Here is a 230,686-nt window from a genome sequence, read left to right as displayed (position 1 = left end):
GTCGTGGACATCGGCAAGGCGAGCGCGAAGATCGAATGACGACGCTCGATCCGCTCGTTTTCCGTGCGGCTCTCCTCCGTGGCCTCGACGCGCGCGGGCGGAGTGACGTCGGCTCGGCCGGTCGGGTCGTCGCACGCGCGTCGGGGGAGCGCCTCTACGCGACGGGAGACGCCGCCGACGCCGTGTTCGTCGTGATCTCCGGAGCGCTCCGTGTGGTCGAGCTCGAGAGACGGGGCGCGGCCGCCCGTGTGTCGGAGCGGGTGGTCCGAGGGTTCGAGGTGACCGGAGAGGAGGCCGTCCTCGGTCCGTCGGCCGTTCGCCACGCCGACGCCTTCGCGGTCGGGGCGAGCGAGATCGCCGAAATCCCCTTCGTGGTCCTCGAGCGGGCCCTCGTCCGGGCGGGCGGCCAGGATCTGCTCGAGAAGACCGTCCGCGCCGCGCGCCGGCGTTTGCTCGAGCGCCGCCTCGAGGCATCGGGCCTCCTCGAGGGGCTCGACGACACATCACGGGGAGAGCTCCTCGACCTCGCCGTCGTTCGCGCCCACGAGCGAGGAGAGATCGTCGCGAGGCCGACCGACCCCGCGACCCGTGCGTGGCTCGTGATCGACGGCCTCGTCGGGATCTCGGACGTCGGCCCCGAGGCCAAGCCGGTGCCGACGGGGTACGTCGGCGCGGGCGACGTCGTGTGCGAGCCCGACCGGGGCGCCCTGGACGTGACGCTCTACGCCGCGGGGCCCTCGACGCTGGCCGTGTTTCCATCGGCTCGTTTCTGCGAGATCGTCGCGCGCGGACGTGGAGATCTCGACGTCCTCCGGCGCGGCCGGCTCCCGCGCCGCGCGCCCACGAAGACGGGCACGACGGCCCACGTGGTCGAGGACCTCTACCGCGTGACCATCGCTCGCTCGCTCCTCGTCATCGACCAAGACGCGTGCGTCCGATGCGGCCACTGTGTGGTTTCGTGTGGGAGCGCACACGACGACGGTGTGCCGAGGCTCACGCGGCGCGGTGACAAGCTGCTCCTGCCGGTGGTTCGAGAGGGGGGAAAGCCCGGGACCGCCAGGGAGGCCGCGAGCCTGCTCCTCCCGAACAGTTGTCAGCACTGCAAAAACCCCGCGTGCCTCCGAGACTGTCCGACGGGGGCCATTCGCCGTGACGGTCGCGGGGAGGTCCGGATCGAGCCTGCGCTGTGCACCGGCTGCGGCAACTGTGTTCGCGCGTGCCCATGGGAGAACGTGAGCCTCGTGCCGAGGAGCCCCGAGAGCAAAGCGGCGACGGGCTTCTCGGAGGTCGCGGTCAAATGCGACCTGTGCGAGGGGACGGGGCATGGGCCGGCGTGTGTGTCGTCGTGCCCCGTCGAGGCCATCGCGCGTGTCGACCCGAGCGATTCCCCGGTCCTCGGCGGCGCGGACGGGAGCTCCATCGTCGCCCCGGAGGGACGTGCCCTCCTTTGGCCATGGGTCGTCCTCGGCGCTGCCGTCGCGGGCGGGTTTCCGTTCACGCGGGTGTCGGCGCCCACGGCCGGGCTCGTCGCGCTCGTGCTCTCGGGAGCGGCGCTCGCGTACGTCGCCAAGAAGCGCGGTCGTCCTTCGGAGCGTACCGGGAGGACACGTCTCCACTACGTGGCCCACGTGGCGATCGGCACGGCTGCTACCTCGGCGACGGTGGGGCACGCCCTCACCGCATCGAGCTCCACGACCGGTCGTCTCGCGTTCCTAGCCCTCATCGCCGTGTCCGTCCTCGGGGGGCTCTCGACGATCGCGTACGCCGTGCTTCCCCCGATGCTCGCGCGCGTCGAACGTGACGGGGCGCTCCCCGAAGATCTCCCTCGGCGCCGCGTCGAGAACGAGCGGATGCTCTTCCAAACGCTCAGCGGGCGAAGCGATGTGGTAAAGAAGATTTACGAAATCCTTCTGCGCCCGTACATAGGGCTGCGCCTCGGGGGCCTAGCGCTCCTCGTGTCCGGGCGGTCCCTGTCCGCCGAGAAGCGGCGCCTCCGCTCCGAAGCCGACGCCATGCTCGAGGGGCGAGGCTCCGGAAAGCTCGCGGGGCTCGACACGCTGATCGACCTCGCCGTCGAAGGGAGGGCGCTCTCTGCACGGGGGCTCGGTGGCGCGTGGGTTCGTGGTCTCCCGGTCGCCCATTCTGTCGTCGTGGCCGCGTTCGTCGTGGCCCTCGGGGCGCACCTGCTCGCCGTACGTTGGGGGGGGCCGTGAGAGGCACGAGCGACGAGCGTCGTCCGCGGGCCATCGCGATGGTCGCGTTCGCCGCGGCCTTGGGCACCGCGGTTGGGCTCGGCATCCAAAGCCGCGCCGGCACGCTCGAAGCCGCGCGCCCTCTCGCGCCCCCTCATGTGGCGGCGAAGGTCTCTTGTGCGTCGTGTCACGTCGCCGGCGCGGGGGAGCTTCGTACGGTGACGTGCGCGCCGTGCCACGTGAGGGAGCTCCACACGTCGACCCGCGCGGGTCACGTGAGGCTCGGCACCGACGCGCGGCTCTCGTGCGCGTCGTGCCACCCCGCCCACACGGGATTCCAAGGAATCGCGTTCCGAGAAGCGGGCGCGCGCCGCTTCGGCCCCGCCGCGGCGAAAGAGCTTCACCTCGACGGTCCTGGGCCCGAAGGACAGGCCGTGCCGATCGTGGCCGTCGCCGCATGTACGCCGTGTCACGTCCCGAGTGACCCTCGTGATCCGTTCGCCCGGTGCCTCCCGCCGCCCGACGCTCGTGGTCCGAGCTGGGCGACCACGCCGGTCGTGTGCCTCGACGAGCACACCCACGCCGGCAACGAGCCTCGCCCCGCCCGTGGCGTATGCGGAGCCCAGCACGGCACGAAGCACCTCGCGGCGCAGGAGCTCGCCGTCGGCCTCGCGCGGTCGTCGCCCTGGCAATCGGGGCCATCCGAGCGCGGGGTTCCTTGGCTCCCTTTGGGGACGGCCGCGCTCTTCGCTCTCGTCACCGCGGCGCTCGTGCTTCCCGAGCGTCACGGCCAGAAAAAGCCGCACCGCAGCTCCCGTTGCCGGCGAAGAAACGAAAGCTCCCCACGATCGACGCGAGCCGCTGCCTCGGCTGTCACGCCTGCGTCGAGGCGTGTCCGTTCGACGTGCTCGCGGTCGAGAGCTACGTCGCCAAGGTGGTGCGACCCGAGGAGTGCTGCGGTGTGGTCCTGTGCGCACAAGTGTGCCCGAACGGGTCCCTCACGATCCGTGACGAAGGGGAGGTGGTCACGCGCGTGCCGCTCACGGAGCACCTCGAGAGCGAGCGTGTCCCTGGGGTATTCGTCGCCGGTGACGTGACGGGAATGCCGCTCATCAAGAACGCCATCGCCCAAGGGGATCGTGTCGCGCGGCGCATCGCCGAGACCCTGCCGCGTGGCAGCGCTCCCGCGGGCGCGCTCGACGTCGTGATCGTCGGGGCAGGTCCGGCGGGCCTCGCTTCGGCCCTGCGCCTCGGGGGAGAGGGGCGATCGTGCGTGGTGCTCGAGCAGGGCGCGCTCGCGTCGAGCATCCTGAGCTTCCCGCGCGGGAAGATCGTGCACGATCCGCCGCTGTCGCTGCCCGTCGAGGGGGACCTCTGGCTCGAAGAGACGACCAAGGAGGCGCTCGTCGCGCAGTGGCAGCGCATCGTTCGTCAGCGGCGCATCGACGTCCGCGAGGGCTCTCGGGTGACCGGCGTGGTCGCCGAGGAAGGCGTGTTTCGGGTCGCCTTCGTCACCGGCGACCGGGAGGAGACTCTCGTCGCGCGGCGCGTGATCGTGGCGACGGGGCGGCGGGGTAGCCCGAAGGCCCTCGACGTCCCGATCGCGCCCGAAGCCGAGGGGCGCGTTCACTACGCGCTCGTCGACGCTGCCGCGTTCGCTCGAAAGCGCGTCGTCGTGGTAGGCCTCGGCGACTCCGCCATGGAGGCGGCTCTCGCGATCGCGAAGCAGCCCGGGGCGCGGGTGACCGTGGTCGCTCGGGCCGACGGGTTCGTCCGCGGCAAGGCCAAGAACGTGGCCGAGATGGAGCGCGCCATCGCCGAGGGCGCCGTCGTGGTGCGGTTCGGCGCCGAGGTGAACGCCATCGGCGCCCGCCAAGTGAGAGTGGGGCGCCGGGGCGGGGGCGGGCCGGTCGACACCCTTCCGGCCGACGCCGTGGTGGTGCTCGTGGGCGGCCAACCCTCTTGGGATCTCCTCGAAAAGATAGGGATTTGTGCCCCCGAGCAGAAAGTCGCGGGGCCCGAGAACTTTGCCGAGGCCGGAGCGTACGAATCGGCTTCGGAGGCCGGTGGATGAAGGCGACGACCCTCTTCGGTGTTTCTCTCGCGTGTGTGCTTGCCTCGAGCGCGGCGGCGCTCGCCGTGCCGCTCCCCGACAGGGCTCCCGTGACGACCCCGTCCTCCGCGGGCGCGAGCGTCGTCGCCGAGCTCCCCCAGAAGGGCTCGCAGCTGTCCGTCGGGAAGACGTTGCTCCTCGACGCGCGGCTCGGTCACGCGACGCTCGCGCGCTCCGGGAGCGGTGAGACCTACCTCTTCGCCCAGGTCACGGGCTCGGAGTCCGCGCCCGTCGCGGCGGCGCCGAAGGTGAGCCTCGGCATCGTCATCGACCGCTCGGGCTCGATGAAGGGTGCACGCATCGCTCACGCCATGGACGCGGCCTCCGCGGCGGTCGAGCGGATGCGCGACGGGGACACGGTCTCGGTCGTGGCGTTCGACACGGTCTCCGAGGTCGTCGTCCCTCCGCAGGTCGTCTCTGCCGAGTCGCGAGCCCGCATCGTCGCGAAGATTCGCGGCATCCGGCTCGGTGGCGACACGTGCATCTCGTGCGGGCTCGAGTCGGCGATGCACGAGCTCATGGCCGGAGGCCGAACGGAAGGGGGCGTCACGCGCATGCTCCTCCTCTCCGACGGCGCGACGAACTCGGGCATCCGTGACATCCCCGGGCTGCGCTCGCTCGCCGCGCGCATGCGCGATCGGGGGTGCACGATCTCGACCATCGGCGTCGACGTCGACTTCGACGAGAAGGTCATGGCCGCGATCGCCAACGAGGCCGCCGGGCGGCACTACTTCGTGAAAGACTCGAGCACCCTCGCGAGCGTGTTCACCCAAGAGTTCGACTCGCTCGTCGCGTCGGTCGCGAGCGACGGCGAGCTCACGATGACGCTCGCGCCCGGCGTGGAGGTCGAGCAAGTGTTCGACCGCACGTTCCGGAGGGAGGGCGATCGCGTCGTCGTTCCTTTCGGGTCCGTCTCGAAGGGACAACAAAAGACGGTGCTCATGAAGCTTCGTGTGCCCGTCGGTGTCATGGGCGAGCGCCCGGTGGCCGATCTCCGCCTCACGTACCGGGATCTCGTCGAGCGCTCCGATGGGGCGTGCAGCGGGTCCCTCGCCCTCGGTGTGCGCGAGGGCCTGGAGGACGCGCCGCTCGACCCGTTCGTCGCGGCGAGGCTCGAACGAAGCCGCACTGCCGCGACCCTCACCCAGGTGAACCTCCTCGTCGAGCAGGGCAAGATGGCCGAGGCGCAAGCTCGCCTCGCGGGCCGTCGGGCCGAGCTCAAGAAGGCCGAGTCCGTCGCGCTCGCGAACCCGTTCCCCGCGGGCCCCGCCCCTCGGGCGGCCCGAAGCCTCGACCGCGATTTCCAAGAGCAGCTCGGCGCCGTCGCTTCGGCCGAGAGCTTTGGCGGCTCTGGCGCTGGTGTGGGGGGAGGTGGGTTCGCACAGCCCCCGTCCGGTCGCGTCGTGGCTCCTGCTGCCGCCCCACCCGCGCCCGCGTCCCCGGCCACCAAAGGCGCGGTACGGCAGAACCAGCAGGCCGCATCCGATCTCGCCTTCTGACGAGGACCGCGCGCCGATACACGACGCCTGATACGGTCGCCCGGTGACCGATCCCGACGACGCTGCTCGGCCCGAGCCCCTTCGTCTCGAGCGGATGCCCCCCGATCCGCCTCTCGAACGCCCCCCCGCCCGCGGGCGAGCGTGGCCGCCTGCGATCGCCTGGTTCGGCTTCTCGGCGTTCTGGGGCCACATGCGGCACCTCTTGGCGTCGGCCATCGCGACCGACAACGTCGACTCGCGCCAGTGGATGGCGCCGGAGCCTCCCGACGAGCTCCTCGCGCGGGCCGTGAGGCGCCTCCGGGATCGCGGCGCTCGAGAGGCGCCGACGCTCGCCGGGGCGATGGGGGGCACGGTGTGGATCGACTTCGTGTCGGACACCGGGGACGACGTCACCGTGAGCGAGCGTGTGGCGGAGCTCGTCGCGCGGGAGTACGAGGTCGAGGATGGCGGCCGGCGAGAGCGCCTCCCGCGAGGCGACGTGCTCTTCCTCGGGGGGGACCTGGCCTACCCCGTGGCGACCGTGCGCGAGGTGACGCGGCGGCTCGTCGAGCCTTGGAATCGTGTGCTCTCGGCGCTCCCGGAGGAGCCCCAGCGCTTGCTGCTGGCCGTGCCCGGAAACCACGATTGGTACGACGGGCTCGACGGCTTCGCGCGCCTCTGCCAAGCCCCGATGCCCTTCGAGGACACGAGCGAGCTCGATCCGACGCGCCCACGCCCGAACGCGTTCCCGGTGCTCGCGTGGGCCGAGGCCTTCGCCAAGGGAGTGCAGGTCGCGAAGCCCCGCGCGATGGCGCTCTCGGGGTACGTCCCCGTCCAGCGGACGAGCTACTTTCGGCTGCCTCTCGCCCGCGATCTCGAGCTCTTCGGGGTCGACCGGCAGCTGAAGCAGGTCGACGAGCGGCAAAAGGCCTTCTTCGCCCACGGCTCTTCTCCGGGCGAGCGGCGGGCGCGGATGATCGTCGTCCCGGACCCGGCGCGGGCCTTCGGGGACGTGAGCCCGCACGGGGAAAAGACGCTCTCGGCCCTCGGCGTTACTCCGTCCGAAGCGCCTACGTTCGTGCTGGCGGGCGACATCCACCACTACGAGCGCTCGCTCGAGGGAGAGAGCCTCCACGTCGTCGCGGGTGGGGGAGGGGCGTTCCTCCACGGCGCGCGCATCGCGGGGGGGGCCGCGTACGCGATCGTCGCCGAGTTCCCAGGAAAACGTGCGTCGCGAGCGCTCCTCGCGCGCCTCCCCGCGACCCTCGCGCTCGGCGGCTCGGGGTGGCTCGTCCTGATCTTCTTCGCGGTCATGTCGACCCCTCCGCTCCTCGCGTCGGCCTCCGGGGCGTCCGAGCTCGCCTCGGTCCTCGCCTCGGCCGTGGGGCTCGTGTACGCCGTCGCGGCGGGGCTGCTCGTCGGCCTCCGAAAGCACCGCGCGCACAGGGTCGTCCCGTTCTCCGTCGCGACGGGGGCGCTGCTCGCGTTGGTCCCTGTCGGCTTGGGCCGCGCGCTCGCGAGCGTCGTGACGGGTGGGGTGTGGGCCTTGAGTGTGCTCGTCGCGCTCGGCGTCGCGACGGTCGTCTGCGGAGGGCTCTTCGGCGCGTTCCTGGCGCTCCTCGCGGCGATCGGCGTGAACCACGAGCAGCCGTGGGCGGCGCTCGGCGTCCCGGGGTTCAAGTGCTTCGTGCGAATGCGTGTCCGCGAGATCGACGGCGAGCCCACGCGCATCGACGCGTGGGTGATAGGACAGGTCGATCCGGTGCGGCGCTCTCCACCTAGGATCGTGGATCGATTCGCTTTTTCGTCGGACCGCGGGGCGGTGGACTGAGCACGCGTGCAGGGGTAAGGTGAAGCCCATGCGCCTCCGTGGTCGACTCTCCCGCCTCGCGCTCCCCCCGGACGAGGTCGAGGCGCGCCCGCGGTTCGGCGACGCGAGCGATCTCGGCGACGGAGACGATCCGAGGCGCGCGAGCGAGCGCCCCGAGCCCGCGCGGGAAGGGAACGTCCGCGACGTGCTCCCGGAGGAGATCGCCCCGGGAGACAAGCTTCGAGAGCTGCGTGAGCGCATGAACCGCGTGCTCGAGCGGAGCCGAGGAGAGGCTCCACGCCGCGCCCCCGAGGTGGACCTCCCCGAGCTCCCGTTCGTCACCGAAGAGAGCGAGCGAGGTCCTTTGCACGTGCGGGCGCGTCGCCTCTCGGCCGCCCACCGCGTCGGGCACGTGTCGCTCTCTCCGGCGCGTGAGGCCCGCGCGGACGTGCTCGCGCTCCTCGCGCTCGACCCGACGCTCGCCGCGCGAAACCCCGAGCGCGCGCTCTACCTCGACACGGAGACCACGGGCCTCTCGGGCGGCACGGGCACGGTCGCGTTCTTGGTGGGGCTCGCGTACTGGGAGGGCACGTCGGTCGTCACCGAGCAAATCCTCGTGCGCGAGCTCGGCGAGGAGGCCCCCATGCTCGCGCGTGTGGCCGAGCGCCTCGCGGCCGCCGACATGCTCGTCACCTTCAACGGCAAGAGCTTCGACATGCCGCTCCTCCGGACGCGCTTCGTGCTCGCGGGCCTCCCGTTGCCGCCCGAGCCGCCTCACCTCGACCTCGTGCACGTGGCGCGGCGCCTCCACAAGGCCCGCAAGGTCCCCTGCAAGCTCACGAAGCTCGAGGAGCACGTGCTCGGCTTCGTCCGCGAGGACGACGTGCCCTCGGGCGAGGTCGCGGGGCATTACTTGCATTTTCTCCGCACCGGGGACACGCGGGGCCTCGTGGGCGTCGTCGACCACAACGGGTGGGACGTCGAGACCATGGTCGCGCTCGTCGCGCTCTACGGCGAGCCCCTCGAGGACACCAAGCTCTCGGCGAAAGACCTCGTCGGCGTGGCCGATGCGCTCCGCCGGTCCTCGCGCATCGACGAGGCCCTCGGCGTGGTCGACCGGGCGCTCGAGGGGGGAGCAGGACCGGACGGGCTCCGTGCGCGCGCAGGGCTCCACAAGGCCCGGGGAGAGCGTCGCGCCGCGCTCGTCGACTTCGAGGCGCTGGTTTCGCAGGTCGACTGCCCCAAGGCGCGCCTCGAGCTCGCGAAGCTCTACGAGCACCTCGAGAAGGCCCCAAAGAGGGCCCTCGAGGTCCTCGAGCAGGGCACCTCCGAGGCGCCCGAGCTGTCCGCCCGAAGGCGCGCGCGCCTCGAAAAGAAGGCCGAGCGGGCCACCACCCTGGGCGCCTCCCTCGGGGGCGACGGGCCGCTCTTCCGAGGCACGAAGCGCTGAGACCGAACGGGCCCCGAAGGTCCGCGGCGAGCCCTCGGGGGCGCGCCGAAGCGCCGCGAGTGTGGTAAAGCGGGGCCATGTCGGAACCGGCGAACGTGACGTACGAGCCCGCGGTGATCGAGCCGAAGTGGCAGAAATACTGGGAAGAGAACCGCACCTTCGTGGCCACGCGCACGCCTGGTCGACCGAAGGCCTACGTGCTCGACATGTTCCCGTACCCGTCGGGCGCCGGCCTCCACGTGGGCCACCCCGAGGGCTACACCGCGACGGACATCGTCTGCCGCAAGAAGCGTATGCAGGGCGTCGACGTGCTCCACCCGATGGGGTGGGACGCCTTCGGCCTCCCCGCCGAGCAGCACGCCATTCGCACGGGCAAACACCCGCGCGAGACCACGGCGGGCAACATCGGCAAGTTCCGAGGGCAGCTGAAGCGCCTCGGGTTCAGCTACGACTGGGACCGCGAGGTCGACACCACGGACCCGGGCTATGTGCGCTGGACGCAGTGGATCTTCTTGAAACTGTTCGAGAAAGGGCTCGCGTTCCAGCAGTCCGACATGCCCGTCAACTGGTGCCCGCAGCTCGGCACCGTGCTCGCGAACGACGAGATCGTCGACGGCAAGAGCGAGGTCGGCGGGTTTCCGGTCGAGCGCCTCAAGATTCGCCAGTGGTCGCTCCGCATCACCGAGTACGCCGACAAGCTGCTCGCCGGCCTCGACGGGCTCGACTGGCCCGAGACGAAGGTCAAACAGGCGAACTGGATCGGCCGGAGCGAGGGCGCGCTCGTCGACTTCGTCATCGAAGGCAACGAAGCCGCGGTCGTCACGGTCTTCACGACGCGGGTCGATACGCTCCCCGGGGCGACGTACGTCGTGCTCGCGCCCGAGCACGCCCTCGTGCCTGCGATCACGTCTCCCTCCGAGCGCGCGAAGGTCGACGCCTACGTGGCCGAGGCGGCGAAGAAGAGCGACATCGACAGGTCCGACGCCACCCGCGAGAAGACGGGCGTGTTCACCGGGGCGTACGCGAAGAACCCTGTCAACGGCGAGGCCGTGCCCGTGTGGCTCGGCGACTACGTCATCGCCACCTACGGGACGGGGGCCGTGATGGCGGTGCCGGCCCACGACGAGCGCGATCACGCGTTCGCCGTGAAATACGAGCTTCCGATCGTTGCGGTGGTCGACGACGCGGAAGGCACAGCGAAGGACGTCTCGGCCGAGGCCTTCACCGACGACGGCCGTGCGTCTCTCGGGGCCAAAGAGCGCTCGCGGTGCCCGCTCGAAGTGGGGGAGCTCTCGGCCGCGGTGCGCGCTCGGATCACGGCGTGGCTCACGAGCGAAGGTCGGGGCCGCTCCAAGGTCACCTACAAGCTGCGCGACTGGGTCTTCTCGCGCCAGCGTTACTGGGGCGAGCCCATCCCCATCACCTTCCCCGTCGAGTGCGCGGGCGACCCGCGCGAAGAGGGTGCATCCTACACCGTTCGGTACGACCAGCCGATCCCGGTGCCCGTGTCCGAGCTGCCGCTGCTCTTGCCCGACCTCGAGGACTTCAAGCCCGGCCAAGATCCGGCGGGGCCGCTCGCCCGCGCCAAGGAGTGGCGCTTCTTCCAGAAGGATGGCGCGTGGTTCGCCCGTGAGACGAACACGATGCCGCAGTGGGCGGGCTCGTGCTGGTACTACCTGCGCTTCCTCGATCCGAAGAACACGTCCGAGGCGTTCAGCCGCGAGGCGTACGACGCGTGGATGCCGGTCGACCTCTACGTCGGCGGCGCGGAGCACGCGGTCTTGCACCTCCTCTACGCGCGCTTCTGGCACAAGGTGCTCTACGACCTCGGCCTCGTCGCGCACGCCGAGCCCTTCGGGAAGCTCGTCCACCAGGGCCTCATCTTGGGCGAGAACGGCCAGAAGATGAGCAAATCGCTCGGCAACGTGGTGAACCCCGACGACGTCGTGAAGAGCCACGGGGCCGACGCGCTCCGCCTCTACGAGATGTTCATGGGCCCGCTCGAGGCCGTGAAACCCTGGCAAACGAACGGGATCGAGGGTGTCGCGCGGTTCCTCGAGCGTGTGTGGAACGTGGCGACCGGCAAGGTCACCGACGACCCTTCGGCCTACGACGACGAGACGAAGCGCGCCGTGCACAAGTGCGTGAAGAAGGTCGGCGAGGACATCGACGCGCTCCGCTTCAACACGGCCATCAGCGCGATGATGATCCTCGTGAAGCACCTCGGCGCGTTGCCGGCCGTGCCCCGCGAGGCGCTGAAGATGCTCGTGCTCGTGCTCTCGCCGTTCGCGCCGCACATCGGCGAGGAGCTCTGGCAGCGCCTCGGCGGCGCCTCGACGCTCGCGTACGAGCCCTGGCCGGCCTTCGATCCGGCCCTCGTCGTGGACGCCGAGATCGAGATCGGCGTTCAGGTGAACGGTAAAGCGCGTGGCGTCATTCGTATCCCGGCCGAGGCCGACGAGGCGACCGCCAAGGCCGCGGCGCTGGCCGACGAGAAGGTGCGCACCTTCGTGGGCGACAAGCCCATCAAGAAGGTCATCTACGTGAAGGGCCGCATCGTGAACGTCATCGTGTGATGCGCGCGCGGCTCGGAGCCCTCGTCGCGATCGTCGGGATGGCGGCGCTCGCAGGGACCGCGTGCGGGTATCGGCCCCTCGCGGCCCACGACACGACGGCGCGCGGGGGCGAGCCCGCCACGGGGAGGCTCGCCGTGGTGCGTGGTGCGAGCCTCGCCCCGTACCCGGCCGCGGCCGACGCGCTGACCGCGGCCGTGTCCGCGAGGCTCGCCGAGGCGCGTGAGCTCCGCTCGGGCGAGGGGTACCCGCGTGTCGAGATCGAGCTCTTGCGGGTCGACGAGCTCGCCGAAGGCATCGCGGAGGTCGGGGCGTCGCCGCTCGGGCGAGGGGTGCGGATCGTGGTCGTTGGGCGCGCGCGGGTCGTGCGGGCGCCCGGGGAGGAGCCGGCGTTCGACACGGGAGACGTCTCGGCGAACGTCGTCGCGAGCGCGTCGGGGCCCGCGGCGAGCGCGCTGGTCGTCCGTGACGAGGCCGCCGTCGGGGCCGCGAGGGCGCTCGGCCGAAGGCTCGCCGAACGGGTGCTCGGGCTGCCCGCGCCGACCGACGAGGGGCGGGGAAACGACTTCTGACCCGCCGCGCGCGGCCGTTCGCCCCGCACCTTCGACCGCTCCCGCGATCTTGTGCCCCGAGGCCTCGGCGAAGGTCGCACACTTGCGGTGTGAAGATGCGCGAGGTCTCCGTGCTCGTCGCCGTTCGTGCGTCGGCGCTCGCCGCTCTCGTCACGATCGGTGTCTTCGTCGGGGTCCTCGGCGCGAGCGGGGCCGGGCTGCGCACCCACGTGCCGAGCGAGGCTCGTCACACGACGGTGTGCACGTGGGCGTGCCACAACCACGGCTGTTCGCACGGCGCGAGGCTCCCGCCGTGGCTCTCGGGCGATCGCGGGCTCTTCGGCGCCACGATCCGTGGGCTCGCGCGAGCGGGTCACGGGCTCTCCGACGACCCTCGTGTAGGCTACGGCGCCGCGAACCTGCTCCTGCTCGCGTTCGGATGGCCTTCGCTCCTGCTCGGGCTCTTCGGCGTGGCCGCCTGGCAACGGGCGAAGCTCGGGGCGCTGCGAGCGTCGAGGCAGCCATGACGCTCACGGAGCTCGGCACGATGGCCTACGTCGCGTGTGTCGACGTCGAGCTCGCCTTGGGGCGTGCTCTCGGCCTCTCGTACCGTGACATCAACGCGGGCCTCTTCTTCGTGCTCTTCCCGCTCGCGACGCTCGCTCTCGCGGCGACGGTCGTGGGCCAAGGGGCGAGGCTACGAGGGCTGCGTCGTGCGGAGAAAGTGAAACAATAACCGATGGTTACGCGACCTTTGGGGCCTCGACGGGGGTGGGCTTCTTCGGCTTGGCGAGGAAGGCGAGGTAGAGCATCGCGACCGTGACGAGCAGCCACGGCGCGTCGCCGACGACCTCGTAGAGGGTGCCGTCGCTCAAGAAGTGCACGGTGGCCTCGAGGGTCTCGGGCTGGAAGGTCTTCGTGTGGCCGAGCGTGCGCCCCACGGGATCGATGACGGCCGACACGCCGCTGTTCGTCGCGCGGACGAGGTAGCGGTGGTGCTCCACGGCCCGCATCTTGGCGAGCGCGAGGTGCTGCCACGGCTCGAGCGTGTCGCCGAACCAGGCGTCGTTCGTGATGTTCACGAGGAGGTCGGGCTTCGCCTCGTTCACGAGATCGTTCGTGAAACGCGGGAGGATGTCCTCGTAACAGATGAGCGTGCCGAGCTTGTGATCCTTGCCGTCGCGCGTGAAAAGGAGAGGCGAAAACTCCTTTCCTTTCGAGAACCTACCGCTGTTGGGCGACCACTTGTGGAGGATCGGGAGCTCTTCGCCGAAGGGCAGGTACTCGCCGAACGCGAGGAGGTAGTGTTTGTCGTAGCGGGCCGTGACGTCGCCCTTTTGGTTCGACGAGAGGGCGGTGTTGAACCAGCGCTCGCGGTCCGGGTCGACGCGGTAGACGACGGCGCCGAAGATGAGCGGCACGCCGGCCGAGCCCGACACGCGGTCCTTCATGAACGGCCCGTACATCGCCTCGGGCACGGCGAAGGTCACCGACGACTCGCTCCACACGACGAGCTCGGCGCCCTTCTGGCGGAGCTCCTGGGTGAGCCGCTTGTGGCGACGGAGGCCCTCGCCCGGATCCTCGCGCTTCTGCATGAGCCCGAGGTTGCCTTGCACGAGGCCGACCTTGAGCGGCTCGGCGGCCGCGGCCTTCGCGTCGATCTGCGCGATGCGTGCGAGGCCGTACACGAGGGCGAGGGCGAACACGCCGAGCGCCACGCCGGGGATCCTGCGGTCGAGCGTGCGTCGCTCGAGCTTGGCCAAGAGCAGCTCGCCCGCGGCGACGTTGGTGCAGAGGAGCACGACCCCGACGAGGATCGGGCCGGCGAGATCGGCGGTCTGGGCGAGCACCGGCGTGTCGTGCGTGACTCCGGCGAAGTACCAGGTGAAGAGGGCAGGGAAGACGAGCTCGGCCGCGGCGAACGTGCCCAGGAACACGAGCGGACGGAGCGCGCCGGGGTCGCGGCCTTCGACGGCGAAGCGCTGGCGGATGCGCGCGTAGAGGTAGCCGTGCAGCGCCGAACGCCCGCCTTGGAACGTGGCGACGATCAAGACGAAGAACGCGCAAATGGGCGCCGGGAACCCGCTGAAGGTCTTCAGCATGCCCATGAGCCAGTAGAACCCGGTGGCGTTCATGGTGGCCCCTTGGAGGAGGCCGAGCCACGCGGCGCGCTTCGGCGCCTGACCTTCGAGCGCGATGTAGAAAGGCACGAACGCGACGAGCGCGAACGGCCACAGGTCGATGCCCGGGAACGCGAGGAAGTAGAAGAGACCCGAGATGCATGCCCCGAGCGCGGCGAGGCCTGCGGGCAGGGGCCTTAGAGGGCGTTCCGAGGTGGCGGTCATGGGCGGGGCATCCGTGCGCGGTGGAAGGAAAACGTGAGGCCCGGGGCGACGGACCGCGGCCTACTCGGTGCGGACGATCACGTGGAAGCCGAAGGGCGTCTCCACCACGTTCGACACCTCGCCGACCGCGAGGCGGAACGCGGCCTCTTCGAACGCCGGAGCCATTTTTCCGCGGCCGAATTTGCCGAGGGCGCCCCCACGGCCGGCAGCGCCGGGCTCGTCGGAGTATTCGGTCGCGAGGCGCGTGAAGCTCTCGCCACGCCGCGCCCGCGCGAGGACCTTTTGTGCGAGCGCCTCGGCTTGCTCCCGCGTGCGGACGACCGACGCCGGAGCCCGCTCGGCCCCCACGTACTGGACGAGCACGTGGCGCGCGCCGACCTCTTTGGGCGCGACGCCCGAGGGAGAGGGCTTGGGGGCGGGGGGCGCGCTCTCGCCGACCGGTTCGGCCGCGGAGCTCGAGGGAGCCTCGGACGGGACCGCGGCTGCGGAAGACTTGGCCTCGGCCGCCGTGCCTTCGGGGGCCGCCGCGACGACCTGCGCCGTGCCGCAGCCGAGCGCCGCCGCCGCGAGGAGCGACGCGAGCGCGAGCCCGCGGCCCGTCATGGCTTCTTCTTGATCTCGAGGAGCTCGACCTCGAACACGAGCGTGGCGCCCGGGGGGATCACGGGCGGAGCGCCGCGGTCGCCGTAGGCCATCGACGGCGGGATCACGAGCTTTCGTTTTCCGCCGGGCTTCATGCCCTTCACGCCCTCGTCCCAGCCCTTGATGACGTTGCCTTGGCCGAGCTGAAAGTCGAAGGGTTTCCCGTGTTTACGTGAGGCGTCGAACTCTTTCCCGTCCGTGAGGGTGCCCACGTAGTGGACGGAGATGAAGTCCCCGGCCTTGGCCTCGGGGCCTTTGCCGACGGTGAGGTCCTTCTTCTCGAGGGGCTTCTCGGGCTCCTTGGGCTTCTCGGGCTCCTTGGGCTTCTCGGGGTCTTTGGGCTTCTCGCCGTGCGGGTTGTCGCCGTGCGGGTTGTCGCCGTGCGGGTTCGCGGCCGGCTTTTCCGCGCCGCCTGCCGGCTCCTTCGTCACGGTCACGGGCTCCTCGTCTTGGGGGGCCGTGAGCTTGGAGCAACCGATCGAGCCGAGGCCGAGGCCGAGCGCGAGGACCGAGGCAAAAAGGCGGGTTCTTTGGACCATGAGCCCCGGCAACCTACCTTTATCCGCCGCGTTGTAAAGCCCCCGTCGTGTGTCCGGCCCCGTCGGGCGGGTGGCGCCCCGTCGAGTGACAAATCCCATGAAATGAGCGAGCGTACGGCGATTCGGCCCCCCGGACCGAGGCGCGCGCTCGGCCCGCCCTGGTCCCGCGGCTCGTGCCCCGGAGCGCTTTTCCATGGCCCGCGTTCTCCACATCGAAGACGACCCTCGCAATCGCTTGCTCGTCCGGAAGCTGCTCTTGGCCGAGGGGCACGAGGTCGTCGACGCGGCCGACGGCGTCGAGGGGGTCCGGCTCGCGCTCGCCGAGCGCCCCGATCTCGTCCTCGTCGACATCAACCTCCCGGGTCTCGACGGGTACGAGGTCACCCTCCGGTTGCGAACCGAGGCGGCGCTCGCGCGTGTGCCCATCATCGCGATCACGGCCGAGGGCGACCGCGAGACGAGCCTGGCCGTCGGGTGCGACGGTTTTCTCCAGAAGCCGATCGACGCGCGGAAGTTCGCCGCGGAGGTCGGGCGGTACCTGAAGGGGTTTCGGCCGAGCCTCGTCTCGTTCTCGGACGCCACGGGTGAGCGGCTTCGTATGCAGAGCGGGCGCATCGTGGCGCACCTCGAGCAGAAGGTGGCCGAGCTCTCGGCGGCGAACGAGCGGCTTCGGGACATGGACCGGCTGCGCGTCGAGTTCTACCGGAACGTGTCGCACGAGCTCGCGACGCCGCTCACCCCCATCGTCGGCTACCTGCGCATGCTGCTCGACGAAGAGCTCGGCGACGTGAACAAGTCGCAGATGAAAGCGCTCCGCGCCATGGACGACTCGGTGCGCAGGCTCCGTGGCGTGCTCGACAACCTCGTCGACGTCACCGCGCTCGAGACCGGGAAGATGCGCTTTTTCCACCGCGACTACGACTTCGTGGACACGGTGCGCCGCACGCTCGCCCACTTCGCCGACAAGGTCGACGAGAAGAAGCTCACGCTCCTCGAGGAGCTCCCGAAGGGCGGCCTCGAGGGGTACTCGGACTCGGATCGGCTGAGCCGAGCGATCGGGCAAATCGTCGATAACGCAGTGAAATTTGCGCCCGACGGCGGGATCGTCGGGGTCTCGGTGAGCTCGACCCCCGACACGTTCGAGGTCGTGGTGGCCGACACCGGAGAGGGCGTCCCCGAGGACCGCGCCGAGCGTATCTTCGAGCCGTTCTACCAGGTCGACGGCTCGGTCACGCGGGCGTTCGGCGGCGTGGGCGTCGGGCTCGCGATCGCGCGCAAGGTGGCGCGGGGCCTCGGCGGCGACGTGGTGCTCGTCCCGGAGGGCGCCACGATCGAGGGCATGTTCCTCGGTGGCGGCTGCTTTCGGCTCTCCGTGGCGAAGCGCGCGCCGCAGCTCGTGGCCGAGGGCGCATGAGCGCCCGTGTGTACCTCGACTGGAACGCGACGACCCCGCCGAGGCCCGAGGTGATCGTCGCGATGGGCGAGGTCATGCGGACGGCGTGGGCGAACCCCGCGAGCGTTCATGGCGATGGGCGAGCCGCGCGGCGGCACCTCGAGGCGGCACGGAGCGCCGTGGCTTCGCTCTTCGGGTACGACGGGCGCGACGTCGTGCTCACGTCGGGGGGCACCGAGGCGAACAACCTCGCGCTGCGCTCGGCGTTCTCGCGCGGCAAAGGCGGCGTCCTCGTGACGTCGCGCGCCGAGCACCCGTCGATCGTGCGGGTCGCCGAGGCGCTCGCGTCCGAGGGCCTCTGCGACGTCGTGTGGCTCGGCCTCGAGGCCGGAGGGGTGGTGCGGCTCGGGGAGCTCGAACGTGCGCTCGGGGCGGGCAACGTCCGCCTCGTCGCGCTCCAGGCCGTGAACCAGGAGACGGGCGCCCTCCAACCCGTCGCCGAAGCGATCGCGCTCGCGCACCTCGCGGGCGCCAAAGTCCACGTCGACGCCGTGCAGGCCGTAGGGCGCGTGAGCCTCGATTTCGTGTTCGGCGCGGACACGATCGCCATCGCGGCGCACAAGGCGCGGGGCCCGAAGGGGATCGGGGCGCTCGCGACGAAGCCCGGGGTAAAGCTCCACCCGTACGTGTTCGGGGGCTCGCAGGAGCGTGGCCTCCGGCCCGGCACCGTCGATCCCGTGGCGGCTGCGGGGCTCGCCGCGGCGCTCGCCTTCGCTGCCACGGGGCCCTCGCGGTATGCGGCCCTCGCGGCGCTCCGTGACGGCTTCGAGGCGCGCCTCGCCACGTTCGCCGAGAGGCCTCCCGCGCTCTCTCCCCCGGCGCGCGCGCCGCACGTGACGAGCCTTCTTTTCTCGGGGTGGGAGGGGCCGGAGCTCGTCGCCGCGCTCGATCTCGAGGGCGTCTCGGTGTCGAGCGGGAGCGCGTGCAGCGCCGGTACGGCCGAGCCGTCTCCCGTGGTCGCCGCGCTCCTCGGTGCGCGTGCGCGCGAAGCGGTCCGCGTGTCGATGGGCGAGGACACGACCGAGGCCGACGTCGAGCGCGCCCTCCACGCCTTCGAGAAGGTGCTCGAGCGCGGGCCATGACGTGCGGCTCATGTGCCGATACGATTAGAGAATCTGGCGCCGTTTCATGGCGCCTTGCCGTCAGCGTGCGTTCGGATCGAACGGGGCGACCTTCGTGTCGGTCCCCGAGAGCGTGATCGGCAACCAGAACGCCTTGATCTGCGAGAGCGAGCCCTGGCGCTTGTAGCCCGCGAGGCCGAAGAGGACGTTCCAGAAGTACCCGGCCGGGTTTTCGCCGTACGAGAAGAGCGGCGCGAAGTGGAACTGCCAATCGAGGCCGGTCCCGCCTGCGGCGCGCTTCTGGAGGTAGACGGTGTTGCCCGCGACCTGCGTGATCTCTTGGGTCTTCGTGTCGGCGAAGCGCCAGAAGAACGGGAACGCGACGGTGGCGCGGGATTTCGGGCTCGTGAAATCCCACAAGAAGGGGGCGAGCACGGTGTGCGACGAGCTCTCGCTGCGGCCGAGGTAGAGGATCGGGTGGAGGTCGGTCTCCCAGCCCTTGTACCCGCGCGAGACCGTGAGGTTCGGGAAGGCCCAGTACATGCGGGACTCGCCGAAGCGCTCGAACCGCGCGAAGAGCGGCGTCCAGAGCGTCTTCCCTTCGGGGCTCCTGTCGCCGTAGTAGAAGGGAAAGACGCCCGTGGCGTGGAAGTCCGTGTCCTTGTCCTCGTAGCCGTAATAAAGCGGCACGATCGGGCCGGCCGTGGTCAGGCTCGTGCGGCCTGCGCGCGTCGTCGAGTGCACGAAAAACGGCGTGACGGTCGTGTCGACCGTGGGGGTCGTGCGGTGGAGGTACCCGGGGAACGCGAAGAGGTTCTGGGTCGGGGACGTGCCGTAGTGGAAGAACGGAAAGAGCGTCGTGTGCGACTCACGCACCCCGCCCGTCTCCGGCTTTCCACGGATGCTGAAGTAGAACGGGGCGATGTCGAAGACGAAGCGCTTCGGGTCCTCGTGCGTGATGACGGGGCCCGCCACCGTGAAGCTGCTCTCGTCGGCCTCGCGCTCGCGGTGGTAAAACGCGAGGGGCGGAATGAGGGTGTAGGTCTTGCGACCCCCCTCGACGTTCCCGTTGTCGCCCTGGAAGAAGAAGGGCGCCACACCGCGGTCGACGTCGCTCCCGGTGCGATCGCGGAAGTAGGGGCCGATCAGGGTGAACGCGCCGTCCTTTCCCCAGTGCGACGACGTGAGGAGGAGCGGGAAGTGGAAGTAGCCGCCGTCCTTCCGGGCGCCCGTGAAGGCGAGCGGAGCGACCCAGTTGTCGTGCTCGCCGGGCGCCTCGCGGTGGGCGAGCGGCCCGAGCACGAAGGTGCGGGAGTCGTCGTCCCGGACGTGCCACGCGAGCGGAAACACGATGTCGCGGTCGTGACGTGGCGACCTTCGCCGGTAGTAGAGGAGCCCGAAGAGCGACTCGGTGTCGGGGGCCGAGACCTTCGTCGGCGCGTCGGCCGCGGGGGCGCCCCGGGTGTGCTCGAGGTAGAAGGGCGGGAGGAAGCGGAACCGGTAGTCTCCGCGCTCTTCTTCGTAGAGGGGAAAAAAGGAGCGCTTGAGCCTCCCGACGGGGCTCGGCGTCTGGTCGACGTCGTCGGAGCCGATGCGATCTTTGATCTCGTCGGGCACGGCGAGCGGATCGTCCGGCGCCTTCGACTGCGGCTCGGACCGCATGGGGGCCTTGCCGTCGTCGTCGTCCTGGGCGCTCGGATCGCCTTGTCCCGGAGGCGGGGGAGCCGGGCGGCCTCGGCCTCGCGGGGCCTGCGCGAGCGCCGTACCGGGGAGGAGCGCGAGCACGAGCGCGGCGAGGGCCGCCCTCCGGCTCACGACGTCGCCCCCGCGAGCCGCGCGGAGAGGTGGGCGACGAGCGCGCCCCGAGGGACCTTCTCTTGGGTGTGCGCGGCGAGGTCCTTCACCTCGACGACGCCGTCGGCGAGCTCGGACTCGCCGAGCAAGAGGGCGTAGGGCGCGGCGAGGCCGCTCGCGCGGCGGAGCATGGCCTTCAGCGTCGCTCCGCGTGTGTCGACCTCGGTCGCGATGCCGGCGGCGCGGAGCTCGCGCGCGAGCGACAGGGCGGCGGACGTCGTGCCCGTGCCGAGTGGAGCGACGAAGCACGTGACATGAGGCTCGACGGGGGAATCGTCCGTGGCGATGAGCAGGCGCTCGAGCCCGCCGGCGAAGCCGATGGCAGGCACGCTCGGGCCCCCGAGCTCCTCGACCATGCCGTCGTAGCGGCCTCCGCCGATGAGCGTGTCACCCGCGCCGAGCTTCTCTTTTGCGCCTTTGATCTCGAAGAGGGTGCGCGTGTAGTAGTCGAGCCCTCGGACGAGCTTCGGGTCGACCTCGAAGGGGACGTCGAGCGCGGTCAAGTGCTCGAGAAGATTGGAGAAATGGGCCTTGTCAGCGTCGTCGAGCACGTCCTCCAGGCGGGGGGCGCCTTCGAGGGCGGTGTGGTCCTCGGGGGCCTTCGAGTCGAGGATGCGGAGCGGGTTCTTCTCGAGGCGCTTCTGCGACTCTTCGGAGAGCGTCGCCCGCTTCGGGTCGAGGTAGGCCCGGATGGCCTCGGCGTAGGCGACGCGCGTGCCTTTGCCTCCGATCGAGTTGACGAGCACGCGCGGCGAGGTGACCCCGGCTTCGCGCAGGAACGCAGCGAGCTCGGCGATCATCTCCGCGTCGGTCCCCGGGCCGGCGTCTCCGAAGCACTCGGCGCCGTATTGCCAGAACTGGCGGTACCGGCCGGCTTGGGGCCTCTCGGCGCGGAACATGGGGCCGAGGTAGTACCAGCGCGAGACGGGCTCGCGGTTTTGCACCTTGTGCTCGACGTACGCTCGCACGGCGCCTGCGGTGCCCTCGGGGCGGAGGGCGAGCTCGTCGTGGTGGCGAGAGAAGGCGTACATCTCCTTCTCGACCACGTCGGTCACTTCGCCGATCGTGCGCACGAAGAGGCCCTTGTCCTCGACGAAGGGGGTGCGCACCTCGCGGTAGCCGGTGAGGGCCATGGCGCGCCGGAAGAGCGCTTCGAGGCGGTGCCACCGAGCGATCTCGCCCGGGAGCACGTCGTTCATGCCTTTGACGGCGCGGAAGGAAGAAGCCATGGTCGCGAGCGGCCGCGGCCGCGGGCGGACTTTTGCCCGCTCGGCTCTTTGGGGTCAAGCGTTTCGGCCCGCGCCCTGCCGGGGCGACGGCCTTTCCCCCCGCGTGCCTCTCTGCTAAGCCCGAGCGCCGTGAAGAGGGAGCGTCCCGCGGACGCGGGCTCGGGCGCCCCGGCCGGGCCGCGCGAGAGACCGAAGAAGAAGCGCAAGCCGATCCGCGCGTGCGCCCTCGACTTGGGCGGCGTGCGTGTGGGGATAGCCCTCGCCGACGAGCTCGGCATGTATGCCCACCCGCGCGGAGTCATCCTCGCGAAGCCGCGCCCCGAGTTTCTCGCGAGCCTCCGCGCGTTCGTCGAGGACGAAGGGGTCACGCACATCGTGTGTGGGCTCCCGCTCGACATGAAGGGCGGCGAGGGGGACGCCGCCCGCCGGGCGCGCCTCCTCGCGCAGGAGATCGCCGACACGTGCGGGGTCGACGTCGAGCTTTGGGACGAGAGGCTGACCACCGTCGAGGCTCAGCGCGCGCTCGCGGCGAGCGAGGTCTTCGGAAAGAAAGCGAAGGCGCGGATCGACGAGGCCTCGGCCGTGACCATCCTTCAGGCCTGGCTCGACCGCGAGGGAGGGTCATGAGCACGGGAGAGGGGCGCCGAAAGAAGCGACATCGCAGCGGGTCGAAGTCCGCCTCGAGAGCCGAGGGGGGCGTCGGGCGGGCGCTCCGGGTCGTGCTGGTCGTCGTCGGGGCGCTCTTCGCCTTGGCCTCGAGCGGCATTCTGCTCGTGTACCCGTCCGGGAAGGGGCCCGGCGCCGGCAAGGCCGTCGTCGTCGAGGTCACCGCGGGCGAAGGCGCGTGGGCGCTCGCCGACAGGCTCGCGTCCGCGGGCGTCGTCGCGAGCCCGAGGCTCTTCGCCCTCTACGCGACGACCCAAGGCGGCACGAAGGGCATCGCCCTCGGCAAACACCTGCTCACGGACGACGCCGGCCCCGGCGAAATCCTGAGGCGTCTCCAGCGGTTCGGCATGGCCGAGCGCGCCAAGGTGACCTTCCCCGAGGGGTTCACGCGCTTCGACATGGCCCGCCGGCTCGAAGAGAAACACGTGTGCACGCAGGCCGCGTTCCTCGAGGAGACCACCCGCCCGGAGCTCCTCGCCGAGCTCGGGCTCGAGGGCTCGGCCGAGGGGTACCTCTTCCCGGCGACGTACGACTTCGTGGCCGACTCCGACCCGGCCGACATCGTCCGTCGCATGAAGAACGAGATGGACAAGCGCCTCGCGGGGCTCGAGGTGGCGCACGCCGCGTCGCGCGCCCAGCTCGCCGCGCAGCTCGGCTGGACCACGCGGCACTTCGTCACCCTCGCGAGCATGGTCGAGAAGGAGGCCGCGGTCGACGAAGAACGCCCGATCGTGGCGAGCGTGTTCGTGAATCGCCTCCGCGAGCCGTCGTTCAAGCGGAAGGTCCTCCAGTGCGACCCGACGGCCGGGTACGGCTGCCTCGTGATGCGGGCCCAGATCCCGGCGTGCGCGAGCTACGCGGGGAAGATCACCCACGACATCAACTTCGCCCCCGAGAATGTGTACAGTACATACACGCACGAGGGCCTGCCGCCAGGGCCCATCGGGAACCCCGGCGTGAAGAGCCTCGCCGCCGCGTTCCAGCCGGCGAGCACCCGCTACTTCTATTTCGTCGCGCGAGGGGGAGGGCGGCACGCCTTCTCGGAGACGCTCGACGAGCACAACGCCGCCGTGCGCGAGTCCGGCTCGAAGCACTGACGAAGCGCGTGGCGCGGTCAGCGGAGGGGAGCGTCGAGGAGCGATGCCATGCGCGCGTCGTCGAGCGCGAGGCCCTCCTCCTTCGCCGCGAGCATGACGCTCTTCGCCTCGTCCCTGGAGAGGAGCCCGAGCCCGAGGAGGAACGACGCGGCCTCGGCGTACGAGGTGTGGAGCTTCTGGCCCTCCACGCGGGCGGGCGGGACCTCGGCCGTGACCTTGTGCATGAGGATCGCGGCGACGCGCGCCGGGTGGCGGCTCGCGATCGTGCGGTAGACCTCGGGATCGCGTTGGGACGTGTCCCCGAAGAAGACGAACTTTTTGTCTCCCGTGCGCGCGAGCACGGCCTCGATGTCGCGGACCTTCTCGGGCTCGGCCACCCACGGCATGCCCCCGAGGCCCGTCTCGATGGTGCCGGTGGGCACGCCGTGCCGCGTGAAGTAGGCGGGGATCTCGGTCACCCGCTCGGGCTTGCGCGCCGTCACGTAGACGACGTCGTTCGGGGGGTCGCCGCCGAGCGTGTCGAGGAGAGAATAGAGAGTCTTTACGCCAGGATAGGGCGCCTTCGAGAGGTCCGGTTTCGCCTCTGGCGCGACCGTTTTGTCGATGTCGGACACGACGCCGAGCGCCTGCCTGGGCCCACACGCGCGCGCGACCCGCGAGGTTTCTTTCGCGTAGGCCAAGAGCGCCGAGAGCGTCTTCGGACCGACGAGGGGGACGTCGTCGATGGACTTGAGCGTCGCGTAGGGCCGCCCCGCGACCAGGTTCTCGGCGGCGCGGCGGTCGATCTTCGCGGCCTCGTCGAGCTCCTTCACGCTCGCCGTGTTGGCCACGTCGCGCATGCCCTGAGCCTCGCAGCTCGACTCGGCCGGTGCCTTCCACGACGTGGCGTCGTCCTCGCTCGTCGCCTCCTCCGGCGACACGGCTGCGGTGCACGAAAGGAGGGCAGACGTCGCGAGGGTGGCGAGGAAGCCAGGTCGGAGGGGCGCGCGCATGGCCCTTCCTATGCCGTGAAAGCGGGTCACGCGCCACGGGCAACGCGTGCGGGGGACGATCCAGGTAGGCTCGCCGCATGCAAGCTTGGCTCGTCGCCGCTCTCGCGGGCGCGGTTTTTGTAGGTGCACACTACACGCTCTTGCGCGCCGCTTCGGGGAAAATCGGGGATTCGCTCGGGGCGTTCGTGCTCGAGGCCACGGCGGCGCTCGGGATCCTCGTGGCCCACGCGCTCCTGCCGAAGGCCGAGGGCGCGCCCACGACGAAGCCCGGGATCGCCTTCTCGGTCGCGAGCGGGCTCTGCATCTCGGCCGTCAGCATCTTGCTCTTCTACGCGCTCCGGAAGGGCGGCCCGGTCGCCACGACGGGCACGATCGTGCTCGGCGGCGGCGTGACGCTCTCGGCCGCGCTCGCCCCTCTGCTCTTCGGGGAGTCGTTCACGCTTCGGCGCGCGGTGGGCGTCGGCCTCGGCGTGCTCGCGATCGTCGTGCTGTCGTTCGACACGAAGCCCGCCCAGAGCCCCCCGGCCGCGACGAGCGCAGAAGGCGCCCACGGAGGTCCGAAGGGCTGATCCGGAGGTCGTCGCGCGCGACTTCGACGGAGCCGTCGGCGGATGCCCTTGCGTCGCGGGCCGAGCCAAACGAAAGTACGCCCGCCGGCCCCCCGAGGGCCCCCGCCGATGCCCCAAGGAGCGCCGATGAAGCCGTTTGATCCGAAAGCCGAGAAGCTCGCCGTCGACACCATCAAGACGCTCTCCATCGACGGAGTCGAGAAGGCCCAGAGCGGCCACCCCGGGACGCCCATGGGGCTCGCCGACATCACCTTCGAGATCTTCGCGAAGCACCTGCGCCACGACCCCAAGGACCCCACGTGGCTCGGCCGGGACAGGTTCGTGCTCTCGTGCGGGCACGCGTCGATGCTGCTCTACTCGATCCTGCATTTGACCGGGTACGACCTCTCGCTCGACGATCTCAAGGCGTTCCGCCAGTGGGGCTCGAAGACCCCCGGGCACCCCGAGCACATTCACCACACGCCCGGCGTCGAGACCACGACCGGCCCCCTCGGTCAGGGCATCGCGAACGGCGTGGGCTTCGCGCTCGCCAGCAAAATGAAGGCGGCGCGCTTCGGCGAGCCCTTCGCCGCGCAGCGCACCTTCGTGGTCTGCTCGGACGGCGACGTGATGGAGGGCGTTGCGGCCGAGGCGTCGAGCATCGCGGGGCACCTCGGGCTCGACAACCTCGTGCTCGTCTACGACGACAACCGCATCACGATCGAGGGCGACACGAGCCTCGCGTTCACGGAGGACGTGGGCAAGCGCTACGAGTCGTACGGGTTCTTCGTCCAGCACGTCGACGGCCACGATCGCGCCGCCGTGTCGAAGGCCCTCGACGCGGCCAAGGCCGAGAAGGGGCGCCCGTCGTTCATCGTCGCGCGCACCCACATCGCGAACGGCGCGCCGAACGCCCACGACACGTCCGAGGCGCACGGCGCCCCGCTCGGCGCCGAAGAGATCGCCCTCGTGAAGAAGGGGATGGGCTTCGACCCCGACAAGACGTTCTTCGTCCCCGAAGAGGTGTCCGCGCTCTTCCGTGGGCGCCTCGCCGAGCTCGCCGAGGAGCGGGCCGCGTGGGAGAAGACCTACGCCGCGTGGCGCGCCTCGAACCCCGAGAAGGCCGCGGCGCTCGACGCCCTCGAGGCCCGCGCCGTCCCGGCCGACGTGTACGAGAAGCTCCTCGCGGCGCTCCCCACGAAGGACGACGCGACCCGCGGCCTCTCGAACACGATCCAGCAGAAGGTCGCCGAGCTCGTCCCGAGCCTCGTCGGTGGCTCGGCCGATCTCGCCCCGTCGACGAAGACCCTCATCAAGGGCGCGGGCTCGGTCGGGCGCGGCGAGTTCGCGGGCCGGAACCTCCACTTCGGCATTCGAGAGCACGGCATGGGCGGCATCGTGAACGCGATGGCGCTCGCGGGGGGCTTCCTGCCCTACGGTGCAACGTTCCTCGTCTTTAGTGACTATATGCGCGGAAGTATTCGGCTTTCTGCCCTCGGAAAGCTCCAGGTCGTGTGGATTTTCACGCACGACTCGATCTTCCTCGGCGAGGACGGACCGACCCACCAGCCGGTCGAGCACGTGTGGTCTCTCCGCATGATCCCGAACCTCTACGTCGTTCGTCCGGCCGACGCGATGGAGACCGCCGCGGCCTGGGCCCTGGCGCTCGGCCGCAAGGACGCCCCCACCGCGTTCTCGCTCACGCGCCAGAAGGTCCCGACACTGGCGCGTCCGGCGGGCTTCGATCCGAAGACGATCCTCAAGGGCGCCTACGTGCTCGAAGAGGCCGAGGGCGGCGCTCCGGATCTCGTCTTCGTGGCGACGGGCAGCGAGGTCGGGCTCGCGGTCGGCGCGGCCAAAGAGCTCCGCGAGGCCGGCCGAAAGGTGCGCGTCGTGTCGGCGCCGTGCCTCGAGGCCTTCGCCGCCGAGCCCAAGGCCTACCAGGACGCGGTGCTTCCGGCCGGCGTGCCCACCGTCTCGATCGAGGCCGGCCGGGCCGAGCCGTGGAAGGCGATCGTCGGCCGCGACGGGCTCGCGATCGGCATCGAGTCGTACGGCGCGAGCGCGCCCGACAAGGTCCTCGCCGACAAGTTCGGCCTCACCGTGCCGCACGTGGTCGCGAAGGTGAAGACGTACTTGGCCTCGCGCTGAAGGGGCCGAGGGGGCGGTCGCAAGCATCGCCCCCCCGCCTCGCAGCGCCGGATCGCGTCGGCGATTGCACAAGCGCGGGTGTGCCCTTAGGCTCGCGCTCGTGACCACTCAAGTCGTTCCGGGGAAGCTCTTGGCCGTCCGTGACGCGGAGAGCGGGGCCGCCGAGGCCGCCAAGCTCTTCGCGCAGGTGCTCGTGCGCGCGATCGAGGCGCGTGGCTCGGCGTCGATGGCCGTGAGCGGCGGGTCCACGCCGCTCCCGGCGTACCGTGCGCTCGCGGGCTACGAGCTCCCGTGGGACAAGGTGCGGCTCTTCTGGGTCGACGATCGCGCCGTCCCGGCGACGCACGAACGGTCGAACGCGCGCGCCGTCCGCGAGGCCTTCGGTGAGCTCGCTTTTGCAGGGGTTTTTCCGATGGACGGCGGCGCCGCCGATCTCGACGCGGCTGCCAAGGCCTACGCGGAGACGCTCGTCGGGGAGCTCGGGGGCGCGCCCCCGGTGCTCGATCTCGTCGTGCTCGGCGTGGGAGACGACGGCCACACGGCCTCGCTCTTCCCGGGAGATGCGGCGGTCGCCGACACGACGAGCCTCGTGTTGGCCGTGCCGGCGACCGAGACCCGCGAGGCGAGGCTCACCCTCGGGCGCGCGGTGCTGGCCGAAGCGCGGAGCTCGTACGTGCTCGCGTTCGGAAAGAGCAAAAACGGCCCGCTGGAGAAGGCTTGGGCCCTCGGTGGTGACGTGAGCGAGTGCCCGGCGCGGATCACGCGCACGTTCAAGGGCAGCCTCACCTGGCTCGTCGATCGCGCGGCGGGCGGCATCGGCTGACACGGGCGCACGCGCCAACGAGCCCCTTACGAAACGACGCGCGGCCTCCGGCCTAGAGCCGTGGACCGCGCGTCGCCACACCGTGACCGTCGCTGCTCGCGGCGGCCGCTCGCGCTCAGAAGTCGATGAGCACCGCGCCCCACGTGAAGCCGGAGCCGAAGGCGACGGCCGCGCACTTCATGCCGGGTTTGAGCCGGCCGGTCTCGAGGGCCTCGTGCATGAGGGTCGGGATGGTGGCGGCTGTCGTGTTGCCGAACTTCTGGATGTTGTGGATGCACTTCTCGTCGGGGATGCCGAGCGTCTGCTGCACGTACTGGTTGATGCGCAAGTTCGCCTGGTGAAACAGGAAAAAGTCGATATCGGTGCCCGTGATGCCGGCCTCGCTGCAGCACTCCATGAGCCCGCCGATCATGCGCTCGACGGCGTTCTTGAAGACCGTCTTGCCCTCCATCTGCGGCCAGAGCATCACCGGATCGACCTCGCCGTTGCCGCGCTCGTTCACCGGGATGTAGGGGCGCTTGCGGATGTCCCACACCTTCAGGGCGAGCGTGTCGGCGTAGCGACCGTCGGCCCCGAGCTTGAAGTGTCGAATGCCCTTGTCCTCGTCGGTCCCCGAGACCACGACGGCTCCCGCGCCGTCTCCGAAGAGGGAGGTCACGGAGCGGCCGCGGGTCGAGAAGTCGAGCGCTGCGGAGTGCGTCTCCGCGCCGACGACGAGCACGTGCTTGGCCGCGCCGGACCGCACGAGCCCGCTCGCCGTGGCGAGGCCGTAGAGGAAGCCCGAGCACTGGTTGCGGATGTCCATCGCCGGGACGAACTTGGCCTTGGGGCCCTCGCAGTAGCCCATTTTCTGCTGAAAATAGACGCCGGCGCCGGGGAACTGGTGCTCGGGCGACAGCGTCGCGAAGAGGATCATGTCGATGTCCTCCTTCTCGAGCCCGGCGTTCTTGATGGCCATCTGCGCGGCCGGGACGGCGAGATCGGCCGAGCCGACACCCTCTTCGGCGTACCTGCGCTCCTCGATCCCGGTCCGCTGAAGGATCCACTCGTGGGTCGTATCGATCCCGTACTGCGTGCGGAGGTCGTCGTTCGTGACGACGCGGGGCGGGACGTACATTCCGGTGCCGGAGATGAATGCGTTCTTCACGGGCGCTCCTTGGGGTCGGCGCGCGATCGCCGACGTTTCGCACACGAACTATCGCGCGAAACCGGCCACGGAAAGGGGTTTTTTCGACGAACGAGACGCGGGATGGACACGCCACGTGTGGGGAACTTGGCCACCTCGGTTCCTGCGGGAGATGCTCGCGAGGCTCGCCCGAGCGGAGGCCCACGTGCGAATCTGCCCTGAATTTCCCTGCGACAACCCCAAGCTCGCCTGCTCCACCCGAGAGACGCCCGCGTTCGTTTTGCGGCGCGCGGAGGTCGAGCGCGGGCCCGTGGTGGACGAGCGGCCCAGCGGGATCTTCGCGAAGAGCGGCGTCCCGTGCGAGCCCGACGACGTCATCGAGGACGCCCTCCTGCGCGCGCCGGTCATGCCCCTTCCGCCGGAGCACGGGGAGGTGATCGAGCTCTCGGCCGACGGCCTCGCCGAAGATGGCCTCGAGCCGGTGGACGATCCCTTCACCGCCGACCTCCTCCCTGCGATCGCCGACCTCTCGGGGGCGCGCGCCGCCTTCGCCATCGAGCTCTTGGAGGCCGAGATCGTCCCCGAGGACGCCTCGGTCCGCGCGGCGCTGCGCTCGTTCGGGATCGCCGGAGAGGCGGGGCTCACCCCGGCGTTTCGGACGGCGGTCACGGGCTGGCGGGCCGTCTTGCGCGGGGATCTCGACGACGTCTCGGCGTGCGGGGGGCGCATGCTCGACGAGTGGGCAGCCGAGGTGGTGGCCGCGGTCCGGGGCGAGCCCGAGCGGGTCGCCGAGCTCCGGAGGGGGCTCCGGGCGCGTGGCGTGTGTGCCTTCGGGCTCGTTCGGGCCGCCTGACGATTCTCACGCGTTCGGGCGCGAGGCGAGACAGGGCCCTTGAATGCGGTCGGCGCCTTCGGCAGAGTGACGAGGAGAGGGAAGCCCCATGAGCGATGCATCCAACGCGAACAAGGACCGGCGCGTCGAGGAGCGTTTCGCCACGTACGTGGCCGTCGAGATCGAGGGGCAAGGCAAGACGTCGCGCTTCGGCGTGACCCGAGACGCGAGCGGCGGAGGGCTGCTCGTCGCGACCCCGAGCCGTTTCGACGTGGGCACCGAGCTCACGCTGCGGCTCCACGACACGGCCGGGAAAGAGGCGGCCGCCGTGAAGGCGACGGTCGTCCGCGTGGACGAGACCGACGTCCACTCCGACGAGCCTTGGCGCTACCGGCTCGCCGTGAGGTTCGAGGACCCCGAGTCCGCCGCGGTCTTCCTGGCCGAGCGGGTCGGTACGATCCCGCCTCCCGGCGGCTGAAGGTCTACCGCCCGAGGAGCTTCTGGAGGCGAGGGGTGATCTCGGCGACGGCGCCGGGCCCCTTGATCGAGCCGGCCATGCGTCGCTCGGACCCGCGTCCGTCTTTTTCGGGCACGACGAAGAGGGGCACGTACGTGGAGGCGTAGCCCGCCGCGGCGAGGCGAGGGCCGTCGTCGTCCGCGTCGAGCTCGAGGATCGACACGTCCCCGAACGCGCCATCGAGCTCGCCCGCCTCGGCGGCCTTGTGGAAGTACTGGCAGGGCTCGCACCATCGCGCCCCGACGTAGACGAGCGGTGTCCTCCCTTGGGCCTCGGCTGCGCGCGCGTGGGCCGCGACGACGTCGACGAGCTTGCCGGGGCCGGCGCGCGTGAAGGTGAGCTTCTTCGCCGTCGTGGGCTTCGGGCTCGCGGAGGCCGTCTCCCGCGAGGGTTTGTCGTCGACCCGCGAGCACGCGCTCGCGACGAGCCCGAGCGACAAGGCAAAGAGGAGCGTGCGAAACACGGATTCCCTCAACGTTTCGCGGGGTTCCAGCGGCTCGCGACCTCGTCCCACGAGGGCAGCGCGTCGTCCGGGCGGGCCTGGAGCACGCGGACCCGCACGACGACCCTGTCGACCGCCGACGTGTAGCCGTGCTTGCGCCCGCGCGTGAACATCGCGGCCATGCCGGGGAGCGGGAGGGGATACGCGTAGCGCACGAAGTCCTTCTCGCGACGCCTGCCGCCGCCGAGCCGGGAGCCGAGCATGGCGTGATCGGCCTCGGGTTTGCCCGTGGCGCGATCGATGATCTCGAAGCAGATCATCTGCGAGTCGATCCCGTAGATGTGGTGCCGGGTCCACACCTCGATGGCCCGCCAGGTGCGCCGTGGACCCGTGGACGTGTGGTGATCGCGGATGACGTGGAACTCGACCTCGTCGGAGCGGATGCTCTCGGGCGGGATCGACATCGGCGGGATCATCGACGCCGTGGCCGGCTCGTCGGCCGAGGTCGGCTCGTCGTCGAGCTCCTCGCGGGGGATCGGCGGTCGGGACGGGCGACGCTCGGGCACGGCGACGCCGGCCATCTTTTGGGTCTCGGTGAAGCGCTTCTTCTCGGACGCCATCTCGGTCTAGCGACGGTAAACGGAACACACGTTCAAGGCGAGAGGAAGCGTCGCACGGAACGAGAAAACGGGCTCGGAATGGCTCCCGAGCCCGCTCTCGATGGCTTGGCCCGCGAGGGCCGCCGCTTCAGAACTGGTGCGCTTCGGTCGAGTCGTGGAGGGCGAGGGTGGAGGCCTTGCCGCCCGAGATGACCTCGGCCACCTGATCGAAGTACCCGGTCCCCACCTCGCGCTGGTGGCGCGTCGCGGTGTAGCCGTCCTTCTCCGACGCGAACTCACGCTCCTGGAACTCGCTGTAGGCCGCCATGCCGCGGGCCTTGTAGTCCTTCGCGAGCGTGAAGACGCCGTGGTTCAGCGCATGGAAGCCCGCGAGGGTCACGAACTGGAATTTATAGCCCATGGCCCCGAGCTCGATCTGGAACTTCTTGATCGTCGCGTCGTCGAGGTTCTTCTTCCAGTTGAACGACGGCGAGCAGTTGTAGGCGAGGAGCTTGTTCGGGAACTTGGCGCGGATGCCCTCGGCGAACTGCTTGGCCTGCGCGAGGTCGGGCGTGGAGGTCTCGCACCAGACGAGGTCCGCGTAGGGGGCGTAGGCGAGGCCGCGCGCGATGGCGGTCTCGACGCCGCTCTTGATCTTGTAGAAGCCCTCGGCCGTGCGCTCGCCCTTCAGGATGAAGGGGTGATCGCGCTCGTCCACGTCGCTCGTGAGGAGCTTCGCGCTGTCGGCGTCCGTGCGGGCGACGAGGATCGTCGGGACGTCCATCACGTCGGCCGCGAGGCGAGCCGCGGTGAGCGTGCGGATGAACTGGCTCGTCGGGACGAGCACCTTGCCGCCCATGTGGCCGCACTTCTTCTCGCTCGCGAGCTGGTCCTCGAAGTGCACGCCCGCGGCGCCCGCCTCGATCATGCCCTTCATGAGCTCGAACGCGTTGAGCGGGCCGCCGAAGCCGGCCTCGGCGTCCGCCATGATGGGGAGGAACCAGTCGTACTGGCTCTTGCCCTCGGCGTGCTCGATTTGGTCGGCGCGCTGGAGCGCCTGGTTGATGCGCTTGACGACGGCGGGCACGCTGTCGACGGGGTAGAGCGACTGGTCGGGGTACATCTGGCCGGCGGTGTTCGCGTCGGCCGCGACCTGCCAACCCGAGAGGTAGATGGCCTTGAGGCCCGCGCGCACGTGCTGCACGGCCATGTTGCCGGTGAGGGCGCCGAGCGCCGCGACGAAGGGCTCGTCGTGGAGGAGCTGCCAGAGCCGCTTCGCGCCCCGGCTCGCGAGCGTGTACTCGATCTTCACCGAGCCACGGAGCTTCTGAACGTCGGCCTGCGAGTACGGGCGGACGATGCCTTCGAAGCGCTTGGCGAGGGCGTCGTTCTGGGTCGTAGCGGTCATCGGGTCGTCTCCTTCTTGGGTCACGTAACGGTTCGAAATGCTTGATGAATCAGGCGCCCGACGCCACGACGGCGGCGTACGCGGGGACGGTGAGGAACTCTTCGAACGTGGGCTCGGTCGAGAGCTTCTCGAAGAGGGCGCGGGCCTCGGCGAACTTGCCGCTCGTGAAGCGGGCCTCGCCGACCTCGGCGCGGATGCGGGCGAGCTCGTCGTCGAGGATGCTCGCGAGGCGCGCCTTCGTGACGACGCTGCCGTCGTCGAGCTTGGCCTCGTGACGGATCTCTTGCCACACCTGGGCGCGCGAGATCTCGGCGGTCGCGGCGTCTTCCATGAGGTTGTAGAGGGGCACGCAGCCTTGGCCGCCGAGCCAGGCCTCGACGTACTGCACGCCCACGCGCACGTTGTGGCGGAGGCCCTCTTCGGTGCGCGTGCCCTCGGGGATGCCGAGGAGGTCGCGCGCCGTGACGAGCACGTCGTCCCGCGTCTTCGCGAGCTGGTTTTTTTCGGGCATGTGCTCGTCGAACACGGCCATCGCAACCGGCACGAGGGCGGGGTGGGCGACCCAGGTCCCGTCGTGGCCGTTCTTCGCCTCGCGGAGCTTGTCGGCGCGGACCTTGTCGAGCGCCGCTTGGTTCTTCGCCTCGTCGCCCTTGATGGGGATCTGCGCGGCCATGCCGCCCATCGCGTGCACGCCTCTGCGGTGGCACGTCTTGACGAGGAGCTCCGAGTAGGCGCGCAAAAAGCCCTTGTCCATCGTCACTTGGGCGCGATCGGGCAGGAGCGCCGACGGCTCGTGCGCGCGCTTCTTGATGAACGAGAAGATGTAGTCCCAGCGGCCGCAGTTGAGGCCGGCCGAGTGCCGCCGGAGCTCGAAGAGGATCTCGTCCATCTCGAACGCCGCGGGAAGGGTCTCGATGAGGACCGTGGCCTTGATGGTGCCCTCGGGGACGCCGAGCGCCGCCTGGGCGTGCACGAACACGTCGTTCCACACACGCGCCTCGAGGTGGCTCTCGAGCTTGGGCAGGTAGAAATACGGGCCCGTGCCGCGCGCGAGCTGCTCCTTCGCGTTGTGGAAGAAGAAGAGGCCGAAGTCGAAGAGGCTCCCGGGGCACACCTCGCCGTCGACGGTGACGTGCTTCTCGTCGAGGTGGAGCCCGCGTGGGCGCACGAAGAGGACGGCGGTGCGTTCGGCGAGCGTGTACGTCTTGCCCGCGCCCTCGAACGTGATGGTCCTGCGGACCGCGTCGAAGAGGTTCTTTTGACCTTCGATTTGGTTTTCCCACGTGGGGCAGGTCGCGTCCTCGAAGTCGGCCATGAAGACCTTCGCGCCGGAGTTCAGCGCGTTGATCACCATCTTGCGATCGACGGGGCCCGTGATCTCGACGCGGCGGTCGAGGATGTCCGGCGGCGTGGGATCGCACACCCAGTCGCCCTCGCGGACGTGGGTCGTGTCGCGGAGGAAATCGAAGGACTCTCCGGACTCGAGCCGCGCTTTCCGAGCTTTGCGCGCCTCGAGCCGCTCGCGGATGCGAGGCCCGAACTTGCGCGCGAGCTCGGCGACGAACGCGAGCGCCTCGGGAGTGAGCACCGCGGCCGCGGACGGCGTCGCGGGGGCGTTGAGGGCGACACCTGGGGGGAGGGGGAGAGACTCGGGCATGGGGACGTCCTCGTTCGTGGCGTTGACGCGGTCCGACGTGCGACGCCGTTGACAATGCGATTGGTTCTGTCACAAGTCAACAAACGTTGTGACACGGCCTAGAAAGCTAGGTTCATGGTTGTAAAGTGAAGTGTGTCACATTGTAAATGTTGAAAACATTCCAGCATGATCGAGGAATGACATGGCGCGAGTGACGCAGTCGGGCAAAGGGCCGAGCGCGGACGACAAGGCGCGAGCACGCGACGGTGGCCCGAAGCTCGGCGCGAAGGTGCGCGGGCATCGCCGCACGAAGAACCTGAGCCAGGTCGAGCTCGCGGAGCGCCTCGGCATCTCGGCGAGCTACTTGAACCTCATCGAGAACAACCGCAGGCCGCTCCCGGCGCCGCTGCTCATCAAGCTCGCCCAGATCTTCGACCTCGACCTCCACGCGTTCGCGGCCGACGAGGACGCCCGGCTCGTGTCGGACCTGACCGAGGCGTTCGCCGATCCGCTCTTCGAGGACGAGGACCTCACCTCGGTCGACGTGCGCGAGATGGCCACGGCGAGCCCCCAGGCGTCACGTGCGGTGCTCTCCCTCTACAAGGCCTACCAAGCCGCCCGAGAGACCGCCGACAACCTCTCGTCGAAGCTCGCCGGAGGGGAGGACCTCGGCGTGGTCGACAGGTCGCACATCCCCACGGAAGAAGTGTCCGACTTCATTCAGAAAATGTCGAACTTCGTGCCCGAGCTCGAGGCCGGCGCGGAGGCTCTCTGGAGGGAGGCCGAGCTCGGCACCGAGGACCTCTACCAGGGGCTCCTTCGGTACCTCGAGCGCGCCCACGGGGTGACCGTCCAGATCGCGCGTTCGAGCGCGGGGCGCGGGATCCTGCGCAGGTTCGACGCGAGCCGCGGGGAGCTCGTGCTGTCGGAGCTCCTCCCGACGCGGACGCGCACCTTCCAGGTCGCGCACCAAGTGGGCCTCCTCACCCAGCGCGCCGTCATCGACCGGCTCGTGTCCGATGGGCGCCTCACCACACCCGAGAGCCGCGCGCTCGCTCGGGTGTCGCTCGCGAACTACTTCGCAGGCGCCGTGCTGATGCCGTACGACGCGTTCATGTCGGCGTGCCGCGAGGAGCGCTACGACCTCGACGTCATCGGCCGCAGGTTCAAGGTCGGCTTCGAGCAGGTGTGCCACCGGGTGACGACGCTCCGGCGCCCTGGGAACGAGGGTGTCCCGTTCCACATGGTCCGCATCGACGTGGCGGGCAACATCTCGAAGCGGTTCAGCGCCTCGGGCATCCGGTTCGCGCGGTTCTCGGGGGCGTGCCCGCGGTGGAACATCTTCAGCGCGTTCCTCACGCCGGGCATGATCCGCATCCAGATGTCTCGCATGCCCGACGGGGTCGCCTATTTCTGCCTCGCGCGCACCATCCAGAAGGACTCGGGCGGCTACCACGCGCAGAAGCCCGTGCAGGCCATCGGGCTCGGCTGCCAGGCGCAGTACGCGAAGGAGCTCGTCTACTCGGACGGCATCGATCTCTCGAACCCCGACACGTGCATCCCGGTCGGGGTCACGTGCCGCATGTGCGAGCGCACCGACTGCGAGCAGCGGGCGTTCCCGTCGTTGAAGCACCCGCTGACCGTGCTCGAGGACGTGAGGGGCGTCTCGCTCTACGCGCCGGTGTCCGAGGGGCGGCGAGGGTAGCGGGCCCGGCCGCGACGCGCCTCCGGGGGCGCGCTGCGAGAACACGAGTGCGCGAGGTGCGCGTGTCTCCTCACGATTTCGACGACACACGGTTGAACCACGGTTGAACGAAGCGCCCCTTGCCTCTACCGTCGCGGCGTGCCGGACCCTGACGAATCTCTCATCCCGAAATACGAGGCGGAGCTCGCGAGGCTCGTCGCCCTGAAAGGCACGCTCGATCTGGAGGAGCGGCGTTTCCGGTGGCTGCCGGTCGCGGGCCTCGTCCTCGGTGTCGTGGTGGGCGTGGCGACGAAGATCGGGTACGGCGTGCTCACCTTCGCCCTCTCGGTCGTCACCTTCGGGACGGGGATCTACCTCACGCGCGTGCACCACATGGAGCGCGACTTCCACATCGAGCGCGCCCGCAAAGAGCTCGAGCGCCTCAAGGCCCGCGTGAAGGCGCGGAAGGCGGAGGCCGCGAGCCTCCCCGAGGGCGCGGGGGGCGCGGACGGCGCGGAGCAGGCTTCGGACGCGAGCGTGGGCGATTCGGCATCTGGCTGAGAGACGCGGCGCCTCGTACGCGGGCGCTCCCGGAAAACCCGCGTCTCGGTGTGGTTCGAGCTTGCAAGATCCGCCCGGGGATATTGTAGTGGTGGGCGATGGACGAGGTCGTCGCGCGCTCACCCGCGGCTCGGGTAGCCAAGTGGCTCGTGGAGAAAGGCAGGGCGCCCGAGGCGGTCGCTTTGCTCAGCGTGCGCGCGGCCACCGGCAACAACGACAAAGAGAGCCACGAGCTTCTGGCCGAGGCGCTCCGCATCGACCCGGCGTCGCCCCTGGCGAAGCTCGCGTTCGAGCGCATGGAGGGCATCCAAGCCGGTGACCACGAGCCTCTCGAGGCGGCCATCCGGCAGTGGACCCACGAGGAGATCTCGCGCCTCGAGCGAGAGATCGCGAAGCCCGCGTTCCGTCGTGCGCAGGTCGGCTTCAACAACAACGTGAAGTACAAGGGGCTCGTCTTCCACATCCAAACGGAAGACTCGGGTCTCGACAAACCCCACATCATCACTCACCTTTTTGCCGACGGCGGCCGCGTCATCAAGAGCCACAAGCGCTCGTACGCCGCCGAGGTGAGCCGAGACGACGTCGCCGCATACGTGCGCGCCCTCATGAAGGGCCAGCACATGGAGATGGCCATCTTCCTCCGCACGGGCCGCTTCGACCCGGTGATCGAGGGCAAGGCCATCGGCGGCATGGAGCTGCTCGAGCACGAGCCCGAGGTCGAGGTCCAGAAGCTCGCCGCGAAGGACGCGAAGAAGCCCGCGCCCGCGCCTCAGGTCAAGCTCACGGTCACGCAGTCGCCCGCGAGCAAGGCGCCCCCGCTCCCGGCCGAGGTGCGCAAGGCCCCGCCCCAAGCTCCGGCCGCGCCCCCGGTCTCTCAGGCTCCGGCGGCGCCCTCCCAGCGCGCGAAGCCCACGGTCCGACTCCGTGTCCTCCGTGGTCCTCAAGGCCCGATGCTCTACGAGAGCGCCTCGCGCGAGGTCATTCTCGGCCGTGGCGGAGAGGTCCCGCTCCACGGCGACCCGTTCTGCCACCCCCGCGAGGCCATTCTCCGCGTCGACGGTCCCAACGTCTTCTTGAGCGACCTCGAGAGCGGCAACGGCGTGTTTTTGCGCGTGCGTCGGCCGGTCGAGCTCGAGCCCGGCGACCATTTCATGGTGGGCGACCAGGTCCTCACCATCGAGAAGAACCCGAAGCCCGACGACGGCCCGGCCGAGGGGCCGACGTACTTCTACTCTTCGCCGAAGTGGCACTCGTCGTTCCGGATCGTCCAAGTGTTCGAGGGTGGCGGCAAGGGGGCGTGCGTCCTCGCGCGCGGCACCACGATGCAGCTCGGCCGCGAAGTGGGCGACTTCGTCTTCCCCAACGATCCGCTCGTCGGCGAGCACCACTGCCTCGTCGAAGAGCAAGCCGGGGCGATCGTGCTCACGGACCTCGGCTCTCAGACGGGCGTCTTCGTCCGCATCAAGGGCGACGAGCAGGTCGTCCCCGGGGACGAGCTCGTGGTCGGGCGCACGCGCCTCCGCCTCGAAGCCGTCTGAGCGTTCGCCCGAGAGCGCCTCGGCTGGCGCCCTAGAACTGCTTGGAATCGTTCGTGTTTTAGCTCTTCGTGAGGTGCTTCATCACGCGCCGCGTGAGCGACGGGGCGAGCGTCGCGATGCGCGAGAGCACCGAGAGATCGAACGGCATCGGGTAGTGGAGGCGCGAGCCGTTGGCCGCCTCGTAGACACGCGCGGCGACCTCGTCGGCCGTGATGCGCACTCCCAACGTGGCGACGCTCTTCGCGGGGGTCTTCTGCGAGGCGACCATGTCGGTGGCGACGTAGGCGGGCATCACGTCGGTCACTCGAATGCCCTTCGAGGCGAGCTCGAGGTCGAGCGCCTCGGTGAGGGCGCGCACGGCGAACTTCGTGGCCGAGTACACCGCGAGCTCCGGTTGGCCATAGATAGCCGACGCCGAGCTCATGCTCACGATCGTGCCGCGCGCTCTCTCGAGGTAGGGGAGCGCCGCGCGCACGCCGTGGATCACGCCGAGCACGTTGATGTCGAGCTGAGCGCGATCGTCGTCGAGGGACTGATCCTCGAGCCGGCCCATGCGCAAGATGCCCGCGCAGTTGAAGAGCACCGAGAGGCTGCCGCCGAGCGTCGCGTGGGCGTCGAAGTCGCGGAGGGTCGCCTCGTAGGCCGCGAAATCGCGCACGTCGAGGGCGCACGCGAAGTGGTCGGGGCCGAGCTCTCGGCGCACCTCGAGGGCGGCCTCGTGGTCGACGTCGGCGAGGCCACACACGTAGCCTTTCTCCGCGAAGAGGCGGGCCGTCGCCCGGCCGATCCCACGCCCCGCGCCCGTGATGAAAATGCTCGGCTTCGCCATGGCGACGCACGATAGCGAAAACGGGGCGCGCGCGCCTCGGGCGACACACGTGAGGCGACGCGCCCAGGGTCGTGGTAGGACCCGTGTATGGCCGGCCGCTACGGAATGTCGTTCGCGAAAGAGCTCATCGAGCGCGGGGAGTACGAAGAGGCGATCGCCTCGGCGACCCAGGAAATCACCGAGGGGGCGGAGGGGCCCGAGCCGTTCCTCGATCGGGCGACGGCCCACGAGCTCGAGGAGAGCTATTCGGCCGCCGCGCTCGACTTCGAGGAGGCCATCCGGCGAAACCTCGCGCAGAAGGTCCTCGACCCGTTCGTGCTGGACGACGCCTACTTCTCGGCGCTCGTCGCTTGGGCGAACCACGACAGGAGCGAGGCGCCTTCGCTCATGCCCCGGTACCGCGCGACCCTCCCCGAAGGCGCCCACGTGTCCGAGAGCCGCGAGTGGGAGAAGCGCCTTCGTGGCGAGCTCCCGAGCCTGCTCGACAAGACCCGCGGCGTGGCTGGGTAAAGTCAATAAGTTCGAGAACTTGCGGGGACGCGTGAGGCCTCGCCCGAGGCCGCTTCAGGTCGCGACGCGGCGCTCTTTCAGCCACGCGAGGAGCCCGTTCGTCGACGCGTCGTGGGAGGTCACGTTCGCGGCGTCGCGGAGCTCCGGGAGGATGCGGCTCGCGAGCTCCTTGCCGAGCTCGACGCCCCATTGGTCGTAGCTGTTCACGTTCCACAGCACGCCTTGGACGAAGATCTTGTGCTCGTAGAGGGCGATGAGGGCGCCGAGCGTCTTCGGATCGAGGCGCGAGAAGAGGAGGCTGTTCGTAGGGCGATTGCCCGGGAACACCTTGTGGGGCGCGAGGGCGGCGATGGCGTCGTCGGTGAGCCCCTTCTTCGCGAGCTCGGCGCGGACCTCGTCCTCCGTCTTGCCGCGCATGAGGGCCTCGGTCTGGGCGAGGAAGTTCGAGAGCAAGAGATCGTGGTGCTCGCCGAGCGGGTTTTGGCTGAGCGCGGGGACCAGGAAATCGCAGGGGACGAGGCGCGTGCCCTGATGGATGAGCTGGTAGAACGCGTGCTGCCCGTTCGTGCCCGGCTCGCCCCAAATCACGGGCCCCGTGGCGTAGTCCACCTCTTTGCCCTCGCGGTCGATGCGCTTGCCGTTCGACTCCATGTCGCCCTGCTGGAGGTAGGCGGGGAACCTGTGGAGGTACTGGTCGTAGGGGAGCACGGCGTGCGACTCGGCGCCGAAGAAGTTCGTGTACCATACACCCAGTAGCGCCATGAGCACCGGGAGGTTCTTCTCGAGCGGCGCCTCGCGGAAGTGCCGGTCCATCTGGAAGGCGCCCTCGAGCAGCTCCTCGAAGCGGTCCATGCCCACGGTCGCGGCGATCGAGAAGCCGATCGCCGACCAGAGCGAGTAGCGGCCGCCGACCCAGTCCCAGAACTCGAACATGTTCTGCGGGTCGATGCCGAACGCCGCGACCTCGCGCTCGTTGGTCGAGAGGGCGACGAAGTGCTTCGCCACGGCCGCCTCGGAGCCGAGCCGCCCCACGAGCCACTCACGGGCGCTCTTCGCGTTGGCGAGCGTCTCTTGGGTGGTGAAGGTCTTCGACGCGACGACGAAGAGGGTGGTCTCCGGGTCGACCCGACGGAGGGTTTCTGCGAGGTGGGTGCCGTCGACGTTCGAAACGAAGCTCGACGAGATGCCCTGGCGTGCGTACGGGCGGAGCGCCTCGGTGACCATGACGGGGCCGAGATCGGAGCCCCCGATCCCGATGTTGACGAGGCTCGTGAGCTTCTTGCCCGTGTGCCCCGAGAACGCGCCGCTCTCGAGCCGCGCGACGAAATCGCGCATTTTTCGGAGCACCCGGTTCACCTCGGGCATCACGTCCCGTCCGTCGACGAAGATGCTCGCGTTGCCGCGGTTCCGGAGGGCCACGTGGAGGACGGCGCGCCCCTCGGTCACGTTGATCTTTTGACCCGAGAACATCGCGTCGCGCATGCGCTCGACGCCGCCCTCGCGAGCGAGGGCCACGAGGAGCTTCATGGTCTCGCTGGTGACCCGGTTCTTCGAGTAGTCGAGGAAGATGCCCGCGCCGGTCGCGCTCATCTCCGAGAAACGGTCGGGCTCCCGCGCGAAGAGATCGCGCATGACGAGGTCTTTGCCGACGTCGCGGTGGTGGGCGAGGAGGGCCGCGTAGCTCGGGTTCTCGGTGAGTCGGGGCATGGTGCGATGATACGCGATTCGACGGCTCCGTCGCGGTCCGCGACGCGTCGATTCCACGCCGAACGGCGCGCAGGTTTGGTATCGATCGGGCGTGGACGCGGAGCCGCCTGCCATCGTCACGCGCAAGCTCGTGAAGATCTACGACGACACCGTCGCCGTGGCAGGGCTCGATTTGGAGGTGCGACGCGGCGAGTGTTTCGGTCTCTTGGGGCCGAACGGCGCCGGAAAGACCACCACCGTCGAAATCCTCGAGGGCCTCGTCGACGCGAGCGACGGAGAGGTCGAGCTCCTCGGCCGGACGTGGGAGAAGGACGAACGCTGGCTGCGCGAGCGGGTCGGGGTCTCCCTCCAGACGACGCACCTCCAAGACCGCCTCACCGTCCGCGAGACGCTCGATCTCTTCCGCTCCTTTTTCCTCGAGGGGCGCACGGTCGACGAGGCGCTCGCGCTCGTGCGGCTCGAAGAGAAGGCCGACTCACGCTACGCCACCCTCTCTGGAGGGCAAAAACAGCGGGTCGCGGTGGCGTGTGCCCTCGTCGGCTCCCCCGAGATCCTCTTCCTCGACGAGCCCACCACCGGCCTCGATCCCCAGTCGCGCCGTGCCCTGTGGGACGTCGTGCACGCGTTCCGCGCCCAGGGGGGGACCGTCATGCTCACCACCCACTACATGGACGAGGCGGAGAAGCTCTGCGACAGGGTGGCCATCGTCGACCACGGAAAGGTCATCGCGTGCGGCACCCCGCAGGAGCTCATCGCCGGCCTCTCGGCCAGCACCATCGTGACCTTGCGCGCCGGCGAGGCGGGCTTCCCGGAGGCCCTCGACGCCGAGCTCGGAGCGATCGAAGGTGTGGTGCAAGTGCGCAGAGAGGCTCAGGATTTGTCCCTCGCGGTGAGCGAGCTGCACGCCGTCTTGCCGAACGTGCTCGCCCTCCTCGAGGGCCGCGGGATCGCGCTCATGGGGCTCGCGACGCACAAGGCCTCTCTCGAGGACGTGTTCATCGCCCTCACGGGGAGGCAGCTCCGTGAGTGATCTCGAGAGGCGCTGGCGCTCGATCCGGGCGATGGTCGTCGCCCATATGCGTGCATCGTACAGGGAGCCGGGCGGGCTCTTCTGGACGTACGGGTTCCCGATCCTGCTCTCGCTGGTCTTGGGGCTCGCGTTTCGCTCGCGTGCGCCCGAGCCCCCGAAGGTGGCGGTGGTCGAGTCGCCGGCGGCCGTGGCCATCGCCGAGAAGATCGGGCGGCGAGGGGAGGTCGTCGCCCAGGTGGTGCCGCTCGCCGAAGCCGACAAGGCGCTCTTCGTCGGCAAGGTCGACGCCGTCGTCACCCCGCTCGCCGACGGGACGGTGGTCTATCGCTTCGATCCGTCTCGCCCCGAGGCGCGCCTCGGAAAGGCCCTCGCCGACCGCGAGCTCCAAAGCGCGTCGGGCCTCGTGCCGGCCATCGCCTCGCGCGACGAGGTCGCGAGCGAGGTGGGTGCACGTTACATCGACTTCCTGCTCCCCGGGCTCCTCGGCCTCGGGCTCATGTCGACGGGGCTTTGGGGCATCGGGTTCTCCCTCTCGGACATGCGCGCCAAGAAGCTCCTGCGGCGGATCGTGGCGACCCCCATGCGGCGGAGCGATTTCCTCGCGTCGTTCTTGCTCGTCCGTTTGTGTCTGCTCGTGATCGAGCTGCCGCCCTTGCTCATCTTCGCGAAGCTCCTCTTTTCCATCACGGTGCGAGGCTCGGTGGGGGCGTTCGTCGTGGTGGTCGTGCTCGGGGCGATGCTCTTCGCGAGCCTCGGTCTCTTGCTCGCGTCCCGCTCGGACAACCCTCACATCGTGAGCGGGCTCATCAACGTGGTCTCGTTCCCGATGTACCTCGGGTCCGGGGTGTTCTTCTCGGCGGCGCGTTTCCCGGACAAGGTGCAGCCGTTCTTGCGCCTTCTCCCGCTCACGGCCCTCAACGACTCGATCCGCGCGATCATGATCGAGGGGGCGGGTTTCGCGGAGATCGGCTCGCGCCTCGTCGTGCTCGTGGTGTGGACGGTCGTGGTGTTCGCGGGGGCCGTCAAGCTCTTCAAGTTCCGTTGACCCGCGGCGCCGCGAGGCGCCCGGCCTCCAGGGCACGACGGGCGGCGAGAGACCTTCGGGCTAGCCCGAGCGCAGCATCGCGATCAGGGCCACGGCCACGACCGCCACGATGCCCACCACGATCCCGATCGTGAGGCGCTTTTTGCGGCGGGCCGCGTCCGCGAACGGGTTGTGATCGAGCGAGTAGCTCTGCTCGGGCACGAGGATGCGAAGATCTTCGTGCATCGACATGCGGCGACCGGGGAAGTCGGCGGGCGCCACGTTCATGGGCGGAGGCTCGTAGGGCGGGGGAGGCGCCGGCTGAATCACCTCGAACGGCGTCGGCACGTGGGGCCCGAAGCCAGCCTGTGGCGGGCCGAAGCCGAAGCCCGGACCGGCCGGAGGCGCCATCATGGCGGGAGGTGGGGCGCTCCCGAAGGCTCCGCCGTTGGGGTACGTCGGGGGCGTGATCGCGATCGGAGCCGGGCGCCCGGGCATGACGACCTGCGTGGCGTCGTCCTCGACCACCTCGGCGTCGTACACGGGGCCGCGGAGCGACTCGGGCGGGAGCGCGGGGCTGTTCGCCATGACCACGGTCGCGAAACGAGGGTCTTTCTCGACGAACGGGGCGGCGGGAGGTGCCGCGGGGAGCGCGAGGGGGGCCGCGCGCGGAGGGTCGGGGACCTTCGGGGCCGCGGGGACCTGCGGGGGCTCGGGCGCGCGCTCTTCGGCGGCGACGCGGGGCGGGGGCTCGGTGCGCGGCCCCGGGCGCGGGATGCCCGAGGGGCGCGGTGGACCCGGCCGGGGTGGCCCACCAGGACCTACACGGGGAACGGCCTTCGTCGGGGCGACCGCCACGGCTTCGCGTCGCACCTCGGCGAGCGCTTGAACCAGGCTCGGATCGAGCTCGACCTGCGAGACCGTGGGGCCGTCCTCCACGTCCTCGTGGCGCTGCCACTCGGGCAAGGCGGGAGGCTGCCCTGCGCGCTCGGCGGCGCGCCGCTCCGGCCCGGAGGTGGGGGCGCGGGCGGCGACCCTCGGCGCCGAGGGCCCGTTCGCGGCCGACGGGAGCGCCGGCGGCATGGGCGGTGGCCGCGCCGGAGCCTTGGGGGCTTGGGGCGCTCGGGCGCCATCGGGGGCGCTCTCGGTGACGAGGGGAGACGTAGGCCCGGTGCCCGACTCGGGCGCGAGCGGGGGTCTTTGTGGCGCCCTCGGAGGCGCAGGGACGATGGGCGCGTCGTTCGTGAGCACGATGACGTCGTTCTCGGACGTCTCGCTCATCAGATCGGCGAGCGGATCCCTTCGCCCGGCTTGGGGGAACGTGTCGATGAGCTCGCCGCGCGCGGCGCGGAGGGCGGCTCGGAACGCGCGCGCGTCGGGCCACCGGTCGGCCTTCTTGAACTGGAGCGCGCGGTCGACCACCTCGACCACCGCGTCGGGGATTTCGGGGCCCGTCACGGTGCGCAGGCTGGGCGCCTTCGTCTTCGCGGCAGCGACCAACGCCGCCAAAGGATTGGAGATTTTGTGTACCGGCTCGCCCGAGAGGAGCGTGAACAAGAGCGCGCCAAGCGAGAAGATGTCGCTCTGGGCGTCCACGAGATCGCGCTGCCCACGCGCCTGCTCTGGGGCCATGCTCGACGGAGAGCCGACCACCATGCCCGCCGCGGTCATCTCCTGCGGGCTCGACGTCTCCGAGAGGACGCGCGCCGTGCCGAAGTCGTGCACTTTGACGCGGCCCTCTTTGGTGATGAACACCGTCTCGGCCTTGATGTCGCGGTGCACGACGCCCTGATCGTGCGCCGCCGCGATGATGTCGAGCAGCTGATCGGCGAAGGCGCAGGCCATCTCGAGCGGGAGCTTCCCTCCCTTTCTCGCGCGGAGCTCCTCGAGCGTCTCGCCGTCGAAGTGATCCATGACGAGCAGGGCGCAGCCGTCGTCGGTCTCGTCGTCGTCGATGACCTTGACCGTGTCGGGGTGCGGGATCGTGTTCGCGACGTACGCCTCGCGCCGGAACCTCGCTTGGAGGGTCTTGTCGGACGAGAGGTGCGCGTGGAGGATCTTGAGCGCGATCCGCGCGCCATTGCGGTGGAGAGCGGAGTACGTGGCGGACGTGGGCGTCTGGCGAAGCAAGGCTTCGATGCGCCACTTTCCGCAGATGACCGAGCCCGGTTTCCGTGCCGAGCGTCCGAGATGGTCCACTTGTTCGCTTCCGTCCTGCCGAGCCCGAGGCCGCCTCCCGAGGATACAGGCTCCGCGGCGAACCCACGCCGAAAAAAAGACGGCGGCCCGCTTCGTTCGCGGAGCCGCCGTCGACGAGGCCGGGAGAGCCGACGATTCAGTAGTCGACCGCTTGGGCGTCCTCGATCGCGTCGCTCCGCCGAGGACGCTTGTTGATTTGGAGGATTTGCTTGCGCACGCGCACCGCGTCGGGGGTCACCTCGACGAGCTCGTCGGCGTCGATCCACTCCATCGCCGTCTCGATCGTGAGGATCCTCGGCGGGTTGATCGCGACGTTCTCGTCCTTGCCGTGGTTGCGCACGTTGGAGAGCTTCTTCTCCTTGACCGCGTTCACGTCCGTGTCGTTCGCGCGGTTGTGCTCGCCCATGATCATGCCCTCGTAGACCTCGACCCCGGTGCCGAGGAAGAAGGTGCCACGCGGCTGGAGGTGGTGGAGCGCGTAGGGCGTCGTGAACCCCGCGCGATCGCACACGATGGCGCCGGTCTGGCGCTTCGCCATGGGGCCGCCCCAGGTCTCCCACCCGTCGAACACGGTGTTGAGCAGGCCCATGCCGCGCGTCGCCGTGAGGAACTCGCCGCGGAAGCCGATGAGGCCGCGGCTCGGGATGCGGTACTCGAGGCGCGCGCGCCCGTAGCCCGGGTTCGCCATCTTGATCATGCGGCCGCGGCGTGAGCCGAGGCGCTCGGTCACGACCCCGATGAACTGCTCGGGCACGTCGACGACGACGAGCTCGTAAGGCTCTTTCGCCTCGCCGTCGATGACCTGCGTGACGACCTCGGGGTTGCCGAGCTGCATCTCGTAGCCCTCGCGGCGCATCGTCTCGACGAGGATCGCGAGCTGGAGCTCCCCGCGGCCGAGCATGATGAAGGTGTCGGGGGAGTCCGACTCTTCCATGCGGACGGCGAGGTTCCGCTTGGTCTCGCGCTCAAGGCGGTCGCGGAGCTGGCGGCTCGTCAAGTACTTGGAAGCCTTGCACTTTCCGGCGAACGGCGAGGTGTTCACGCCGATGCGCATCTTGATGGTCGGCTGCTCGACGACGATGCGCGGCAGGGCGCGCGACTCGAACCCGGGGCTCGTGTCGACGACGGTGTCACCCACGTCGATCTCCTCGATGCCGGCGATCGCGACGAGCTCGCCCGCCTGAGCCTCTTGGGTGGTCGCGCGCCGGAGGCCCTCGAACGTCGAGAGGACCTTGATGGCGCCCTTGACCACGCGCCCATCCTTGAGGACCGCGACCGGCTGGTTCGCCTTCACGGTCCCGGCGACGATGCGCCCGATGCCGAGGCGCCCGACGTACTCGTCGTGGTCGATGTTGTTGACGAGGATCTGGAGGGGCAGGGTCGCGTCGCCCTCGGGGGGCGGGACGTGCGCCAGGATGGTCTCGAAGAGGGGGCGCAGGTTCGTGGACGGATCGTCGAGCGTGCGCTTCGCGATGCCGAGCTTGCCGATCGCGTAGAGGACCGGAAAATCGACCTGTTTGTCGCTCGCGCCGAGGTCGCAGAAGAGATCGAAGACCTCGTTCAGCACGTCGTCGGGGCGGGCGTCGCCGCGGTCGATTTTGTTGATGACGACGATGATCGGGAACCCGAGCTCGAGCGCCTTCTTGAGGACAAAGCGCGTCTGGGGCAGGGGCCCCTCGGCCGCGTCGACGAGGAGGATGACCGCGTCGGCCATGAGGAGGGTGCGCTCGACCTCACCGCCGAAGTCGGCGTGGCCGGGGGTGTCGACGACGTTGAGCTTGATGGTCTCGCCCTTGTCGTTCGTCCAACGCACGCTCGTGTTCTTCGCGAGGATCGTGATGCCTCGCTCCCGCTCGAGGGCGTTCGAGTCCATCACGCGGTCCACGACGGCTTCGTTCTCGCGGAACGTGCCGGCCTGGCGGAGCATGTGGTCGACGAGCGTGGTCTTGCCATGGTCGACGTGGGCGACGATGGCGACGTTGCGGAGCCTCTCGTTGGCGGGCATAGGTGCTTTCGTTTCGTAGGTGCGGCGCGTCCTTCCGCGTCGCGGCGCGCCCCCATTAGCCTTCGGCGAGTCCACCGGCAAGCGCTCATCCGTCAAAATCCGCGAAAATTGCGCGTGTCACACCGATCCATGACCGAACCGTGTCGAGAGCCTCTCGGCCCGCGGCCCGAGTTTGGTAAGGGTCCCGTCGTGGACAAACGCGCCCTCTACGAGACGTTGAAAGGCATCGTGCGCCGCGACCTCGCCACGGCGGTCGCCGCGGCAAAGGCCACGAAAGAAGGGGCCACGCACGAAGAGAACAAGCCCGAGAACGACAAGGACACCCGAGCCATCGAGGCGTCGTACCTGGCAGGGGCGCAGGGCGAGCGTGTCCGTGAGCTCGAGCAGACCTTGGCCGTGCTCGAGGCGTTGCCGTCCCGTGCGCTCCCGCCTGACGCGCCGGTGGGGGCCGGGGCGGTGGTGCGTCTGTCGACGGGGCGAGACGAGCTCGTGTGCCTCGTGGCGCTCGCGGGCGGCGGCCTCAAGACGACCTTCGAGGGCGCTCCGATCCAGGTCGTGTCGACGAAGTCCCCGCTCGGCTCGGCGCTCGTCGGGGCCCATGTCGACGACGAGGTCGAGGTCGAGCTCGGAAAAACTACACGAACCTACACGGTCCTCTCGATCGAATAACGAGGGGCGTGGGCCCCTCCCCACGGATCGTGTCCGTGCGGACGCGCCGGGGCACGAGGTCGCGCGACGAATTGGCGCTGCGCGTGTGGCACGGGCCTTGGTATGGCAGGCCCACCATGTCCGACTCCGTGTCTCGTGCCCGCCGTCTCCTGCCCGTCGTCGGGCTCGCCGTCCTGGCCTTCGGTGCAAGCTGCTACCAGGGGGCGAAGGCTCCGCAGGTGTCGGCCCAGCGCACGCTCGACCTCGGCAAGGAGGGCGCCGGTACGACGAGCCAGAAGCCGTTCGGCGTCGTGTTCGGGGGCCCGCGCGGGCAGCTCTCCGAGGCGAGCGAGGTCACGGTCGTCTTCAACAGGCCTATGCGTCCGCTCTCCCTCGCCGGGGAAGAGACCACGCCGCCTCTCCGCATCGAGCCCGCGGCGAAGGGCGCGTTCCGCTGGATGGGGACGAGCGCCGTCTCCTTCATCCCCGACCCGGCCCTCCCGAGGGCGACCACGTTCAAGGTGACGGTGCCCGCCGGCACGCGCTCGCTCGACGGGCAGACCATCGAAAAAGACTATGTCTTCGAGCTCTCGACCCCGCGGCCGAAGGTCGTCCGCGTGCACCCGGGCGAGGGCTCGGATCACCTGACGCCTCACACCACGTTCGAGCTGTGGACGAACCAACCCGTCGACGCGAAGGCCGTCGAGGCGGGCGTGAAGCTCCTCGTGCACGACCAGAAGGTGCCTCGCGCCGTGCCCTTCACGGTCTCGTTCCCCAAGGCCGACGTCCCGACGAGGCTCGTCGTCTCGCCTCAGAAGCCGCTTCCGCTCGGCACGAACGTGGAGCTCGTCGTCGAAGGCTTGCGTGGGAAAGAGGGCCCGCTCCCGAGCGAGGGGCGTCACGTGACCTCGATGCGCACGTACGGCCCGCTCGTCGCGAACGAGCTCGGCTGCTCGACCTCGACGCCCAACCGACGGTGCGCGGCGCGTGGTGGCTTCTGGCTCTCCCTCTCGAACCGCGTGACCGAGGCGGAGCTCCGCGCGCACCTCCGGGTGGAGGGTGACGCGAAGCTCGCCTGGCCGAAGCTCGCCGAGGCGGGCTCGCACGCGAACGCCACGAGCCACTTCTCGCTCCCGGTGCGCACGCGCGCGGCGCGCTCGTTCAAGGTCACCCTCACGGCCGGGCTGAAAGACGAGTACGGTCAAGTACTTGCGCGCGATCGGGTGTTCCCCGTCCAGACCGACGACGAGTGGCCGAACGTCGAGGTCGGGGTCGAGGGCTCGGTGTTCGAGGCGCTCCGCCAAGACCCGAAGGGCCACTCGCGCGAGGTCCCGATCGGCGCCACGAACGTCGACGAGTTCGAGGTCGTCACGGCGCCCCTCGGTGACGACGAGGTGGCCCGCATGCTCTCGACCCGCGACACGGGCGAGACGCGGTACACGTTCGTCTCGGGCCTCACCAAGGCGAAGAGCCAGACCGTGAGGCCGCAGGCGGAGAAGAACACCACGGCGACCCAGTGGGTGCCGCTCGCCGACGCGCTCGGGCCGAGGGGCCGCGGCGCGGTCGCCCTCGGGGTTCGTCGCCGCGACGGGCAGCGCAAGAACGTCGACGTGCGCCTCTTGCAGGTCACCGACCTCGCGATCTCCGCGCGTCTCAGCCGGTTCGGGAGCGTCGTGTGGGTGACGAAGCTCTCGGACGGAAAGCCCGTGGGCGGGGCCGAGATCTCGGTGCGTGACAAGACCGGAAAGTCGCAGGCGCTCTGCACGACCGACCCGAGCGGCCTCTGCGCCGTGTCGCGCGACGCGTGGAGCCCGAAGCTCCCCGGCGCCTACGACGGCTCCGACGATGCCACCGGCGAGGTCCTCTTCGCGCGGCAAGGAGGCGACGTGTCGTTCCGCCGTGTCGCCGAGATCGTGAGCCCGTGGAGGCAAGCGCACCCGGTGGACCTGCACGGCGGCCTCGAGCCGTACGGCATGCTCTTCACCGACCGCGGCATCTACAAAACGGGCGAGACCGTCCACGTCAAGGGGCTCTTCCGGGAGCCCCTCCCTCGCGGGACGCAGGTGCCGCGCGGGCGCCCGGTGAGCTTCGCGGCCTACGACCGCGACGGAAACGAGCTCGTGAAGAAGACCGTGAGCCTCGGGCCGTTCGGCGACTTCGCGGTCGACGTGCCCATCCCGGCCGCGGGAAAGCTCGGTCCGGTCGATCTGCGCGCCGACGTCCCCGGTGACGGTGGGGAAGGGCACGTCGCGGCCACGGTCGACGTCGCCGCGTACCGGCCCGCCGAGTTCGCCGCGCACGTCGAGGGGGAGAAGCCGTCGTACGTCCGTGGCGACAAAGCGGCCTTCGTGACCCGCGGCGACTACCTCTTCGGCGCCCCGATGTCGGGCGGGAAGGTGCGCACGAGCGTACGCCATGGTCGCGGATTCTTTGCGATTTCCGGCCTCGAAGGGGTCGAGCTGACCGACGAGGCCTTCCTCTCCTCGCTGCCCGAGTCCGAGCCGCGTGGTGGCGCCCTCGCGAGCACCGAGCTGCCGCTCGACAAGAACGGCCAGGCGCGCACGGAGGTGCCGCTCGTGCTCCCGAAGCAGAGCGGCCCCGAGGTCGTCACGGTCGAGTCCGAGATCGAGGACGTCTCCCGTCAGACGGGCTCGGCGCAGACGAGCGTCATCGTGCACCCCGGTGAGTTCTACGTGGCGAGCGTGCCCCCGAAGGACTTCTTCGTGAAGGCCGGCGCCCCGTACCGCGCCGAGGCGCTCTGCGTCGCCCCCGACGGCGCGCGGCGGGCGGGCGTCTCGGTGAAGCTCGAGGCGATCCGGCGCACCTGGCACACGATCGTCGAAGAGTCGGGCGAGGACGGGCTCCACTACGAGTCGCGCCCGGTCGACAAGGTCGTCTCCACGTGCACGGCGCAGAGCTCCGCCTCCGGGAGCGCAGCGTGTGACCTCGCCATCGCGGAGCCGGGGTACCTCATCGTGCGTGCGACGGCGCAGGACGCCCGCAAGAACCCCCTCGCCTCGAGCGTCGGGTTCTACGCCACGGGCGACGCGACCGACCTCGCTTGGCAGCGCACGGACGCCTCGCTCCTCGAGCTCGTCACGGACAAGAAGTCCTACGAGGTCGGGGACACCGCGAAGATCCTCGTGAAGAACCCGTTCCGCGACGCGGAGGCGCTCGTCACCGTCGAGCGCGCCGGGGTCTACAAACAAGACCGCGTGAAGCTCTCCGGCCCGATGCCCACCCTCGAGGTGAAGGTGGCCGACGACATGCGACCGAACGTGTACGTGACGGTCTCGCTCGTTCGAGGTCGTGTCGGCGCGCCGGCAAAAGGCGAGGGCACCGGGGGTGACGTGGGTGCGCCCGCGTTCGCCGTCGGGACCACGAGCCTCGAGGTGAACCGCGAGTCGCGCCGGCTCAAGATCGACCTCTCGACCAAGAAGAAGTCGTTTTCTCCCGGGGAGGAGGTCGAGGTCGACCTCGCGGTGCGCGACCGATCGGGCAAGGCCGCCCGCGCCGACGTGGCCTTCTACGCCGTCGACGAAGGTGTGCTCATGCTGACGGGCTACAAAACGCCGGATCCCATCCCGACGTTCACGGCGCCGCGCCCGCTCGCCGTCGCGGGTCTCGAGACCCGCGAGGAGCTCGCCAAGGTGCGGAGGTTCGGCCGTGGGCCCGGAGAGGACAAGGGCGACGAGGGGGGCGGCGGTGGCCTCTCTGCCCGACAGGATTTCCGTTCGACCGCCGTGTTCGTGCCGTCGATCGTCACCGACGAGGGGGGCCGCGCGAAGGCCAAATTCAAGCTCCCCGACAGCCTCACGACCTACCGCCTCATGGCCGTCGCCTCGTCCGGGGACGATCGCTTCGGCTTCGCCGAGCAGCAGATCACGACGAGCCGTCCGCTCATGGCGAGGCCCGCCCTGCCGCGGTTCTTCCGGGCCGGTGACAAGACGGAGGCCGGCGTCGTGCTCTCGACGAAGGGCCTCGCCGCCGGCACCTTCGAGGTCTCGATCGACACGACCCTCGTCAAGGTCGAGGGCGAGACCACCAAGACCGTGAGCGTGCCCGCGGGCGGCAGCGTCGAAGCGCGGTTCGTCCTCGCGACGCCCGCGCCCGGTAAGGCGAAGATCGCGTTCCACGCGCGCGGCCTCGGCCAGAAGGACGACGTCGTCGTGGAGCGCGAGATCATGGTGCCCCTCGTCCCGGAGGCGGTCGCGCTCTACGGCGAGACGACGCAGTCGGTCGCCGAGCGCCTCGGGGATCTCGGCTCCGCGCGACCCGATACGGGGGGCCTCGACGTTCGCCTCGCGTCGACCGCGCTCGTCGGTCTCGACAGCGGCGTGGAGGCGCTCCTCAACTACCCGTACGGCTGCACCGAGCAGCTCACGAGCCGCACCATCCCGCTCGTGGCGCTCGTCGACCTGGCCCACGACTACGGCATCGTGCTCCCGCACGAGCCGGGAAAGAAGGCCGACGAGGCCCTCCGAAAGATCCTCGAAAACCAGCGAAATGATGGGGGTTTCGGCTACTGGTCCGACTCGGGTACCTCCGACCCGTGGCTCTCGGCCTATGCGCTCTTCGGCCTTGGCATCGCCAAAGATCGTGGTCGGTTCGTCCCGAAGGACGCGCTCGACCGTGGCGTCCGGTACCTGCGCGCCGAGCTCGCCAAGAAGTCCCCCTCGGCGGTACAGCTCTCGGTCAACACCTTCGTGCTCGACGTGCTCACCGTCCTCGGGAGCCCCGACCCCGGCTACATGGCGCGCGCCTTCGAGCAACGAAAGTCGCTCCCGGTGTTTTCGCGCGCCCTCTTGGCCCACGCCATGGCGAAGACGCAGCCCAAAGAGGCGGCCGAGCTCCTCGTCGATCTCGAGTCGCACCTCAGGGCGACCCCGACGGGCGCGACCGTGGTCGAGAACCTCGGGAGCGAGTACGCGCCCCTCCTCGACTCGGAGGCCCGGACCACGGCGATGGTCCTGCGCGCGCTCGTCGCCGTCTCCCCGCAGCACGCCATGGCGGCGCGGATCGCGAAGGGGCTCCTCTCGAAGCGCGAGCGCGGTGCGTGGCGCTCCACCCAGGAGAACGCCTGGGCGCTGCTCGCCCTCGACGAGTACCGAAAGGCGCAGGAGGCCACCCCGCCGAGCTTCGACGTGGGCGTGTTCGTCGGTGAAAACCAGGTCCTCGACGCGAGCTTCGAGGGGCGGAGCGTCAAGACGAAGAGCGCGAGCTTTGCCATGCCGAAGCTCTTCGAGAGCGGCGCCGCGGGCCAGAACCTGGCGTTCCAGGTGCGTGGGTCGGGCAAGCTCTTCTACGAGGCCCGCCTTCGTTACGCGCGGAAAGAGATGCCGCACGAGGGGCTCGATCGAGGCTTCTTCGTCCGCAAGCTCGTGCGCTCGCTCCGCCCGGAGGCCCTCGCCGACGCGATGCGCGTGCTCCCGTCGACCTCGGCCACTCGGGCGAACGGCGGTGATCTCGTGCTCGTGGATCTCCTGGTCGTCACGCCCGATCCCCGTGAGCACGTCGTCATCGACGACCCGCTCCCCGCGGGGCTCGAGGCCGTGCAAGCGAAGCTCGCCACCACCGCCCACGACCTCGCCGTGACCGAGCCCGGGGCCGACGGAGACGGGGCCGACGAGGAGCGCTCCGACGAGGACGAGGTCGCGAACGGGCGGGGGACGGCGTACGCCCCCTACCACCGCGAGATGCGAGACGACCGCGTGCTCACGTTCGTCGAGCACATGCCCGCGGGCCTCTTCCACTACCGGTACCTCGCGCGCGCCACGTCGTTCGGGACGTTCGTCGTACCCCCGACCCGTGCAGAATGCATGTACGAGCCGGAGACCTTCGGTCGCACGGCGGCCGGCACGTTCGAGGTCGGGGCCAAGTGAGCCCGTCGGCGCGGAGGAGGGTCCTTCGCGCCGTTCTCGGGCGACCGGGGCGGGCGAAGCGAAGCTCACGAGCGACGCGCGTCGTTCGGGTGCTGCTCGCCCTCGTGCTCTTCCCGCTCGTCGTGCTCGTCGAGCGCGCCGCCGGCCTCTCGCTTCCCGAGGGGCTCGGGGGCTCGGGGGCGCACGCGTCCGCTTCGGTGCTCTACGTCGCCCGCGACGGCACCCCGCTCCGCGAGGTGCGTGGCAAGGAGCACGTCCGAGCCTCGTGGGTCCCGTTCGACGACCTCGGGGAGTCGACCCGCGCCGCCATCCTGGCCGCCGAGGACGCCCGCTTCGGGCTGCATCCCGGGATCGACCCGCTCGCCGTCGTCCGGGCCGCAGCGCAGCTCGTGTGGAATCGACGCGTCGTCTCCGGGGGCTCGACCCTCACCATGCAGCTCGCGCGGCTCGTCGCGCCACACCCACGCACGTTCCGGGGGAAGGTCGACGAGGCCGCGCTCGCGCTCCGCATCGAGGCCGCGCTGCCGAAGAGGCGCATTTTCGAGGAGTACGCCAATCGCGCGCCGTTCGGTCCCGACGTTCGCGGGATAGGGGCAGCGAGCCGGGTCTACTTCGACAAGGCTCCGCGCGATCTCTCGGTGGCCGAGGCGGCGACCTTGGCCTCGATCCCTCGTGGCCCCTCGCTCTACACGGTGGGCAAGCGCACCGATCTCGTCCTCCGTCGCCGCGACCGGGTCCTCGGGCGCATGCGCGCGGCCGGCTCGATCTCGGAGGAGGTGTACCGTCGTGCGCTCGCCGAGCCGCTCGCGCCTAGGTTCACGAGGCCCGTCTTCGGAGCGCCCCACCTCGTCGCGGGGCTCGCGAGCGGGGCTCTCGCCGAGCTCGGTGGGGGCGTCGATCTCGGCTCTGCCCGTCGGGTGGTCCTCTCGATCGATCCCGATTTGCAGAGCGAGGTCGAAGCCCAGGTCCGCTCGATCGTCCGGCCTCTCGCTGGGAAACACGTGACGGCCGGGGCGGCGATCGTGCTCGACAACGCCACCGGGCAGGTGCTCGCCTACGTTGGATCTCCGGCGTTCGACGACGCGAAGCACCTCGGCCAGAACGACGGCGTCGTCGCCCTGAGGCAGCCGGGCTCGACCCTGAAGCCGTTCGTCTACGGCCTCGGAATGGAGCGCCTCGGGCTCACGAGCGCGTCCGTCCTGCCGGACGTCGAGCTCTCCGTCGAGCTCCCCTCCGGCGTGTATCGGCCGAAGAACTACGACGAGAGGTTCCATGGCCCCGTCCGGCTGCGCGAGGCGCTCGGGAGCTCCTACAACGTGCCCGCCGTGCACGTTGCGCTCCGCGTCGGCGAAGATGCCCTGCTCGAGCGCCTCCGCGCGCTCGGGATGACGAGCCTCACGCGCGACGCGGCCCACTACGGCCCCGCGCTGGCGCTCGGCGACGGCGAAGTGAGGCTCGTCGACTTAGCGAATGCTTACGCGACGTTGGCACGTGGAGGGGAGAGCCTCCCGGTCCGCGCGGTGCTCCGCATCGAGGCGCGCGAAGGACAGCTCCGCGAGGTCGCCACGCGACCGCGTGACCGCGTCTTCCCGCGCGTCGTCGCCGCGGCGATAGCCGACGTCTTGGCCGACAAGGGCGCGCGCGTCCCGGCCTTCGGAGAGCGGAGCGCGCTCGACCTGCCGTTCCCGGCGGCGGTGAAGACCGGCACGTCGAAGGCGTTCCGAGACAACTACGCCGTCGGCTTCACCGATCGGTTCACGGTCGCCGTGTGGGTAGGCAACTTCGACGGATCTCCGATGCAGGGGGTGAGCGGCGTGACGGGCGCGGCCCCGGTCTTTCAGGCCATCATGCTCGCCGCGATGCGAGGGCACGAGGGAGACAAGCTCACCTCGTCCGAGGCCGACGAGCTTCACGACGTCACCGTGTGCGCGCTCTCCGGCGGTGCACCCCATACCGGGTGCTCCCACACGGTCCGCGAGCGTGTCCCTCGCGAGCGCCAACTACAACCGTGCGCCTTCCACACGACGGTCGAGGTCGACACGCGCAATGGTCTCCTCGCTTCCGCCGAGTGCCCGCGCTCCGTCGTGAGCGAGCGGCACGTCGAGGCGTACCCCCCGGAGCTCGTCGCGTGGGCGAAGGCCGCCATGCGTCCGCTCGAGCCGACCGACGGGTCCCCCTTGTGCGGCGGGAGGTCGGCGAAAAATGCGGCCTACCTCCAGATCATGGCCCCGCGAGACGGCGCACGTTTCGCGCGTGATCCCGATCGCCCTCTGTCGCAGCAGACGGTCCCTGTCCGCGTCGCCGGCACGCTCGGCGCCCCGGTCCGCCTCCGGCTCGACGGAAAGGTCGTGCTCTCGTCGCGGATCGGTGAGCCGCTCTCCTTTGCCCTGAGCCCTGGGGAGCACGTCCTCGTGGCCGAGGGGGCTGGGGACGTACGCAGCGAAGCCGTGCACGTGCGCGTCGACTGACGGCGCGCACGTACGACCTCGCACGACCGTTACAGGCCGAGGCGGGAGCGCGCCTCCGCGTACGCGTCGCTGACCGAGAACGTCATGAGGTCACGCGCCTCGGCGTTGCGAGCCACCCACGCCGGGCGCTCCTCCGCGCCGTGAGGTGCGTGGTCTTCCTTCATCGTCCACGCGATGGCATCCAGCGCGGCCCCGGGATCTCCGACGGCGAGCAGCGCGACGCGGTTCGCCCAGCCCATGATCGCGGAACGTAGCTGAGGACCGGACGTCCCAAGCTGCCCGGCCGCCTCGAGCGCCATGACCCCGAGACCTGCGTCTTCGGCGGGCATCGTGGGGCGGAGGCGCTTCTGCATGTCGCCGAGCAGCCCCTGGGGTACGTTCGCGGGCTTCCAGCTCGGGTTGAAGAGCGAGAGCCACGCCGAGACGAGCGCGTTGACCTCCTCGGACTTGCCGCGCACGAGGGCCGAAGCGCGTACCGAGACGAGCTTGAGAGCGCGAACGATGAGGAACGCGCGGGCCTTGTCGCTCCCCATGCCGAGGAGGCGCTCCCCGAGGACGATCGTGGGAGGTGTGCTCGTCTTCGGCAGCGCCACGGCGCCGACGCGCGGCGAGACGAGCACGAGCAGCCCCGAGAGCCCCATCGCGTTGCCCGCGCCCTTGATGAGCGGCGCCAGCGGCGACGAAGGGTCGAGAGGAATGGCGTCCAAACCTTCGGAATCCATGGGGTTTCCGCGATCTAGGCCGTCGCCCGCGCGGGCGAGGAGACCCCGCAGCGCGGGGCTCAGCACCTCGGGCGCGAGCAGATCGTCGAGCTCCGCGCTGGCCGCCGCGAGCTCGGCGCCACGAAGGTCGGAGGGTTGGTCGGAGATGGCCGCGAGCGTCGCGGACACGACGCGTGCCGCGTCGGCCTTGCCACGCAGCTCGTACGCGGTCGCGAGGGTCTCGAAGAGGGACGTGACGAAGCGTCCACCCGCGAACGCTCGCCGTGCGTCGCTCGCCGCGCGATCGAGCAGCACGTGCATCGCGGGCTGCTGGTTATGCCGCGCGAAGAACTCGGCGAGCGCGCGGAGGGCCACGACCGACAAGGGAAATTCCTTTCGGGCGGCCTCGAGCGTCTGCTCGGCCTTTCGTGGATCCCGGCCCGTCGTCTCGTGGATTTGAGACAGCTCGACGAGGCGTGCCAGCCGGTCTTCGGGCGTCTTGGCGAGGCCGACGACCTGCTGCTTGACCTCGACCGCGCGGGGGACGTCGTTGCGCCGACGGTAGACGGCCACGAGCTTCTCGAGCGTGGCGACGTCGTCGGGCGCGTGTTTGAGCACCTCTTGGAGCGCGACCTCCGCCCGGCCGAGGTTCCCGAGAGGCCCCGCGTAGAGGGTCGCCAGCGCGTCGAAGACACGCACCGACTCGGCCGACGAGAGCGCGAGTCGCGAGAGGGCCACGTAGGCGCTCTCGGCTTCTTCGTGCGCGCCCTCTTTCACGTAGATGTCGGCGACGGTGAAGAGCGCCTCGCGGTGGTCCGGGCGCACGTCGAGCGCCGCCTTGAGGACCTCGCGCGCCCGTGCGACGTCGCCCATTTCGGCGAGGGCCCTCCCGAGCTGAACCTCGAGCGACACGCGCGCCTCCGGATCCTCGATCGTCGCGAGCCTCGACTCGAGGAGCTCGGCGAGGGCGACGTCCTTCTTCTGGGCCGTGTAGAGGGCGAAGAGGCGATCGTAGACGTCGGCGTAGCTCGCATCGAGCATGGCCGCCTGCTCGAGAGCGAGCACCCCGCGCTCCTCGTCACCGAGCGACTCGAGCCAGGTCCGGGCCGCGTCGTACCAAGCGACGAGCTGATGCTCGCGCACCACGCTCGTGCGGGCCTGACTCTCGCAAGCCTCAGCGGCGCCGCGCAAATCGCCGGCGTGAGAGCGAACCTCGGCGAGGAAGCCCCACGTGATGACGTCGCCCGGATCGGCGGCCGCGGCGCGCTCGAGGTAGGTTTTTGCGTCTTCGGGAGAGCCGAGCCGGGCCGCGGCCTCGCTCGCTCGGAGGAGGAGAGAGGCCGTCTCCGAGGCCCTCGTCGACTCGTCGAGGAGGCGCGAGAGTGCCACCAGCACGAGGGCGTCGTCCTTGCGGGCCCGCGCGTGAGAATAGAGTGCGCGTGTCGCCCACAAGGTGGGAGCCGACTCGTACGCGAGCTTGACGACGTCGAACGCGGTCTCCCACCCACCGCCCTCGGGGGCGCGCGTCCGGAGCTCGCACGCGGCGTACGCGTGGGCCGAGCACTCGGGAGCGCTCCCCGATCCGAGCGCCTGCGCGATCGAGACGAACACCGGATCGAGCTCCGCGTCGCGCCCTTCGCCGACGAGGGAGTGCTCGATGTAGCGAAGGCTGGGGAGATGCGACGGTTCCTCTTCGAGGACGGAGCGGTGCCAGAGGAGTGCGCTCGCCTGGTCCTTGCGCCCTTTGGCGTCGAGCTCGGCGAGGCGCTCGTAGGCTTCGCGACGAAGCCCGGGGGTCTCCGCGGCCTTGGCCTCTTCGAGCAAGACGTCGGCGAGCCGAGAGGCCTCACCGGCCTCGATCTCGAGGCGATCGAGCCAGACCGTGGCTGGTCCGTCGGCGCCCGCCTCGACCGCTCGTCGAGTCTGGGCGAGGGCGTTCTCCGTGTCGTGGTGCGCGACGTGCTCCAGGGCAGCCTGCATCGCGAAGAGCGCTTTTGCGTCGCCCGTCGAGATCGCGGACTGGGCCTCCCGGAAGGGAGCCCGCGGCGCCTGCGGATCGAGGCGCTCGTAGAGCTCGCGGAGCGCGACGTCGTTCGGGAAGGCGGCGTGAGCCTCGGCGACCCGCTCCGCCGCGAGGGGCATGTCGACGTCGGCGACGAGGAGCGCCTCGCGGACGCCGTCAAGGGCGAGCTCGAGCGCGTCCTCGGACGCCTGCCGGCGCTCGCGCGTCCACCGGAGGACCTCGGCTTCGTCTCCCGCGCGGCGCGCGCCACGTTCGGCGAAGAAAGCCGCGAGACCGAGCCCGGGAGCGTCCGCGTGAGCGGCGACGATTTCGGCCTGACGGGTCTCGTCGGGAAGGTCTTCCCGTGTCGTGGCCTCCAGCCGGAGGATGGCGGCCGTCGCCCCCGAGAGCCCGCGCGCCGTCTCGAGCAGCTCCGTCGTGACGTCGAGCGCGTCGTCGGCGGCGATGGCCATGCGCGTCCAGCTCTCGGCCGGGCTCGAGCCGTCGCGCGCCGCTCGGAGCGCGACGGCCGCGCGCATCCGATCGCCGCTCCGTTCGGCGACGAGGGCGCGCGCGAGGTGTCGGTCCCTTGCGCGTGACGTGTCCGCGGAGCTTGCGAGCGTCGCGAGCGCTTCGCCGAGGACATTCGCATCTCCGTCTACGATGGCGCGGAACGTGAGCACGGCGTCCTCGGCCCTCGTGGGCTCGCCGAGGTCGCCGTGGGCCGCCGCGAGCCCGGCGGTCGCTGCGCCGGCGGCGGCGAGGCGCGCGAGACGCACCTTCGCTCTCGCGGGCACGTCCCCCGCGACGTGCGAGGCGCGCGATTCTCCTTCGAAAGTCGCTCCGCACAAGGCCGCTCGGAGCACGTCGAGCGCTTCACCGAGGGGCTCGAGCGAGGGCCGCGGGTCGCCGCCGGCAAGCGCCGTGAGGACCGCGATCTCTTCGGGCGAGAAGGCGTCGGGGCTCGTGAGGGCCCCGAGCACCGCCTCCTTGTCCGAGAGCTCGAGGCTCCGCGCGACGTGAGCGCGCCTCGCGAGGCGATCGCCCGCTTCGGACAGGCTCCGCAGCGTCTTTTGCGAGGCCTTACGCGTGCCGATGGCGAGGGCACCGAAGGCGGACGAGAGCCACGCGGCGGCCTTCGTCAGCCCGACGACGCGCCCGATCTCCGCGGCGGTGGCCTGCGCCGAGGCGAAGTCTCGGAGGTCGACGAAATGGCGAAGCCTGCGGATCGCGTCGTTGGGTACGAGAGCGTCCGGGAGGCCTTCCGAACGTGGGGCGCCGCGGAGTGCGAGAATGTGCGACACCGCCTTGTCGAGGGGCTCGAACTCACGAACTTCGGACAGCCGGAGGCTCGGGCTCGTGTGGTCGCGACGGCCAAGCGCGTCCGCCGCGAGCGCGAGCGGGGCGCGCACGTCGACCGGATCGAGCTTGGTCGCTTGCTCCCACCGCGCCCGCGCACCGTCGAGATCGCTCGACGCACGCGCGACGTCGGCGGCGAGGAGCGTCGCGTGCACGCGCGCCGCGGCCGTACGGGCGTGCGGCACCTCGGCGTCGAGCTCTTCGAGGGCGTGCGGAGCGGACGGCGGCGTGAGGCCGCGCGTCTGTGCCCACGTGAGCGGCAAGTGAGGCGCGATCTGGCGAGCCTCGGCGGCGAGCGCCACGGCCGTGTCGGCGTCACCGGCGATGGCGCGTAGCTCGCTCACCGACAGGAGGGCGCGCGCGCGGTCTTCGGCGTCCTCGAGGGCCCGCGCCTCGTCTTCGAGCCACGAGGCCCGCTCGCGGAGTGTGTCGAGCGCGGCTCCATCGAGCCAGTCGTGGGCGGGGCGCTCGGCCTCGAACGTCGGTGGTGGGCGAAAGACCTCGCTGCGCGGCACGAAGCCACCCGCCGACGGCTCGAGGGGGAGCGGATCGAGTTGGACGGGCGGGGGGGCCTTCGGGCTCGTCTGAGGCTTGACCGCCGCGGGCACTCCGGTGGGTGCGTCCGCGATGTCGTCGTCGAGGGAGGGGCCATCGTCGATGCGCCCGAACGCCCCCGTCGCGCTGCTCTCCGAGGTCGGGCTCGTCTCGCCGAGTGGCTCGGCCACGAGGGTCGGCTGGCTCGGGGCTCGGGGGCGGAGCCGAGGCGCGCCCCTCGTGGCTCGTGTCGAGGTGAGGTCGCCCTCGACGTCGATCTCGCCCGCTGCGGCGAGCTCTTCGAGCGAAATCGCTCGCGTTCGCCCCTCTGGAGGGGCTCGGTCGAAGAACGCGGGATCGGCCGGGGCCGCGTCCGCGGGCGGCGGCGCGGTCGGGATTTTCTCGGCCGGGAGCTCGTCGTCGTCGAGACTCCCCTGCGTCAGCTCGGCCATCGTGAAGGCGCGCGTCTGCGCGTCGTCCGATGACTTGTCGGCGAACGTCGGGAGCGCGCGCGCGGGCTTCTCGGCGCGCGGAGGCGGCTCGTACTCGACCGCGCGGGTGCGCGCACTGTCGGGCACTCGGTCGTCGGCGCGGGCGGGCGGGTCGGGGACGGGGGTCCTCAGATCCGGCGAGTGGAGGTCGCTCGCATCCGAGGGTGTGCCGAAGGGGGGGACGGTCGGTGGTTGCGACGTGCGCGCCGGCGGCGAGACCGACTTGCCTCGCGCGAAGAGCGGTCCGAGCCCCCCACGTCGCTCCTCTCCGCCGGACGGTTCGGGTCGTGAGACGCGCGGCTCGACGGCCATGGCCATCGTCGGCTGGGACGGGGGAGGGGGCTTCGGCGCCTTCGGTGGCGCGGCGGCAGCGGCCGACCCCTCGTCCTTCCCTTTGCCCTTGTCGGGGTCGTCGCCCGGGGCAACGACGACTCGCTGCTCCCACTCGTCGAGCGCCGCGTCCCAGTCGATGTCGGAAAAATCGGGCAGCTTCTCGTTGCTCATGCGGAGGCCTCGAGGCCGAGGAGGCGACGAATGTCGAAGTAGTCGGGAGAGAGGACGAACCGAAGCAGATCGGCGCACCGGAGGTCCTCGCGCGCGACCCGGGGGAGGTCTTGGAGCGAGAGGCCGAACGCGTCCGCGAGCACGACGCTCGCATCGCCCGAGGCGATCGCCGACACACGGTGCTGCGAGGCGATCGCCCGGGGCACCCACGTCTTCGCGTCGCGGGGTTGCTGCGCGAGCGCCTGGCACACCGGCTCGATCGCCTTCTTGGTCTTGCGCGCGATGGCCTTCGAGAGGGCCCGCTCGACCTCGGCTAGGATCGCGTAAGGTGGCGAAGTCATTCGAACTTCTACGATGTTGCAGGCCGCCACGGCGATCGCGGCGATCGTGGTGTCGTCGCGCCACCGCGTGACGACGGTGCCGCGCACGATGGAGAGGAGCTCGCGCGCCACACGAGAGCGGATCTGCGGCGAGAGCGGCGCCATCACGCCCGTCCCCACCACCAAGGCCGGCACCTCCCCGGGGACACCTTGGACGGCCGTCGGGTCCTTGCCGCCGACGTAGAGCTCGAAATCGGCGATCCCGAAGGCGCCCGCCCACGCCGCGATCTCGTTTCGAAGGGCGAGCCCGCTCCGCGGGTCGACGCGCTCCTTCTTCGTGACCCCGAGGGCCGCGAGCGTCGGGCCGAGGGCCTCGGCGATGGTCGGACCAAGGAGGCCGAAGAGCTGGGCCAAGGGCCCGTCGTCGCCGGGAGCGAGCACTCGCTTCAGGAGCGCGTCGGTCATGGCGAGCTGGGGAGCCCGCGGTTTGTTCGCCGAGAGCTGCGCGAGCATCTGCTCGAGGGACCCGTCGGGGCCGTTCGTCGCGAGCGCGACCGAGAGCGCGGCGTGCTCGAGCACGGGCTCTCCGAGCGAGCGAGTGACTCGGGCGAGGCGCTTGGCGTGGGCGGGCGTCCCCGGTTCACGGCGCAAGGCCTCGAGCAGCGAGGTCCGCGCCCTGTCGAGCAGGTGGCGCCGAGACTCTCGTTCGATGTCGTGCTCGACGAGAAAATCGATCCCTTCGCCGTCGGTCGGTGCCTCGTCCAGGAGCTTCGTGACGGCCTTCACGCCGCGCGAGGGGGCCTTCAGCCGATCCCGGTAGATCACCATGGCGAGGCGAGCCGCCTCGATCCTCCCTTCGCGCGTGTCGCGCTCCACCATGAGCTCTTCGAGGATCGAGCTCGCGGGCTCCCACGAGCCCGTCCGAGCCGCCGCGCGGGCGAGCCGCTCGCGCACGGGCAAGGTCGAGATCTTCGCCCGGTGGAGCGTGAGCAGGACTCCGAGCGCGAGGTCTTGCCGCGAGAGCTTGTTCTCGTAGAGGTCGACCGCGGCGACACCGGCCGTGATGCGGTTCTTCGCCGGCGCGCCGTCGACGTGCGCCAAGCGGGAGAGGTACGAGGCCGCCTCTTCGTAGCGCCCCCGACGGATGTAGATTTCACCCATCAGAGCGAGCGCGCCGACGTGATCCGGGTCGATGGTCTGGACGTTCTCGAGCGCGTAGAGAGCGCCGTCGAGGTCGCCCTTTTCGCGGAGCGCGCGGGACTGCTCCCAGTAGAGCCGGGCGACCTCCTCGCTGTCGTCGGTGTGGCCGAGCCTGCGTTCGACGAGGTCGAGGACTTTGTCCGAATCCTTGCGGTCGCGCACGCGGCGGAAGAGCTTGTCGAAGGCCACGAGGCGACCGGGATCGCGGTAGACGGCCTGGTCGAGCGCCGCCTCGGCGCGTTGCTCCTGTCCGAGCTCGAGCCACGAGAGCCCCGCCTGCTCCCAGTGCACGGCCGCGCGCGCCGCGTTGGCCATACGCGAGCCGAGCTGCTCGCTCGCGACGGCGAAGGTCGTCAGGTCGTTCAGCTCGTGCGCACAGGTCCGCACACCCTCCCACGATCCCAGATCTCCCGCGCGAGCGGCGGTGGCCGACCGGAAGAGGTCGAACGCGGCGCGCTTGTCTCCCGCGTAGTACGTGGACCACGCGGAGAGCGCGGCGACGTCGGCGTCGGTGTCCTCGCCGAGGGCGTTCCCGAGGCGATCGAGCGCGGCCGCGCGCCGCCGTGGGTCGGAGCCGGGTGGGGAGAGCTCGAGGTTCGCGAGCCGCACGGCGTGCGAGGTACCCGAGACGAGCGCTTTCGGCGTTTGGGCGTCGAGGACGCGGTCGAAGAGGCGCGCGCTCGCGGCGACACCCTCGCGTGCTTCGTCTTGGAGGGCCTCGGCGAGAGCCTCGCGAGCCGTCACCTCGCGCATGCCGTCCCCGGCGGCCATCGCAGCCGAGAGCCACTCGACGCCGGCCCCGAGCCCACCTCCGGCGGCGAACCACGAGCCCGCGGCCTCCGCGAGGTCGTCGTGCCCCAGGTCACGCGCGAGCCTCGTGCGCTCGCCGGCCGCGAAGAGCGAGCCCTCGGGACCGAGCAGCGCCACGCGTCGAAGCGCTCGGTCCATCGCGTCGGCGTCGGTGTCGGCGTCGGCGGAGCCGAGCACCGCGAGCGCCGCGGCGAGAGGGATGGCTTCGTGATCGACCTCTTCGGCACGCTCGAGCGCGCGCCGCGCTTCGGGGAGGTCGTCGGCCGCGATGGCGTTCGCGGCGCGTTCGAGGAGCCACTCTCCCGACCCCAGCCGCTCCTCGGCCGCATCGAGCGCCGCGCGCCGCGCGTCGGGCGCCTCGAGGTTCTGCGTCCGCTCGGCCCACGCGTGCGCCACCTCGGCTGCCGAATCGAGCTCCTTGGCGGCGCGGAAGGCCAATTGTGCCTCCGCGAAGCGCCCCACACGCGCTCTCAGGAAGGCGGCCTCGAGGTGCATCGCCGCGGCGAGCGGCGCGTCGGCCATCGAGCGAGCGGCTCCCTCCAACGTGCTGGCGACGTCCGTCTCTTGAGCCCCGAAGCGCCGCGACAGGTCGGCGTAGAGATAGGCGGAGAACGGGTCGGTGGGCTCTTCCTCCGCGAGCACCCGCGCGCGCGCGACCGCCGCCTCGCCATGCCCACGGGAGGCCGCGAGCAGCGCCGACAGAAGGCCGAAGGTGCGCGAGTCGTCCGTGCCATGGGCGCCGGAGTCGAGCTCGGCGATGGCCGACGAGGTGCGATCGTCCGAGCCGAGGCTCGGCACGAAGACGGAGGCGAGACGCACGATCTCCTTGCCGTCGTCGAGCCCTTCGAGCCGCGCGAGCGCCTCTTTCGCTCCCTCCACGTCCTTCGCGGCGACGCGCTCGTGGAGGAGCTCGTAGGCGACGGCGAGCCGCTCGTCGGTCGCTACGTCGGGCGAAAGAGTACCAAAAAGTCGAATGGTTTCATCGCGGTAGAACGCATCGTCGCCGAGCGCCTTCGCGAGGCTTCGCCCGAGGCGCGCCGTCGTCTCCGGGGAGACTGTCGCCGCACGGGCCCGATCGAGCGCCCGCTTGGCTCGCTCCACGTCACGCGCGCGCGTCGCGGAGAGGAAGGCGCCGAGGAGGGCTGCGCGCCCGCGCGCTTCGGCCGTCGGGAACGACGGCTCGAGCCCTTCGAGCCGATCGAGGAAGGGGAGGACGTCGGGGGCGTCGGCGAGGAGATCGAGCTCGAGCGCGCGCGCCGGCACGCACATCGGGTCGCGCTGCGTCGCCGTCGTGACGGCGGCGAGGGCCTCCCGCCCGGCCCCGCGGCTCGCCGCCTCTTCGGCGACGCGCATGGCGAGCGCCGCAGCGAGCCGACCGTCGGTCTCGTGAGGGAGCCACGCCGCTGCGTCCCGAGCCGCCGCGCCGACGTCACCGACGATCTCGGCGATGCGGATCCGCGATGCCAGCACGAGCTTTCGCGTGAACGAGGGGGACTCGCGCTCTCCCTCGGTCTCGTCGAGGACCCGGGCGGCGCGGTCGAGCAGCGCCCGCGCGTGGTCCATGTCCCCGCCGAGGCGAGCGTAGCCGGCCGCCGTGACGAGACGCTCGATTGCATGCGCGACGGGGACCGTCCGGGGTACGCCGTGCCGAGCCCCGGTCTCGGGGCTCGTGCGTGCATCGAGCACGAGCGAGGCTTCGGCCTCGAGGACGTCCGAGGCTCGACGTCCCCGGTTCGCCCCATCGTCGGCGGTGCTCCCCGCGAGACAAGCCGAAAGCGCGCGGGTCGCGATCCACGTCGCACCCGCGTCGAGCGCGCGCGCCCGCTCGAAGAGCTCGATGGCCCGATCGATCTCCCCCGACGTCTCCGCGAGGTGACCTGCGTCGACGAGCAAGAGCCCTCGCCAGGTCGGGTCGCCCGAAAGCTCGGCGCGGCCGAGGAGCGCTTCTTCACGGAGGGGGCCGTCCTGGAGCTTGGCGGCCACGATCTCGAGCCCGAGCCAGGCGGGCGCGGCCTCGTTCGGTGAGGCTTGTGCGTCGATCGCGTCTCGGAACGCGCCGCGCGCTCCCTCGAGATCGCCTTGGGACTCGAGGAAAGACGCTCGCGCCACGAGGGCGCGTGCCCGCTCGTCGGGCGAGTCGGCGGCTTGGACCAGCTTCTCGAGGAGGCGTCCGTAGTTCGTCGGAGAGCGCTTTTTTCCGAGGGTTCGTGCGAGGCCCTCGAGCGCCTCGTGGAACTCGGGCTCCGTGTTGAACGCCGCGAGGTAGTCGCGGGCAGCCTCGCCGTCGTTGCCGCTTTGCTCCTCGAGCTCGCCGATCTCGTAGAGCAGGCGAGCCTTTCGCATCGTGTCGCCGGCGTGCTCGACCTCGGCTCGGAGCCGGGAGAGCGCGGCGGCCGAAGACTCGTCGCCGGTGGGCGGAGCGGCGTGGTCGGCGTCGGGGAGCTTGGGGGCGGAACGTGGCGATTCGGGTGCGGTCATCGGCCGTAGGAAGTGCGCGCGTCGAGCGCGTTCTGCGCGCCCGGAAATCGGCGGACTTTCGCTCACGAGCTTACGCGGCTTCGTTCGCCTATGAAAGAAAGACCTGGACGAGGCCACAAACGCAGGAAGGCGCCGGCCCATAGGGCTGGCGCCTCCGCTTTCCCCCCGGGCGGTCGATCAGGCGAACTGAGCGAGGCGCTCTTTGATCTTCTCTTCGATCGTGCCCTTCATCATTTTCAGCATGAACGGCAGGTCGATGGCCACGCGCACGTCTTTGTCGGTGACGGCGACCTCGCCCTTGGTGCCCTTCGCCGCGCCGCTCGGAGCCTCGAAGTTGATCGTGTTGCCCGCCCACTTCCAGCTGAGACCGAACTTGGTCTCCATGGACTTGGCGAGCTCTTCGGCCTTGGCCTTGGCGTCGTCGAGGGTGAGGCGGTGGGACTGCGTGATATCGATGGTTGCCATGGCGGGGCTTCCTAGCAGAGTTTTTGGGCCTATTCGAGACGCTTCACGACCCAGTATCCGCGAGGCGTCTCGATGGGCTCGCTGGTCTGGCCGGGGGTCATCCCGAACACGACGCCCTCGACTTGGGGCTCCAGAATGCCCCGACCGATACGGCCGATGTCGTCGGCGGAGCCGGAGTCGCCGTGCGTGACCGCCTGATGGAAGTCGACCTTGGCCTCGTCGGCGAGCTTTCGCGCGAGCTCGAGCGCGCTCGCTTTCGGCCGCGCGGTGGGGAGCGCGCCTTGGGCCCCCGCGAACTGCACGAGCACGACGCCCACCTTGACGTGTCGCGTGGACGCGTCCGAGGAGCCGATGAGATCCAAGGTGAGAGAAGGTGAGCTGGGGAGGGACGCGTCGACGTCGAGGACCGGCTCGGCGGCCGGGGCTGCGTCGGCGCTCGTCGACGCCTCGGGAGCGTCGGCGGCCGCGTCTTTCGGGGGTTGTGGGCTCACCCAGGGCTTGTCGAGCGAGATGGTGAGCGCCACGCCGACGACACCGAGCGTCGCCACACCCCAGACGACCTTGAGGACACGATCAGGGATCACGGGTCACGCGCTCGGCTCGGAGCCGCCTTCGCCTTCGACGATGACCGCGTTCTCCTCGTCCTCCGGCTCGGGGTCGGCGACGGGATGCATGGTGGGAGCCGGCGGATCGCCGATGAGCTCGAGCTGCGCCGCGAGCCAGTTCTCCCGGATGACGAGCAGGCGCGTGGCTTCCGCGTCGGCCGCGTCGGCGGCCTGCGTCGCTTTCTCGAGCTTGGCTTCGACCTCGGCGAGCTGCGAGCGGACCGCCGGCGGGTCGACCGCGTCACGGTCGATGAAGTCTTCCGTGAGAACGAGGAGCTTGTTCGGGCCGCCCTCGGCGAAGCCCTCGCCGACCGCGACCTTCTTCGCCTCGTTACCGATGCGGTACGTCACGACTCCCGTGTGGAGCGCGACGAGGACGGGCAAGTGACCCGGCATGATGCCGAACTCGCCGTTGACGCTGGGCGCGGTGACCTCGTCGACGGAGGCCTTCAGCGCGAGGCCCTTCGGAGTGACGATTTCGAGCTCGATTTTGTCGGTGGCCATGGAAGGTGCCGGGAGTAAGGAGGGGAAGGGCGGCGCGGGAGAGACAACCTCCCCCGCGCCTTCGGGCTCACTTCTTCTTCGTGAGGTCGGCGGCCTTCTTCTTCATCATCTCGATGTTGCCGACGAGGTAGAAGGCCTGCTCCGGGTACTTGGCGTCGTCGTCGTACTTGCCGTCGACGAGCTCCTCGAAGCCTTGGATCGTCTCCTCGAGCGGGACGAGCTGGCCCTGGAGGCCGGTGAACTGCGCGGCGACGAAGAACGGCTGCGAGAGGAAGCGCTGGATCTTGCGGGCGCGCGACACGACGAGCTTGTCGTCCTCGCTGAGCTCGTCCATGCCGAGGATCGCGATGATGTCCTGCAGGTCCTTGTACTTCTGCAGCGTGCCCTGGATGCGGCGGGCGACGCCGTAGTGGCGCGCGCCGATGATCTGCGGGTCGAGCATGGTCGACGTGGAGTCGAGCGGGTCGACGGCGGGGAAGATACCGAGCGCCGCGATGTCGCGGTTGAGAACGGTGGTCGCGTCGAGGTGGGCGAAGGTCGTCGCCGGGGCCGGGTCGGTCAAGTCGTCGGCGGGCACGTAGACGGCCTGAACCGAGGTGATCGAGCCCTTGTTGGTCGAGGTGATGCGCTCCTGGAGCGCGCCCATCTCGGTGGCGAGCGTGGGCTGGTAACCGACGGCGCTCGGGATACGGCCGAGGAGCGCGGACACTTCCGAGCCGGCCTGCGTGAAGCGGAAGATGTTGTCGACGAACAGGAGCACGTCCTGGCCTTCTTCGTCGCGGAAGTACTCGGCGACGGTGAGGGCCGAGAGGGCCACGCGCGCGCGGGCTCCCGGGGGCTCGTTCATCTGGCCGAAGACGAGGGCCGTCTTCGAGATGACCGGCGCGCCCGTGTCGAGCTTCGACTCGCTCATTTCGAGGAAGAGGTCGCAGCCTTCGCGGGTGCGCTCGCCCACGCCGGCGAAGCAGGACACGCCGCCGTGCTTCTTCGCGACGTTGTTGATGAGCTCCTGGATAAGGACGGTCTTGCCGACGCCGGCGCCGCCGAAGAGGCCGATCTTGCCGCCCTTACGGTAAGGAGCGAGCAGGTCGATGACCTTGATGCCGGTCTCGAAGATCTCGACCTTGGTCGACTGGTCTTGAAAAGCGGGCGGGGGCTTGTGGATGGGCGAGGTGCGCTTCGCGTTGACGGGGCCGGCCTCGTCGACGGGCTCGCCGATGACGTTGAGGATGCGGCCGAGGCACTCGGGTCCGACCGGCATGGCGATCGGGGCGCCGGTGTCGCGCACTTCGACGCCGCGGACGAGGCCGTCGGTGGTGTCCATCGCGATGGCGCGCACGGTGTTCTCACCGAGGTGCTGCGCCACCTCGAGGGTGAGGTTGTCGGCGTCGGCCGAGATGCTCGCGTTCGTGACCTTGAGCGCGTTCAGAATTTGCGGGAGCTTCCCGTCGGGAAACTCGACGTCGACGACGGGGCCGATAACCTGAACGATCTTGCCCTTTTGCGAGGCGTTCGAAACCGCGGACTGGACCATGACGTGAGCTTCTCCTTGTGCGTTCCACGTGGCTTGTGGGGCCGGGGGGCCTGCCGGCAAGCGGTGACCGCGAACGAGGGCGCGTCTATCACGACGTGAACACGGGTTCAACGATGTCGTGCCGCATTGCGCGAGAAGAATTTGCGCGAAAATGCGCGCTTCGAAACGACACTGGCCGGAACGTGAGCTCCGGCCAGCGTGGCGCCATCGTGGCTATCGAGTTTTCGGTGCGAAGGACGGGAGTTGAACCCGTACAGGAGTTACCCCACTGGAACCTGAATCCAGCGCGTCTGCCAATTCCGCCACCTTCGCGGCGGGCGAGACCATAGTCCGAACTCGGCCGGCCCCGCAAGCGCGTCGGTGCCGATCGTCGCGTTCGCGTCCCTCAGAGGTTCTCGACGCTCTTCAGGAGCTCCGGGACGAAGTTGTACCTCGGGCGAATCAGCCCCACGCGGACGGCACCCGGCGGCTTGCGGATGGTGTCGCCGAGGGCGCTCGGTCCGCCTCCGCGGAGGTCGTCGTTGCCGAAGGTGACGACCTGGCCGCCCTCGACGCGGGCCTCGGAGTAGCCCGCCGCGGGCGTCGGGTCGGCGTACGCCGCGGACGAAGCGAGGACGAGCGTGAGGGTGGCGAGTGCGGTCGAGATGCGACGCATGGGCCTTCCTGACTCGGGCGTTTCGCCCGGACGTGGGGAGCGTGCGCGCACCCTCCGCTTCACGTTTCGCGGCGCGCGCACGGCTCGTTTCGCGAGTAGACGCGCGAACGAGAGATCCCTTGGGTCGATTCGTCGACGGAGGCCGGGACCCCGCACGGAAGAACGGTCGACGTGCTGGAACGCCTCGGAACTTGATGCCATCCGGAGGGCGCTGCACTAGCCTCGGGTGCCCATGGCGAAGCCCCCGCGACAGGCCGACGGTCGTGCACACGAGCTCACGCAGCGCCTGCGGCCCGTCGTCCAGACGTTGCGGGAAGAGCTCGAGGCGCGCCTGACCACGTCGCCCCCCGAGCAGGACGACCGCGCCCTGCACGGCCCCGATGGCGTCGAGCTCGGCGTGGAGCACGCACGACGCCTCGACGCGATCCTCACGATGCTCTTCGACGAGGCCTCGGCGGCGACCCCCGTCTCCGACATGGCCCTCGTCGCGATGGGCTCGTACGGAAGGGGCGCCGTCGCCTTACGGAGCGACGCCGACGTGCGCCTGCTCGTCCGCCGCGAGGACGCTCGCGCCGAAGCGCTCTCCGAGACGCTGCTCTACCCCCTCTGGGACGCGGGCGTGTCCGTCGGTCTCCAGGTCTCGACGCCTTCCGCCCTCCTCGAGCTCGCGCAGAAAGACCTCGCGACGGCCACGTCGCTCCTCGACGGGCGCCTCCTCGCCGGAGACGCGGAGATCGAGCGCGATCTGGGCGCTCGGGCCATGGCGGGGCTCTTCAGCGAAGGGGAGCTGCCGACGTTTCTCGGGAGGCTCGAGGAGGAGGTCGCGGGCCGGCACGAGCGCTTCGGTGGCTCGGTCTACCTCCTCGAGCCCGACGTGAAGAGCGGCGCCGGTGGCCTGCGGGATCTCGACGTCGCGCGGTGGGCAGCGCGCGCTCGGTACCGCGCCGGGGACCTCCGCGCGGGGGGCTTCTGGGCCGAGCTCGTGCGCATGGGGGTGCTCGTGCCCCGCGAGGCGCGCGAGATCGCGGCGGCCGAGGAGTTCCTCTGGCGGGTTCGGAACCGCTTGCACGCCAAGGCGAAGCGGCGCGTCGATCGTCTGACGTTCGACCAACAGGAGGCGATCGCGTTCGAGCTCGGGTACGGAGCGCCGGGCGCAGACGACGAAGGCCTCGCGCGCGCCGCCGCCGCCGAGCGCATGATGCAGGACTACTACATCCACGCACGTACGGTGACACGGTCGCGTGAGCAGATCCTCTCGCGCGCCATGCCCCCGCGTCGCCGCGGAAAACCCGTCGAGATCGATCTCGGTCGCGGCGTACGCCTCTTCGACGGTCAGGTCACCCTCGACCCGGAGGCGCTCGAACGCGAGCCGGCGCTCGCGTTTCGTGTGTATGATGCATGTTTGCGCGAAGGCGCTCCGGTGCTCCCGTTCGCGCGCGACGTCGTGGTCCGCGCCGCCGCCGACCCGGCGTTCTGCGAGCGCCTCCGCGGGAGCCCCGAGGCCGCGGCGCTCTTCGTCGAGCTCGTCACGGAGGTGGCCGAGGTGCGCACGCGCTCCGGTTCCATGGTGCGCGAGCTGCACGACACCGGCCTCTTGCTCGCGATGATCCCCGAGTTTTTCCCGGTGACCGGCCGCGTCCACCACGACGTCTACCATGTCTACACGGTCGACGTTCACAGCGTGGCCGCGGTCGACTGCCTGCGTGCCCTCGCGCGGGGGGACCTCGCGGCCGACCACCCGCTCGCGTCGCGACTCGCCGCCGAGATCGTCCGGCGCCGGCCGCTGTTCCTGGCGACGCTCCTCCACGACGTCGGCAAGGGATACCCCGACGACACGGGCTCGCGAAAGAACCACTCGATCGTGGGCGCCCGCATGTGCGAGACGATCTTGCCGCGCCTCGGCCTCGCGGCCGACGAGGTCGAAGAGGCCGTCGCCCTCGTCGAGCAGCACCTCACGATGTACCACGTGGCGACGCGCCGCGACCTCGACGACCCGAACACGATCGAGGACCTCGCGAGGACGCTCCGGGGGCGCGAGGGGCTCCGCGATCTCTACTTGCTGACCGTGACCGACCTCTCGACGACCTCTCCCACGGCGATGACCTCGTGGAAGGCGCGTATGCTCGAGGAGCTTTATTTTGCCTGCGATTCGCACCTCGCGGGCGGCAAGAAGCCCATGGCCGACGATGCCCGGATCGAGCGCGTGAAGGCCACCGTGCGGGCGCTCGCGGAAACCTCTCGGGAGCCCTCGCTCTCCCGCGACGCGCTCGACGCCTACCTCGCGAGCATGCCCGACCGCTACCTGCTCGCCAGCGCCCCGCGGTCGATCCTGTCCCACGCGAAGCTCGCGATGGCGCGCGGGGAGGGGGAGATCGTGTGCGAGCTCTTCCCCTCGCGGCACGAGGGGGTCGCCGAGCTCTGCGTGGTCGCGGACGATCGCCCTGGGCTCCTCGCGAAGATCGCGGCAGCGATCACGGGCTCGCGCCTCGAGGTTCTCACCGCGCAGGTGCACTCGCGCGAGCTGTCCCCGACCGTCGACGAGGCGGTCGACGTCTTCCTCGTCCGCGATCGCAGCGACGATCGGGCCTTCGCCGAGCGGCTCTTGCCCCGCTTGAAGCGCGATCTCGAGACGCTCGTGTCGGAGGGCATCACCCCGCGCGACTACCTCCTCGAGCGCGCCGGCGGGCGGGCTCCCTCGCGCGAGCGCCCGAGCCCCCGGGTCACCACCGAGGTCGTGGTCGACGACCGAGCTTCGCCGAGGCACACCGTGATCGAGGTCTTCGCGAAGGATCGCCCCGGGCTCTTGCACGCGGTGGCGCAAGAGCTCTACGAGCTCGGTCTCGGGATCGCCCTCTCCAAGATCAACACCGAGGGGTCGCGGGTGGCCGACGTTTTCTACGTGAACGAGCGCGACGGAGCCAAGGTGGCCCCGGGCGAACGGTTCAAGGAGATTCGCACGCGTCTCAAGCGCGCGATTTCGGAGGAAGCACAATGACGATGGGTTTTCGGGCTGGAGTTGTCGTGTCGGGTCTCGCGTTGGCGCTCGTCGCGTGCGGCGGGCCGGAGCCCGTTTCCGAGCCGCCCAAGGCGCCGCCGACGTTGCCTCCGTCGCTCGCCCTCGGCGGACCGAAGGACCCGGCTCCGGCCGCCGCCAAGGGGCCGAGCCCGGACGTGGTCAAGGGCAAGGCCGCGCTCGATCAGGGGAACGAGCCCGCCGCGCGCGCCGCGTTCGAGGCCGCCCTCGCGAAGGACGCGAACGACGCCGACGCGCACGCCTACCTCGGGGGCCTCACCGAGAAACAAGACAAGGCCGGCGCCGAGAAGCACTACCGCGCCGCGCTCGCCACCGTGCCCGCCCACGAGGCCGCGTCCCTCAACCTGTCCGCGCTCCTCCTCGACACGAACCGGGTCGACGAGGCCGTCTCGGTCGCGAAGACGGCGAGCGCCGCGCACCCGAAGAGCGCCGCGCTCCGGCTGAACCACGGCGTCGCGCTCGCGACGAAGGGGAGCGAGGCCGAAGCGACCGCCGAGCTCGCCGAGGCGACCAAGCTCGCCGCCCAGGATCCGCTCGCGCACCTCACGTTCGGGCAGTGGCTCGGCACCTGGAAGAAGAACGACGCCGCCAAGGAAGAGCTCCTCAAGGCCGAGAAGCTCGCGAACGGAGACCTCGGGGTGCTCGCCTCGGTCGGCTTCGAGCTGAAGAACGTGGGGGCCTTCGCCGACTGCGTGCGCGTGCTCGACGGCGCGATCGCCAAGAAGGACGCGGCCGAGCTCCGCACCTACCGCGCCCTCTGCAAGCTCGGCGCCCAGGACAAGCCGGGTGCGCAAGCCGATCTGGAGGCCGCCGTCGCCAAGGACCCCAAATATGGTCCTGCGCACTTTTACCTGGGTGGGAGGTATGCCGAGGCCGGGAAGTGGAAGGAGGTCATCGCCGCCTACGAGGCGTACCTGAAGCTCGAGCCCGAGGGGCCCCTCCGGAAGATGGCCGAGGAGCGCATCAAGCTCGCGAAGGAGCGCAAGGACGGGAAGGCGCCGCCGAAGCCCGGACCCGCGCCGAAGAAGAAGTAGCGCCTCGAGGCCCGGATCGCCGGCCGAGGCGCCGAGCCAGAGGCCCACGAGGCATCGCTCGTGCGTCGGTCCGAGGCCGCCCTCAGCGCGGTCCGAAGCCGCGGAGCACCTTGCCCTCGCCGTCCTCTGTGCGTTCACCGACGGCGACGAGGGCCCCTTCGAGGTCGAGCCACGCGGCGGGGCCTTTGGCGAGAGCTCCGAGGTGCTCGGGGGCGATTCGTTTTCCGTGGCGGGCGTCCCGCGCGCGCGCATCGTCGAGCACGACGGAGGGGAGGGCGCGGCGCGCCGCCTCGGCGAGGGGCACGAGGGGGAGGTTCGCCAGATCGGCGAGGGGGACCGCCTCGTTGGCGTCGAAGCAACCGGAGCGCGTTCGGCGGAGGCTCGTGAGGTGCCCGACCGTGCCGAGCGTCAGGGCGAGATCGCGCGCGAGCGACCTCACGTAGTAGCCCTTGTCGGCGCACACGCGGAGGGAGAGGGTGGGGTGCTCGCCGCCCGCGTCCGAGACCACCTCGAGCGTGTGCACGGTGACGGGCCGCGCGGGGAGGGCCACGAGCTCGCCCCGGCGCGCGAGGGTGTGCGCGCGCTCTCCATCCACGTGGATGGCCGAGTACGAAGGGGGAACCTGAGAGGTGCGACCGAGCTCGGCGCGGACGGCCTCGAGGAGGCGGGGGCCGAGCCGTCCTTCCCGCGAGAGGATCTCGAGCTCGGCGAGCACCTCCGGCGGGACGGGCACCGTGGCGTCGGTCGCGCCGTCGGCGTCGAGGCTGTCGGTCGACGTTCCCAAGGCCAGCGTCGCTTCGTAGGCCTTGTCCGCCGCGGTCAGGAACGTGAGGAGCTTCGTCCCTTCGCCGACGCCGAGGACGAGCACCCCCGTCGCCATCGGGTCGAGGGTGCCTGCGTGCCCGATCTCGCGTGTGCGGAGCGCCCGCCGCGCTCGGCCGACGACGTCGTGGCTCGTCATCCCACGGGGTTTGTCGACGATCGCGATGCCGGAGACCATGCGGGCCCTCTCATAGGCGATTTTTCCTCCCCGGCGTAAGTTCGCGTACGATGCCGAGCGCATGGACGCGCCGTTCTCCCCGTCGACGCTCGGACCGTACACCCTGGTCGGTCGCATCGCGGCCGGTGGGATGGCCGAGGTGTACGTCGCGCGGCGCACCGGCCCGTTCGGGTTCGAGAAGACCGTCGCGGTGAAGCGCATCCTCCCCGAGCTCGCCCAAGACGCCGACTTCGTGGCCATGTTCGTCGACGAGGCGCGCGTCTCCGCTCGGCTCTGCCACCCGAACGTCGTCCAGGTGTTCGACTTCGGCGAGGACCACGGCGAGCTCTACATGGCGATGGAGTACGTGGAGGGCACCACGGTGGCCCGCCTCGTACGCGCGGCAGCCAAAGAGGAGCTCGCCCTCACGCTCGAGGTCGTCCTCCACATCACGCTCTCGGTGCTCCGCGCGCTCGAGCACGCGCACGCCATGCGCGGCGACGCGGGGCGCCCCCTCGGGCTCGTGCACCGCGACGTCTCGCCCGGCAACATGCTCATCTCGCGGGGAGGCGAGGTGAAGCTCACCGACTTCGGCATCGTTCGCGCCGCCGAGCTCGAGCGCCGCACCAACGTGGGGCAGGTGAAGGGCAAGCTCGGGTACATGTCCCCCGAGCAGGTCCTCGGAAAAGAGCTCGATCCGCGCAGCGATCTCTTCACCCTGGGCATCGTGCTCGCCGAGCTCCTCACGCGCACACCGCTCTTCGGTTTCGGTAACGAAATCGAGATCTTGGAGCGCATCCGGGACGCGAGCCTCGCGGCCTTCGATCGCGTCGCGACGAACGTCCCGGACGACGTGAAGCGGATCGTGTATCGGGCGCTCGCGCCCTCTCCCGCCGACCGCTTCTCGACGGCCACGCTCTTCGCCGACGCCGTCGAAGAGGTCGTGCGGCGCCGGCGCCTACGGCTCGCGCCGAGCGGGCTCTCACGGATCGCGCGCACGCTCGGGCTCTTCCCCGAGGTCGTCGAGACCGACGAGTCGCGCAAGCGGACGATCGCCCCGGGCAGGCTCGAGGGGAGGGTGAGCAGCATTCCTCCGCCGTCGGTCGACGACCCGTTCGGGGGCACCGCGCCCGAGCTCGATCTCCGCGTGTCTCCCGGGGAGAAGCCCGTGTCCGTCCCCCTCCCGAGGCTCGTGGAGCTGTTCGTGACCGGCAAGCTCTCTCCGACGGCGCAGGTGTCTCGGGCGGGAGGTGAACCGAAGGAGCTCTCCGACGTCCCCGAGCTCCGCCGCTTCGTCTCGAGCCCGGCGTTCCGATGGGACGGCGACGTGCTCGCGGCCGAGGAGAAGGCCATTCCGTTCGATCGGCGTGGCTTCGTCTCGGTCTTCTACCGCATCGTGCACGCGCGCGAGACGGGGGTCTTGATCTGCCGGCACGCGTCGACGGACGAGTCGCTCTCCGAGCGTCGAAAGAAGGTCTATTTCGTCGACGGCGTGCCCGAGCTCGTCGTCTCGACCGACCCTCGTGAGCTCCTCGGCGAGCAGCTCATCGTGCACGGCACGGTGCTGCGCGTCGAGGTCGATCGGGCCCTCGCGGTGCTGCCCAGGTTCGGGGGCCGGCTCGGGGACGCCCTCGTGGGGCTCGGGGTCCTTCGCCCCGTCGAGCTCTATCGCGCGATCTTCGATCAGGTCGAGACGCGGGTTCAGGAGCTCTTTCAGTGGCAGCGCGGGACGCTCGTCTTCCAGCGCGGGGCCCGCTCCCACGAAGAGACGATCCCGCTCGCGTTTTGTGGCCCCGAGCTCATCGCGCGAGGCGTGAGAACGAGCTACGAGGCCGACGAGATCACGTCCTTCTTGAGTGAGGTCAAAGGGCGCCTCGCCCCCTCGCCGAGGCCGCCCTCCCGCATCGAGGCCCTCCGCCTCACGTTCGCCGAAGAGAAGGTGCTCCGAGGGCTCGTGTCGCCGATCACGCTCGACTACCTCTTGGAGCGCGAGCGGACCCCGGCCGACGTCGTGCGTCGCGCCGTGTTCCTTGGCCTCGCGAGCGAGACCCTCGTCGCGGATGGCTTCACGCTCGACGAGACCGCGTTCGTCGATGGTTGAAGGGGTGGCCCCGCCGTCGACCTAGATGTCCTTGGCGTACACGGGGTACGCGGGCGAGTCGTGCACGACGCGAAATCCCTCTTCCGCGTACACACGTTCGGGGCCGGCGAAGGCCTCCTCGTCGTAGAGGGGGAGGGCCGCACGTCGTGGCATACCGAGGAGGCGGGTCGCCCCGCGCTCGCGTGCGTAGCTGGGCGCACGCGCCACGAGCGCACGCGCCACGCCGCCCTTGCGCACTTCGGGGGAGACGAGCAGGCAACCGACGACCCACGTTGTCGTCTCGTCGCCGAGGTCGAGGGGACGGTACGCGCCCTGGTTTCGAAGCTTCGCGACCGCCGCGAGCGGGGTGACCTTCGCCCAACCGACGAGGTGCCCGTCCGCGGCCCGCGCGACGAGCCCCGTGATCTCCCCTCGGGCCGCGGCGGACGCGAGCTCGTCGCGCCCTTCGTCGGGGCGGTGAGCGAGCCTGTCGAGCCACTCGTTCTTCGTCCCCGAGAAGTGAAAATACCTGCAATAACAAGCACATCCGGCCCGGTCGAAGAGGGCCGCGAGATCGCCGGTCGCGTGCTCGCCGAACGGCTCGACGGTGATCATCGTGGGGGCTCCATGGCGCGGACCTCGGCCATGGCCTCGTAGGCGGCCGCGACGCGGAGCACGGTCGCCTCGTCGAACGGGCGGCCGACGAGCTGGAGGCCGATGGGGAGGCCCTCGGGGGAGAGACCGCTCGGGAGGCTGATAGCAGGAAGGCCCGCGAGGCTCGCCGGCAGGGTGAGCACGTCCGAGAGGTACATCGCGAGCGGATCCTCGGCGTTTGCGCCGAGCCTCGGGGCCACCGTCGGGGCGGTCGGCGAGGCGAGCACGTCGACCTCCGAGAGGAGCGCCGCGAGCTCGTCACGGACGACACGACGGACACGCTGCGCCTTCACGTAGTAGGCGTCGAACGCGTCGGCCGAGAGCACGAACGTGCCGAGCAAGATGCGCCGCTTGACCTCGTCGCCAAAGCCCTCGTCCCTCGTCTGGCCGATCATCTCGGCCAAGCTCGCGCGTGTGCCGGCCTTGGCCCTCGAGCCGAAGCGGACCCCGTCGAGGCGCGCGAGGTTCGACGAGGCCTCGGCGGTGCAGAGCACGTAGTACGTCGCGACGGCGTGCTTCAGCGCGGCGAGGCGGACCCTCCGCACCTCGCAGCCGAGCTTGCCGAGCGCCTCGACGGCGCCCTCGAACGACGCGCGGACGTCCGGGTCGAGGCCCGCACCCAAGGTCTCTTCGATGACCCCGACGCGCAGACCGCGCACGCTCCCGCCACACGCGGCCTCGAGCGGCGGCACCTCGACGCGCGCGGTCGTCCCGTCGTTCGGGTCGTGCCCGGCGATCACCTCGAGGACGCGCGCCGCGCCGGCCACGTCGGTCGCGAACGTGCCCACCTGGTCGAGGCTCGATGCGAACGCGACGAGCCCGTACCGCGACACACGCCCGTAGGTCGGCTTCAGGCCGACGGTGCCCGTGTACGCGGCGGGCTGACGGATCGATCCCCCGGTGTCGCTCCCGAGCGCGGCGACCGCCATCCTCGCCGCCACGGCGACGGCGCTCCCTCCCGACGAACCTCCGGGGGTGCGGCCCGTATCCCATGGATTTTTCGAAGGAAAGTACGCGCTGTGCTCGGTGGTCGAGCCCATGCCGAGCTCGTCCATGTTCGTCTTCCCGAGGAGGATGGCGCCGGCCTCGCGGAGGCGGGTCACCACGGTGGCCTCGTACGGGGCCACGTAGCGCTCGAGGATGCGAGAGCCGGCCGTCGTCGGAGCGCCCCGCATGCAGAGCCCGTCCTTGATGGCCATGGGGACGCCGGCGAGCTTGCCCGAAGGCTCACCCCGGGAGCGCGCGGCGTCGAGCGATGCCGCAGCGTCGAGCGCGTCGTCGCGGGTCACCGAGAGGAACGCTCGGAGCTCCGGATCTCGGGCTTCGATGCGGTCGAGGCACGTGGTCGCGACGTCCCGCGCGAAGACGCGCCCCTCCGCGACGAGGAGCTGGAGAGCTTCGACGGTGGTGGCCGGGAGGGTCATTCGAGCACGTTCGGCACGACGAACGCGCCGTCGCGGGTGAGGGGGCCCGAGGCGAGCACGCGCTCCGCGGAGGTCGTGCGCTCGGGGGTGTCGTCGCGGAGCAGGGCCGCGTCCTCGTTCGGGCTCGCGAGGGGAGCGACCCCCGCCGTGTCGACCTCGGCGAGCGTGCCGACGTAGCCGAGGATGCGCTCGAGGTCGCGCCCGAGGGCCTCGACCTCTCCGTCTCGGAGCGTGAGGCCGGCGAGCTCGGCGAGGCGTTTTGCGCGGGCGTGAGCGTCCGTCATCGCGCACGCAGCCTAGTGCAGCGCGAACGCGATGGCATCACTATCTGCGAGGCCCCGAGCGCCCACGAAGCGCGACCGTCGGCGGAACGTACGCGCGCTCGGCGCCGCTCATTTTGCTCGATCTCCGAGGAGAACGGGCTAATGGAGCCCGACACCATGGCGGACCGGAAAGGCATCTACGAGCTCGTCCACACAGTGCGCTTCGAGTCGGCGCGAAGGCTGCCCCGTGCGCCGGAGGGCCACCCGTGCAGGAACGTGTACGGGCTCGCCTTCTACCTCGACATCCACGTCGAAGGGCGGCTCGACCGCGAGACGGGCTGGGTCTTCGACTTCGCCGAGATCGAGCGGGCGATGAAGCCGCTCCGAGACCGCATCGACCACCACTACCTGAACGACGTCGAGGGCCTCGAGAACCCTACGAGCGAGGTGCTCGTCACGTGGATTTGGGACGGGCTAAGGCCCTCTCTCCCCGGGCTCGTGAAGCTCGTTCTACGCGAAAACGACGTCTCCCGCGTCGTCTACCGAGGGTGAGAGGCCCCATGTACACGGCAAGCTGCGGAACCCACCTCCACTTCGCCCACCATGTGCGCGGGCACTCGGGGCCGTGCATCTCCCTCCACGGGCACACCTGGCGCTTCGAGATCATGCTCGGCGCCGAGGCGCTCGACGGCGAGGGCTTCGTGGTCGACTTCGACCGGGTGCATGCCGAGCTCTTCGACCCGTGTTTTCGGCTGCTCGATCACTCGCTTGCGCTCGGTGAGCTCTCGTTCTCGGAGACGCGAGGCGAGCTCGAGAAGCTCGGCACGACGCTCGTGGCCTCTCGCCTCGAGACGCTGGGCAACCTCGGCTGCCGCCCCGACGGCATCGACGCGGACCTCGGCGGGGCGACGAACGCCTGGCCCGGTGGGATCAAGATCGCCGTATTTCCGTTCACGCCGACCTCCGAGAGGCTCGCCTCGTGGCTGTTCCGGGTGGCCTCCGAGCGCTTCGCGAACGAGCGGGTGAAGGTGCTTCGCGCGCGGGTGTACGAGAGCCTCCTCCCGAACGAGAGCTTCGCGGACTATTCGGCCTAGTCCCGAGAGCTCAGGTGGGCGTGTAGCCGAGGTCCCTCGCGAGGCGGGCCCGGGCGGCCGCTTCGTCGCGGAGGATGACGGCGTCCGCGTAAATGTCGAGCTCGAAGAGCTGCATGAGGTTCGCGAGCTGCCACGCCGAGAGCGCGGGCACCGCGAAGTCGTTCTCGAGCTCTCGCGCGAGGCGCGACCACGGGATCGTGCGTCCACCTCCGGGCGCCGGGTCCCCGAACGCGACGAGCCTCATGAACACGTAGCTGGCGAGCCGTAGCGGGCTCGGCGTCGACAACGCGGTCGCGCGCTTCTGGTCCGAATCGCGGAAGCGCTTCGCGAGCGTCCGGAGCAGCGTCGCCATCCAGGGTTTCAGCGCCGCGAGCTCGTCCTCGAGGGCTTGGGCCGTGAGCACGAGCACCGTCCCGGCCGTCGTCGCGACCACGCTCGCCGTGCGTGGGCCTGCGGTGAGAATGGCCATCTCCCCGAACACGTCGCCCGGGCCGAGCTCCTTGACCACCGTGGTGCCCCCCGCGACACGCTTCCGCACCTCGCACGTGCCCTCGGCGACGATGTAGGCCGCGTCGCCGGCCTCGCCCTCGGTCACGATCACGTCCCCCGCGGCGAACGTCTGCCGTGGAAACTCGGCGCCGCCCCGGAGAAAGCGCACGAGGTCGTCGCGGAGCGCGCGCACCGTCGGGTAGCGCGCGTCTCGATCCTTCTCCATCGCGTGGAGCACGATGCGCTCGAGCTCGGCAGGGACGGCCGCCTGCCCGGCCACCCTGGAAGGGGGGGGGAAGGTGGCGGCGATCGCGAGCGAGACGGCCTCGTTGGGGTCACGCGTCCCGTAGGGCGGGCGTCGCGCGAGGATCTCGTAGAGCATCGCGCCGACGAGGAACACGTCGGCACGGGCGTCGAGAGAGGTTCGGTCGCCGCGGGCCTGCTCGGGCGAGAGGTAGGCGAGGGTCCCGATGACCACCGGGCCGCTCGCGTCGACCGCGGTCGGCGGCTGCTCCGGCGCCTCGAGGCGCGCGATGCCCCAATCGGTCAAGTACACTTGACCATATTCGCCGACGAGCACGTTCGCGGCCTTCACGTCGAGGTGCAGGACCCCGCGATCGTGTGCGTACGACAGGGCGTCGCACACCTTCGCCACGATCTCGAGCAAGACGTACAGGGTGCCCGTGTCGAGCGGGCCCTTCGGGAGCGCGCGGATCATCGACGAGAGCGTCTTGCCGTCGACGAGCTTCATGAGGAGGCACACGCGGCCGTCGTCCCGTTCGCCCACGTCGTACACGGGGACGATGTGCGGGTGCTCGAGGAGCCCCATGACCTGCGCCTCCCGCAGGAAGAGCTTGCGCACGGGCGCCTCGGCCGAAAGATGCCGGTGGAGCGTCTTCACGGCCACCTCGCGGCCGATCGTGCGGTCCCTCGCCACCGTCAAGACGCCCATACCCCCTTCGGCGAGGGCACGCTCGTCCTCGAGGCGCGCCACCGTGGGGCGGCGCAGGTCCTCGTCTTCCTCGCGTGCTTCGGGCGCGAGGCGAGGGCTCGAAAGCAAGCTCGGGCTCCCGAAGCGCTCCGTGGGAGGCTCGTTGCCTCGGCCGTGCATGACCGTGGGGGGCGGCGCTTCTCGCGGTTCCTTCTTGGTCTCTGGCATGGAGGGCCGGATGGGCCGGGTCGAACGATGCTATCCGACTTTCGAGCCCTTGGTGCATTTCGTTCGGGCGCGACGGGCCGGCCGGCCCCCGCGTATCCTGGCTGGATGCCGAGGATTCCTCTCCGCGACGGACAATCCATGCACGTGCACACGATAGGCCGAGGGCCGACGGTCGTGCTCGTGCACGGGTTCGCGATGCACGGGGCGATGTGGCTGCCGAGCGTGCTCCCGCTCGCCGCCAAGTACCGCTTCGTGCTGCCCGCTCTGCGAGGCTTCGGCCGCTCCCGCCACGTGCCGCACGGGCGCGCGGACGTCGTCGAGACGTTCGCCGACGATCTCGAGGACCTCCTCGCCGCCCTCGGCGAGCCGAAGGTCTACCTCGGCGGCCTCTCGATGGGCGCCCTTACGTCGGTTGCCTTTGCGTCACGGGGCGGCTTCGAGCGGGTCGTCGGGTACGCGCACGTCGATCAAGCGGCGCGGATCCACAACGGCGAGGGCTACGACGCAGGGCTCTTCGGGGCCGGCCAGGGCGCGCGATTCGAGGCGCTCCGCGACCTCCGCGCCAAGGTCGAGCCCCACCGACATCGCCCGTTCGACGCCCTCCCGCGCGAGCTTCGTGAGGCCGTGAGCGAGACGTTCGCGCGCTTCTTCCGCGACGCCTTTCATCTGCCGTGGCTGAGGCGTGCCACGGGCGCCATCAGGAGCCCGAGCGTCGCGAAGCTCGTGATCCCGACCGACCCGTGGGCCCCGTATTTCGACTGCCTCGCGGCCTACCTCGACGTGCGTCACGACTTCGAGGAGAGCCTCCGCGAGGCCCACACGAAGCACCCCGTGCCGCTCACGTTCATGATCGGCGCGCGGTCGACCATGTACCCCCCGCACGGGCAACGGGCGCTCGCCGAGTCGATCCTCCGTGTGTCTCCGAGGCCCGACCAGGTGCGGATCGTCGAGCTCGACGCGGGGCACGCGATCCCGGTCGAGGCGCCCGTCGCGTTCGTGCGCGCTCTCGACCGGGCCATTTCTGAAGCGTTTTCGGGATCTTAGCTCGGGCTACTTGCGCATGTAGTCGCGCCCGACCCGGTCGAGGAACTCCTCGTAGGTGCCGCCGAAGTCGAAGAGGTCGGCGCCGTTCCCGGGCTCGCTCGGGGGGCGAAGATCCAGGACGCGCGTCGCGAGCGACGACACGAAATGGCGGTCGTGGCTCACGAAGACGAGGGTGCCCTTGAAGAGCTTGAGGCCGTCCAGGAGGCCCTCGATCGACTCGATGTCCAGGTGGTTCGTGGGCTCGTCCAGAACGAGCACGTTGTGCTGGAGCACGAGGAGCTTCGCGAGCAAGAGCCGCGCGCACTCGCCGCCGGAGAGCGACTTCGTGTCCTTGAGGGCCGCCTCGCCTTGGAAGAGCAGGCGCCCGAGGATCCCGCGGATGTGCTCCTGCGGGGCGTTCGTGTCCCACTGGTAGAGCCACTGGAAGGCGTTCATCCCCGCGCTCGTGCGCCCGAGCGCCTCGTGCGTGTCCTGGGCGAAGTACCCGACGCTCGTGTCGTGGCCCCAGCGGATCTCGCCCGCGTCGGGTTTGTACACGTCTCGCTTCGTCTCTTCGTCGAGGGTGGGGTAGGCACCCACGAGCAGCTTGAGCAGCGTCGACTTGCCGATGCCGTTCGGGCCGGTGACCGCGATGCGATCGCCGCGGTTGATGTTGAGCGCGGCGCCCTTGTAGACGACCTTGTGCTCGGTGCCGCCCTGGCGCGTCTCGACGTCGAAGGCCTTGTCGACGTTCTCCATGCGGAGCACGTCGCGCCCGCTCGGCTTCTCGAACTCGAAGCGAATGAACGGCCGAACGAGGCTCGAGCGCTTCTGGCCGCGCGTGCCGACCTCTTCCTTGAGCTTCTCGATTTGCTTCATACGCGACTGCGCCTGGCTCGACTTCGAGGCGTGCGCGCCGAACCTCTGGACGAAGCTCTGGAGCTCTTCGATCTTCTTCTTGGCGGCCTGGTTCTTCTGGTCGTCGCGCTGCTTGTTCTCGTACTTCTGCTCGACGAACTCCTGATAATTTCCGGTGTAGACGGTGATCGTCTGGTAGTCGACGTCGGCCACGTGCGTGACCACCTCGTTCAAGAAGTGGCGGTCGTGCGAGATGACGACGAGCGTGCCGCGGTAGTCGAGGAGGAACTTCTCGAGCCACGCGATCGACTCGAGGTCGAGGTGGTTCGTCGGCTCGTCGAGGAGGAGCACGTCGGGCTTGCCGAAGAGCACCTGCGCGATGAGCACGCGCAGTTTGTAGCCGCCCGCGAGGGTGCTCATTTTGTCGGTGTGGCTCTCTTGGGGGATGCCGAGGCCCACGAGCAGCTCGGCCGCCTCGCTCTCGGCGACGTAGCCGTTCTCCTCGGCGATGACGCCCTCGAGCTCGCCGAGGCGGATGCCGATCTCGTCGGTCACCTCGCCCTCGAGGAGCTTGTCCTTCTCGGCCATCGCCTCCCAGAGGGCTTTGTTGCCCATCATGACGGCGTCGATGATGCGCTCGTTCTCGTACTCGAAATGGTTCTGACGGAGCACGCCGAGCCGCAAATTACCGGGGATCGTGATCGAGCCCTGGTCGGTGTCCTCCTCGCCCGCGAGCATCTTGAGGAGGGTCGACTTGCCGGCGCCGTTGGCCCCCGTGAGGCCGTATCGCTTCTCGGGGTCGAACTGCATCGAGACGTTCTCGAAGAGGATCTTCGGGCCGAAACGCTTCTGAACTTTGTCGAGGACGATCACGGTGACTCTCGCTCCGATTTTCGCGGGCCGACACGGACCCGAGGCCGGCCCGATACCACGAAACGTGCGGCCGTGTCCCACGAAGCCAGGGCCCGCGACGGCGCGGCGGGGAGGGGAGGCTCGAGGCTGAGCCGAGCCCGGCAGGAAAGCGTGAAGATGCCCAAGAATTTGGAGGTTTCGGCCGTTCTCGTGCGATGATCGACCCTCGCCGTGAAAGATCCAGGGCTCTACGTCCAAAGCCTCATCGACCTCCCGAAGCGTCAGCCCGACGAGCGCCGTGTCCTCTTTCGGCAGGCCGTCGCCGCGCTCTCTCGTGCTTCGATCGAGGAAGGCCCGGGCCCGCTCGAAGGGTTGAACCCGGACGCGGTCGCCGCGGCCGTCAAGGTCGCCCTCGCGGGAGGCCTCTTCGAGGATCTCGACTGGCTCGCCCCTCCCGCCGCGGGGCGCGCGCTCTATTTGCTCGCCGCGGCGCTCCCCGCGGGCGCCGAGCAGCGGGATCTCGGGCGGCGCGTGTTGAGCCGGCTCTTCTCGGGCAGCGCCGAGACCTTCGTCGGGATGGCGACCGCGATGGCGCTCTCGGGAGGCAAGGGCCTCTCGTCGGCCGGGGCGGCGGCGCGCGTCGCGCTCGTGTCGGAGCTTCCCCTCATGCAGGGGGTCGCCGACGGGCCGCTCGCGCTCGCGCTCGTATCGCGTCGCGAGCTCGCGCGCGAGTGGATCGTCGCGGCGTCGACCACCTCGCTCCCCGCGCGACGCCTCGCCGCGCGCCTCCTCGAGCGGGCCGCGCGGGAGGCCGCGAAACGGGCCTCCCAAGGCGACGCTCATGCCCTCCGTGTCTTCCGTGGCGACGCGATCCAGGCCGCATTTTCCAGGCTCCTCGCCGATCGGGAGTCGCTCGTGTGGCGGCACGTGGCGATCGCGCGCGGGCTCGTCGCGCCGTGGCTCCCGGAGCCCCGCCGCGAGCTCGAAGGCTCGCTCTCCCCGGATCTGTCGCCGACCGAGTGGCGGCGTGGCGCGACGTCGATCGCGGCGTACGGCGCGGTGCGACCCGAGGACGCCGAGCGCCTCGCGGTGCGTGTATTCAAAGGTGAGCTCGTGTCGAAGGATCCGGGGGTCGCCGGGGCGTTCGTATGGGGCCTGCCCCGCGTCGCCGAGGCCGAGCCGGACGCCGCCTCGCTCCTCCTCGGGCTCGTGCTGCGGAGCGCGCCCGAAGAGGTGGCCGACGCCGTGCTCTACCTCCGCGACGAGCTCGGGCCGAGCCACTTCTACGACGGCGCGGCGAAGCGTGTGCTCGCGGCGCTCCCCAAAGAGCCTGCCGACGACGACGGCCTCCGCGACGAGCTCCGCCGCGACCTCGAAGGGCTCCCGCGCGAGCGTGAGCCCCTGCGTCGCGAGATCGAACGCGCGCTCTCCGTGTACGCGCAAGACAGCGCGCAAGCGGCCTACCAACGCGCCGTCGCCATGCTCGAATCCACGAAGGTGGCCTTCGCCACGCTCGACGCGGCGCCGGTGAGCCAGTCGGACCCGACGCGCCGCGCCGCCGAGCGCCGGGCGAGCCTCGCCGTCCTCCGCGATCTCGACACGTCGCTCCTCGAGCGCAACGTCGTCGGCGCGCTTCTTCGGCTCGACACGAGCCAGGAGAAGGCCGCGGCGGGCGAGGCGGCGCTCGAGTCGCTGCGCGATCACCTGGCGACGTGGATGCTCGCGCGTCAGTTCCCCGAGCCCGTCCCGGGGAAGGCACGCGAGGTCGAGGCCGCGGGGGGCTTGGGGCTCCTCCGCGTGCGGTCCCTCCTCCACCTCGTCGACGGCGACACCTCGTCGGCCGAAGATCCGGCCCAGGCCGCGCGGCAACGCCACAGGTGGCAGACGACGGCGACCTCGGTGCTCGCCACGCTCGACGGCGACGAGCCGGTCGGTCTTCGGCGCGCGCTCCTCGCCACCCTCGCGCGCGCGCTCGACGCGCTCATTCGCACCGAGCAGCTCGAGGTCGCCGACGCGTTTTTGTGCGTGGCCGAGCGCCTCCACCTCGAAGACGATTTCCGTACGCTCTCCGAGGCCGCGATGAACCCCGATCATCGCCACACGCTCGCCGAGTACGCGTCGTTCGTGGGCAAGAGCGAGGCGCCCAAACGCGCGGCGCCGAAGCTGAACGTGGGCCCGTACGACTCGCTCTTCCCCCCGGCCGACGACACCGGCCTCCACCTCGTGGGGTTCGGAGCGCCGATCGTGCGCGACGCCGAGGACACGCGGGTGGCCAAGCTCGCGCGGTTCGCGGACGAGCTCTTCTCCGAAGGGTCGGGGAAGGCCGAGGCGCTTCGGGCCGTGCTCGTGCGCCTCCAGGGCGTCCTCGGCACGATCGCGCGCGCGCGGTCGCTGCGTGGGCTCGGGGCGGGGACCCAGGCCGACGCCGAGGTCGTCCAATCGCTCGAGTCGGCCGTGGTCGCGCTCGCCAACATGATGAAAGGTGCGCGCTCGCGCCTCTACACACCGGGCGCGCCGGTTCGAAAAGAGTCTCGCTTCGTGTCGGGGGCGGTGCGCCTGCTCTCGGTCGTCGTGGGTCGCGTCCTCTCGGGCGCCGAAGCTCGCATCGCGCCCGACGCGCTCGCCGCGTCCCTTGAGGAGCTCACCCGGGGGCTGCCTCGCGCCATCTCGGATCTCGTGACCAGCACGACGATGCGCCTCGCCGAGATCCCCGTCGACCCGATCCGTGAGGAAGACTCCCCAGCGTCGCTCGCGCACCCCGAGCAGCTCCCGCCGTGGCTCCCGGCCCGGCGCGTGCTCGGCGCGTTCTACGTGCTTCGCCAGCTCGGCGTCGGCGGGGCGGGCTCGGTGTTCGTGGTCCACCGCGTGGAGGATCGCAACGATCCGACCGCAGAGAAATTCGCCCTCAAGGTGCCCGACTACGACGCGAGCGCGGCGCGCAGCCTCTCGGAGGCCGAGTTCTTGGACATGTTCCGCTCCGAAGCCTCGGCGCTCGTGGGCCTGCCGCCGCACCCGAACCTCGCGCGCTTCGTGACGTTCGATCTCGCCGCGCGTCCGAAGCCCATCTTGGTCATGGAGCTCGTCGAGGGGCTCACTCTGGAGCTCGCCGTCCAGTCGCTCGCGCTCGACATGCCCCGCGTGCTCCGCGCCCTCCGTGATCTCTTGGCGGGCCTCTCGGTCATGCACGAGGCCGGGCTCGGTCACCTCGACGTGAAGCCCTCGAACGTGGTCTTGCGCGGCGGCGAGGTGGCGGTGCTCGTCGACTTCGGCCTCGCAGGTCGTAAGCTCCGGCCAGGCTGCGCTTCGGGCCCGTACGGCGCACCCGAGATCTGGGTGCCGCGCGACCCGCTCGCGTCGCCGCTGCCCGCTGACGTCTACGCCTTCGGTTGCCTCGTGTTCGAGGCGCTCACGGGCGAGGTCCTGTTCGACGCCGAAGAAGAGGTGGCGCTCGTGTCGAGCCACCTCGTCCACGACGGGGGGCCGCAGAAGCTCACACGGCTCGCCAAGGCCCCCGGCATGTTGGGCTTCGCGGGGCTCGTTCTGAGCTGCCTGCGGAGGGACCCGGCGAAGCGACCGACCATCGGAGAAATCGTTAAAGAAATCGAGACTTTGTCCGCCGATGCGGCCGGGCATTCGTGGCCCGTGGAGCTGCCCCCGCCATGACCGTGGGCCTGCCGCCGCTCGAGGGTGAGCCCGCCGCCGACGGCTCCGACTGCGTGGCGTGCGGGCGGTGTTGCCATCACGGTCCGAGCACGGTGACCCTGCTCGAGGCCGACGAGGCTCGGATGGGCCCCGAGCGGCTCGAGCGGCTGACGGTCCTCCACCCGAGGCCCCCGTACTTCCGTTTCATCGTGAACGACGGGGAGGCGTGTGGGGCGCTCGACCGCACCGTCCCGGGGCACTACCCCTGCACGATCTACGACGCTAGGCCTGCCGGGTGCCGCGAGGTCGAGCCAGGGAGCCCCGCGTGCCTCGAGGCCCGCGCCCTCGGGCAGCTCGGAACGAGCGTCGGCTTCAAACGCCCGTGACGTTCGGCCGACGGAGCAGCACGATCGACGCGGCGCGGGCGATCGCCGGCCCCACGAGGTGCCCGAGATCGAAGAGCTCCGGGGCCGAGCCTTCGTCGATTCGGCACGGGACGACCGCCTTGCCCGCGCGGCCGTCGACCGGGCGGAGTGTCGCGAGGAACCTTCGTTTGTCGAGATCGAACGAGACCGACCGCAGCACCTGACCGGCCTCGTGCCCCTCGAACCACTCGACGATGGGGCGCAGGTGAAAAAAGAGGCCCGCCGCCTCGTCGCCGAGCACGTCGACGCCGGGCCCCACGAAGGGCACCACGGGGCCCACCGTGCGAGGAACGACACGGACGCGGCGCTCGTCGAAGAGCGCCTTCCACGACCGTAGGACCATGCGGTCGGCCCCCGCGTTCACGGAACGAGCCCTCGTGCGCGGCGCGGCGCTTCGTCCACAGGCGATCCGAGGCGCGTCACGTTCACGTCCCGTGGACGGCCTTCGTGAGCTTGCCCGCGACGTCGAACGCGACCAGGCGAGGGTAGGGGCCGACGGCCTCGCTCCCCACGAACACCGCCGGGAGATCGCCCCGCTCGATCTTCGCCTCGCGGAGGACGAAGGCGAGGGCCGCCGGATCGGACGTCACGTCCCGGACCTCGAAGGCGATGCCCTTGGCCGCGAGCAGCTCCTCGATGCGCGAGAGCTCGCGGACGTTCCGATCCTGTTCGACGTACACGACGACCGGCGCGGCCACGTGCACGGTCTTGCGCTCGCGGGGCTTACCCCGCAGCTCGGTGAGGCGGGCCGCCGCGGCCTTGCGCTTCGCGAGCTCTTCGGCGGTGCAGAGCGGCTCTCCGAGGGTGCGGTTCACGCGCACCGCGAGATCACGAGCGACCCGGGTGGGGGAGAAGCCGTCGAGGCGAGTGTCGTTCAAGAGGCCGCCGAGGGCCGTGCGCACGCGATCCATGCCCGGTCTCTTACCCGACCCCCGCCGTTTGTCGACGACTTCCGTGACGTGGTCCAAGTAGCTGGAACGGCTCGGGTTTTACGATAGCCCCAGCTTGCCTCGCGCGAGCCGAGCGACCTTGGCGCGGCCCCCGCGGGTGCGCACCTCGTCGAGGAGCTCGCGCCCCCCGGGGTGGCCGGTCTCGAAGAGGTGCACGCCCACGTAGTAGAGATGCTCGAGGTCGAGCGTGCGATCGCGGCGGAGCGCCCGCGGCACGTCGTAGCCACGGGCCGCGAGCTTCTGCAGCGCGACGAGCGCGGGATCCGAGGCGCGGGCACCGGGGCCGGCGTCGAGCGGAGACATCTGGAGCGCGAGCGAGGCCGCGAGGTACTCGTCGTCCGGAGTGGCTCGGTCGCCCGTGGTGAGCAGGTCGAGCACGATCTGGGCGGCGTCGACCCGCCGCGCGCGCACGAGCTTCTGGGCGACCTGCCGAAGGGCCTCGGCCACGGCGTCGGGGTCCGTGTCGCGCACGATTTCGAGGGCGGCCTCCCACCCCCGCTCTCCCGCGAGCAAGCGCCCGGTGACGTGGGTGAGGAGATCCTTCCGGACGTTCTGCGGGATCTTCGACGCGAGCGGGCGTAGCGCGTCGCGCAGCGTGAAGGCCCGCTCGTGGTCGGAGGTCTCGAGGAGGGCCTTCGCGAGCGCGGGGGCGGCGGCTTCGTTCTGGAACAAGGCGCGCGCTGCGGCCTCGGCGTAGCGCCGGTCGAATCGGGTCAGGACCTCGACGAGGAGCTTCGCGGCCTCTCCCCCCGGGGCGCGCCCGAGGAGCTCGATGACGTACGCCACGCGCTCCGGGTCCGGGCTCGCGAGCAGCCTCCCGAGCTTGCGGATCGACTCGGGCGCGAGGGCGACGCTCCCCAACGTCTGGAGCGCGGTCTGGGCCAGCGAGCGGTCTTCGCTCTCGGCGGCGCTCGCCAGCGCGTCGACCACCTTCGGCGAGGCGCGGTCGTCCCGTAGGGCGTGACGGAAGGCCAAGATGGCCTCCTTCTTCACACGCACGTCCGCGGTCTTGGACGTGACGTACGAGAGGAGCGTCGGCACCGTCCGAGGGTCTTCCAGCGTACCGAGCAGCGTGATGCCCGCCGCCACCACGGACGACGGCGCCCGAGCCTTGGCTTCGGTCGCCAAAAAGTCTTCGATTTCGCGAAGATATCCCACTTTGGCGCGGGGGTCGGCGTCCTTCACGCGGCGCTTCACGGACTGGGCCGCCTGGGTGGCCGCTTCGCCCGTGGCCGACGCGAGGCCGCGCACGATCGTCGTGAGGGTCTCGGTGCCCCCGACCTCCGAGAGCACGGCCTCGATCGCGCGGCGCTCCTCGTGGGTCGCGGCGGCGAGGCGACCGCGGAGCGTACCGACCACCTCTCCGCCGACGCTCGCGACGGCCTGCCGCGCGGCCACGCGCACCTCTTCGTGAGGCGACACGAGGAGCGGCACGATCTTGGGGAGCGCACGTTTGGCTCCGAGCGCGGCGAGCGCGGCGAGGGCACGCTGCTGGAGCTTCGGGCTGTCGGAGTCGAGCACCGCCGCGAGGGCCAGGATGACACGCACGTTGTCGGTGCCGACCTCGCCGAGGACGAGGGCCGCCGCGAGGCGCTTCTCGAGCGGCGCGTCCTCGTTCACGAGCAGGGAGATGATCCGGTCTTCCATGAGCGCGGGGGACGCCGCTCGGTTCTCCTCGGGGGCGGGGAGGTCGAGGCTGCGTCGCCGGCCATCGTGAGGCACCCTCGGCGAGGAAGCACCCAAAAAAAGGCCGAGACCGGCTGCGCGCGCCGAAAAGTCCCTGTACGCTCGTGGGAGCTTGATCCCCTCGAAGCGCACCCTACGCGGCCTCGCCGCCTTCTCGACGGCCTTAGGCGTGGTCGGGCTCGCCGCGATCTCCGCGGCCTCGTGCAACGTCTACGACGCGTCGCTGCTCCTCCCGGCCGACACGGGGCCCTCGGCGGAACGAGGCGCGGGCATCGGCTTCTGGAGCGGCCCGGCCGACCAGCCTTCGTCGTGTTTCAGCGCCCGCTACCCGCGCCCCGAAGACCGCCCCGCGCCCTCGGGCGGCGCCGCGCTCGCCCCCATTTTTCTCGGCTTGCTCACGCTCAACACGGGCACGCTCGATGCCCGAGGCGAGCCCAGCGCCGACGCGTGGCGCAACGTCGGGTTCGACCTCGACGGCACGTGCACGGGCTCCGAGACGTGCGACACCGGCGGGCAGACCCCGCTCGGATGCAAGCCGGTCGCGGCCGCCGTACCACTCGATGGCGCCTACTGCCGAGACAACAACTTCGGAAAGCTGAGCTACCTGGCGACGACCGCGCCCGAGACGTCCGAGGGCTACGGGCTCACGGGCGACGGGTTCTCGTGCGCATTGTGTGTCGGTGCCTACAACTACCTCTTCCGGCTGACCGGCTACAACGGCGAGGCCAACGACGACAGCGTGCGCGTCGACCTCTACCCGTCGCCCGGCCTCGACACGCTCCTCCCGTGGGACTGCAAGGACAAGGACTGGAAAAAGAACCCCTGCTTCCTCCCGGACGACAAATGGCAAATCCGCGAGGACGTGCTCGTCGGGGCCCCTTCGGGTACCGGCGATCTTCCAGCCTCGAAGCTCTTCGACGCGAACGCGTACGTGCGGGAAAATACGCTGGTCGTCACGCTCCCGGACAACACCCTCTTTTGGTTTCCGGGCGAGCGCCGTGTGGCGACGGCGTTCCCGGTCACGCTCCGCAAGGGCGTCGTGTCGGCCAAGATCGAGCGCGGAAAAGACGGCATTTGGCGCGCCACCGACGGCATCATCGCCGGGCGAACGAGCGCGGCCGACGTGCTCAAGGGCTTTCGCCTGATCGGCGTCTGCGAGAACGACAAGAACTACCCGTTCCTGCAAGACTTCATCTCGAAGAACGTCGACGTGCTCGCAAACGGCGACAGGAACCCCGACCTTCCGTGCGACGCCATCTCGGTCGGCATGCCCTTCACCGCCATCCAGGCTACGCCGGGGCGCCCCACCAAGGTGAGAGAGCTCGTGGAGTGCCAAAAACCCGGCTCGGATGCGGGCGCCGACACGGGCGCACCCATCCCCGACGCGCAGGCGCAAGACGCCGGCGGTGACTGACGAGAAACCGGTCGCGCTTCGAAGTGCCCGTCATTACGAGAGAAATCGAGCCCTCGCGGAGCGCGCGGGGGGAGAAGCTCAGAGCACGATGTGCGCGAGCGAGTCTCCGCGCGCCTCCCAGAGCTCCCGCGCGCGCGCCGCGAGCGCGTCGTCGGGGGTGCCCTGCGCGAGCTCGACCTGGGCCTCGTCGGCGCGCACGACGACCCGCGTGATCGGCGTCTCGGGGAACTCGCGCGCGAGCGCCTTCTTGAGGCGCAACCCGACCCGGTCGAAGAGCGCGCCGACGCTCTCGGTCGTCACGTCCTTGAAGAGCACGACCGTGGGGAACGACAGCTCCCCGAGGAAAGCCTGACGGTTCGAGATCCCCGCGTGACCGCTCATGCGCTCGACGAGCGCGCCGAACACGCTCGAGTACGCGGCCTGGACCTGGTCGCGCCGGAACGTCTCGTCCATGGTCTTTCCGAGCTTGTCCTGGAGGCGGATGACCCCCGCGAGCACGTTGTGCCAGTGGCCCTCGTTCTGGGCGTGGTACTCGCCCTTCGCGCGGAGCATGTCGGCGAGCGCGACGAACTGCGTCGCCATCGTGTCCTGCGCTTGGATGACCCTGTCGACGAACCGGAGCTCGCCTCGGAGCCACGCGACGTCGCGGTATTTGTCGGCCATGAACGGCCAGACGACGAGGTTATAGTAGTTGTTGAAGTCGAGCATGTACTTGAGGCGAAAGACCTCGTACGAGCCGAACGTGGCGTAGAGCCGCGCGTAGATGCGGAGGGTGCGCTCGTACCAGAACCGGTAGTACTGGTTGAAGACGTCGATCCGCTCGCGAAAGCCCGCGGTGTCTCCTGCGCGGTCGTGCTTCACGAGCTCCACCACCATCTCGTTCGCGATGGCGATGAAGTCGGAGCCCGGCGAGTAGAACGGATCCACGAAAGCCCCCGCGAAGCCCGTCGTCGCCCAGCGATCCTCGGAGAAATAGCGATCGGCGTAGTAGGGCAGGTGCGCGTACGCCTCGAAGTCGACGAGCTCGGCTCCCTCGAGCAGCTCGGCTCCGGCCGCGTGCCGCTTCACGAACGCGCAGAACGCCTCGCGGTCGAGCGGGCGCTCGGGGATGCGATCCTTGTCGAACACGACGCCCACGCTCATGAGGTCCCCCGCGAGCGGGATGAACCAGATCCAGTAGCCGTCGTACATGAGGTGGTTCGTCGAGAGGTGCCGCGAGGTGTGGCGTACGCGGTCGCGCCAGGCCTCGTCTCCGCGGGCGTCGAAGCCGCGCACGTTCTTGAACCGCGCCCACGACGAGGCGGTGTTGAGGCGTGTCTCCTTGTGGATGGGGATGCCGAGCTTCTTCAGGAGAAATTGCCTGCGCCCGGCCGCGTCGACGACGAACCGGGTCGTGACCCGCTGCTCGCCGGCCGCGTTTCGGAACACGACCGTGTGCGGGCCATCGGGCGCGATGGTGACGTCGATCACGTCGGTCCCGAGGCGCACGTCGACGCCGGCCTCGAGGTTCATCGCGAGGAGATCGCGCTCGAACGACGCGCGCTCGAGCTGGAACGCCGGGTGAAAGGGCAACCGGTCGGTGCCCATCTCGCTCATGGACGTGAGCGGTAGAGACTTCTCTTCGTTGTCGAAGAAGAACCGCACGCCGTTCTTCGGGAGCTGATGTTGGTAGAGGTAGGTCTGGAGGCCGAGCCTCCGGATCATGTAGTTTGCAGCGACCTCGACCGTCGACTCGCCGACCTTGTAGTCGCGGATGGCGTGGGCCGCCTCCAGCACGAGAATCCGAAGATCCGGCCCGAGCTCCAAGCGGAGCTGTCGCGCGAGGAACGCTCCCGCGAGGCCATGGCCGAGGATCGTGACGTCGAAATCGTGAGGCGTCGTCATCGACGGCGGACGGTAGCAAGGCGCGGGGAGGGCGCAAACGCGCGACGTGCGTCGAGCGAACGCGGTCGCGCTATCCGGGCGAGCTGGGGCCGATCGCGCCGGATCGTGGTCGTGCAAGGCCTTCTGGAGGGCCAAACGACGCGCGGAGGTGGTCGTGCAAGGCCTTCTGGAGGGCCAAACGACGCGCGGAGGTGGTCGTGCAAGGCCTTCTGGAGGGCCAAACGACGCGCGGAGGTGGTCGTGCAAGGCCTTCTGGAGGGCCAAACGACGCGCGATCCGACGTCTTCGACGACGGACACTGGGCCACGCGCGCCGCCGCCGACGCGGTCAGAGGTCGAAGGACCGCGAAAGGCGCTCGCGAAGCCTCACAGGGCGCTCCTCACAGCGCCGCGTGCCCCTTGGAGGGCGCTGCGAGAGGAAACTTGGTGGGCCGGCCGGGACTCGAACCCGGGACCTACGGATTAAAAGTCCGCAGCTCTACCGACTGAGCTACCAGCCCAGAAACGAGGCCGGGTCATAGCGGACCTCGCCGCTCGTGTAAAGGCCCGATTCGGACCACGGCAAAGCTCCGCCGGATAGCTCCTCTCGAGCAACGCGTGTAGCGTCGAGGGTGATGTCAGGGGCGTTGAGCGGGAAATCGCTCGGGGGCGGGGCCTATCGGCTCGGGCGTTTGCTCGGGCAGGGCGCCATGGGGTCCGTCTACGAGGCTACCCAAGAGGCCATCGGGCGCGCGGTCGCGATCAAGGTGCTTCACGCGGCCATGACGGGCACCCTGCGCGAGGACCAGCTCACGCGGTTCCAGCGCGAGGCCCGGACGGCCGCGTCCCTCGGGCACCCGAACATCGTGCAGATTACAGACTTCCAGTGGCTGCCCGGCGAGCCTCCTTTCCTCGTCATGGAGCGCCTCGCCGGGGTCTCCCTCGGGGAGGTGATCACGCGGGAGGGCAGGGTCGCGCCCACGCGCGCCGCGTTCGTCGCGTCGCAGGCGCTCGCGGCGCTCCATGCGGCCCACGAGGCCGGGATCGTCCACAGGGACGTCAAGCCCGACAACCTCTTCCTGACGCCGATGCCGATGGTCGGCGACGTGGTCAAGGTGCTCGATTTCGGCATCGCGAAGCTCGTCGACGAGGCTCCGCTCACCCGGGTCGGGGCGATGGTGGGCTCGCCCGCGTACATGCCTCCGGAGCAGGCTTTCGGTCGCCCCGTCGATCGCCGCGCCGACGTCTACGCGGTGGGCGCGACGCTCTACCACGCGCTCTCGGGGGCGCTCCCGGTCGACGCGCGCGACGTGGGCGAGTTCATGGCGCGGGTCGAGGCTCCGGTCGTCCCCCTCGAGGTCCGCGTGCCCGGCCTCGATCCGGGGCTCGCCGCGGTCGTCGCACGGGCGATGGCCAAGCTCCCCGAGGAGAGGTTCGCGACCGCCGACGACATGCGCCGCGCGCTCGCCCCCTGGGCGCGTCCGTCCGCCCCGGTCACAGGCGCGATCCCTGCGGTCCCTGCCGCACAGCCCGAGTTCGCCCAAGGGTCGCAATCTGGGTTTGCGCAAGGGTCGCAGCCTGGGTTCGCGCAAGGGTCGCAGCCCGGGTTCGCCCAAGGGTCGCAGCCTGGGTTCGCGCAAGGGTCGCAGCCTGGGTTTGCGCAAGGGTCGCAGCCTGGGTTCGCGCAAGGGTCGCAGCCTGGGTTTGCGCAAGGGTCGCAGCCTGGGTTTGCGCAAGGGTCGCAGCCCGGGTTCGCGCAAGGGTCGCAGCCTGGGTTCGCGCAGGGGTCGCAGCCAGGGTTTGCGCAAGGGTCGCAGCCTGGGTTTGCGCAAGGGTCGCAGCCTGGGTTCGCGCAAGGGTCGCAGCCTGGGTTGGCCCAAGGGTCGCAGCCCGGGTTTGCGCAAGGGTCGCAGCCCGGGTTCGCGCAGGGGTCACAGGCGGGTTTTTCGCAGGGGTTCTCAGGAGTTGCACCGACGCCATCCGCTGCGGGGCGACCACGTTCCGTTGTCCCGATCGTGATCGCGGTCGTCGTCGGGCTCGGGCTCGTGGCCGCCGTCGTGGGGACCCTCGCGCTTCGCCACGCCACGAGCTCCGCACCGACGGCCGAGGGGGCAGCGCCCTCGGCTCCCCCTTCGGCCCCGGCACTCGTCGTGAGCGCTCCCCCCGAGCCTCCGGTCCCGTCGGCTCCATCCGCGCAGGCGAGCGCGTCCGCGCCGAATGCCCCTCGGGGGAAGGGCCCGGGTTCGACCGGTGCGGTCGACGCCTCCGCCCCTCCACAGGCCCCCGATGCCGGATCCCGCATTCGTGAGGCCATCACCACGTGCGCGGTCGTCCAGAAGGGGATGCCCGTACATGGCGCGGATCCCGGGGTCGCGAGCGTCAACGCCCGCGTTCGAAACTGCCGGGTCGACGCGGCCAACTGCCTGCTCGCCAATCCGGGAAACCCGCGTCGCGAGTACTCCGTGGCCATCCAACCGGGCACCAAGAAGGCCGTCGCGCAGTCGATCTCCCAGCGATACTGCGATGGCCTCGACTACTGCGTCACGAACGCTGTCAGCATGAGCCCGTTCGTCACGGTCACGGCCGACCACTTCACGCTCGGGTGCACGATCACGCCGATCCCGTAGCTCAGCGCGCCCCGAGCCTGCGGACGACCACCTCGTGCCGACCTGCCCCCCCGCACGGGATGGCGATGGGGCCCGTGCCCTCGGCCGCGAGGCCCTTCCCGTCGCACGTGACCGACAGCTCGCCGCGGAGCCTCCCCGTGCCGACGCGGCTCCGGAGACGCTCCCCCGAAGCGCCCTCGATCCCGAAGAACGAGAAGGTGAGTGTTTCCGAGATCTTATCGTACACCACGCGCTCGAGCCTGCCCGCGACCCGCTCGAGCCTCATCCGAGTCATCGCGGCGACGACGTCGGGGCGCTCGGCCCAGGTACCGTCCTTGCGGTCGAAGAACCCCCACGCGCCCTGGCTGTCTTCTTTCCAGAGCCAGAAAAAGGAGCTCGCGTGGAGCTCGTCCTGGAGCTCGCTCTGGTAGGCGACGTAGTCCGAAAATCTCGGGGATTTCGGCGAAAATCCGAACTCGCCGACGACGAGCGGCGTGCCCCACGCCTCGGCTTCGAGGGCGGCGTTCTCGTTCGAGGGCCGCAGCGTCTCGCGGGTCATGGCGGCGACCGAGGCCTCGGTGCCGGTGAACGCGAGCGTGTACACGTGGGGCGCGTACACGGTCCCAGGGCCGAGCGGGCGCGTCGGGATGGAGGCGCGATCGGTCAGGTTGCGGAGGGCCGAAGGCTCGAAAAAGACGAGCTTTTTCGGCGCCACGGCGTGCACCGCGGAAACGATCTCGCGGTGGAAGGCCTCGATGGCCCCGTCGGTGCCGAGGGGCTCGTTGAAGGCCTCGATGCCCACGACGGCGGGGTCGTCGGCGAAGGCGCGCGCGACCTCGGCCGTGGCCTTCGCGAAGCGGGCCCGGAGGCGCACCCCCTCGGACGTGCTCCCGAAGAACGTCTCGAACGCGGCCGCGACGGGCTTCGAGAGCCGACGCGCTTCGAGGTCGACGAGCGGGCCCCCGAGCCTCTCGGGCGGGGGAGGGACGATCGCCCAGTAGGGCGCGCCATCCTCGCCGATCTCCTTCGAGTACGCGTCTTGGTGCATGTCGAGCAGGACGTACAGCCCCGCGGCCTTCGCGAGCTCGACCACCTCGGCGGTGCGGGCGAGGTACGCCTTCGAGAAGCCTCCCGATTCGGTAGGCTCGAGCCCCGACCAGTTCAGCGGCAGACGGAGCGCGTTGAAGCCCATCGAGCGGATGTTGGTGGCGTCGGCCGCGGTGAAGTCCGGGATCGGCTCGAGCGCCGTGCGCCCGTCGTCGAAGGTGACGTCGAAGAGCCCTGCCACCCGAGCGTTCACCCCGAAGAGCCGGACCTCGCGGCCCTCCGCGTCGACGAAGGCCCCGCACCGGATCGAGAGAGGCGCCCCCTCGAAGGCGTCGCCCCGGCACGCGGGCGCCGTCGGAGGCTCTCCGGTGCCGTCGGTGCCCCCACAGGCGATCCCGAGCGCGCCGACGACAGCGGCCACGATCCCGAGCCCCCGCATCCGTTCCCGTCCCCCTCGACGCATGCTCGCTCCTCCAGTGTTGGCCGAAATGTCTCGATATTCTAGGCGCTTACGAGCCAGTCTCTCGCATGATACGTGCAGCGGCGCCGAAGCTCACTTGAAACCCGAGAGGTGCACCACGTACCACTCGCCGCGCCACGAGATGAGGGACTTTACCTCGAAGCTGCGCTCCTTGCCGTCGACCTCGTACCGGAGGCGGCTCCCGTACACGCGGTAGTAGCCGAGCTTGTTGGTCTCTTCGTCGGGCTCTACCCAGCGCCCCCCGCCGCTCGGCACATCGAGGCGCACGAGCTTGGCGTCCTTGGCGTCGTCCCCGAGCTTCTTGTGGAGGGCGTGGATGTCGCGGGAGTACGCCGAGACGAGGCGGTGCTTCCAGTCGGACTCGGGCCTCGGGATGGCCTTGACCTGCTCGTAGGCCTTCACCGGGAAAAAGAAGGGGAGCGCACGCTCCGGCGCGTCGTTCACGATGGCGTCCCACAGGGCCGCGGCGCGAGCCTCGAACGCGGGGCCCTCGGCCTTGGGCTTGTCGCGAGTCTGGGGGAGAGCGCCCGGATCGTCGGGAGAAGCCGGGGCGGGGGACGCCGAGGCCGCCGCGTCGGCGCCGCTCGGAGCGCCCGAAGGAGCGGGGGCTGGCGCGGACGGGACGAGGGGGATCGCGCCGCCGAGGCCGACGGGGAGCGGTGGTGGGGTGGCCGAGGGGCTCGCTCCTTCCAGCGCAGGCCCCGGAGGCTCGGCCCGGGAGCACCCGAGGGACGCCACGACCAGAAGGAGGAACGCTGCCCGAACGATCGATCTCACGGGGTCGGCATATCACCGAATCGGGCGCATGCCGCCGAGGGGCGTAAGGACACTGCCTCCGCGCCGTTCTCGAGCACGACGTGCCGAATGGCCGTGAATCGCCCCTCCTCCTCGCCCCGAAAGGGATACGATGAGGGCGCTTTTCGAGGAGATCCCATGAATCGAGCTTCTGCCGTGGTCCTCGCCGTGGTCGTTTTCCCCGTGCTCGCCACGGCCTGTAAAAAAGACGACGTGCCCCCGAACGCCCCGGTCTCGGCGAGCGCGCAGGCGGGTTTCGGAGGGCCCCAACCCGGTTATCCCGGAGGGCCGCCTCCCGCGGGTCCGCAGCCCGGCTACCCCGCCCAGCCCGGCTATCCCGCTCAACCCGGCTACCCCGCCCAACCGACGACGGCCCCCGGCCAGCCGGCCCAGGCGATGGCCGTGCCCGGCCCGCAAGCCCTCGCGTGCACGAACGACTCGCCCTGCATGACGCACCGGTGCAACGTGCAGTACGGAAAGTGCGCCTTCCCGTGCGCGACCGACGTCGACTGCCAGCCCTCGTTCTCGTGTGTGAAGGGTCCGCTCGGCGCGGCGTGCCTCCCGAAGCTGCCCGGCCAGTAGCCGCCTTGCTTCCGCGCGGAGGTGAGTGTGGCAGAGCTCGGGGGGAACGGCCCGGTCCCGAGGCCCGCGTCGTTCGAGCTCCATCGTGCCTCCGGTCGTGGCGTTCGTGGCGCGAGCCGGGCCGCGTCGGCCGCGGTCACGGCCGCGAAAAGCGTGGGCGTGTGCGTCAAGAACGTTCCGAGATTCTCGTGGAATTTCACTCCCACGGCGGAACTATTCTTAGATAAGCTCCGCGCCCCGCGCATAGGCGCGCCTCTGACGAACCTCACCGCGCGACACGCGCTGGGCAAGGAGCCTCATGAACCCGACGATTGACATCCTCCGTGGCGAGCTCGAGCGACTTTTCACGCTCGAAGAAATGACCAGCATGAGCGAGAGGCTCCTGGGGCTCGATCCGGTGGACGTCGGTGGCACGTCGGCCAAAGGCTCGTTCGCCCGCGCCCTCACCGAGCGCTGCGTCGACGGCGAGCGCATCGAGGCCCTCGTCGACGTGCTCCGCGTGCAAAAACGCGAGGTCGACCCGCGCATCTTCGACATCGCCGCCCTGCTCGGCCACGACGACTTCGCTCCCGGTCGCCAGGTGGGCGAGCTCACCATCCAGAAGAAGCTCGGCGAGAGCGACATGTCGACGGTCTACGTGGCCTTGAAGGGCGGCGAGCCGTACGCGCTCAAGATCCTCCGCCGGGAGGCCGCGCGCGACCGCCGCGCCGTCCACCGCTTCCTCACGGCGAACCGCCTCGTCGCGGCGCTCTCGCACCCGGGGCTCCCCGAGGGGCTCGAGGCCGGTGAGCTCGGCGATGGCCTCTATTTCGTGGCGTACAAACACGTCGAAGGTGGGCCGCTGTCGCAGCGCTTCGCGCGCACGGGCGCGTCGCACGTGGGCGAGCTGAAGCCGCTCCTCCGCGGCATTTTGGAGCCGCTCGCCGCCATGCACAAAGCGCAGCTCGCGCACGGCGATCTCAAGATGGAGAACGTGCTCCTCGCGCAGAAGGGCCCACCCGTCCTCATCGACTTCGGCACCGACCGCCTCCGTCACCGCGGCGCGGGCACGAACGGCAAGCAGCTCGCCGTCATCGGCTCGCCGCGCACCATCGCCCCCGAGATCGTGCGGGGCAAGGTCGCCGACGCGAAGGCCGACGTCTACGCGTTCGGCGCGCTCCTCTACGAGCTCGTCTCGGGCAAGCCCGTGTTCCCCTCGGAGACGCTCGCCGACGCGGCGTTCGCGCACCTCGCCAAGGAGCCCGAGCCCCCGAGCGCCAAGGCCCCGCGTGGCTGGATTTCCAAAGAGGTCGACGCGTTCGTCCTCTCGCTCCTCCACAAAGATCCGGCCCGCCGCCCGAAAGACGCCCAGGCGCTCCTCGAGTCGATCGAGACCATCGGCCGTGCCAGCATGTCGGTGCGCCCGGCGGCGCCGATCGCACCCGAGAAGGTCGACGAGCTCTTGGCGAAGCTCGCCGAGTCTCCGGCCGACGCCGACGCCGCCATGGCCGCCGAGCAGGCGATCGACCAGGGGGCGGACGCGCTCAAGGTCGGCGAGGCGCTCGTCGCGGCCGCCGAGAAGGTCGGCTCCGAGACCGACGAGGCCAAGGAAGGCAAAAAGGCCATCCTCTTCCGCGCGGCGCGCGCGTTCGATCACGGCGACGACAAGGCGAAGGCCGAGTCGGCCTACGTGACGATCCTCGAGCTCGATCCGGCCGACGACACCGCCTTCAACGCCCTCGAGGCCGTCCGCAAGAGCCTCGGCAAGTACGAGGAGCTCGTCGAGATGCTGCTCGAGCGCAGCCAGACCGCTCCCCCCGGCGCGGCCCGTGCGCGCGCCTTGGCGGAGATCGGGCGCCTCTACGCGACCGAGCTCGACGACGTCGATCAGTCCCTCGTCGCCTACGCCCAGGCCCTCTGCGAGACGCCACAAGACGACGAAATCGCAAGCGAAATCGAACGTTTGGCGGGCTCCAAGGCCGCGGCCTGGAACGAGGCGCTCGGCACCCTGACCGAGGCCATCAAGCAGCCCGACCTCGCCGCCTCGGACCGCGCCGCGCTCCTCGTGCGCGCGGGGCGTTGGTACGAGCACAAGCTCCAGCGCGCCGACCTCGCCCTCCTGGCCTTCCAGCAGGTGCTCGCGCACGAGCCGTCGAACGAGGCGGCCTCGGAGGGCCTCTCGACGATTTACCGCCGCGCCCAGCAGTGGCCCGAGCTCTCGAATCTCCTTTTGTCCCGCGCCGACGCCGCCGGTGGAACGCCGAAGGCTCGCGATCTGCGCGTCGAGGCGGCCGAGCTGCTCGAGTCGAAGCTCTCGGACACGAAGCGCGCGAGCGACATCTTCTCGTCCGTCCTCTCCGACGATCCGGGCCACGTGCGCGCCGGCGACGCCCTCGCGCGTATCGCGGAGCGCACGGGAGACTTCCAGACGCTGGTCAAGATCCTCGGCGAGCGAGCCGAGGCGCGCCGTGGCCGCGAGAAGGCCGAGGCGCTCTGCAAGGTCGCGGAGGTCTACGAGGATCACCTCTCCGATCTCGCCGAGGCGACCCGCAGGTTCGAGGCCGTGCTCGCGATCGACCCGCAGAACCTGACGGCGCTGAAGGGCCTCGATCGCATCTTCAACCGCACGGGCCGCTACCGCGAGCTGCTCGAGGTCTTGGAGCGCCAGATCCAGGTGGCGGCGACGCCCCGCCAGAAGATCACCATCCTCGAGCGCATGTCGGCCCTCCACGACGAGGAGTTCCTCGATCACGCGAAGGCCGCCGAGTGCCTCGAGGACATCCTCGTCATCGACGGCTCGAACGACGCCGCCCTCACGGCGCTCGCGCGTCACTACCGAGCGCTCGACAAGTGGGAGAAGGTGGTCGCCATCTACGAGAAGCACGGGCAGGTCACCACCGAGGACAGCCGCAAGGTCGAGCTGCTCGTGGCGAAGGCCCGCACCCTCGCCGAGCACGTCGGGTCTCCCGAGCGCGCGACCAAGGCCTACGAGCAGGCGCTCGCCCTCCGCCCGGATCACGCCGGCGCGCTCGAGGCGCTCGCCCAGCTCCGTGAGCTCTCGGGCGACGCCCACGCCGCCCTCTCGGCGATCGAGGCGCTCGCCCTCAAGGCCGAGACGCCCGAACAGAAAGCCGACCTCTGGATGCGCGCGGCCCGCCTCCTCGAGGCCCGCGGCGACAAGGACGGCGCGATCGAGCGCACGAAGCTCGCCCTCGAGGCGAACCCGAAGGACGCCGCGGCCTCGTCGGCGCTTCGCAAGGCCTACGCCGAGCGTGGCGACGCGCAGGCCGTCGTCGCCCTCGTCGAGAAGGAGCTCACGCACGCGGAGGGGAACCTCGCGAAGGCGCGCCTCCACGCCGAGCTCGCCAAGGTGTGGAAGGCCGAGGGCGCGAACGACAAGGCCGAGCAGGCCGCGAAGCGCGCCACCGACCTCGACGCGTCGAACGCCGACGCGCTGCTCGTCCTCGGGGATCTCGCCTTCGAGGACGGGCGCATGCTCGAGGCCTCGAAGCTCTACGAGTCGCTCGTCACCCGCACCCAGGTCCTCGCGAAGGACGACGCCGTGCGCGTGCTCGTTCGCTTCATCGAGGCGTTCGGCAAGACCAACCGCCCCTCGATGCCGTCGATCCCGCCGCTCTCGGAGACGGGCAGCGTGAGCTCGATCAAGTCGGTGGCGCCGCCGTCGATGACGAACCCGCGCATGCTCGCGGCCATCGAGGCCTTGAAGGAGCAGGCGCAGGGTAACGTCGAGGCGCTCTCCCGCGCGGCCTCGGCCCTCTTCGACTTCGGCGACCCTCAGTCGGCCTACCGGATGCACGAGGATCTGATCCAGAAGTACGGCGCGAAGCTCGTCGGGACCGACAAGGCCGAGGCCCTCTACCACCTCGGCGAGAGCGCGAGGCGCAGCGGCGATCTCGCCGCCGCCGAGAAGCCCCTCAAAGAAGCGGCGGACATCGATCCGTCGAATCCTCGGCCTTTCCGCGCACTTGCGAAGGTGTACGACGCGCTCGAGCGCTGGGCCGACGCCGTCGCCGTGCGAAAGCGCCGGGTCGAGATCGCGACCGGGACCGAGCGGTTCGAGCTCCTGCTCGAGATGGGCGACATCCAATTCCAGAAGCTCCAGGACCGCGCGGGCGCGCAGAAGAACTACGTCTCGGCGCTCGAAGAGAAGCCCGACGATCGCAAGCTCCTCACGAAGCTCATGCAGCTCTATTCGGAGGAGCAGAACTGGGCGAAGCTCATCGACGTCGTCACGCGCCTCGCGGACTTCGTCGACGACCCGAAGCAGCGCGCGAAGTACATGCACACCGCGGCGACGATCGCCGGGCGCCAGATGAAGAGCGTCGATCAGGCGATCGGGTTCTACGAGAAGGCGCTCTCGTTCGACCCGGGCATCGCCAAGGCCGTGGACGAGCTCCTCGAGCTCTACCGCGAGAAGGGCGATCACACGAAGGTCGAGCGCATGCTGAAGCAGCAGATCGAAGGCGCGAAGACCGCCGGGGATCGCGCGGCCATCGTGAAGATCCTCGACCAGCTCGGGGAGCTCTACGAGAAGCACCTCAAGGAGCCCGAGCTCGCGATCGACGCGTACGAGGCCGCCCAAGCCTTCGACGCCGACGAGAAGGGCCGCCAAGAGAAGCTCGCCGAGCTCTACGCGTCCGACCCGGCCCAGTACCTCGACAAGGCCGTGCGCGCGCAGGCTCAGATCCTGCGGAAAAACCCGTACCGCGTCGAGAGCTACAAGCTCCTCCGCAAGCTCTTCACGGACGCGAAGCGGCCCGACCCGGCGTGGTGCCTCTGCCAGGCCCTCGCGGTGCTCAAGCTCGCCGAGCCCGACGAGGAGCGCTTCTACAAGAAGCACCGCGCCGAGAACGCCGCCGCCGCGCAGGCCGCCCTCGGCGAGGACGAGTGGGCGAAGCTCGCGCACCCCGAGCTGGACCCGCTCGTGACGCGCATCTTCGCGCTCATCCAGCCGACGATCATCCGCACCCGCACGCAGTCGCTCGAGGAGCAGGGCTTCGACCCGCGCTACGCGATCGACACGTCGCTCCACCCGTACCCCGTCTCGCAGACGCTCTACTACGTGCAAGGGGTGCTCGGGCTCACGCCGCCGCAGGTGTTCCAGAACCCGAACGATCCGGGGACGCTCGGCTTCGTTCACGCGCACACCCCTGCCGTCGTGCTCGGCCGTGGTGCCTTCGAGCTCAACGCGCCCACGCAGGTGCTCGCGTTCCTCGCGGGGCGCCACCTCGCGTCCTTCCGCCAAGGGTTCTACGTCCGCCACCTCGTCCCGACCGGGACGGGCCTCAAGGCGTGGCTCTTCGCGGCCATCAAGCTCGTCGTGCCGCAGTTCCCGGTCGCGGGCGAGCTCGCCGGTCAGGTCGACGAGGCCCTCCAGGCCATGACCCAAGACTTCCAAGGTCAGGCGCGTGACGTGCTCGCGAGCGTGGTCACGAAGCTCCTCCAGGCGGGCGGCGCGCTCGACCTGAAGCGCTGGGTCGCGTCGATCGACTACACCGCCGATCGCGCGGGCTTCCTCTTGGCACACGACCTCCAGGTCACGACCGAGGCGATGCGCACGCACGAGGACGGGTCGAGCGTCCCGGTGAAGGAGCGCATGAAGGAGCTCGTGCTCTTCAGCACCTCGGAAGACTACTTCGCGCTCCGCCAGAAGCTCTCGATCGCGATCGACTCTTGAGCGACGAGGCACCGAAGGCCGACGAGCCGGGGCTCAAGAAGAGCCTCGGTCTCGTCGACGCGACCCTGCTCGTCGTGTCCTCGGTCATCGGTGTAGGTATTTTCTTTACACCTGGCGCGGTCGCCACGGCGCTGCCGAGCCGCGGCTGGTTCTTTGCGGCGTGGCTCGTGGGGGGGCTCCTCTCGCTCGCCGGTGCGCTCGCGAACGCGGAGCTCGGCGCCATGTTCCCGCGGGCAGGGGGCGACTACGTCTACCTGCGCGAGGCCTACCACCCGGTCGCTGGGTTCCTCGTCGGGTGGCTCTCGTTCTTCGTCATCTACGCCGGCACCGTCGCGACCCTCGCGGTGGGCTTCGCCGACGGGGTGGCGAGCTTCTTTCCGATGGCCCCGCTCGCGAAGCAGGGCCTCGCGGCGTTCGTGATCCTGGTCACCTCGGGCGTGAACGCGATGGGCGCGCGCGCCGGCGCCAGGGTCAACAACGTGAGCGCGTTCTTCAAGGTCGGCGCGCTGGTCGCCATCGTGCTCGCGGGCCCGCTCTTCTTCGGCAAGGCCGCCCCCGCGCCCGCCGCCTCCGTCGGCGACGGACCGGTGGTGTTGTCGTTCGGAGCGGCGCTCTCGCCCGTGCTCTTCACGTACCTCGGGTGGAATGCGTCGGTGTACGTCGCGAGCGAGATCCGCGACGTCGAGCGCACCTTGCCACGCTCGCTCTTCGTGGGGCTCTTCGTCTGCACCACGGTGTACCTGCTCGTGAACGCGACCTACGCGACGACGCTCCCCATGGCCAAGCTCGCGGGGGAGGGGGCCGTGGGCAAAGCGACGGCCGTGGCCCTCTTCGGCGAGCGCGGCGGAACGCTCGTGTCCGTCCTCATCCTCGCGTCGGTCTTGGGCGCGCTCAACGCGAACACGCTCGTCGGTCCGCGCATCGCCTACGCGATGGCGAAGGATGGGCTCCTCTTCAAGCAGGTCGCCAAGGTGCACGGGCCGTCGGGCGCGCCGCGCGTCGCGATCGCGGTCCAGGCCGCGGTGGCGCTCGCCGTGGTCTTCGGCCTGCGTGGCTTCTTGAAGGCCCTCGACTACACGACGTTCGCGATCGTGCTCGCGACCATCGCCGATACGCTTGCACTCTACATGCTTCGCGTGAGGCGCCCCACCCACCCGCGGCCCTACCGCGCGTGGGGCTACCCTGTGGTCCCGTTCTTCTACGTCGTCGCGAGCCTCGGCATCGCGGCCTCGATGCTCCGCGAAAAGCCGCGTGAGTGCGGGATCGGCCTCGCCATTTTGCTCGCCGGGCTGCCGTTCTACGCGCTCTTTCGCCGCACGCGCCGCTGAGGGGTGGACGAACCCTCCGTCCTTCGCGATGATCCCCCCATGGCGAAGGTGAAAGAGCTGATGTCGCAGAGCGTGCTCACGCTCTCTCCCGAGTCGACCCTCGAAGAGGCCGCGCAGACCTTGGCGAACCTCGGCGTGAGCGGCGCGCCCGTTGTCGAGGGCGACAAGCTCGTCGGGGTCTTCTCCAAGTCGGACATCGTCGACGATCTGTCCGACGGGGCCATCGATCTGACGGACCTCGTCCGCAAGACGATGTCCCGTTCGCCGCTCACGGTCGGCCCGGACGACGACCTCTCGGTGGCGATACGGCTCTTCGCCGAAAAGAAGGTGCATCGCATCGTGGTGGTCGACGGCACCGAGGTCGTCGGCATCATCACCCCCCTCGACATCGTGCGGGCCGTCCACGAAAAACTCATCTAAGTCGATGGGTTAGGGCACTTCTTGACAAAACCTGACGCGCCGTTCAGAAAAATGTCTGGCGAGCGGTCGCGCTCGGAGCCATGCTGGGGCCATGAAGCGTTGGGCGCTCGTGTGCGGTCTCGTGGCGATGACGTTTGGTGTGGCCGGCTGTGCCGACGAGATCGAGCCCCCGCGGTACGCCGTGCTCACGCCCTCCGAGCGTGCACAGACTCGCCCCGCCGAGGGCCAAGTGGTCGTGCGGCACACCCCGCCGCCGGAGCCCGTGGTCGAGGACGAGCTCGGCTCCAAGCCTCGCCTGCGGCACACCCTCCGCCTCGGCTCGGACGGGGCGACCTACCCCGAGGTCGCAGGCTCCAGGCCGGTGGCTCCGCCGCCCCCTCCGGGCGTCACGGTCGTGGTGAACAACAACATCACCCAGCAGCAGGTGGTGGCGGTGGGCGGGGGAGGCTACGGCCCCCGCGGCGCGTACGGGGCGCCAGGGTACGGCACCTACGGTCGGCCCACGTACGGCAGCTCGCCCTCGATTTCGACGCCGGTGCAGCCGCAGGCTCCGCTGTCGAGCCCGCCCATCGGCGGAAACTGGGCGCCGCCGCGCAACTTCGGGCCCCCCGCGATGCGGTGACACGGTGGCGGGCGCGCCGACCCCCAAGGCGCCGAAGAGCGCCCTCCACGAGGCCTTCGATCTCGTCCGGGTCGACAGGAGCGCCCGCACCACACGGACGCTCGTGCTCGGGGCGAGCCTCGTGGCCCTCGGTGGCAGCGCGCTCGGCGCCGCGTTCGCCCACAGGCTCGGCGCCGGAGCGGCCCTCGGAGGAGCGCTCTCCGGGGCCGTTCTGCTCTTCGTGGGGCTACTGGTCGGCTTCGGGACGATGGTCGCCACGTTGCTCGAGAACGCGTACCTGGGCCTGCGCGAGGACGGCATCGTCCTCCACGACGACCGCGGCGAGCTTCTCATCGCGTGGGACGAGGTCGCGCGGGTCGAGCACCGGCGGGGCGCCATCGTCATCACCGAGCACGGCGGTCGCGAGCAGATCTTCTACGCTGGGAACGCCTCCGAGGCCGTCGCCGCTCGCATCGAGCTCGTCCGCCGCCGCGCGGCTCTCGGGATGGTCGGCGCGGGCCTCCGCGCGTAGGGACGGCTCGTCGGCCGTGTGAGCCGCCTCGAAGTCCGTGTAGGCGAGGTACCCGTAGCTGCCCACACGCAGCGCGAGGCCGTGCTCGAACGCCCCGCGAGCGAACGTCGCCGTACCCGACATGGTCCGCGCGCGCACGAAGGGCGACGTGAGGCCCGCGGTCCCGAGGACGTCGGCGACGTTGCGGGGGCCCGAGCCGAGGGCTCCCGGGCGGGCCTTGGGAACCGTGCGCCGAAGCACGACGTCGACCTCGCCGTGCCCGTTGTGGAACACGAAGAGCGAGGTGCGCCCGTTCTTGGCGTTCGCGTAAGCGAACACGTCGTGGCGGACGTGCCCGTGGGCGTCCTCGACGACGAAGAGCTCGAAATTCTCGACCCCGGCGAAGAGCCTGCGCTCCCTCAGAAGTGGAGCCATTTCGCGCATGTGGCGATCGTATGCACCTTGATCCACGGCCTCGTCCCAGCGTGGCGCGTGAAACTCCATGCCGTACTTCTCGGAGTAGGCCTCGACCTGGCCGTGGGAGAAGAGCGGGAGCCCCGGGAGCGTGCACATCATGGCGCACGCGCCGAAGTACTTGTCTCCCGTGCCGAACGCGTAGCGGGCCGGCTCCTCGTCGGGGTTCGAGAGAAAGTGCACGAAGCGCCCGAGGACCTCGGGCTCGTCGGCGAGGGCGCTCGCGAGCATCGCGAAGTAACCCGCGTTGTCCTCCGAGCGGAGCTTGTGCATGAACGCCGAGTCGTAGACGCGGTGCATGCCGAAGTCGCGGACGAACGTGCCTTCCATCATCCAGAAGGCCTCGGCGAGGAGGAGCGTGTCGGGCAGCTCCGCGGTCACGCGATCGACGACGTCACGCCAGAACTCGGTCGGGCACGCGGCCTGGAACTCGGCGTCCGTCATGGCGTGGGCCGCGCGCGAGGCGATCGCGCCGCCCTCTCCGGGCTTCGGGAACCATAGGCGCCGCACGTGGCGCTTGGCGAGGGTCATGGCCGCGTCGAAGCGCACGACCGGGAACATCCGACATACGTGCAGAATGCACTCCATGACGGCCTCGCGCACGTCGGCGCGGGAATAGTCGAGCTGCGCGGTGTCGTTCCAGGGCAGGCCCGTGCCGTCGTTGCCGTGGTAGACGTAGCGCGTCTCGCCGGTGCGTGTGTCGCGCCGCTCGAACACGACGGCCGCGTCGGAGCGATCGTCGTAGCCACGCTCAAGCCGCACTTCGACGTGCGGGTGATCTCCGAGGTTCGGCCCGTCGAAGCGGTAGCTCGGGTAGGGGGGCTTCGGGAGCGACAAGAAGCGCTCGGGGTGGTCGTAGATCCAACCCGACGTGAGGCCCATGTGGTTCGGCACCATGTCGGCGCCGAGCCTGAGGCCCACGCGCGCTGCGCGGTCGCGGAGCACCTCGTAACCGTGCGCGCCGCCGAGGTCGTCGGCGATGCGGTAGTCGAAGATCGCGTAGGGGGAAGCGGCGGCCTCGTGGTCTCCTCGGGCCACCTTCACGGTGCGCGAGGCGGCGCTCCGCTCCCACAGGCCGATGAGCCAGAGCGTGGAGATCCCGAGCGACCGGAGCTCGGCCAGGGCCTCCTCGGGGATGTCCCCGAGGGTGCGGATGGGCCGCCCGAAGCGCTTCGTGAGCTGCGCGAGCCACACGAGCGTGTTCTTCGCGATGACGACGGTCTCGGGCATCCAGTCGCGGTCCGCGGTGAACCTCGCCGGGGCATCGGCGTCGCCCCCGATCGCCGTGCCGTGGCCCGCGCCGAGCCCGCCCCCGGCCGCGCCGTGCGTCATCGCGAAGCGCAGGGACAGGCCGCGGGCCTCTTCACGGCCGAGATCTTGCCCGAACCGCACGCGCCGCATGCTCCCGACGTCGTCGAGGAAGATGCCCCAGCGCGCCTCGATCCACGCGAGCTGCTCGAACACCGAGCCCGAGACGCGCCCCGGCGCGAGCAAGCTGTCGAGGAGGCTCTCGCCCGCGACGACGCCGCTGTCCTCGCCCGCGAGCACGGTCTTCGTGCGCGCGACGACCTCGCCGAGCTCGGGGGGCGCCGAGGTCCAAGCCGCGACGGAGTCGATCTTGCGGTAGGCAGGATTCTGGCTCGAAACCCAGAGGAGCAGCATCTCCTCGCACGCCCACGCGAGCCTGTGGTCGCCCTCGTCGAGGAAAGCCTCGGCCGTCACGGTGCCGTCGAACACGGAGGGGGGAGGGAAGGCGCGCACGAACGCGAGGGCCGCGGCGCGAGTCCCTTCGGCGTACGTCTCGCGGAGGGTATGGGCGATCGCCGCGAGCGCGCCGCCGTGCTTCGACACGACAACGTGCAGAAGCTCGTGCAGGAGCGCGAGGGCCGTCACCTCGGCAGGTGTCGCCTCCGTCCCCTCGGCGAGCGCGAAGGCGGCGGTCGTGTCGACCTCGACGAGATCCCCGAGCTGCGAGAACGCCTCGTGCGGCAGGTTACGCTTGGCCCGCTCGGTCCCCAGCACGTGAAAATAGCGACGCAAATTAGCACCTCACAGATGAGTGACGGTCATACGCCGGAACCGGACGCCGCGCAAACGGACCGTGCGCGATTTTCCCTCGTGATGCTACCCAAGCGCCCGAAAGAGCGGGACGATGCGCCAAACCCGCTGCCCCGAGGCCCCCGTTGCTCGACCTTCCGTCCCCGCTCCCGTGCCCCCCGAACGAGCCCGTTCTGACCTACGCCCCGGGCTCCCCCGAGCGCGGCGCGCTGAAGGCCGAGCTCGCGCGCCTCTCCGGCGAATGCCCCGACATCCCTCACGTGATCGGGGGCGAGGCCGTGCACGAGGGCGCCCCGTTCGACGTGAGGTCCCCGCACGCGCACCACAAGGTGATCGGCCGCGCACGCCACGGGGGTCACGCCATGGCCGAGCGGGCGATCGCCGCCGCCAAAAAGGCCGCCCCGGAGTGGGCCGCGATGCCGCTCCTCGCGCGCGCCCGCATCTTCCAGCGCGCCGCCGACCTCCTCGCCGGCCCGTTTCGGCAGCGCCTCAACGCCGCCACCATGCTCGGCCAGAGCAAGACCGCCTTCCAAGCCGAGATCGACGCGGCCTGCGAGCTCGTCGACTTCTTGCGCTTCAACGCCTACTTCGCGACGCGGCTCGTGGAGCAGCCGATCTCGCCGCCCGGGGTCATAAACCAGGTCGAGCTCCGCCCGCTCGAGGGCTTCGTGCTCGCCGTGACGCCCTTCAATTTCACGGCCATCGCGGGCAACCTCCCCGCCTCGTGCGCGCTCATGGGCAATGTGGTCGTGTGGAAGCCCGCCGAGACGCAGGCCCTCGCCGCGCACCACACGGTGGCCTTGTTCGAGGCCGCCGGGCTCCCGAAGGGCGTCATCAACGTCGTGCACGGGGAGGGCGCGAGCGTCGGGGCGGCGTGCCTCGCGAGCCCCGACCTCGCCGGCATCCACTTCACGGGCTCCACCCGTGTCTTCCAGTCGCTCCTCCGCGGCGTCGGCGAGCGCATCGCGTCCTACCGGAGCTACCCGCGTGTGGTCGGCGAAACGGGCGGAAAAGACTTCGTTTTTGCCCACCCGAGCGCCGACGTCGAGGCCCTCGCGGTGGCCCTCGTGCGGGGCGCGTTCGAGTTCTCGGGGCAGAAGTGCAGCGCCGCCTCGCGCGCCTACGTCCCGAAATCGCTCTGGCCGAAGCTCGAGAAGCTCCTCGTGTCCCACGTCGCCGAGCTGCGCGTAGGGCCGGTCGACGACTTCCGCACGTTCATGGGCGCCGTGATCGACGAGCGCGCCTACGCGAGGCTCGCTGGCTGGCGCGATCGCCTCAAAGCCGACGCGTCGTGCACGCTCGTCGCCGAGGGGCCGTGGTCGAACGCCGAGGGCTACTTCGCCGGTCCCACGATCTTCAAGGTCGGCGATCCGAAACACGCGCTCTTCCAGGAGGAGCTCTTCGGGCCCATCTTGGGCATCTACGTCTACGACGACGCCGACGTCGAGGCGGCCCTCGGCCTCGTCGACGAGACGAGCCCCTACGCGCTCACGGGGGCCATTTTCTCGGAGGATCGCGCGTTCGTGTCCCACGCGGCGCACAGGCTTCGCCAAGCCGCGGGCAACTTCTACGTGAACGACAAGCCCACCGGCGCGGTGGTCGGCCAACAGCCGTTCGGAGGCGCCCGAGGCTCGGGCACGAACGACAAGGCCGGGAGCGCGTTCAACCTGCTGCGCTGGGCCTCTCCTCGCACCGTCAAAGAGACGTTCGTGCCCCCTCGCGAGGTGCTCTACCCGTCGATGCGAGAGGCGTGAGCCGATCCGGCGGGCACGAGCGAACGCCACGTGCCCGCCCAGGTCTCGAGTCGCCTCGGCTCGCTCAGTCGACCTTGGGCGTGACGCCCATTTCTTTCAGCAGGTGATCTCCGCCGTCGACGGCGTCGAGCAGCCAGAGCACGTACCGGATGTCCACGTGGATGCTGCGTGTGATCTCGGGCAAAAAGAGCCAGTCCGAGGCCATCGCCTCGTAGTTGCCGTCGAACACGAGGCCCGTGAGGTGCCCGCGCGCGTCGAGCGTCGCGCTCCCGGAGTTGCCGCCGGTGATGTGGAGGTCGGCCAAGAAGTCGACCGGGACCTCGCCGAGCGTCGCGTCGACGTAGGGCCCGAAGCGCTTCGCCGAGGCCGCCGCGACGAGCCGCTCGGGCACGTCGAACGGCTCTTTTTTCGTGTTCTTCGCGAGCATCTCGGAGAGCGTCGTGAAGGGCCGGTAGGGCTTCGCGTCCTTCTTCGGCGCATATCCGCGCACCGTTCCATACGTGACGCGCAGGGTGCTGTTCGCGTCGGGAGCGAGCTCGACGCCGGCCACCTCGCGCTTCGCGTCCACGTAGCGCGCCTTCACGGGGAGCATCCGCCCCTCGAGCGCGTGCTCGCGATCCTCGGCCGCCTCGACCAGCGGGACGAGCTTCCGCGCGAGCACGATCAGCGGGTCCTTCGAGGCCGCGATGTCCTTCGTCTTCGCGAGGCGGAAGAGGTCCTTCCGGACGCGCGGATCCTCGAGCTTCGTCTTCGCGTAGAGAGCGGAGATCGCCTTCTTCGCGTCCTTCACGTCGCCGCTCGGGAGCGCGATCTTGAACGCCGGAGAGCGCTCCTCGGGCCGGACCTTGGCGATGCGCTCGAGCGCGAGGAGAAACATGCCCTCGTCGAGGGGGCGGGCGTAGCTCTTCTCGAGCGCCGCGAGGGACTGCTCGATCCGGGGGAGGTTCCGCTCCTGGAAATCGGGGCGCCGATCGGCGTCCGGTCGCGCGCGCTCCTTCACGGCGCGCACGATCTGGACCGCGGCCTGGAGCAGGCTCGGGAGCATCAGGTCGGAGCGCACCTCGGCGTCGGCCTCGCGCGTCTTCGCGAACTCGTTCACGATCGAACGGAGGTCGGCGAGCACGTCTCCGTATTTGGCGCGCCGGGCCGGCTCGGCCTCGACGAAGGCCGTGAGCTTGGCGTCGTCCTCGGACTTTTTCTGGGCGAGGCCCCCGGCGACGAGCCCTTCGAGCTGCCCCTTCGTGTTCGTGAGGGCGTTCCCGAAGCGTCGCACCTGCGGCGTCGCCTTGATCTTCACGTCCTCCGAGGCCGCGCCGAGCTCGGCGAGCCGCGCCAACGCGTCTTCGCAGAGCTTCTGACGACGCGGGTACGAGAACGCGATCGCCTCGTCGACCTCGGGCCCCGAGCGCCACGACTGGGTGCGCCCCGGGTACCCGGCGACCATCACGAGGTCCCCCTCTTCGAGGGGCTTCGTCGCCACGGTGAGGAAATGCGGTGGCGCGTAGGGGACGTTGTCCGGCGAGTAGTCGGCGGGTTTCCCGTCTTTGCCCACGTACGCGCGGAACATGGACACGTCGCCCGTGTGGCGGGGCCAGCGCCAGTTGTCGATCTCGCCGCCGTAGTTGCCGACGCCCGACGGAGGCGCGTAGACGAGGCGCACGTCACGAATTTCCATCTGGTCGATGAGCACGTGCATCTTGCCCGCGTAGTACGAGACGACCGAGCAGCGTGTGCCAGGGCGGTCCTTCTCGCACGCCGCCACGAGCTCCTTGCCGTGCCGCTCCACGATCTCGTAGCGCTTCTTCGGATCGGCCTCGGCCATGGCCCCGTCGAGCACCTTGGCGGTCACGTCCTCGAGCTTGCGGGTGACGTAGACGCGCGCTTGGGGCCCGTTCGAACGCTCCTCCGCCCGCGTCTTCGCCATGAACCCGTCGCGGAGGAGGTTTTCTTTCGGGGTGGAGTTGTAGCCGAGCGCGCCCGTCGCGCAGTGGTGGTTCGTGATGACGAGCCCCTCGCGCGACACGAAGGACGCCGAGCAACCCCCGAGGCTCACGACCGACGAGAGCACGCTCGACGTGGGGCTCGCGAGGTCCTTCGGGTCGAGCTCGAGCCCGAGCTTTTTCAGCGTCTCGGCGTGTTTGGGCGCCGCCATCTGCGACGGCATCCACATGCCGCCAGGGTTCTCGAAGGCCACCTTCGGCGCCTTCGGGGGCGCGGCGCTCGCGCTCGGGGCTGGGGGGGCCTTCGGTGTGGCCGGCGGCGGGGGAGGGGGAGGGAGCGCCTCGGGTCCACACGCGGACACGAGACCGAGGGCGAGAGGCAACACGAGCACGAGCGAAAGGCGACGCATATCGACCTCGAACAGTATGAAACTCTTGGGTTTTTGAGCGGCCGCCGCTCGCGGGCGCCGACCGGTGCTCTAGCAAACCTCGGCCCGGGCGTCACCCTTCACCACGGCTCGGAGAACGCGGGGCTCGGCCCGCCGGGGACACGAATGCGACGCGCGCAAAGCTCGACTCGCTCGGGCGCGAATGGCAATTGTCCGTGGGCTCGGATACGTTTGGCGCGGCGTCCGTCCAACTCCCCAGGTCCGGTCTCGCACATGATCCGATTCCCGAAACGCACCTCGAAGGCCGACAGCATCAGCGACGCCGACATCCTCGAGGCCGAGGTCGTCGAGGACGCGGCCGCCACTTCGGAGCTCCTCGCGATCGACGACGCCGACCTCATCCTCACCCCCGGGGCGCCTCTCGAGCCCGAAGGGGTCCAGAACGTCATGGCCTCGCTCGAGGCCGAGGTGTCGCGTGCGATCGGCCCCGGCAACCCCGGGCTCGCCGGCGCCCCCCTCGCGCCCGCGAAGCCCGCTCCGGTGGCCCGCTCGGCGGCGTCGCCCGTCCACGCGCCGGAGCCCGTATCGGTTCGTCCGGCCCCATCCAGCAGCGCGCCCTCGGCGCCCTCGTCCTCCGTGATCGTCGCGCCGCAGCCGAGCTCGCCGTTCGTCGTCGCCCACGCGGTCATGGTGCCGGTCCCCGCGCAACCGCTGCCTTCGGCGCCGATCGTGCCCACCAAAGCCGAGCCTCAGGTGGTGGTGGTGCGCGAGAAGCCTGCCGTGGCCTGGGCGGTCGCGTGCCTCGCGCTCGGCGCCCTCGGGGCCATCGTGGGCATGCGCGTCGCGAGCGGTCTTTCGCGCCCGGTGGCGACCGGGGCTCCGCTGGCCGCACCACCCCCGCCGTCTGCGGTCACCGCGCCAGCACCGGTCGCCCCACCGCCCGCTGCCGCCCCGCCGAGCCCCGAGGCCCTCCTCTCGGCTCCGAAGCCCGCCGCGAGTGATCCTGCCGCGGTCGTCGCGTTCGACGAAAAAGACGCCGTCCACGTCGTCGCGGCGCCCGCGCCGGTCGCCCCCCCGTCGCCACCCAAGCCTGCTGCGGCCCCCGCCGAGGCGAAGCCCGCCCCCTCGTCCTCGGGCCCCGCCCCCTCGAAACCTGGGGAGCCCCCGCCGCTCCTCCCCGACGGGCCCTCCAAGGTCGCTACGGCCGCGCCCCCGCCTCCCCCGGCCGCGCCCCCGCCTCCGGCCAAACCCGCGCGCGTGAAGACGCCCGAGGAGCAGCTCCTCGAGGCCCAGCTCAAGGCCGCCCAAAAGTAGGCCGAGGCGTTCTGCACGCCGCGTAAGTGCCCGATACCAAAGAAGAAAGGCCCGCGCACCGGGGAGGTGGCGGGCCTTCGTGTCACGCTCGAGCGGAGCGCGCCGAGGTCACTTCGGCACGGGCGGCGCCGAGATGAGCTTCAGGTTCAAGCCACCCGGGTACTGGTAGCTCGTGTTGGCGCCGTACCCGACCACCTGGATGCCGACGGGCTTGGCCGACTCGAGCGCGTGTGCGCCGTTCTTGCCCGGTCCGAGCTTCACCCGGAAGACGCCGAGGCCGTTCGCGATGGTCGTGAAGGTGCTCGCCGGGACCGCCACCCCGTCGACCTTGGGGGCCGAGTCCTGCGCGCCGACGATGTCGACGAACGTGACGTCGTAGTCGTCGGGGGCGAGGAAGAGGTACTTCGTGCGGAACTGCTCGACCGACGCGAACGTCGTGAGCGACGGGTCGCCGCGCTGGGCCTCGGTGAGGTTTCCGAGCTCCGCCGCCCCGACGAGCAGGCCGACGACGGCGAACTCTTGCGAGCCCTGCACGTCGAACGCCTCCGACACGAGCTCGCAGTCGACCACCTCTCCCGCCTGAAGGGTCGCGGGGCACTTGGCGGGCTTCGCGGGCGCGTAGGTGAGCGTCGTGTTGTCGCGGTTGCCGACGAAGCGCACCCAGTGTTTCACCCCGCCGCCCTTCGGGCCGGTGGGCGGCGCGACGACGTAGCGCTTCCCGAGCGTCTCGGCGGGCGCCACGGTCTCTTCGACGTGGTCGCAGTAACCCTTGCCGGCGGGCACGTTGACACAAGGGAGGCCGGCGATCACCTGGACCGGCTTGGTCGACGTGATGAGCGTCCCCGAGAAATCGAACCGCTCGCCCTTGTCGCTCACGAGCTCGGCGACGTCACCCGCCTTGGCCATGTTCAGCGTGAGCGTACCGCCGCCGTTCGTGGCCGGGATGGGCGCGCCGCCCGCGAGCACCTTTCCGGGCCCGGAGAGCCGGACGGTGACGGTCGTGTTGTCCTCCACCGCCGTGATGGCGATGTGAGGTCCCATGATGTCTTGCTTGGGAGTCGGCGGGAAGATCGGGATGGGGTTCGGGACCTCGGGGCTCGTCCAGCCCTTGTAGCCCGTGACGCGGACGTTCGTCGTGAGGGCCGTGCTCGGCAAGAGGAGCGACGCGTCGTTCGAGTAAGAGAAACAGCCTACGCCGCCGTTGCCCGGGCACGTGCTCCAGTTCTTCGCGGGGGGGCTCGCGTCGGGACCGGCGTCCGGGGGGAGGGGCCCTTCGCCGCCCTCGCCCTTGTACTGGAGCGCGTTGAACTGCGCGACGATCACGGGCACCGAGCTGACCAAGTGGTAGGCGCCGCCGGTCGCGTAGACCGAGGCCGTGAGCGGGGTCGCGCTGCCTTGATTGTCGGCGTCGGGCCCCTTCAGCGAAGCCACCCACGGCAGGTAGATCTTGCGGAGCTCGCCGGCCGGGACCTGCACCTGCTTCGAGAAGTTGTTCGGCCCGGTGACCGTCACGTTCGCGACGTTCTGCCCCGTGTTCGAGACGACCACGGCGTAGTCGAAGATCGACCACACGTTGTTCGCGTTGACGGTGGGCCAGTAGTCGCAGCCCACGTACGACTTGGTCTGCTTCGCCTCGTTGCAGTCGACCGGGTCGCGCGTCTCGCCGGCCGGCGGCAGGATGGACCCGTCGGCGGGCTCGAACCCACTGTCCGTGAAGGAGCCGCCGTCGACCGGCGTGATGGTCGCGTCGATCGAGGTGTCGGGCTCGTCGAACTCACCCTCGGGGCGCGGCGTGGAGCCGCACGCGGCGATGACGGCGGGGACGAACGAGGCGGCGACGAAGGCTAGGGGAAGGAGGCGAGCGCGCATGCGTCGGGGCTAGCACGAAACGCGCTTGGCGCCGCTCGTTCGTCACGAATTTGCCGCGCTCAGGTAGGACGTTTGACTACGTGCGAACGATCGGATCCTCGCGGCGCGGCGGCGACGAAAGGTGGGCCACCCCCCACGTCCGGGGCTACCTTTCGCCGCGTGAAGCTCGCGCTCGCCACCTTGCCGCCGGAGCCTCCGGGCCCTCCGCGCGGGGTCTTTCTGTTCCTCCACGGCATCCTCGGCTCCGGCACGAACTGGCGGGGGTTCGCGAAGCGCTTGCTCGCGGGGAGGCCGGGGCTCGAGGCGTGGCTCGTCGACCTCCGAATGCACGGGCGCTCGCAGGGGTTTCCGCCTCCGCACACCGTCGAGGCGTGCGCCCAGGATCTCGTGGCGCTCGCCGCGAGCGAGGGCAAGACCGTGACGCACGTCCTCGGCCACAGCTTCGGCGGCAAGGTCGCGATGGCCTTCGCGCTCGCGCGACCGGAGCCCCTCGAGCGGGTCTTCGTGATCGACTCGCACCCGGGGATCCCGAAGGTCCAGCGGGGCTCCGAGACCACCGTGCGTGTGCTCGAGCTCCTCCGCGCGGCGCCCCCGAGCTTCGCCACGCGGGACGCGTTCACGGCCCATTTCGTCGGGCAAGGGCTCGATCGCGGCGTCACGGCGTGGCTCGCGATGAACCTCGCGCAAGAGGGAGATCGCTTCGTCTTCCGCCTCGACCTCGACGCCATCGAGGCCCTCCTCCACGACTACCTCGTGACCGACGGCTTCGCGCTGCTCGAGGCGCCGCCGCCGAGCTTCGAGGGTCGCGTGGTCGTCGTGAAAGGTGGGGCCTCACCCACGGTCGACGCCGAGGCCGAGGCTCGAATTCGCGCCGCCGCCGAAGCGCGTCCCTCGAACGTCGCGCTCGAGACCATCCCGAACGCCGGCCACTGGGTCCACGTCGACGCCCCCGACGCGCTGCTCGCCGTCATCGCCCGCCACCTCGAGACCTGAAAATCCCGAACGAAACCGAGCGTGAGGGACCTATGTCGAATTCCTGTTGACACGGCCGCCAGCGCGAGTATGGTGCGCCGCGTTCTCGACGCCGACGAAAGAAGGGTCGAGGTCGCGCTTCCCCTTCATTCGGGAATCGTCTAATGGCAGGACAACGGATTCTGATTCCGTTTATCTAGGTTCGAATCCTAGTTCCCGAACTACGCCGACCGCGATCAGAACGCCCGGCACGCTTCGCTTCTTCACATACGAGTATCCCTGGCCCCATCGTCTAGCGGTTAGGACATCGGCCTCTCACGCCGGTAACACGGGTTCGATTCCCGTTGGGGTCGCAAAAAAGTGAGAATCACCCCGGAATGGCAACGCCACCCGGGGTGTCGTCTTTTGGACAACCTCCTTCCCGAGGGCCGCGGAGGGCCACACCCTTCCGTCGCCCGCGAACGTGGGTAAGAGTGCCGCCATGGTCGAAAAGAACCCGATCACGCCCGAGGGTTTCGAGAAGCTCCGCGCCGAGCTCCACCACCTGCGCAGCGTCGAGCGCCCCCGCATCATCCAAATGATCGCCACCGCCCGCGAGCACGGCGACCTCAGCGAGAACGCCGAGTACCACGCCGCGCGGGAGAAGCAGTCCTTCACCGAGGGGCGCGTGAAGGAGCTCGAGGACAAGCTCGCGCGCGCCGAGGTGATCGATCCGTCCAAGATCGAGAGCTCGCGCGTCGCGTTCGGCGCCTACGTGAAGCTCCTCAACGTGAAGACCGACGAAGAGGTCGTCTACCGGATCCTCGGGGCGGACGAGTCGGACATCGAGCAGGGGCTGCTCAGCATCACGAGCCCCCTCGCGCGCTCGCTCCTGGGCAAAGAGGCCGGCGACGAGGTGAAGGTGCGCATGCCCGGCGGTGAGCGCACCTACGAGGTCGTCGACGTGTCCTACAAGTGAGCTCGGCGTGTGGGCGGCGCCGCGTCCGTGGCGTCATCGCGAGGATCGGCGTCCGATGGGATCTTTGCCGACCTCGGTGAGCCACGCGGGGCCGATCGAGGCGCTCCCGGGCATCGGCCCGAAGACGGCCGCGCGCCTCCGCGAGCACGGGATCGAGGCGCCGCTGGACCTCGTCCTTTGCCTGCCGATCTGGGCCGCCACGCTCGACGACGCGCGCGAGATCGAGAGCCTCGGCGACGAGGACCTCTCGCCATCCGCGGAGAGGATCGTGGCCATCCGCGGCGTGGTGAGGCGGGTCTCCGTCGCGTTTTTTCGCGGGCGGAGCACGACCCGCGTGAGCCTCGCCTCGAGCGACGGGCGGGCGAGCCTCGACCTTCGGTACCCCTACCGCGCGCACGCGATCCTGGCCCTCGAGCTCCGCGAAGGGGAGCCCATCGTGGCCGCCGGGAGGCTCCTCCGCGACGGCCGCGGCAAGCGCTACCTCCTCGCCCCGAAGGTCGCTCGCACGGGGACCACCCGCGTGTTCCTCGAGTACCCCGACGCGGTCACGAAGGTGCGCGGGGCGATCGACGCGGCCGTCGAGCTCGCGGAGGGATGCCCCATCGCGCCGACCGTCGTCTCCGAGGCGTGTGGGATCGCGCCCGGCCTGCTCCGCGAGGCCCACGGGGGGGACCCTCGAGCCCTCCGTGACGCGCGCGTCGCCCTCGCGATCGCCGAGGCCACCGCGCGTCGCTACCTGAGCGCGCGAGAGCCTCCACCACGCGCGATCGCCGTCCCAGGGGTCGCCGAGGCCGCAGACAGGCTCGCCGCGGCGATGACGCTCACCTTCACCGTCGACCAGTCCCGCACCATCGCCGACGTCGCGGCCGACATGTCGCGGGAGGTGCCGATGCGCAGGCTCGCCCTCGGCGACGTTGGCACGGGCAAGACGATGGTGGCGCTCGCGGCGTTGCTCGCGGCGGCCTCGGCGGGCCTCCGGGCCACCGTGTTCGCGCCGACGGTCGCGCTCGCGGAGCAGTGGCACAAGGTTGTTCTAAATGCTCGTATCTCCATGGGAATGCCGTTTTCCCTCGGGCTCGTGACCTCGGCCACCGAGGCGCTCCCCCAGGCGTTCGACGTGTGCGTGGGGACGCACGCGCTCGCGTCTCGTCGTGCCGGGTCCGCGGCGCTCGTCGTGATCGACGAGCCCCAACGCACGGGCACGGCGCTCCGAAGCACGCTCGTCGACGCGGCCGGGATGCTGTCGCCGCACGTGCTCCTGCTCACCGCGACGCCGCTCCCTCGGACCCTCGCGCTCGCGCTCGCCCCGGACGACGCGCTCACGGTCAGCGAGCTCGGTCGGAGGCCCCTCGCGACCGCGCCGACCGTCACGCGGATCGTACCCTCTGCCGCCCTCGACGCCGCCCTCGTGGGCCTCGACGCCGAGGTGCGCGCGGGCGCGCGGGTGTTCGTGGTGGGGCCACGCGTCGCGCGCGGGGCCGCGGGTGCGCCCGGGCTCGCGGAGGTCGCCGCGAGGGTCTCGAAGGCGCTCCCGTGGGCCACCGTGGCGATCGCCCACGGGGCCTCGGCCGACCTGTCCTCCGTGCTCGAGGCGCTCCGCGAGGGCCGCGTCGACGTGCTCGTCGCGTCGAGCGTCGTCGAGGTCGGCATCGACGTCCCCGAAGCGACGCGCATGATCGTGCTGGAGGCCGACCGCTTCGGGGTCGGGCAGCTCCATCAGCTCCGCGGGCGCGTCGGGCGGGGGGATCTCCCGGGGGAAATGTGGCTCGTCCCGTCCGAGGGCGCGAAGGCCCCTGGCGTACGCCGCATCGAGGCCTTCGTGCGCACGACCTCGGGGGCCGAGGTCGCCCACGGCGATCTCCGCGAGCGCGGCCCTGGCGACCGCCTCGGAGAGCGGCAGTCGGGCACGAGCGAGGCGCCGATCGAGCTCCCCCACGAAGCGATCTCCCGCGCCGTGGCCCGCCTCCTCGAGACGGACCCGGAGCTCGAGTCGCCCGACGCCCGGGTGTTCCAGCGCATCGTCGCGCGCGCTCGGCGAGGGCTCGTGTACGAGGCCGCAGGATGACCCACGCCCGCTCCATGCTCGAGCGCGCGGGCCGCATCCTCTTGGTGTGGGCGTTCGCGATCGCCCTCGAGAACCTGGTCATCGGCTTCGGCTACCGGTCGATGTTCGCCGGGTACTGGGAAATGGCCATCGCGAGGCGCTACCTGTCGCCGCTGCTGCTCGCGGCGCTCGTCGCGCCCGCCGTGACGTTCGCCCTCGTGGCCGAGCTCGGGGTCGCGCTGCGTCGGGCCGGGACGGGGAGGGAGGCGCGCCTCTACGTGGGGCTCGCGGCGCTCTTCGGAGCCGCGGCCGCGCTCTCGGTGTCGACGGGGCGGCACACCGAGAGCTGGGCGGTGCGCGTCCCGTTCATGCTCGTCACCGCGGGGCTCGTCGGAGGCGCGGTGCGCGTCGCGATGCCGCGCTTCATGGCGCTCTCTGCGGGCGCGAGGGCGGGCGTGGCAGGGGCCCTCGCTGCCTCGCTTTGGGTGGCAGATTCTTTCGTACTTCCAAGGCTTTATCCGGGTTTCCACGAGAGCTGCCACTTGGCCTTTCTCGTGGCGCTCGCGGTCCTCGGGGGGGCGCTCCCGGCGAGCCGGGCCGTGACGCGAACGGCGCTCGGCACGCTGCTCGTCTCGGTGGCCCTCATGGGGTACGTGGGCGTCGGCGCGCGCGGGGCGCAGAAGTCCGACAACCTTCGCATGGTGCTGCTCGACCGGGCGCCTCTGCTCGGGCGTGCGGTGAGGCTCGCCGCGTGGATTGCTCCGCCGGAAGCCTCCGACGAGGGCGCCGCGTCGGCGAAGGCGGTGCCGTCGGGCGAGGTCGCGCGTGCGCTCGATTGGACGGGGCGCGACGTCGTGCTCGTGACGATCGACGCCCTCCGCGCCGACCATCTCTCGTCGTACGGATACGCGCGGCCGACCACCCCGAACATCGACGCGCTCGCCGCCCGAGGCACGCGTTTTTCGCACGCCTATTGCCCCACGCCCCACACCTCGTACTCGGTGACCTCGATGCTCACCGGGAAGTACATGAAGCCACTGCTCGCGCTCGGCGTGGGCGAGGGCTCCGAGACCCTGGCGACGCACATGCGCCGGTACGGGTACCGCACGGCTGCTTTCTACCCGCCGGCCGTCTTCTTCATCGACGAGGCGCGGTTCGTGTCGTTCCGGGACTCGGGGCTCGACTTCGAGTACCGGAAGGTCGAGTTCGCCGATCGGGCGACCCGCGTCGCTCAGGTTCGGAGGTATTTGGCGAGCGCGCCGAAGGATCGCCCCCTCTTCCTGTGGGTCCACCTGTTCGAGCCGCACGAGCCGTACGTGGCGCACGAGGGGCGGACGTTCGGCGATCCGAAGCGCCCGACCGACGTCGACGCGTACGACAGCGAGGTCGCCGAGGCCGACGCGACCGTCGGAGAGCTCGTCGCGGACGTCGAGCAGGCGCGGCCCGGCGCGACGTTCGTGGTCAGCGCCGATCACGGCGAGGAGTTCGGGGATCACGGCGGCCGCTACCATGGGACGACGGTGTACGAGGAGCAGGTCCGGGTACCGCTCGTCGTGACCGGCCCCGGAGTCCGCGCGCAGACCGCCGAGGCCCCCGTGCAGACGATCGACATCTTGCCCACGGTGCTGTCCGCGCTCGGCATTCCACGGCCCGCGCGCGTGCGAGGCCGAGACCTCGGCAAGGTCCTCCGCGACGGCGAGACGGCGCCCGAGGAAAAAGCGGGGTTCGCGTTCGCCGAGACCGACGAAGGCACGCTGGTGGCCGAGGGGCGCGACCGCCTCGTGTGCGCGCGCAAGGTCGCGGCGTGTGCCCTCTACGACATCACCACGGACCCGCGCCAAACCAAGGACCTTGGCGCGCACGAGCCCCGCGGCAAGGCCCTCCGCGCGAGGCTCGCGCAGACCGAAAGGGACCATGGTCGCTACGAGGGCGGCACGAAGCTACCCGACGCGCTTCGTCGCGGAAAACAAGGGGAAGCCGACGCCGCGGAGGACGTCGCGGCGCTCTTCGACGACGCGAGCCCCGAGGTGCGGCGGGAGGCGGCCGAGGTCGCGTTCTGGCTGAACCGCCCCGCCGTCACCAAGCTCGCGGCGGAGCGCGCCTTCGGCAGGGAGGACGACGGGCCCACGCGGACGAGCCTCGCCCTTTTGCTCGTGCGCGCTGGTGGCGCCCGCGAGGCCGAGACGACCCTGGTCGTCCGCCTCTTCGAGGGTCACGACGTGGGCCTGCGTCGCAAGGCGGCGCTCGCGCTCGCCGACGGCGGGGATCCGCGGGGCGTGGGCGTCCTCGCGGCGTGGCTCGACGACCGCGGCGCGGGCCTCGAGCTCGACCGGGCGCGCGAGCTGCTCGCGGCGCTGGCGCGTCACAAGGCAAAAGCCGCCGTACCGTCGCTCGTGAGCGCGCTCTCGGACCTACGCATCCGGCCCTACGCCGCCGACGCCCTCGCGGCCATCGGAGACACGTCCGCGCGCCCCGCGCTGCTCGCGGCCTTCGCCGTCGAGCGCTACCGGCCCACGCGAGCGCGGCTCGCCGAAGCGCTCGTGGTGCTCGGAGCAAAAGATGAGCTTTATCAGCCACTTGCCATGTTCGCGGGGATGCCCGAGCCGCTCGACGGCGCCGTCTCGATGGCGCTGCGGGCGGGGCTCCTCGTCCCGAAGCGCGGGGGCCTGAAAGCGGCGGGTGACGGAGGGCTCGTGGCGCGCCTCGAGGGGCTCGTGACGGCACCTCGGCGGCCGTTTCGGGTCCTCGTCGAGGTGGGAGGGCCCGGGGGCGCGGCCGAGGTTCGGGTCGACGGGTCGACCTTCCTGCCTCACGCCGTCGGCCCGAACGGCACCTCGATCGTGGCCGAAGGGACCGCCCCTTCGGCGTCGAACGAGGTGCGCCTCGAGGTCACCCATCCCGCGGGCGTGCGAGGGGCGTGGGTGGTGCCGCTCTCCGACGAGCTCCCCCCACCGCCAAAAGAAGCGTGGGACGGCGGGACCGACGAGGACGACGCGGGGCTTTCCGCGGACGCCAAGGCCGAGTAAGGTCCGCGCCGCAAGGAGCCGCCGTGTCCGACAAGACCGAAAAAGACGCCGACAAGCCCGAGACGACCGAAGACGCCCCCACGACCGACGAGGCCAAGGCCAGCGCCGGCGAGAGCGACGGCGCGGACGAGAACGACGAGACGGACGACGGCGACGACGAGAGCGACGGCGACGGCGACGAGGTTGCCGCGAAGCCGAGCGACGACGCGAAGGCTCCCGCGTCCGCGAAGAAGAAGGTCGTCGAAGAGGACCTCGACCTGAGCGAAGATCCGGAGATCGCGAAGGAGGAGCTCAAGCTCCGCGAGCGTCAGTCGAAGCTCAAGAAGAAGGGGCAGGGGAAGGCCGCCCTCGCGAAGGCCGCGAGCAAGAAGCTCGCGGAGGTGCGCGAGAAACGCAAAGCCGACGTCGCTCAGGCCGCCGACGCGGCCGACCCGCTCCTCGCCCGCACCACGGGCTGGCTCGAGAAGAACCAGCAGACGGTCCAGATCGGCGGAGCGCTCTTGGTGGTGGGGCTGCTCGCGTTCGGCGGGTACCTCTTCTACCAGCAGAAACACGCGGCGGACGCCTCGGTGAGCCTCTCGAAGGCCGTCGCCGACGATCGCGGTCTCATCGGCGAGCTCCCCCCGGACGACGACGAGAGCGGCCGCATCAAGGACCCGCGCCCGATCTTCAAGACCCACACCGAGAAGCGCGACTCGGCCCTCGCCAAGTACAAAGAGGTCCAGGCGAAGTACCCGGGCACGGGCGCGGCGTACCTCGCGCGCCTCGGCGAGGCCTCCGTGCTCCTCGACAAACGCGACGCCGACGGCGCGATCGCGGCCTACACCGACGCGAAGTCCTCGCCGCTCGCGGCGGCCGACGTGGAGGTCCGCGGGCGCGCCATGGAAGGCCTCGGGTTCGCCTACGAGCTGAAAGCCAAGCTCGACGCCCCGAACAAGGACAAACACCTCGACGCCGCGATGGCCGAGTACAAGGCGCTCGAGAACGTCATCGACACGAAGGGCTTCAAGGAGCTCGGGATGTACCACCAGTCGCGCGTCTTCCAAGACAAGGGCGACAAGGCCAAGGCCAAGGAGCTGCTCGTCTCGCTCCGCGATCGCCTGTCGAAGCCCGGAGAGACGCACCCGTTCGCGTACCTCGACGAGATGGCCCAGGATCGCCTGCGCATGCTCGACCCGAAGGCCGTGCCGCCGAAGCCCAAATACAACGAGGCCCAGCTCCAGCAGATGCTGCAGAAGCTCCGCATGGGGCAGGGCGGCGGCGGCGGTCACGGTGGCGACGACGACGAGTGAGGGCCCCTAGGTCTGCACGAATCATCAACGATTACGAATATTTGCGAACCAAGAGCCCATGAGCACGCAGCGCCTCCACCCGGCCATTCCGAGCCTCTTGCTCCTCGCGGGGTGCGCGACGCTCTCGTCTCCCGAGACGGCGAACGATCGCGTCAACGCCGAGACGCCGCTCTGGTTCCACCGGCCGATCGGCGCCATGACCGTGGAGTTCGATCGCACGATCACGGCCGATTCGCGCAAGATCGGCGAAGCGTGGGAGCGCGGCCGCCCCGAGATCGACGCGGCGCGGAGGCGCGTGTTCGTGGGCTCCTCCGACCACGGGCTCTACGCGCTGCGCGCCGGCGACGGGAGCACGATCTGGCGCTTCGAAACGCCGTCGGCGGTGCAGTCCGAGCCGCTCTACGACCCCGAGATGGACGTCGTCTACTTCGGGTCGCACGACGGGGCGCTCTACTGCGTGCGGGCCGCCAACGGGCAGCTCGTGTGGCGCTTCGACACGGGCGCCGAGGTCGCGAAGAAGCCCGTCCGTGACGGCGAAATGCTCTATTTCGCGAACGCGGCGGACAACCTCGTCGCGGTCGATCGGCGCACCGGGAAGACCAAGTGGTCGACCCACCGCCAGCCGGCGCTGGGCATGGAGGTCGCGGGGTACGCGGGCCCGGCGTTCGACCGTGGCATCGTGTACATGGCCTACAGCGACGGCCACGTGATGGCCTACGACGGCCGCGACGGGGCCGAGAAGTGGGCCCCGGTCGACCTCGCGGCGGACGCCGAACAAGGCGGCGAGACCGTCCGCTACCTCGACGTCGACACGACGCCCGTCGTGGACGACGGCCCGAACGGCCGGGTCGTGTACGTGGCGAGCTACGCCGGTGGTGTGGTCGCGCTCGATGCCCAGACGGGCTCGCGGGTGTGGACGAACGACAAGGCCGTCGGCGTCACGGATCTCTTGCTCGTCCGTGAGCCCGCCCACAAGTCGAAGAACGAGCCCGACCCGAACGCGCCGCTCGTTCCCGAGAAGAAGATTTTGGTCGCGTCGAGCGCGTCGAGCGGTCTCTGGGGCCTCGATCCCACGGCCCAGGGGCGCATGCTCTGGCGCAACCGGGTGCCCGAGGGCGGTGTCACGGCGCCGGCCTACGTCGCCGGGGCCATCCTCGTGGGGACCACGCGTTACGGCGCGTTCCTGATTTCTCCGTTGAACGGCAAGGTCATCGACGGCCTCGACATGGGGGGCGGGTTCGCTCACACGCCGGCGGCCTACGGGACCCGGGCGTTTTTGTTCTCGAACGCCGGGCGGCTGCTCGGGCTTCACGTGGCGCCGCCGCTCGATCCCGTGGCGCGCTGAGGGCTGAGCCGGCGCCTCGCGCCCAGACCGGCCGGGGACGCTGGTCGCAACGACCTCTGGCCCGTGTGCGTGGTTGGTGCGGTGGGCTGCGGGCTGAGCCGGCGCCTCGCGCCGAGACCCCACGGACGCTGGTCGCAACGACCCCGGGTGTCCTCGGGTTTCCACGTGGCGCGCCGGCAGTGCGCGGCAGGTGGACGTTGCGCGCGCGGCCAGGGCAGGCCGGCCAGAACCTCTGGAAAACCTGGGGAAAAGCCCCTTCGGAAATTCGCATAAGATGCATTATGTAAACTGACGGGATGGGGGTGTGGGGAAGGTGGCCTTCGGGCTCCGCGGCGCCCCGGCACGCGGACCTGGCGCCCGGCCGAGCCCAACCGTACGCTCGAGCCCCATGCCGCATGTCGCCCTCGTCGGGCCCGAGTTCGAGGAGAACTTGAGCCTCCGGTACATCGCCTCGTCCCTCGCCGCCGATGGGCACACGACCGAGCTCGTCGTCTTCAACTCCGAGGCCGACTTCGGTCCCGTCGTCGAGACCATCCTGGCCACCTCGCCGGTCGTCGTCGGAATCTCGCTCGCGTTCCAGTGGCGCGCCCGAGACTTCCTCGCCGTCGCCATGGCGCTCCGCGAACGCGGTTACGCAGGCCACATCACGCTCGGCGGTCACTTCGCCACGTTCGAGGCCGCCCACATCCTCGCGGACTTCCCCGAGGTCGACTCGGTCTGCCGCCAAGAGGCCGAGGACACCGTGCGGGCCCTCGTCCGCGCCGTGGTCGAACGGACGCCCCTCGAGGCCGTCCCGGGGCTCGCGCTCCGCCGGGGCCCGGACGTGCTCATGACGGCTCACCCCGAGCTCCCGGACCTCGCCAAGCTCCCGTGGCCGGACCGCCGTGGCGAGCCGGCCGCGTGTTTCGGGCACGGGATCTCACCGCTCGTCTCGAGCCGCGGCTGCTACGCGAACTGCTCGTTCTGCTGCATCGCCGCGTGGCACGAGCAGAGCCTCCCCGGCAAACGCTACCGCCTCCGAGACGTCGACGACGTGGCCGCCGAGATGGTCGCCGAGAAGCGCGAGCGCGGCGTCGAGATCTTCGTCTTCCACGACGACAACTTCTTCGTGCCGGGTCATCGTCACAACAAGGAGCGCTTCACGGCGCTCGCGGACGCGCTCGATCGCCGGGGCATCGGCCGGTTCGCCACGGTCGTGAAGGCCCGCCCGACGGACGTGGACCGCGAGGTCTTCACCATCCTGAAGGAGCGCCTCCAGTGCATCCGCGTGTACATCGGCATCGAGACCGACGCCGACCAAGGGCTCCGCACGCTGCGCCGCTGGGCGAAGTCGAAGCAGAACCACGCGGCCATCGACCTCATGCGCGAGCTTCGCCTCTATACCTGCTTCAATATGCTCGTCTTCGACCCCGACACCACCGTCGAGAGCCTCGAGACGAACGTGGCATTTTTGCGCTATGCGCCCGAATTTCCTTCGAATTTCGGTCGAGTGGAGCTCTACGCGGGCACGCCCTTGCTGGCGCGCATGCAGGCCGAGGGGCGGTGCCGCGGCGACTACATGCAGTGGGACTACGCGCTCGGCTCTCCCGAGGTCGAGCGGATCTTCGCGCTCTCCATGGAGGCCTTCCACGAGCGAAACTTCGGCGACGGCGCGCTCGCCAACCGCATCATGGGCACACGCTTCGACGTCGAGGTCGTGCGTCATTTTCACCCGGATCTCTTTCGGGCCGAGTGGCTCGAGGCGGGGCAAGAGCTCACGCGGAGGCTCACGCTCTCGGGCGCGAGCGGGCTCGAGCGCATCATCGACCTCGTGAAGCGGGGCGGATCGCACGCCGAGGAGCGTGATGTCGTCCTCCAGGTGTCGGCCGAGATGCGCGGCGCCGAGGCCACGATCGAAGCCGAGGCACGCGAGCTCGCGCGGGACATCCTCGGGCACGTGGGCCAAGGCAAGCCCCTCACGGACCTCGGCGACGCCGTGACCCCGCTCGCGCGCGCCAAAGACCTCGCCCCTCACGGGCTCTCGCACATCGAAGGAGCGGCCGAATGAGCCAGAAGAAACGTTCGTTGAAGCTATTGCCCGAGGTGCTCCCTGCCCCGCCCTCGCCTGTCCGCTCGACGAGCCCCCGCGAGCGCACGCTGCTTCATATGCGGCGCCTCGTGGCCGCTACGGCCGTCGTCGGTGGCGCGACGGGAGCGGGCTGCTCCAAGCCCGAGACGCCGGTGAAGGACGTCCCGACGCCTCCGAACGACGGTGGCGCGACCGGCATGGCCACGGCGCCTCCCAAGGCGACCGACACGCCGACCACGACGGTGACCGCGCCCGTGCCTCCGCCGCCCACGTACGCCGTGGTCGATCCGATGCCTCCTCCCGCGATGTGCAACATCTCGACGGTGACGGCCTCGGCCAAATGGGACACCGTCGGCAAGACCATGACGGTCGTCGTCGGCTCGACGAGCGCGCAAGTAAAGCTCGTGCCCCCGAAGGAGAGCCCGGTCTCGGCCATGGGCGCCAAGATCGTGTCGCAGGACCTCAAGGACGGAAAGGTCGTCGCCAAGGTCGACGTCGAGGCCGGCGCCAAGGTCTCCGAGGGCGCGGCCGATGGGATCGTGCTCTCGGTCCGCGCGCGGTGCCCGGGATGGGCCACGCTCAACGTGACCGTGACGATCGGCTCGGGCGCGGGCAAACCGCTCTCCGTAAGGGTCGATAGCTACTAGGGTTTTCGTCGGATCCCCGTGCGCGCTCGGGGGGGCGCGACCGGACCTTCGGGCGATCTCGGCGCCGGGCTACGCGCCCGCGACGGCCTCTTCCATGGCGGCGAGGGCCTTCTCGACGAGGGGCGAGGGCTTCTCGCTCGAGAGGCACCAGAGCTGGTGCGCCGCGCGGGTCGCGCCCACGTAGAGCGCGTGCCTCGCGTGGGAGCTCTCGGGGTAGCTCGCTGCCGTGGTCTCGAGCAGGATGACCTCGTCGAACTCGAGGCCCTTGGTCTGCCGCACGTCGGTGACCTCGAAGCCCGCGTCCCATTGGAAGTCTTGTTTGGCGACACGCCGCACGTTGGGCACCTCGGCGCGCACGAGCCCCTCGTAGTAGACCTGCGCCTGCTGCGGGAACCTCGCCACGATCGCGACGTTGGCCTGGGGCTCGTCCCGCGCGAGCTCGCGGAGGGACTCGGCCAGGAAGAGCACGGCCTCTCCGGGCGAGGCGAACGAGAAGAGCTCGACCGGCGGGCCGTTGCGGGTGGCGATGGGCTCGGCCTCGTGGGCGTGAGGCCCGAGCACGTGCCGTGCGAACGTCGTGATTTCGGCCGTGGACCTGTAGCTCACGCGGAGCGGCGAGAGCGACCGGTTCTCGACGCCGAGCTCGTCGAGCATCTTGTGGAAGTCGAGCTCGCCGCGCTCGTCGCCGTCGTCGAGCATGCGCTGGGCCGTGTCGCCCGAGAGCGTGATGGAGCCCTCGGGGCCGCCCGCGAGATCGATGAGCACGCGGAGCTCGACGGGGCTCGCGTCTTGGACCTCGTCGACGAAGAGGTGCGCGACGCGGAGGGGCCGGCCCTCGCTGTCCGAGAGCGGGCCGCGGAGCACCTGGTGGATGCGCAGGAGGAGCGCGTGGTCCTCTTGATCGAGCGTCGGCACCTCGCCGTCGCGCTCGCCTTCTTGGCGCACGCGCGCCTTGCGGACGCCGTACGCGTGCACTTGGTCGAGCTGCCCCAGGCCGAACCCGACCTCGCCCTCGAACGCGCGGCCCATGAGCTCGCGGTTCGTCGTGAGCTCGTCCCACGTGGCGAGCACCGTGCGCGTCTCCTTGCGGAGGTCGTGACCGAGCTTCTCCACGGCGCCTCGGGTCACGTCGGGGAGAACGCTCGCGGGCGGAATGTCCTTGGAAATCGGACGTTTGCCAGCGAGCCATGCCGAGAGCTGCGTGACCCTCGCGTCGGGCGCGCCGTGGCACTTGGCGAAGGCGCGCGTGACCTTTTCGCCCTCGGGCCATTTGGCCATTTGGGACTCGACCATGCGGTCGATGCGCTCTTGGATGCGGGCTTCGATCTCGGCGAGGGCGCGCAGCATGGCCGCGCTCGATTTCGCGCGCGACACGACGGGGGGCGTGTCCTCGGCGAGCTTGGTGGGGAGCTTCGGGTAGAGGTCGAGCACGACACGGGTCGCCCACTTCGGGAACGTCGTGATCTGGACGCCGTTCACGCCGAGCGACGGGAGCACGCGCGCCGTGTAGTGGATGAGCGCGTCGTTGGGGACGACGACGAGCATACGCTCGGGGCGGAAGCGCCCGGGGTCGGTCTCCGCCAAGAAGGCCACGCGGTGGAGGCCCACGGTCGTCTTTCCGCTGCCCGCGCCGCCCGAGATCGCGACGAGGCCCGCGCTCGGCGCCGTGATGAGCGAGAACTGATCCTTGTCGAGCAGGGCGGCGATCGCGGGGAGCTCTTTGTCTTTGCGGAGCTCGCCGTCGTGACCCACGCCGAGGCGCTTTTTCCCGCCTTCCCAGCGTTTTTCGGTCACGAGGCGCGAGGCGCGAGGGTCGAGCCTTCGCCACGTGCCCTCCTTGCCGAGCACGAACGTCCCCTGGGGAGACGCCACGCGCCGGAGCACGCCTTCGGTGATGGCGACGCTGCGCCGGGCGAGCACGCGGCCCTCGACCGTCTTGTCGCCGAGGGTCTCCTCGTAGTCCTCTTCTTCGCCGTAGCGGTAGAAGATGCGGCTGACCGGCGCGTTCCTCCAGTCGACGATGCGGAGCCCCGCGCGAGGATCGAGGTACGACTTCGAGCCGACGAGCACGTCGCGACGGCGCGGCTTCTTCTCTCCCTCGTACGACTCCTCCAGGCGGAGGTGACCGAAGTACGGGCTCAGCCGGTCGATCACGCCCGAGGCGCTCTTGCCCCGCTGGGCGCGGATCGCCCCGAGGTTGTGCATCTGCTCGAGCAGGGCGGGAAGATCCTCGGGTTTGGCGACCGAGATTTGCTCACGGAGATCGAGGAGGAGCGCGTCGTCCTCCGTGGCGGTCGCCTTCTCGGCGTTCTTCTCGGCGTCGGCCAGGGTCGCCATGACGGTGGCGAGGAGCTTCAGCTCTTCGGCGACGATGCGTTGCCCGTCGGGATCGTTCTCGAGGCCGGGGACCGCAGAGGAAGGTTCGCGCATTTTGGGGCCACGCGTTATTCCCGACGTGCCCGACGACCGCAAGCGAATAGCGCAGGCGAGCGAAAGTCCTTGAAGAGTCGGCTACTTGCGCGGGACCGGGGACCGCGACGCGCGGCGCTCCGAGAGGTCTCTCAGAGCAGGTACTCGTCGCCGAGGCCGAGCACGGTCAAGTTCACCCCTTTGAGCTTTGCGCACTCGCGCTCGACCTTCGCCTGGAAGATCGGCTTGATGTGGTAGAGGAGCGTCGGGACGTCCTTCGGGGAGGCGAGCTTCTTCAGGTCCTCACCCAGGGTGCGCGGGGTGTGGTGGCCGCTCAAGGTCGCGATGCGCTGCTCTTCGTCCGGGAAGCTCACTTCCATGAGCAGGGCCGAGAGCGTCGGGAGCTCGCTCGCGACTTGCCAGAGCCGATCGGTCGGCCCGGTGTCGCCGCTGTAGACGATGGCGCGCCGACCGCGCTCGACGACGAACGCGCACGTGTCGATGGTGTGCGTGACCTTGATCGCGCGGACCGTGTACCCGAAGACGTCCGTCGGGACCTCGAGGCCGAGCGTCAGGTAGCGGATGGCGGGGGCGTCGGCGCTCGGGATCTTGGTGAAATCGGGCCAGAGCACGTCGTTGAAGAAGTGCTTTCGGAGGGCTCCGAGCGTGAAGGCGGTGCCGGCGACGACCAGCGGAGGCGCGCCCATTTGGGTGCGGTTGTCGGCGATGGTGGCGAGGTCGCGGATGTGGTCGAGGTGCGCGTGGCTCACGAGCACGGCCTTGAGCTTGGCCTGCGCGCGGAGCTCGAGCCCGCTCGTGAGCGCGCCCGCGTCGATCGCGAGGGTGCCGTCGAGGACGAACGCGCTCGTCTTGTGGCGCAGGGTCTCCCCACCGTGGCAGCCGGCGACGAAGAGGCGCAAAACTACGGCCTCCCTGCGGAGGCGGGGCGCGCTCGGGGGGGGCCTGACCGGGAAAGACGCATCCGGGCGAGAGTACTCTTCGCCCGCGCGCCAAGTCAAAAAAGGCCGAGCGTCCCCGCGGTCTCGGGCATCGTTCGGCCATGAGCTCCCGGACCCGCTGGCTCGTGCTCGCCGTCGTCGCGACCGACACGACCTTCGTACGCGCCCGCTACGGCGATCACGAGGCCTTCATCGGCAAGTGCCTGCACTGCGGGGCGCGGCTCGTCGTCGGGCTCGACGGCGAGCCCGTGAGCCGCGCGACCATCGAGCACGTGCTGCCGCGCGCCCACGGAGGCACCGACGCGCTCGAGAACCTCGCGCTCGCCTGCGCGCGCTGCAACTCGGAGAAGGGCGTCCGCCACGACTCGAAGCCCCGGTTCGACGGCCGGCTCGCCGAGGTCGTCGAGAGCCTCGCGAAGCGCCGCATGGAGCGTTGGGCCGAGCCGCCCGAGAGCCTTCGGGAGGCGCACGCGCGGTACCTCGCGCGGAGGGAGCCGCCAAAAAAAAGAAGATAGGCCCGAAAATGGAGCCGGGCTCCGCGGCCACGTGGACCGGGAGCCCGCCTCGGGTTCGCGAAGGCGCGGTCGGCGGAGAGACTCCGAATCGTCGGAATCTCTCCTGCCCAACGCGATCGCGGCAGCGCTCAGTCCATGTCGAAGTCGCCGCCCATACCGCCCATGCCACCCATACCGCCCATGCCGCCCATACCGCCGCCGCCACCGGCCGCGGGAGCCGCCTTCTTGGGCTTCTCGGCGATGATCGCCTCGGTCGTGAGCATCATGCCCGAGACGCTGGCCGCGAACTCGAGCGCCGAGCGGACGACCTTCGCCGGGTCGATGACGCCGGCCGCGAGGAGGTCCTCGTAGACCTCGGTGGCCGCGTTGAAGCCGAAGCCGCCCTGGCCCGCGCGGACCTTGTCGACGACGACCGAGCCCTCGGCGCCCGCGTTCTTCGCGATCTGGCGGAGGGGCTCCTCCACCGCGCGCTTCACGAGGTTCACGCCGAACTGCTCCTCGCCCTCGAGCTTCAGCCCGTCGAGCGCCTTCGCCGCGCGGAGGAGCGCGACGCCGCCGCCGGGGACGATGCCCTCTTCCACGGCCGCGCGGGTCGCGTGGAGAGCGTCCTCGACGCGGGCCTTCTTCTCCTTCATCTCGGTCTCGGTGTGCGCGCCGACCTTGACGACGGCGACGCCGCCCGCGAGCTTCGCGAGGCGCTCCTGGAGCTTCTCACGGTCGTAGTCGGACGTGGTGAGCTCGACCTGCTTGCGGATCGACTCGACGCGCGCCTTGATGTCGGCCTCGGCGCCCGCGCCGTCGACGATCGTGGTGTTGTCCTTGTCGATCGAGACGCGCTTGGCCGAGCCGAGGTCCTTCACGGTGACCTGATCGAGCTTGAGCCCGAGGTCGTCCGAGATGACCTGACCACCGGTCAAGATGGCGATATCCTTGAGCATTTCCTTGCGGCGATCGCCGAAGCCCGGGGCCTTGACGGCCGCGACCTTGAGGAGGCCACGCAGGCGGTTCACGACGAGCGTCGCGAGCGCCTCGGCCTCGACGTCCTCGGCGACGATGAGGAGCGGGCGGCCCTCACGGGCAATCTGCTCGAGCAGCGGGATGATGTCCTGCATCGACGAGATCTTCTTCTCGGTGACGAGGATCGCGGGGTTCTCGAGCTCCGCGGTCATCTTCTCGGTGTTCGTGACGAAGTACGGCGAGAGGTAGCCGCGGTCGAACTGCATGCCCTCGACGACGTCGAGCGCGGAGTCCATGCCCTTCGCCTCTTCGACGGTGATGACGCCCTCTTTGCCGACCTTCTCCATCGCCTCGGCGAGCATCTCGCCGACCGACTTGTCGCCGTTGGCGCTGATGGTGCCGACCTGCGCGATGTGCGCCTTGTCCTGCGTCGGCGTCGCGAGCTTCTTGATCTCGGCGACCATGAGCTCGACGGCCTTGTCGATGCCGCGCTTCAGGTCCATCGGGTTGTGACCCGCTTCGACGAGCTTGAGGCCGTTCGTGTAGATCGACTGGGCGAGCACGGTGGCGGTCGTGGTGCCGTCGCCGGCCTTGTCGGCCGTCTTCGAGGCGACCTCGCGCACCATCTGGGCGCCCATGTTCTCGCACTTGTCGGCGAGCTCGATCTCCTTCGCCACGGTGACGCCGTCCTTCGTGACGACGGGCGAGCCGAAGCTCTTCTCGATGACGACGTTGCGACCCTTGGGGCCGAGCGTGACCTTCACCGCGTCGGCGAGGGTGTTGACGCCCTGGAGGATGCGACCGCGGGCGTTGCGGCTGTAGACGATCTGTTTGGCGCTCATAGGAATTCCTCGAAAAAGCTTACGGACGCGAGCCGCGGCTCACTTGTCGAACACGGCGAGGATGTCGTCCTCGCGGAGGATCACGTGCTCCTCGCCGTCGAGCTTGACCTCGGTGCCCGAGTACTTGCCGAAGAGGATGCGGTCGCCGGCCTTCACCTCGAGCGCCGCGAGCTTGCCGTTGTTCAGCACCTTGCCGTTGCCCACGGCGATGACGAGGCCCTCGAGCGGCTTCTCTTTCGCGGTGTCGGGGATGATGATGCCCCCCTTGGTCTTCTGCTCTTCTTCGGTGCGCTTGACGACGATGCGGTCGAGGAGCGGGCGAACTTTCATGGCTCTTTTTTCCTGTGGAGTTTCGATAGTTTGGGTTGGCGCTGGGGCCCAGGTCCCCGGGGGAAGGCCCGCCAGAGCGCGTTGTTAGCACTCACCTTGAATGAGTGCCAGCGGGCGCCAAAGTAAAGCACCCCCCTCCCCCGTCAAGGGTCGACCGCCGGAAAAGGCGAGGCCGAGAGAGTTTTGCGGGCGCTCGCGCGTTCGAGCGGGCGTGGTATCCACGGTGAGCGTGCTCGAAGGGCTCCGCGCGGGCGACGTCGTCGCCGAGAAATACCGGCTCACGACCCCCCTCGGTGAGGGGGGCATGGGGGTCGTGTGGGCTGCGGAGCACCTCGTCACCCGAAGGCCCGTGGCGTTGAAGCTCCTTCGGGACCTTCCGTCGCGGGGGCGCCGGGATCCGAGGAGAGCCGAGCGCATGCGCGAGCGTGCCCTCCGCGAGGCGCGCGCCTCGGTGGCCGTCGAGGACCCGCGGGTGCTCCCGATCGACGACGTGCTCGAGCACGAGGGGCGCACGGTCCTCGTCATGGCCCGACTCCACGGCGAGACCCTGCGCGCTCGCCTCGACCGTGAGACCAAGATCCCCGCCGGCGACGCGCTCCCCCTCCTCGTCGATCTCGCGGGGGCCATCGCCGCGGCGCACGCGAAGGGCGTCGTTCATCGCGATCTCAAGCCCGACAACGTCTTCTTGCTCGCGACGCCCGTCGAAGGCAGCGTGGTGAGGCTCCTCGATCTCGGCATCGCGAAGCTCGCGAAGGACGTCCTCGGCGACGACATGGACACGCCGCTCACGACGACCGGCGCCATGCTGGGCACGCCGTACTACATGTCGCCCGAACAGGGCTTCGGCGAGACCGACCTCGACGCGCGCTCCGACGCGTGGTCCTTCGGCGTCCTCGCCTACGAGGTGCTCGCCGGGGTGCGCCCTGTCCGCGGCGACAACCTCGGGCAGGTGCTGAAGGCGATCGCGCAGGGCGCTCGGCCTCCCCTCGAGGGAGCGACGTCGGGGGTCCCCCGGGCCGTTTGCCACGCGATCGACGCGCTCCTCGTGAGCGATCGCGAAGCCCGCGGCTCCCTCGCGCGCTTCGTCGACGCCTGCGCCTCCACGGACGCCCCTGAGGCGACGCACTCCCCAGAGGGGCCACGGCCCGTCTTCGGCGAGGCGAGGCGACGTACGGGCCTGGCCCTCGCCGCGGCGCTCTTCCTCGCGGTGGGCGCGAGCGGCACGATGGCCGCTCGGCGTCTTGCGAGCGCGCCTGCCCCAACCGTGCAGCCCGAGCCTCGCGCCGCGGCCGCCATCGTCGCGAGCCCCTCGGAGACGAGCCCCTCGCCCTCCGCGTCGCCCTCTTCGTCGGCCCCTTCGCTCTTGTCGGCGTCGCCCGTCGCGAGCGCGTCCACTCCCGCGCGCGCACCCATGCCTCCTCCGACGACCGCGGGCTCCACGGCGCCTGGGCCGAAGTCCGTCGTGTCCGCCGCTCCGTCGGCGCCGGTCGCTCCCGTGGGATCCGTCGGCCGTGGCCCCGCCGGGGTGGTGGTCACCCCGCCGTTCTGACTTTGCCTAGCGCGCCATGAGATCCGCCCCCCTCTTCATCGTGGCCTCCACCCTGCTCGTCGTGGCGATGCACGGCTCGGCTCGGGCCGAAGACGACCCGAGCGCTCGAGAGGACTTCGTGCAAGGCACGGAGCGCGTGCGGGAGTCGCGCTGGGCCGAGGCGCTCGAGGCCTTCGAGCGATCGGCGGCGAAGAGACCCCACCCGGTCACGTCCTTCAACATCGGAGTGTGCGAGCGCGCGCTCGGGCACTCCACCCGGGCCGAGCGGGCCTTCGTGGCCTCGCTCGCCGACACGAGCGCCCCTCTTCCCGAGCCCGTGCGTCGCGACGCGGAGGTCTTCCTCTCCGAGGTGCGCGCGACCGTGGCCGAGGCTCTCGTGGAGGTGTCGCCGGGAGACGCGCTGCTCCTCGTCGACGGCCGCCCCCTCCGGCGCGCACCGTCCGGCGCGTGGGTCGCCGGGATCTCGCCGGGCGGGCGGGCCGAGGCTGTGTCCCTTGGCCCCTCGCCCGCTCGCATCGTGCTCCGCGCCGACCCCGGCCCGCACGTTATTCTCATGTCGAAACAAGGGTTTACGGACGCCGTCGTTCGCCTCGGCCTCGCCCCGGGGGAGCGCCCGGGACCAGCCCCGAAGGCCGTGCTCGCGCAAGACCGCCTCCCCGGGAGGATCGCCGTGACGAGCGCCCCCTCCGGCGTCGTGACCGTCGATGGCCTCGACGTCGGCGAGACGCCCGTCACCGTCGAGCGCACGCCCGGCCTCCACCGGGTGAAGGTCCGAAAGGCCGGGTTCGTCCCGTACGAGGTCGAGCTACGCGTGGAGGCGGGGCAGGACACGAGCCTCCGCGCCCCCCTTCGCCCCGACTCCCCGTCGGTGCTCGCGCGCCCGTGGTTCTGGGGCGGCCTCGTGGCCCTCGTCGGGGGGGCGGCGCTCGTCACGTACTTCGTGGCACGACCCGAGCCCGAGGTCCCGCCCGCGAACGGAGGTGGGCTCGGCTGGGTCGTGGCGGTCCCCTGAGCTCACCCCTCGTCCTGTCTTCGTGCCTACTTGCACACCTTGCAGAAGGTGTTGCAGTTCGAGCTCGACGACGCGCACGAGCTCTCGTCGGGATCGCAGCAGCTCGAGCCCTTGTTCGGGCCCTCGTTCGTGCATTTGCACGCGCCGTTTTGGCAGAGGTACTGCTTCTCGCAGCTCGACGAGCTGGACGACGACGTGTCGTTGTTTCCGCCGCTGCCACTCCCCGAGCCACCACCGGACGACCCGTCGGACGAGCAGGCCGCGAGGCCGAGGGCGAGACCGAGCGTGGCGAGGGCGATGAGCTGCTTCATATGGAACTCCCTGTATCGAATACGTTTTTTGTTATCGGAAGAGGGTGACGCTCGGCCGCCCTCGTCCCCGAGACGGGGGCGCCGCGCCGCCGTCGCAAAAAACGTTTCGAAAAAAACGACGCACGACGCGCGGGCCCGACGTGCGGCTTCAGGGGCTCTTGCGGAGCAGGCGCACGAGCGAGACGTCGACCTGGCTCCGACAGAGCCTCGTGATGCTCTCGAGCTCGGTGCGGCTCAGGCGAAACCGCTCGCCGAGGCGCGTGCGGGTCCCGTCGGCGAGGTCCTCGCGCGCCTTCGCGATCCACCGCGCCGCCGTCGCCTTGTGCACGCCGTGGAGCGCGCCGATCGCGTCGACGCCCATTCCGTCGACCACGGACAGGCGGAGTAGCAGCCGATCCCGCTCGGGCAGCGCGGCGAGCGCCCCTTGGAACGCCGCCTTGAACCCGTCACCGTACGTCTCGAGGAGGACGCGCAGGTCCGGGTCGTCGATGCCGGCGGCGTTGGCGAGCTCTTCGTCGGCGTCACGCCTCCCGGGCTCCTCGGGGCGACGGGCCTTGCGGAGCTCGTCGATCGCGACCCGCGCCGTGACCGCTCTCACCCACGCTGAAAGCGATGATCTTCCTGAGTATTCGGCGATTTTGGGCCGGGTCTCGCCGCGCGCCACGAAGAGCCGCTCGCGGACACGCTGGGCGAGATCGTCGGCGAGGGCCGAGGACACACGGAAGCGCGTGAGGGCGCCCGACACGACAGGGCCGAGCTCGCGTTCGAAGATGTCGAGCGCACGCGGGAGACCCCGTTCGCAGGCGAGCGCGAGGACCACGTCCGGCAAATGGGCGTCGAGCGGGTCCTCCGAGAGGTAGCGCCCCTCGATCCACGTCGCGAACGCGGCCTCGTCGGCGACCAACGTGGGGTGGGCGCGGCGGGCCGTCTCGAGGAGCGTGTGGCGCGTGGTCTCTTTCACGAAAAACCTACGGCGAGAGTAGCATGGAGCCGTGAGCCCATGCCTCGACGAAGCCACGGTCGTCGCGCTCTTCGCCGGCGACCTTGCCGAAGAGACACGCGAGAGGATCCTCCGACACGTCGAGGCCTGCAGCGCCTGCCGTGAGCTCGTCGTCGCCCTCTCGGAGGACGCGGCGTTCCAGCCGACCGAGCCCGCCCTCGAGCCCACCGCGAGCGACGGGGCCGTCTTCGGAGGGTACGTGCTCCTCCGCGCGATCGGAGAGGGAGGGGTCGGCGTCGTCCACGAGGCCCGCGAAGCGGCGAGCGGGCGCACGTTCGCCCTCAAGGTGCTGAAAGACCACGATCCGAGCCACGTCGCGCGGTTTCGTCGCGAGGCGCAGGTGGGCGCGACGCTCCGTCATCCCCACATCGCCGGGGTGCACGACGTCGTCGTCCACGACGACCGCATCGGCATCGTGTCACCTCTCCTCCGCGGAGAGAGCCTCGACCGCCGCCTCGCCCGCGAGCTCCGGCTCTCCTCTGCCGCGGCCTCTCGCGTCCTCGCGCCGCTCGCCCGCGCGCTCGCCTTCGCGCACGAGGCGGGGGTCGTCCATCGCGACGTGAAACCCCAGAACGTCTTCCTCGAGGGCGATCCTCGAGGGCCCATCGAGGCGACACGCGTGGTCCTCCTCGATTTCGGCCTCGCGAAGGCCATCGGTCACGACGCACAGCTCGCGATGGCGACCCGCCTCACCGACACGGGCATGGTCGTGGGGACGCCGCACTACATGTCACCGGAGCAAATCACGGGCTCTACGCACCTGACCTCGGCCGTCGACGCGTGGGCCCTCGGTGTGGTCGCGTACGAATGCCTCGCCGGGACGCGGCCGGTGGAAGGGCGAAGCTTCGGCCAAATCTTCAAACGGCTCACCCAAGAGCGCATCTTGCCCCTGCGCGAGCGGGTCCCTTCTCTCCCGCAGGAGCTTCTCGGTCTCGTCGATGCGCTGCTCTCTCCGGAGCCCGCCCTTCGGCCGCCGCTCGCCGAGGTCGCGAGGGTGCTCGCGGTCCATGTCGGCTGACCATTTCCCAACGCCCCGCCCCTTTTGCTATGGGCATGCGCGATGAGCGCAAACCACGGCGGCGGCGAATGATCACGGGGGGCCTTCCGGAGACGGGCTTTCGGCTGGTGCTCGAGCGCCCTCGTGACGACGACCGATTGCCCTGCACGTACTCGGGGCGCGTCGAGCTCCCCGGAGCGACGCTCTCCACGGTGGCCCGCGTCTCGGCCTCGGGCGACGTGGCCGTCGAGCTTGACGCCAGCGCCCACGCGCCCGCTGGGCTCGACGTCGAGGCCCTCCGCGAGAAGGTGCGTCTGCTCGTACGCCAGGTCGTCAAGGGGCACGAAGGCGACGCCCCGCTCGCCCGCAAGATCGTGCGGTGGCGTGGGGAAAAGTAGTGTAAGGGGTCCTCATGGGTCGTAGTGAGCGTTCCGTGTCGCGTGCGTTGGCCTTCCGCGCGGTCATCGGCCTCGTGCCCGTGGGCTTGGTTTCGCTCGCCGGCTGCGACCTCCAAGAGTCCAAGACGCCCCTCAACTACACGGCCGACGCAAAGCGCTCGTACGACGCCGCGATGGTCGAGTTCGACGACAAAAACTGGCTCGAGGCGCAGGCGCTCCTCCGCGAGGTCCGTCGGAAGTACTCGTACTCGCGCTACGCGAAGCTCGCCGAGCTCCGGCTCGCCGACATCGACTTCGAACAAGACAAGTTCGCCGAAGCCGTTCGCCAGTACCGCCAGTTCGTGCACGACCACCGCGCCGATCAGGCCGAGGTGGTCTACGCGCGCTCGCGCATCGCCGAGGCCGAGTACCGGCAGATCAGCGACTCGCTCTTGCTCCCCACGGCCGACGAGCGCGACCAGGGCGTCGTCATGGACGCCTACCGCGAGGTCAAGGGCTTCGTGGCCGATTACCCCGAGGCCAAAGAAACCGAGAAGATCCGCGAGCTTCTGACCGACGTGACCGCCCGCTTGGTCCGGCACGAGCTCTACGTCGCGCGGTTCTACTTGAACCGCGGAAACTTCGAGGCCGCCGTCGGGCGGATCCTCTACGCGCTCCGCAACTTCGGAGGCGCCGAGGGCGACGAGACCGAGGTGCCGCAGGACCCGGAGCACGAGGGCGAGGTCCCTCGTGGGCGGGGCGCGCGTGGGGTCCGCGACGTCGAGGCGCGTGGCGGCACGAGCCGAACGGCGCCGCCGAAGGTCGCAGCCGACACCAAGCTCACCCTCCGCCGCACCGCAGGGCACGTCGGGTCGGGCCTCGAGCCGGAGGCGCTGCTCCTCCTCGGCGAGACCTACCTCAAGATGAAGAAGCCCCCGGAGGCGAAAGAGGCCTTCGAGGCGATCGTGCGGGACTACCCGCAGTCGCCCATCGTCGAGCAAGCGAAGAACTACCTCGGGTTCATCGGCACCGGCGGCGGCGCGACCAAGGGCGCCCAAGGCGGATGATGGGCCGGGCCCGGCGGCCCGAGGGTGCATGGGCGCGCGGTCCTCGAGGGGTCGTGTCCCGCGTGCTCACCGCCGTCGCCCTCCTGGCGCCTTCGGCCCTCGCCGACACCCCGACCTCGGAGAGCGGGACCTCGGTGGGGACGCGCGCCGAAAGCGGTGCCTCGTTCGCCGAGTCGCCCGAGCTTCCCGTCGTCGCGGCGAAGACCGAAGCGAAGCCGCCCCCGCCCTCGCCGCCCGGGAGGAACGGCCCCGCCTGCGAGCCCTCCTTCGCGGCGCGTATCTATAGGGAAACACGGAACAAAGTCGTCGTGGTCGAGCGCCCCGAGGGTGGGCTCGGCGCGGGCTTCGTGTTCCACACGAAGCGGCATGTCTTGACGGCGCTGCACGTCGTCGAGGCGAGCCGGTACGCGCGGATCGTGCTCTCGAGTGGCAAGGCGATGGCGGGTGAGGTGGTCGCCGTCGACGAGGCCAACGATCTCGCGCTCCTCGAGCTCTCGGGCGAGCAGCCCGAAGAGCCTCTCCTCCCGCGGCAGCACGTCGAGCCCGGGTGGCCCGTGGTCGCGCTCGGTCACCCGTACGGGACGCTGTCCGAGCGAGGCTTCGAGGGGGTGCTCAAGTACAGCGTGTCGCAAGGCATCGTGAGCGCCGTGAGCGGCGCCCACCTCCAGACCGACGCCCTCATCGCTCCCGGAAACTCGGGCGGGCCCATGCTCACGTGCGACGGGCGCGTCGTGGGCGTGGCGTCGCAGACGCTCGGCGATCGGATCGGCTTCGCCGTGCCGATCCTCCATGCCGTCACGCTCGCCGGTCGCGAGCGGCGTGGCGTGGGCGCGCTGCCGAGACCCGACGATCCATCCTTCGGTCTCGTGACCCACCAGGAACGCGCCGCCGCGTTCTACGGCGTCTACGGCGGCAGCTCGGTGGTCGCCGGGCATTTTGCCCTCGTCTCCCACCTCGGGATCGCGTTCGCCGGCGACATTCGTTCGCCGTCCGAGCTCACCTCGTTCATGCGCGTCCGCGGGTTCTTCGAGCTCTCGGCCGGCTACCGGGCGACGTTCTTCACGTACTCGAAGTACACGATGGCGCTCACGATCGCGGCCGGGCCCACGTTCTACATCGACCGTGGCTCCGAGAAAGAGCCCGTGATCGCGCTCGATCCTCCGGGGTGCGCGGGCGCGACCTGCACGCCACGGCTCTCCGCGCGCACGTCGACGTACAAGGGAGGAGGTGTGCTCCTCGGCCCGCAGGTGCGCCTTCGGTTCCCGCTCTCGATCGTGCCGCTCGAGGTCTCGTACGCGTACCAAATCGACGTTCGCGACCTGGCTATGTCGACCCACCGCGTGATGGTGGGCCTCCCCTTCTGAGCGCGCGCGACGGTCGCGAGCGCCCTGGGGAGGAGACGGGGTTACGACGGCGAGGTCGCCGGCCCGCCACGCTCCTGCTCCTCGGTCTTCTCTCGCACCATCACGTACGTGGCGGCCGCGAGGATGGCCGCGATGAGCACGATGAGGCTCAGGTTCCCGCGCCACTGTGAGCTCGACGGCTTTCGGGCCGCGGCGCCGGTCGTGGACGTGGGCCCACGGAACGGCGGGGGGCGAAACGTCGACGGGGGACCTCCGCTGCTGTCGGCGAGCACGCCCGAGGGAACGGGTCCGCTCGACTGCGCGAGCTTCGGCTTCCGGCCGGCGAGCACCCGTCGGACGTCGCCGAGCATCGCGTAGGCGCTGTCGTAGCGGACGGCAGGGTCGGGCTCGAGCGCGTGGTCGATCACGTTCGCGACGTGCTCGCTCGTCTCGGGGCGGACGTCGCGGATGGGCTTGGGTCGCTCACTCGCCAAGCGCGCCGGGCTCGACGCGTCGCCTCGAGGCGCGGTGCCGGTGAGCGCGTAGTACATGATCGCTCCCGCGGACCACACGTCTCCTTGCTCCGTCGCCGACGAGAGGTGCGACGGGCCACACCTCTCGGGCGGCGTGTACGGGCCGATCCGCAGCTCGGCGAGGGGGCTCTCGTCGTCCTTCCTCGAGCCGAGGCCGGGGGGCACACAGAAGTCGACGAGGCGCGACGATCCGCGCGGCGTGACGAGCACGTTCTCCGGCGAAATCGCGCCGTGCACGATCCCGTGGGCGTGCGCGATCTCGAGGATGTCGAGGAGCTGCTCGGTGAGCCGGAGGATGCGCTGCTCGTCGGGATCGTTCGAACGCACGAAGCGCGAGACCGGCTCCGCGTCGACATAGGGACGAACCGTGTAGACGGCCCCGTCGTCGTCGGTCCCGTCGGCCACGACCGGGATGGTTCGAGGGTGGGAGAAGCGGCTCGCGGCGTAGGCCGAGCGTAGGAAATGGCTCTTCGCGCGCTCGCTCTTCGCGGCGTCCCCGAAGAGCATTCGCACGACGACGCGCTCGCCGGCGTCGCCCGGGCCCTTTACGCCCTCGTAGGTCGCGGTGGTCGGCCCGAGACCGAGCAGCTTCGTGAGCCTGTAGACCTTGAGGTGCGCGCCCACCTTCGCCTTCGCGGCCGAGTAGCGCTCGCCGTCGCTCGGGAGCGAGATCGGGGCCTCCTCGGGCGCCTTCGACAAGCGCTGGCTGAGGGGGCTCTCTTCGACGCCGTCGTCCCCCGCGGGTCCGGCGGGCGCGGCCTCTGCAGGCTCGGGCGCAGCGGATCCGCCATCGGACGTCGTCGCTCCCTCCCCGTCTTTCCCCGTGACCTCCGCGTCGCTCATCGTCCGTGCTCCCTCGTCCGTGTCGACTCTACCAGGTACATACCTCGAGCGTCTCCGATCTCGTTTCTTCGGGCCAGGGCTTCACCGCCCCGTGGACCCGTAGCCTCCGCTTCCGCGGGAGGTCGCGGAGAGCTCGGTCACGAGGTCCCACTCGACGCGCTCGACCTTCGCCACGACGAGCTGCGCGATCCTCGTCTCGGGCTCGATCGAGACGTCCTTCTCTCCGTGGTTGATCAGCACCACCGAGATCTCGCCACGGTAGTCGCTGTCGACCGTGCCGGGGGCGTTCAACACGGTGATCCCGAAGTCGCGCGCGAGCCCGGAGCGCGGCCTCACCTGGGCCTCGTAGCCAAGCGGCAGCGCGATCGCGAGGCCCGTCGGGATGGCGCGCCGCTCCCCCGGCCGCAGGGTGACGGGGGCCTCGAGGGCCGCGTGGAGGTCCATGCCCGCCGAGCCTACCGTTTGGTAAGCGGGGAGCTTGGCGGTGACGGGGCCGACGCGCAGGATGGCGACGTTCATGCGGAACCCTTCCCGCATCGAGCGACGGGCCGCAAGCCTCGAAATCACGCTCGCGAAGGAAACGGACGCGTGACGATTCGGTGACCTTGGCCTTCTCCTTCTCGCGCCGCCGCCCGCGTGGTAGGGCGCGGCCATGAGCACATGCGGCGTGTTGGTCCTCGACTTCGGCTCGCAATACACCCAGCTCATCGCTCGGCGTGTCCGTGAGCTCGGGGTCCCTTGTGTGATCGAGCCTTGCACCATCGGAGAGGCGAAGCTCCGCGAGCGCGCCCCGGAGGCGATCGTGCTCTCGGGGGGGCCGTGCAGCGTCTACGAGAAGGACGCCCCCGAGGCGTTTCGGGGCCTCTTCGACCTCGGGCTTCCCGTGCTCGGCATCTGCTACGGCCTCCAGTGGATGGCTCACGTCCTCGGCGGCAAGGTCGAGGGCTCGTCGGCCCGTGAGTACGGCTCCGCCGAGGTCGACGTCGCGCTCCCCGAGGGGATCCTCGCTCCGTTCACGAAGGGCGAGCAGCTCTCGGTGTGGATGTCCCACGGCGACCGCATCGCGGCGCTCCCCGAGGGTTTTCGCGCCCTCGCGTCGTCGCCCCACACTCCTTTCTGCGTCGCGGGAGACCACGAGCGTCGGCTCTACGGCGTGCAGTTTCATCCCGAGGTCGTCCACACGCCGTGCGGAAAGGACATCCTCGGCGCGTTCCTCTTCGACATCGCTCACGTCACGCGCTCCTGGACGACCGCGTCCTTCACCGACTCGGCGATCGCCACGGTGCGCGCCCGTGTGGGCTCGTCCCGGGCGATCTGCGGCCTCTCGGGCGGCGTCGACTCTTCGGTCGCGGCGATGATCTGCGAGCGCGCGATCGGCGAGCGCCTCACGTGCATCTTCGTCGACAACGGCCTCCTCCGGAAGAACGAGCGCGAGACCGTCGTGCGGACGTTCCACCGTCTCGCGCCCGAGCTCCGGGTGGTCGCCGTCGACGCGAGCGAGAGGTTCCTCTCGGCCCTCGCCGGGATCACCGATCCCGAGCAGAAGCGAAAGACGATCGGCCGCGTCTTCATCGAGGTGTTCGAGGAGGAGGCCAAAAAGGTGGAAGATGCACGCTTCTTGGTGCAGGGCACGCTCTACCCCGACGTGATCGAGAGCGTCTCCCACAAGGGGCCGAGCGCGGTGATCAAGAGCCACCACAACGTCGGTGGGCTCCCCGAACGGATGCACCTCGAGCTCGTCGAGCCGCTCCGAGAGCTCTTCAAGGACGAGGTTCGCGCGGCGGGGCGTGAGCTCGGGATGGACGCGGAGCTCGTCGAGCGTCAGCCGTTCCCAGGCCCCGGCCTCGCCATTCGAGTGCTCGGCGAGGTCACCCGCGAGCGCCTCGCGACCCTGCGCGCGGCCGACGCCATCGTGACCGAAGAGGTCCGCAAGGCGGGGCTCGAGCGGGTGATCTGGCAGAGCTTCTGCGTGCTCCTCCCTGTCCGTTCGGTCGGCGTGATGGGCGATTTCCGGAGCTACGAGGAAACGTGCGCGATCCGCGCGGTGACCTCGGTCGACGGGATGACCGCCGAGTGGGCCGAGCTCCCCTATGGCCTCCTCCGCACGCTCTCGTCGCGGATCATCAACGAGGTCCCGGGGATCAACCGCGTCGTCTACGACGTGTCGTCGAAGCCCCCGGCGACCATCGAATGGGAGTAGCGTGAGCGCATGCCGACGCGTGCGACGAGACTTGCGGCTACCGTGCTCGTGCTCCTCGCGACCGGGTGTCCTCCTCCGGCCAAGAGCCCGACGGTGAGCCTGCGCCTCCGAGGGGGCCCAGACGCCGCCTCGGTCACGGTCGACGACGTGCCGGTGGGCTCCCTCGCCGTGGTCCGCGCCCGCGGCGTGGCGCTCCCGCCCGGCGTGCATCACGTGACCGTCGTGGCTCCCGGCTACTTGCCCTTCGACCGGCGCGTCGAGGCCACCCAGGCCCCCGTGGTGCTCGACGTCGCCATGGTCGAGATCCCGGATTGACCGCCCTTGAACGGGCGTTCCGTCGCTTCGTGCTTGACACGGTGGGTGTGCGAGGTACGGTGCCGCCCTCATCTTCCCGGGCGCTTACGCCCGTGACACGGAGCTCAAAAACGTCATGGCAAATCGCGCAATTTGGGGTGTTCGCAAGCGTCACGAGTGGCTCACCACGCCGCTCAAGAAGAAGCGCGTCAAGCGCGCGACCCGCGTCCGCTGCGGCCTCCAAGACGCGATGGACCGCAAGGCCTCCGAGGCGCCGGCGAAGGCCGAGGGCTGAGCGGCTCCGTTTCGGTACGAAGGGCGTGCTCCAGGTGAGCGCGCCCTTCTCCTTTTTGTGCGACGCACACCGAGCCTCAACAGCCGGAGTCTTCGAGGCCGTCGCCGACGACGGCGTAGCCCATCGTGGGGGTGTTCCGAGCGAAGCTCGCCTCGCCGCGCGGCGACACGAGGATGACGCCACCGAGGGCGCCGGTTCGAACCCCTAGGGCTTCGATCGCCCGGCGCGCGGCCGTGTCCGGCTCGTCCTCCAAAGCCATCGTCGCGCGGCGTGCGAGGAGGAGGCGGATGAAAGCCTCACCGTCTCCGGTGCCGGAGGCTGCCCCCTCCCCATCGTCGGCGTACGTGCCGGCCCCTACGAGCGGGCTGTCTCCGATGCGGCCGAGCGCCTTGTTCGTCTTTCCGCCCGTGCTCGTGGCGGCGGCCACGTGCCCCTCGAGCGAGCACGCGACGGCCCCGACGGTGCCTCCTGCGAAGCCCGAAGCGACCCCTTTGGCCTTGGCTTCGGCGAGGCGCTCGCGCGCGACCGCGGTCACCATCCGGCTCTCCTCCATCGGCGAAAACCCGTTCTCTTTCGCGAATTTGGCGGCACCTTCGCCGGCAAGGAGGACCGGGCCGTGGGCCTCCATGAGCTTGCGCGCGATCTGCACGGGGTTCGCGTACGGGGGCAGACACGCGAGCGCGCCGACACGGAGCGTCTCTCCGTCCATGACGGCTGCGTCGAGGGAGAGGTGCCCGGTCTCGTCGAGGCAAGCGCCGTGGCCGGCGTTGAAGCTCGGATCGTCCTCGAGGACGGTGACAGCGGCGCAGACGGCGTCGAGCGCGGAGCCCCCACCTTCCAGGATACGTGCGCCAGCCCGCGCCGCCGCGAGGCACCCGGACGCATGCCTCGCTCGCGCCGCCTCCGGGACGAGGCCGGCTCCGCCGTGGACGAGGATGACGTACCGAGCGCGAGGATAAGCGCGGGAGAAGACGTCTCTCATGGGGCGCGAACATACCGCGAGCCCTCGAAGAGGAGGAGGAGCGTCGCCGGAACGGCGGGGAGAAAGACGAACGCGCGGCCCGCCGCGACGAGCTGGTAGGACAAAACGAGCGCGGCCGCGCACGCGAGCACGAAGGCGTTTGCGCGAAGAGGCCGACCCGCTCCCTCGGCGCCGGAGCCGGCGAAGGCCGCCGCGAGCGCGAAGGAGAGGCTGGCGATGGCCGTCGCGAGACCGGCGCTCGCGCCTCCGTGTGCCGGTGCCCGCCCACTCGTCGAGGTCCCCTCGTTCGCGACGTCGCGCGGCGACGCGGCGAGGGTCCCGTCGGGCGCGATGGACACGCCGAGCTCGGTCGACACGAACGCCTCGCCGACCACGTGGAGCGCCGGCGCCTCGGGCGGCGAAGGGAAGAACCCGGCGACGTCGAGGAGGCCCCCTCCGAGCCCGGCCCCGACGGCGAGCGGGACCGCACACGCGCTCACGGCCACGACGAGCGCGAGCGACTTCGGGGCCATCCCGAGCGCGGCGAGCGCGCGAATCTCCCCGCGCTCCCTCGCCCCCCGAAGGACGACGAACGACGAGAGGGCCGCACACGCGGGGACGAGCGGGACGACCCGCCCCACGCGGACGAGCGTCGAAAGACCGCCCTCGTCGGTGGCGGCCGACAGCGCGAGGACGAGGACGAGCACCACGACGACCCCGAGGGATGCGCGCGCGGCGAGCGCTCGAACGTAGGCACTTCGTGAGAGCACGTGCCGGAAACTTGCCCGAGCTCGGCCGATTTGGGTAGCCGAATCCCATGGGCCTGCGCCTCCTGCTTCCCCTTCTCGTCGCGGCCTCGCTCGCCGCGTGCTCCGGCACGCGAGACGTGCGCGAGCCGGGCGAAAAGCTCGGCACCTTCATCGTGAACGGGAAGCTCGTCGCGACGACGTGCGGCAAGGCCGATCCGACCTTTCGCTACGAGGTTCGCCTCTCGCGAGAGGGCGACAAGCTCTACTGGGCCCAAGGCTCGACGCCCGTCGTGGGCTCGATCGACGGAGCCTCGGTGCGCATGGAAGCCACGACCTCGGCCCAGGTCACCCCGAAGGACGAACGAAGCGGATTCCCGGGGTGCACGATGGTGCGCCGAGACACCCTCGCTGCCGAGCTCGAGGGCGACCCGGTCCAGCGCTTGACGGGCGCGATCGTCTACGCGTTCGACGTCGGCCAAGGCGACTGCGCCGGCGAGCTCGCGGCGGTCGGAGGCGACTACGCGACCCTCCCGTGCACGATGACGTACGAGGTCGACGGGGCCCAACGCGCTCGTTGACCCGGTGCGTGCGCCCGGACGGCACGCGCGAAAATTCGGCGCGTGGGGGCCTTCCGCCCGCAAATTCGAGTGCTACTCTCGAAAGAAGCGAGAGCGGGCTCGTCCCAGAATGGTCTCCGCACCGATCGGTGCGGCCTCGCAGTCCCCCGGGGCGAACGCCCCAAACAACCGAAACACCATGGCCGTGCGCTCCCGCCCCCTCGGGCGTCCTCGCGCGATTCCAGGTGCCGGCACGCCGGAGGAGGTACCATTATCATGCAGAGTGCAACGAAGTCCCTTGTGTCGGGGCGAACGTCGTAGCGGAGCACCCCTTCGAGGGTCCTCCACCATGAGGTCGCACCCGGACCGGCTTACGCGCAACGCGAGGCCGTAAGGGTCGACATGGGGACCGCACCTCGGCGGCCCGGGTGTCCAAAGGCACCCGGGCCGTTCCTTTTGACGCGGCCCTTTGGCGCGTGATGCTTGCGCGCGGCCACGGGAGCGAGGTAGAGTCTCGGTTGTCCGCGGGATTAACTCAGTTGGTAGAGTGTCAGCTTCCCAAGCTGAATGTCGCCGGTTCGAACCCGGTATCCCGCTCCCCCCGAAGGCCACCTCCTCAGGTGGCCTTCGTCGTTTCGTGCTCTCGTGTGCGCCCCTTCGCCGCACGAGCCTCCTCGTGACGAACGGCCGCGAGCATGCGATCGAGCTCGCCCCTCGCGTCGTTCGACACGAACGGGTTGTTCCGGTTTCGCACGTTCCCGCCGAGGATCGACGTGATGTGGCGAATGGCCGTCATGGGCTTTTTGTCGAAGAAGAAGAGGTCGGGGAGCTCGCCCGTGTACCAGGCCTTGACGAAGACACGAAATACGTCAACCGCTTGTTTTAGGACCCCCTCGTACTCGACCTCCCAGTCGACGGGCTCCGAGGCGAGCTCTCGGGCCGCCAAGTGGGCGGCGAGGCTCCCCGACTCGAGCGCGAACATCACGCCGCTCGAGAAGACCGGATCGAGGAAATCACCGGCATTTCCCGCGATCGCGTAGCCCTTCCCCGAAAGTCGCCGCGTCCGGGTGCTCCAACCGCGGAGCACCTGGATGGGGAGCGCCTGCCGGGCTCGACCGAGCCTCTCGGCCGCCGCGGGCTCCCCTCGCACGAGCTCCCAGAACCGCTCGGCGGGGCTTCCCCTGCCCTCGAAGAGGTGCGGCTCGGCCACGACGCCGACGCTCGTGCGCCCGTTCGAAAACGGGATGATCCAGAGCCACGCGCCGGCCGGGTGGATGGTGATGAAGATGTCTCCCGCGGTGTCGTCGCTCGGACGTCGATCGCCTTCGACGTGGGTGTACATGGCCGTCCGCGCAAGGATGTCCGAGGGCTCCTCGAGCCCGAACGCCTTCGCGAGGACACGCGCGGGGCCGCTCGCGTCGAGCACGAAGCGCGCGGAGACGTTCACCTCGCGTTCGGTGTGCTCGTCGAACAGCACGACGTCCGCCATGGTCGCGCTCCCCTCCTCGCGCGTCGTCACCGATCGAACGCCGGCGCCGAAGCGGACGTCCGCACCGGAAGCGAACGCGGCCGTCGCGAGCGTTTGATCGAAGTCGTCCCGAGGGACTTGATACGCATACGCCGCGTCGCCGGGCAGGTTGTCGCGGAAGGCGAAGCGCTGGGTCTTGCCCGCACGGACGAACGTCGCGCCGTGTTTGACCTCGTAGCCGCGGCGCTCGACGGCGCCCAAGAGCCCCGCCTCGCCGAGCAGATCGAGGCAGCGCGGCAGGAGGGACTCCCCGATGACGTGGCGCGGGAACGCGAGGCGCTCGACGACCAAGACCTGAAAGCCTTTGCGCGCGAGGATCGAGGCTGCGACGGCGCCCGCTGGGCCCGCACCGACGACGAGCACGTCCACACTCTCGGGGAACGGAAGCATCGCGGCTAGTATGGTCTTCAGTGGGGCCAGCGGCTAAGGTTTCGGCAGCTCCCGTGGCCCTCCGACCGACGATTTCCATGGCTGTCCCACCCGACCTCGGGGGGCGCAGGCGCGCCTCGCGCGGAGGTGCCCCGTGAGCCATCTCTCCGCTGCCCTCGAGGCCGCGCTCCTCCGTGAGCTCGTCGAGAGCCACCGGGTCCTCAACGGGACGCTCTTCCGCGACACCCTCCGCACGCCCACCTTCGTGCTCGTCGTCTCGGAGACCCGCCTCGGCCGCTGGGTGCCCGAGCGATGCACGATCGAGATCGCGCGGAATCTCATCGTCGTCGAGCCCTGGGGCATCGTCATCGAGGTGCTGAAGCACGAGATGGCCCACCAGTACATGACCGAGCGTCGCCCCGACGCCGTCGAGGAGGCCCACGGGCCCGTCTTCCGCGCCCTATGCGAGCGCCTCGGGATCGACGGCCGCCCGTCCGGAAAACCCGAGGTCTCCGGGGAGGACGAGAAAGACCGCGTGGGCGAGAAGATCGCGCGCCTCTTGGCCCTCGCCGAGAGCCCGAACGTGCACGAAGCGGAGGCCGCTATGCTCGCCGCCCAGCGCCTCCTCGTTCGCCACAACGTCGACCTCTCCAAGACACGCGCCGCGCGCGGGCACACGTTCCGGCACCTCGGGCGCCCCTCGGGCCGCGTCACCGAGGCCGAGCGTGTCCTCTCGCTCGTGCTCGCGAAGCACTTCTTCGTCGAGTGCATTTGGGTCCCCGTCTACAGGCCGCTCGAAGGCAAACGCGGGAGCGTGCTCGAAGTGTGCGGCACGCGCGAGAACCTCGAGATCGCTGAGTACATCCACGCCTACCTCACCCACACGGCCGAGCGCCTCTGGGTGGCCCACAAGCAGAAGAACCGCATCCCCGGGGACGCCGACCGCCGCCGGTTCCTCGCGGGCGTGATGCACGGCATGCTCGACAAGCTCTCCCACGAGGCCGACGCTCAGGAGGAAGCGGGCCTCGTGTGGGTGAAGGACGCGGACCTTCACACGTACTACCGCCGGCGCCACCCGTACGTCCGCCATGTCCGGTCGGCCGGCGAGCGCCGCACGCGGGCGTACACCGAGGGCCACGAGGCCGGGCGAGGCATCGAGATTCGCCGTGGGATGAAGGGCGACACGACCGGGGGCCCCCGCCTGCTCCCCGCCAAACGATGACGGACCGGTGCCCGCCGATCGCCTCCTAAATATCTGAAATTACTATGCATACGGGGCGCGCAAATCGTGCGCGCCCGTGGTATGACGTGCGATCCATGGGGCCCGACACCGAGCAGATCGTGCGTGAGGACGGACGTGTCGAGATCTCTCCGGAGATCGAGCTCGAGGGCAGCTCGCTCTACAGCGAGGACCTCGCACCGACGCCGATCGCGAAGCGCACCTGGACGACCTACACGTACGCGGCGCTGTGGATCTCCATGGCCCATTGCATCCCGACGTACATGCTCGCCGCCGGCCTCATCAAGGCGGGCATGAACTGGTGGCAGGCGCTGGTCACCATCTTGGTCGGCAACGTCATCGTGCTCGCGCCGATCCTCTTGAACTCGCACCCGGGAACGAAATACGGAATCCCCTTCCCCGTGTTCGCCCGCGCGGCCTACGGCGTGAACGGCGCGAACGTGCCCGCCGTGATGCGCGCGCTCGTCGCGTGCGGGTGGTTCGGCATCAACGCGTGGATCGGCGGAAAGGCCCTGCACACGTTCTTCAAGAGCCTCTACCCGGGCTGGGCGACCCTCCTCGGCTCGGCCCCCGCCGCGTGCAAGGCCGGCGAGCCTTGCTCCACGTTCCGTTGGCTCGTGTCGGGGCACTCGGCCACCGAGTACGTGGCGTTCATGCTCTTCTGGGCCCTCAACATCCTCATCGTGTACCGGGGCATGGAGCTCGTGCGAAAGGTCGAGAACCTCGCCGCGCCGTACGTGCTGGTCATGACCGCGGTGCTCGTCGCGTGGGCCGTGTGGAAGGCCAAGGGCCTCGGCGCCGTCATGCACGATCAGGGGAAATTCCAGTCCTTCGGCTCGTTCTGGGCCATCTTCGTGCCGAGCGTCACGGCCATGATCGGGTTCTGGTCGACCTTGTCGCTCAACATGCCCGACTTCACGCGGTACGGCCGTTCGCAGCGCGAGCAGGCCGTGGGGCAGGTCGTCGCCCTCCCGACGACCATGACCGTGTTCGCCGCGATGGGCGTCGTCATCACGAGCGCCTCCCACGAGATCTACGGCGAGGCCATCTGGGATCCGGTCGATCTCGTGGGGCGGTTCGAGTCGCGCGTGCTCGTCGCCGTGAGCATGTTCACGGTCGTCGTGGCGACGCTCGGCGTGAACATCGCGGCCAACGTGGTGTCTCCCGCGAACGACTTCGCGAACCTCTCGCCGAAGCACATCTCCTTCAAGACGGGCGGCCTCATCACGGGCCTCGTCGGCATCGTGATGCTCCCGTGGAAGCTCCAAGAGGACCCCGACGGCTACATCTACAAATGGCTCCTCGGGTACTCCGGAGGGCTCGGCTCCATCGGCGGAGTCCTCATCGCCGACTACTGGATCGTGCGGAGGAAAGAGCTACGGCTCGCCGACCTCTACCGGCGCGACGGCGTGTACGGCAAGGACCCGGGCGGCGTCAGCGTGCCCGCCATCGTGGCCACGCTCGCGGGCTGCGTTCTCTCGTGGATCGGCACCGTGGTGCCGGCGCTCAAGGGCCTCTTCGACTACGCCTGGTTCGTCGGGGCGTTCGTGTCCGGCGCCGTGTACGTCGGGCTCATGCGGCTCCGCTCCCCCGGAAAGGCCTGAGGCCCGCCGGCTCGCGCTTTCTCTCCCTCCCGGATTCGCTAGTCTTCCACCATGGCCGCGGACCCCGACAAGAGCGCCCTCCGTGACCTCGCGAAGGCGCTCGCGAAGGCCGAAGAGATGCTCCAGTTCCTGCCCGACGGTGCGGCCAAGAACCTCGTGACCAAGATCGGGACCCTGCGTGGTCTCCTGCTCGAGCAGCGGCCGCCCGCGTTCGTGCTCGTCGGTCGCCGCGGCGCCGGCAAGTCGTCGCTCGTGAACGCGCTCTTCGGGGCCGAGGTCGCCAAGGTCGGCCACGTGCGCGCCGAGACCGGCCGCGGCACGTGGTACGAGCACCACGCCGAGAGCGGCACGCTCCACCTCCTCGACACACGCGGGCTGCAAGAGGGCTCGAAGCCGAGCCAAGACGACGACAAACGCGACGCCCTCTCCTCCGTCGCGGTCGAGCTGAAGCGGCGCGCGCCGGACGCCGTGCTCTTCGTCGTGCGCGCCCAAGACGTGGACAGCGCGATCGACGCCGACCTCACGGGCCTCGAGGAGGTGCTCCAGGCGGTCGAGCGCGCCCACAAGTTCCGGCCTCCCGTGCTCGGTGTGCTCACGCACTGCGACCTCTTCGAGCCCAAGCGGACGCGCCTCCACGCCCCATCCGAGGAGTCCGAGGAGTCGCTCCACGAGAAGCTCTCGTACGTGAACGAGGCCGAGGCGCTCCTCGAAAAAAAGCTGAAATCTCGCGGGCTTCTCACCCAGCACGTGGTGGGTGTACGTGGGGTGAGCGCGTACCTCTCGTTCGCGAAGGACGGCACGGTCCGAGACGACGAACGCTGGAACATCGATGCACTCTGCACGCTCCTCTACGCGCACCTCCCGAACGCGGGGAGAGGGGCCTTCGTTCGGCTCGCTCAGGTGCGCGGGCTGCAAGAGGAGCTCGCCGAGACCTTGACGCAAGCGACCGCCGCCGTGTGCGCCGCGGTCGCCGCCGTGCCCGTCCCGGTCGCCGATCTCGTGCCCATCACGAGCCTCCAGGTGTCGCTCGTCGTGGCGATCGCGTGGCTCTCGGGGCGTCGAGTCGACACGAAGAGCGCCCTCGAGCTCCTCGCGTCGCTCGGCGTGAACGTGGGCGCGGCGTTCGCGCTGCGCGAAGGGGCGCGGGCCCTCGTGAAGTACGTGTTCCCGGGCGGAGGCTCGGCGATCTCGGGCGCCGTCGCGTTCGCGGGCACCCTCGCCATCGGGGCGGCGGCGCGCGCGTACTACCTTCGCGGCGAGGGCCTCGAGGGCGCGAAGCGGGCCTACGCGGCCGGCCGTGACGACTCGACGAGGCCCGAGTGATCGCCCACGCTCGGTCGAGCCTCGAGGTCGTGCGGAGCCGCGTCACCTCGGCGAGCGTGGTCCGCCGCGCCTACGCCGAGGCCCCCATCGCGCTCTCCTGCCCGAGGAACCACGGCCACGCCGCTTGGGTCTTTCCCACGGTGCTCGGCCCCGGGTACCTCCGCGGCGACGACCACGAGCACACCATCGAGGTCCGCGAGGGCGCGACGGCGTACATCGGCTCCATCGGCATCGCGCGCGGGTTCGCGGGGGTGTCGAGCACCCGCGTTCGGGCGACCGTCGAGCCCTCAGCGCTGCTCGTCCACGCCCCGTGCCCGCTCACAGGAGCGGCGGGGGCCGACGTCTCGCAGTCCGTGGAGATCGACCTCGCGGAGGGCGCGTCGCTCGTCTTGATCGACGGCATCACCCGCGGGCGCCCGGAGACCGGCGAGAGGTGGGCGTTCGAGCGCCTTCGCACGCGCCTCGTCGTGCGTGTCGGCGGCGAGGTCGTGCTCGAGGACGCCCTCGATCTCGAGCCCGGTCGAACCTCCGTCGAGCGCCACTTCGGCGCGTACGGGGGCTACGCGCTCGCCCTCGCCCTAGGCCCCCGCGCACGCTCCTTCGCCGACGCATGGCGCGACGCCCCTCCACGCGGTCGTGGCCCCACGCTGTCGTCCGTGTCGACGTCTCGGGACGATCTCGTGGTCGTACGGCTCGCCACCCAGGGCGCAGCCGACCTCGCGCAGGAGTGCGCGCTCCTCCTCAGAAACCTTCGCGAAACCTTGGGGGACGATCCTCTGGCTCGGAGGCCCAGCTAGCGGGCCTCGAGCCCACCATGCACCTCGCCCCTCGCGATCTCGACAAGCTCGTCCTCCACCAGGCAGGATTTCTCGCACAAAAGCGCCTCGCGCGCGGGCTTCGGCTCACCTACCCCGAGGCCGTCGCGCTCTTGGCCACGCAACTCCTCGAGTGGATCCGCGACGGAAAATCGGTCGCCGAGCTCATGGACCTCGGGCGACGTGTGCTTGGTCGCGCCGAGCTGCTTCCGGGCGTCCCCGAGCTCGCGCACGAGGTGCAGGTCGAGGGCACGTTCGCCGATGGAACGAAGCTCGTCACCGTGCACGAGCCCTTCGTCCTCGACCGCGGCGACTTGGCCCTCGCGCTCTACGGGAGCTTCCTTCCCGTCCCGAAGCCTTTCCCCGACGCGACCCCGGACGAGCGCCTCGTGCCCGGAGGGCTCCTCGACGAGACGCCGAACGACGTCGAGCTCTGCCCCGCGCGCCCGCGCACGACCCTGTCCGTGACGAGCCGAGGGGATCGGCCGATCCAGGTCGGCAGCCACTACCCGTTCGACGAGGTGAACCCGGCGCTCGAGCTCGATCGGGCCCGCGCGCGGGGCATGCGGCTCGACGTACCGGCGGGGACGGCCGTTCGCTTCGAGCCCGGGGAGACACGCACCGTCACGCTCGTCCCATACGCGTCGTCCGACGTCGCCATCCCCGAGCGCCTTCGCGCCGAGCGGGGAGCGCCATGAGCCGCATCTCTCGCGCGCGGTACGCCGATCTCTACGGGCCCACCGTGGGCCACAGGCTCCGGATCGCCGACTCGTCGCTCGTGCTCGAGGTCGAGGTCGATCTCGGCTCCTACGGGGACGAGCTCACCTTCGGTGGAGGCAAGGTCGCGCGCGACGGGATGGGCCAGATGCCTGGCGCGCTCGACGCCGAGGCCCTCGACCTGGTCGTGACCGGCGTCGTCCTGCTCGACGCGAAGCACCCCGTCACCAAGTGCGACGTCGGCATCAAACGAGGTCGCATCGTGGGCCTCGGGAAGGCCGGAAATCCCCTCACGATGGCGGGTGTCACGCCGGGGATGATCGTCGGGGTCACGACCGAGGTCGTCTCCGGAGAGGGGCACATCCTCACCGCCGGGGCCATCGACGCTCACGTGCACTTCATCTGCCCCCAGCAGGCCGACGAGGCCATCGCGAGCGGCGTCACCACCCTCGTCGGAGGAGGCACCGGCCCCGCGACCGGCACGCTCGCGACGACCTGCACCCCGGGCATCGAGAACGTGAGCCGGATGCTCCGCGCGACCGACAAGCTCCCGCTCAACATCGGGCTCACCGGGAAGGGAAACTCGCGGCGCCCCGAGGGCCTCGCCGAACAGATCGAGGCGGGGTGCGTCGGCCTGAAGCTCCACGAGGACTGGGGTACGACCCCCGCCGCCATTCGCGCGTGCCTCGCGGCGGCCGATCCGTACGACGTCCAGGTCACCCTCCACACCGACACCCTGAACGAGTCGGGCTACCTCGAAGAGACCCTTGCGGCCATCGGAGGGCGCACGATCCACGCCTACCACGCCGAGGGCGCGGGAGGTGGCCATGCCCCTGATATCCTTGCGATTTGTGGTCACGCGAACGTCCTCCCGAGCTCGACCAACCCGACCCGCCCCTACACGGTCAACACGCTCGACGAGCACCTCGACATGCTCATGGTCTGTCATCACCTCTCGCGTGACGTGCCCGAGGACGTCGCCTTCGCCGAAAGCCGCATCCGGAGGGAGACCATCGCCGCCGAGGACCTCCTCCACGACATGGGCGCCATCTCGATGATCTCGAGCGACAGCCAGGCCATGGGGCGCGTCGGCGAGGTCGTGACCCGCACGTTCCAGACGGCCGCCAAGATGCGCGAGGTGCGTGGGCGGCTCACGGAGGAGTCGGGCGCGAACGACAACCTCCGCCTCCGCAGGTACGTCGCCAAGATCACCGCGAACCCCGCGATCGCGCACGGCATCGCCGCCCACGTCGGCAGCATCGAGGTGGGCAAGGTGGCCGACCTCGTGCTCTGGAAGCCTGGTTTTTTCGGGGTGCGGCCCGAGATGGTGATCAAATCGGGGTTCATCGCGCACGCGCAAATGGGCGACGCGAACGCGAGCATCCCGACGCCGCAGCCTCGCTTCGGGAGGCCCATGTTCGGGGCCTTGGATCCCGCCTCGGCCGGGCTCGTCCTCGTCTCGCGCGCGGCCTTCGACGCGGGGGTCCCAACCCGGCTCGGGCTCGGCAAGCGCGCTGTCGCCGTCGAGGGGTGCCGAGCGCTCGCCAAAGCCGACATGGTGCTGAACGACGCCCTGCCCCACATCACCGTGAGCCCCGAGACCTACGAGGTCCGGGCCGACGGCGAGCCGCTCGTGTGCGCGCCGGCCGCTGCCCTCCCCATGGCGCGCCTCTACTCCCTCTTCTGACGGTAACCCCTCGGATCAAAAAGGGAATCTCATGACCTTTTTTCGTGTCCTCGCCCTCTCGGACTCGGGGTTTCCCTCCGGCGGCTTCGCGCACTCCGGGGGGCTCGAGGCGGCGGCGGCGCTCGGGGCGGTGAGCACGCCCTCCGACGTCGCGACCTTCCTCGACGACATCGTCGACCAGGCCGCGACGTTCTCGGCGCCACTCGTGCTCGCGGGCCACGCGTCGGGGAGCGGCGAAGGTCCGGGTCTCTCGGCGCTCGACGCCCGCGCCGACGTGAGGCTCGTGTCGCGCGTCGCGAACCGCGCGAGCCGCACGCAGGGGCGAACCTTCTTCGCGACCGCGCTCGCGTCGTTCGAGGGTGAGCTCCGCGGGCTCGCGCCCGTCGTCGAGAGCCTCCCCTACAAGCACCACGCGCCCCTCTTCGGGGCCATCCTCGCCGCGCTCGGGCTCGATCGCATCACCACCGTGCGGCTCACCCTCTTCGGTCAGGCGCGAGGCACCACGTCGGCGGCGGTGCGCCTCGGTCTCGTCGGTCCGCACGAAGCGCAGGTCCTCCTGGATGCGCTCGGGCCGAGGCTCGAGCGCGGCGTCGAGACTGCCCTCGCGACGCCCCTCGACCAAGCCGCCTCGAGCTCCCCGCTCCTCGAGCTCCGCGCGGAGCTCCACGACACGCTCTACGCGCGGCTCTTTTTGTCGTAAATTCGAGAGGTTACATGCCACACGACGGTACTCACGGGCACACGCACGAGCCCCTCCTCCACCCCGGTTTCTTTCGCGCGAGGACGCCCCGGATCCGCCGAGACTTCGGCGCCCGCGCGTTCACCGTGGGCATCGGCGGCCCCGTCGGCTCGGGCAAGACGGCGCTCCTCCTCGCGCTCTGTCGTGCCCTCCGTGACCGGCTCCGCCTCGGGGTCGTCACGAACGACATCTTCACGCGCGAGGACGCCGAGTTCCTCCACCGCCACGAAGCCCTCCCCGCCGACCAGATCGCCGCCGTCGAGACCGGGGGCTGCCCTCACGCCGCCATCCGCGAGGACATCAGCCACAACCTCGACGCCCTCATGGGCCTCATGGCGGCGGTGCGCCCCGAGCTCCTCTTCGTCGAGTCCGGCGGAGACAACCTCGCCGCCCAGTACAGCCGCGAGCTCGTCGACTACACGATCTACGTCATCGACGTGTCGGGGGGCGACAAGGTCCCGCGCAAAGGCGGCCCCGGCATCACGCAGAGCGATCTGCTCGTCGTGAACAAAATCGATCTCGCCCCGCACGTCGGCGCGAGCCTCGAGGTCATGCGCCTCGACGCCGACCGCATGCGCCAAGGAGGCCCCACCATCTTCGCGAGGGCGCGCGACGGGCACGGCGTCGACGCGATCATCGACCACGTCCTCGCCGCGTTCCACGAGGCCGCGCCCGCAACGTACGCCGTCGCGAAGGAGCGCGACGCCGTCCCGTAAGGGCGCGGCGCTGCGCGACCTGCAGGCTACTTGCCGCCGTCTTTTCCGTCTTTCTTCGAGCCGGCGTCGCCCTTCACGCCGCCATCACCGGCGCCGCCGTCGCCCCCGGCCCCGACCACCTCGACGAGCTCGACGTCGAACTTCAGGCCGGCCTTCGGCGGGATTTTGTCGCCCGAGCCGTTGTCCCCGTAGCCGAGATCGGAGGGGATGGTCAGCTTTCGCTTGCCGCCCACCTTCATGCCGACGACGCCCTGATCCCACCCCTTGATCACCGCGCCCTGGCCGAGCTTGAACTTGAAGGGCTCGTTCCGATCCCGCGAGGAATCGAACTTCTTCCCGTCCATGAGCGTTCCCGTGTAGTGTACACGCACTTCGTCGCCCGTCTTCGCCTCGGGCCCGGTGCCGACGACCTCGTCGACGATCTCGAGCTTCTCGGGGCCGGGGGGGAGCGGCTTCGGCGCCGCGGGCTTGAAGTCCTCTTTGGGCTCTTCGATGGGCTTGGAGCAGGCCGAGATCGAAAGGCCGAGCACGGCCAAAAGCGCGAAGGTCTTCTTCATGAGGGCCTCTTTACTGCGGACCTGGGCTTTCGGGAAAGTCCCGAGGGCGCGACCGCGAGCGTCACGGGCCCTTCGGAGCCGCTGCCCCTGGAAAGTGAGCGCCGAGGTGCGCGCCGACGAGCGAGAGGACCGAGTCGACCTGGGCGGGCGACAGCGGCAACCGCATGGAAACGGAGCGCCCGTGCGCCTCGGCCGAGAACCCCGAGAGGGCCCCCCGAAGCGCCACGCGGACCACGAAGGCGCTCGCCGCGACGGCCACGGTCGCGTTCATGCGGGCGGCGATCGTGTGGGCCTCGACCTCCCCTTTGGCTTCGCCCGTGCCTTCCACCTCGGCGCCACCGTCGTCCCGGAGCGCCACGGTCGCGCGGAGACGCTCGAGGCCGCGGAGGTCCTCGGCGGCCCAAGGAAACCGCACGGAGGGCTCGGTCGCGGCCACGGTGATCGCAGGGCGGGTCGCCCGCTCGGCCTTCGCGAACGCCTCGTCCCGCGCCGCGTTCGCCGCCGCGGACGGCGCGAGCAGCCACACCTCGTCGGGGGCGTCGTCGGAGAGGAGCGCCGTCCAGACGTCGGTCGCGACGCGGATCCTATGGGCCCTCTTGCCGGGGAGCCCGAGGGCGAACGGGCCGCCCTGATCGACGCGGCGCCCGTAGGTGCGCAACGCTCCCTCGATCTTCGCCGCCGAGAGCCCATGCCGGAGCGCCACCGCGTCCCACGAGAACGCCCGCGCCCCGCAGAACCGGGCCCAGACGACGTCGTCGAAGGGGCTGATTTCGTTCGGGATTTCGAGCTCGGAGAACCTCGGTTCGGCCATGAGGATCGCGCGCACCCAGGGCGCTCGCCGAAAGGCCCGGAGCTCGTCGAACGCGACGTCGAGCCTTAGCCCCTGGCAGGCGGCGAGCCCCGGCGACGGAGGTCCCTCGTCGACCACGCGGGGCGCGGCAGCGGACGGCGGACGCGGCTCGGGAGCGTGGGCGGGCTGCGGCGGGGAGGCTCCGTGGCAGGCCACGAGCCCGAGGAGCACGGCCGCGGAAGCTCGCACCTACGGAGCTCCTCCCCCTGGGGCGGGGAGCTGGACGCCGAGCTGGGCGGCGAGCGCTTGAAGGATGCCCTCGAGCTGCTCGCGCGAGGCCGTCACGTGCGCCTTCACGATCTTTCCGTCTTGGGTGAGGTCGACGTTGTTCAGAAGACCCCTCGTCGCGATGCGCACGAGCACGCTCGCGTTCTGCCGCGCGATCATCTCCTTCGTTCGCTCGAGCACGTCGGCGGCCGCTTCGTCGTCCTTGCACTCGCCCTCGGCGTACGCGTCGGCGCCCCCGCCCGCGCGTGGCACGACGAAGATGCGAACCTCGGTCATCGACTCGGGGAACTTGAGACCCGGCACGGCCACCTGGCGGTACGGGTCGCGCACGACGAGCCTCAGGATCTCGTTGGGGCGGAGCCCGGGGTCGACCGAGTGTTGCTTCAAAAGAAGAGCAAAATCGCGGGCTTTGCTCGGGGGCACGATGGCCGCTTCGTGGGGCTGGACGCGCAGGAACACACGCTCCGAGTTGTCGGCGTGGCCGAGGTGCGCGCTGACGCCGGGAACGCCCGCGTCGTAGGGGCCCCCCTTGTCGTACTTCTTCGAGAGCGTGGAGATCGCCTGATCGACCACGGCGTCGGGGAGCGTGTACTTGATGAAGATCGCGTCCTTCTCCGTGTGGATGAGGGACGGGCCGTAGATGAGGAGCCACTCGCCGTCGCGGATGGGGTCCACCATGGACTGGGTGCCCTTCATGAAGTCGGCCCACTGCGGGATGCCGTTCAAGAGGGGGCCCATGCGCGCCCCGACGGGGTGCTGGCGCATGAGCGAGACGTTCAAGAGGAGCCGCACGTTGGTGACGCCGGCCGTGACGAGGCCGGAGAACCCGACCTTCGGGGCACCTCCGTCTTTCACGCCCGAGGCGACCGCGCCGGCCTCGCTGGCCTCGGCGTCGGGGCTCGTGCCGTTCGCTACGCCGCCGTCCGTGAGGGGAGCGCCGCTCTCGAGGGGCTCGGCGTCCGCGACCCCGCCGTCGGAGGGCCCACCGTCGGCCTCCCCGTCGAGGGCGCTCGCGTCGAGGGCGCTCGCGTCGGGCTTCGGCCTCGGCTTCGGGCCCGCGTCGGGTTTCTTCGCCCCGGGCTCGGTGCCGTTCGGGTCGGGATCCGTAGGCGAAGCGGGCGGCGGCTCCACGGGCTTCGGCGGCTCGGGCACCTCGACGGCCATGAGCTCGATGGGCACGACGAGCTCGTCGTCGACGTCCTTGAAGGTCATGCCGCCCGAGTCGGGCAAGAACGTGTACGGCGAGAAGAGCCCGTGGAGGACGACCGACAGGACGAGCGACAGCGCGAACGCCCGCCGCGCCTTCGATCCCGTCCAAAACGACGCGGGCCCGGTGGGCTTCGACGCTTCGTTCGTGAGGCCGGCGTGGGGCGCGGTCGGCGCCGAAGCCGAAGCCCCGGCGCGCTCCGCTCCACCGGTCGCCCGAGGTCGTTTTGCCATGCGAATCCGCGCCCTTCGGCCCGAGATCCTCGAGCGTGTCTCACTGGCCACGGCAAGCTCGCATCGCGGACACAGTCTTTCGCACAAACCGACGAAATGGCGAAGGGTTGTGGGTGGCCTCGCGCGTGCAAGCCTCGGGACCGGCGGCGCGGCCCTGCCCTCTCCCGCCCTTCGGACACAGCCCTGCCCTCACGGCTCGAGAACGGCCACCCCGCCCGTCCTCTTCCCCGAAAACCTCCCCGGAAACTGGATCGACACCCGGCCCCTCCGGTACTAAAGACCGCAAAAGGTCACGATGATGCTTTCTTCGCTCGTTCGGCGCGCTTCTTCCCATGCCCTCGTGGTCATGTCGGCGCTCGGTGGCCTCCTCGCCGCGTGCAGCTACCCCGAGAAGCCCAAAGAGAACCCCGCGCCCGTCGCGCCTTCTGCCGCGCAGGCCGCAGCCCCACCATCGGCCACGGCTCCGCAGCCTGCCGCGTCCGCCCAGACCGAGGTCACGAGCGCCGCCCTGTCGGACGCGGGGGCCTCGTCGGACGCCAAATGGGACGGCCCGCGCATCGGCGCCATGGCCCTCGTGACGGTGGTCATGAGCGACATGGAGTGGCCCAAGGACGACGCCCGCAAGGGGGACAAGGGCAAAGGTAAAGGCGCGGTTCGATTGGGCTATTTGCGTCATGGCGCCCGCGCCCCCGTGAAGCCGGAGAAGCACGTCCGCGCGAACTGCCCCGAGGGTTGGTACGAGCTCGTCGCCGGCGGGTACGTGTGCGGCCGCTACGCGACGCTCGACCTCAACAACCCCAAGGTGAAGCTCGCCCCGCACGATCCGGACCTCGAGGCGCCGCTCCCGTACCAGTACGGCTACAACACGACGAACGGCGCGCCGCTCTACCGCCAGGTGCCTTCCCGCGAGGAGCGGCTCAAGCTCGAGCCTTACCTCACGGGTGGCAGCGTGAGCGCGTCGTCGGGCAGCTCGAAGCGAAAGAAGCGCGGCGCGCAACCCTCGGGGGACGAGCCCTCGGGCACGAACGAGGTGCAGGTGCAGGTCGAGGGCGACGCAGGCCCGCCCGCGATGGGGGCGCTCGCGTTCGCGTCCACGAAGTCCCCCGAAGAGCCCGAGGTTCCCTGGTACATGCGCGACGCCGGGGCCGGCAAACCCACGGTGACGCTCGACGAGCTCCGCGGCGACGGCCCCATCGCGCGCCGCATGGTGAAGGGCTTCTACCTCGCGCTCGATCGCCAGTTCGTCTCGGGCGGCAACGCCTGGTGGAAGACGACGAGCGGCCTCATCGCGCCGGCCGACCGCCTCTACGTCCAAAAGCCCCTCACGGACTTCAAGGGCGTGTGGCTCTCGACCCCGGCGTCGCCCCCCGCGCCGACCGAGGCGGGCATGGCCCCGAACCCGCTCATCGGCTGGGCGCTCTACAACGCCAAAAAGTACACGATTTCGGGCACCAAGGCCGTGCCGGGAGAGAAGATCCCCCGCCACACGATGGTGAAGCTCACCGGCAAGTCGGGCACCTACGGCGGCGTTCGTTACGACGAGACCGAAGAGGGCTTTTGGCTCCGCGCGAACGAGAGCACACGCACGAAACCCGGCCCCCTCCCGAAGGACCTCGCGCCCGGCGAGAAGTGGGTCGACGTGAACCTCTCCACGCAGACCCTCATCGCCTACGAGGGCGACAAACCCGCCTTCGCGACGCTCACGTCGACGGGCCGCCGCGAGTCGAAAGAGAAAGACTACACGACGCCCCAGGGCAGCTTCCGCATCCGCGAGAAGCACGTCGCGGCCACGATGGACGGCGACGTCGCGAGCGACGGCCCGTACTCGATCGAGGACGTGCCCTGGATCATGTACTTCAACGGGAGCTACGCGCTCCACGGCGCGTTCTGGCACGCGGCCTTCGGCTACGTGAAGAGCCACGGCTGCGTGAACCTGAGCCCGGCCGACGCGCGCACCATGTTCAACTGGACCGAGCCGCACGTCCCCGAGGGGTGGCACGGGGTCAACGCGACGGCCGAGAAACCGGGCACACGCGTCGTCGTGCACGACTGACCACGCGCGCTCGGGCGAGCGGGTCTACTCTTCGGGGCGACTTTCCGCTAAAGGCTCCGGGGTGACCTCCGACAGTGCCATGGACCAGTTCTCGGCCACGCTCGATCGAGGCTGGGACCTCGCCCAGCGCGGCGACGCGAAGGGCGCAATCCTGTGCGCGAAGCGCGCGCTCGAGATCGACCCTCAATCGCCCGAAGTACATAATCTCCTTGGGTATTCCGCCGCTCTTGCGGGGGACGCCGACGAGGCGCTCGAGCACTACCGGCAGGCGATCACCCTCGACGAGACGTACTTCGAGGCGATGCTCAACTGCGCCGAGCTCCTCATGCACCCCATGGGCGACTTCGACGAGTCCATCGCCCTCTGCGAGGAGGCCCTCGACTACGCCGAGACGAACGAGGAGATGGCCGACTGCCTGCTCCTCAAGATCGACGCGCTGCTCGCCAAGGGAGACGTGGCCGAGGCGAAGCGCTCGGTGGCCCGCATCCCCGAGGGCCCGTGGGAGAACCCGAGCTACACCTTCCTCGTCGGGCGCGCGCTCTACGAGGTCGGCGAGATCGAGAAGTCGCGGCCCTTCATCGAAGAGGCGGCCCGCTTGGACCCGGCTCACGTCGACGCCCACTACTACGTAGGCCTCCTCCGCGACGAAGCCGGGGACGCACGCGGCGCCGTCGAGGCCTTTTTGCGCTCACGCTCCATCGACGCCTCGAAGGCGCCTCCCGTCTGGGCCCCCTCCCCCGAGGGGTTCTCGGTGGTCGTTCGCAAGGTGATAGCTGGGCTCGACGTCATCCTGTCGCGCTACGTGCGCGAGGCCGAGGTGTACGTGGTCGACCTCCCGGGCGCAGAGCTCGTGGTCGACGGGGTCGACCCTCGCGCCCTCGTGATCCTCGACACGCCCCCGACCGACGACGGCGAGCGCCGTTTCGTGCGTCTCTTCGTCTACCAGCGCAACGTCGAGCGCGCCGCCGGCTCTCTCTCCGCGCTCGAAGAAGAGCTCGCCACGGCCCTCGAGCGCGAGGTCACGTCCGTCTTCTTGGACGGCGACGCCAAGGCCGGGGCCACGCACGGCCTCAATTGACGGTTCGCTCAGCGCTTCGTGCCGGGGCGCTGCAAGAGGAACCGGACGAGCGGCTCGGCGTCGATCTTCGCGGTCGTCACGAGGGCGTCGAGCAGGCGTTTTCCGAGGCGCGCGAGCTCGAGCAGCTGCCCGATGCGCTCGGCTTGCAGCTCGGCCCTCGCCCGCACTTTGGGGTCGTCGGACGCGCGCAGCGGGGTGAGGGTCTGGAGCGCCTCTTCGAACGCCTCGATCGCGTTCTCGACCTCGGTCCGCTCGCGCTCGTTGTAGACGCGCGAGATCATCTTCCAGAGCTGCACCTCGGCCGCAAAGTAGTCCCGGCGGTCGCCCTGCACCCACACCTTGCGCACGACGCCCCAGCGCCCGAGCTCGCTCAGGGTCATGCTCACGGCGCCGCTCGAGAGCTGGAGAACCTCGCGGAGGTCCTCGGCCGAGAGCGGCTCGGGCGACAGGTAGAGCACGGCCCACACGCGCCCCATGTTGCGCTTGAAGCCCCAGAACTCGATGAGCCGCCCGACGCGATCGCTCACGGCGGCTTCGCTCGGCCAGAGGTCTTTGGGCTCGCGGGTCACGTCTCTTGGCTTACCCGAGCGCGGCTCGGCTGAGAAGTGTTCGGGGTCCATCAGTCGAGCCGCGCCACGAGCTCGAGGGCCACGGCCATGAGGAGGCGCTTCGCCGGAGTGTCGCGGAGGCCGGTCAGCGCGTCGCACGCCGCTTGCGACTCGGCCCTCGCCCGGCGGCGCACCTCGGCGGCCTGCTGCATGCCCTTTTCTCTAAGGATATCCTGAGCTTCCGGATCTTGGGCGCGGCCTCGTTCGAGCACCGCGAGCACACGCGGATCGTGCTCCACGGCGAGGATGAGCGGCAGAGTGACCTTGCCCTCCCGGAGGTCGGCGAAGAGGTCCTTGCCCGTCGCGACGCCCGTGTAGTCGAGCGCGTCGTCGACGAGCTGAAAGGCCATCCCGAGGCTCCGCCCGAACTGCCCGAGCTTGTCGACCTCGGCCTCGGACGCGCCGCCGGAGCGAGCGCCGGCGCGGAGAGCCCAGCGAAAGAGCGAGGCGGTCTTCTTCTCGAGGATCGACGCGTACGTCGCGTAGGAGGCGTCGAGCTTCACGCGCCCGCGGAGCTGAATCACCTCGCCGTCGACGAGCTCGCGCAGGGTCGTGAAGAGCTCGGTCAGCGTCGCCGGGCGCCCGACCTCGGAGGTTCGCTCGAGGGCGTGCACGAGCAGCGAGTCTCCCGCGAGCACGCTCACGGCGTTGCCGAAGACCTTCCGAGCCACGACCTGGCCGCGGCGCTCGTCCGAGTCGTCGACGACGTCGTCGTGGAGGAGGGTCGCCAGATGCACCATCTCGGCGACCGTCGCGAGCGTTCGGGTCTCGTCGCTCACCTCGCCGAAGGCACGGGCCGCGAGCAGCGTGCACAGCGGTCGCACGCGCTTCCCCCCCGCTGTGAGGAGGTGGCGGGCCGCGAGCGTGGCCGGCGCCTCTCCGTCGGCCGTGGCCGTGAGGAGCTGCGCCTCGATCCGCGAGAGGTCTCGCCCGAGCAGGGCCTGGGCGTCCCGGAGGCGGTCGAGCGGCGGGTGACCGAGGTCGACGGCCGAGGCCGTTTCTTCGAGCATTTCAAGGGCGGAGCTGGCGTCCATCGGTCCTCGTGAGGTGCGCGACACCCCAAAGCTTTTTGGAGCGTCGAAACCTTCAAAAGTTTTTGAAATATGTAGGCGCATCGCCGCCGAGGTCAAGCGGAGAGGTCCATCGCCTGCGTTTTCGGGGTCAGCCGCCGAACGCGGTCGCCCCTCCGCACACCGCGATGGCTTGCCCCGTGATCCCGGACGCGTCCTTCCCGACGAGGAACGCCACGGTCGCGGCGATCTCTTCGGGCGCGAGGAACCTCCCGAGGGGCACCGCCGCCTCGGCATCACGGCGCACGTCCTCGACCGAGCGACCGAGACCACGGGCGATGTCGGCGAGCCCCGCTTCGGCCATGTCGGTCTCGACCCACCCGGGCACGACCGCGTTCACCGTAATGCGACGAGGCGAAAGCTCGTGCGCCGCCGCCCGGACGAGCCCGAGGACACCCGCTTTGCTCGCACAGTACGCGCCGTACTCGGGCACCCCGAAGCGCGCGAGCACGGACGAAATCGCGACGAGGCGCCCGCCTTCGGAGAGGTGCGGCGTGGCCGCGTCGAACGTGTGGTACGTGCCCATGACGTTCGTCGCGACGATGTCGGCCGCGAGCGCCGCGCCGCCTTCGGCCCCGAGGGCGATCCGCCCGGACACCCCGGCGTTCGCGACGACGACGTCGAGCGCGCCGAAGGCCTCGATCGCTTTTTCGACCACGCGCCTCATGTCGCCCGAGGAGCGCACGTCGGCGACCACGTGCCGGGCCTTGCCGCCACCGAACACGATCTCCCCCACCGTCTCGCCGAGGCTGCGCTCGTTCCGCCCGGAGACCACCACCGCGAGCCCCTTCGCGGCGAGGCCGAGCGCGATGGCCCTCCCGATCCCACGCCCACCGCCCGTCACGATCGCCACACGTCCGTCCGTCTGCGCCATCGCCGCGACGGTAGTCGAAACGAAGGACCTTGGGATCCGCGAAGCCACCCCGCAGCACCGCGAGCTTGACCTCCCACGCTCCCGTCGGCAGAGTCGCCCCGTGGAAAAGCCCCCCGAGACTCGCCGCGAGCGCGCCAACCGGCAGGCGACGCGCGTCGTCGTGGGCGTCTTCCTCGCGCTCTCGGCGGTCTTCATCGTGGACAGCACGTGGGAGCTCGCGAAGGGCGCGTTCGAGCTCGGCGCGAGCGAGCCCCTCGGGTCGGCCCCCGACGCCACGAGCTGCTACGACGACGTGGCCGCGCGCCGCAAAGACATCGAGCTCGCCGTGATCGAAGCCGCGAAGGTGGCGCCCGAGGCGAGCCCGCAGACCTTCGCGCGGGCCCTCGGCCCCGGGTTCTCCGAGGGCGCCCTCCGCGATCTCGAGGCCCGCTGCGCAAGGTCGCCGCGGGGCCTCACGATCTACGCGGCCCTCCTGCGGGTTCGGCTCGCCGAGGAAGCCGCGATCGCCGAGCGGGCCACCGAGCTCGGCCCGATGCAGGGCGACCTCGCCCGAGCGCTCGCAAGATAGCCAATCATTTCGAATACTTAAGAACACCTCTCGGCCGAAAGGCTCGTTCTCCGCGGTAGGCCGCCGAGGAAGCCCCCCGATCGGGCCGTATTCGTGCTTAAGTCCCCCTGCCGGCCGGCTTTCTTCGTGCCGGCAAGAAGGATCATGAACGCGCCCCGAGCCACCGACGCCGAGCCGAAGCCCCCCACGTTCGACACGCTTCCCCTGAGCCCCGACGTCAAACGCGCCGTGGCCGACGCGGGCTACGAGCACCCTACCCCCGTACAGCTCGCCGTGTTCGAGCCCGCGACACGCGGCCGCAACCTCGTCGTGCAGGCCCGCACGGGCACCGGAAAAACCGCCGCCTTCGGCCTGCCGATCGTCGACTCGCTCGTGAGGAAGTCCCTCGCCGAGGTGCAGGCCTTGGTGCTCACGCCGACCCGCGAGCTCGCCCTCCAAGTGTGCGCGGAGCTCGACAGGCTCGCCAAGCACAAGGGGCTCCGTGCCGTGCCCATCTACGGCGGCGCTCCCATGGGCGCGCAGGTCGAGGCGCTGAAGAACGGCGCGCAGATCGTCGTCGGCACGCCGGGCCGCGTGCTCGATCACCTGCGCCGCGGCACGCTCGTGCCGAAGAGCGTGCGCATCTTCGTGCTCGACGAGGCCGACGAGATGCTCTCCATGGGCTTCGCGAAGGAGCTCAACGCGATCGTCGAGACACTCCCCTCGGATCGCCAGGGCCTCTACTTCAGCGCGACGATCCCGCCCGACATCGAGCGCCTCGCGCACGCCCACCTGAAAGATCCGGAGTGGATCGCGCTCTCGAGCGATCAGGTCGGAGCCCTCGAGATCAAGCACTTCACGTACGTCGTCGCCAACGCCGACAAGCGCGAGACGCTCATGCGCGTGCTCGACGTCGAAGACCCCGAGAGCGCCATCGTCTTCTGCAACACGAAGGACGAGACCGAGCGGCTCGCCGAGGCCCTTCAAAACCGCGGCTACGACGCCGCGTCGCTGAACGGTGACATGGACCAGCGCGAGCGCGAGAAGGTCATGACCCGGACGCGCGAAGGCAAGCTTCGGTTCCTCGTCGCGACCGACGTCGCCGCGCGCGGGATCGACGTGTCGCACGTGACCCACGTCATCAACTTCGACTTCCCCGAGTCGACCGAAGCATACGTGCATCGCACGGGGCGCACGGGGCGCGCGGGGCGTACGGGCACGGCGATCTCGCTCGTGGGACCGAAGGACCTCGGAAACCTCTATCTCCTTCGGCTCACCTACAAAATCCGGCCGATCGAGCGCTCTCTCCCCACGACGGGCGAGCTTCGCACGCGCGAAGAGGCCGACCTCGTGAACCTCTTCCTCGAGGCGTTCTCCGACGAGCCCTCGGCCGAGGACTTGAGCCTCGCGCGTCGCCTCCTCACCCACGACCGAGCCGAGGCCGTGATCGCGGGTCTCCTCCGCGGCTACCTCGGAGCGAAGGCCACGGACCCGCGGGTCGCCGCCGGCGAGGCCCGTCGCGCGAAGAACCCTCCGCCCGTCGAGGCCCCCAAACGCGAGGCTCCGCCGGCACGTCCCGAGCCCCGCGCGAGCCGCGAGAGGCCGCGCGACACGCCCATCGCGACCGAAAAATCGCCCGATCTCTCGACGCGGTCCGGCAGGCGCGGCGTGCCCCACTCCGAGTTCGCGAGCTGGGAGCCGCCTGCCGAAAAGGACGACGATCAGCCGATCCTCACCGAGCGTGGTGGCCCGGCCTCGGCTCAAGGCGCTGCCGCGGCACCGGCTCCGTCCGCCGTGACCCCGCCTGTCGCCCCTGCCGCTTCGTCGAGGGGGCGCGGGCCGCGTGACCGCGACCGTGACCGCGACCGCGACCGCCGCGGCCCTCGCGACCGGGCGTTCGTCGACAGCCCGCCCGAGACCCAGCCGTTCCGCACCCCCGACCCCGTCATGCCGGGGATCACGGTGTCGGACGCTGCACCGCTTCCCCTCCCTCCCCAGAAAGACTTCGAGGACGATCCGTCGTTCGCGCAGCTCTTCCTGAACATCGGTCGCCGCGACGGCCTCCGCCCCGGCGACGTGCAGCGTCTCCTCGTCGAGATAGCCCACCTCGACGACGCCCAGCAGGGGCGCATTCGGATGCGTGAGCGCATCACGTTCGTGAGCGTCCGCCCCGAAGAGCTCGAGCGCGCCATCGCGTCCCTCGCGGGGCATGTCGTCGCCGGGAGAACGCTGGTCGCCGAGCGCGCCAAGCCCCGCACGGAGTGACGCTCCGCCCGCGTGGTCCGCGTCCACACCGCATAAGTATTGAACAACACTAGATATTCGCCGTGCCGATCGTCGGCCCGGGTCGCGTGTGGACGGTCCACGCCCGATCGCCGTGGGCCTTGAGGCACGACCCGCGAAAGAGATACCCTCGGTCCCTATGACGACGTCGCATGCCGCCGCCGAAATGGCCTCGACGGCACCGGGCTCTGCTCCCGCCCACAGCCTTCGCGCCCTTCTTGACGCACGACGTGCCGCGCGATCTCCCCTGTCGCTCGGTGAGGCCGCGGCCCTCCTCGCCCCCCTCGCCGCCGATGTGGCAGCGCGTCACGCGCGCGGCGAGGCCATTTTGCTCCACGCCGCCTGCATCTGCGGGGACGAGTCGGGAGCGTGGGGCTACGACCCGATGTACGCGACCCCGCCGGCGAGCCCGGAGGACATGGCCGTGCTCGCCCCCGAGCTCGGCGGGCGCTCTCCAGGCCCCGCGTCGGCCAGCGTCTATGCGCTCGGCGCGATCTTCTACGAGTGCATCACGTGCGCCTCGGTGGGCCCGGGCATGCAGCCCCCTCGCGCCCTCAACCCCGACCTCCCGGCGGGCGTCGAGACGCTCCTTGGCGCCGCGCTCGTCGCGGACCCCGCGGCCCGTCCCGCCGATCTCAACGCGCTCGCCTCGGCGATGATGGACCTCGCGACCCAGAGCGTCCCTGCGGCGGCCACCTCCGCTGCGGCGTCCGACGTCGATCCGTTCGCTGCCGTCGCCGCCGCGCCCGAGGCTGCTCCGTCCCGTGTGGACGCGACCACGCAGCTGGCGCAGCTCAAGGCGCAGCTCGAGAGCGACCCGAGGCCGCGCTACGTGGTCGTCAAGGACTCGATGGACCACGGTCCGTTCTCGGCCGTGGAGCTCCTTCAGCAGATCGCGAGCCACTCGTTCATCCCCGAGCACACCCTCCGCGACGAGGTCACCGGCGAGTCGAAGAAGATCGGCGACCACCCGGAATTTTCGCAGTTCGCGTCCCACGCGCACCTCCACCGCGAGATCGTGGCCGAGAAGAAAGAGGTCGTGCTGCTCGAGAAGGCCGAGAAGACGGCCGGCATCACCAAGTACCTCGTCGGCGGCACCGTGGTCGCCGTGCTCCTCGCGGGCCTCCTCGTTTGGTACTTCAAGTCGCGCGGCGCCAAAGACGACTCCACCGCCCTCCTCGACGATCCCTCGGCGGTCGACCTCACGACCGACGGTGGCGTCAAGGGGACCAAGAAGCCCGGTGGTGGCGGCGGCGGCGGTGGCGGCGGCGGCGGTGGCGGCCTCGGGAAGGGCTTCGGGGGCAGTTACGAGGCGGCGCTCGCCGCGAACAACGAAGAGATCAAGATGGGCACGGCCTCCGGCGGCGCCGATCTCTCGAACGCGCAGCTCTCGGCCCCCATGGCCAACTCGGCGTTCATCTCGGGCTGCGGAGCCCCGAACGACATGAAGGTCACCGTGAAGGTGGCCGTGAAGATGGGGCGCGCCGTCGGCGTGAGCGTCTACACGAACCCACCGAACGGCGCGGTCTCGAGCTGCATCGACCGCCACGTGCGCATGCTCGCGTGGCCCGCGCACCCGAAGATGGACTCCTTCACGACCGTCTACTGAGCGCGGCGGCGTCGGCGGGCCACGAAGAGGCCGAGGCCCAAAACGAGGCCTCCCGCGCCGGTCGTCGCGCGCCCCGCGCCCGAAGGGACGGCCGAGCACCCTCCCCCGTCGCTCGCCTCGGGTGTGCCCGAGCCCGGATTGGCAGGCACGCCGCAGCTCGTGGCCCCGGAGGCCGTCGCCTGGCACGTGGCCGGCGCCGCGCAGACGAGCCCCGTGCAAGGCTCGTCCGGCGGGGCCTCCGGCTCGGGCGCGCCCGCAGCGCGGAAGGCGGCGCGCACGGTCTTCGTGTGCGCCGCGAGCGAGACGTACACGTTCACGATGTCGTCGCCTACGCACGCCTCGGGGGGCGCGAGCTTGGCCGCCCTTGGGCTGCCTCCGCGTGCCGCCACGGCGAGCAGCGCTCCATCGGACTCGGCGAGGAGCGGCCCGCCGCTGTCCCCGTCGCAGATGCCCTCGGTCGCCGAGAGCTCGCGTGGCCCGGTGGCCCGAGACGCGTTCGCGCCGACGTGCGCGACGGTGATCCCTCCACGCGCGACGCGCCCGTCCGACGGCGTCTTCGCGACGGAGATCCCCCACCCGACCGCCCGCGCCCGCTCGCCCACGCGCGGCGGCGCGGTGAGCCTCAGCTTGGCCACGGGCGCGGTCACCGGGTTCGATAGCACGAGGAACGCGACGTCGTGATCGCACAGCGTCGGAGAGCCATCGTGGACGATGCGAGCGCCGACCGCCGCCGGGTCGAGGACGCCCTTCCGTGCGAACGACTCTCCGACGAAAACAGCAATCTTTCCGGGATCATAGTCGACCCCGGCCTGCCCGCCCGAGACCGCTTGACCTTGGTCGTTGCACGTGACCGCCAGGTTCGACGACGACACGCAGTGGCGCGCGGTCACGACGAGGTTCGGCGCGACGAGGGTGCCCGTGCACTCTCCACGGACGTTGCGAATCAGCACCACGGCGTTGTCGGTTGCGGGCGAAGCCTCGCCGCCTACGATCGCCGAGGTCGTCTCACCGAGCCCACCCCGCTGAGCGACGCCATCCTCGACGGCCCCACACGCAAGTGGGGCGCCGAGGGCAAGGGCGGTCGCGAGACGCCTAACGAGCGGCACGGCGCCGCCGGGCGAACGCGAACGCCGCGCCGAAGGCCAGGGCGAGCACGCCAGCGGAAGATCCGCCCGATGCCCCGCCGGACGCGGAGCACCCGGTGGTGGTGGTCGTCGTGGTGCCATCGGCGTTGGCCCCGCCCGGCAAGCACACCTTGAGGCCGCCCGAGTCCTGGCAGGTCGTGCCTTGGGCGCACGCGTCCTTCACGCAGCTCGCCGTGCACTTCCCCGAGAGGCACGCGTTCGAGCGGCACGCGCCGTTCTCGGTGCATGCCTCGCCGTCTTTCGCGAGGCGCGGATCGGGGCCGCCCTCGATCCACGGATCCTGCCCCGCCTCGGCGTAGCCCTGGAGGATGAGATCCTTGAAGCCGGAGACGTCCGTGTAGATGTTGCTCGCGTTCGTGCCGATGCACGACGTCGCGGGGTTCTGCGTAGGCTGGGTGCCATTTCCGCCGCGCGAGACCACGCCGATGATCGCGCCGGTCGTCTCGGAGATCGCAGGCCCACCGCTGTCGCCCGAGCAAATCGACTCGCCGACCGCAAACTCGTGCGGCCCGGTCTGCTCGCTCGAGTCCCCCGCGCCCGCCGTGACGGGGATCCCCGTGCGTTGCTGGCGCGTCGTCGGGCTCTGGGTCTTGTCGGTCACGCCCCAGCCGACCGCGGTGAGGAGCTCGCCCTTGACCGCGGGACTATCGAGCCGCACCGGCATGATGGGCGTGTTGGCGATGGGCTCCTTCAACACCACGAGGGCGATGTCGTTGTTGCAGAGGTTCGTGGCGTCGTTGAGGATGAGCTTCGCGCCCTGGCCGTTCGCTTCGGGGCGCGTGGGGCGCTGGGTGCCGGTGACCACGTAGATGTCGGCGGCCGCCTTGTTCTTCGAGATGCGCCCGCCCGCGATCGGCGTACCGTCGGCCTTGCACGCGATCCCCTCTTGGGTCGTCGACACGCAGTGCCTCGCCGTCAAGACCAGGTTCGGCGCGAGCATCGTCCCGGTGCACTGCCCGATGCCTCCCTCGCCGCGATCGATCATGACGAGCAAGACGACGGCGTTTTGGCTCTCGTCGGATGCCGTGCCCTTGATGATGGCGTGCTCGCCCTCCCCGACCGCGCTGCTCGGGCTCCCGCCGCAGGCGACGATGACGGACGCGACCACGAAGGAGCCGAAGCCACGCTGAACGGAAGGAGCGAAGCGGGAGCGAAGTGTCGACATGAGTACCTGCATGGCAATGCTCGAGCGGAAGGCTCGGTGCGGATGGGTGCGGACGAGAGACCCCCAGCGCACGCTAGCACGGCGCGCCGCCCCTGCCGCTCCAGCAACAGACTTTTCCGTAAGCGTTTCGCGCTCTTCAGGCGCTTCTAAGGAAGCACCGCGTCACGCTCGAGGCCCCGCTTCACTCGACCTTCTCCGGGCCACCGAAGAGGAACGTGCGCATCGCGTCACCGATCCGCGAGATCGGCCCGCGTTCGTCCGGGGGCAGGCTGTCGGGGGACGACGTGGTCGCGAGCACCTCCGCCGCGACGACGTCGAGGAAGATACCGTGGCATCCCTCACAGCGCTGGAGCCAGGGGCCACGATCCTCGAAGAGCTCGACGTGAAACGGGACGGCGCACCGCGGGCACGCCCCCGGCAGCTTGGGCGGCGCATCACCGACCGGAAGCGCGGACAGCGGGGTCACCAACCCTCGAACGAGCTCTCGCGGATCTCCATCGTGCCAGTCGAGGAAGATTCCACGGCAATGCCCGCACACGTCGATCGTCGCGTCCCCCGCCTGCCGAGCGTCGAGGGTCGACGAACAGCTCGGGCAGCGAAGGGCTTGCTCTCGGTAATCGCTCATCGGACGAGCGTAGACGAGGCGGCCCCGCGCGCACCAAACGAAAGCGCCACCGGCCTCGTGGGCGGGTGGCGCTCTCCGTCTCGGCTGACCGCTCGCGACGACCGCGACGTCAGTGACCGTGCTCGCGATCGATGCCGGGGTGCGTCGGGTCCCCCGGCTCGTGACGCGGGTTCGCCGTCTCGTGGGAGCCGTCGCGCGCGGCGAGGCCCATGAGGTCGGATTTGGCGTAGATAAACTGGTCGCGCGAGTCGTACGGGACGGGGTGAATCCCCGTGTCCATGCGAATCGCGTCGCACGGGCACGCCTCGACGCAGTACCCGCAGAAGATGCAGCGGAGCTCGTCGATCACGAAGCGCACCGGGAAGCGCTCGTAGCCTCGGCGCTTGTCGCCCTCGGGGTACTCGCCGGCCTCGATGAAGATGCACTGCGCGGGGCAGGCCGTGGAGCAGCAGAGGCACGCGACGCAGCGCGGGCTCCCATCGTCGCGGGTCGTGAGGCGGTGAACCCCGCGAAACCGTTGAGGATACGGGCGCTTCTGCTCGGGGTACTGGATGGTCGTGATGCCGTCGTCGAGGCGCTCGGTGACCGGGTCGGGGCGCTCGCCCGTGAGCATGTCGCGGGTGTTGCGGAAGAAGTGGCTCATCGACACCCCGAGACCTTTGAAGATCTCGGGGAGGTAGGACTGAACCGTCGGCGTCTTCTCCGTGTAGGCCACGGTGACGGCGTTGGGGGGGCTTGCGGGTTTCTTCGGGAAGGCTTGAGCCATGGTGGAAACGTGCTCCGAGGAGGTTCAGGCCTGCATGGGGGCGGTCTTGGTGCCGCCCGCCGCCTCGGCCATGTCGCCCGAGGTGCCGATGAGGGTGCGGTCCTTGGGACGCGTGTTGAAGAAGCCGTAGAGGCCCCACAGCGGGAGGATCGTGAGGATAGCGGCGACGAGACCCTGCGAGAGGTCCCCCACCACCTTGAGACCGTGGGCGACGCTCTCTCCGCCCGCCTCGGCCGCGAGGTAGAGGATGCCGGTCGCGAAGATGTTCGCGAGCGACGCCGGGAGGAGCACCGTCCAACCGAGCTTCATGAGCTGGTCGTAGCGGAAGCGCGGGAGGCTCCAGCGGACGAAGGCCTGGAGGAGGCACATGACGATCGTCTTCGCGAAGAACGCCACGAAACCGAAGAGGATGACCCAGATGTGGGGCAGGCGCTGCGCGGCGTAGATCGTCTCGCCGATCTGGATGGTGATGCCGTCCCGGTGGAGGAACGGGAGCTGCCAGCCGCCGAGGAAGATGGTCACGAGCAGCATCGAGCTCGTCACGATTTCCATGTACTCTGCAAAGTAGAACATGCCGAACTTCATGCCCGAGTACTCGGTGAAGTAGCCCGACACGAGCTCGCTCTCGGCCTCCGGGAGGTCGAACGGGATGCGCTTCGACTCGGCCACGGCGGCCGTGAAGAAGAGGAAAAACGCGAGCGGCTGGACGAAGATGCCCCAGCAGTTCTCGCCCTGCCAGCGGACCATGTCCTCGAGGCGAACCGAGCCGTAGAGCATCATGGCGCCGATGAGCGAGAGGCCCATCGTGACCTCGTAGCTGACCATCTGCGAGGCCGCGCGGAGGGCGCCCATGAGGGAGAACTTGTTGTCGGAGGACCAGCCGGCGATGGCCGCGCCCACGATGCCCTGCCCCGCCATCGCGAAGACGTAGAGGATGCCGACGTTGAGCGGCGCGATCTGGAGCTCGATCGGGGGCTGCACGGCCGAGATCCCGAGGCGCGCGGCCGACGGGAAGACGAGGAGCGGCTTGGCGATGACGGCCTTCGTGGCGATGTCGATGCACTGGCCGTCGACGACCTGGAGCACGTGCCCCTCGACGGGCGCGCACACGTGGCGCCAGAGCTGGTGGGGCGAGATCGTGTCACCGAACGGGATGACGGCGGTGAGCGCGAGGACCGGCACCATCGCGAGGATCGGCGCGAGGCTGAAGAGGAGCTTGTCCGCCTTCGGGGGCATGAAGTCCTCTTTGAAGAAGAACTTCACGCCGTCGGCCGCGGTGTGCAGGAGGCCCGCGATGCGCAGCTCGAACTTGCCGAGCTTGAGCCCCGCGCGGTTCGGCCCGACGCGGTCTTGGATCATCGAGCTCAGGCGCCGGTCGACCCAGGTGAGCAGACCCGCCACGTTGAAGAGGAACCCGACCATGATGAGGATTTTCACCACGGTGAAGAGAATCATCGAGCCTGTCACAGGATTGTCCTTCTCGCTCGCAACGTCGTCGGAGGGGAAATGAAGCTCATTCGGCGGAAGCCGTCTGGGACGGCTCCGGCGGCGGGACGCTCGTCGCGACGAGCATCGCGCGTACGTCCTTCAGGGTGGTCCAGGAGGGCTCGACGCCGAGGTGAACGGCGACCTTGGCGACGAGCTTCCAGCCGGGCTCGGCCGACCCGAGGGGCTCGGTGCCCTTCTCGGCGAGCTGACGCATGCCCTTCGCGTTGACGAACGTTCCGCTCGCCTCGATCCACGCGGAGGCGGGGAGCACGACGCTGGCCGCGCGGGTGAGCGGGCCCACGTGCGCCGCCACGACGCAGAGGCCCTGGAGCCCCTCGAGCGCGGAGACGTCGTCGGTCGGGGCCGCGCCGCCGAGCGCGATCACGTGCGTGACCTTGCCCGCGCGCGCGTCGGCGAGGAGCGCGTCGAACGACTTGGCATCGGGTGCCAAATTCTGGATACCGGCCGTATTCGAGTTCTTGTCGGCGTGGATGAGGATGTCGTCCGAGTAGCCCGCGGGCGCGCCGCTCGTGTAGATGGCGCGCGAGCCGCAGAGCTCGGCGAGCTCGAAGAGCGCGAGGTTGTCCTCGAGGGAGTGTTTGGCCGAGAGCACGAACGCGATCGAGCCCTTCTGGACGCTCGCGAAGCGCTTCTTGATCTCTTCGAGCGCGCGCTCGATTTTGACTGTCTTTCCGGACACTTGGGCCTCGGGCACGCGGCCCTCGACGACGTCGCGGTACGAGAGCATGCCCTCGTCGCACATCCAGAATTTGTTGACCCGCTCGTTGTCCCGCGGTCGGTAGCGGAGCGCCTTGTTCGTGCGCGGATCGTAGTCGAACGTGGCGTTGCAGCCCGTCGCGCAGCCCTGGCACACGGTCTTCGCGCTCTTCAAGAACCACACGCGGGCCTTGAATCGGAAGTCCTTCGTGGTGAGCGCGCCGACCGGGCACACGTGCTCGGTCATGAAGGTGTAGTGGCCTTCGAGCTTGCGGCCCGGCGCCACGATGACCTCTTTGAGGTTGCCGCGCTCGCGCATGTCGAGCACGGGGTCTTTCGCCACTTCTTCCATGAAGCGGATGCAGCGCGTGCACATCACGCAGCGCTCGGCGTCGTACACGATGGTGTCGCCGAACGAGACGGCCTTCGGCTTGTGCACCGGCTCGTCGTGCATGCGCTTCGGCGTCTGTTGGTGCTCGAGCCAGTAATCTTGCAGCTTGCACTCACCCGCTTGGTCGCAGATGGGGCAGTCGACCGGGTGGTTCAGGAGCAAGAACTCCTGGACGCCTGCGCGCGCGGCGATGACGTGGGGCGACTGCTCCGCGAGCACCTCTTGCCCGTCGGTCGCCGGGAACTGGCACGCGGGCTGGAGCTTCGGCTTCTTGATCGTGCGGTAATCGCCCAGCTTTTCGTCCCACTCGACGATGTCGAGCATCATCGCGCGTTGGTTCGCCGCCGGGAGGATCTCCACGAGGCACATGCGGCAGTTCGCCGGCGCCGAGAGCCCGGGGTGGTAGCAGTAGTGCGGGATCTCGACCCCCGCTTTCTCCGCGGCACGAATGATGGATTCCCCTGGTTCGAAGGGGATGCTTTTTCCGTCGAGCTTGAACGTGGGCATGTCGCGCCCCGTTTTCTAGAACGGATCGTCACCTCGGGGAAGAGGGGACATGCCCCGAACCTGCGCAAGATTTGCGATTTCTCGGGTCCCTCGGGGGGAGGACCTCAGCGGTAGGGCGGCTCGCGCGGAACCTCGACCGGCTTCGGAGGCTGCGCGAGGACGACGAGGGCGTAGGCGAGCCAGGCGACGAGCCCGGCGCCGAGCACCGTACGGACGAGGGTCTGCACGGCTTGCGCGGTCACGACCGCCTCGATCCCGCTGCTCCGCGCGACGAGGGCCGTCGTGATTGGACCGAGCGCCGCGCCGACCACTCCGAGCACGAGCTCGGCCACGGCCCATCCGACGAGCGGGCCGGCGGCGTCGGGCCGGTGCCGACGAACGAGCACGAGCGCCACGACCAGGAGCCCTACGTGCCCGGCCATCGAGACGAGCCACGAGATCCCCGTGGCGAGCGCGAGCAGCGATTGCGACGACGTCATGGCGTGTCCATAGCCACCTTCGGCGAGACGCGCATCAGTCGGCGAGCACGGCCCGCCCGTCGAACGCACCGAAGCAGCCTGCGACCGTCCCGTGGACGAGGCGGCAGGCGCGGAAGATCGCCCCATCGAAGACCGGGACGACCCCCTCTCCCGGCGGCCCGCACGACACGACGCGGCCGTCCCTCGCGTCGCATCCACGGAACACCCCGTTTTCCACCTCGACGATCACGGGGCCCTCCGCCCACGCGCCGCACGTGAGGACGCGGCCGTGCGCCACGTCACACACCCGGAGCGACCGTACGGGCTCGGACGCTCGCTCCTCACGCTCCGGCCCGGGCTCCCCCGCGTCGACGACCGCGAGCTCCGATCGCCCCCGCTCCGGGCTCGGCACGGTGACCTCCCTTCCCTCGCGCCCGCGTCCACACCCCACGACGACGCTCACGACCACGGCGACCACGACGACGACGAGGCGCTCCACACCAGAAACCCTACGCCGAAATGGCCGACGCGGCGCCCCCTGTCCGGAGAACGCCGCGTCGTCGGTCGAGCGCTCAGGTCAGTGATCGCACTCGCCGCCGATCATGTTCACCGAACCGAAGATCGGGATGACGTCGGACAACATGCCGCCCTCGATGAGCTGCGACACGCCGGAGACGACGGAGAAACACGGCGGGCGGATGCGCACGCGGTAGGGCGTGCCGGTCCCGTCGGACACGAGGTAGAAGCCGAGCTCCCCGTTGCCACCCTCGGTGTACGAGTACACCTCACCTTTGGGTACTTTGGCGCCTTCCATCACGAGCTTGAAGTGCTGGATGGTGCCTTCGATCGTCGTGTAGACGGCCTCTTTCGGCGGGTACATGACGCGCGGATCGTTCACGTTGACCTCGCCCTCGTCCGGCATGCGGTCGCACACCTGCTCGAGGATGCGGGCCGACTGGCGGATCTCGGCGAGGCGAACGAGGAACCTGTCGAGGGTGTCGCCCTTGCTGCCGACGGGGACGTCGAACTCGACCTCGTCGTATTTGAGGTACGGGTGCGCCTTGCGCACGTCGTACGAGACGCCCGTCGCGCGGAGGCAGGGGCCCGTCCACCCGAGCGAGATGGCGTCTTCTTGCGAGATGACACCGACGTTCTCGAGGCGGTCGATGAAGATGCGGTTCTTGAGGAGCATCTTCTCGCCTTCGACGAGGATGCCGAGCACCTTGGGCAGGGTCTTGCGGACCATGTCCTTGAACTTCGGCGTCGGAGGCGCGGCCATGCCGCCGATGCGACCGAACGAGTGCGTGAGGCGCGCGCCGGTCTCCTCCTCGAGGATGTCCCAGATCATGTCGCGCGCTTTGACGAACCACAGGAACGGCGTGAAGGCCCCGAGCTCCATGGCCATGGCGCCCGTGCACGTGAGGTGGTCCGAGATGCGCGCGAGCTCGCCGAGGCCCATGCGGTACCACTGGCAGCGATCGGGCACCGCGATGCCGCAGAGCTTCTCGACCGCGAGCGCGTAGCCCACGTTGTTCAGCATCGGCGAGACGTAGTTCAGGCGGTCCGCGTAGGGGAAAACCTGCGCCCACGTGCCGCGCTCGCACATCTTCTCGAAGCCGCGGTGCAGGTAGCCGATCTGCACGTCGACCTTGTCGATCGTCTCTCCCGAGAGCTCGACGACCATACGCACGGTGCCGTGCATGGCGGGGTGCGACGGGCCCATGTTGAGGCGCATCGGCTCGGCCGGAAGCTCGAGCTCATTTTCGTCGAGGTCGAGGTCGATAGGCTCCATCTTAGTTTTCTTCCGAGCGGGTGTAGGAACGGCGACCGAAGCTCATGCCCTCGTCGGGGCCGAACGGCGCTTGTTTCTCGAGCGTGAGGCCGGCCTCTTCTTCGGTGCGGTACTCGATGAGGGGCTGCGCCTTCTGCGCGGGGTAGTCCTTGCGGAGCGGGTGACCCTCGAACTCGGGGTACATGAGGATGCGGCGCATGTCCGGGTGACCGCGGAAGGTCACGCCGCTCATGTCGTACGTCTCTCGCTCGAGCCAGTTCGCGGCCTTCCAGACGGACGTGACGCTGTCGAGCTCGCAAGACGTGAGGTCCGCGTCGCCCACGCGGGTCTTCAAGCGGAGGCGGTGTTTGCGGCTCAGCGAGTAGACGTGAACGACGACCTCCATCCGAGGGGCGCGGTCGGGGTAGTCGACGCCGCAGAGGTCGGTGAGCATGTCGAACGAGAGCGACGGATCTTCCCGCAAGAAGCGACAGATCGCGAGCCAGTCCTCCGGGCGGACGACGGCGGTGTCGTCGCCGAGGGCGGACGAGGTTTCGAGGACGGCGTCGGGGAAGACGGCCTTCAGGCGGTCGAGCGCGAGCTGGCTCACGGGGTCTGCTCCTTCTCGCCCTTCTTGCGAAGCGGGACGAGGTCTTTCAGAGGATCTTCGCGCGGCTTGACGATCCCGGGCTTGCGGTCGCCTCGGGCGATCTTGTCCTGGAGGAGCAAGAGGCCGTCGAGCACGCCTTCGGGGCGCGGAGGGCACCCGGGGACGTACACGTCGCACGGGATGATTTTGTCGATGCCGGGCACCGTCGTGTAGTTGTCGTAGAAGCCGCCGCAGCTCGCGCACGTGCCGAACGCGAGCACGTACTTGGGCTCCATCATCTGCTCGTAGATGCGGCGGAGAGCCGGGGCTTGACGCTGGCTGATCGTACCGACGACCCACAGGAGATCGGCCTGACGCGGCGAGAAGCGCGGGGCCTCGGCGCCGAAACGCGAGACGTCGAAGCGCGGACCGGCGACCGACATGAACTCCATGCCGCAGCACGCGGTCACGAAGGGATACTGGAAGAGAGAGTACTTACGCGCCCAGTTGAGGAGCGCGTCGAGCCGCGTGGTCGCGAAGCCCGCCTCGCTGCCCTCGAGGGTCACTTGGGATTTGGCCACGGAATCCTCTGTACGATCAATAGGTTACGAAAGACTTGCCGCCGGGTCGCCCGCTCAGTGCTCCCACTCGAGCGCGCCCTTTTTGACGACGTACACGAGCGCTACGACGACGACCGCGAGGAACGAGAACATGCTGAAGAGGCCGATCCACCCGAGCGACTTGAACTGAATGGCCCAGGGGTAGATGAACACCGCTTCGATGTCGAGCACGACGAAGAGGATGGCGGTCAGGTAGAATTTGACCGAGAGCTTGAGGTGATTTCCGCCCGAGCTCTCCGACCCGCACTCGAACGGGAGCATCTTCTCGCGGGTCTCTTTCAGCTTGCCGCCGAGGAACGTGGCGCCGGTGAAGAAGAGGCCGGCGAGCAAGCCCGCGACGGCGATCATCAAGAACATGGGCGCGTAAATCGCGAACACCGAGGGGCTCTGGTTCATCGGGGTGGCTCTTTGGCTCTTTCGGGGGCTCGGAAGACTCTCCGTGTCTAGAAGCTTCGGCCTTTGGTGTCAACGGCGCCTTGCGCCCCCCGAGCCTTCGGGAACGCAGGTTTTTCCAGAGGATTTCGGCTGAGGTCGGGCGCGCGAGCTACGCGCCGTACTTGGCCACCACGGCCTTGGCGCGGGCGACGAAGGCCTCTTTGTGGAAGCGGTCGAAGTCGGCCCAGGTCGCGAACGAGCGCGGATCCTCGACGCGGTCCAGGAAGAGCTTGCCGTCGAGGTGGTCGCACTCGTGCTGGTACGTGCCGGCCGAGAGCCCCGAGACCTCGAAGTCGAGCGGCTGCCCGTGGCGGTCCGAGGCACGCACTCGGAGCCGGGCGAAGCGCCTCACCTCCCCGCGCAGGTTCGGGACGCTGAGGCACCCTTCGTAGTTGAGGAAGGTCTCGTCCCCAAGGGGCGTCAGCTCGGGGTTCACCAGGATCGTGAGCGGGATGTTCGGCTTGTACGGGTACCGAGGGTTGTCCTTCACCTCGATGGCGCAGATGCGCACGGGCTCGTGCACCTGGGGCGCGGCGAGCCCTGCGCCGTTCGCGTCCCGCATGGTCGCCACGAGATCGTCGATGAAGGCCTGCATGGCCGCGGAGCCGAGCTCGCTCGGCGGGACGGGACGCGCCACCTCGCGCAGGATCGGGTGACCCACGTGGGCGATCTTGAGAAGAGGCATGACGGCGACCCTGAAGGCGGACCCGACGGACGTCAAGGAGCCGCCGAGCGTCCTGACGAACGACTTAGGAAATGAGACGAGCTTTCCAAGCCGTGAGCGGAGGGCCGAGCTTCTGCTCCACAGTACGGATCTCGTCCGCCAGGTCCTTTTCGGGGACACCCGCGGCGAGCGCGTCGCGGAGGCACGAGAACGCGGCGACGTAGCGGCCGCGGCGGAGGAAAGCACGCGCGAGCGGCGGCATGACCTCGTCGTGGCGGCCCCCGAACGCGATGGCACGGCGGAGGGGACCAATCGCCTCCCCGGGCCGGTCGCTCACGAGGAGCGCTTCGCCGAGGCGACGGAAGAGATCGGCGGCGGCGATGCCCTCTTGCGCGTACTGGATGCCGATGCGGAACACCTCTTCGGCTTGCTCGAGCTCGCCGAGGTGAACGCAGGCGGAGCCGAGGAGTCCGAGCCCCTTGGCGATGATGGATCGAGCCTCGGGAGCGAGCATCTGACCCTCCGGGGTGCGGAGGAAGATCGCGAGCGGCGCGGGCCACGTGCCGAGGATGGCGACCACCTTCGGCCACTCGCCACGGCTCGCGGCGGCTTCGGCGTCGGCGACCTTGGACAGGTCGATGGCGCTGCGCGATCCGGTCGCCACCCGATCGAGCTCCTCGCGCACCTGCGCGCGGACCTTGGCGCGAAACGCGTCGACCTCGAAGACGATCTCGTCTCCGTCGTGCGAGACCGTGAGCTCCGCCACACCGCCGGCCAGGGTGAGGGTCTTCAGCGAGTAGCCGTAGAGCGGCGCGAGCAGGAGGTAGCGCACCCCGATGAAGAGCTGGATGGCTTCCACGTCGGTCTCGCGCTCGGGCAGGCTCGACCGACGCTCTTCTTCGACGAGCAGCGCGCCCACGAGGCGGCGGCGGAAATCGGCGAGGGTGAGCCGCTGAGGCTCGAGATCGCCTTCGGCCTCGGCGCCCCCTACGACGAAGTCGACGAGGGTCTGGTCGGGGCTGCGGCGATCGACCGTGAGCGCCGTGATCCTGGCGCCGACGATGATGGAGAACGCGAGGAAGCGCTCGCCGACGATCTCGCACAGGGCGTGGAAGCTGCCGATTCCTTCGCCGATGCGCTCGAACCAACCGTCGGTGCGGAGCGCGTCGAGGGAAAACTCTTTTTTGGTCTCGGCCATGATGGGACGCCCGAACAACCCCTAACCTCGCACGGTTTTCGCCTCGAAGTCCATCGATTGGCGGTGCGGGTCTCGCGAATCCGCTCGGGGCACGTGCCGGCACGCGCCGCGGGCCGGGCATTCGCCGCAGACCGAGCGAACGAAGCGCTCGCGGCAGCGCGTCTCCATGCCCAGATGACAGAGCGAAAAGTCGTATTTCGTCGGGTCTTCCGGGTCGAACCGGGCGAGCGAGGCCGTGATCTCGCGCACGGTGCGGTCGCTCGCGTCCTTGCGCGCCGTAAGGCCGAGGTTTCTCCCGAGCTTGAGGATGTGCGTGTCGACCGGGCACGCGAGCAGACGCCGCGGGACGCCGCTCCAGACGCCGAGGTCGACGCCGTCCTCCGGCCGCACCATCCACCGAAGGAAGAGATGAAGACGCTTCGCGCCGGCCCCGGCGCGCACGGCGGGCAGGAGATGCGCCGGACCTCGGCGGCCATCGGGGCTCGTCCGCGGGAGGCCGCCCTCGTCGCGCAGGTGGTCGACGAGCCGCGCGAGCGCCTCCCTCGCCTCGTCCGGGCCGGCGCGGTCGACGCCGCCTTCGAGCCCCGCGAGGAAGAGCGCCTCGAGGCTCCCGAAGCGGAGCTGGCATCGCCTCGCCCCGTAGAGGAGGCGGGCCACGTCCTCTCCACGAAAGAGGCGGTGCACGAACCCCTGGAGCCCACGCTGGAGCCTCGGCAAACGGCTCGCCGTCTCGCGCGGGCTCGGGCCGAGGACCGAGAGCACCTCGCGCACCTTGGCCAAGATGATCGTCACGTTGCCGAACGCGAGGCTCGAGGCGAGCAGCCCGACGAGCTCGCGATCGTCGCGGTGCGTGAACGGGCGCACGAGGCCGACCGGGTCCCTCTCGCGGCGGGCGCCCACGTCGCACGAGGCGCGCGTCGCGTCGAGCACGGCCTTCACGCGGCGCGCCTGGGCGGTGCTCGTCAAGACAAGAGGTTTCATGAATCCATTCGATGGGTTATCGAACGCGAGGCCCTCAGAACGTGAAGGTCTGCGACGGGTCCGGCGGAGGTGTAGGGCGCTTCGTGGCCTTGGCCACCCGCTCGGCGGCCGCGCGAAGTCGCTCGGCCTCACGGAGGCGCGCCTTCGCGAGCGGGAGCCACGGTTCTTCGGGACGCGCCTTCGTGACGTACGCACGGAAGTGGTCCTCGGCGATCTTGCGGTAGTCGAACGCGTCGTGGGGAGACGTGGCCGAAGCCGCCTCGGCCGCCGCGCCGATCGCGAGGTACCAGTCGATTTCGTACGCGGGCACGAAGAACACCTTCGGCCCGCCCAGGATGGCGCGGTTCGGATCGAGGGACGCGGCTCGGGCGGCCTCGGACTTCGCGCGGCCCGACTCGCCCGCCCGATCGAGCGCGACGGCGAGGCCCCACATGGCGAGCGCGGTGGTCTCGTGGGCCGACGAGCCCGACGGCAAGGTGCTCGCGATACCGATGGCCTCTTCGTAGGTGGCGATGGCGAGCTTGAGATCGCCAAGGCGCATCTCGGCCTCGGCGAGGTTCATCGTGACCGTGGCGCGTGAACCCGGGTCGACCGCGTGCGCGAGGGAGAGCCGGTACGCGTCGCGCTCCTCGCGCGGGTGATCGAGCTTGGCGTGCGACTCCGCGAGCGCCAAAATCGCATCGAGGGCGGCGGGGTGCGCTTCGTGCTCCCGGACCGCCGGGCCGAGCACACGCACCGCGTCCTCGTGGAGCTCGAGCTTGTTGTACACCTCGCCGAGATCGAAGCGGAGCCTCGGATCGGGGCTCGACTCGGCGTGCTCGGCCTCGAGCACGGCGCGCGCGCGGTCGAGCGCGCCGAAGCGAACGAGCGGATTTTCGGCCTCGAAATTGAGGATCTGGCGAACTTTCGTGTGGAGAGCGAAGCGGGCCGTGGCCTCGGGATCGCGCGCCCTCTCCCAAAACGACGGGGCCGTGTCCGCGAGCGCCACGGCGGGCGCGACGAACGCGCAAACGCCGAGCGCCCACGCGGCGAGGGTGCCCCGCGCGGTCACGTCACGGCCCCTTCTTGGCGGCGGGCTTGCGCGCCCCTTCGAGCGCGCCGGCGCGTCTTCGTGCGTGCGCCTCCCAGGTCTTCTTCGTGCTCTTCTCGGCGTACTCTCGAAAGAGGGACGCGGCGCGTGGAGCGTCGGCCTCGGCAAAGAGCATCGCTCGGAGGGCGTGCTCCTCGGCCGGATCGGGCAGGACGCCGAGCACCTCGCGCGCCTTCGCGTCGGCGAACGCCGCTTCGTGACGGCGGGGATCACGACCGAACCGCTCTGCCACGAGCGAGCGCGCCTGCTCGGCCTCTCCGACGCGATCGAGGGCGAGCCCGAGGGCGACCGCGGCGAGGACCTGCAGCGACTCCTGCGCCTCACGCCGCGCCTGCCGAAGCACGGCGAGGGCGTCGTCGGCCGAGGCCGGCCCCTCCGCGAGCAGGAGGAGCCCCGCCGAGACGTACGCCTGGCCACGTTCGTGGACGTCGAGCTGCGAGGCCCGCGGGAGGAGCGCCCTGTAGGCCCGCACGGCCTCCGCGTGACGCCCCGCGCGGGCGAGCCCGTGGGCGTACGTCGCGAGGGCGCGAGGCTCTTCGATCGCGCGCTCGTCCCGTTTTTTTGCTTGCTCGAAGGCCGCGAGCGCCTCGGCGTGGCGACCGAGCCGTGCGAGCGCACGGCCACGCAAGACGTGGGGCGAGGCCCGCTCCGGTCGCGCCCGCGCCGCCTCGTCGACGAGCGTGAGCACCTCGCTCGAGACGGGCCCCGTACCGACGAGGAGCGAGGTCGCGGCCGCGAGCTTCTCGCAGTAGACGCGGAGCTCGGGGGCGCGCGCCCGATCCCACACGTTGGTGCCGCTCGTGCCGTCGGCTTTGGCGCACTCGGCGGGGCGCGCCGGACCGAACGCCGGCTGGGCCACTTGAAGGAGGACAGCGAGCGCGAGGACCATGCCGTTGTTCTATCAGGGGACGCGCCCGGGCCGAAAGCGCGCGCCCCGGGGCCTTCGGGCGTCGCCCCTGCACGGCTCCCGTCACCTGTCGGAAATCGGACACCTTACGGCGCGCCATATTTGTTTAATTTCAACAAGTTACAAGTGGCACGGCGGTCGCATTAGGGGGAGCATGGCCTACGGAATCGACCCCGCCCTCATGGACCGTGCAACCTCCGGTGATCGCGCCGCGATGAACCAGATCGTGGCGATGCTCTCGCCTCACGTCGAGAAGCAGCTCCAGCGGTACCCGGTGTCGGACGAGGACCGACGCGACCTCCTTCAGTCGACGCTCGTGCAGGTCGTTCGTCGCCTCGGCTCGTTCCGCGGTGACTCGAGCTTCTCCACGTGGCTCTTTCGCGTGACCGCGAACGAGGCCCTCATGATGATGCGTTCCCAGCGGCGCCTACGGGCTCGCGTGACCTTCGGGCACGACATCGAGGACCTCGACTCGCTCAGCGCCCGCACGCCCCACAAGCCCTCGTCGGACGAGCTGCTCTCCTCGCGCCGCGCCGCCGCCGTCGTGAAAGACGCCGTCGACACGCTCCCTGACGACTACCGCGACGTCGTGGTGCTCCACTACCACGAGGATCTCGCGCTCCAGGAGATCGCCGACCGCATGAAGCTCACCGAGAGCGCGGTTCGTTCGCGCCTCCACCGCGCGCGCTCGAAGCTCCGCGAGGGGCTCGCGGCGACGATGGTCGGCACGAGCGCCGCGGCCTGAGAGCCGAGCTCAGTTCTCCGCCGGCTTGACCTCGATCTCCCGCAAGCGCGCTCGGTAGGCCTGCATCGCGGCCTTCATCGGTTCGAGCTTCTCCTTGTCTTTCGCCAAGTCCTTCAGCTCCCCCGGGTCGGAGCCCAGGTCGAAGAGCTGGTATTGCGAGCCCCCGAGGTTGATGATCTTCGTGCCCGGGGTCGGCCCCGTGATGAGCGCGCGGCGCGTGCCGTTGAACGGCCCGATCGGCATGTCGACGTAGACGTCGCGCTCCTGAAGGTCGCCCTCGCCCTCCACCTCGGGCACGAGGCTCTGGCCGGAGAGCTCTCCCTCGCCTGCCTCGATCCCCATGAGCTCGAGCAGCGTGGGGGCGAGATCGATGTGCGAGCGCTTCAAGGGAATGCGCCTCGGGGCGATGCCGGGCACGTAGACGACCAAGGGTACGCGGACGAGCGACTCCCAGATCTCGGCGCCGTGCCAGCTCATGCCGTGGTCCCCGAGGGCCTCGCCATGGTCGGCCGTGAGCACGATCGCGGTGTCCTTGGCGTACGGCGAGCGCTCGATGGCATCGAGCACCCGACCGATGTGTTTGTCCGTGTACCAAACCTCGGCGTCGTACTGCGCGTGCACCCAGGCCGCGGGGCTCTTGTCTCCGTCGGAGAAGCTCGGGGCTTCGGGGTGAGGTGCGTACTGCGCGTGAGGGTCGAAGTAGTGGAACCAGGCAAAAAACGGCCGCTCCACCCCCGCGTCGCTCGCCTCGCTCGCGCCCGCGTCTTTCGGTTGCGGAGCTCGGGCCGGGTCCTCGAGCATCTTGAGCACCACGTTCGAGAGTGCCTCGCTCGACACCGAGTTGTCGTTGTCGGCGAGGCCCGGAGGGATGGCCGACAGATCCCACCGGTCGAACCCCTGAGAGAGGCCCGACGAGTGCCGGAAATAGAAGTGGGACATCGCCCCGAGCGTGGCGTAGCCCGCGTCTTTGGCGCGCTCGGCGACGAAGACGTTCTTCGGGGAGTAGACGTTGAAGTGGCCACCGTCCCGGAGCGTCTCGCTCGGGTATTTGCCGATGAGGAGCGGGCCGAGGCTCTTCCCCGTGTACGACGCCATCGCGTAGGCGCGCTCGAAGACCGCGCCCTTCTCCGCGAGGCGGTCCATGTTCGGGCTCACGGGCTTCTTGTAGCCCATGAAGCCGAGGTCGATGCGGAGCGTGTCGACCGTGATGAGGACCACGTTGAGCCGCCGCTTCTTTTTGGGTGCGGCGGCGACCTTAGGGGGCTCTTTCGGCGCGGGGAGCGGGGTGTCGGCGCCCGAGCAGTCTTCGTCGATGCCGTTGCCCGGGACGTCGACCGCCTCGGGGTATCGAGCGCGGTCGTGGTCGTCGCAGTCGCCGCCGCCGAAGAGCGGAGAGGCTCCGTCGTGGTCCCGATCGGTCGCGGCGCGCAGCACGGCGAGGCCGATCTTGCCGAGCGGAGCAGAGCGTGCAAGCCCACGAGAAAGCTCGGGTTTTTGGTTCATCAGGGTGGCGTCGCGCGCGGTCGCGGCGACCCCGAAGAGCACCATGAAGAGCGCCACGGACGGCGCGACGACGCGGCTCTTCCGAAACCCGACCGCGGCCGCATACCCAAAGGCGGCGAGGACGAGGGCGTGGCCGACCGGGCGGAGATCGAGCTCGGGGCGCTTCAGCACACCGAGGATCGCGAACGGCCCCGGACCTCCTCCGCTCGTGTCGCCCGCGGACACTCCGTACGCGAAGAGGAGCGTGACCGGCACGAGCGCGGCGAGGGTCGTGCTCACGGGGTCGACGAACGCGGAGCTCTTCTCGGCGCCGTAGGCGAGCGCACGACGAAGGAGGGGCGCGAGCGCGAGCACCGCGCCGAGGAGCACGACCACGAGGCCGATGGTGAACGCACCGAGCACCACTCCGGCTTCGAGCGGCTTCCCCTCGGCGAGGCGCGTGTGGCCGATGTGCGAAGTGACCACCACGAACACGAACGCCGCGATCACGGAGAGCGGTGCGATCGCCGCGGTCCGCGAGCGTTCGAGCACCGGGGCCTCCCGGACGGCGTGGAGGAGCTCGCGCGGCGACGAGATCTCGCCCGGCTCGAAGAAGAGGCTCGCCACCGCCACGACGAGCCCTACGACGAGCGCGAGCGGGGCCACGAGGCCCAGCGCCGCCAGGAAGAGAGGCCCGAGCGGGGGCAGATCGGTGTCGAGCGCTCCGGCGGCGCGCGCCTCGACGAGGGAGACCCAAAGGGCGCCGAAGATGGCGCCTCCGAGGGTGAGCTGTGACCGACGGACCCAGCGGACGAGCACGGGTGCACCCTAGTTCAGGGCCGCCGAAATGCGGGTCAGATTTTTCGGGCCGGGAGACGCCCCGGATCAGCCTTCCCCGCCGCCGACCTTCGGGAGCTTCCCTCGCGCGAGCGGGTGCGCCTTGTCGTACACCGCGAGCAGATGCTCGACCGACACGTGGGTGTACTTCTGCGTCGTCGAGAGCGACGCATGGCCGAGCACCTCCTGGATCGCGCGGAGGTCGGCGCCGCCGTCGAGCAGGTGGGTCGCACAAGTGTGACGAAGGGCGTGAGGGTGGAGGTCGGCGCGCCCTGCCCCTTGGGCGCCGTAGGCCCGCACGAAGAGCTGGACGGCCCGGACGTTGAGGCGCCGCCCTCGCACCGAGACGAAGAGCGCCCTCGGATCGAGCTCCCCGGTTCGTGGGTGACGAAACGCGTCGCGGAGCGCGAGGTACTCTCGCAGGGCGCTGGCCGCTGCCTCCCCGAACGGCACGAGTCGTTCTTTGCGGCCCTTGCCGAGCACACGCGCCCGCTGAGCGCCGAGGTCGATGTCCCCGAGGTCGAGGCCCGACAGCTCGCTCACACGGACCCCGGCGCCGTACAGGAGCTCCATCGCCGCTCGGTCGCGCGCGGCCACGGCGGGGTGAGCGTCGCCGGCCGTGGGGGCCTCCACGACCTCTTTGGCCGCGTCCACCGAGAGGAACGTCGGCAGAGGCCTCCGAACCTTGGGGCTCGCGAGCTCCTCGGAGGGGTCCTGGCGGACGAGGCCTCGATCGGACAAGAAGCGAAAAAACGAGCGAATAGCCGCGATTTTTCGAGCGATCGACGACGGCGCGTGGGTCCGCGCGAGCGCCCCGAGGTGGCCGCGAAGGACGTACAGATCGACGAGCGCGACGGGCACCGGTGCGTCCTCCGCGAGCCCCTTTCGCTCGCGAAGAAACCCCTCGAGCGCGACGAGATCCCTCTCGTAGGCCGCCCGCGTGTTCGGCGACGCGTTCCGCTCGGCCTTTTGGTACTCGCCGAACCGCCTCCGGGCCTCGTCGAAGTTCACGCGGACGACTCTACCGCGACCGAGCGCCCGTGCCAAAAAGGCCACCCGACGCCCCGTTCGTCGGAGGGTCGAGCTTTTGGTACGATGAGCCCATGGCTCGTGCTCCGCGCAGGCGCTCCTTCGTTTCCCGCCTCGCCGTGCGGGTGCGGCGTCTCGTGCGGCGCGCGAAGAACGAGCGTGCGTCGCCCCGCGAGGTCGGAGAGGCCGTATTTCTCGGGGTGTTTGCCGGGTGCAGCCCGGCCGTCGGGGTCCACGGGCCGATCGCCCTCGCCCTCGCGACGGTGCTGCGGCGAAACCGGCTCTACGCGTTCCTCGGTTCGCGTGTGTCGAACATCGTCATTTTGCCCTTCATCGTCCTCGCCGAGGTCCAAGCGTCCCACGTGCTCCGCACCGGGCATTGGGCCGCCCTCACCCGCGCTCGGGTGCTCGACGAGGCCCCTTCGCTCCTCCTCGACTGGATCGTCGGCTCGATCCTCGTCGGCGCCGTCTTGGGATTCGTCGTGGGCTGGCTCGCCTACATGTGGGCAAAATGGAGAGCGTCACGCCGTCGGAGGGTCCAGGCCGACGACAGCACGCTCCCCGGCGACGAGGGCGCGCTCCCGCCACTCGGCACGAACGTGTAGCTCGGTGGTCGGCGGCGCTCGCGGCCGGCGTCACGAGCGCGGGTCGAGCGTCACACGGTCGCGCGGCACGCGGCCTCGACCTCGGCGACCGTCTTCGGGATCGCTCGGGTGAGGTTCTCGTGCCCACTCTCCGTGACGAGCAAGTCGTCCTCGATGCGGACGCCGATGCCGCGCCACTGGGGGTCGACCGTCTCGTCGCTCGCGCTCACGTAGAGCCCGGGCTCGACCGTGAGCACCATGCCGGGGCGGAGCTCGCGCGGCTTGCCCGCGAGGTGGTAGCGCCCGACGTCGTGCACGTCCATGCCGAGAAAATGGCTGGTTTTGTGCATGTAGAAGCGCTTGTACTTCGCCTCGCGGACGACCTCGTCGAGCGGTCCGGCGAGGAGCCCGAGCTCGACCAGGCCCTTCGAGAGTACCTCGACGCACGCCTGATGGATCGTCTCGAGGGTGGCGCCGGGGGTGGTCGCTCGGAGGCCCGCGAGCTGGGCCGCGAGGACGAGCTCGTAGATCTTGCGCTGCGGCTCGGAGAACGTCCCCGACACGGGGAACGTGCGGGTCACGTCGCTCGCGTAGTACCCGTACTCGCAGCCCGCGTCGATGAGGAGGAGCTCCCCGTCGTTCATCTTCCGGTCGTTCGATCGGTAGTGGAGGATCGTCGCGTTGGGCCCCGAGCCGACGATGCTCCCGTAGGCGGCGCGCTCGCTCCCGTGGCGCCGGAACGTGTCGAGCAGCACGGCCTCGACCTCGTACTCGTGCATGCCGGGCTTCGTCACGGCCATGCACTTCGCGTGCGCGATCGCCGTGATTTCGGCCGCGCGACGCATCGAAGCGAGCCCCTCGTCGTCTTTGAACAGGCGCATTTCGTGCACGATGGTGCCCGGCTCGACGAGCTCGGTCGGGTAGTCGTGGCCGAGCTTCGCCCGCCCGCGCGCGCGGTCGAGGGCGACGAAGACCTTGTCGTCGAAGGTGCGATCGCGCCCGACGCGGTAGTAGAGGCGCCGCTTGTCCTCGAGCAGCTTGGGGAGCTCCGTCGCAAGCTCGGAGATCGGGAAGGCCTTGTCGGCGCCGAAGCCCGCGACCGCGCCGTCGACGCCCGCGCGCGGGCCGTCCCAGGTCTCCCGCTCGGGATCGCGTGGGCGAACGAAGAGGGTCATCCGGGGCGCGCCGTCCGCGTCGGACGAGAGCACGACGACGCTCTCGGGCTCCGCGAAGCCCGTGAGGTAGTGCACGTCGGAGTCTTGCCGGTACTCGTGCTCGACGTCGCTGTTGCGGTGCCACACCGGAGTCGCCGCGAGCACGGCGACGGACGCGGGCTCGTGCTCGCGCATGGCGCGGACGAAGGCGGCGCGCCGATTCTTGTAGAGCTCACGTTTCGCGGTGTGGGGGAACTCGGACATGCTTCGACGGACTCCTGTCTCCTTCCTTGCCACGTGGGCCGAGGTTCCACAACGACTTCGGAGAGCACGAAGCGCGCACCGAAGAGCTTCCTCGCCCGAGGGACGACCGAGCGCCCGAATACTTGGCCCCGGCGCGCCCCGCGGCCGAAAATTCGCCTCATGACCACGCACGACCGACGCCAGCACCGCAGCGACGACCCCCTCGTCGCGCTCCACTACCAGCTCGCCACGGCGCGGGCGCGAGAGAACCTCGACGCCATGGTGCTCGCCGACGGGTCGGGGATCGTGGTCGCGGGGGCGGGCTCGTGGGCCGTCTGCGAGGAAATCGCCGCCTACGCACCGCTCCTCGCCGAGAGCGATCCTGCCCCCGTGTCGACCCGCATCTCCGAGCTGCGGGACGCGGTGCTCGTTCAGCCCCTCGCCTACTCCGACGGCCCCGTGTTCTTGTGCGCGCGCGGAGAGGCCTCGCACGCCGCCATCGCGAGCACGGCCGAGGGGATCGTCCGCATCCTGCGCGCGGCCTGACGACCGACGCGGCCCGACGACCGGCGGGCCGAAACGTCTCTCCGCGCGGAACCGGATCGCCGACGCCACGAGTGTGCTATGGGGCCGAAGTCCAATGTCGAAGCCTCTCAAGACGGGCGGGGAAGCCGATAGTTACTGCACCAAGTGCAAGATGATCCTGAACCATCGCATCATCGCGATGGTCGGCAACACGCCGGTCCGCGTCGAGTGCTCGACGTGCGGCTCGCATCACAACTACCGGCCGCGTCTGCCGGGCGAGAAGGCCCCCCGCGAGCGCGGGGTCTCCGAGGCCAAGCCTCGCGCGGCCAGTGGCTCGTCCTCCCCTCGCCCCGCTGGCGGCGTGCGCGCCGCGGCGGTCCGCGCCGAGGAAGAGCGCGTCTCCCGCGAGCGTTTCTGGGAGAAGGCCGTCAGTGGAAAGACCCCTTCCGAGTTCCGCCCGTACCGCGTCTCCGAGGCCTTCTCCGAAGGCGACCTCGTCCACCACTCCAAATTCGGAGACGGTGTCGTCACCCGCGTGGTCGACGCGAACAAGGTCGAGATCCTTTTCCGCCAAGAGCCGAAGACGCTCGCCCAAAACCTTCAGTAAATCCGAGGGTTACGAGTGACCGGCTCGTCCGCACGCAGCTGCCGTCGGCTCGCCGGCGCCTGTCTCGTGTTGGCGCTCGGCCTCGGCGCGCCCGGGCCGTCCGCCGAGGCGAGCCCCCCCGCCCCCGGCGTGCTCGGCCTCGCCGATGACGGGCGCGTCGGCGTCTTCGTCGTATCGGGCCCGTACGAGGCCCGCAAGCCGACCGGCGCGCCGGCGACGAGCAAGGGGGCCAAGCTCGCGCTCGGGGACCGGCCCTCGGGCATGCCGCCCCTCGCCCTCTCCGAGGCGCTCGTATGCGCCGGGGGCGATCCCGATCCGTGCTCGCGTCGCACCACCGTGGAGATCGCGCGCTCGGGTGTCGTCGACCTGAAAGAGCGCCTCGCGCCGCGTGGGGAGGCCCTCGCCTACGCGACCTTCACCCTCCGCACCGAGCGGGATTTCCGCGGCTTCCTGCTCCTCTCGGTCGACGATGGGGTTCGTGTCTCGGTCGACGGCACGGTCATCCATTCGCGCGACGAAGGGCGCCCCCCGCGCGACGACGACGACGCGGTGCCGCTCTCGCTCTCGGCAGGCCGGCACGTCGTCTCGCTGGAGCTCCACCAACACGACGGACCGTGGCAGGTCGCGGCACGCATCGTCGACGACGGCCTCGCCCGCCCCACCGGTCTCGTCGTCGAGGTCCCCTCGGGGGCCGCCGCGCTCGCAGCCATGCATCCTGCACGCATTCGCGTCACGCGGGCGCTCGACGCCACGGCGACGAAGCTCGTCCCCGAGGTGCGTGTGAGCTTCCCCGACGGCGTCCCCGACGGCCGCCCGCTGCCCGTCACCGTGCGCGTCCTGCGCGGCGGCACGGTGCTCTCGGAGGCCTACGCGGGCATCGCCGACCCTTCGGGAACGACCAAAATTTCTGCACCTTCACTGCCCGTTCTGGGGGTCGACGGGGCGTCCGTCGAGGTCCGTGTCGGGGCCGACGTCGAGAGCTTCCTCGTAGTCGCCCCCGAGAAGGTCCTCGCGGCGCTCGCGCTCGCCTCGAAGGCCCTCGCGACGCCGCCCGCTCCTCCCGACGGCCCGAAGGGCGCGGGCCTCACGCTCGCCGATCTTCGCCTCGACGTGGAGCTCCGGGTGTCGCGGCTACGCGCGTTCGTCTCGGAAGCCGACGCGGACCGGGCCGCGCTCGACACCGAAGCCGACGAGCTCGCGTCCGAGGCTCGCGCCCTCACGGAGGGCCACCCCCTCGAGAAAATCTCCGGGGCCCGCAGGCACGCGATGCGCTCACGCGCCGACGACCGCACGACCGAGCTCGGCCTCTACGTGCCGCCGGCCTACGCCGCCCAGGTCAAGTCGACGGGCACGGCGCGCCCCTTCCCGCTCGTCGTCGCGCTCCACGGGCTCAACGGAAAGCCCCTCCAGATGGTGCGCTGGTTCTTCGGCAAGGACGATGCGGGCCATGACGGCGCGTGGGAAGACCGCCACATGCCGCCGCTCGAGGCTCTCCCGGCGTTCGTGCTCGCGCCTTCGGGCCACGGGAACGGCATGTACCGCGAGCTCGCCGAAGAGGACGTGATGCAGGCCATCGCGTGGGTGAAAGAGCGGTTCCCCATCGATCCGAGCCGCGTGTCGATCACGGGGCCGTCGATGGGAGGGATCGGGGCCGCGGGGATCCCGCTGCGCCGCCCGTGGGTGTTCTCGGCCGCGGCCCCCTTGTGCGGCTATCACAGCACCTTCGTCCGTCGGGACGTGGCCGGCAAGCGCCTCTCGGCGTGGGAGAGGTTCCTCGGGGAGGACCGCTCGAACGCCGACTGGGCCGCGAACGGCCGTGGCCTCCCGCTCTACATCGTGCACGGCACGCAGGACTTGCCCGAAGAGAACAGCAAGGTCCTCATCGACAAGTACGAGGCCCTCCACTACCCGGTGAAGCACGAGCACCCCGACCTCGGGCACAACGTGTGGCAGACCACGTACGAGAAGCCCGAGACGGCGAAGTGGCTCCTCTCGCGTCAGACGCAGCTCCACCCGAAGTGGGTGCTCTTCCGCACGGCGCGCACGCGCTGGAGCGACAGCGCGTGGGTCCACGTGAGGCAGCTCGCGAAGAGCGACGCGTGGGGCGAGGTCCGCGCGCACGCCTCGTCGCGCACGCGCATCGAGGCGACCACGACGAACGTGTCGGCCCTCGTGCTCGACCGCGACGAGAAGCTCTTCGACGCCGACGCGGCCCTGGAGGTGGCGCTCGACGGGAAGGTGCTCACGTTCCCCAAGGGCGCCCCGATCGAGCTCGTCCGCACACCGGCGGGGTGGGAGCCGGGAAAGCCAAAGCCCGGCGAGAAGGCCGGGGCGTTGACGGGGCCCTTCCGGGACGTGTTCCACGAGCCGCTCGTGTTCGTGTATGGCACACGCGATCCGAAGCTCCGGATCGCCAACGAGCGCGTCGCGCGGGGCTTCGCCCAGGTGCGCTTCGGCGTGACCGCCTCCTACCCGATCCTGTCCGACACCGAGGCCCTCGCGCGCGACGTGCTCGGCACGACCAAGGCGCTCTTCCTCGTGGGCTCGAGCGCGTCCAACGCCCTCACGGCCAAGCTCGAGGCGACGGCACCGTTCCCGATTCGCGCCGACGGGCAAGCCATCGTAGTGGGCTCACGGCGCTTCGAGGGCCGCGAGGCCGGGGCCGCGTTCGTCCGCCCGAACCCCGCCGCGCCCGACAGGTACGTCGCCGTGGTGCTCTCCCCTACCCCCGAGGGCACGCTGCGCGCCCTCTCGTTGCCCGATCTCCTCCCCGATTTCGTGGTGTACGACGAGAAGGTCGCCCCGGCCCGAGGGCAGCTCGTGCTGGGGTCCGCGTCCCTCCGTGCGGCGGGCTTCTTCGGGCTCGATTGGTCCCTCCCGGCCTTGTGAGCCGGGAGGCGCGGCGGGCCCCAGGTCCGGGTCAGCGCGAAGAGCGGCCCTTCGGTGCACCACGTCGCCCAGGGCTCGCGCCTTCGTCACGCGAGCGCGGAGCCCGCGGTTTTCCCTGGAAACCCTCGCCTTGCGGGCGCGGGCGGCGCTCTTGCCCCTCGTCACGGGAGCGCGGAGCCCGCGGTTTTCCCTGGAAACCCTCGCCTTGCGGGCGCGGGCGACGCTCTTGCCCCTCGTCACGCGAGCGCGGAGCCCGCGGTTTTCCCTGGAAGCCCTCGCCTTGCGGGCGCGGGCGACGCTCTTGCCCCTCGTCACGCGAGCGCGGAGCCCGCGGTTTTCCCTGGAAACCCTCGCCTTGCGGGCGCGGGCGACGCTCTTGCCCCTCGTCACGCGAGCGCGGAGCCCGCGGTTTTCCCTGGAAGCCCTCGCCTTGCGGGCGCGGGCGGCGCTCTTGCCCCTCGTCACGGGAGCGCGGAGCCCGCGGTTTTCCCTGGAAACCCTCGCCTTGCGGGCGCGGGCGACGCTCTTGCCCCTCGTCACGCGAGCGCGGAGCCCGCGGTTTTCCCTGGAAGCCCTCGCCTTGCGGGCGCGGGCGACGCTCTTGCCCCTCGTCACGCGAGCGCGGAGCCCGCGGTTTTCCCTGGAAACCCTCGCCTTGCGGGCGCGGGCGACGCTCCCGACGCTCCTCGGATGGACCCGCCGCACCGAAGCGCGCCGGCTCGTCGCCCGTCGCGTGACCTTCCCGCGGCGTGCGTGGCTCGCCCCGAAATCCAGGCTTCGCGTGACCATGATCGTCGACCCGAAGGCGAGCGGGCCGGCGCTTCGTGATGAACGCCGCCGCCGCACGCGCCACGCCCTCGACCGACGGGAGCTTGCGCGGCACGCCGAACGCCTTCTTCAGGTCGAGCAGCTCCTCGCGCGTGAGCAGCCGCGCGGCTCCGGGCTTCATGCCGTCGGTCGAGATGCCCGCGAAGGACGTTCGCGACAGGCGCATCACCGTGAAGCCCGTGGCCTCGCCCATGCGCCGGATCTGCTGGTTTCTGCCCTCTTTGATAGTGAGCGTGAACCAAGTTTTGTCGCCCTCGTGGCGAAGGAACGTGGCCTCGGCGGGGAGCGTGGGGCCGTCGTCGAGGGTGACGCCGTTGCGCCACACGTCGAGGTGCTCCTTCGCCATGACCCCAGCGACCTTGACCACGTAGGTCTTCGGCACCGCGCGCTTCGGATGGAGGAGCCCCTCGGAGAACGCTCCGTCGTTCGTGGCGAGCAGGGCGCCGCTCGTCGCGAAATCGAGCCTCCCGACCGGGAAGAGGCGGACTCCGAAGCCGGAGAGCATCTCCTTCACGGTGGGTCGCCCTTCGGGGTCCGAGAGCGTCGCGACGACGCCGCGCGGCTTGTGGACGATGACGTAGACGGCCTCTTCGGCGACGACGCGCTTTCCGTCGAGCTCCACCTTGTCGGAGCGAGGGTCGGCCTTCGCCCCGAGCTCGGTCACCACCTTGCCGTTCACGCGCACACGCCCGGCCGTGATGATCGCCTCGGCGGCGCGACGAGAGGAGAAGCCGCCGCGAGCCAGGATTTTTTGGAGCCGTTCTTGAGCCATCGCGCTCGCTCTAGCCCGGAAGTGCCGACGACGGGAGAGGCTCGACCGAAAAAGCGACGAAATGCCCTACGCTCGTGGGATGCGCTCGCTCTGCCGCACGGTCTCGTTCGCGCTCGCCCTCGTGCTCGCCCACGGCGTCGCACGCGCCGACTCCACGCGCACCTTCGAGGGAGACGTGCCCTCGGGCGGCCCCGATCACTTCTTCGTGCCGTTCGACGTGCCGCCGGGCACCGCCGAGATTCGCGTCGAGCACGACGACCTCTCGCCGACCAACATCCTCGACTTCGGGCTCGAGGACGCGAACGGGTACCGCGGCTGGGGAGGTGGCACCGAGGAGCCCATCGTGGTGAACGCCCAGGCGGCGAGCCGCGCGTACGTCCCCGGGCCGCTCGACCGGGGCGGGATGCGGGTCGTGGTCGGCAAAGCGAAGGTGGTCTCTTCCCCGGCCAAGTATCGGATCGTCATCACTTTTTTGGACAAGGCCACCCTCCCCCCGGACCCCGACAGGAGGCCCTACGAGCCCGGGCCGGCGCTCGCCGTGGGCGCGCGCTACTACGCGGGCGATTTTCACGTGCACTCCAAGGAGAGCACCGACGCGCGCCCCGACCTCGACGAGATCGCGAGGTTCGCGCGCTCCCGCGGGCTCGCGTTCGTGGAGCTGTCCGACCACAACACGGTCACCCAGCTCGAGCTCGTCTCGGCCGCGCGCGCGCGGAACCCGGGCTTCCTGTTCGTGCCGGGCATCGAGGTCACGACCTACCAAGGGCACGGCAACGCCATCGGCGCGCAGAGGTTCGTCGAGCACAAGCTCGCCCCGGGAGGCGCGACCATCGAAGGCACGGTGGACGCCGTGCGCGCGCAGGGCGCCGTGTTCGGCGTGAACCACCCGCTCCTCGACCTCGGCGATTTGTGCATCGGGTGCGCCTGGAAGCACGAGGTCGCGCCCGAGAAGATCGGGGCCTACGAGATCGGTACCGGCGGCCAAAAAGAGGGCGCGCGGCTCTTCCTCGACGTGACGCTCCGCGCCTGGGACACGCTCCTCGATCGCGGGTCGCGGGCTGCCCCGATCGGAGGGAGCGACGACCATCAAGCCGGCCAAGCGAAGGGCGCCTTCGCGAGCCCCATCGGGAGCCCGACGACCCTCGTGCTCGCCGACGAGCTCTCGGCGGCGGCCATCGTCGAGGGGGTGAAGCGCGGCCGCACGGTCGTGAAGCTGCAAGGGCCCGAGGACCCGATGATCGAGCTCTCGGGAGAACGCGGCGAGCTCCCGGGAGACGAGGTCGCGGTGAAGAGCGCCCGCGTTCGGGCGCGCGTGACGGGAGGCATCGGCCACAAGGCGCGCTTCGTGACGAACGGCGTCCCCGGCCCCGAGAGCGAGATCACCACCGACCCGTTCGAGCTCGCCACGGTGGCCGTCGCCGAGGCCGGAAAGAGGGTGCGTGTGCGGGCCGAGGTGCTCGTCGACGACAAGCCGCGCACGGTCACCTCCCACATTTTCGTACAGCTCGACCCCGCGGGTCCCGAGGCCGCCGAGCTCCCGTCTCCCGAGGGCACGGGAGGCTGCACGACCGAAGGGCGCGCCCCATCCTTCGGCGCAGCGCCGCTCGTTCTCGCCTTGTCCGCGCTCGCCGCGGCCTGGGCGCGCGCCCGGGCGAGGACCTGACACGAAGCGAGCCCCTCGGGACATGCCCGAGAGGCTCGTTCGTCGCGCCGAGAGGCGCCTTTGGGGCTACTTGCCCGCGTCCGCTGCCGGAGGTGGGGCTCCCGCGTCCTTCGCGGCTTCCATCGCGGCGAGGGCGCGCTTCTCGGCGGCCTCTTGCTCGGCCTTCATCTGCTCGTCACGGTCCCAGCGATCGACGTGACCGTCGTAGGTCTCGTCGACGCCGACGCGCTCGAGCTTTCCGCCGCGGTACATCTCCCAGACGTCGGGCTTGCCGTCGAAGTTGCGGTCGCGCCGGATGCGGTTGAGCTGCCCGTCGACGTAGAACTTCCAGACGTCGGGCTTGCCGTCGAGGTTCGTGTCGATGTCCTCTTGGGCGAGGCGCCCCTCGACGAAGTTTATCCAGATGTCGATGCGCCCGTCGTAGTTGCGGTCGCTCTCCTCGTGCACGGCCTCGCCCTTGGCGTTGAACGTGCGGACCACGTCCTTGAGGCCGTCGAGGTTGGTGTCGACCTCGCGGCAGACGAGCGTCTTGCGACGGGCCTCGCCCGCGCCGCCGAACACCTTGTAGACGCGGCGGACGTTCGGGCGGAGCGCGCCAGGACCGGCCGTCTCGCTCACCTCGAGCTCGGGGTTGTTGCGAAAGTTGCACATGGATCGGTCGTCCGCCGGCCACTTGCTCTGGTCGACCGAGCCGCCCTTGGCGACCGCCGCTTGAGTGCCGTCCGAGCCGCCGCAACCGACCGCCGCCGCGAGCGCGACGCCGAGCGCCGCCGTGACTGCCACGAACTTCATCGCTTCGCTCCTCCGCGTTTGGCCGGTCCGGTGCCTGCGTCCGTGGTCTCTGGAGAGGGTGACGTCGGTGCGGGAGGCGGCGCGGGAGGTGCGCTCGCGCTCGGGGCCGCCGCGCTCGACGCGACGGGCGCGGCCTTGGGGGCGCCGCCGTCGACCACGGGCTGACCGTTCGGCCCGAGGGTGATGCTCGACTCGGGATCGGGGTTGCCGTCGCCGTCGCGATCGACCGCGACTTGGACCGTGTCTCCGGACCAGACCCACCACTGGTCGACACGGCCGTCGAGGGACGAGTCGCGCTCGCGCTTGGCGATCTTGCCGGTGGCGAGGTCGAAGGTGTCCCACGTATCGAGGCGTCCCTGGTTGGTGGTGTCCATCTCGCGGTGCGAGAGGCGGCCCCCTTCGTAGGTCTCGATGGCGTTGATGACGCCGTTGTCGTCGTAGTCGAACTCGCGGCGGCGGATCGTCGCCCCGTCCGCGGCGAAGTACTCGTACATGTTCGGCTTGCCGTCGCCGTTCAAGTCCGACACGCGGCACGCCTCGCGGTTGCCGTCGTAGATGCGGAGCACCTCGGGCTTGCCGTCGGCGTTGGCGTCGAGCGCCTCGGCGCGTTTGCCTTTCGCGTCGCACGGCTCGTGCTCGATGGCCGTGTTCCGGAGCTTGGCGGCGTCTTTCGCGCCCCCTGCACCCCCGACGGACCCCTCGCAAGCGATCAGAGAGACCGCGACCACGACCTGCGCGCCCAAAGCGAGCGCAAGCCCTCCCACCGTCTTCCATGCCCTCGTGGGGCTCGTCTCGTTCACGCTCTTCCTCGCATCTCGTATGGCCCCAAGGGTCCCCGGGTGCTGGACCCCACGAGAGGCCCGTGCCCCTCGCGAGCGGCCGCGCTCGGCGCCACAGCGCGGCCGATGGCACTCTACGAAGGTTTTGGCCCGCCGAGCAAGCTTCCCCCGACGGCTGCACCGGAACCCCATGCCTCGACGAACCATGAAGACCTAAAAATGACCATTCATTTCATGCACTAGGCACGCGATGTCTCATGTGGTTTGGCGAAAGAACCCCCTTGACCGTCACGTATGCTCACGTAGTGTACGGTCATACGCGACGCGCTTTCGAGAGAGCCTCTCGCAACACCTCGCACCAAAACCGGTTTCGCGCCTCGGCGGCCCACCATGCGAAAGAAGATCAGCACGACCATCTACGTGACGCCGGAGCAGAGCGACAAGCTCAAGCTCCTGCACGAGCGTACGAAGGTGCCCGTGGCCGTCTACATTCGCGAGGGCATCGACCTCGTCCTGCGGCACTACGCGCACATGCTCCCCGGCCAGCTCCCGCTCGTCGACCCGGCCCAAGAGCTCCTGCCGCAGGCCCCCGCCGTCCCCGCCCCTGCCCCGTCTCGGCGTGACGCCGCGAGGGCCGAGCGCGAGAGCCGAACGGACGTGAGCAGCGCGGGCGAGGACCGACAGAAGCCGCGCTGAGCGACCGCGCCCGGTGGAGGTCGACGCCCGCCCCCGGTGCCGGAGTCGCGGGTGGGCTCGGACGTGGACGGGGCAAACGTTTCCGGCGCGGAGCGGGCACTTTCGCTATAACGCCCCCCGCTCATGTCCATCCCGCAGCCCAAGATCCGCAACTTCTCGATCATCGCGCACATCGACCACGGCAAGAGCACGCTCGCCGACCGCATCCTCGATGTGACCGGCGCCGTGACGCAGCGCGAGCAGCGCGATCAGTTCCTCGACAAGATGGACATCGAGCGTGAGCGCGGGATCACGATCAAGGCCCAGAACGTCCGCCTCAAGTACAAGGCGAAAGACGGCGAGATCTACCAGCTCAACCTCATCGACACCCCCGGCCACGTCGACTTCAACTACGAGGTGTCGCGGAGCCTCTCGGCCTGCGAGGGCGCGATCCTCGTCGTCGACTCCACGCAGGGCGTCGAGGCGCAGACCCTCGCGAACGTGTACCTCGCGATCGACCAGGGCCTCGAGATCGTGCCCGTCCTGAACAAGGTCGACCTCCCCTCCTCGGACGTCGACGGCACGAAGGAGCAGATCGAGAACGTCATCGGGCTCGACTGCAGCGACGCCGTGCCGTGCAGCGGCAAGACCGGCGTGGGTGTGCCCGACATCCTCGAGCAGATCGTGAAGAAGATGCCGCCCCCCAAGGGCAACCCGGACGGCAAGCTCCGCGCGCTCATCTTCGACACCTGGTACGACACCTACCGCGGCGCGATGGTCATGATCCGCGTCGTCGACGGATCGCTCAAAAAGGGCGACAAAATCCGGTTCATGTCGAACAAGTCCGAGTACGAGGTCACCGAGCTCGGGAGCTTCCAGCCGTTCGCGGTGGCCCTCGACGAGATCGGGACCGGCGAGGTCGGGTTCGTCGCGGCCAACATCAAGAGCGTGCACGACGCGAAGGTCGGCGACACCATCACCCACGCCCTCGAGAGCCGACGCGCGACCGACGCGCTCCCCGGCTTCAAAGACGTGAAGCCCATGGTCTTCGCGGGCATTTTCCCCACGGATTCGGCCGACTACCCGAGCCTCCGGGACGCCCTCGAGAAGCTCCATATGAACGACGCGGCGTTCTCGTTCGAGCCCGACTCGTCCGAGGCGCTCGGGTTCGGGTACCGGTGCGGGTTCCTCGGGCTCTTGCACATGGAGATCATCCAGGAGCGGCTCGAGCGCGAGTTCAACCTCGACCTCATCACGACGGCGCCGTCGGTCGTCTACATGGTTTACAAGGACAACGGCGAGGCCGTGCGGGTCGACAACCCGGCCAAGCTCCCGCAGCCGCAGTACATCGAGCGGATCGAGGAGCCGTTCGTGAAGATGAGCATCCACGTCCCGCAGGAGTACGTGGGCGCCGTGCTCGCCCTCTGCCAAGACAAACGCGGATCGCAGACGGGCATGGCGGCCTCGGGTGACCGCTTCATCATCACGTACGAGCTTCCCTTCGGCGAGGTCCTCTTCGACTTCCACGACAAGCTGAAGAGCGTGTCGCGCGGGTACGCCTCGATGGACTACGAGATCATCGACTACCGCGCGGGCAACCTCGTCAAGGTCGACATGCTCGTCAACGGCGAGCCGCTCGACGCGCTCTCCATCATCGTGCACCGCGATCGCGCGCACACCCGCGGGCGCGCCCTCGCCGAAAAACTGAAGGAGTTCGTTCCCCAACAGCAGTACGAGGTGGCGATCCAGGCCGCGATCGGCGGCAAGATCATCGCCCGCGAGACGGTGCGAGCCCTCCGCAAAGACGTGACCGCCAAGTGCTACGGCGGCGACATCAGCCGAAAGCGCAAGCTCCTCGAGAAGCAGAAAGAGGGCAAGAAGCGCATGAAGCAGGTGGGCAGCGTCGAGATCCCGCAGAAGGCCTTCCTCGCGATCCTCAAGGTCGACGCCTGACGAACGCGTCACGTTCGCCCGAGGGCGCACGAATCGGCGAGGAAATCGGCCCTGGGGGCGGCCGCTCGGCGGAGATCCCCGGAAACGCCCGAGGTTTCTGGAGGTCTCCGCGGGTTCTTCGGTAGGATGACCAAACGTCCGATTTTTCGGGCCCACCGCCATGCGCAAGACCCTCGCACCGAAGAAAAAGCTGACCTCCCGGAGGCCCAAGGCACGCACGGCGATCGCGCCCACCAAGCTCGCGACCGCAGCGATCGAGCGGATCCGGGCGGTGCTCGAGCAGTCCGGGCGCACGTCGAAGCTCCAAGGGCCCCTCGGTCGTGACGAGCTCGCGGCCCGAGAGCGGCTCTTCGGGAGCAGCCTGCCACCGAGCTACGTGGCGGCCATGGAGGTCGCGCAGGCGTTCGGAGAGCCCGAGCTCGTGCTCGACGCGGCCGGCATCGCCGAGGCCCAGCGCGCGCTCGTCTCGCGCTTCGGGGACGACGGAGAGACCCGCTATTTTCCCTTCGCGCGCACCGACGACGCCATCCTCGCCTTCGACCGCGGGATCCGCGTGCGCCGTTTCGGCAGCGTGCCTCCCCCGACCCGCGACGGCGAGCTTCAGGTGGTCGAGATCGAGGGGGGCGTCGCGAGACCTCTGTCCTACTCGTTCGGCCACTGGCTCGACGAAGTGGCCGACGCGCGCGAAGAGTCCATGGCGTCGGCAGCGAGCCTCCCCACGCGGTTGAAGAGCCTGCTCGACGACCTCGGCTTCCGCTTCGACTCGCCGCTCATCGGCCGTTTGGAGACGAGCGACATCGACGCCATCGAAGAGCTGCTCGGGCCGGAGCGGACGCGCGCCGTACGCGGCGACGCCGACCGCCTCTTCGACAGCACGGGCAAGACCGAGCTAGTGCTCAACGTCGACGACTTCTCGGTGGTCGGGCACTTTCGGACGGGCCCCCTCGCCTTCGAGGCCGAGGATCTCTTCCGCTGGCTTCGCTCCTTCCGGAACGAGAACTTCTACGCCGAGGCGCCCTCTCCGGCCCAAGTTCGCGATAACGCACGTGATTTGCGCGCGGCGCCGCGCGAGCCGCCGCTCGTCCTCCGGGGAGTCACGGAGCTCACGGCGCTGCCCGCGCAGCAGTACACATTCCGCGCGGCGAGCGGCGAGTCCACGACCGACTTCTACCTCCTCGGCCGCGCACCGTCGTCGACCGGCCGCTCACCGAGCGTCATCCTGCACATCGTCGAGGGGGTCGTCGCGAGCGCCCGTGGGCTCGACGAGTCCCTCTCCGACCTCTACGTCGCGCGCGACGGCGCGATGTGGGGCCTCACCGCGACCCACGCCGTGCGCTTCACGGGAGGCCGCGCGAAGAGCTACCCGCTCGTCCGTGGAACTCCGGGGCGCACATTCTGGTACGGCATCGGTGGTGGCGGCGCGGGAGGCGATCGGGTGCTCGTGTGGGGCGCGGGCGCCTTGCTCGAGTTCGACGGAAACGGCTTCGTGCCCTTCGAGCCGGACGCGGGCCTCGATCTGAGCGAGTCCGTGATCGCGCTCCACACGCACAAGCGTGGCCTCAGCATGCTCGTCTGCGGAGACCGCATGGGCGCGGTCGCGAGCTTCGACGGCGCCGATTGGCAAGACATCCGAGAGGACCAGGTCATCGAGGGCATCCTCGCCGACATGGACCTCTTCCGGGGTGTGTCGTACGTGCTCGATCGCAACGGCTCGGTCTGGCGCCAAGAGCGCGGCGTGGCCCCGAGGCCCGTCGTGTGGGACTACCGCCACCCGGCCTTCCTCACCGAGCGCGGGACCCAACGCGCGACCCACTCCGTGCGCGCGTTCGACGGCGGTGTGCTCCTCGCGAGCGACGGCGGCGTCATCTCCGTCTCGGGCGGAGAGCCCGTCTTCCACACCGTGGCAGGCGCCCACGAGCCCGTTCGGCTCGTGCGGGTCGGGAGCGAGGACCGCGTGTCGTTCGGGCGTGACATGGGCGAAGAAGGCGCGGGCCTCCTCGCGCTCTGCGGTCCCCACGTCTGGACGTGGCAGGACGGGTCGTTCGAGGTGCTCGACATGCGCGAGTGGTAAGGTCGGCCCCGCGCGTTCTTCCACCCGAGAAGGGGGTGCTCGGGCCACTTGAGTGGTAGGGTCCCTCCCCTCCGACCATGATGGAAAAGCGCCTCCGCGCGGCCCTCGACGCCGCTCATCTCGCCCATCCGAAACACACATGGACCTACCTCGGCGACGTCCCCTTCGGGGACGACGCGGTCCATACGTTCGAGCTCGACAACGGCCTCCGCCTGCTCTTGCTCGTCGATCGTCAGGCGCCGACCGTGAGCTACTTCACGTGGTTTCGTGTGGGCTCGCGAAACGAGCGCCCGGGCAAGACGGGCCTCTCGCATCTCTTCGAGCACCTCATGTTCAACGAGACCGAGAACCTCCCGGCGGGCACGTTCGACCGGAAGCTCGAGGAGGCCGGCGCGGAGACGAACGCCGCGACGTGGCTCGACTGGACGTACTACTACGAGTCGCTCCCGAAGGACCGCCTCGGCCTTGCGGTGACGCTCGAGAGCGAGCGTATGGCGCGGCTCGTGTTGCGGGCGCCGCAGGTCGAGAGCGAGATCGAGGTGGTCGCCAACGAACGGCGCTACTCGGTCGAGGACAACCTCGAGGGCGCCGCGAGCGAGCTCCTCTACAAGACGGCCTTCGAGAAGCACCCCTACCACGCGCCGACCATCGGCTGGATGGACGACATCAAGGGCTTCACGCCAGGGGACTGCGAAGACTTCTACGACACGTACTACGCGCCCAACAACGCCACGCTCGTCATCGTCGGCGACGTGACCGTGCGCGACGTGCTCACCAAGGTCGGCAAGGCGTACGGCCCGATCATCCGCGGCGACATCCCCGAGGAGGACACCCACCCCGAGCCACCTCACGTGGGCATTCGTGAGGTCTCGCTCGCGCGGCCGACCGGGAGCGAAAAGCTGCTCATCGGCTACCGCGGGCCCGCCCTCGGCGACGCCGACCACGCCGTCCTCACCGTGCTGAACGAGATCCTCTTCGGGGGTCGCGCGTCCCGGATTTACGACCGGCTCGTCGTGCGCGACGAGATCGCGAGCGATCTCCGCGGTTGGGTCTCGACGTTCCGCGACCCGGGGCTCTACGAGATCTTCCTGACGGCGCGCCCACCCCACGGGAAGGCCGCGCTCCTTGCCGCGTTCGACGACGAGGTCGAGAAGGTCCGCACGGAGCTCGTGTCGACCGACGAGCTCGAACGAGCCAAGGCGCGCCTCGAGCTCGGGCTCCTCCAGACCCTCGACACGGCCGCGGGCAAGGCCGAACAAATCGGCTTCTACGACACGGTGCTCGGAGAGCCCGGGGGAGCTTTCGCGCGGCTCGGGGCCTACCGCCGCGTGACCCGTGGTCAGGTCCGCACGGCGGCGCGCCGCTTCCTCACGGGCGGAGCGCGCACGATCGTCCACGTCGTCCCGAGCGGCGAGCCCGAGCGCGCCGACGAGAGCGACGAGAGCAACGAGGCGGCGTCGTGACGCGCGCCACGTCCCATGTCGAGCACCTCCCCTCGGGGAGGCCCGTCGTCGTCGAAGAGTCCCACGGTCTACCGCTCGTGGCGTTCGCCGTCGCGTTCGAGACCGGGAGCTACTTCGATCCCGTCGGAAAGGAAGGGCTCTTTCGCTTCGTCGGAAGGATGCTCCGGCGCGGGACGAAGACGCTCGACGCGAAGGCGCTCGAGGCCGCCATCGACCGCCTCGGCGCCGAGCTCACCGTGGAGGTCAGCCACGCGAACATGACCCTGCACGGCCAGGTCATCCGGCGGAACCTCGAGCCCTTCGTGAAGCTCGTGGGAGACGTGCTCGCCGAGCCCGCGTTCGCCCCCGACGAGCTCGAGCGCCTCCGAAAGAAGGCCCTCGCGGAGCTCGTCGAGGCGAGGGACAACGATCGCACCCTCGCCCAAAATGCCTTTCGTTCCGCGATGTTCGATGGGCACTCGTACGGCCGAAGGAGCCACGCTCGCACCCTCTCCGCCATCACCGCGGACGACGTGCGCGAGACCTACCGCGCGAACGCGCTCCGGGAGAACGTGTCGTTCGGGTTCGCGGGGGACATCGACGTCGCGACCGCGCGCACGATCGCCGCCGGGTGGCTCGAGCGCCTCCCCTCCGCCCCCACGTTGCCGAGCTTCGCCGACCTCCGTGATCCGGAGGGCCCGCGCGGTCGGAGCCTCGTCATCGTCGACAAACCCGAGCGCACCCAGACCCAGATCCTCGTCGGCGCCCTCGGGACCTCGGCCCACGACGAGGACCACGTCCCGCTCATGGTCGGGACCGCGGTCTTCGGGGGCACGTTCACCTCGCGGCTCATGCGGGAGGTCCGCTCGAAGCGCGGTTGGTCGTACGGCGCGAGCGCGCGGCTCAACGTCGAGCGCGCGCGGCACGCGTTCACGATGTGGACCTTCCCGGCCGCCACCGACGCCGGCAAGTGCCTGGCGCTCGAGCTCGGGCTCCTCGAGAAGCTCGTCACGGGAGGCGTGTCGGCGAAGGAGGTCGCGTTCGTGAAGCGCTACCTCGTTCGCTCCCACGCCTTCGAGATCGACACGCCCCAGAAGCGCATGCACCAGGCGCTCGACACGCACCTCTTGGGCCTCCCGGCCGACTACCACACGGGGTACGTCCCGAAGGTGCTCGCGACCTCCCAGGAAGCGGTCAACGCCGCGCTCGCGCGCCGTATCCACACGAAAGATCTCGGGATCGTGGTCGTGGGGACGGCGAAAGAGATCCGCGACGACCTCGAGAAGGCGATCCCCGACCTCGCGCGGGTGAGCGTCGTCCCGTTCGATGCCGACTGACCAGCGCGTGGCGAAGAAGCTCCCCGTGCTCGTGTGCGGGCCTCTCCACGCGGACGCGCTCGCGCGCCTACGCGAAGCGTGCGACGTGACGATCGCGACGGGACCGGCGAAGGAGACCGTCTCACCCGAGCGCTTCGAGGCGCTCGTCACGCTGCTCACGACGAACGTGGACGAGGAGCTGCTCGCGCGGTTCTCGGCCCTCCGCCTCGTCTCTACCGTGTCGGTCGGCGTCGATCACATCGACCTCGCGGCGTGCGCTCGGCACGGAGCTCGTGTCGCGCACACGCCCGACGTGCTCACCGACGCCACCGCCGACCTCGCCATGGGGCTCGTCGTCGCCGCGTCACGACGGATGGGAGAGGCCGAGCGTTACCTTCGTGCACGAGGTTTTCCGGCGTGGAGCCCCTCGTTCATGCTCGGGAAGAGCCTTCGCGGCAAGACCCTCGGGATCGTCGGCTACGGTCGTATCGGCCGCGCCGTGGCGACTCGCGCGCGCGGGTTCGGGATGCACGTCGTGGCGGGCGCCCACGGCGACGCGGCTCCCGACGACGACGTCCCGCGGGTCCCTTTCCGCGATCTGCTCGGCGCGAGCGACGTCGTCTCCCTTCACGTCCCCCTTCGCCCGTCGACGCGGCACCTCGTGGGCGAGCGGGAGCTTCGGTCGATGCGCCCCGGGAGCATCCTCGTGAACACGTCGCGCGGCGCCGTCGTGGACGAGGACGCGCTCGTGTCGGCGCTCCGTGATGGCCACCTCTTCGCCGCGGGCCTCGACGTCTACGAGCACGAGCCTCGGGTGCACGAGGGGCTCCTCTCTCTCGAGAACGTGGTCCTCCTCCCGCACATCGGGAGCGCGGACGAAGACACCCGGCGAGCGATGGCCATGCTCGCGGCCGACAACGTCGTGGCGTTCGCGACCACGGGCACCGTCCTCACTCCGGCAAAATAACTAGCAAATACGAGAACTTACTTAGGTAGCGCCCGCATCACGATCGTGTGCACCGGCACGCGACCGTGGGCGCATCCGGCGACACGGGCCGAGCAGGCCGCCCGTGTCGAAGCGGCGAGGTCGGGCACACGGCACGCGAGGAACGCGTCGTCGGCACGTGCGAGGAGCGAAGGCTCGCCGCGGAGGGCGCGGAGGGCGAGCGCCTGCACGCGGAGGAGGTCGGCGTCGCGGGGCTGAAGGAGGAGGCCACGCGCCGTCGCCGAAAGCGCCCGGTCGTACTCGCCTACCCCTCCCCACGCGATCGCGAGCTCGGCCAGCAGGGCGTCGTCGGTCGGCGCTCGGGTGGCAGCGCCCTCGAGCTCCGCCGCGGCGGCCTCCCACTTCCACTCGGCGAGCAGCGCCCCTGCCCGCGCGCGGGCGGTCGCCGGGTGCGCGGCCCCGAGGGCGTCCTCGGCGTTCCTCGCGGCGACGAACGTCGCGAAGGTCCGCCCCTGCTTGGCCTCGAGGGCGGCGAGCAGCCCGAAGGCCATGGCACGCTCGCGCTCGGTCCGCGCGACGCGGAGGGCCTCCGCGATGGGCTCCCTCGCCCGGTCGAGATGCTCCCCCAGCGCGTGCGACAAGCCTTGCGCGAGCGCGAAGACCCGTTCGAACGCGGGGCGGGTCGAGACGAGCGCGGGGCCGAGGCCGAGACGAGCGCGCGAGGTCGAGAGCGGTGTGACCGGCATGGGCTCGCACGGGTCGAACGCCCTCCCGCGCTTCTTCGGCGTCTCCCGCGCGAACGCCCGACCTCGGTCCGTCCGTGAGTCGTCGCAGGCCGCGCGCGCGAGATCGAGGTTGCGTGTACGATGCATCAACGTCGCCTCGATCTCGAGCGGGAGCTCCACCCCCTCGGGCACGTCGAACGCGTACCGAACCACGGAGGCGTCACGCGGGGGAATCGTGGACTGGTACGCCGCGGTGACGAACTCGGCGGTCTGACGGAGCCGTCGCTCTTCCCCGTCGGCGCCGACGACGAACGAGAGGAAGCGGTGGGCCGTCGGATCCCGAGAGGTGCGGGCGTGCTCGTCTCCGGCAGAGGCGACGAGCTTGCCCGAGGCGTCCTTCACGCGGACCTCGAGCCACGTGTCCTGGGCATCGGCGACCCCGCCGGGGAACTTGTGGCCGACGCGCTCGTTCTTGACCACCACGTCGACGACGAGGTGCTCGCCGCCGCGGATCACGATGGGATCGTTCGAGACGAGCTGCGTTCCTCCGCCCGCGCCATCGACCTGAGAAACTTCAACAAATACCGACTCTTGCAAGAACTTCTGGGCGCGAGCGGCGAGCTTGGGTTCGTTCGCGGCGAGCCACGTGTGGCCCCCGAGGAACGCGTGGGACGCGAGCGTCCCGTGTTTCGCGCCTGGGTCGCCGCCGGGGGCGGCCTCGCGCGGCATGTGGCACGCGCGGCAGTCGGCCTCGTCGATGCGCTCGTCGATGCGCTCGCCCTCGCTGCCGGCGAACACCGAGCGTCTCCAGGGGGTCGCGTCGTCCTGCCCGACGATGTGGTGGGCGTTGCCCGTCGACCCGTCGAGGAACGAGCGATGGCAGGAGACGCACAGGTCGCTCTCGCGCAGGATCGGCCGCGCGACGGCCTTTTTGTGGGCGGCGAGGGTCGCGGGATCTCCGTCCCGTGGGATGGGCACCGGGCTCGTGTCGAGGTCGAAGCTCCCGTTGCCGTCGGCGCGCGTGCCCGAGATCCCGTGGCATACACGGCACGAGACCCCGGCGTGCGCGCGGGGATCCTCGGGTCGAACGGCGACGTCCATCGCGTCGTCGACGAGGAGCGCGACGTCATGACATCCCGCGCACATGCGGCTCGGGCGATTGCCCTTTTGGGCCCGCAGGCGCTCGACGGCGACGCGGTAGACAGGATCGTCGAACGACGCGAACGCGTGAGCGCTCGACCGCCACTGGGCGAACGCGTCGGTGTGGCACTCCGCGCACCCGTCCACGTCGGCCAGGAGGGAGCCTGTGCCCCGTGGGGCGCGGACGCGCGCGGGAAAAAAGGGCGTCCCGTCGCCCTCTCCCTCGGGGAGCCGCGGGGCCGCTTGGGGAGGCTCGGGCGCCCCTCGTGGGCCGGACCTGTCGAGGGGTCCGGGCTCCGCGCACGCACCGAGCAGGAGCGCCCACGCGAGCGACCACGAGGCTCCCCGTCCCGGTCTCATTTCGTGACCCGACGAGCGCGCCTCCGCCGCACGGCCCACACGAGCGCGGGCACGACGAGCGCCGCCGACGCCCCCTCGTTCGAGCCGACCGCACAGCCACCGCACCCGCGTTTTTCGGGCAGGAGCTCCGCGGGAGGCGAGCCGGCGTCGGCCCCGGAGCTGCCCCCCGCGTCGACACCGACGACCGGGGTCGGTCCGGGCGCGCTCGAACCGAGCGGGCCGACGCCCGACACGAGCGCTCCCGCTGCCTTGACCTCGAGCTCGGGAGCGTCGGTGCGAAGGAACGAGCCGAGGTCGGCGTTGCGCGGCGAAAACGCGAGATTTTGCGCGGCTTTCGGCCGGGTGTCGCCGACCGCGAGGCCCGACGGCGGGCCACCCCATCGGCCACGGATCGGGTGCTCGCACGCGATGGGGCCGGTCCACGGGTGGCGAATGGCGTACCTCGCCTGGAAGTTGTTCATGGACTCGCTCGGCCTCGAGCGCTCCTCGAGCTTGCCCCCCGCCTGCATGAACTCCCTTCCTCCCACGATGGGCGGCGCCGCGCGGAAGACGAGATCGTCCCCGAGCGAGTCGCGGGTGTAGCGGGCATGCAGGCGTGTCACGACGAATCCGCTCGGGAAAAAGCGTGGCCCGCGGAGCTGTGGCCTCGGCCCCGGCGAAGGTGCCGGCCCGGACGGCTTCGCCGCCTTCGGGAGCGGGGGCGTGGGCGGCGTCGGGGATGGAAGCACGGGATCGGCCGACGGGAGCGCGTCGGCGCCGAGCGTCGCGAGATCGGCGTACGAGAGCGCCGGCGTCGGGCAAGGGTCACAGGTCGACGCATCCCACGCGTACTCGGTCACGACCGCCTTCGGGTTCTTGGCGAGGGTCTTGTCGAAGAGCGCCGTGTAGAACGAGCCGAACGAGCTCTTCGCGTTCTCGGCCACGTCGAGGTTCGTCGGGATGGTCACGTTCGGGTAGTTGGCGACGTCGTACCGCTGCTGCTTCGCGAGCACGTGCACGATGAGATCCTGCGGACCGTTCGCGTTCATGAGGCCGAGCCTCACCGGGAGCGTGAACTTGTCCGAGTCGTAGTGGAAACGAAGCGGCGAGAGGTTCGCCATGCCCTTCTCGAACGTCACCTTGGACGGGTCGACCTTGGCGACGAAGAACTTGCTGCCCTGCTGAATATAGGGCCGAAAGTACGGCTCGGCGCCGTCCGGGATCTTGTACTTCTCTTGGCGGAGCCACGTGTCGAGCCCGCCGGCGTCCTTGGCGGACAAGATCACGATCTCGTATTCGCCCACCGTGAACTGAGCCTCGACCGTCACGCCGAGGTCTCCGCCGCCTCCCCCCCGCGCCGCCGACGCCGGGCGCGGGGCTCCGGGCGCCGCCATGGCCTTCTCCTCGCGGTAGCGATCCTGCTCGCACGGATCACGCTCCCAGTACTCGACGAGCCTCGGGGCGGCGAGCTTGTCGAGCTTGTCGAAGATGGCGCGAGGCAGCGTCTTCACGTTCTCCTTCTGAAGGATGACCGGGACGGGCACGACCATCGCGAAGGACTCGGCGGGCCCCTCGTAGTTGTTCTGCATCGAGAGCACGGTGCGCGTGCCTTCGCGCATGAGCGCGACCTGGGTGGCGTTGTTGAAGAGCTTCGCGTCCGCGCCGCTCACGTAGAAGCCGCAGAACGCGCCGGCGTTCGTCGACAGGGTTCCAGCGACGGTCGACAACGAGAGCGCGACGAGCGCGGTGAGCGCGGCGCGGTGAGGCTTCATCATGCAGGCTCCGGGAGAAGGGTGCGACACGAGGAGACCAAGGGTCGGCGTGTCACGCAACGAGGTGTTTCGCGGCCTCCCCTCGACGCACGAGCCGCCCAAAGGATCCATCGCGACACGCATCGTGAATATCTAGGAGTTACGCGCCCTTGAGCGGGACCCTGGACATCGACCGATCGTGCAGGCGCGACAGCGTGGCGAGCGAGACCGCGGCCCCTACCCCGACGAGGAACATGTCCCACTGCGCGTCCCAGACGTCTCCCTGGCTGCCGAGGAAGGCCTGGCCGAGATCCCCGGCGACGAGCAGCGTCGTCCACCACTCGAGCAGCTCCCAGAACGCCCCGAACGCGAAGACCACCGACAGCGTGAGGAACGCGAGCCACCCGCCGCGCACGAGGGGGGTACGGCGAAGCAGGATCTCGCGCGTGAGCAGCGCCGGAAAGAACCCGAGGGCGAGGTGCCCGAGCCGATCGTAGTGGTTGCGAGCGAGGTGAAAGTGCTCCTTCACGAGGTCGCCGAGGGGCGTCTTGGCGTAGGAGTAGTAGCCGCCATAGACGAGCACGAGCACGTGGACGAACGTACCGGCGTACACGAGCCACGAGAGCGGCAAGCGCCGGTAGGTCACGACCATCCACGCGACGAGCAGGAGGCCCGGGACGACCTCGAGCGCCCAGTTTTGCCTGCCCGCGGGCGGGGCAAAGGCCGTGGCCGCGCACACGACGAAGAGCGCCACGAGCAACGCGAACGGGAGCTTTCGGTGGGCGTCGCTCGCGCGCGGGAGGTCGGTCACGGCCTCGAGGCTACCAGGGCGCGCGCGCGGGGGTGAGCGCGTCGAGCGAAGCCCGAGACCGAGGCGCGATCCGCTTGATCCCTTTCGCGGTTCGACCGAAAAGACGGAGCCTCGACCGGAGACCCTCCATGACCACCCCCGAGCCCACCGAGAAGAGCCCCACGCCACCCGAAGAAAAGACAGCGGTCGAGCCCGATGACGACCCCGTGAAGAAGAAGTACGAGGCCATCTTCGGGCTCGTCATCTCGCTCTTCGCGGCCGTGCTCGCGCTGAACGAGCTCGCGAGCGGAAAATACGGGGACGACGAGCTCCAGCTCACGAGCGAGCGCACCTCGGCGTACCTCTGGTACCAGTCGAAGGGCATCAAATCGACGCTCGTCGAAGGGCAACGGGATCTCCTCCGGGCCCTCGTCGAGGGCGGCGCCGTGGCCCCCGAGAAGGCCGAGACCATGACGCGGCAGTCGAAGTCGCTCGACGCGAAGATCGACCGCTACGACAAGGAGAAAGACGAGATCCTCCTCGGGTCCGAGGCCGTCGGAAAAGCGAACTGGCGCCAGGAGATCGACGGCGAGCTCGGCAAGGTCGTCGGGGTGAAGCCCATCGAGGTCAAGCTGGAGAAGCTCGGCAAAGCCGGGGACCGCTTCGACCTCGCGACGCTGTTTCTTCAGCTCGGCCTCGTGCTCGGAGCCATCGGCATCTTGATGTCGCAAGAGCGCATGAAGCGGATCTTCTTGGGAGGTCTCGTGGGCATGGGCGTCGCGGGCACGGTGTGCTCGGCGCTCGCCCTCCGCCTCGCCGGCTTCTTCTAGCCTCGAACCGACGTCTCCCCGTTCAGGGCTTCATCTCGACGTTCAACACCGAGACGCTGTCGGCCACGAGCTTGACGTTCCCGGTGCTGAACGCAAGGTTGGGGGTGCAGCCCGCAACACCCGAAACGAACGCTGGCTTGACGGGAGCGCCGGGGGTGATTCCACGGATCCAGACGAGCCCGTTCTGCTGCGTAGAGGTCGCCGCCGAGTCGGTGCCGTCGCTGTTCACGTAGGTCACGACCGCCTCGGGGTGACCGGGCAGCGAGACCGTGTTGCCCGATTTCTGGCACGCACCGGACGCGGCCCCGATCGACACGACGACGTGTGCCTTGGTGGCGTCGTAGCCGGCGAGCTGGGACGAACCAACGGCCTGGAGCGGGATCGGCGCCGGTACGGAGAACACGACCGGGTTCATTTCGGCCGAGTAGCTCGTACGAAAACCCGGGACCTGCAGGCGGAAGAAGCTCGGCACAGCCGCGACCATGAGGTTCCACGCGGGGGTCGGGCCGAGCGTGAACGTGCCCGAGCACCCCTCGTAGGTCAGCGTGCCCCCGGCGAGGCTCCCGCCCGACGGGAAGATGCTCACGGCTTGCCCCATCGCCGCCGCCCCACAAGTCGCCCCACCCTCCCCGCCGGAGTCGGGGGTGGCCGAGTCCGGCGTCGAGGTGTCGGGGGTGGCCGAGTCCGGCGTCGAGGTGTCGGGGGTGGCCGAGTCCGGCGCCGAGGTGTCGGGGGTGGCCGAGTCCGGCGCCGACGCGTCACTGGAGACGGCGGGGTCGTCGCTGCAGCCGGAGAGCCCCCTCGCCACGGCACCGAGGACAGCCACCACCGCCACACCGCGACCACCGACGATTCTCATGCGTCCCTCCCCAAAATATTTCGGTTTAGGATCCGCGGAAACCGCGGCGGACTCAAGAAAAACCAGTCACAACGCTGGAATCATTCATGTTTTTCGTTTTGCAAACGCCTCGGCGAACGTCGTGTCGTAGGCCCCCGAGGCGAGCTCGTCCGTCGCGAGGACGCGGCGGATGAAGGGCATGTTCGTGACTGTCGGGGCGATGTGTGCGCCCGCGAGCAGGCCGTCGAGTCGAGCGATGGCCTCGGCCCGGGTGGGGCCCCAGGCGCAGAGCTTGGCGATCATCGGATCGTAGAAGGGCGTGACCTTGTTGCCTGCGCGTACACCCGACTCGACGCGAAGCTCGCGTGAGAGGACCTCTCCGTCCGGCGTCCAGCGGAGCTCGTCGATGGGGCCGGGCTTGGGGACGAACGACTTGTCCGGATCTTCGCAGCAGATGCGCGCCTCGATCGCGTGACCTTCACGGGGCAGGCTCGACCAGTCGGGGAGCTTCTCGCCGGCCGCGACGCGGAGCTGCCACTCGACGAGATCGAGCCCCGTCACCATCTCGGTCACGGGGTGCTCGACCTGGAGGCGTGCGTTCACCTCGAGGAAAAAGAGGTTCCCCTCGCCGTCCGCGATGAACTCGCACGTACCCGCGCCCACGTACCCGACCTTCTTCACGACGCGGAGCGCTGCCTCGTAGAGCGCGGCGCGGCGGCGTGCGCCGTCCTCCCCTTCGAAGAACGCCGCGGGCGACGGGGTCTCTTCGACGATCTTCTGATGACGACGCTGGAGGCTGCACTCGCGCTCGCCCAAAGCGTAGGCGCTGCCGTGCGTGTCGCAGAAGACTTGGACCTCGATGTGGCGCGGCGACGAGACGTACCGCTCGAGGTACACGCGCGCGTCGGCGAAGCTCGCGCGGCCGCGGTCGGAGCACGCGCGGAGGGCGCGCTCGAGCCCCGCCTCCTCCTTCACGATCTGCATGCCGATGCCGCCGCCGCCGCCCACGGCCTTCGCGATGATCGGGTAGCCGATCTTGGCGGCGATGGCCTTGGCCGCGGCGAGGTCCTCGGGGGTGTCGATCGGGAGCGGCTCGTCGGTCCCCGGCACGGGGCTCGTCCCCGCGGAGACCGCGACATGGCGCGCCTTCATCTTGTCCCCGAACGCGTCGAGGGCTTCGGGGGTGGGGCCGACGAACGTCACACCGCGGGCGGCGAGCGCACGCGCGAAGGAGCTGTTTTCGCTCAGAAATCCGTAGCCGGGATGCACGGCTTTGGCGCCGGTACGCTCGACGGCAGCTAGCAGGGCCTCGACGTTGAGGTACGAATCCTTGGCCGGCGCAGGCCCTAGGAGGACGGCCTCGTCGGCGTCGGTGACGTGAGGGGCTTCGGCGTCGGCCTCCGAGTACACGGCGACCGTCGGGATGCCGAGGCGCTTGCAGGTTCGGATGACACGGCGTGCGATTTCACCACGGTTCGCGACGAGGACCTTCTCGAAGAGCATGGACGGGATGTGCCCAAAGACGACGCCCGCCCGCAAGAGGAATTCGCGTCTCGCGTCGCCGAACCGAGACGCGAACGCCTCGCGTGGCGCGGCGAATCGGGCGGCAGAGCTCTCCCTCTTGTCAGAACGTGCCGCGCGCCACGAGGCCGTTGAGCGGTCCGAACGCGGGAACGAACGAGACCTCGAACTCGGACCCCGGCTTCGCCTTCGGTGCCTCGGGGGTCCGCAAGGGCACGCTCTTCGGATCGGGCGTGTCGAGCACGAAGAGCGCGACCCCCGCGGCGAGGCCCACGACCCCGACGGCGCCCGCGATGGTCCCCGAGGTTCGGAGCGCGTCGCGGTTCGTCACCGCGCGGTCGTACGATTCGAGCCCGTCGGCGTCGAGCGTGCCCTGATCTCGCTGCGTGAGCAGGTTCTTCGCGCGGTTCTGCTCCGCGAACGCGCTCACGTAGAAAGCGCCGGCGCCGAGGAGGGCGACGACCCCGAGTCCGCCGACCACGTACGCGCCCACGCGCTGGCCGCTCGTCTCGAGGGGGACACGCACGACCATGGGCTTGTTGCGTTCGACGGTGATCTCGCGCGTCGCGAGCTTCTTTCCGTTCCTCACGACGACGGCCACGTGAGGGCCCGGCAAGAGCTCGACGCCCGCAGGGCCGAACGGGGCCCGCCCGACGAACTGCCCGTCGACGTAGACGTCGGCACCGCTCGCCGTGTCGAACGCCACGCCGACCTTTCGCTCGACGAGGGTCATCGGGATGGTCTGGGTCGAGCCCTCGGTGACCACCACCTCACGCGTGGCGTCCGTGTAGCCCGCAAGCCGAACGACCACGGAGTGCTTCCCCGGCGCGACCGAGCCGACGAACGGCACGTCTCCCTGGTTGCGCCCGTCGATGAACACGTGCGCGCCGTCCACGCTAGCGTACACGGCGAGCTTGGTCGGTGCCTTCTGGGCCGCGGCCGTCGGTGCGACGCCGCCGAGCTCGGGCTGCATGGCGAGCTGCTCGAGCATTTGGATCGACTCGACCGCCTCGGCCTTCCTCGCGCTCTGGGGCAAATCCATCGCGTAGTACTGGCGGTAGTGAGCGAGCGCTTTCTTGAGTAAATTCGGGTCTTTAGCCGCGACGCACTGCTTCTTCTCGGCCTGGGCCAGGGAGAAGAGGATCTCGGGCCTCGGGAGGAGCCTGTACGCCTCCTCGAACGCCGCGACGGCCACGTCGTACTTGCCCGCCGTGTACGCCTGCGCGCCGAGCGTGAACTGCGTCTTGGCCTGGTCGGTCGTCGCGTCGGCGAGGGCCGAGCTGGGCGCACCGACGGCGAGGCTCACGGCCGCGACGGCGAGGACCTGCCGCATCGTCTTGGTCGCCATCATTCGCCTTCCTCCGTGGTCGCGCCGGCCTTCGTCGCGCCGGCCGCAGCCTGCTTGCCGCCCACGATCTCGAGCACCCCGCCCGCGAGAATCGCGAGGTCCTCGACGCCGTCTCCGTCGAAGTCGCCCGCCTCGATCGCCCGCGCGTCCGGGCGCTTCTTCACGAGCACGGGGTCGTTGCCCTTGCCGAGGACGACCTTGACGAGCGCGCCGGCCTCCGCCCGGTAGAAGGCCACCTCGGTCGGCGTGAGCACGGCGAGCGCGCTCTTGTTCCCGGCGAGTCGGATGCGCGTGAACGAGCGCCCGACGACGCCCGGGCCGGGCATGGGCACGTACGTCCCGCCGTCGTTGCGGAGGACGACGAGGAGCCCAGGCTGGCCCTCGGGCTGCCCCTGGAGCGGGAGGCGTCCGCCGTCCGAGAACACGATGTCGAGGTCCCCGTCGTCGTCGACGTCGAGGAGAGCGAGCTTCTCGTGGGGATAGAGCGCGTCGACCTTCGGGTTCGGCTGAGGGCACACCCCCGCGACGGGCATGTACGGGGTCTTGAAGACTGTCGTAGGAGCGTACGGCTGCGCGCCGCGCGGCGAGACGTCGATCCGGTTGATGGCGAGCGTTCCCCCCTCCAGCACGACGGCCGAGAAGACCTCGTCCCGAGCGTCAACCTTGTGGCTCGCGGCGAACGCGACGGGCAGGAGCGGCCCGTACGGGAGCTCGGCTCGGCTGAGGGTCGAGGTCGCCCCACCGAGGGGCGGCTCGAGGAGATCGTCGAGCACGTTGGCTCCCTGCTTCTCGCACTTGCCAGCGCCCGGGAGGACCGCCTGGATCGCCTCGAAACGGCCCGGCTCGACGAACGAGCCGAAGGCCGCCGCGCGCCCCGCGATGCCTTCGCCGGGGCTCCGCTTGAGGAGCGACACCGGCGACCGACCTTGCGGGACGTACGTGGTGAAGAGGACGGCCTTCGACGCGTCGACGCCTGCGCCGGCCGTGACCTCCGAGTCCTGGACCAGGCCGAGGAAGTCCACGTCGGGGAGGACGGGCTCGGCGAGGGGGCGCCGCAGGTTCACGATCTGAGACACGTTCTTGCGGCCGATCGGCACCGTCACGTCCTCGCCCCCGCCGAAGCGGATGTAGGCCGACGCCTCCTTGTTCTTGCGGCCGACCTTGGTCGTGTAGGCGATGTCGACGGCGCGGTCGGCATCGAAAAACCCTACGGTCATGAGATCGACCGGCTCGGGCGTCTGGATCGTGAGCGGCCTCACCTCGCCCTTGGTCCCGCGAAGGATGTCGATCCCCGATTGGCCCTGGACCGCGAGGATGGCGTCGAGGCGCCCGTCCCCGTCGAAGTCTCCCGTCTCGATCTGGGTCCACGGGGTCGTCCCACGTGTGTAGACCGGGGCGAAGCCGACGTTCGGACCGTTCTTCTGAGACGCGATGATGGATGCACCATACACATAGTCGGCGATGTCGTCCCCATTGAGGTCGACGAGCCCGAGGAACGACTGCCCACGCTGGCACTCGTTCGCGCTCACCGCGCTCGGAGCGAGCTGGTTCTGCCGGATGGCCGAGCCCTTCACGAGGAGCGGGCACCCGGTGCCGCGCGGGCCGATGACGATGTCGGGGATCCCGTCCCCGTCGACGTCTCCGATCGCGACGGAGTCGACGCCACCCGGCACGTCGATGCGAGGCGCGATGCGAGGCGCTGGCGGGGCCGTCGAGTCGATGTCTGGAGCCTCGAGCAGCACGACCGCCGTGCTCTGCTGCGACTTGCTGTACACGAGGACCTGCGAGCACGACTCCGCGCGGAAGCAGGTCGCCTCCCCCGTCGGCGACTTGGCGAAGCGGATGTCCTGCGGGTTTCCGGAGATGACGGTGTAGGCGGTGGCGCCTTGCGCCGCCTTGTTGATGTTGAAGGGCAGGATCTGGGTGGCGCGCGCGCCCCCGGGGGCGTCGGCGGCACCGAAGGCGACGAAGTACGAGACGCGTCCGCGGAACGAGCCCCACTTGTCGGCCGGCTGGGGTACGACGATGATCTGCGATGCCTTCTGGCCGCCGACCTCGAGGACCTGGTACGGAAAGAGCTCGGGCACGAACGGCGCGTCCGGGGAGCCGCGGAGCACGCCCACGCCGAAGCTCGACGCGAACCCGAGGTCCGTCAGCGGGAACTCGGCGGCGGGAACGTTGGCGTTCGGATCCTTCTTGAGCATGGCGTCCGAGAGGAGCTTCGACGGCACCGGGTCGAGCGCGCCGAGCGTGATCGGGATCGCGTATTTTTCGCGGAGCGTCATGCCCTCCTCGAAGAAGAGCCCGACCCCGCTGGAGCTGCCATCGAGGCCGCTCGGCTGCGTGAGCACGAGGTCCTTACGACCGTCGCCGTCGAAGTCTCCGGAGACCATGCGGACGGAGCCGCTCTCGTCGGTGAGCTTCAGATCGAAGCGGTCGGTGCCCTTGACGCACGTGCCTTGGTTGAGGTCGCATCCCCAACCGGCCGGGCAGTCGGCCTCCTTCTCGCATTGGTAGCGGCACGCATTGCGCGCGCCGACCGGGGCGCAGGTCGTGGTCGTCGCCTCGGACTCCGGCGGGTCGCAGTCCTCGCCCTCCTCGATGACTTGGTTGCCGCACTGGTTGGGCGCGATATCGTCCAACGTCGCGCAGCCCGACAACGTCCCGAGGGCGGCCAAGATGCCGAGCCCCGTCGACCAACGGTAGCGTGCTCTCACGTGTCCCCTCACTAGGCAAAAGTTCTATAAATTCAGCTACTTAAAATCGGGGACCGCGATGTCCTTCGAGATGGGTCCGCCCGCGGGCTTCGCCCCACCGTTCCCCACGACGGCGGGTTTCGTGCCCCCGACGGTGGCCTTCGCGGTCTTCACGGGGATCGAGCCGTCGCCGGCAGGAACGAACGTGGACGTCCATGGCTTCTGCCCGGGCGCGGTCACCGTGACGGTCACGCTCGCAGATCCGCGCGCGACGGCGTGTGGCCCTTCCCCGGTGCCGACGGACTTTCCATCGACCTCGACGACCGCGTCCTTCGCGGCGCCCAGGAGGGTGAGCGAGACGGTCGCGGGTGCCTTCACGGGCTCGAGTGACGGAAGCGCGGGTGGCTGCGGGGACGACACGGGGATCGAAGGAGCGACGCTCGCGACGACCCCTTGGGACGACGACGCCGCGCCAGCCCCGCCCACTCCTCGAAGGGCGACGACGGCGAACGCACCGACGAGCAGCGCGACGCCGCCGACCCCCACGTAGAGACGCGTCGAGAGGCGCGTCGCGCCCGGCACGTCGGCCGCGGAGGCCCCGAGCGTCTGCGAGGCGACGAGGGGCAACGTGGCCGCATGCGCCGTGACCTCGGAAGAGACGGGGGCAGCCGGGAGCCTCACTTGACCTCCCCCCGACCGCCCGACGGCGACACCGCCGGCGGCCGCGAGCTCCTCGAGCGCTTGCGAGGCCGACTCGGGCCTGTGGGCCTTGTCTTTGGCCATGAGGCGGGCGAAGACCGGATCGTAGGCCGTCCCGAGCTCGGGGCGGCGCGCGGACGCGAGCGGCACGGGCTCGTTCAGGTGGAGGAGCAGGAGCTCGAGAGCGTTGTCGCTGTCGTACGGGAGCGTGCCCGTGAGCACCTGGAACGCCATGACACCGAAGGCGTAGACGTCGGTTCGCGCGTCGACCTCGTGCCCGCGACACTGCTCGGGCGACATGTAGTACGGCGTGCCCATCGCCGCGCCGGTCTTCGTTTTGTGGCTCGCGGAGCCCTTCTTCGTAAGCTTCGCGATCCCGAAATCGAGGAGCTTCGGCTCTGGAGGGCCGTCCTCGTTCTCGACGAGGAAGATGTTCTCGGGCTTGAGGTCGCGGTGGAAAATGCCCTTCGCGTGGGCGGCGTCGAGGGCGCGCGCGATGCCGCGGAGGACCGGGACCGCCTCGTCGATCGGCAAGCGCCCACGGAGCTTCAGGTACGCGTCGAACGTCGAGCCCTCGAGGAGCTCCATCGCGTAGTACTGGCGGCCGTCCGGGAGAGCGCCGAAGCCGAACACGTCGATGATGTTCTTGTGGCGGATCTGGTTCACGGCGCGCGCCTCGGCCACGAAGCGCGACACCATTTGCGGGTCGTACGAGAGGGCCCGACCGAGCACCTTGATGGCCGCGGCCTTGCCGATCATCGGGTGCACGGCCCGGAACACCGTGCCGAACGCGCCTTCTCCGAGCTTCCCCTCGACGCGGTACTCCCCGATCATGGTCCCGGGGACGATGTCCATTTCGGCATGGGCGAAGACCGAGTCCGGGACGAGGAGCTCCCCGTCGGCCGCACACGCTTCGATCGCGTCGTCGTACTTGGTTCGGCAGGCGGGGCAGGTAGCCATCGGGTCCCTCGATGGTCTCAGTAAAAGGGGCGTACGGAAACTCCGCAACTGCACTTTGGGAGGTCCTGGACGCCCGGGCGTTCACGCCAGAGCCTGACATTTTCTTTACATTTCATATATTTAGCAGATTTCGGGCATGGCTCCGCCCGGATGAGGCCGGGGCTCTTCCAGGTACGTGCGGGGAGCGCGGGCAAAACGATCACCGCGGGCACGTTTCGGGGGGCGACCACGGGACACCCGCACAGCCGCGCCGGCGACCGAAACTTGACGGGACTGAACGGATTTGATGTGGTCCGCCCAAATCGACCTCGACGGCGAGACGTTCCTTGGCCACGAAAAAATCCTCGAAGACTCCGAGCACCACGGGAAAGTCGGGCGCGAACGCCCGAGAAGGCACGCGCGCCAAAGGCCGACGCGACGGCGGCGACGAGCCCCCGGCGAGGCCCGAAGAGCCGGTCTCCCTCCATGACATCGCGCAGGCGCGGTACCTGAACTACGCGCTCTCGGTCATCACGAGCCGCGCCTTGCCCGACGTTCGTGACGGCCTGAAGCCCGTCCAGCGGCGCATCTTGTTCGTCATGTGGCGCTCGCGCCTCATGGCCGACGCGAAGCACAAGAAGTGCGCGACGGTGGTCGGCGACGTGATGGGCGGCTTCCACCCGCACGGCGACTCGTCCATCTACGAGGCCCTCGTCCGCCTCGCCCAGCCCTTCGCGATGCGCGTCCCTCTCGTCGACGGCTCCGGAAACTTCGGCTCGCTCGACGGCGACCCGGCCGCGGCCATGCGCTACACCGAGTGCCGCCTCGCGCCCACGGCGCCCGAGCTCTTGAGCGGCCTCGATCAGGGCACCGTCCACTACCACCCGAACTACGACGGCACGAAGTCCGAGCCGGTCGTGCTCCCGTCCAAGCTCCCGAATTTGCTGGTGAACGGGGCGACGGGCATCGCCGTCGGGATGGCGACGAACATCCCGCCGCACAACCCCGAGGAGGTGTGTGTCGCCTCGGTGAGGCTCCTCGACGCCTTGCTCGAGGGAAAGCAGCTCTCGTCGCGCGAGCTCGCCCGCACAGTGAAGGGCCCCGACTTCCCCACCGGGGGCCAGATCGTCTCGAGCCCCGAAGAGATCAAGCAGATCTACGAGACCGGCCACGGCACCATCAAGGTCCGCGCCACGTGGGAGCCCGGCGAGGCCACGCGCACGTCGAAGAAGATCGTGATCACCAGCATCCCCTACGCGGTGAACAAGTCGGTGCTCGTCGAGCGCATCGCCGACGTGGTGCTCGCGCGGAAGATGCCCCTCCTCCTCGACGTGCGCGACGTCTCCACCGAGGACGTGCGCATCGAGCTCGAGCTCAAGAAGGAAGCCGACGAGCAGAAGGTGCTCGCGTACCTCTTCAAGAACACGCCGCTCCAGTCGAACTTCGCCGTCAACATGACGTGCCTCGTGCCGACGGAGAACCCCGACGTGGGCCGGCCCGAGCGCCTCGATCTGAAGTCGATGCTTTGGCACTTCCTCCACTTCCGCCTCGAGGTGGTGACGAAGCGGCTCCAGCACGAGCTCGGCGAGATCAAGAAGAGGATGCACATCCTCGAAGGCCTCGCGACGGTGTTCGATGCCCTCGACCAAATCCTCAAGATCATTCGATCTTCCGAGGGCCGGGAGGACTCGAAGACGAAGATCATGGCGCGCTTCAAGCTCGACGCCGAGCAGACCGACGCCATCCTCGAGCTGCGCCTCTACCGGCTCGCGCGGCTCGAGATCCTCGTCATCACGAACGAGCTCAAGGACCGAAAGAAGCGCGCGGCGGAGATCTCGAAGCTCCTCGCCGAGCGCGGCTCGGTGGGCATTTGGGGCATCGTGCGCGACGAGCTCCAGAAGCTGCAAGCGAGCTTCGGCCCGCTCGCGAAGCGCCGAACGGTCATCGAGGCCGTCGGCGACGAGCCCACGTTCACCGAAGAGGACCTCATCGTCGCCGAGGACAACCACGTGCTCCTCACGCGCGACGGCTGGGTGAAGCGCCAGCGCGAGATCAAGGATCCGCAGGCCTCGCGCCTCCGCGAGGGCGACGCGGTGCTCTCGGTCGTCGCGGGCTCCACCAAGGCGAGCATCGTCTTCTTCTCGAGCTTCGGCACGGCCTACACGGCGCGCATCGTCGACATTCCGGCCACGACCGGCTACGGCGAGCCCATCCAAAAGCTCTTCAAGATGAAGGACGGCGAGCAAATCGTAGCCGCCTACTCGCTCGACCCGCGGGTCGTGGGCGGCCTCGCGGGCGACGAGACGCACTACCCCGAGACGTTCGGCTTCGCCGCCACGAGCGACGGGTACGGGCTCACGTTCGGCGTCGAGGCGTTCGCCGAGCCGAGCACACGCGCGCGGGGCGAAAGTACGCGAAGCTCCCCGACGGCGCGAAGGTCGTGACGGCCGAGCTCGTCTCGGGCCGCGAGACCGTCCTCGCCGTGTCGAAGAAACGCCGCGCGCTCCTCTGCAAGCTCACCGAGGTGAAGTACCTCGGGTCGGCCGGGCGCGGGGTCATGCTGATGAGCCTCGCCGACGACGACGAGATCCTCGCCGCGAAGGCCGCGCGAGACGACCGCGACACCTTGGTCGTGAAGACGAGCATGGGGGGCGAGCAGCGCATCAACACGGGGCGCTACGAGCTCACCTCG

At 70.1% G+C, this 230,686-nt stretch carries 175 protein-coding genes, 5 tRNA genes and 1 pseudogene (2 of these 181 only partly in view); 94 read left to right on the top strand and 87 right to left on the bottom strand.

Going from position 1 to position 230,686, the window contains the following annotated elements:
- The 10 genes from IPK71_22470 to IPK71_22425 form a co-directional block, all read left to right on the top strand.
- Nucleotides 1-39, top strand: the 3' end of a protein-coding gene (locus tag IPK71_22470) for a hypothetical protein (protein ID MBK8216504.1). 2,955 nt of this gene lie to the left of the window's left edge; 39 of the gene's 2,994 nt are visible here — the last part of the coding sequence; its start codon lies off the left edge, out of view; it ends in the stop codon at nucleotides 37-39.
- On the top strand, nucleotides 36-2,213 hold the full coding sequence (locus IPK71_22465; GenBank protein ID MBK8216503.1) for a cyclic nucleotide-binding domain-containing protein: 2,178 nt from the start codon (nucleotides 36-38) through the stop codon (nucleotides 2,211-2,213). Before IPK71_22470 ends, IPK71_22465 begins: the two co-directional genes overlap by 4 nt.
- A 796-nt stretch (nucleotides 2,214-3,009) precedes the next feature.
- Nucleotides 3,010-4,266 (top strand): NAD(P)-binding domain-containing protein, encoded by a 1,257-nt coding sequence (locus IPK71_22460; GenBank protein ID MBK8216502.1) that lies wholly within the window; start codon nucleotides 3,010-3,012, stop codon nucleotides 4,264-4,266.
- Complete coding sequence (locus tag IPK71_22455) at nucleotides 4,263-5,804, top strand: VWA domain-containing protein (protein MBK8216501.1); 1,542 nt, start codon at nucleotides 4,263-4,265, stop codon at nucleotides 5,802-5,804. The genes IPK71_22460 and IPK71_22455 overlap by 4 nt, the downstream gene beginning before the upstream one ends.
- A gap of 43 nt (nucleotides 5,805-5,847) precedes the next feature.
- Nucleotides 5,848-7,614, top strand: coding sequence for a hypothetical protein (locus tag IPK71_22450; protein MBK8216500.1), 1,767 nt, complete (start codon nucleotides 5,848-5,850; stop codon nucleotides 7,612-7,614).
- 28 nt (nucleotides 7,615-7,642) lie between these two features.
- Entirely contained in the window at nucleotides 7,643-9,043 is a 1,401-nt protein-coding gene (locus tag IPK71_22445; GenBank protein MBK8216499.1) for a ribonuclease H-like domain-containing protein, read from the top strand.
- A 77-nt stretch (nucleotides 9,044-9,120) separates the two neighbouring features.
- Entirely contained in the window at nucleotides 9,121-11,619 is a 2,499-nt protein-coding gene (locus tag IPK71_22440; GenBank protein ID MBK8216498.1) for a leucine--tRNA ligase, read from the top strand.
- Nucleotides 11,619-12,188, top strand: coding sequence for a hypothetical protein (locus IPK71_22435; GenBank protein ID MBK8216497.1), 570 nt, complete (start codon nucleotides 11,619-11,621; stop codon nucleotides 12,186-12,188). The genes IPK71_22440 and IPK71_22435 overlap by 1 nt, the downstream gene beginning before the upstream one ends.
- A gap of 95 nt (nucleotides 12,189-12,283) precedes the next feature.
- Nucleotides 12,284-12,694, top strand: coding sequence for a hypothetical protein (locus tag IPK71_22430; GenBank protein MBK8216496.1), 411 nt, complete (start codon nucleotides 12,284-12,286; stop codon nucleotides 12,692-12,694).
- Entirely contained in the window at nucleotides 12,691-12,903 is a 213-nt protein-coding gene (locus IPK71_22425) for a hypothetical protein (protein ID MBK8216495.1), read from the top strand. Before IPK71_22430 ends, IPK71_22425 begins: the two co-directional genes overlap by 4 nt.
- A gap of 7 nt (nucleotides 12,904-12,910) precedes the next feature.
- Here the strand turns inward: IPK71_22425 and lnt are convergent, their stop codons facing one another.
- Genes lnt through IPK71_22410 form a run of 3 tightly spaced genes read right to left on the bottom strand, consistent with a single transcriptional unit; the run spans nucleotide 12,911 to nucleotide 15,693 of the window.
- Nucleotides 12,911-14,512, bottom strand: a complete 1,602-nt coding sequence (gene lnt, locus IPK71_22420) for an apolipoprotein N-acyltransferase (GenBank protein ID MBK8216494.1) — start codon at nucleotides 14,510-14,512, stop codon at nucleotides 12,911-12,913.
- Between the two features lie 60 nt (nucleotides 14,513-14,572).
- The gene (locus IPK71_22415; protein ID MBK8216493.1) at nucleotides 14,573-15,115 is read right to left on the bottom strand and encodes a peptidylprolyl isomerase; all 543 of its coding nucleotides are present in this window, start codon (nucleotides 15,113-15,115) and stop codon (nucleotides 14,573-14,575) included.
- On the bottom strand, nucleotides 15,112-15,693 hold the full coding sequence (locus IPK71_22410; GenBank protein MBK8216492.1) for an FKBP-type peptidyl-prolyl cis-trans isomerase: 582 nt from the start codon (nucleotides 15,691-15,693) through the stop codon (nucleotides 15,112-15,114). The genes IPK71_22415 and IPK71_22410 overlap by 4 nt, the downstream gene beginning before the upstream one ends.
- A 193-nt stretch (nucleotides 15,694-15,886) precedes the next feature.
- Between IPK71_22410 and IPK71_22405 the strand changes: the two genes are divergently transcribed.
- Nucleotides 15,887-17,107 (top strand): hybrid sensor histidine kinase/response regulator, encoded by a 1,221-nt coding sequence (locus IPK71_22405; GenBank protein ID MBK8216491.1) that lies wholly within the window; start codon nucleotides 15,887-15,889, stop codon nucleotides 17,105-17,107.
- The gene (locus tag IPK71_22400; GenBank protein ID MBK8216490.1) at nucleotides 17,104-18,228 is read left to right on the top strand and encodes a cysteine desulfurase; all 1,125 of its coding nucleotides are present in this window, start codon (nucleotides 17,104-17,106) and stop codon (nucleotides 18,226-18,228) included. The genes IPK71_22405 and IPK71_22400 overlap by 4 nt, the downstream gene beginning before the upstream one ends.
- 60 nt (nucleotides 18,229-18,288) lie before the next feature.
- Here IPK71_22400 and IPK71_22395 read toward each other — a convergent pair whose 3' ends face one another.
- Nucleotides 18,289-20,022 carry a hypothetical protein gene (locus IPK71_22395; protein MBK8216489.1) on the bottom strand — a complete coding sequence of 578 codons (1,734 nt, stop codon included), beginning with the start codon at nucleotides 20,020-20,022 and terminating at the stop codon, nucleotides 18,289-18,291.
- Nucleotides 20,019-21,290, bottom strand: a complete 1,272-nt coding sequence (locus IPK71_22390; GenBank protein ID MBK8216488.1) for a histidine--tRNA ligase — start codon at nucleotides 21,288-21,290, stop codon at nucleotides 20,019-20,021. The genes IPK71_22395 and IPK71_22390 overlap by 4 nt, the downstream gene beginning before the upstream one ends.
- A 210-nt stretch (nucleotides 21,291-21,500) precedes the next feature.
- Here IPK71_22390 and ruvX point away from each other — a divergent pair, with 210 nt between their 5' ends.
- The gene (gene ruvX / locus IPK71_22385; GenBank protein ID MBK8216487.1) at nucleotides 21,501-21,917 is read left to right on the top strand and encodes a Holliday junction resolvase RuvX; all 417 of its coding nucleotides are present in this window, start codon (nucleotides 21,501-21,503) and stop codon (nucleotides 21,915-21,917) included.
- Nucleotides 21,914-23,053 carry an endolytic transglycosylase MltG gene (gene mltG / locus IPK71_22380; GenBank protein ID MBK8216486.1) on the top strand — a complete coding sequence of 380 codons (1,140 nt, stop codon included), beginning with the start codon at nucleotides 21,914-21,916 and terminating at the stop codon, nucleotides 23,051-23,053. Before ruvX ends, mltG begins: the two co-directional genes overlap by 4 nt.
- 17 nt (nucleotides 23,054-23,070) lie before the next feature.
- Here the strand turns inward: mltG and IPK71_22375 are convergent, their stop codons facing one another.
- Nucleotides 23,071-24,045, bottom strand: coding sequence for a DUF2183 domain-containing protein (locus tag IPK71_22375; GenBank protein ID MBK8216485.1), 975 nt, complete (start codon nucleotides 24,043-24,045; stop codon nucleotides 23,071-23,073).
- Between the two features lie 77 nt (nucleotides 24,046-24,122).
- Between IPK71_22375 and IPK71_22370 the strand changes: the two genes are divergently transcribed.
- The 3 genes from IPK71_22370 (at nucleotide 24,123) to pgl (ending at nucleotide 27,567) form a co-directional block, all read left to right on the top strand.
- Complete coding sequence (locus IPK71_22370; GenBank protein ID MBK8216484.1) at nucleotides 24,123-24,614, top strand: EamA family transporter; 492 nt, start codon at nucleotides 24,123-24,125, stop codon at nucleotides 24,612-24,614.
- Nucleotides 24,615-24,740: 126 nt separating this feature from the next.
- Nucleotides 24,741-26,744 (top strand): transketolase, encoded by a 2,004-nt coding sequence (gene tkt, locus IPK71_22365; protein MBK8216483.1) that lies wholly within the window; start codon nucleotides 24,741-24,743, stop codon nucleotides 26,742-26,744.
- Nucleotides 26,745-26,844: 100 nt separating this feature from the next.
- Nucleotides 26,845-27,567: a 6-phosphogluconolactonase gene (pgl, locus tag IPK71_22360; protein ID MBK8216482.1), complete on the top strand. Its 723-nt coding sequence runs from the start codon at nucleotides 26,845-26,847 to the stop codon at nucleotides 27,565-27,567.
- A gap of 115 nt (nucleotides 27,568-27,682) precedes the next feature.
- Here pgl and IPK71_22355 read toward each other — a convergent pair whose 3' ends face one another.
- Nucleotides 27,683-28,714, bottom strand: a complete 1,032-nt coding sequence (locus IPK71_22355; GenBank protein MBK8216481.1) for a ketoacyl-ACP synthase III — start codon at nucleotides 28,712-28,714, stop codon at nucleotides 27,683-27,685.
- 184 nt (nucleotides 28,715-28,898) lie between these two features.
- Here IPK71_22355 and IPK71_22350 point away from each other — a divergent pair, with 184 nt between their 5' ends.
- Both IPK71_22350 and IPK71_22345 read left to right on the top strand, forming a co-directional pair.
- Complete coding sequence (locus tag IPK71_22350; protein MBK8216480.1) at nucleotides 28,899-29,546, top strand: hypothetical protein; 648 nt, start codon at nucleotides 28,899-28,901, stop codon at nucleotides 29,544-29,546.
- 88 nt (nucleotides 29,547-29,634) lie between these two features.
- Entirely contained in the window at nucleotides 29,635-30,003 is a 369-nt protein-coding gene (locus tag IPK71_22345) for a PilZ domain-containing protein (GenBank protein ID MBK8216479.1), read from the top strand.
- Nucleotides 30,004-30,007: 4 nt separating this feature from the next.
- Here IPK71_22345 and IPK71_22340 read toward each other — a convergent pair whose 3' ends face one another.
- The 4 genes from IPK71_22340 to aceB form a co-directional block, all read right to left on the bottom strand.
- On the bottom strand, nucleotides 30,008-30,505 hold the full coding sequence (locus tag IPK71_22340) for a thioredoxin family protein (protein MBK8216478.1): 498 nt from the start codon (nucleotides 30,503-30,505) through the stop codon (nucleotides 30,008-30,010).
- An 8-nt stretch (nucleotides 30,506-30,513) separates the two neighbouring features.
- The gene (locus IPK71_22335) at nucleotides 30,514-31,104 is read right to left on the bottom strand and encodes a hypothetical protein (protein ID MBK8216477.1); all 591 of its coding nucleotides are present in this window, start codon (nucleotides 31,102-31,104) and stop codon (nucleotides 30,514-30,516) included.
- 127 nt (nucleotides 31,105-31,231) lie between these two features.
- Nucleotides 31,232-32,491, bottom strand: a complete 1,260-nt coding sequence (aceA, locus tag IPK71_22330) for an isocitrate lyase (GenBank protein ID MBK8216476.1) — start codon at nucleotides 32,489-32,491, stop codon at nucleotides 31,232-31,234.
- 49 nt (nucleotides 32,492-32,540) lie between these two features.
- The gene (gene aceB / locus IPK71_22325) at nucleotides 32,541-34,148 is read right to left on the bottom strand and encodes a malate synthase A (GenBank protein ID MBK8216475.1); all 1,608 of its coding nucleotides are present in this window, start codon (nucleotides 34,146-34,148) and stop codon (nucleotides 32,541-32,543) included.
- 181 nt (nucleotides 34,149-34,329) lie between these two features.
- On the opposite strand from aceB, the gene IPK71_22320 reads away from it, so the two are divergent.
- From IPK71_22320 to IPK71_22310, 3 genes are all read left to right on the top strand, one after another.
- Nucleotides 34,330-35,832 (top strand): DUF2083 domain-containing protein, encoded by a 1,503-nt coding sequence (locus tag IPK71_22320; protein ID MBK8216474.1) that lies wholly within the window; start codon nucleotides 34,330-34,332, stop codon nucleotides 35,830-35,832.
- A gap of 138 nt (nucleotides 35,833-35,970) precedes the next feature.
- A complete protein-coding gene (locus tag IPK71_22315) occupies nucleotides 35,971-36,372 on the top strand; it encodes a hypothetical protein (GenBank protein MBK8216473.1) in 402 nt (133 codons plus the stop codon).
- A 98-nt stretch (nucleotides 36,373-36,470) separates the two neighbouring features.
- Nucleotides 36,471-37,910: an FHA domain-containing protein gene (locus IPK71_22310; GenBank protein MBK8216472.1), complete on the top strand. Its 1,440-nt coding sequence runs from the start codon at nucleotides 36,471-36,473 to the stop codon at nucleotides 37,908-37,910.
- Between the two features lie 58 nt (nucleotides 37,911-37,968).
- On the opposite strand, the gene IPK71_22305 is transcribed toward IPK71_22310, so the two are convergent.
- Complete coding sequence (locus tag IPK71_22305) at nucleotides 37,969-38,739, bottom strand: SDR family oxidoreductase (protein MBK8216471.1); 771 nt, start codon at nucleotides 38,737-38,739, stop codon at nucleotides 37,969-37,971.
- 87 nt (nucleotides 38,740-38,826) lie between these two features.
- Here IPK71_22305 and IPK71_22300 point away from each other — a divergent pair, with 87 nt between their 5' ends.
- The gene (locus IPK71_22300; protein ID MBK8216470.1) at nucleotides 38,827-39,249 is read left to right on the top strand and encodes a hypothetical protein; all 423 of its coding nucleotides are present in this window, start codon (nucleotides 38,827-38,829) and stop codon (nucleotides 39,247-39,249) included.
- Nucleotides 39,250-39,303: 54 nt separating this feature from the next.
- Here the strand turns inward: IPK71_22300 and pgi are convergent, their stop codons facing one another.
- A complete protein-coding gene (gene pgi / locus IPK71_22295; protein ID MBK8216469.1) occupies nucleotides 39,304-40,956 on the bottom strand; it encodes a glucose-6-phosphate isomerase in 1,653 nt (550 codons plus the stop codon).
- 91 nt (nucleotides 40,957-41,047) lie between these two features.
- Here pgi and IPK71_22290 point away from each other — a divergent pair, with 91 nt between their 5' ends.
- Nucleotides 41,048-41,986 (top strand): ABC transporter ATP-binding protein, encoded by a 939-nt coding sequence (locus IPK71_22290; protein MBK8216468.1) that lies wholly within the window; start codon nucleotides 41,048-41,050, stop codon nucleotides 41,984-41,986.
- On the top strand, nucleotides 41,979-43,031 hold the full coding sequence (locus IPK71_22285) for an ABC transporter permease (protein MBK8216467.1): 1,053 nt from the start codon (nucleotides 41,979-41,981) through the stop codon (nucleotides 43,029-43,031). The genes IPK71_22290 and IPK71_22285 overlap by 8 nt, the downstream gene beginning before the upstream one ends.
- Nucleotides 43,032-43,091: 60 nt before the next feature.
- Here the strand turns inward: IPK71_22285 and IPK71_22280 are convergent, their stop codons facing one another.
- Nucleotides 43,092-45,209 (bottom strand): serine/threonine protein kinase, encoded by a 2,118-nt coding sequence (locus tag IPK71_22280; GenBank protein ID MBK8216466.1) that lies wholly within the window; start codon nucleotides 45,207-45,209, stop codon nucleotides 43,092-43,094.
- A gap of 136 nt (nucleotides 45,210-45,345) precedes the next feature.
- Nucleotides 45,346-47,214 carry a translational GTPase TypA gene (typA, locus tag IPK71_22275; GenBank protein ID MBK8216465.1) on the bottom strand — a complete coding sequence of 623 codons (1,869 nt, stop codon included), beginning with the start codon at nucleotides 47,212-47,214 and terminating at the stop codon, nucleotides 45,346-45,348.
- Nucleotides 47,215-47,403: 189 nt separating this feature from the next.
- Here typA and IPK71_22270 point away from each other — a divergent pair, with 189 nt between their 5' ends.
- The 3 genes from IPK71_22270 to pbpC all read left to right on the top strand — a co-directional run bounded on the left by IPK71_22270 (nucleotide 47,404) and on the right by pbpC (nucleotide 56,212).
- Nucleotides 47,404-47,883 (top strand): GreA/GreB family elongation factor, encoded by a 480-nt coding sequence (locus IPK71_22270; GenBank protein MBK8216464.1) that lies wholly within the window; start codon nucleotides 47,404-47,406, stop codon nucleotides 47,881-47,883.
- 116 nt (nucleotides 47,884-47,999) lie between these two features.
- Entirely contained in the window at nucleotides 48,000-53,744 is a 5,745-nt protein-coding gene (locus IPK71_22265) for a hypothetical protein (protein ID MBK8216463.1), read from the top strand.
- Nucleotides 53,745-53,833: 89 nt separating this feature from the next.
- Nucleotides 53,834-56,212 (top strand): penicillin-binding protein 1C, encoded by a 2,379-nt coding sequence (gene pbpC / locus IPK71_22260; protein ID MBK8216462.1) that lies wholly within the window; start codon nucleotides 53,834-53,836, stop codon nucleotides 56,210-56,212.
- Between the two features lie 29 nt (nucleotides 56,213-56,241).
- Here pbpC and IPK71_22255 read toward each other — a convergent pair whose 3' ends face one another.
- The 8 genes from IPK71_22255 to IPK71_22220 all read right to left on the bottom strand — a co-directional run bounded on the left by IPK71_22255 (nucleotide 56,242) and on the right by IPK71_22220 (nucleotide 70,374).
- Nucleotides 56,242-61,803, bottom strand: a complete 5,562-nt coding sequence (locus IPK71_22255; GenBank protein MBK8216461.1) for a tetratricopeptide repeat protein — start codon at nucleotides 61,801-61,803, stop codon at nucleotides 56,242-56,244.
- A complete protein-coding gene (locus IPK71_22250) occupies nucleotides 61,800-66,611 on the bottom strand; it encodes a tetratricopeptide repeat protein (GenBank protein MBK8216460.1) in 4,812 nt (1,603 codons plus the stop codon). The genes IPK71_22255 and IPK71_22250 overlap by 4 nt, the downstream gene beginning before the upstream one ends.
- 177 nt (nucleotides 66,612-66,788) lie before the next feature.
- Nucleotides 66,789-67,076, bottom strand: coding sequence for a polyhydroxyalkanoic acid system family protein (locus tag IPK71_22245; protein ID MBK8216459.1), 288 nt, complete (start codon nucleotides 67,074-67,076; stop codon nucleotides 66,789-66,791).
- Between the two features lie 29 nt (nucleotides 67,077-67,105).
- Nucleotides 67,106-67,660 (bottom strand): peptidylprolyl isomerase, encoded by a 555-nt coding sequence (locus IPK71_22240; protein MBK8216458.1) that lies wholly within the window; start codon nucleotides 67,658-67,660, stop codon nucleotides 67,106-67,108.
- Between the two features lie 3 nt (nucleotides 67,661-67,663).
- Nucleotides 67,664-68,185: an ATP synthase F1 subunit epsilon gene (gene atpC, locus IPK71_22235; protein ID MBK8216457.1), complete on the bottom strand. Its 522-nt coding sequence runs from the start codon at nucleotides 68,183-68,185 to the stop codon at nucleotides 67,664-67,666.
- Between the two features lie 67 nt (nucleotides 68,186-68,252).
- Nucleotides 68,253-69,719, bottom strand: a complete 1,467-nt coding sequence (gene atpD / locus IPK71_22230; protein MBK8216456.1) for a F0F1 ATP synthase subunit beta — start codon at nucleotides 69,717-69,719, stop codon at nucleotides 68,253-68,255.
- A gap of 228 nt (nucleotides 69,720-69,947) precedes the next feature.
- A tRNA-Leu gene (locus IPK71_22225) sits at nucleotides 69,948-70,031 on the bottom strand.
- A gap of 73 nt (nucleotides 70,032-70,104) precedes the next feature.
- Nucleotides 70,105-70,374 (bottom strand): hypothetical protein, encoded by a 270-nt coding sequence (locus tag IPK71_22220; GenBank protein MBK8216455.1) that lies wholly within the window; start codon nucleotides 70,372-70,374, stop codon nucleotides 70,105-70,107.
- Nucleotides 70,375-70,606: 232 nt separating this feature from the next.
- On the opposite strand from IPK71_22220, the gene glnD reads away from it, so the two are divergent.
- Both glnD and IPK71_22210 read left to right on the top strand, forming a co-directional pair.
- Nucleotides 70,607-73,369, top strand: a complete 2,763-nt coding sequence (gene glnD, locus IPK71_22215; protein MBK8216454.1) for a [protein-PII] uridylyltransferase — start codon at nucleotides 70,607-70,609, stop codon at nucleotides 73,367-73,369.
- Between the two features lie 2 nt (nucleotides 73,370-73,371).
- Nucleotides 73,372-74,442, top strand: a complete 1,071-nt coding sequence (locus tag IPK71_22210; GenBank protein ID MBK8216453.1) for a tetratricopeptide repeat protein — start codon at nucleotides 73,372-73,374, stop codon at nucleotides 74,440-74,442.
- Nucleotides 74,443-74,524: 82 nt separating this feature from the next.
- Here IPK71_22210 and truB read toward each other — a convergent pair whose 3' ends face one another.
- Nucleotides 74,525-75,442: a tRNA pseudouridine(55) synthase TruB gene (truB, locus tag IPK71_22205; protein ID MBK8216452.1), complete on the bottom strand. Its 918-nt coding sequence runs from the start codon at nucleotides 75,440-75,442 to the stop codon at nucleotides 74,525-74,527.
- Between the two features lie 61 nt (nucleotides 75,443-75,503).
- Between truB and IPK71_22200 the strand changes: the two genes are divergently transcribed.
- Nucleotides 75,504-77,522: a serine/threonine protein kinase gene (locus IPK71_22200; GenBank protein ID MBK8216451.1), complete on the top strand. Its 2,019-nt coding sequence runs from the start codon at nucleotides 75,504-75,506 to the stop codon at nucleotides 77,520-77,522.
- Nucleotides 77,523-77,543: 21 nt separating this feature from the next.
- On the opposite strand, the gene IPK71_22195 is transcribed toward IPK71_22200, so the two are convergent.
- The 3 genes from IPK71_22195 to gatC are packed head-to-tail and all read right to left on the bottom strand — an operon-like array spanning nucleotide 77,544 to nucleotide 79,863.
- The gene (locus IPK71_22195) at nucleotides 77,544-78,116 is read right to left on the bottom strand and encodes a GNAT family N-acetyltransferase (protein MBK8216450.1); all 573 of its coding nucleotides are present in this window, start codon (nucleotides 78,114-78,116) and stop codon (nucleotides 77,544-77,546) included.
- A complete protein-coding gene (gene gatA, locus IPK71_22190) occupies nucleotides 78,113-79,579 on the bottom strand; it encodes an Asp-tRNA(Asn)/Glu-tRNA(Gln) amidotransferase subunit GatA (GenBank protein MBK8216449.1) in 1,467 nt (488 codons plus the stop codon). The genes IPK71_22195 and gatA overlap by 4 nt, the downstream gene beginning before the upstream one ends.
- A complete protein-coding gene (gene gatC, locus IPK71_22185) occupies nucleotides 79,576-79,863 on the bottom strand; it encodes an Asp-tRNA(Asn)/Glu-tRNA(Gln) amidotransferase subunit GatC (GenBank protein ID MBK8216448.1) in 288 nt (95 codons plus the stop codon). The genes gatA and gatC overlap by 4 nt, the downstream gene beginning before the upstream one ends.
- Nucleotides 79,864-80,019: 156 nt before the next feature.
- On the opposite strand from gatC, the gene IPK71_22180 reads away from it, so the two are divergent.
- Both IPK71_22180 and IPK71_22175 read left to right on the top strand, forming a co-directional pair.
- On the top strand, nucleotides 80,020-80,394 hold the full coding sequence (locus IPK71_22180) for a 6-carboxytetrahydropterin synthase (protein ID MBK8216447.1): 375 nt from the start codon (nucleotides 80,020-80,022) through the stop codon (nucleotides 80,392-80,394).
- Between the two features lie 8 nt (nucleotides 80,395-80,402).
- Nucleotides 80,403-80,936, top strand: coding sequence for a 6-carboxytetrahydropterin synthase (locus tag IPK71_22175; protein MBK8216446.1), 534 nt, complete (start codon nucleotides 80,403-80,405; stop codon nucleotides 80,934-80,936).
- 10 nt (nucleotides 80,937-80,946) lie between these two features.
- On the opposite strand, the gene IPK71_22170 is transcribed toward IPK71_22175, so the two are convergent.
- Nucleotides 80,947-82,584 carry a protein kinase gene (locus IPK71_22170; GenBank protein ID MBK8216445.1) on the bottom strand — a complete coding sequence of 546 codons (1,638 nt, stop codon included), beginning with the start codon at nucleotides 82,582-82,584 and terminating at the stop codon, nucleotides 80,947-80,949.
- Between the two features lie 105 nt (nucleotides 82,585-82,689).
- Between IPK71_22170 and IPK71_22165 the strand changes: the two genes are divergently transcribed.
- Complete coding sequence (locus IPK71_22165) at nucleotides 82,690-83,628, top strand: alpha/beta hydrolase (protein ID MBK8216444.1); 939 nt, start codon at nucleotides 82,690-82,692, stop codon at nucleotides 83,626-83,628.
- Nucleotides 83,629-83,634: 6 nt separating this feature from the next.
- Here the strand turns inward: IPK71_22165 and IPK71_22160 are convergent, their stop codons facing one another.
- The gene (locus tag IPK71_22160) at nucleotides 83,635-85,275 is read right to left on the bottom strand and encodes an ATP-binding cassette domain-containing protein (GenBank protein MBK8216443.1); all 1,641 of its coding nucleotides are present in this window, start codon (nucleotides 85,273-85,275) and stop codon (nucleotides 83,635-83,637) included.
- A 273-nt stretch (nucleotides 85,276-85,548) separates the two neighbouring features.
- Here IPK71_22160 and IPK71_22155 point away from each other — a divergent pair, with 273 nt between their 5' ends.
- Both IPK71_22155 and IPK71_22150 read left to right on the top strand, forming a co-directional pair.
- Nucleotides 85,549-88,980, top strand: coding sequence for a serine/threonine protein kinase (locus tag IPK71_22155; GenBank protein MBK8216442.1), 3,432 nt, complete (start codon nucleotides 85,549-85,551; stop codon nucleotides 88,978-88,980).
- Nucleotides 88,977-89,345 carry a YkgJ family cysteine cluster protein gene (locus IPK71_22150; GenBank protein MBK8216441.1) on the top strand — a complete coding sequence of 123 codons (369 nt, stop codon included), beginning with the start codon at nucleotides 88,977-88,979 and terminating at the stop codon, nucleotides 89,343-89,345. Before IPK71_22155 ends, IPK71_22150 begins: the two co-directional genes overlap by 4 nt.
- On the opposite strand, the gene IPK71_22145 is transcribed toward IPK71_22150, so the two are convergent.
- From IPK71_22145 to IPK71_22135, 3 genes are all read right to left on the bottom strand, one after another.
- On the bottom strand, nucleotides 89,332-89,748 hold the full coding sequence (locus IPK71_22145) for a hypothetical protein (GenBank protein ID MBK8216440.1): 417 nt from the start codon (nucleotides 89,746-89,748) through the stop codon (nucleotides 89,332-89,334). The two genes, IPK71_22150 and IPK71_22145, sit on opposite strands and share 14 nt — an antisense overlap.
- A 61-nt stretch (nucleotides 89,749-89,809) precedes the next feature.
- Nucleotides 89,810-90,295, bottom strand: coding sequence for a hypothetical protein (locus tag IPK71_22140; GenBank protein MBK8216439.1), 486 nt, complete (start codon nucleotides 90,293-90,295; stop codon nucleotides 89,810-89,812).
- Nucleotides 90,296-90,373: 78 nt separating this feature from the next.
- Nucleotides 90,374-91,981 (bottom strand): HEAT repeat domain-containing protein, encoded by a 1,608-nt coding sequence (locus IPK71_22135; GenBank protein ID MBK8216438.1) that lies wholly within the window; start codon nucleotides 91,979-91,981, stop codon nucleotides 90,374-90,376.
- A 151-nt stretch (nucleotides 91,982-92,132) separates the two neighbouring features.
- Between IPK71_22135 and IPK71_22130 the strand changes: the two genes are divergently transcribed.
- Complete coding sequence (locus tag IPK71_22130) at nucleotides 92,133-93,434, top strand: hypothetical protein (protein ID MBK8216437.1); 1,302 nt, start codon at nucleotides 92,133-92,135, stop codon at nucleotides 93,432-93,434.
- A 78-nt stretch (nucleotides 93,435-93,512) separates the two neighbouring features.
- Here IPK71_22130 and IPK71_22125 read toward each other — a convergent pair whose 3' ends face one another.
- Complete coding sequence (locus tag IPK71_22125) at nucleotides 93,513-95,318, bottom strand: tryptophan 7-halogenase (GenBank protein MBK8216436.1); 1,806 nt, start codon at nucleotides 95,316-95,318, stop codon at nucleotides 93,513-93,515.
- Between the two features lie 423 nt (nucleotides 95,319-95,741).
- Nucleotides 95,742-95,817: transfer RNA gene (locus tag IPK71_22120), tRNA-Lys, on the bottom strand.
- A gap of 114 nt (nucleotides 95,818-95,931) precedes the next feature.
- Here IPK71_22120 and IPK71_22115 point away from each other — a divergent pair.
- Entirely contained in the window at nucleotides 95,932-97,923 is a 1,992-nt protein-coding gene (locus IPK71_22115) for a protein kinase (GenBank protein MBK8216435.1), read from the top strand.
- Between the two features lies 1 nt (nucleotide 97,924).
- Here the strand turns inward: IPK71_22115 and IPK71_22110 are convergent, their stop codons facing one another.
- Together IPK71_22110 and IPK71_22105 are read right to left on the bottom strand one after the other, a co-directional pair.
- A complete protein-coding gene (locus tag IPK71_22110; protein MBK8216434.1) occupies nucleotides 97,925-99,412 on the bottom strand; it encodes a cellulase family glycosylhydrolase in 1,488 nt (495 codons plus the stop codon).
- A 90-nt stretch (nucleotides 99,413-99,502) separates the two neighbouring features.
- A complete protein-coding gene (locus IPK71_22105; GenBank protein ID MBK8216433.1) occupies nucleotides 99,503-100,207 on the bottom strand; it encodes a hypothetical protein in 705 nt (234 codons plus the stop codon).
- 156 nt (nucleotides 100,208-100,363) lie between these two features.
- Here IPK71_22105 and IPK71_22100 point away from each other — a divergent pair, with 156 nt between their 5' ends.
- The 5 genes from IPK71_22100 to IPK71_22080 all read left to right on the top strand — a co-directional run bounded on the left by IPK71_22100 (nucleotide 100,364) and on the right by IPK71_22080 (nucleotide 108,854).
- The gene (locus tag IPK71_22100; GenBank protein ID MBK8216432.1) at nucleotides 100,364-100,807 is read left to right on the top strand and encodes a hypothetical protein; all 444 of its coding nucleotides are present in this window, start codon (nucleotides 100,364-100,366) and stop codon (nucleotides 100,805-100,807) included.
- Between the two features lie 298 nt (nucleotides 100,808-101,105).
- The gene (locus IPK71_22095) at nucleotides 101,106-106,484 is read left to right on the top strand and encodes a protein kinase (protein MBK8216431.1); all 5,379 of its coding nucleotides are present in this window, start codon (nucleotides 101,106-101,108) and stop codon (nucleotides 106,482-106,484) included.
- Nucleotides 106,481-107,812 (top strand): amino acid permease, encoded by a 1,332-nt coding sequence (locus tag IPK71_22090; GenBank protein MBK8216430.1) that lies wholly within the window; start codon nucleotides 106,481-106,483, stop codon nucleotides 107,810-107,812. The genes IPK71_22095 and IPK71_22090 overlap by 4 nt, the downstream gene beginning before the upstream one ends.
- Before the next feature lie 39 nt (nucleotides 107,813-107,851).
- Nucleotides 107,852-108,232: a CBS domain-containing protein gene (locus IPK71_22085; protein MBK8216429.1), complete on the top strand. Its 381-nt coding sequence runs from the start codon at nucleotides 107,852-107,854 to the stop codon at nucleotides 108,230-108,232.
- Between the two features lie 91 nt (nucleotides 108,233-108,323).
- The gene (locus IPK71_22080; protein MBK8216428.1) at nucleotides 108,324-108,854 is read left to right on the top strand and encodes a hypothetical protein; all 531 of its coding nucleotides are present in this window, start codon (nucleotides 108,324-108,326) and stop codon (nucleotides 108,852-108,854) included.
- Nucleotides 108,855-109,080: 226 nt separating this feature from the next.
- Here IPK71_22080 and IPK71_22075 read toward each other — a convergent pair whose 3' ends face one another.
- A complete protein-coding gene (locus IPK71_22075; GenBank protein ID MBK8216427.1) occupies nucleotides 109,081-111,858 on the bottom strand; it encodes a hypothetical protein in 2,778 nt (925 codons plus the stop codon).
- 143 nt (nucleotides 111,859-112,001) lie between these two features.
- On the opposite strand from IPK71_22075, the gene pruA reads away from it, so the two are divergent.
- Nucleotides 112,002-113,630: an L-glutamate gamma-semialdehyde dehydrogenase gene (pruA, locus tag IPK71_22070; GenBank protein ID MBK8216426.1), complete on the top strand. Its 1,629-nt coding sequence runs from the start codon at nucleotides 112,002-112,004 to the stop codon at nucleotides 113,628-113,630.
- A 64-nt stretch (nucleotides 113,631-113,694) separates the two neighbouring features.
- Here the strand turns inward: pruA and IPK71_22065 are convergent, their stop codons facing one another.
- Nucleotides 113,695-115,980, bottom strand: coding sequence for a S46 family peptidase (locus IPK71_22065; protein ID MBK8216425.1), 2,286 nt, complete (start codon nucleotides 115,978-115,980; stop codon nucleotides 113,695-113,697).
- 252 nt (nucleotides 115,981-116,232) lie between these two features.
- Here IPK71_22065 and IPK71_22060 point away from each other — a divergent pair, with 252 nt between their 5' ends.
- Nucleotides 116,233-117,273: a hypothetical protein gene (locus IPK71_22060; GenBank protein ID MBK8216424.1), complete on the top strand. Its 1,041-nt coding sequence runs from the start codon at nucleotides 116,233-116,235 to the stop codon at nucleotides 117,271-117,273.
- Nucleotides 117,274-117,381: 108 nt separating this feature from the next.
- Here IPK71_22060 and IPK71_22055 read toward each other — a convergent pair whose 3' ends face one another.
- Nucleotides 117,382-119,142: an IgGFc-binding protein gene (locus IPK71_22055; protein MBK8216423.1), complete on the bottom strand. Its 1,761-nt coding sequence runs from the start codon at nucleotides 119,140-119,142 to the stop codon at nucleotides 117,382-117,384.
- Between the two features lie 159 nt (nucleotides 119,143-119,301).
- On the opposite strand from IPK71_22055, the gene IPK71_22050 reads away from it, so the two are divergent.
- The 10 genes from IPK71_22050 (at nucleotide 119,302) to IPK71_22005 (ending at nucleotide 131,494) form a co-directional block, all read left to right on the top strand.
- A complete protein-coding gene (locus tag IPK71_22050) occupies nucleotides 119,302-120,135 on the top strand; it encodes an alpha/beta hydrolase (GenBank protein MBK8216422.1) in 834 nt (277 codons plus the stop codon).
- Between the two features lie 129 nt (nucleotides 120,136-120,264).
- Nucleotides 120,265-120,335, top strand: a tRNA-Gln gene (locus tag IPK71_22045).
- A gap of 60 nt (nucleotides 120,336-120,395) precedes the next feature.
- Nucleotides 120,396-120,467: transfer RNA gene (locus tag IPK71_22040), tRNA-Glu, on the top strand.
- Between the two features lie 128 nt (nucleotides 120,468-120,595).
- Complete coding sequence (gene greA, locus IPK71_22035) at nucleotides 120,596-121,072, top strand: transcription elongation factor GreA (GenBank protein MBK8216421.1); 477 nt, start codon at nucleotides 120,596-120,598, stop codon at nucleotides 121,070-121,072.
- A gap of 55 nt (nucleotides 121,073-121,127) precedes the next feature.
- Complete coding sequence (locus IPK71_22030; protein MBK8216420.1) at nucleotides 121,128-123,137, top strand: DEAD/DEAH box helicase; 2,010 nt, start codon at nucleotides 121,128-121,130, stop codon at nucleotides 123,135-123,137.
- A complete protein-coding gene (locus IPK71_22025) occupies nucleotides 123,134-126,142 on the top strand; it encodes a sulfatase-like hydrolase/transferase (GenBank protein ID MBK8216419.1) in 3,009 nt (1,002 codons plus the stop codon). Before IPK71_22030 ends, IPK71_22025 begins: the two co-directional genes overlap by 4 nt.
- Nucleotides 126,143-126,165: 23 nt before the next feature.
- Nucleotides 126,166-127,434 carry a tetratricopeptide repeat protein gene (locus IPK71_22020; GenBank protein MBK8216418.1) on the top strand — a complete coding sequence of 423 codons (1,269 nt, stop codon included), beginning with the start codon at nucleotides 126,166-126,168 and terminating at the stop codon, nucleotides 127,432-127,434.
- Nucleotides 127,435-127,492: 58 nt separating this feature from the next.
- Nucleotides 127,493-128,779: a PQQ-binding-like beta-propeller repeat protein gene (locus IPK71_22015; protein ID MBK8216417.1), complete on the top strand. Its 1,287-nt coding sequence runs from the start codon at nucleotides 127,493-127,495 to the stop codon at nucleotides 128,777-128,779.
- 388 nt (nucleotides 128,780-129,167) lie between these two features.
- Nucleotides 129,168-130,826 (top strand): cobalamin-dependent protein, encoded by a 1,659-nt coding sequence (locus IPK71_22010; protein ID MBK8216416.1) that lies wholly within the window; start codon nucleotides 129,168-129,170, stop codon nucleotides 130,824-130,826.
- On the top strand, nucleotides 130,823-131,494 hold the full coding sequence (locus IPK71_22005) for a hypothetical protein (protein ID MBK8216415.1): 672 nt from the start codon (nucleotides 130,823-130,825) through the stop codon (nucleotides 131,492-131,494). The genes IPK71_22010 and IPK71_22005 overlap by 4 nt, the downstream gene beginning before the upstream one ends.
- 69 nt (nucleotides 131,495-131,563) lie before the next feature.
- Here the strand turns inward: IPK71_22005 and IPK71_22000 are convergent, their stop codons facing one another.
- Nucleotides 131,564-133,924, bottom strand: coding sequence for an ATP-binding domain-containing protein (locus IPK71_22000; GenBank protein ID MBK8216414.1), 2,361 nt, complete (start codon nucleotides 133,922-133,924; stop codon nucleotides 131,564-131,566).
- A gap of 131 nt (nucleotides 133,925-134,055) precedes the next feature.
- A complete protein-coding gene (locus tag IPK71_21995) occupies nucleotides 134,056-134,823 on the bottom strand; it encodes a 3',5'-cyclic-nucleotide phosphodiesterase (GenBank protein ID MBK8216413.1) in 768 nt (255 codons plus the stop codon).
- Between the two features lie 140 nt (nucleotides 134,824-134,963).
- On the opposite strand from IPK71_21995, the gene IPK71_21990 reads away from it, so the two are divergent.
- The gene (locus tag IPK71_21990) at nucleotides 134,964-135,377 is read left to right on the top strand and encodes an HNH endonuclease (protein ID MBK8216412.1); all 414 of its coding nucleotides are present in this window, start codon (nucleotides 134,964-134,966) and stop codon (nucleotides 135,375-135,377) included.
- Between the two features lie 128 nt (nucleotides 135,378-135,505).
- Here IPK71_21990 and groL read toward each other — a convergent pair whose 3' ends face one another.
- Both groL and groES read right to left on the bottom strand, forming a co-directional pair.
- Nucleotides 135,506-137,176: a chaperonin GroEL gene (gene groL / locus IPK71_21985; protein ID MBK8216411.1), complete on the bottom strand. Its 1,671-nt coding sequence runs from the start codon at nucleotides 137,174-137,176 to the stop codon at nucleotides 135,506-135,508.
- A gap of 39 nt (nucleotides 137,177-137,215) precedes the next feature.
- Complete coding sequence (groES, locus tag IPK71_21980; GenBank protein ID MBK8216410.1) at nucleotides 137,216-137,506, bottom strand: co-chaperone GroES; 291 nt, start codon at nucleotides 137,504-137,506, stop codon at nucleotides 137,216-137,218.
- 223 nt (nucleotides 137,507-137,729) lie between these two features.
- Between groES and IPK71_21975 the strand changes: the two genes are divergently transcribed.
- The gene (locus IPK71_21975) at nucleotides 137,730-139,055 is read left to right on the top strand and encodes a protein kinase (GenBank protein MBK8216409.1); all 1,326 of its coding nucleotides are present in this window, start codon (nucleotides 137,730-137,732) and stop codon (nucleotides 139,053-139,055) included.
- A 16-nt stretch (nucleotides 139,056-139,071) separates the two neighbouring features.
- Complete coding sequence (locus tag IPK71_21970; GenBank protein MBK8216408.1) at nucleotides 139,072-140,067, top strand: PEGA domain-containing protein; 996 nt, start codon at nucleotides 139,072-139,074, stop codon at nucleotides 140,065-140,067.
- A gap of 26 nt (nucleotides 140,068-140,093) precedes the next feature.
- Here the strand turns inward: IPK71_21970 and IPK71_21965 are convergent, their stop codons facing one another.
- Nucleotides 140,094-140,378 (bottom strand): hypothetical protein, encoded by a 285-nt coding sequence (locus IPK71_21965; GenBank protein ID MBK8216407.1) that lies wholly within the window; start codon nucleotides 140,376-140,378, stop codon nucleotides 140,094-140,096.
- Between the two features lie 148 nt (nucleotides 140,379-140,526).
- On the bottom strand, nucleotides 140,527-141,339 hold the full coding sequence (locus tag IPK71_21960) for a sigma-70 family RNA polymerase sigma factor (GenBank protein ID MBK8216406.1): 813 nt from the start codon (nucleotides 141,337-141,339) through the stop codon (nucleotides 140,527-140,529).
- 31 nt (nucleotides 141,340-141,370) lie between these two features.
- On the opposite strand from IPK71_21960, the gene IPK71_21955 reads away from it, so the two are divergent.
- The 4 genes from IPK71_21955 to IPK71_21940 all read left to right on the top strand — a co-directional run bounded on the left by IPK71_21955 (nucleotide 141,371) and on the right by IPK71_21940 (nucleotide 145,183).
- The gene (locus IPK71_21955) at nucleotides 141,371-142,396 is read left to right on the top strand and encodes a serine/threonine protein kinase (protein MBK8216405.1); all 1,026 of its coding nucleotides are present in this window, start codon (nucleotides 141,371-141,373) and stop codon (nucleotides 142,394-142,396) included.
- 35 nt (nucleotides 142,397-142,431) lie between these two features.
- On the top strand, nucleotides 142,432-142,773 hold the full coding sequence (locus IPK71_21950; protein MBK8216404.1) for a hypothetical protein: 342 nt from the start codon (nucleotides 142,432-142,434) through the stop codon (nucleotides 142,771-142,773).
- Nucleotides 142,774-143,330: 557 nt separating this feature from the next.
- Nucleotides 143,331-143,819 (top strand): tetratricopeptide repeat protein, encoded by a 489-nt coding sequence (locus IPK71_21945; GenBank protein MBK8216403.1) that lies wholly within the window; start codon nucleotides 143,331-143,333, stop codon nucleotides 143,817-143,819.
- Nucleotides 143,820-143,872: 53 nt separating this feature from the next.
- Complete coding sequence (locus IPK71_21940) at nucleotides 143,873-145,183, top strand: trypsin-like peptidase domain-containing protein (GenBank protein MBK8216402.1); 1,311 nt, start codon at nucleotides 143,873-143,875, stop codon at nucleotides 145,181-145,183.
- Nucleotides 145,184-145,224: 41 nt separating this feature from the next.
- On the opposite strand, the gene IPK71_21935 is transcribed toward IPK71_21940, so the two are convergent.
- Both IPK71_21935 and dut read right to left on the bottom strand, forming a co-directional pair.
- On the bottom strand, nucleotides 145,225-146,538 hold the full coding sequence (locus IPK71_21935) for a serine/threonine protein kinase (GenBank protein ID MBK8216401.1): 1,314 nt from the start codon (nucleotides 146,536-146,538) through the stop codon (nucleotides 145,225-145,227).
- Between the two features lie 81 nt (nucleotides 146,539-146,619).
- Nucleotides 146,620-147,075: a dUTP diphosphatase gene (dut, locus tag IPK71_21930; GenBank protein MBK8216400.1), complete on the bottom strand. Its 456-nt coding sequence runs from the start codon at nucleotides 147,073-147,075 to the stop codon at nucleotides 146,620-146,622.
- Between the two features lie 115 nt (nucleotides 147,076-147,190).
- Between dut and guaA the strand changes: the two genes are divergently transcribed.
- The 3 genes from guaA to IPK71_21915 all read left to right on the top strand — a co-directional run bounded on the left by guaA (nucleotide 147,191) and on the right by IPK71_21915 (nucleotide 149,327).
- Nucleotides 147,191-148,738 carry a glutamine-hydrolyzing GMP synthase gene (guaA, locus tag IPK71_21925; protein ID MBK8216399.1) on the top strand — a complete coding sequence of 516 codons (1,548 nt, stop codon included), beginning with the start codon at nucleotides 147,191-147,193 and terminating at the stop codon, nucleotides 148,736-148,738.
- Nucleotides 148,739-148,747: 9 nt separating this feature from the next.
- Nucleotides 148,748-149,053, top strand: a complete 306-nt coding sequence (locus IPK71_21920) for a PEGA domain-containing protein (protein ID MBK8216398.1) — start codon at nucleotides 148,748-148,750, stop codon at nucleotides 149,051-149,053.
- Between the two features lie 115 nt (nucleotides 149,054-149,168).
- Nucleotides 149,169-149,327 carry a hypothetical protein gene (locus IPK71_21915; protein MBK8216397.1) on the top strand — a complete coding sequence of 53 codons (159 nt, stop codon included), beginning with the start codon at nucleotides 149,169-149,171 and terminating at the stop codon, nucleotides 149,325-149,327.
- 76 nt (nucleotides 149,328-149,403) lie between these two features.
- Here the strand turns inward: IPK71_21915 and IPK71_21910 are convergent, their stop codons facing one another.
- Nucleotides 149,404-150,309, bottom strand: a complete 906-nt coding sequence (locus IPK71_21910; protein MBK8216396.1) for an isoaspartyl peptidase/L-asparaginase — start codon at nucleotides 150,307-150,309, stop codon at nucleotides 149,404-149,406.
- Entirely contained in the window at nucleotides 150,306-151,058 is a 753-nt protein-coding gene (locus IPK71_21905; GenBank protein ID MBK8216395.1) for a hypothetical protein, read from the bottom strand. The genes IPK71_21910 and IPK71_21905 overlap by 4 nt, the downstream gene beginning before the upstream one ends.
- 47 nt (nucleotides 151,059-151,105) lie before the next feature.
- Here IPK71_21905 and IPK71_21900 point away from each other — a divergent pair, with 47 nt between their 5' ends.
- A complete protein-coding gene (locus tag IPK71_21900) occupies nucleotides 151,106-151,615 on the top strand; it encodes a hypothetical protein (protein ID MBK8216394.1) in 510 nt (169 codons plus the stop codon).
- A gap of 503 nt (nucleotides 151,616-152,118) precedes the next feature.
- A tRNA-Gly gene (locus IPK71_21895) sits at nucleotides 152,119-152,191 on the top strand.
- A gap of 19 nt (nucleotides 152,192-152,210) precedes the next feature.
- Here the strand turns inward: IPK71_21895 and IPK71_21890 are convergent.
- Nucleotides 152,211-153,512 (bottom strand): tryptophan 7-halogenase, encoded by a 1,302-nt coding sequence (locus IPK71_21890; protein ID MBK8216393.1) that lies wholly within the window; start codon nucleotides 153,510-153,512, stop codon nucleotides 152,211-152,213.
- A 133-nt stretch (nucleotides 153,513-153,645) separates the two neighbouring features.
- Between IPK71_21890 and IPK71_21885 the strand changes: the two genes are divergently transcribed.
- The 8 genes from IPK71_21885 to ureG all read left to right on the top strand — a co-directional run bounded on the left by IPK71_21885 (nucleotide 153,646) and on the right by ureG (nucleotide 162,332).
- On the top strand, nucleotides 153,646-154,713 hold the full coding sequence (locus tag IPK71_21885) for a DUF2786 domain-containing protein (GenBank protein MBK8216392.1): 1,068 nt from the start codon (nucleotides 153,646-153,648) through the stop codon (nucleotides 154,711-154,713).
- A 95-nt stretch (nucleotides 154,714-154,808) separates the two neighbouring features.
- Complete coding sequence (locus IPK71_21880; GenBank protein MBK8216391.1) at nucleotides 154,809-156,335, top strand: NCS1 family nucleobase:cation symporter-1; 1,527 nt, start codon at nucleotides 154,809-154,811, stop codon at nucleotides 156,333-156,335.
- Nucleotides 156,336-156,386: 51 nt separating this feature from the next.
- Nucleotides 156,387-157,658, top strand: coding sequence for a 50S ribosome-binding GTPase (locus IPK71_21875; protein MBK8216390.1), 1,272 nt, complete (start codon nucleotides 156,387-156,389; stop codon nucleotides 157,656-157,658).
- The gene (locus tag IPK71_21870) at nucleotides 157,655-158,455 is read left to right on the top strand and encodes an urease accessory protein UreD (protein ID MBK8216389.1); all 801 of its coding nucleotides are present in this window, start codon (nucleotides 157,655-157,657) and stop codon (nucleotides 158,453-158,455) included. The genes IPK71_21875 and IPK71_21870 overlap by 4 nt, the downstream gene beginning before the upstream one ends.
- A gap of 17 nt (nucleotides 158,456-158,472) precedes the next feature.
- On the top strand, nucleotides 158,473-159,171 hold the full coding sequence (locus tag IPK71_21865; protein ID MBK8216388.1) for an urease subunit gamma: 699 nt from the start codon (nucleotides 158,473-158,475) through the stop codon (nucleotides 159,169-159,171).
- Nucleotides 159,168-160,877 carry an urease subunit alpha gene (ureC, locus tag IPK71_21860; GenBank protein ID MBK8216387.1) on the top strand — a complete coding sequence of 570 codons (1,710 nt, stop codon included), beginning with the start codon at nucleotides 159,168-159,170 and terminating at the stop codon, nucleotides 160,875-160,877. The genes IPK71_21865 and ureC overlap by 4 nt, the downstream gene beginning before the upstream one ends.
- A 31-nt stretch (nucleotides 160,878-160,908) precedes the next feature.
- Nucleotides 160,909-161,577, top strand: coding sequence for an urease accessory protein UreF (locus IPK71_21855; protein ID MBK8216386.1), 669 nt, complete (start codon nucleotides 160,909-160,911; stop codon nucleotides 161,575-161,577).
- A gap of 14 nt (nucleotides 161,578-161,591) precedes the next feature.
- On the top strand, nucleotides 161,592-162,332 hold the full coding sequence (gene ureG, locus IPK71_21850; protein MBK8216385.1) for an urease accessory protein UreG: 741 nt from the start codon (nucleotides 161,592-161,594) through the stop codon (nucleotides 162,330-162,332).
- Nucleotides 162,333-162,358: 26 nt separating this feature from the next.
- Here ureG and IPK71_21845 read toward each other — a convergent pair whose 3' ends face one another.
- The 3 genes from IPK71_21845 to IPK71_21835 form a co-directional block, all read right to left on the bottom strand.
- Nucleotides 162,359-162,889: an FKBP-type peptidyl-prolyl cis-trans isomerase gene (locus tag IPK71_21845; protein ID MBK8216384.1), complete on the bottom strand. Its 531-nt coding sequence runs from the start codon at nucleotides 162,887-162,889 to the stop codon at nucleotides 162,359-162,361.
- A 61-nt stretch (nucleotides 162,890-162,950) separates the two neighbouring features.
- On the bottom strand, nucleotides 162,951-163,928 hold the full coding sequence (locus IPK71_21840) for a hypothetical protein (protein ID MBK8216383.1): 978 nt from the start codon (nucleotides 163,926-163,928) through the stop codon (nucleotides 162,951-162,953).
- Nucleotides 163,929-165,407: a hypothetical protein gene (locus tag IPK71_21835; protein ID MBK8216382.1), complete on the bottom strand. Its 1,479-nt coding sequence runs from the start codon at nucleotides 165,405-165,407 to the stop codon at nucleotides 163,929-163,931. It lies immediately after the preceding gene.
- A gap of 295 nt (nucleotides 165,408-165,702) precedes the next feature.
- On the opposite strand from IPK71_21835, the gene IPK71_21830 reads away from it, so the two are divergent.
- Nucleotides 165,703-167,460 carry a L,D-transpeptidase gene (locus IPK71_21830; protein MBK8216381.1) on the top strand — a complete coding sequence of 586 codons (1,758 nt, stop codon included), beginning with the start codon at nucleotides 165,703-165,705 and terminating at the stop codon, nucleotides 167,458-167,460.
- Between the two features lie 79 nt (nucleotides 167,461-167,539).
- The gene (locus IPK71_21825) at nucleotides 167,540-168,538 is read left to right on the top strand and encodes a tetratricopeptide repeat protein (GenBank protein MBK8216380.1); all 999 of its coding nucleotides are present in this window, start codon (nucleotides 167,540-167,542) and stop codon (nucleotides 168,536-168,538) included.
- Nucleotides 168,539-168,546: 8 nt separating this feature from the next.
- Here the strand turns inward: IPK71_21825 and IPK71_21820 are convergent, their stop codons facing one another.
- The 3 genes from IPK71_21820 to IPK71_21810 form a co-directional block, all read right to left on the bottom strand.
- Nucleotides 168,547-169,107, bottom strand: coding sequence for an ArsR family transcriptional regulator (locus IPK71_21820; protein ID MBK8216379.1), 561 nt, complete (start codon nucleotides 169,105-169,107; stop codon nucleotides 168,547-168,549).
- A gap of 50 nt (nucleotides 169,108-169,157) precedes the next feature.
- Nucleotides 169,158-170,156 carry a polyprenyl synthetase family protein gene (locus IPK71_21815; protein MBK8216378.1) on the bottom strand — a complete coding sequence of 333 codons (999 nt, stop codon included), beginning with the start codon at nucleotides 170,154-170,156 and terminating at the stop codon, nucleotides 169,158-169,160.
- Between the two features lie 151 nt (nucleotides 170,157-170,307).
- Entirely contained in the window at nucleotides 170,308-171,090 is a 783-nt protein-coding gene (locus IPK71_21810) for an SDR family oxidoreductase (protein ID MBK8216377.1), read from the bottom strand.
- 100 nt (nucleotides 171,091-171,190) lie between these two features.
- On the opposite strand from IPK71_21810, the gene IPK71_21805 reads away from it, so the two are divergent.
- The 3 genes from IPK71_21805 (at nucleotide 171,191) to IPK71_21795 (ending at nucleotide 175,529) form a co-directional block, all read left to right on the top strand.
- A complete protein-coding gene (locus IPK71_21805; GenBank protein MBK8216376.1) occupies nucleotides 171,191-171,658 on the top strand; it encodes a hypothetical protein in 468 nt (155 codons plus the stop codon).
- 144 nt (nucleotides 171,659-171,802) lie between these two features.
- On the top strand, nucleotides 171,803-173,902 hold the full coding sequence (locus IPK71_21800; GenBank protein MBK8216375.1) for a DEAD/DEAH box helicase: 2,100 nt from the start codon (nucleotides 171,803-171,805) through the stop codon (nucleotides 173,900-173,902).
- 157 nt (nucleotides 173,903-174,059) lie between these two features.
- The gene (locus tag IPK71_21795) at nucleotides 174,060-175,529 is read left to right on the top strand and encodes a hypothetical protein (protein ID MBK8216374.1); all 1,470 of its coding nucleotides are present in this window, start codon (nucleotides 174,060-174,062) and stop codon (nucleotides 175,527-175,529) included.
- Here IPK71_21795 and IPK71_21790 read toward each other — a convergent pair.
- From IPK71_21790 to IPK71_21710, 17 genes are all read right to left on the bottom strand, one after another.
- Complete coding sequence (locus tag IPK71_21790; GenBank protein ID MBK8216373.1) at nucleotides 175,523-176,482, bottom strand: trypsin-like serine protease; 960 nt, start codon at nucleotides 176,480-176,482, stop codon at nucleotides 175,523-175,525. The genes IPK71_21795 and IPK71_21790 overlap by 7 nt on opposite strands.
- 139 nt (nucleotides 176,483-176,621) lie before the next feature.
- Nucleotides 176,622-177,839 carry a trypsin-like serine protease gene (locus IPK71_21785; GenBank protein ID MBK8216372.1) on the bottom strand — a complete coding sequence of 406 codons (1,218 nt, stop codon included), beginning with the start codon at nucleotides 177,837-177,839 and terminating at the stop codon, nucleotides 176,622-176,624.
- A gap of 181 nt (nucleotides 177,840-178,020) precedes the next feature.
- Complete coding sequence (locus tag IPK71_21780; protein MBK8216371.1) at nucleotides 178,021-178,464, bottom strand: zf-TFIIB domain-containing protein; 444 nt, start codon at nucleotides 178,462-178,464, stop codon at nucleotides 178,021-178,023.
- Between the two features lie 109 nt (nucleotides 178,465-178,573).
- Nucleotides 178,574-179,230, bottom strand: coding sequence for an NADH-quinone oxidoreductase subunit I (locus IPK71_21775; GenBank protein ID MBK8216370.1), 657 nt, complete (start codon nucleotides 179,228-179,230; stop codon nucleotides 178,574-178,576).
- A 24-nt stretch (nucleotides 179,231-179,254) separates the two neighbouring features.
- Nucleotides 179,255-180,697 carry an NADH-quinone oxidoreductase subunit H gene (locus tag IPK71_21770; protein ID MBK8216369.1) on the bottom strand — a complete coding sequence of 481 codons (1,443 nt, stop codon included), beginning with the start codon at nucleotides 180,695-180,697 and terminating at the stop codon, nucleotides 179,255-179,257.
- Nucleotides 180,698-180,743: 46 nt separating this feature from the next.
- On the bottom strand, nucleotides 180,744-182,333 hold the full coding sequence (locus IPK71_21765; GenBank protein MBK8216368.1) for a (2Fe-2S)-binding protein: 1,590 nt from the start codon (nucleotides 182,331-182,333) through the stop codon (nucleotides 180,744-180,746).
- 104 nt (nucleotides 182,334-182,437) lie between these two features.
- Nucleotides 182,438-182,812, bottom strand: coding sequence for a hypothetical protein (locus IPK71_21760; protein MBK8216367.1), 375 nt, complete (start codon nucleotides 182,810-182,812; stop codon nucleotides 182,438-182,440).
- A gap of 34 nt (nucleotides 182,813-182,846) precedes the next feature.
- Entirely contained in the window at nucleotides 182,847-183,290 is a 444-nt protein-coding gene (locus IPK71_21755; GenBank protein ID MBK8216366.1) for a hypothetical protein, read from the bottom strand.
- Nucleotides 183,291-183,368: 78 nt separating this feature from the next.
- Entirely contained in the window at nucleotides 183,369-184,583 is a 1,215-nt protein-coding gene (locus IPK71_21750) for an NADH-quinone oxidoreductase subunit D (protein ID MBK8216365.1), read from the bottom strand.
- A 1-nt stretch (nucleotide 184,584) separates the two neighbouring features.
- Nucleotides 184,585-185,172, bottom strand: coding sequence for an NADH-quinone oxidoreductase subunit C (locus IPK71_21745; protein MBK8216364.1), 588 nt, complete (start codon nucleotides 185,170-185,172; stop codon nucleotides 184,585-184,587).
- On the bottom strand, nucleotides 185,169-185,732 hold the full coding sequence (nuoB, locus tag IPK71_21740) for an NADH-quinone oxidoreductase subunit NuoB (GenBank protein ID MBK8216363.1): 564 nt from the start codon (nucleotides 185,730-185,732) through the stop codon (nucleotides 185,169-185,171). The genes IPK71_21745 and nuoB overlap by 4 nt, the downstream gene beginning before the upstream one ends.
- A 54-nt stretch (nucleotides 185,733-185,786) precedes the next feature.
- Nucleotides 185,787-186,167, bottom strand: a complete 381-nt coding sequence (ndhC, locus tag IPK71_21735) for an NADH-quinone oxidoreductase subunit A (GenBank protein ID MBK8216362.1) — start codon at nucleotides 186,165-186,167, stop codon at nucleotides 185,787-185,789.
- A gap of 148 nt (nucleotides 186,168-186,315) precedes the next feature.
- Nucleotides 186,316-186,891 carry a peptide deformylase gene (def, locus tag IPK71_21730; GenBank protein ID MBK8216361.1) on the bottom strand — a complete coding sequence of 192 codons (576 nt, stop codon included), beginning with the start codon at nucleotides 186,889-186,891 and terminating at the stop codon, nucleotides 186,316-186,318.
- 64 nt (nucleotides 186,892-186,955) lie between these two features.
- A complete protein-coding gene (locus tag IPK71_21725; protein MBK8216360.1) occupies nucleotides 186,956-188,068 on the bottom strand; it encodes a hypothetical protein in 1,113 nt (370 codons plus the stop codon).
- A 21-nt stretch (nucleotides 188,069-188,089) separates the two neighbouring features.
- Nucleotides 188,090-189,049, bottom strand: coding sequence for a TIGR02757 family protein (locus IPK71_21720; protein ID MBK8216359.1), 960 nt, complete (start codon nucleotides 189,047-189,049; stop codon nucleotides 188,090-188,092).
- Between the two features lie 34 nt (nucleotides 189,050-189,083).
- Nucleotides 189,084-190,100, bottom strand: coding sequence for a tetratricopeptide repeat protein (locus IPK71_21715; protein ID MBK8216358.1), 1,017 nt, complete (start codon nucleotides 190,098-190,100; stop codon nucleotides 189,084-189,086).
- Nucleotide 190,101: 1 nt separating this feature from the next.
- Complete coding sequence (locus tag IPK71_21710) at nucleotides 190,102-191,028, bottom strand: hypothetical protein (protein ID MBK8216357.1); 927 nt, start codon at nucleotides 191,026-191,028, stop codon at nucleotides 190,102-190,104.
- Between the two features lie 199 nt (nucleotides 191,029-191,227).
- Here IPK71_21710 and IPK71_21705 point away from each other — a divergent pair, with 199 nt between their 5' ends.
- A complete protein-coding gene (locus IPK71_21705) occupies nucleotides 191,228-191,791 on the top strand; it encodes a sigma-70 family RNA polymerase sigma factor (protein ID MBK8216356.1) in 564 nt (187 codons plus the stop codon).
- A 9-nt stretch (nucleotides 191,792-191,800) separates the two neighbouring features.
- Here the strand turns inward: IPK71_21705 and IPK71_21700 are convergent, their stop codons facing one another.
- Both IPK71_21700 and IPK71_21695 read right to left on the bottom strand, forming a co-directional pair.
- The gene (locus tag IPK71_21700) at nucleotides 191,801-194,092 is read right to left on the bottom strand and encodes a sulfatase-like hydrolase/transferase (protein MBK8216355.1); all 2,292 of its coding nucleotides are present in this window, start codon (nucleotides 194,090-194,092) and stop codon (nucleotides 191,801-191,803) included.
- A 66-nt stretch (nucleotides 194,093-194,158) separates the two neighbouring features.
- Nucleotides 194,159-195,121 carry a tyrosine recombinase XerC gene (locus IPK71_21695; GenBank protein MBK8216354.1) on the bottom strand — a complete coding sequence of 321 codons (963 nt, stop codon included), beginning with the start codon at nucleotides 195,119-195,121 and terminating at the stop codon, nucleotides 194,159-194,161.
- 92 nt (nucleotides 195,122-195,213) lie between these two features.
- On the opposite strand from IPK71_21695, the gene IPK71_21690 reads away from it, so the two are divergent.
- On the top strand, nucleotides 195,214-195,744 hold the full coding sequence (locus IPK71_21690) for a DUF2062 domain-containing protein (protein ID MBK8216353.1): 531 nt from the start codon (nucleotides 195,214-195,216) through the stop codon (nucleotides 195,742-195,744).
- A 50-nt stretch (nucleotides 195,745-195,794) separates the two neighbouring features.
- Here the strand turns inward: IPK71_21690 and IPK71_21685 are convergent, their stop codons facing one another.
- Nucleotides 195,795-197,141, bottom strand: coding sequence for an aminopeptidase P N-terminal domain-containing protein (locus IPK71_21685; GenBank protein MBK8216352.1), 1,347 nt, complete (start codon nucleotides 197,139-197,141; stop codon nucleotides 195,795-195,797).
- Nucleotides 197,142-197,300: 159 nt separating this feature from the next.
- On the opposite strand from IPK71_21685, the gene IPK71_21680 reads away from it, so the two are divergent.
- The 3 genes from IPK71_21680 to IPK71_21670 all read left to right on the top strand — a co-directional run bounded on the left by IPK71_21680 (nucleotide 197,301) and on the right by IPK71_21670 (nucleotide 201,141).
- On the top strand, nucleotides 197,301-197,666 hold the full coding sequence (locus IPK71_21680) for a hypothetical protein (protein MBK8216351.1): 366 nt from the start codon (nucleotides 197,301-197,303) through the stop codon (nucleotides 197,664-197,666).
- A 94-nt stretch (nucleotides 197,667-197,760) separates the two neighbouring features.
- Complete coding sequence (locus IPK71_21675) at nucleotides 197,761-198,252, top strand: hypothetical protein (GenBank protein ID MBK8216350.1); 492 nt, start codon at nucleotides 197,761-197,763, stop codon at nucleotides 198,250-198,252.
- Between the two features lie 15 nt (nucleotides 198,253-198,267).
- Nucleotides 198,268-201,141: a hypothetical protein gene (locus IPK71_21670; protein MBK8216349.1), complete on the top strand. Its 2,874-nt coding sequence runs from the start codon at nucleotides 198,268-198,270 to the stop codon at nucleotides 201,139-201,141.
- Nucleotides 201,142-201,172: 31 nt separating this feature from the next.
- Here IPK71_21670 and IPK71_21665 read toward each other — a convergent pair whose 3' ends face one another.
- On the bottom strand, nucleotides 201,173-202,741 hold the full coding sequence (locus IPK71_21665; protein ID MBK8216348.1) for a pseudouridine synthase: 1,569 nt from the start codon (nucleotides 202,739-202,741) through the stop codon (nucleotides 201,173-201,175).
- Between the two features lie 79 nt (nucleotides 202,742-202,820).
- Between IPK71_21665 and IPK71_21660 the strand changes: the two genes are divergently transcribed.
- Nucleotides 202,821-204,404, top strand: coding sequence for a PHP domain-containing protein (locus IPK71_21660; protein MBK8216347.1), 1,584 nt, complete (start codon nucleotides 202,821-202,823; stop codon nucleotides 204,402-204,404).
- A 66-nt stretch (nucleotides 204,405-204,470) separates the two neighbouring features.
- Here IPK71_21660 and IPK71_21655 read toward each other — a convergent pair whose 3' ends face one another.
- Nucleotides 204,471-205,196 (bottom strand): hypothetical protein, encoded by a 726-nt coding sequence (locus IPK71_21655; protein ID MBK8216346.1) that lies wholly within the window; start codon nucleotides 205,194-205,196, stop codon nucleotides 204,471-204,473.
- Nucleotides 205,193-205,996: a hypothetical protein gene (locus IPK71_21650; protein MBK8216345.1), complete on the bottom strand. Its 804-nt coding sequence runs from the start codon at nucleotides 205,994-205,996 to the stop codon at nucleotides 205,193-205,195. Before IPK71_21650 ends, IPK71_21655 begins: the two co-directional genes overlap by 4 nt.
- Before the next feature lie 369 nt (nucleotides 205,997-206,365).
- Here IPK71_21650 and IPK71_21645 point away from each other — a divergent pair, with 369 nt between their 5' ends.
- The 6 genes from IPK71_21645 to IPK71_21620 all read left to right on the top strand — a co-directional run bounded on the left by IPK71_21645 (nucleotide 206,366) and on the right by IPK71_21620 (nucleotide 214,399).
- Nucleotides 206,366-206,671, top strand: a complete 306-nt coding sequence (locus IPK71_21645) for a ribbon-helix-helix domain-containing protein (GenBank protein MBK8216344.1) — start codon at nucleotides 206,366-206,368, stop codon at nucleotides 206,669-206,671.
- Between the two features lie 123 nt (nucleotides 206,672-206,794).
- Nucleotides 206,795-208,603, top strand: a complete 1,809-nt coding sequence (gene lepA / locus IPK71_21640; GenBank protein ID MBK8216343.1) for an elongation factor 4 — start codon at nucleotides 206,795-206,797, stop codon at nucleotides 208,601-208,603.
- Between the two features lie 160 nt (nucleotides 208,604-208,763).
- Nucleotides 208,764-210,674 carry a hypothetical protein gene (locus tag IPK71_21635; protein ID MBK8216342.1) on the top strand — a complete coding sequence of 637 codons (1,911 nt, stop codon included), beginning with the start codon at nucleotides 208,764-208,766 and terminating at the stop codon, nucleotides 210,672-210,674.
- A gap of 77 nt (nucleotides 210,675-210,751) precedes the next feature.
- Nucleotides 210,752-212,137: an insulinase family protein gene (locus IPK71_21630; protein ID MBK8216341.1), complete on the top strand. Its 1,386-nt coding sequence runs from the start codon at nucleotides 210,752-210,754 to the stop codon at nucleotides 212,135-212,137.
- Nucleotides 212,134-213,453 carry an insulinase family protein gene (locus tag IPK71_21625; protein ID MBK8216340.1) on the top strand — a complete coding sequence of 440 codons (1,320 nt, stop codon included), beginning with the start codon at nucleotides 212,134-212,136 and terminating at the stop codon, nucleotides 213,451-213,453. The genes IPK71_21630 and IPK71_21625 overlap by 4 nt, the downstream gene beginning before the upstream one ends.
- Nucleotides 213,443-214,399, top strand: a complete 957-nt coding sequence (locus tag IPK71_21620) for a D-glycerate dehydrogenase (protein ID MBK8216339.1) — start codon at nucleotides 213,443-213,445, stop codon at nucleotides 214,397-214,399. The genes IPK71_21625 and IPK71_21620 overlap by 11 nt, the downstream gene beginning before the upstream one ends.
- Nucleotides 214,400-214,416: 17 nt before the next feature.
- On the opposite strand, the gene IPK71_21615 is transcribed toward IPK71_21620, so the two are convergent.
- The 3 genes from IPK71_21615 to IPK71_21605 all read right to left on the bottom strand — a co-directional run bounded on the left by IPK71_21615 (nucleotide 214,417) and on the right by IPK71_21605 (nucleotide 219,093).
- Nucleotides 214,417-216,603, bottom strand: coding sequence for a hypothetical protein (locus IPK71_21615; protein ID MBK8216338.1), 2,187 nt, complete (start codon nucleotides 216,601-216,603; stop codon nucleotides 214,417-214,419).
- On the bottom strand, nucleotides 216,600-218,357 hold the full coding sequence (locus IPK71_21610) for a DUF2330 domain-containing protein (protein ID MBK8216337.1): 1,758 nt from the start codon (nucleotides 218,355-218,357) through the stop codon (nucleotides 216,600-216,602). The genes IPK71_21615 and IPK71_21610 overlap by 4 nt, the downstream gene beginning before the upstream one ends.
- Nucleotides 218,358-218,493: 136 nt before the next feature.
- Nucleotides 218,494-219,093 carry a DUF2238 domain-containing protein gene (locus IPK71_21605; GenBank protein ID MBK8216336.1) on the bottom strand — a complete coding sequence of 200 codons (600 nt, stop codon included), beginning with the start codon at nucleotides 219,091-219,093 and terminating at the stop codon, nucleotides 218,494-218,496.
- 179 nt (nucleotides 219,094-219,272) lie between these two features.
- Here IPK71_21605 and IPK71_21600 point away from each other — a divergent pair, with 179 nt between their 5' ends.
- Nucleotides 219,273-219,953 (top strand): DUF4337 domain-containing protein, encoded by a 681-nt coding sequence (locus IPK71_21600; protein MBK8216335.1) that lies wholly within the window; start codon nucleotides 219,273-219,275, stop codon nucleotides 219,951-219,953.
- Nucleotides 219,954-219,975: 22 nt separating this feature from the next.
- On the opposite strand, the gene IPK71_21595 is transcribed toward IPK71_21600, so the two are convergent.
- The 5 genes from IPK71_21595 to IPK71_21575 all read right to left on the bottom strand — a co-directional run bounded on the left by IPK71_21595 (nucleotide 219,976) and on the right by IPK71_21575 (nucleotide 228,015).
- Nucleotides 219,976-220,812 (bottom strand): hypothetical protein, encoded by an 837-nt coding sequence (locus IPK71_21595; GenBank protein ID MBK8216334.1) that lies wholly within the window; start codon nucleotides 220,810-220,812, stop codon nucleotides 219,976-219,978.
- 84 nt (nucleotides 220,813-220,896) lie between these two features.
- Complete coding sequence (locus IPK71_21590) at nucleotides 220,897-222,294, bottom strand: ATP-grasp domain-containing protein (GenBank protein MBK8216333.1); 1,398 nt, start codon at nucleotides 222,292-222,294, stop codon at nucleotides 220,897-220,899.
- Nucleotides 222,295-222,415: 121 nt separating this feature from the next.
- The gene (locus tag IPK71_21585) at nucleotides 222,416-223,663 is read right to left on the bottom strand and encodes a PEGA domain-containing protein (protein MBK8216332.1); all 1,248 of its coding nucleotides are present in this window, start codon (nucleotides 223,661-223,663) and stop codon (nucleotides 222,416-222,418) included.
- Complete coding sequence (locus IPK71_21580) at nucleotides 223,660-226,377, bottom strand: VCBS repeat-containing protein (GenBank protein MBK8216331.1); 2,718 nt, start codon at nucleotides 226,375-226,377, stop codon at nucleotides 223,660-223,662. Before IPK71_21580 ends, IPK71_21585 begins: the two co-directional genes overlap by 4 nt.
- A gap of 36 nt (nucleotides 226,378-226,413) precedes the next feature.
- Nucleotides 226,414-228,015: a protein kinase gene (locus IPK71_21575; GenBank protein MBK8216330.1), complete on the bottom strand. Its 1,602-nt coding sequence runs from the start codon at nucleotides 228,013-228,015 to the stop codon at nucleotides 226,414-226,416.
- Nucleotides 228,016-228,341: 326 nt separating this feature from the next.
- Between IPK71_21575 and IPK71_21570 the strand changes: the two are divergent.
- Nucleotides 228,342-230,686: pseudogene (locus IPK71_21570) on the top strand (DNA topoisomerase IV subunit A); it runs 96 nt beyond the window's last position.

Source organism: Myxococcales bacterium (assembly GCA_016712525.1).
GTDB lineage: Bacteria > Myxococcota_A > Polyangia > Polyangiales > Polyangiaceae > JAAFHV01.
The sequence above is the reverse complement of the archived record's forward strand: the minus strand, read 5'-3'. Positions and strand labels throughout refer to the sequence as shown.

Bases quoted from the DNA above. Each gene is read 5' to 3' on its own strand.
- IPK71_22465 (MBK8216503.1), top strand. From the start codon at position 36: ATGACGACGCTCGATCCGCTCGTTTTCCGTGCGGCTCTCCTCCGTGGC.
- IPK71_22455 (MBK8216501.1), top strand. From the start codon at position 4,263: ATGAAGGCGACGACCCTCTTCGGTGTTTCTCTCGCGTGTGTGCTTGCC.
- IPK71_22445 (MBK8216499.1), top strand. From the start codon at position 7,643: ATGCGCCTCCGTGGTCGACTCTCCCGCCTCGCGCTCCCCCCGGACGAG.
- IPK71_22440 (MBK8216498.1), top strand. From the start codon at position 9,121: ATGTCGGAACCGGCGAACGTGACGTACGAGCCCGCGGTGATCGAGCCG.
- IPK71_22435 (MBK8216497.1), top strand. From the start codon at position 11,619: ATGCGCGCGCGGCTCGGAGCCCTCGTCGCGATCGTCGGGATGGCGGCG.
- IPK71_22430 (MBK8216496.1), top strand. From the start codon at position 12,284: ATGCGCGAGGTCTCCGTGCTCGTCGCCGTTCGTGCGTCGGCGCTCGCC.
- IPK71_22425 (MBK8216495.1), top strand. From the start codon at position 12,691: ATGACGCTCACGGAGCTCGGCACGATGGCCTACGTCGCGTGTGTCGAC.
- lnt (MBK8216494.1), bottom strand. From the start codon at position 14,512: ATGACCGCCACCTCGGAACGCCCTCTAAGGCCCCTGCCCGCAGGCCTC.
- IPK71_22415 (MBK8216493.1), bottom strand. From the start codon at position 15,115: ATGACGGGCCGCGGGCTCGCGCTCGCGTCGCTCCTCGCGGCGGCGGCG.
- IPK71_22410 (MBK8216492.1), bottom strand. From the start codon at position 15,693: ATGGTCCAAAGAACCCGCCTTTTTGCCTCGGTCCTCGCGCTCGGCCTC.
- IPK71_22405 (MBK8216491.1), top strand. From the start codon at position 15,887: ATGGCCCGCGTTCTCCACATCGAAGACGACCCTCGCAATCGCTTGCTC.
- IPK71_22400 (MBK8216490.1), top strand. From the start codon at position 17,104: ATGAGCGCCCGTGTGTACCTCGACTGGAACGCGACGACCCCGCCGAGG.
- IPK71_22390 (MBK8216488.1), bottom strand. From the start codon at position 21,290: ATGGCTTCTTCCTTCCGCGCCGTCAAAGGCATGAACGACGTGCTCCCG.
- mltG (MBK8216486.1), top strand. From the start codon at position 21,914: ATGAGCACGGGAGAGGGGCGCCGAAAGAAGCGACATCGCAGCGGGTCG.
- IPK71_22375 (MBK8216485.1), bottom strand. From the start codon at position 24,045: ATGCGCGCGCCCCTCCGACCTGGCTTCCTCGCCACCCTCGCGACGTCT.
- IPK71_22370 (MBK8216484.1), top strand. From the start codon at position 24,123: ATGCAAGCTTGGCTCGTCGCCGCTCTCGCGGGCGCGGTTTTTGTAGGT.
- tkt (MBK8216483.1), top strand. From the start codon at position 24,741: ATGAAGCCGTTTGATCCGAAAGCCGAGAAGCTCGCCGTCGACACCATC.
- IPK71_22345 (MBK8216479.1), top strand. From the start codon at position 29,635: ATGAGCGATGCATCCAACGCGAACAAGGACCGGCGCGTCGAGGAGCGT.
- IPK71_22335 (MBK8216477.1), bottom strand. From the start codon at position 31,104: ATGGCGTCCGAGAAGAAGCGCTTCACCGAGACCCAAAAGATGGCCGGC.
- aceA (MBK8216476.1), bottom strand. From the start codon at position 32,491: ATGACCGCTACGACCCAGAACGACGCCCTCGCCAAGCGCTTCGAAGGC.
- aceB (MBK8216475.1), bottom strand. From the start codon at position 34,148: ATGCCCGAGTCTCTCCCCCTCCCCCCAGGTGTCGCCCTCAACGCCCCC.
- IPK71_22320 (MBK8216474.1), top strand. From the start codon at position 34,330: ATGGCGCGAGTGACGCAGTCGGGCAAAGGGCCGAGCGCGGACGACAAG.
- IPK71_22310 (MBK8216472.1), top strand. From the start codon at position 36,471: ATGGACGAGGTCGTCGCGCGCTCACCCGCGGCTCGGGTAGCCAAGTGG.
- IPK71_22305 (MBK8216471.1), bottom strand. From the start codon at position 38,739: ATGGCGAAGCCGAGCATTTTCATCACGGGCGCGGGGCGTGGGATCGGC.
- IPK71_22300 (MBK8216470.1), top strand. From the start codon at position 38,827: ATGGCCGGCCGCTACGGAATGTCGTTCGCGAAAGAGCTCATCGAGCGC.
- pgi (MBK8216469.1), bottom strand. From the start codon at position 40,956: ATGCCCCGACTCACCGAGAACCCGAGCTACGCGGCCCTCCTCGCCCAC.
- typA (MBK8216465.1), bottom strand. From the start codon at position 47,214: ATGCCCGCCAACGAGAGGCTCCGCAACGTCGCCATCGTCGCCCACGTC.
- IPK71_22265 (MBK8216463.1), top strand. From the start codon at position 48,000: ATGTCCGACTCCGTGTCTCGTGCCCGCCGTCTCCTGCCCGTCGTCGGG.
- IPK71_22255 (MBK8216461.1), bottom strand. From the start codon at position 61,803: ATGAGCAACGAGAAGCTGCCCGATTTTTCCGACATCGACTGGGACGCG.
- IPK71_22250 (MBK8216460.1), bottom strand. From the start codon at position 66,611: ATGACCGCACCCGAATCGCCACGTTCCGCCCCCAAGCTCCCCGACGCC.
- IPK71_22245 (MBK8216459.1), bottom strand. From the start codon at position 67,076: ATGGCAACCATCGATATCACGCAGTCCCACCGCCTCACCCTCGACGAC.
- atpC (MBK8216457.1), bottom strand. From the start codon at position 68,185: ATGGCCACCGACAAAATCGAGCTCGAAATCGTCACTCCGAAGGGCCTC.
- atpD (MBK8216456.1), bottom strand. From the start codon at position 69,719: ATGGTCCAGTCCGCGGTTTCGAACGCCTCGCAAAAGGGCAAGATCGTT.
- IPK71_22220 (MBK8216455.1), bottom strand. From the start codon at position 70,374: ATGCGTCGCATCTCGACCGCACTCGCCACCCTCACGCTCGTCCTCGCT.
- glnD (MBK8216454.1), top strand. From the start codon at position 70,607: ATGGCGAAGCCCCCGCGACAGGCCGACGGTCGTGCACACGAGCTCACG.
- IPK71_22210 (MBK8216453.1), top strand. From the start codon at position 73,372: ATGGGTTTTCGGGCTGGAGTTGTCGTGTCGGGTCTCGCGTTGGCGCTC.
- truB (MBK8216452.1), bottom strand. From the start codon at position 75,442: ATGGTCTCCGGCATCGCGATCGTCGACAAACCCCGTGGGATGACGAGC.
- IPK71_22200 (MBK8216451.1), top strand. From the start codon at position 75,504: ATGGACGCGCCGTTCTCCCCGTCGACGCTCGGACCGTACACCCTGGTC.
- IPK71_22195 (MBK8216450.1), bottom strand. From the start codon at position 78,116: ATGATCACCGTCGAGCCGTTCGGCGAGCACGCGACCGGCGATCTCGCG.
- gatA (MBK8216449.1), bottom strand. From the start codon at position 79,579: ATGACCCTCCCGGCCACCACCGTCGAAGCTCTCCAGCTCCTCGTCGCG.
- gatC (MBK8216448.1), bottom strand. From the start codon at position 79,863: ATGACGGACGCTCACGCCCGCGCAAAACGCCTCGCCGAGCTCGCCGGC.
- IPK71_22180 (MBK8216447.1), top strand. From the start codon at position 80,020: ATGGCGGACCGGAAAGGCATCTACGAGCTCGTCCACACAGTGCGCTTC.
- IPK71_22175 (MBK8216446.1), top strand. From the start codon at position 80,403: ATGTACACGGCAAGCTGCGGAACCCACCTCCACTTCGCCCACCATGTG.
- IPK71_22170 (MBK8216445.1), bottom strand. From the start codon at position 82,584: ATGCCAGAGACCAAGAAGGAACCGCGAGAAGCGCCGCCCCCCACGGTC.
- IPK71_22165 (MBK8216444.1), top strand. From the start codon at position 82,690: ATGCCGAGGATTCCTCTCCGCGACGGACAATCCATGCACGTGCACACG.
- IPK71_22160 (MBK8216443.1), bottom strand. From the start codon at position 85,275: ATGCAGTTCGACCCCGAGAAGCGATACGGCCTCACGGGGGCCAACGGC.
- IPK71_22150 (MBK8216441.1), top strand. From the start codon at position 88,977: ATGACCGTGGGCCTGCCGCCGCTCGAGGGTGAGCCCGCCGCCGACGGC.
- IPK71_22140 (MBK8216439.1), bottom strand. From the start codon at position 90,295: ATGGATCGCGTGCGCACGGCCCTCGGCGGCCTCTTGAACGACACTCGC.
- IPK71_22135 (MBK8216438.1), bottom strand. From the start codon at position 91,981: ATGGAAGACCGGATCATCTCCCTGCTCGTGAACGAGGACGCGCCGCTC.
- IPK71_22125 (MBK8216436.1), bottom strand. From the start codon at position 95,318: ATGACGACGCCTCACGATTTCGACGTCACGATCCTCGGCCATGGCCTC.
- IPK71_22115 (MBK8216435.1), top strand. From the start codon at position 95,932: ATGTCAGGGGCGTTGAGCGGGAAATCGCTCGGGGGCGGGGCCTATCGG.
- IPK71_22110 (MBK8216434.1), bottom strand. From the start codon at position 99,412: ATGCGTCGAGGGGGACGGGAACGGATGCGGGGGCTCGGGATCGTGGCC.
- IPK71_22100 (MBK8216432.1), top strand. From the start codon at position 100,364: ATGAATCGAGCTTCTGCCGTGGTCCTCGCCGTGGTCGTTTTCCCCGTG.
- IPK71_22095 (MBK8216431.1), top strand. From the start codon at position 101,106: ATGAACCCGACGATTGACATCCTCCGTGGCGAGCTCGAGCGACTTTTC.
- IPK71_22085 (MBK8216429.1), top strand. From the start codon at position 107,852: ATGGCGAAGGTGAAAGAGCTGATGTCGCAGAGCGTGCTCACGCTCTCT.
- IPK71_22080 (MBK8216428.1), top strand. From the start codon at position 108,324: ATGAAGCGTTGGGCGCTCGTGTGCGGTCTCGTGGCGATGACGTTTGGT.
- IPK71_22065 (MBK8216425.1), bottom strand. From the start codon at position 115,980: ATGCGTCGCCTTTCGCTCGTGCTCGTGTTGCCTCTCGCCCTCGGTCTC.
- IPK71_22060 (MBK8216424.1), top strand. From the start codon at position 116,233: ATGATCCGATTCCCGAAACGCACCTCGAAGGCCGACAGCATCAGCGAC.
- IPK71_22055 (MBK8216423.1), bottom strand. From the start codon at position 119,142: ATGCGCGCTCGCCTCCTTCCCCTAGCCTTCGTCGCCGCCTCGTTCGTC.
- greA (MBK8216421.1), top strand. From the start codon at position 120,596: ATGGTCGAAAAGAACCCGATCACGCCCGAGGGTTTCGAGAAGCTCCGC.
- IPK71_22030 (MBK8216420.1), top strand. From the start codon at position 121,128: ATGGGATCTTTGCCGACCTCGGTGAGCCACGCGGGGCCGATCGAGGCG.
- IPK71_22025 (MBK8216419.1), top strand. From the start codon at position 123,134: ATGACCCACGCCCGCTCCATGCTCGAGCGCGCGGGCCGCATCCTCTTG.
- IPK71_22015 (MBK8216417.1), top strand. From the start codon at position 127,493: ATGAGCACGCAGCGCCTCCACCCGGCCATTCCGAGCCTCTTGCTCCTC.
- IPK71_22010 (MBK8216416.1), top strand. From the start codon at position 129,168: ATGCCGCATGTCGCCCTCGTCGGGCCCGAGTTCGAGGAGAACTTGAGC.
- IPK71_22005 (MBK8216415.1), top strand. From the start codon at position 130,823: ATGAGCCAGAAGAAACGTTCGTTGAAGCTATTGCCCGAGGTGCTCCCT.
- IPK71_22000 (MBK8216414.1), bottom strand. From the start codon at position 133,924: ATGCGCGAACCTTCCTCTGCGGTCCCCGGCCTCGAGAACGATCCCGAC.
- IPK71_21990 (MBK8216412.1), top strand. From the start codon at position 134,964: ATGAGCTCCCGGACCCGCTGGCTCGTGCTCGCCGTCGTCGCGACCGAC.
- groL (MBK8216411.1), bottom strand. From the start codon at position 137,176: ATGAGCGCCAAACAGATCGTCTACAGCCGCAACGCCCGCGGTCGCATC.
- groES (MBK8216410.1), bottom strand. From the start codon at position 137,506: ATGAAAGTTCGCCCGCTCCTCGACCGCATCGTCGTCAAGCGCACCGAA.
- IPK71_21970 (MBK8216408.1), top strand. From the start codon at position 139,072: ATGAGATCCGCCCCCCTCTTCATCGTGGCCTCCACCCTGCTCGTCGTG.
- IPK71_21965 (MBK8216407.1), bottom strand. From the start codon at position 140,378: ATGAAGCAGCTCATCGCCCTCGCCACGCTCGGTCTCGCCCTCGGCCTC.
- IPK71_21950 (MBK8216404.1), top strand. From the start codon at position 142,432: ATGCGCGATGAGCGCAAACCACGGCGGCGGCGAATGATCACGGGGGGC.
- IPK71_21935 (MBK8216401.1), bottom strand. From the start codon at position 146,538: ATGAGCGACGCGGAGGTCACGGGGAAAGACGGGGAGGGAGCGACGACG.
- dut (MBK8216400.1), bottom strand. From the start codon at position 147,075: ATGCGGGAAGGGTTCCGCATGAACGTCGCCATCCTGCGCGTCGGCCCC.
- guaA (MBK8216399.1), top strand. From the start codon at position 147,191: ATGAGCACATGCGGCGTGTTGGTCCTCGACTTCGGCTCGCAATACACC.
- IPK71_21920 (MBK8216398.1), top strand. From the start codon at position 148,748: ATGCCGACGCGTGCGACGAGACTTGCGGCTACCGTGCTCGTGCTCCTC.
- IPK71_21915 (MBK8216397.1), top strand. From the start codon at position 149,169: ATGGCAAATCGCGCAATTTGGGGTGTTCGCAAGCGTCACGAGTGGCTC.
- IPK71_21910 (MBK8216396.1), bottom strand. From the start codon at position 150,309: ATGAGAGACGTCTTCTCCCGCGCTTATCCTCGCGCTCGGTACGTCATC.
- IPK71_21900 (MBK8216394.1), top strand. From the start codon at position 151,106: ATGGGCCTGCGCCTCCTGCTTCCCCTTCTCGTCGCGGCCTCGCTCGCC.
- IPK71_21890 (MBK8216393.1), bottom strand. From the start codon at position 153,512: ATGCTTCCGTTCCCCGAGAGTGTGGACGTGCTCGTCGTCGGTGCGGGC.
- IPK71_21880 (MBK8216391.1), top strand. From the start codon at position 154,809: ATGGGGCCCGACACCGAGCAGATCGTGCGTGAGGACGGACGTGTCGAG.
- IPK71_21875 (MBK8216390.1), top strand. From the start codon at position 156,387: ATGGCCGCGGACCCCGACAAGAGCGCCCTCCGTGACCTCGCGAAGGCG.
- IPK71_21865 (MBK8216388.1), top strand. From the start codon at position 158,473: ATGCACCTCGCCCCTCGCGATCTCGACAAGCTCGTCCTCCACCAGGCA.
- ureC (MBK8216387.1), top strand. From the start codon at position 159,168: ATGAGCCGCATCTCTCGCGCGCGGTACGCCGATCTCTACGGGCCCACC.
- IPK71_21855 (MBK8216386.1), top strand. From the start codon at position 160,909: ATGACCTTTTTTCGTGTCCTCGCCCTCTCGGACTCGGGGTTTCCCTCC.
- ureG (MBK8216385.1), top strand. From the start codon at position 161,592: ATGCCACACGACGGTACTCACGGGCACACGCACGAGCCCCTCCTCCAC.
- IPK71_21845 (MBK8216384.1), bottom strand. From the start codon at position 162,889: ATGAAGAAGACCTTCGCGCTTTTGGCCGTGCTCGGCCTTTCGATCTCG.
- IPK71_21835 (MBK8216382.1), bottom strand. From the start codon at position 165,407: ATGGCAAAACGACCTCGGGCGACCGGTGGAGCGGAGCGCGCCGGGGCT.
- IPK71_21830 (MBK8216381.1), top strand. From the start codon at position 165,703: ATGATGCTTTCTTCGCTCGTTCGGCGCGCTTCTTCCCATGCCCTCGTG.
- IPK71_21825 (MBK8216380.1), top strand. From the start codon at position 167,540: ATGGACCAGTTCTCGGCCACGCTCGATCGAGGCTGGGACCTCGCCCAG.
- IPK71_21815 (MBK8216378.1), bottom strand. From the start codon at position 170,156: ATGCTCGAAGAAACGGCCTCGGCCGTCGACCTCGGTCACCCGCCGCTC.
- IPK71_21810 (MBK8216377.1), bottom strand. From the start codon at position 171,090: ATGGCGCAGACGGACGGACGTGTGGCGATCGTGACGGGCGGTGGGCGT.
- IPK71_21800 (MBK8216375.1), top strand. From the start codon at position 171,803: ATGAACGCGCCCCGAGCCACCGACGCCGAGCCGAAGCCCCCCACGTTC.
- IPK71_21795 (MBK8216374.1), top strand. From the start codon at position 174,060: ATGACGACGTCGCATGCCGCCGCCGAAATGGCCTCGACGGCACCGGGC.
- IPK71_21785 (MBK8216372.1), bottom strand. From the start codon at position 177,839: ATGTCGACACTTCGCTCCCGCTTCGCTCCTTCCGTTCAGCGTGGCTTC.
- IPK71_21780 (MBK8216371.1), bottom strand. From the start codon at position 178,464: ATGAGCGATTACCGAGAGCAAGCCCTTCGCTGCCCGAGCTGTTCGTCG.
- IPK71_21775 (MBK8216370.1), bottom strand. From the start codon at position 179,230: ATGGCTCAAGCCTTCCCGAAGAAACCCGCAAGCCCCCCCAACGCCGTC.
- IPK71_21765 (MBK8216368.1), bottom strand. From the start codon at position 182,333: ATGCCCACGTTCAAGCTCGACGGAAAAAGCATCCCCTTCGAACCAGGG.
- IPK71_21760 (MBK8216367.1), bottom strand. From the start codon at position 182,812: ATGACGTCGTCGCAATCGCTGCTCGCGCTCGCCACGGGGATCTCGTGG.
- IPK71_21750 (MBK8216365.1), bottom strand. From the start codon at position 184,583: ATGGAGCCTATCGACCTCGACCTCGACGAAAATGAGCTCGAGCTTCCG.
- ndhC (MBK8216362.1), bottom strand. From the start codon at position 186,167: ATGAACCAGAGCCCCTCGGTGTTCGCGATTTACGCGCCCATGTTCTTG.
- def (MBK8216361.1), bottom strand. From the start codon at position 186,891: ATGCCTCTTCTCAAGATCGCCCACGTGGGTCACCCGATCCTGCGCGAG.
- IPK71_21725 (MBK8216360.1), bottom strand. From the start codon at position 188,068: ATGGCCGAGACCAAAAAAGAGTTTTCCCTCGACGCGCTCCGCACCGAC.
- IPK71_21720 (MBK8216359.1), bottom strand. From the start codon at position 189,049: ATGAAACCTCTTGTCTTGACGAGCACCGCCCAGGCGCGCCGCGTGAAG.
- IPK71_21710 (MBK8216357.1), bottom strand. From the start codon at position 191,028: ATGGTCCTCGCGCTCGCTGTCCTCCTTCAAGTGGCCCAGCCGGCGTTC.
- IPK71_21705 (MBK8216356.1), top strand. From the start codon at position 191,228: ATGGACCGTGCAACCTCCGGTGATCGCGCCGCGATGAACCAGATCGTG.
- IPK71_21690 (MBK8216353.1), top strand. From the start codon at position 195,214: ATGGCTCGTGCTCCGCGCAGGCGCTCCTTCGTTTCCCGCCTCGCCGTG.
- IPK71_21685 (MBK8216352.1), bottom strand. From the start codon at position 197,141: ATGTCCGAGTTCCCCCACACCGCGAAACGTGAGCTCTACAAGAATCGG.
- IPK71_21680 (MBK8216351.1), top strand. From the start codon at position 197,301: ATGACCACGCACGACCGACGCCAGCACCGCAGCGACGACCCCCTCGTC.
- IPK71_21675 (MBK8216350.1), top strand. From the start codon at position 197,761: ATGTCGAAGCCTCTCAAGACGGGCGGGGAAGCCGATAGTTACTGCACC.
- IPK71_21665 (MBK8216348.1), bottom strand. From the start codon at position 202,741: ATGGCTCAAGAACGGCTCCAAAAAATCCTGGCTCGCGGCGGCTTCTCC.
- IPK71_21660 (MBK8216347.1), top strand. From the start codon at position 202,821: ATGCGCTCGCTCTGCCGCACGGTCTCGTTCGCGCTCGCCCTCGTGCTC.
- IPK71_21655 (MBK8216346.1), bottom strand. From the start codon at position 205,196: ATGAAGTTCGTGGCAGTCACGGCGGCGCTCGGCGTCGCGCTCGCGGCG.
- IPK71_21645 (MBK8216344.1), top strand. From the start codon at position 206,366: ATGCGAAAGAAGATCAGCACGACCATCTACGTGACGCCGGAGCAGAGC.
- lepA (MBK8216343.1), top strand. From the start codon at position 206,795: ATGTCCATCCCGCAGCCCAAGATCCGCAACTTCTCGATCATCGCGCAC.
- IPK71_21635 (MBK8216342.1), top strand. From the start codon at position 208,764: ATGCGCAAGACCCTCGCACCGAAGAAAAAGCTGACCTCCCGGAGGCCC.
- IPK71_21630 (MBK8216341.1), top strand. From the start codon at position 210,752: ATGATGGAAAAGCGCCTCCGCGCGGCCCTCGACGCCGCTCATCTCGCC.
- IPK71_21620 (MBK8216339.1), top strand. From the start codon at position 213,443: ATGCCGACTGACCAGCGCGTGGCGAAGAAGCTCCCCGTGCTCGTGTGC.
- IPK71_21615 (MBK8216338.1), bottom strand. From the start codon at position 216,603: ATGAGACCGGGACGGGGAGCCTCGTGGTCGCTCGCGTGGGCGCTCCTG.
- IPK71_21610 (MBK8216337.1), bottom strand. From the start codon at position 218,357: ATGATGAAGCCTCACCGCGCCGCGCTCACCGCGCTCGTCGCGCTCTCG.
- IPK71_21600 (MBK8216335.1), top strand. From the start codon at position 219,273: ATGACCACCCCCGAGCCCACCGAGAAGAGCCCCACGCCACCCGAAGAA.
- IPK71_21595 (MBK8216334.1), bottom strand. From the start codon at position 220,812: ATGAGAATCGTCGGTGGTCGCGGTGTGGCGGTGGTGGCTGTCCTCGGT.
- IPK71_21590 (MBK8216333.1), bottom strand. From the start codon at position 222,294: ATGCTCTTCGAGAAGGTCCTCGTCGCGAACCGTGGTGAAATCGCACGC.
- IPK71_21585 (MBK8216332.1), bottom strand. From the start codon at position 223,663: ATGATGGCGACCAAGACGATGCGGCAGGTCCTCGCCGTCGCGGCCGTG.
- IPK71_21575 (MBK8216330.1), bottom strand. From the start codon at position 228,015: ATGGCTACCTGCCCCGCCTGCCGAACCAAGTACGACGACGCGATCGAA.